This is a genomic window from Streptomyces sp. NPDC054794, assembly GCF_053611585.1.
On sequence record NZ_JBSHAQ010000018.1, the window covers coordinates 1 to 171,360 of the forward strand.

At 71.7% G+C, this 171,360-nt stretch carries 153 protein-coding genes and 6 pseudogenes; 84 read left to right on the forward strand and 75 right to left on the reverse strand.

Annotated elements, in window-relative coordinates:
- Positions 1-426 (forward strand): annotated as a pseudogene (locus tag ACWGKT_RS20285) (methyltransferase, FxLD system); the annotation flags it as partial.
- Positions 427-902: 476 nt separating this feature from the next.
- Here ACWGKT_RS20285 and haaN read toward each other — a convergent pair.
- The 4 genes from haaN to haaT all read right to left on the reverse strand — a co-directional run bounded on the left by haaN (position 903) and on the right by haaT (position 5,760).
- Positions 903-1,382: a cyclophane-containing RiPP N-acetyltransferase HaaN gene (gene haaN, locus ACWGKT_RS20290; protein ID WP_453274770.1), complete on the reverse strand. Its 480-nt coding sequence runs from the start codon at positions 1,380-1,382 to the stop codon at positions 903-905.
- Positions 1,383-1,474: 92 nt separating this feature from the next.
- On the reverse strand, positions 1,475-2,635 hold the full coding sequence (locus tag ACWGKT_RS20295) for an FxsB family cyclophane-forming radical SAM/SPASM peptide maturase (protein ID WP_453274771.1): 1,161 nt from the start codon (positions 2,633-2,635) through the stop codon (positions 1,475-1,477).
- Between the two features lie 13 nt (positions 2,636-2,648).
- Positions 2,649-2,861 (reverse strand): HaaA family cyclophane-containing RiPP peptide, encoded by a 213-nt coding sequence (gene haaA / locus ACWGKT_RS20300; RefSeq protein ID WP_453274772.1) that lies wholly within the window; start codon positions 2,859-2,861, stop codon positions 2,649-2,651.
- 139 nt (positions 2,862-3,000) lie between these two features.
- Positions 3,001-5,760 (reverse strand): cyclophane-containing RiPP biosynthesis TPR protein HaaT, encoded by a 2,760-nt coding sequence (gene haaT / locus ACWGKT_RS20305; protein WP_453274773.1) that lies wholly within the window; start codon positions 5,758-5,760, stop codon positions 3,001-3,003.
- 981 nt (positions 5,761-6,741) lie between these two features.
- Here haaT and ACWGKT_RS20310 point away from each other — a divergent pair.
- From ACWGKT_RS20310 to ACWGKT_RS20370, 13 genes are all read left to right on the forward strand, one after another.
- A complete protein-coding gene (locus tag ACWGKT_RS20310) occupies positions 6,742-7,248 on the forward strand; it encodes an ATP-binding protein (RefSeq protein ID WP_453274774.1) in 507 nt (168 codons plus the stop codon).
- A 239-nt stretch (positions 7,249-7,487) separates the two neighbouring features.
- A complete protein-coding gene (locus tag ACWGKT_RS20315; protein ID WP_453274775.1) occupies positions 7,488-8,039 on the forward strand; it encodes a hypothetical protein in 552 nt (183 codons plus the stop codon).
- A 23-nt stretch (positions 8,040-8,062) separates the two neighbouring features.
- On the forward strand, positions 8,063-8,899 hold the full coding sequence (locus ACWGKT_RS20320; RefSeq protein WP_453274776.1) for a hypothetical protein: 837 nt from the start codon (positions 8,063-8,065) through the stop codon (positions 8,897-8,899).
- Positions 8,896-9,678: an SAF domain-containing protein gene (locus tag ACWGKT_RS20325; protein ID WP_453274777.1), complete on the forward strand. Its 783-nt coding sequence runs from the start codon at positions 8,896-8,898 to the stop codon at positions 9,676-9,678. Before ACWGKT_RS20320 ends, ACWGKT_RS20325 begins: the two co-directional genes overlap by 4 nt.
- Before the next feature lie 41 nt (positions 9,679-9,719).
- Positions 9,720-10,496 carry a MinD/ParA family ATP-binding protein gene (locus tag ACWGKT_RS20330; protein WP_453274778.1) on the forward strand — a complete coding sequence of 259 codons (777 nt, stop codon included), beginning with the start codon at positions 9,720-9,722 and terminating at the stop codon, positions 10,494-10,496.
- Entirely contained in the window at positions 10,493-11,848 is a 1,356-nt protein-coding gene (locus ACWGKT_RS20335) for a CpaF family protein (protein ID WP_453274779.1), read from the forward strand. The genes ACWGKT_RS20330 and ACWGKT_RS20335 overlap by 4 nt, the downstream gene beginning before the upstream one ends.
- A 5-nt stretch (positions 11,849-11,853) precedes the next feature.
- Positions 11,854-12,768 carry a type II secretion system F family protein gene (locus tag ACWGKT_RS20340; RefSeq protein WP_453274780.1) on the forward strand — a complete coding sequence of 305 codons (915 nt, stop codon included), beginning with the start codon at positions 11,854-11,856 and terminating at the stop codon, positions 12,766-12,768.
- Positions 12,768-13,664 (forward strand): type II secretion system F family protein, encoded by an 897-nt coding sequence (locus tag ACWGKT_RS20345; protein WP_453274889.1) that lies wholly within the window; start codon positions 12,768-12,770, stop codon positions 13,662-13,664. Before ACWGKT_RS20340 ends, ACWGKT_RS20345 begins: the two co-directional genes overlap by 1 nt.
- A 59-nt stretch (positions 13,665-13,723) precedes the next feature.
- Positions 13,724-13,924, forward strand: a complete 201-nt coding sequence (locus ACWGKT_RS20350) for a hypothetical protein (protein ID WP_355718104.1) — start codon at positions 13,724-13,726, stop codon at positions 13,922-13,924.
- Positions 13,925-13,927: 3 nt separating this feature from the next.
- Entirely contained in the window at positions 13,928-14,335 is a 408-nt protein-coding gene (locus ACWGKT_RS20355) for a TadE/TadG family type IV pilus assembly protein (RefSeq protein ID WP_453274781.1), read from the forward strand.
- Positions 14,332-14,757: a TadE family protein gene (locus ACWGKT_RS20360; RefSeq protein ID WP_453274782.1), complete on the forward strand. Its 426-nt coding sequence runs from the start codon at positions 14,332-14,334 to the stop codon at positions 14,755-14,757. The genes ACWGKT_RS20355 and ACWGKT_RS20360 overlap by 4 nt, the downstream gene beginning before the upstream one ends.
- A complete protein-coding gene (locus tag ACWGKT_RS20365) occupies positions 14,754-15,200 on the forward strand; it encodes a pilus assembly protein TadG-related protein (RefSeq protein ID WP_453274783.1) in 447 nt (148 codons plus the stop codon). Before ACWGKT_RS20360 ends, ACWGKT_RS20365 begins: the two co-directional genes overlap by 4 nt.
- A gap of 26 nt (positions 15,201-15,226) precedes the next feature.
- Positions 15,227-18,031, forward strand: a complete 2,805-nt coding sequence (locus ACWGKT_RS20370; protein ID WP_453274784.1) for a BTAD domain-containing putative transcriptional regulator — start codon at positions 15,227-15,229, stop codon at positions 18,029-18,031.
- 435 nt (positions 18,032-18,466) lie between these two features.
- On the opposite strand, the gene ACWGKT_RS20375 is transcribed toward ACWGKT_RS20370, so the two are convergent.
- Positions 18,467-18,853, reverse strand: coding sequence for a hypothetical protein (locus tag ACWGKT_RS20375; protein ID WP_453274785.1), 387 nt, complete (start codon positions 18,851-18,853; stop codon positions 18,467-18,469).
- A gap of 157 nt (positions 18,854-19,010) precedes the next feature.
- Between ACWGKT_RS20375 and ACWGKT_RS20380 the strand changes: the two genes are divergently transcribed.
- The 6 genes from ACWGKT_RS20380 to ACWGKT_RS20405 all read left to right on the forward strand — a co-directional run bounded on the left by ACWGKT_RS20380 (position 19,011) and on the right by ACWGKT_RS20405 (position 25,710).
- Positions 19,011-20,081, forward strand: a complete 1,071-nt coding sequence (locus ACWGKT_RS20380; RefSeq protein ID WP_453274890.1) for an AAA family ATPase — start codon at positions 19,011-19,013, stop codon at positions 20,079-20,081.
- A gap of 87 nt (positions 20,082-20,168) precedes the next feature.
- On the forward strand, positions 20,169-22,001 hold the full coding sequence (locus ACWGKT_RS20385; protein WP_453274786.1) for a VWA domain-containing protein: 1,833 nt from the start codon (positions 20,169-20,171) through the stop codon (positions 21,999-22,001).
- Positions 22,002-22,088: 87 nt separating this feature from the next.
- Entirely contained in the window at positions 22,089-22,565 is a 477-nt protein-coding gene (locus ACWGKT_RS20390) for a hypothetical protein (protein WP_453274787.1), read from the forward strand.
- Between the two features lie 37 nt (positions 22,566-22,602).
- The gene (locus ACWGKT_RS20395; protein ID WP_453274788.1) at positions 22,603-23,049 is read left to right on the forward strand and encodes a hypothetical protein; all 447 of its coding nucleotides are present in this window, start codon (positions 22,603-22,605) and stop codon (positions 23,047-23,049) included.
- Positions 23,050-23,144: 95 nt separating this feature from the next.
- A complete protein-coding gene (locus ACWGKT_RS20400; RefSeq protein ID WP_453274789.1) occupies positions 23,145-23,639 on the forward strand; it encodes a hypothetical protein in 495 nt (164 codons plus the stop codon).
- A 508-nt stretch (positions 23,640-24,147) separates the two neighbouring features.
- On the forward strand, positions 24,148-25,710 hold the full coding sequence (locus ACWGKT_RS20405; protein WP_453274790.1) for a restriction endonuclease: 1,563 nt from the start codon (positions 24,148-24,150) through the stop codon (positions 25,708-25,710).
- Positions 25,711-26,095: 385 nt separating this feature from the next.
- Here the strand turns inward: ACWGKT_RS20405 and ACWGKT_RS20410 are convergent, their stop codons facing one another.
- On the reverse strand, positions 26,096-26,479 hold the full coding sequence (locus ACWGKT_RS20410) for a hypothetical protein (RefSeq protein ID WP_453274791.1): 384 nt from the start codon (positions 26,477-26,479) through the stop codon (positions 26,096-26,098).
- 304 nt (positions 26,480-26,783) lie between these two features.
- On the opposite strand from ACWGKT_RS20410, the gene ACWGKT_RS20415 reads away from it, so the two are divergent.
- Positions 26,784-27,077, forward strand: coding sequence for an SH3 domain-containing protein (locus ACWGKT_RS20415; protein ID WP_453274792.1), 294 nt, complete (start codon positions 26,784-26,786; stop codon positions 27,075-27,077).
- Positions 27,078-27,632: 555 nt separating this feature from the next.
- Here the strand turns inward: ACWGKT_RS20415 and ACWGKT_RS20420 are convergent.
- From ACWGKT_RS20420 to ACWGKT_RS20465, 10 genes are all read right to left on the reverse strand, one after another.
- Positions 27,633-28,487, reverse strand: a complete 855-nt coding sequence (locus ACWGKT_RS20420) for a hypothetical protein (protein WP_453274793.1) — start codon at positions 28,485-28,487, stop codon at positions 27,633-27,635.
- A 374-nt stretch (positions 28,488-28,861) separates the two neighbouring features.
- Positions 28,862-29,713, reverse strand: a complete 852-nt coding sequence (locus ACWGKT_RS20425) for an extensin (RefSeq protein WP_453274794.1) — start codon at positions 29,711-29,713, stop codon at positions 28,862-28,864.
- Positions 29,710-30,657 carry a C40 family peptidase gene (locus ACWGKT_RS20430; RefSeq protein WP_453274795.1) on the reverse strand — a complete coding sequence of 316 codons (948 nt, stop codon included), beginning with the start codon at positions 30,655-30,657 and terminating at the stop codon, positions 29,710-29,712. The genes ACWGKT_RS20425 and ACWGKT_RS20430 overlap by 4 nt, the downstream gene beginning before the upstream one ends.
- Positions 30,654-31,643 carry a replication-relaxation family protein gene (locus ACWGKT_RS20435; protein WP_453274796.1) on the reverse strand — a complete coding sequence of 330 codons (990 nt, stop codon included), beginning with the start codon at positions 31,641-31,643 and terminating at the stop codon, positions 30,654-30,656. Before ACWGKT_RS20435 ends, ACWGKT_RS20430 begins: the two co-directional genes overlap by 4 nt.
- Before the next feature lie 56 nt (positions 31,644-31,699).
- The gene (locus ACWGKT_RS20440; RefSeq protein WP_453274797.1) at positions 31,700-34,105 is read right to left on the reverse strand and encodes a type IV secretion system DNA-binding domain-containing protein; all 2,406 of its coding nucleotides are present in this window, start codon (positions 34,103-34,105) and stop codon (positions 31,700-31,702) included.
- The gene (locus ACWGKT_RS20445) at positions 34,102-35,961 is read right to left on the reverse strand and encodes a VirB4 family type IV secretion system protein (protein ID WP_453274798.1); all 1,860 of its coding nucleotides are present in this window, start codon (positions 35,959-35,961) and stop codon (positions 34,102-34,104) included. The genes ACWGKT_RS20440 and ACWGKT_RS20445 overlap by 4 nt, the downstream gene beginning before the upstream one ends.
- Complete coding sequence (locus ACWGKT_RS20450) at positions 35,958-36,908, reverse strand: PrgI family protein (RefSeq protein ID WP_453274799.1); 951 nt, start codon at positions 36,906-36,908, stop codon at positions 35,958-35,960. The genes ACWGKT_RS20445 and ACWGKT_RS20450 overlap by 4 nt, the downstream gene beginning before the upstream one ends.
- A gap of 7 nt (positions 36,909-36,915) precedes the next feature.
- Positions 36,916-38,598 (reverse strand): hypothetical protein, encoded by a 1,683-nt coding sequence (locus tag ACWGKT_RS20455; RefSeq protein WP_453274891.1) that lies wholly within the window; start codon positions 38,596-38,598, stop codon positions 36,916-36,918.
- A 287-nt stretch (positions 38,599-38,885) separates the two neighbouring features.
- Positions 38,886-39,251, reverse strand: a complete 366-nt coding sequence (locus ACWGKT_RS20460; RefSeq protein ID WP_453274800.1) for a pilin — start codon at positions 39,249-39,251, stop codon at positions 38,886-38,888.
- Between the two features lie 336 nt (positions 39,252-39,587).
- Positions 39,588-40,376: a hypothetical protein gene (locus tag ACWGKT_RS20465; RefSeq protein ID WP_453274801.1), complete on the reverse strand. Its 789-nt coding sequence runs from the start codon at positions 40,374-40,376 to the stop codon at positions 39,588-39,590.
- 469 nt (positions 40,377-40,845) lie between these two features.
- Between ACWGKT_RS20465 and ACWGKT_RS20470 the strand changes: the two genes are divergently transcribed.
- Together ACWGKT_RS20470 and ACWGKT_RS20475 are read left to right on the forward strand one after the other, a co-directional pair.
- Positions 40,846-41,517 carry a hypothetical protein gene (locus ACWGKT_RS20470; RefSeq protein ID WP_453274802.1) on the forward strand — a complete coding sequence of 224 codons (672 nt, stop codon included), beginning with the start codon at positions 40,846-40,848 and terminating at the stop codon, positions 41,515-41,517.
- Positions 41,518-41,539: 22 nt separating this feature from the next.
- Positions 41,540-42,517 carry a TRM11 family SAM-dependent methyltransferase gene (locus tag ACWGKT_RS20475; protein ID WP_453274803.1) on the forward strand — a complete coding sequence of 326 codons (978 nt, stop codon included), beginning with the start codon at positions 41,540-41,542 and terminating at the stop codon, positions 42,515-42,517.
- 599 nt (positions 42,518-43,116) lie between these two features.
- On the opposite strand, the gene ACWGKT_RS20480 is transcribed toward ACWGKT_RS20475, so the two are convergent.
- Positions 43,117-44,628 (reverse strand): recombinase family protein, encoded by a 1,512-nt coding sequence (locus ACWGKT_RS20480; RefSeq protein WP_453274804.1) that lies wholly within the window; start codon positions 44,626-44,628, stop codon positions 43,117-43,119.
- Between the two features lie 36 nt (positions 44,629-44,664).
- Between ACWGKT_RS20480 and ACWGKT_RS20485 the strand changes: the two are divergent.
- Together ACWGKT_RS20485 and ACWGKT_RS20490 are read left to right on the forward strand one after the other, a co-directional pair.
- Positions 44,665-44,874, forward strand: a pseudogene (locus ACWGKT_RS20485) (peptide-methionine (R)-S-oxide reductase); the annotation flags it as partial.
- Positions 44,875-44,991: 117 nt separating this feature from the next.
- On the forward strand, positions 44,992-46,278 hold the full coding sequence (locus ACWGKT_RS20490; protein ID WP_453274805.1) for a PP2C family protein-serine/threonine phosphatase: 1,287 nt from the start codon (positions 44,992-44,994) through the stop codon (positions 46,276-46,278).
- 72 nt (positions 46,279-46,350) lie between these two features.
- Here the strand turns inward: ACWGKT_RS20490 and helR are convergent, their stop codons facing one another.
- The 3 genes from helR to ACWGKT_RS20505 form a co-directional block, all read right to left on the reverse strand.
- Positions 46,351-48,498 (reverse strand): RNA polymerase recycling motor ATPase HelR, encoded by a 2,148-nt coding sequence (helR, locus tag ACWGKT_RS20495; RefSeq protein WP_453274806.1) that lies wholly within the window; start codon positions 48,496-48,498, stop codon positions 46,351-46,353.
- A 225-nt stretch (positions 48,499-48,723) separates the two neighbouring features.
- On the reverse strand, positions 48,724-50,169 hold the full coding sequence (locus tag ACWGKT_RS20500) for a sensor histidine kinase (RefSeq protein WP_453274807.1): 1,446 nt from the start codon (positions 50,167-50,169) through the stop codon (positions 48,724-48,726).
- Complete coding sequence (locus tag ACWGKT_RS20505) at positions 50,166-50,858, reverse strand: response regulator transcription factor (protein ID WP_453274808.1); 693 nt, start codon at positions 50,856-50,858, stop codon at positions 50,166-50,168. The genes ACWGKT_RS20500 and ACWGKT_RS20505 overlap by 4 nt, the downstream gene beginning before the upstream one ends.
- 152 nt (positions 50,859-51,010) lie before the next feature.
- Between ACWGKT_RS20505 and ACWGKT_RS20510 the strand changes: the two genes are divergently transcribed.
- From ACWGKT_RS20510 to ACWGKT_RS20535, 6 genes are all read left to right on the forward strand, one after another.
- Positions 51,011-52,351: a ferredoxin reductase family protein gene (locus ACWGKT_RS20510; protein ID WP_453274809.1), complete on the forward strand. Its 1,341-nt coding sequence runs from the start codon at positions 51,011-51,013 to the stop codon at positions 52,349-52,351.
- A gap of 13 nt (positions 52,352-52,364) precedes the next feature.
- The gene (locus ACWGKT_RS20515) at positions 52,365-52,778 is read left to right on the forward strand and encodes an FMN-binding protein (protein WP_453274810.1); all 414 of its coding nucleotides are present in this window, start codon (positions 52,365-52,367) and stop codon (positions 52,776-52,778) included.
- Positions 52,779-53,537 (forward strand): FAD:protein FMN transferase, encoded by a 759-nt coding sequence (locus ACWGKT_RS20520; RefSeq protein ID WP_453274811.1) that lies wholly within the window; start codon positions 52,779-52,781, stop codon positions 53,535-53,537.
- A 126-nt stretch (positions 53,538-53,663) separates the two neighbouring features.
- Complete coding sequence (locus ACWGKT_RS20525) at positions 53,664-54,797, forward strand: ABC transporter ATP-binding protein (protein WP_453274812.1); 1,134 nt, start codon at positions 53,664-53,666, stop codon at positions 54,795-54,797.
- Positions 54,794-55,447, forward strand: coding sequence for an ABC transporter permease (locus ACWGKT_RS20530; RefSeq protein WP_453274813.1), 654 nt, complete (start codon positions 54,794-54,796; stop codon positions 55,445-55,447). The genes ACWGKT_RS20525 and ACWGKT_RS20530 overlap by 4 nt, the downstream gene beginning before the upstream one ends.
- Positions 55,444-56,112: an ABC transporter permease gene (locus ACWGKT_RS20535; protein ID WP_453274814.1), complete on the forward strand. Its 669-nt coding sequence runs from the start codon at positions 55,444-55,446 to the stop codon at positions 56,110-56,112. Before ACWGKT_RS20530 ends, ACWGKT_RS20535 begins: the two co-directional genes overlap by 4 nt.
- 190 nt (positions 56,113-56,302) lie before the next feature.
- Here ACWGKT_RS20535 and ACWGKT_RS20540 read toward each other — a convergent pair whose 3' ends face one another.
- The 4 genes from ACWGKT_RS20540 to ACWGKT_RS20555 are packed head-to-tail and all read right to left on the reverse strand — an operon-like array spanning position 56,303 to position 60,336.
- Positions 56,303-56,902: a GTP-binding protein gene (locus ACWGKT_RS20540; protein ID WP_453274815.1), complete on the reverse strand. Its 600-nt coding sequence runs from the start codon at positions 56,900-56,902 to the stop codon at positions 56,303-56,305.
- Entirely contained in the window at positions 56,889-57,305 is a 417-nt protein-coding gene (locus ACWGKT_RS20545; protein WP_356154352.1) for a DUF742 domain-containing protein, read from the reverse strand. Before ACWGKT_RS20545 ends, ACWGKT_RS20540 begins: the two co-directional genes overlap by 14 nt.
- A 35-nt stretch (positions 57,306-57,340) precedes the next feature.
- Positions 57,341-57,817: a roadblock/LC7 domain-containing protein gene (locus tag ACWGKT_RS20550; RefSeq protein WP_235459904.1), complete on the reverse strand. Its 477-nt coding sequence runs from the start codon at positions 57,815-57,817 to the stop codon at positions 57,341-57,343.
- Positions 57,814-60,336, reverse strand: a complete 2,523-nt coding sequence (locus tag ACWGKT_RS20555; RefSeq protein WP_453274816.1) for an ATP-binding protein — start codon at positions 60,334-60,336, stop codon at positions 57,814-57,816. The genes ACWGKT_RS20550 and ACWGKT_RS20555 overlap by 4 nt, the downstream gene beginning before the upstream one ends.
- A gap of 306 nt (positions 60,337-60,642) precedes the next feature.
- Here ACWGKT_RS20555 and ACWGKT_RS20560 point away from each other — a divergent pair, with 306 nt between their 5' ends.
- Both ACWGKT_RS20560 and ACWGKT_RS20565 read left to right on the forward strand, forming a co-directional pair.
- Positions 60,643-61,599, forward strand: a complete 957-nt coding sequence (locus tag ACWGKT_RS20560; protein WP_356154358.1) for an ABC transporter substrate-binding protein — start codon at positions 60,643-60,645, stop codon at positions 61,597-61,599.
- Positions 61,600-61,832: 233 nt separating this feature from the next.
- A complete protein-coding gene (locus ACWGKT_RS20565; protein ID WP_453274817.1) occupies positions 61,833-63,260 on the forward strand; it encodes an MFS transporter in 1,428 nt (475 codons plus the stop codon).
- A gap of 23 nt (positions 63,261-63,283) precedes the next feature.
- On the opposite strand, the gene ACWGKT_RS20570 is transcribed toward ACWGKT_RS20565, so the two are convergent.
- Genes ACWGKT_RS20570 through ACWGKT_RS20580 form a run of 3 tightly spaced genes read right to left on the reverse strand, consistent with a single transcriptional unit; the run spans position 63,284 to position 65,521 of the window.
- Positions 63,284-64,414: an Lrp/AsnC family transcriptional regulator gene (locus ACWGKT_RS20570; protein ID WP_453274818.1), complete on the reverse strand. Its 1,131-nt coding sequence runs from the start codon at positions 64,412-64,414 to the stop codon at positions 63,284-63,286.
- A gap of 7 nt (positions 64,415-64,421) precedes the next feature.
- Positions 64,422-64,859: a DUF6114 domain-containing protein gene (locus ACWGKT_RS20575; RefSeq protein ID WP_453274819.1), complete on the reverse strand. Its 438-nt coding sequence runs from the start codon at positions 64,857-64,859 to the stop codon at positions 64,422-64,424.
- Positions 64,859-65,521 carry a DUF6230 family protein gene (locus tag ACWGKT_RS20580; RefSeq protein WP_453274820.1) on the reverse strand — a complete coding sequence of 221 codons (663 nt, stop codon included), beginning with the start codon at positions 65,519-65,521 and terminating at the stop codon, positions 64,859-64,861. The genes ACWGKT_RS20575 and ACWGKT_RS20580 overlap by 1 nt, the downstream gene beginning before the upstream one ends.
- 697 nt (positions 65,522-66,218) lie before the next feature.
- Here ACWGKT_RS20580 and ACWGKT_RS20585 point away from each other — a divergent pair.
- Positions 66,219-66,869 (forward strand): Tat pathway signal sequence domain protein, encoded by a 651-nt coding sequence (locus ACWGKT_RS20585; protein ID WP_356154375.1) that lies wholly within the window; start codon positions 66,219-66,221, stop codon positions 66,867-66,869.
- Between the two features lie 18 nt (positions 66,870-66,887).
- Here the strand turns inward: ACWGKT_RS20585 and ACWGKT_RS20590 are convergent, their stop codons facing one another.
- The gene (locus tag ACWGKT_RS20590) at positions 66,888-67,859 is read right to left on the reverse strand and encodes a lytic polysaccharide monooxygenase (RefSeq protein ID WP_453274821.1); all 972 of its coding nucleotides are present in this window, start codon (positions 67,857-67,859) and stop codon (positions 66,888-66,890) included.
- 469 nt (positions 67,860-68,328) lie between these two features.
- Here ACWGKT_RS20590 and ACWGKT_RS20595 point away from each other — a divergent pair, with 469 nt between their 5' ends.
- Positions 68,329-68,976, forward strand: a complete 648-nt coding sequence (locus ACWGKT_RS20595; RefSeq protein ID WP_356156465.1) for a ScbR family autoregulator-binding transcription factor — start codon at positions 68,329-68,331, stop codon at positions 68,974-68,976.
- Positions 68,977-68,998: 22 nt separating this feature from the next.
- Entirely contained in the window at positions 68,999-70,192 is a 1,194-nt protein-coding gene (locus tag ACWGKT_RS20600; RefSeq protein WP_453274822.1) for a damage-control phosphatase ARMT1 family protein, read from the forward strand.
- On the opposite strand, the gene ACWGKT_RS20605 is transcribed toward ACWGKT_RS20600, so the two are convergent.
- Together ACWGKT_RS20605 and ACWGKT_RS20610 are read right to left on the reverse strand one after the other, a co-directional pair.
- Complete coding sequence (locus ACWGKT_RS20605) at positions 70,185-71,447, reverse strand: cytochrome P450 (RefSeq protein WP_453274823.1); 1,263 nt, start codon at positions 71,445-71,447, stop codon at positions 70,185-70,187. The two genes, ACWGKT_RS20600 and ACWGKT_RS20605, sit on opposite strands and share 8 nt — an antisense overlap.
- Positions 71,444-72,235, reverse strand: coding sequence for an alpha/beta fold hydrolase (locus ACWGKT_RS20610; protein WP_356156473.1), 792 nt, complete (start codon positions 72,233-72,235; stop codon positions 71,444-71,446). Before ACWGKT_RS20610 ends, ACWGKT_RS20605 begins: the two co-directional genes overlap by 4 nt.
- Positions 72,236-72,407: 172 nt before the next feature.
- Here ACWGKT_RS20610 and cyc2 point away from each other — a divergent pair, with 172 nt between their 5' ends.
- Positions 72,408-74,567, forward strand: coding sequence for a germacradienol/geosmin synthase Cyc2 (gene cyc2 / locus ACWGKT_RS20615; protein ID WP_453274824.1), 2,160 nt, complete (start codon positions 72,408-72,410; stop codon positions 74,565-74,567).
- On the opposite strand, the gene ACWGKT_RS20620 is transcribed toward cyc2, so the two are convergent.
- Positions 74,560-76,089 (reverse strand): hypothetical protein, encoded by a 1,530-nt coding sequence (locus ACWGKT_RS20620; protein WP_453274825.1) that lies wholly within the window; start codon positions 76,087-76,089, stop codon positions 74,560-74,562. The two genes, cyc2 and ACWGKT_RS20620, sit on opposite strands and share 8 nt — an antisense overlap.
- A 197-nt stretch (positions 76,090-76,286) precedes the next feature.
- On the opposite strand from ACWGKT_RS20620, the gene phsA reads away from it, so the two are divergent.
- The gene (gene phsA / locus ACWGKT_RS20625) at positions 76,287-78,185 is read left to right on the forward strand and encodes an O-aminophenol oxidase PhsA (RefSeq protein ID WP_453274892.1); all 1,899 of its coding nucleotides are present in this window, start codon (positions 76,287-76,289) and stop codon (positions 78,183-78,185) included.
- Here phsA and ACWGKT_RS20630 read toward each other — a convergent pair.
- A complete protein-coding gene (locus tag ACWGKT_RS20630) occupies positions 78,173-78,907 on the reverse strand; it encodes a CTP synthase C-terminal region-related (seleno)protein (RefSeq protein ID WP_356156481.1) in 735 nt (244 codons plus the stop codon). The genes phsA and ACWGKT_RS20630 overlap by 13 nt on opposite strands.
- 93 nt (positions 78,908-79,000) lie before the next feature.
- On the opposite strand from ACWGKT_RS20630, the gene ACWGKT_RS20635 reads away from it, so the two are divergent.
- The 4 genes from ACWGKT_RS20635 (at position 79,001) to ACWGKT_RS20650 (ending at position 82,890) form a co-directional block, all read left to right on the forward strand.
- Positions 79,001-79,954: a LysR family transcriptional regulator gene (locus ACWGKT_RS20635; RefSeq protein ID WP_453274826.1), complete on the forward strand. Its 954-nt coding sequence runs from the start codon at positions 79,001-79,003 to the stop codon at positions 79,952-79,954.
- A 75-nt stretch (positions 79,955-80,029) separates the two neighbouring features.
- Positions 80,030-80,596: a PDZ domain-containing protein gene (locus tag ACWGKT_RS20640; protein ID WP_453274827.1), complete on the forward strand. Its 567-nt coding sequence runs from the start codon at positions 80,030-80,032 to the stop codon at positions 80,594-80,596.
- Between the two features lie 161 nt (positions 80,597-80,757).
- Positions 80,758-81,885, forward strand: a complete 1,128-nt coding sequence (locus ACWGKT_RS20645) for an aminopeptidase P family protein (protein WP_453274828.1) — start codon at positions 80,758-80,760, stop codon at positions 81,883-81,885.
- Between the two features lie 54 nt (positions 81,886-81,939).
- On the forward strand, positions 81,940-82,890 hold the full coding sequence (locus ACWGKT_RS20650; RefSeq protein WP_453274829.1) for an aminoglycoside phosphotransferase family protein: 951 nt from the start codon (positions 81,940-81,942) through the stop codon (positions 82,888-82,890).
- A gap of 39 nt (positions 82,891-82,929) precedes the next feature.
- On the opposite strand, the gene treZ is transcribed toward ACWGKT_RS20650, so the two are convergent.
- The gene (gene treZ / locus ACWGKT_RS20655; RefSeq protein ID WP_453274830.1) at positions 82,930-84,675 is read right to left on the reverse strand and encodes a malto-oligosyltrehalose trehalohydrolase; all 1,746 of its coding nucleotides are present in this window, start codon (positions 84,673-84,675) and stop codon (positions 82,930-82,932) included.
- Between the two features lie 173 nt (positions 84,676-84,848).
- Between treZ and ACWGKT_RS20660 the strand changes: the two genes are divergently transcribed.
- From ACWGKT_RS20660 to ACWGKT_RS20670, 3 genes are all read left to right on the forward strand, one after another.
- Positions 84,849-85,400 (forward strand): DUF1707 and FHA domain-containing protein, encoded by a 552-nt coding sequence (locus ACWGKT_RS20660; RefSeq protein ID WP_356156497.1) that lies wholly within the window; start codon positions 84,849-84,851, stop codon positions 85,398-85,400.
- 175 nt (positions 85,401-85,575) lie between these two features.
- Entirely contained in the window at positions 85,576-86,901 is a 1,326-nt protein-coding gene (locus tag ACWGKT_RS20665; protein ID WP_453274831.1) for a M14 family zinc carboxypeptidase, read from the forward strand.
- On the forward strand, positions 86,898-87,359 hold the full coding sequence (locus ACWGKT_RS20670; RefSeq protein WP_453274832.1) for an SSI family serine proteinase inhibitor: 462 nt from the start codon (positions 86,898-86,900) through the stop codon (positions 87,357-87,359). The genes ACWGKT_RS20665 and ACWGKT_RS20670 overlap by 4 nt, the downstream gene beginning before the upstream one ends.
- A gap of 18 nt (positions 87,360-87,377) precedes the next feature.
- On the opposite strand, the gene ACWGKT_RS20675 is transcribed toward ACWGKT_RS20670, so the two are convergent.
- On the reverse strand, positions 87,378-88,628 hold the full coding sequence (locus tag ACWGKT_RS20675; protein ID WP_453274833.1) for a M14 family zinc carboxypeptidase: 1,251 nt from the start codon (positions 88,626-88,628) through the stop codon (positions 87,378-87,380).
- A 220-nt stretch (positions 88,629-88,848) separates the two neighbouring features.
- On the opposite strand from ACWGKT_RS20675, the pseudogene ACWGKT_RS20680 reads away from it, so the two are divergent.
- Positions 88,849-89,193, forward strand: a pseudogene (locus tag ACWGKT_RS20680) (LysR family transcriptional regulator substrate-binding protein); the annotation flags it as partial.
- A gap of 96 nt (positions 89,194-89,289) precedes the next feature.
- Here the strand turns inward: ACWGKT_RS20680 and treY are convergent.
- The gene (gene treY, locus ACWGKT_RS20685; RefSeq protein WP_453274834.1) at positions 89,290-91,686 is read right to left on the reverse strand and encodes a malto-oligosyltrehalose synthase; all 2,397 of its coding nucleotides are present in this window, start codon (positions 91,684-91,686) and stop codon (positions 89,290-89,292) included.
- 144 nt (positions 91,687-91,830) lie between these two features.
- Positions 91,831-93,939 carry a glycogen debranching protein GlgX gene (gene glgX, locus ACWGKT_RS20690; protein ID WP_453274835.1) on the reverse strand — a complete coding sequence of 703 codons (2,109 nt, stop codon included), beginning with the start codon at positions 93,937-93,939 and terminating at the stop codon, positions 91,831-91,833.
- 194 nt (positions 93,940-94,133) lie between these two features.
- On the opposite strand from glgX, the gene ACWGKT_RS20695 reads away from it, so the two are divergent.
- The 4 genes from ACWGKT_RS20695 to ACWGKT_RS20710 all read left to right on the forward strand — a co-directional run bounded on the left by ACWGKT_RS20695 (position 94,134) and on the right by ACWGKT_RS20710 (position 98,531).
- Positions 94,134-94,952 carry a Tat pathway signal sequence domain protein gene (locus tag ACWGKT_RS20695; protein ID WP_453274836.1) on the forward strand — a complete coding sequence of 273 codons (819 nt, stop codon included), beginning with the start codon at positions 94,134-94,136 and terminating at the stop codon, positions 94,950-94,952.
- 71 nt (positions 94,953-95,023) lie between these two features.
- Positions 95,024-96,346 (forward strand): copper amine oxidase, encoded by a 1,323-nt coding sequence (locus tag ACWGKT_RS20700; RefSeq protein ID WP_356156931.1) that lies wholly within the window; start codon positions 95,024-95,026, stop codon positions 96,344-96,346.
- A gap of 103 nt (positions 96,347-96,449) precedes the next feature.
- Entirely contained in the window at positions 96,450-97,697 is a 1,248-nt protein-coding gene (locus ACWGKT_RS20705; RefSeq protein WP_453274837.1) for an SAV2148 family HEPN domain-containing protein, read from the forward strand.
- 102 nt (positions 97,698-97,799) lie between these two features.
- Complete coding sequence (locus ACWGKT_RS20710; protein ID WP_356156925.1) at positions 97,800-98,531, forward strand: 3'-5' exonuclease; 732 nt, start codon at positions 97,800-97,802, stop codon at positions 98,529-98,531.
- Between the two features lie 9 nt (positions 98,532-98,540).
- On the opposite strand, the gene ACWGKT_RS20715 is transcribed toward ACWGKT_RS20710, so the two are convergent.
- Entirely contained in the window at positions 98,541-99,473 is a 933-nt protein-coding gene (locus ACWGKT_RS20715) for a DMT family transporter (RefSeq protein ID WP_453274838.1), read from the reverse strand.
- Positions 99,474-99,567: 94 nt separating this feature from the next.
- Here ACWGKT_RS20715 and ACWGKT_RS20720 point away from each other — a divergent pair, with 94 nt between their 5' ends.
- Positions 99,568-100,476: a LysR family transcriptional regulator gene (locus ACWGKT_RS20720; RefSeq protein WP_453274839.1), complete on the forward strand. Its 909-nt coding sequence runs from the start codon at positions 99,568-99,570 to the stop codon at positions 100,474-100,476.
- Positions 100,477-100,499: 23 nt separating this feature from the next.
- Here ACWGKT_RS20720 and ACWGKT_RS20725 read toward each other — a convergent pair whose 3' ends face one another.
- Together ACWGKT_RS20725 and ACWGKT_RS20730 are read right to left on the reverse strand one after the other, a co-directional pair.
- A complete protein-coding gene (locus tag ACWGKT_RS20725; RefSeq protein ID WP_453274840.1) occupies positions 100,500-101,363 on the reverse strand; it encodes a phosphotransferase enzyme family protein in 864 nt (287 codons plus the stop codon).
- 182 nt (positions 101,364-101,545) lie between these two features.
- The gene (locus ACWGKT_RS20730; protein WP_453274894.1) at positions 101,546-101,818 is read right to left on the reverse strand and encodes a hypothetical protein; all 273 of its coding nucleotides are present in this window, start codon (positions 101,816-101,818) and stop codon (positions 101,546-101,548) included.
- On the opposite strand from ACWGKT_RS20730, the pseudogene ACWGKT_RS20735 reads away from it, so the two are divergent.
- A pseudogene (locus ACWGKT_RS20735) lies at positions 101,816-102,391 on the forward strand (macrolide family glycosyltransferase); the annotation flags it as partial. The gene ACWGKT_RS20730 and the pseudogene ACWGKT_RS20735 overlap by 3 nt on opposite strands.
- Positions 102,392-102,483: 92 nt before the next feature.
- Here ACWGKT_RS20735 and ACWGKT_RS20740 read toward each other — a convergent pair.
- Positions 102,484-104,727 carry an MMPL family transporter gene (locus ACWGKT_RS20740; protein WP_453274841.1) on the reverse strand — a complete coding sequence of 748 codons (2,244 nt, stop codon included), beginning with the start codon at positions 104,725-104,727 and terminating at the stop codon, positions 102,484-102,486.
- 400 nt (positions 104,728-105,127) lie between these two features.
- On the opposite strand from ACWGKT_RS20740, the gene ACWGKT_RS20745 reads away from it, so the two are divergent.
- The gene (locus ACWGKT_RS20745) at positions 105,128-105,679 is read left to right on the forward strand and encodes a DUF1697 domain-containing protein (RefSeq protein WP_453274842.1); all 552 of its coding nucleotides are present in this window, start codon (positions 105,128-105,130) and stop codon (positions 105,677-105,679) included.
- Here ACWGKT_RS20745 and ACWGKT_RS20750 read toward each other — a convergent pair.
- Positions 105,660-106,520: a transglutaminase domain-containing protein gene (locus ACWGKT_RS20750; protein WP_453274843.1), complete on the reverse strand. Its 861-nt coding sequence runs from the start codon at positions 106,518-106,520 to the stop codon at positions 105,660-105,662. The two genes, ACWGKT_RS20745 and ACWGKT_RS20750, sit on opposite strands and share 20 nt — an antisense overlap.
- A gap of 56 nt (positions 106,521-106,576) precedes the next feature.
- Between ACWGKT_RS20750 and ACWGKT_RS20755 the strand changes: the two genes are divergently transcribed.
- The 3 genes from ACWGKT_RS20755 to ACWGKT_RS20765 all read left to right on the forward strand — a co-directional run bounded on the left by ACWGKT_RS20755 (position 106,577) and on the right by ACWGKT_RS20765 (position 110,978).
- The gene (locus ACWGKT_RS20755) at positions 106,577-107,599 is read left to right on the forward strand and encodes a ketopantoate reductase family protein (RefSeq protein WP_453274844.1); all 1,023 of its coding nucleotides are present in this window, start codon (positions 106,577-106,579) and stop codon (positions 107,597-107,599) included.
- Positions 107,600-107,624: 25 nt separating this feature from the next.
- Entirely contained in the window at positions 107,625-108,227 is a 603-nt protein-coding gene (locus tag ACWGKT_RS20760; RefSeq protein WP_453274845.1) for a TIGR03086 family metal-binding protein, read from the forward strand.
- A 123-nt stretch (positions 108,228-108,350) separates the two neighbouring features.
- A complete protein-coding gene (locus tag ACWGKT_RS20765) occupies positions 108,351-110,978 on the forward strand; it encodes a right-handed parallel beta-helix repeat-containing protein (protein ID WP_453274846.1) in 2,628 nt (875 codons plus the stop codon).
- A gap of 194 nt (positions 110,979-111,172) precedes the next feature.
- On the opposite strand, the gene ACWGKT_RS20770 is transcribed toward ACWGKT_RS20765, so the two are convergent.
- Complete coding sequence (locus ACWGKT_RS20770; RefSeq protein ID WP_356156902.1) at positions 111,173-111,304, reverse strand: hypothetical protein; 132 nt, start codon at positions 111,302-111,304, stop codon at positions 111,173-111,175.
- Between the two features lie 68 nt (positions 111,305-111,372).
- Between ACWGKT_RS20770 and ACWGKT_RS20775 the strand changes: the two genes are divergently transcribed.
- Positions 111,373-111,729 carry a hypothetical protein gene (locus ACWGKT_RS20775; RefSeq protein ID WP_453274847.1) on the forward strand — a complete coding sequence of 119 codons (357 nt, stop codon included), beginning with the start codon at positions 111,373-111,375 and terminating at the stop codon, positions 111,727-111,729.
- Complete coding sequence (locus ACWGKT_RS20780) at positions 111,729-112,070, forward strand: ArsR/SmtB family transcription factor (protein WP_453274848.1); 342 nt, start codon at positions 111,729-111,731, stop codon at positions 112,068-112,070. The genes ACWGKT_RS20775 and ACWGKT_RS20780 overlap by 1 nt, the downstream gene beginning before the upstream one ends.
- Positions 112,071-112,100: 30 nt before the next feature.
- On the opposite strand, the gene ACWGKT_RS20785 is transcribed toward ACWGKT_RS20780, so the two are convergent.
- The 15 genes from ACWGKT_RS20785 to ACWGKT_RS20855 form a co-directional block, all read right to left on the reverse strand.
- Positions 112,101-112,853: a sirohydrochlorin chelatase gene (locus ACWGKT_RS20785; protein WP_235458298.1), complete on the reverse strand. Its 753-nt coding sequence runs from the start codon at positions 112,851-112,853 to the stop codon at positions 112,101-112,103.
- A gap of 5 nt (positions 112,854-112,858) precedes the next feature.
- Positions 112,859-113,743 carry an ABC transporter permease gene (locus ACWGKT_RS20790; protein ID WP_453274849.1) on the reverse strand — a complete coding sequence of 295 codons (885 nt, stop codon included), beginning with the start codon at positions 113,741-113,743 and terminating at the stop codon, positions 112,859-112,861.
- Positions 113,730-114,515: an ABC transporter ATP-binding protein gene (locus tag ACWGKT_RS20795; protein ID WP_356156894.1), complete on the reverse strand. Its 786-nt coding sequence runs from the start codon at positions 114,513-114,515 to the stop codon at positions 113,730-113,732. Before ACWGKT_RS20795 ends, ACWGKT_RS20790 begins: the two co-directional genes overlap by 14 nt.
- 33 nt (positions 114,516-114,548) lie before the next feature.
- The gene (locus ACWGKT_RS20800; protein ID WP_453274850.1) at positions 114,549-115,661 is read right to left on the reverse strand and encodes an aliphatic sulfonate ABC transporter substrate-binding protein; all 1,113 of its coding nucleotides are present in this window, start codon (positions 115,659-115,661) and stop codon (positions 114,549-114,551) included.
- A gap of 220 nt (positions 115,662-115,881) precedes the next feature.
- Entirely contained in the window at positions 115,882-117,216 is a 1,335-nt protein-coding gene (locus tag ACWGKT_RS20805) for a sulfate adenylyltransferase subunit 1 (RefSeq protein ID WP_453274851.1), read from the reverse strand.
- A gap of 2 nt (positions 117,217-117,218) precedes the next feature.
- The gene (gene cysD / locus ACWGKT_RS20810; RefSeq protein ID WP_453274852.1) at positions 117,219-118,154 is read right to left on the reverse strand and encodes a sulfate adenylyltransferase subunit CysD; all 936 of its coding nucleotides are present in this window, start codon (positions 118,152-118,154) and stop codon (positions 117,219-117,221) included.
- The gene (gene cysC, locus ACWGKT_RS20815; protein ID WP_356152673.1) at positions 118,151-118,711 is read right to left on the reverse strand and encodes an adenylyl-sulfate kinase; all 561 of its coding nucleotides are present in this window, start codon (positions 118,709-118,711) and stop codon (positions 118,151-118,153) included. Before cysC ends, cysD begins: the two co-directional genes overlap by 4 nt.
- 2 nt (positions 118,712-118,713) lie before the next feature.
- Entirely contained in the window at positions 118,714-119,424 is a 711-nt protein-coding gene (locus ACWGKT_RS20820; RefSeq protein WP_356152674.1) for a phosphoadenylyl-sulfate reductase, read from the reverse strand.
- The gene (locus ACWGKT_RS20825; protein ID WP_235458291.1) at positions 119,421-119,603 is read right to left on the reverse strand and encodes a hypothetical protein; all 183 of its coding nucleotides are present in this window, start codon (positions 119,601-119,603) and stop codon (positions 119,421-119,423) included. The genes ACWGKT_RS20820 and ACWGKT_RS20825 overlap by 4 nt, the downstream gene beginning before the upstream one ends.
- Entirely contained in the window at positions 119,600-121,297 is a 1,698-nt protein-coding gene (locus ACWGKT_RS20830) for a nitrite/sulfite reductase (RefSeq protein ID WP_356152676.1), read from the reverse strand. The genes ACWGKT_RS20825 and ACWGKT_RS20830 overlap by 4 nt, the downstream gene beginning before the upstream one ends.
- Before the next feature lie 126 nt (positions 121,298-121,423).
- A complete protein-coding gene (locus ACWGKT_RS20835) occupies positions 121,424-121,507 on the reverse strand; it encodes a putative leader peptide (protein ID WP_310739661.1) in 84 nt (27 codons plus the stop codon).
- 148 nt (positions 121,508-121,655) lie between these two features.
- Positions 121,656-122,228 (reverse strand): GNAT family N-acetyltransferase, encoded by a 573-nt coding sequence (locus ACWGKT_RS20840; RefSeq protein WP_453274853.1) that lies wholly within the window; start codon positions 122,226-122,228, stop codon positions 121,656-121,658.
- 17 nt (positions 122,229-122,245) lie between these two features.
- Positions 122,246-123,595, reverse strand: coding sequence for a hypothetical protein (locus ACWGKT_RS20845; RefSeq protein ID WP_453274854.1), 1,350 nt, complete (start codon positions 123,593-123,595; stop codon positions 122,246-122,248).
- Between the two features lie 166 nt (positions 123,596-123,761).
- Complete coding sequence (locus ACWGKT_RS20850; protein ID WP_453274855.1) at positions 123,762-125,030, reverse strand: GAF domain-containing protein; 1,269 nt, start codon at positions 125,028-125,030, stop codon at positions 123,762-123,764.
- A 305-nt stretch (positions 125,031-125,335) separates the two neighbouring features.
- A complete protein-coding gene (locus ACWGKT_RS20855; RefSeq protein WP_453274856.1) occupies positions 125,336-126,973 on the reverse strand; it encodes an acyl-CoA dehydrogenase family protein in 1,638 nt (545 codons plus the stop codon).
- A gap of 86 nt (positions 126,974-127,059) precedes the next feature.
- Between ACWGKT_RS20855 and ACWGKT_RS20860 the strand changes: the two genes are divergently transcribed.
- Entirely contained in the window at positions 127,060-128,238 is a 1,179-nt protein-coding gene (locus ACWGKT_RS20860; protein ID WP_453274857.1) for a YihY/virulence factor BrkB family protein, read from the forward strand.
- A 42-nt stretch (positions 128,239-128,280) separates the two neighbouring features.
- On the opposite strand, the gene ACWGKT_RS20865 is transcribed toward ACWGKT_RS20860, so the two are convergent.
- Positions 128,281-129,117, reverse strand: a complete 837-nt coding sequence (locus tag ACWGKT_RS20865) for an NmrA family NAD(P)-binding protein (protein ID WP_356152688.1) — start codon at positions 129,115-129,117, stop codon at positions 128,281-128,283.
- Between the two features lie 82 nt (positions 129,118-129,199).
- On the opposite strand from ACWGKT_RS20865, the gene ACWGKT_RS20870 reads away from it, so the two are divergent.
- The 3 genes from ACWGKT_RS20870 to ACWGKT_RS20880 all read left to right on the forward strand — a co-directional run bounded on the left by ACWGKT_RS20870 (position 129,200) and on the right by ACWGKT_RS20880 (position 132,351).
- Positions 129,200-130,138 (forward strand): AraC family transcriptional regulator, encoded by a 939-nt coding sequence (locus ACWGKT_RS20870; protein WP_356152690.1) that lies wholly within the window; start codon positions 129,200-129,202, stop codon positions 130,136-130,138.
- A gap of 10 nt (positions 130,139-130,148) precedes the next feature.
- Positions 130,149-130,853: a helix-turn-helix transcriptional regulator gene (locus tag ACWGKT_RS20875; protein WP_356152692.1), complete on the forward strand. Its 705-nt coding sequence runs from the start codon at positions 130,149-130,151 to the stop codon at positions 130,851-130,853.
- Between the two features lie 112 nt (positions 130,854-130,965).
- Complete coding sequence (locus ACWGKT_RS20880; RefSeq protein WP_453274858.1) at positions 130,966-132,351, forward strand: FAD-binding oxidoreductase; 1,386 nt, start codon at positions 130,966-130,968, stop codon at positions 132,349-132,351.
- A 15-nt stretch (positions 132,352-132,366) separates the two neighbouring features.
- Here the strand turns inward: ACWGKT_RS20880 and ACWGKT_RS20885 are convergent, their stop codons facing one another.
- The gene (locus ACWGKT_RS20885; RefSeq protein WP_453274859.1) at positions 132,367-132,759 is read right to left on the reverse strand and encodes a VOC family protein; all 393 of its coding nucleotides are present in this window, start codon (positions 132,757-132,759) and stop codon (positions 132,367-132,369) included.
- A gap of 218 nt (positions 132,760-132,977) precedes the next feature.
- Between ACWGKT_RS20885 and ACWGKT_RS20890 the strand changes: the two genes are divergently transcribed.
- Together ACWGKT_RS20890 and ACWGKT_RS20895 are read left to right on the forward strand one after the other, a co-directional pair.
- Positions 132,978-133,733 (forward strand): polymorphic toxin-type HINT domain-containing protein, encoded by a 756-nt coding sequence (locus ACWGKT_RS20890; RefSeq protein ID WP_453274893.1) that lies wholly within the window; start codon positions 132,978-132,980, stop codon positions 133,731-133,733.
- A gap of 5 nt (positions 133,734-133,738) precedes the next feature.
- Entirely contained in the window at positions 133,739-134,029 is a 291-nt protein-coding gene (locus tag ACWGKT_RS20895; RefSeq protein WP_453274860.1) for a barstar family protein, read from the forward strand.
- Positions 134,030-134,100: 71 nt separating this feature from the next.
- Here the strand turns inward: ACWGKT_RS20895 and ACWGKT_RS20900 are convergent, their stop codons facing one another.
- Positions 134,101-134,733: a VOC family protein gene (locus ACWGKT_RS20900; protein ID WP_453274861.1), complete on the reverse strand. Its 633-nt coding sequence runs from the start codon at positions 134,731-134,733 to the stop codon at positions 134,101-134,103.
- Positions 134,734-134,809: 76 nt separating this feature from the next.
- Here ACWGKT_RS20900 and ACWGKT_RS20905 point away from each other — a divergent pair, with 76 nt between their 5' ends.
- A complete protein-coding gene (locus tag ACWGKT_RS20905; protein ID WP_453274862.1) occupies positions 134,810-135,367 on the forward strand; it encodes a membrane lipoprotein in 558 nt (185 codons plus the stop codon).
- Here the strand turns inward: ACWGKT_RS20905 and ACWGKT_RS20910 are convergent.
- Both ACWGKT_RS20910 and ACWGKT_RS20915 read right to left on the reverse strand, forming a co-directional pair.
- A complete protein-coding gene (locus ACWGKT_RS20910; protein WP_453274863.1) occupies positions 135,364-135,546 on the reverse strand; it encodes a DUF397 domain-containing protein in 183 nt (60 codons plus the stop codon). The genes ACWGKT_RS20905 and ACWGKT_RS20910 overlap by 4 nt on opposite strands.
- A pseudogene (locus tag ACWGKT_RS20915) lies at positions 135,543-136,292 on the reverse strand (Scr1 family TA system antitoxin-like transcriptional regulator). The gene ACWGKT_RS20910 and the pseudogene ACWGKT_RS20915 overlap by 4 nt, the downstream one beginning before the upstream one ends.
- A gap of 213 nt (positions 136,293-136,505) precedes the next feature.
- Here ACWGKT_RS20915 and ACWGKT_RS20920 point away from each other — a divergent pair.
- Together ACWGKT_RS20920 and ACWGKT_RS20925 are read left to right on the forward strand one after the other, a co-directional pair.
- Entirely contained in the window at positions 136,506-137,369 is an 864-nt protein-coding gene (locus tag ACWGKT_RS20920; protein WP_453274864.1) for an isocitrate lyase/PEP mutase family protein, read from the forward strand.
- A 14-nt stretch (positions 137,370-137,383) separates the two neighbouring features.
- The gene (locus ACWGKT_RS20925; RefSeq protein ID WP_356152708.1) at positions 137,384-137,641 is read left to right on the forward strand and encodes a hypothetical protein; all 258 of its coding nucleotides are present in this window, start codon (positions 137,384-137,386) and stop codon (positions 137,639-137,641) included.
- 146 nt (positions 137,642-137,787) lie between these two features.
- On the opposite strand, the gene ACWGKT_RS20930 is transcribed toward ACWGKT_RS20925, so the two are convergent.
- Positions 137,788-137,988, reverse strand: a complete 201-nt coding sequence (locus ACWGKT_RS20930) for a hypothetical protein (RefSeq protein ID WP_235460333.1) — start codon at positions 137,986-137,988, stop codon at positions 137,788-137,790.
- Positions 137,989-138,262: 274 nt separating this feature from the next.
- Here ACWGKT_RS20930 and ACWGKT_RS20935 point away from each other — a divergent pair, with 274 nt between their 5' ends.
- Positions 138,263-140,275 (forward strand): TRAP transporter permease, encoded by a 2,013-nt coding sequence (locus ACWGKT_RS20935; RefSeq protein WP_453274865.1) that lies wholly within the window; start codon positions 138,263-138,265, stop codon positions 140,273-140,275.
- 37 nt (positions 140,276-140,312) lie between these two features.
- The gene (locus ACWGKT_RS20940; protein ID WP_453274866.1) at positions 140,313-141,296 is read left to right on the forward strand and encodes a TAXI family TRAP transporter solute-binding subunit; all 984 of its coding nucleotides are present in this window, start codon (positions 140,313-140,315) and stop codon (positions 141,294-141,296) included.
- A gap of 136 nt (positions 141,297-141,432) precedes the next feature.
- On the opposite strand, the gene ACWGKT_RS20945 is transcribed toward ACWGKT_RS20940, so the two are convergent.
- Entirely contained in the window at positions 141,433-142,230 is a 798-nt protein-coding gene (locus ACWGKT_RS20945) for an SAM-dependent methyltransferase (protein WP_453274867.1), read from the reverse strand.
- Between the two features lie 257 nt (positions 142,231-142,487).
- Between ACWGKT_RS20945 and ACWGKT_RS20950 the strand changes: the two genes are divergently transcribed.
- Together ACWGKT_RS20950 and ACWGKT_RS20955 are read left to right on the forward strand one after the other, a co-directional pair.
- Positions 142,488-144,062 (forward strand): carboxylesterase/lipase family protein, encoded by a 1,575-nt coding sequence (locus ACWGKT_RS20950; protein WP_453274868.1) that lies wholly within the window; start codon positions 142,488-142,490, stop codon positions 144,060-144,062.
- Between the two features lie 45 nt (positions 144,063-144,107).
- Entirely contained in the window at positions 144,108-144,338 is a 231-nt protein-coding gene (locus tag ACWGKT_RS20955) for a hypothetical protein (RefSeq protein WP_453274869.1), read from the forward strand.
- A gap of 65 nt (positions 144,339-144,403) precedes the next feature.
- Here the strand turns inward: ACWGKT_RS20955 and mmuM are convergent, their stop codons facing one another.
- Both mmuM and ACWGKT_RS20965 read right to left on the reverse strand, forming a co-directional pair.
- Positions 144,404-145,327, reverse strand: a complete 924-nt coding sequence (mmuM, locus tag ACWGKT_RS20960) for a homocysteine S-methyltransferase (protein WP_453274870.1) — start codon at positions 145,325-145,327, stop codon at positions 144,404-144,406.
- An 89-nt stretch (positions 145,328-145,416) separates the two neighbouring features.
- Complete coding sequence (locus tag ACWGKT_RS20965; RefSeq protein WP_235460324.1) at positions 145,417-145,716, reverse strand: putative quinol monooxygenase; 300 nt, start codon at positions 145,714-145,716, stop codon at positions 145,417-145,419.
- 154 nt (positions 145,717-145,870) lie between these two features.
- Between ACWGKT_RS20965 and ACWGKT_RS20970 the strand changes: the two genes are divergently transcribed.
- The 6 genes from ACWGKT_RS20970 (at position 145,871) to ACWGKT_RS20995 (ending at position 151,126) form a co-directional block, all read left to right on the forward strand.
- Positions 145,871-146,830, forward strand: a complete 960-nt coding sequence (locus ACWGKT_RS20970; RefSeq protein ID WP_453274871.1) for a GlxA family transcriptional regulator — start codon at positions 145,871-145,873, stop codon at positions 146,828-146,830.
- A 201-nt stretch (positions 146,831-147,031) separates the two neighbouring features.
- Positions 147,032-147,439, forward strand: coding sequence for an SseB family protein (locus ACWGKT_RS20975; protein ID WP_453274872.1), 408 nt, complete (start codon positions 147,032-147,034; stop codon positions 147,437-147,439).
- A gap of 129 nt (positions 147,440-147,568) precedes the next feature.
- Positions 147,569-149,332, forward strand: a complete 1,764-nt coding sequence (locus ACWGKT_RS20980; RefSeq protein WP_453274873.1) for a DUF2264 domain-containing protein — start codon at positions 147,569-147,571, stop codon at positions 149,330-149,332.
- Positions 149,329-149,697 carry a VOC family protein gene (locus ACWGKT_RS20985; RefSeq protein ID WP_453274874.1) on the forward strand — a complete coding sequence of 123 codons (369 nt, stop codon included), beginning with the start codon at positions 149,329-149,331 and terminating at the stop codon, positions 149,695-149,697. The genes ACWGKT_RS20980 and ACWGKT_RS20985 overlap by 4 nt, the downstream gene beginning before the upstream one ends.
- Positions 149,698-149,837: 140 nt before the next feature.
- Positions 149,838-150,602: an isocitrate lyase/PEP mutase family protein gene (locus ACWGKT_RS20990; protein ID WP_356152726.1), complete on the forward strand. Its 765-nt coding sequence runs from the start codon at positions 149,838-149,840 to the stop codon at positions 150,600-150,602.
- Positions 150,603-150,700: 98 nt separating this feature from the next.
- Positions 150,701-151,126, forward strand: a complete 426-nt coding sequence (locus ACWGKT_RS20995; RefSeq protein ID WP_356152728.1) for an NUDIX hydrolase — start codon at positions 150,701-150,703, stop codon at positions 151,124-151,126.
- Here the strand turns inward: ACWGKT_RS20995 and ACWGKT_RS21000 are convergent.
- From ACWGKT_RS21000 to ACWGKT_RS21035, 8 genes are all read right to left on the reverse strand, one after another.
- Positions 151,113-151,838 (reverse strand): hypothetical protein, encoded by a 726-nt coding sequence (locus ACWGKT_RS21000; protein WP_453274875.1) that lies wholly within the window; start codon positions 151,836-151,838, stop codon positions 151,113-151,115. The two genes, ACWGKT_RS20995 and ACWGKT_RS21000, sit on opposite strands and share 14 nt — an antisense overlap.
- Positions 151,839-151,929: 91 nt before the next feature.
- Complete coding sequence (locus tag ACWGKT_RS21005) at positions 151,930-153,315, reverse strand: hypothetical protein (RefSeq protein ID WP_453274876.1); 1,386 nt, start codon at positions 153,313-153,315, stop codon at positions 151,930-151,932.
- Between the two features lie 58 nt (positions 153,316-153,373).
- On the reverse strand, positions 153,374-154,087 hold the full coding sequence (locus ACWGKT_RS21010) for an alpha/beta fold hydrolase (protein ID WP_453274877.1): 714 nt from the start codon (positions 154,085-154,087) through the stop codon (positions 153,374-153,376).
- Positions 154,080-154,664 carry a TetR/AcrR family transcriptional regulator gene (locus tag ACWGKT_RS21015; RefSeq protein WP_453274878.1) on the reverse strand — a complete coding sequence of 195 codons (585 nt, stop codon included), beginning with the start codon at positions 154,662-154,664 and terminating at the stop codon, positions 154,080-154,082. Before ACWGKT_RS21015 ends, ACWGKT_RS21010 begins: the two co-directional genes overlap by 8 nt.
- A gap of 96 nt (positions 154,665-154,760) precedes the next feature.
- Entirely contained in the window at positions 154,761-157,634 is a 2,874-nt protein-coding gene (locus ACWGKT_RS21020; protein ID WP_453274879.1) for a glycoside hydrolase family 2 TIM barrel-domain containing protein, read from the reverse strand.
- A 39-nt stretch (positions 157,635-157,673) separates the two neighbouring features.
- Complete coding sequence (locus ACWGKT_RS21025; RefSeq protein ID WP_453274880.1) at positions 157,674-159,533, reverse strand: glycoside hydrolase; 1,860 nt, start codon at positions 159,531-159,533, stop codon at positions 157,674-157,676.
- Between the two features lie 11 nt (positions 159,534-159,544).
- On the reverse strand, positions 159,545-160,792 hold the full coding sequence (locus tag ACWGKT_RS21030; protein ID WP_453274881.1) for an ROK family protein: 1,248 nt from the start codon (positions 160,790-160,792) through the stop codon (positions 159,545-159,547).
- Between the two features lie 121 nt (positions 160,793-160,913).
- Positions 160,914-162,158 (reverse strand): FAD-binding protein, encoded by a 1,245-nt coding sequence (locus ACWGKT_RS21035; RefSeq protein ID WP_453274882.1) that lies wholly within the window; start codon positions 162,156-162,158, stop codon positions 160,914-160,916.
- 125 nt (positions 162,159-162,283) lie between these two features.
- Here ACWGKT_RS21035 and ACWGKT_RS21040 point away from each other — a divergent pair, with 125 nt between their 5' ends.
- From ACWGKT_RS21040 to ACWGKT_RS21070, 7 genes are all read left to right on the forward strand, one after another.
- On the forward strand, positions 162,284-163,291 hold the full coding sequence (locus tag ACWGKT_RS21040; RefSeq protein ID WP_453274883.1) for a hydroxyacid dehydrogenase: 1,008 nt from the start codon (positions 162,284-162,286) through the stop codon (positions 163,289-163,291).
- 102 nt (positions 163,292-163,393) lie between these two features.
- The gene (locus ACWGKT_RS21045) at positions 163,394-164,104 is read left to right on the forward strand and encodes a pyridoxamine 5'-phosphate oxidase family protein (protein WP_453274884.1); all 711 of its coding nucleotides are present in this window, start codon (positions 163,394-163,396) and stop codon (positions 164,102-164,104) included.
- Between the two features lie 58 nt (positions 164,105-164,162).
- On the forward strand, positions 164,163-165,506 hold the full coding sequence (locus ACWGKT_RS21050) for a radical SAM protein (protein ID WP_356152750.1): 1,344 nt from the start codon (positions 164,163-164,165) through the stop codon (positions 165,504-165,506).
- 583 nt (positions 165,507-166,089) lie between these two features.
- The gene (locus ACWGKT_RS21055) at positions 166,090-167,583 is read left to right on the forward strand and encodes a cellulose binding domain-containing protein (protein WP_453274885.1); all 1,494 of its coding nucleotides are present in this window, start codon (positions 166,090-166,092) and stop codon (positions 167,581-167,583) included.
- 271 nt (positions 167,584-167,854) lie between these two features.
- Entirely contained in the window at positions 167,855-168,955 is a 1,101-nt protein-coding gene (gene rsgA / locus ACWGKT_RS21060) for a ribosome small subunit-dependent GTPase A (protein WP_453274886.1), read from the forward strand.
- Positions 168,956-169,283: 328 nt separating this feature from the next.
- Positions 169,284-170,684: a DNA-3-methyladenine glycosylase 2 family protein gene (locus ACWGKT_RS21065; protein ID WP_453274887.1), complete on the forward strand. Its 1,401-nt coding sequence runs from the start codon at positions 169,284-169,286 to the stop codon at positions 170,682-170,684.
- The gene (locus tag ACWGKT_RS21070; RefSeq protein WP_453274888.1) at positions 170,681-171,178 is read left to right on the forward strand and encodes a methylated-DNA--[protein]-cysteine S-methyltransferase; all 498 of its coding nucleotides are present in this window, start codon (positions 170,681-170,683) and stop codon (positions 171,176-171,178) included. Before ACWGKT_RS21065 ends, ACWGKT_RS21070 begins: the two co-directional genes overlap by 4 nt.
- A 70-nt stretch (positions 171,179-171,248) precedes the next feature.
- Here the strand turns inward: ACWGKT_RS21070 and ACWGKT_RS21075 are convergent.
- Positions 171,249-171,360 (reverse strand): annotated as a pseudogene (locus ACWGKT_RS21075) (glutamine synthetase); the annotation flags it as partial.

Below are 171,360 nucleotides of genomic sequence, written 5' to 3' on the forward strand. Positions count from 1 at the left end.
CTCGGGCGGGCGGCCTCCGCCGGCCCCGACGCGTCCTTCGTCTGGCTCGGGCTAGGCCGGCGCGCCGCCCAGCGAGCCACCGCCCCATCCCCCGCGCTGGCGGCGGGTCTGGCGCCCGCCCTCCCCCCCCCCGCCGCACCTGCCCTGAGCCCCGCCCTCGTCGAGGGGGGCTCCATCGCCTATCTCACTCTGGAGCGGACCGCCGAAGACCAGGGCGCCGAAACCCGGTTCAGGTTGGGAGCCGTCGGCTACGGACCCGCCGGCGCCGAGCTCGCCGAGCGGATCTGCGCACAGATCCGTGCCTGGAGCCCGGCAAGGACCGTCGACCCCGTGATCACCGCCTACCCCGCGGGCACGCCGGACAGCGACCTCGTCGACGGAGCCGTGATCGACCGCCCCTCCGCGCGGCTCGTCATCACCTACTGACACCCCTGCTGATCCCAATGAGGGCGGGCGTGGCTGTCGGCAGGTGCGGCCGCGCCCACCGAAGCGAGAGCAGAGCCATAGTGGAGGACGGCGATCAGCCCTGGGCGAGGTTCGCCTCGCAGGTGCTGCACCGCCGCACGGCCGTCCGCTTCGGATTGCCCGCGGTGGCAGTCGCCGGGTAGGTGCTGCTCAACCGTTCCCACAGTCCGTGCGGAGGATTCGGGATCCACCCCCACCGCGGGGGCCGAACGTCGTCCTCGGTCATGTGGTCGCACCAGCCTGGCAGGTGCGCGCACTCCCCGGGAGAGATCAGGATCGTGTCATCCGGATGCGCACGCCACTCCCTCTTCACGGTCGTCGACACGGCACGAGAGACCACCGAAGGTGATGAGTCCGGCGGGCAGTCGCACCCAAGCCCGATGACGACCCGGCCGCCGCACTCCTCGCAGCGCTCCTCCTTCACAGCCGCACTCACCTCACGCGTTGCCGGAGGCAACCCGGTAGACGATCTTCCCGTCTGACTCGGTGAACCCGAGTGCCTCGTAGAAGGCCGGTGCGCCTGGGTTGTCGCGGTCAGCCATCCACTCGACCCTGCTGCACCCGGGGCGTGCGGCGGCCAGGGCGCGGAGTTCGCCCATGAGGCGGGCACCGATGCCCTGTCGGCGCAGAGTGCTGCGGACGTACAGCTCCTTCAGGAACAGGGAGTGGGTGGAGCCGGCGGCCGGCCAGAGGAAGGAGTAGGCGGCGAGTCCGACGATGTCCCCGGTGTCGTCCTCGACCAGCAGCGCGGAGGCCAGCGGTGGCGAGCCGAAGAGGGCCTCCTCGACCTGGAGGCGGCGTTCGTCCAGCGGCTGGATGTCGGCCTCGGTCGTACCGTAGTACCGCTCGATCTCCTCGATCAGCTCGGCCATGGCCGGGACGTCCCGCTTCTCCGCAGGGCGGATCGTCACGCTCATCGGTGCCTCCCTCTCTTCCTCGGTTGCTTCGGTCGCTATCTCACTCGTTCGTACCAACGCGCGACCCCCACGCGGCGGTACGGCACCGGCGCCTACGGTGACGCGGCAGCCCCCGTCTGGGGATTCCAGCCGTACTCCCGCATAGAGCCCTGGATGTGCCGGATGAGGTGCTCCAGGTCCGCGCAGTAGACGGACGGGTTCCGGTAGCCGTGGGCGGCACTGAAGCGGTGGGGGAGGTAGCCGCCGCCGCAGACGTCCACGAGCGGGCAGGCGCGGCACTCCTCAGCCAGCGCGTTCCTGCCGTGCTGTCGGTGCCGCAGCTTCGGATGCGACAGCGCTTCGTCGAAGGAGTGGCTGAAGACGTCGAGCCCGAGCCAGGAGGCGCCCTCCTCGACCGACCGCAGGGTGTCCACCGCCTCGACGGAGCCGTCGGACTCGATCACGACGCTCGTCGGCGGGGCCAGGCCGAGCGTCTCCACCGAGCCGCGCACGCCGGAGCTGAGGGCCACGATGTCCTCCAGCATCCGGATGCTGTGCCTGTCCTCGGGCCGGGCGAGCCACGCGTCGTACACCCTGCTCATCCACAGCCCGTACTCGGGCACGCCAGGGTCGGTGCGGAACGGCGGGTCGTCGTGGGTCGCGTGCGGCAGACCGAAGTCGATCACGGGCGGTTCGAAGGCCGCCAGGTAGTCGTGGACCTCGGCAGGGTCATTGGCCAGGTCCACGACGGCGAGCAGCCCCGCGAACAGATGCGGCCGCGACCGCAGGAGTTCGATGCCTTGCACGGCCGAGGCGGCGCTCGACCGCCCAGCGTGGGTCAACCGGTGCCGGTCATTCGCACGCGGCGGCCCGTCGAGGCTGACGCCGACCGCGACCTCGTACCGCTCGAAGAGGTCCAGCCAGGCGCCGGACAGAAGCGTTCCGTTGGTCTGGAGCTCGAAAAGAACCCGGGTCCCGGCCGGCGCACCCTCCCGGACGGCTTCCAGCAGACCGGCCATGTGCCCGACGCCGACGAGCAACGGCTCCCCGCCGTGCAGTACGACGTGGATGGTCCGAAGGCCGTGCGCGGAGGCGTGCTCGCCGATCCGCCCGGCAGCGGCCCGGAACACGGCGAGGTCCATGCGGGCGGGCAGGCGTCGCGCCGCCTGGTCCCTGGAGTTGAAGACGAAGCAGTAGTCGCAGTCGATATTGCAGCGGTTGGCGACCTTGAGGATGAACGTCCGGAAAGGAACGGGGCCTTCGGGTTCTGTCATCGAGCGGACGTGCTCACAGCGGCCAGGGCCAGATGAGCGAGGCCGCGTGGGAACCGTCGCCGAACCGTCCCGTCACGCCTTCCGCGGTCTCCTCCGCCTCCAGCCGCTGCCGGACGCGGGCGGCCACGCGGTCCAGGACGGCGGTGCCGGCCGCCGTCGGCTCCGCGGCCGCCGGGCCGACGGCCGTGATGGTGTGCGGCTCGGTGACGGACGTGGGTGACGGCATCCAACACTCCTCGCGAGGTACGTACCGGAGGCGGCACGGTGAGACGGGGTTGAAGCGACAGACCAGCCGGAACCGTAGCAGCCTCAACAACTCACCCGGGACAGGGAATTCGGCCACATGGTCGGCGCTAACCGGACCGCTACACCAGCAACTGTTCGATGTCGTCCACGGCCGCGCTCACTCCCAACCGCCGGTACACGGTCACGGCGGCTCGCAGCGAGCCCACGCCGTGACCAGGCCCGTCAACCGCCCAGTCGCAGCGGCCGATGCCCTCCAGCGCCCGCGCCTCCTCCAACGGGCAGCGGATGTCCCGAGCGAGCGTGAGGGCCTGATCGAAGTGCTGGCGGGCGGTCGTCGGTTCACCGGAGTTGAGCAGCAGCATGCCCCAGTGGTTCAGCACCTCCGCCTCCCCGCACCGGTCGCCCAGGCCTCGGAGGATCCGCAGTCCATCCTGGAACGCCTCGACCGCTCCGTCGCTCTCACCGACGATGCTGCGAGCCGCGCCCAGCTCGCTCAGCGAGGCGGCCTCACCCCCGCGACTGCCGAGCTCGCGGTAGACGTCCAGGGCCTCCTCCAGAAGCCGGATCGCCTCGGTCGCATCCCCGGCCACACGTTTCACGACGCCCAGGTAGCGGATGCTGTTGGCGCGGCCGAACCGGTCACCGAGCTCGGTGAAGTGCGTCAAGGCCTGGCTGTGTGCCGTCCGCGCTCCCTCGGTGTCTCCGGTCAGCCGCCGGACGGCGCCCAACTCGTTGATCGCGTAGGCCTGGTGCTCACGGTCGTCCAGCTCCAGGTAGATGTCGAACGCTTCCTGGTGATGCCGAGCGGCCACTTCATAAGCGCCCATGAGGCAGTGCACGACGCCCAGGTCCCGCAGGGAGTTCGCCTCCCCGTACCGGTCACCCAGCTCTCGGTAGATCGTCAGAGCCTCGCTCTGCGCCTCCACCGCGGCGTCGAAGCGGCTCATCTGCCGGTGTGTCATGCCGAGATCGGCCAGAGCGTTCGCCTGCCCGAGCCGGTAGTCCAGCTCACGGTAGAGGGAGAGGGCCTCGGCCTGGGCGCGGGACGCGTCCTCGTTGTCCGCGGTCAGGTACCAGACGATGCCGAGCTGGTTCAGAGCGTCCGCCTTGCCCCGCCGCTCGTCGACCGCTTCGTACGCCGTCACGGCGTCGTTCAGTGCCTCGATCGCCCGCGGATAGGCCGCCATGAAGCGACGTACGACACCAAGTTCGGCGAGAGCGTCACCCCGGGCCCTCTGATCGCCGGTGTGGCGGGCGGCCTCGACGGCGGTCCGGTGCAGCCCGACGGCCTGGTCCCAGGGGCCGGCCTGACGCAGGAAGGGCGCCATGGCCGCGGCGAGCCGGACCACGAGGTCGTACAGGGCGAGACCGTTCGCCTGCCGGACAGAGGCGAGGATGTTGGCCCGCTCGGCCTCCAGCCAGCTCAGGGCGCCCGCCCGCGATTCCATGGCCGGAGTCTCCACCCGCGAGGCGCCGTCCGGCGCCGGAGGCACCGCGGCTCCACTGCGCACGACGTGCCCGTTCGCGACGGCGAGAGCGGCCAGGTAGTAGGTGCACACACGCTGGACGGCCTGTACGTGATCATCCATGCTGTCCCCCTCGACGGCGAGGCCCCGGGCGTAGTCGCGAAGGAGATCGTGCAGTCGGTAGCGGCTCCCCGGCTGCTCGTCGATCAGGTGGTCGTCGTAGAGCGCATCGAGGTGCCGACGGGCCACCAGCGCCGGAACCTCACCCAGAGCCGCGCCGACGTGCGCGTCGAGATCGGTGCCCGGGAAGAAGCCGAGCCGCCTGAAGAAGCGCTGCCGCTCCGGCGCGAGATCCCGGTAGGACAGATCGAACGTCGCGGTGACGGCGCGTTCACCGGCCCGCAGCTCTCCCAGCCGGTCCCGCGCCGCCACCAGCCGTCCGCGCAGGTCCTCGGCGGTCCACGACGGATGGTGCCGCAGCCGTGCCGCGAGCAGCGACACCCCCAGCGGCAGACACCCGCACAGTCGCACCAGTTCGTCCGCCACACCCCGGTCGAGGCCATCGGCCGGCCGCCCACTGAGCCGCACGAAGAGGTCGACCGCGTGATCCGGCGGCAGCGCCTCCACCGACATGACCACCTCCTCACTCGCCACCAGTCGCCTGCGGCTGGTCACCAACACCAGGCACCCGTTCCCACCGGGGAGCAGCGGCTCCAGCTGCCGGTAGCTGGCTGCGTTGTCGAGAATCAGCAACGCCTTCTTGTCCGCGAGCCTGCTCCGCCACATGGCGGCCCGGGCCTCCGTGACTGCTCCGACGTCGTCACCGACGGGTATCTGCTGCGTCGGCACGCCGGCGGCTGCGAGAAGTGAGGCGAGCGCCTCACCGGCCTGCACCGGGGTGCGCCCCGGCGTGTACCCGTTGAGGTTCACGAAGAGCTGACCATCGGGAAACCGCTCGGAGAGCAGGTGACCGGCGTGCACGGCGAAAGTGGTCTTCCCGACGCCCGGCATCCCGTCGATCAAATGAACGGGCAGCCCCTCGCCACGCTCCTGCGAGGCCCGTACGGAGCCCATCAGCCGTTCCAGCTCCCCTACACGGTCGGTGAACGCGGCGGTGTCGCGTGGCAACGAACGCAGCACCTGGGCGGCTCCCGGTGGCCCCGCTCCATCCTCCGATCGCCCCGGCGTGGTGGAAGGCCGAGCCTCGGAGAGCCCGGCGAGCAGGGCCGTTAGTCCCGCCATCGTCACGCCAAGCACGACGAACGAGAACCAGGCATGCTCCTGTAACCACCCCAACCAGCCGGGCCACCGCGACTGGTTGGACACGGCGTTCGTGACGAGCCCGACCAGCAGCGTGGTCACGGCGCCGCCTCCGGCGACGCCAGCGATCGCGATGCCGCGACCGAGTCTCATACGGAGGTCCCAGCCGACGGGGGAGTGGTCGACTCCGCTCCGGTGCCGTTGCCGAGACACCGCGCACCGCCAACCGACCTGGTCACGAAGATAACCCCCGAGTCTGAAGCCCCAACTTCTACAACGGAACAGCCCGAATGGACCTTGGTCAAGGGCGCCTCTGCGCCATGAAAGCGTCTTGTGGACCAGACGGAGCTCATCCGTTGCCTCCGCACATGTGAGGACCATTGCCATCTACCCCAGGGCTAGGGTTCGTGTCTTGTCCTGCAAGGGGACACGATGTGGATCGCGTCGGAAGTCCCGCTCCTCCCGGACTGTGACGTTCCCGTTCGCTATCAGTGCCCGACGATCTCGTCGGGACGTGCCTTGTCCGCCGTACGGATGAGCCGCTTGCCGACAGTTGGTGGACCAACACCCCCAACGCGACGCCCTGACATGACGGCCCAGCACGGTCACGAAGTACATCCAATGGCATGGATAGCAGGTCTTCAATCGTTCTGGTGGCGGCCGGGCAGGCGAGCGGCTGCACCGGCGTAGCAGAGGGCGGGGCCCGGTACACGCAAGTCGGATTCTGGGACATGGGCTCCGCCGCGCTCGGCCCTGCCAGCAGCGGCCACCGGTGTGGAAGAGGTCCTCTGCGCCTGCCGGAAGCAGATGGTCCGTTTCTTGAGGCCTCTTGGCAGTTCAAGTATTGCGATCCGCTTAGGAGGCCTCATCGGAGTGATGGAAAGTACTTGAAAGAGCTGGTCAGAGGGGGTTCCGCTCTTCATCGAGTCCACGGTGTCGTGGTCGCGACCCAGTCGCGATCACCGGGGAGGTCCCTGCCGTGGTGCCGATTCTGTTCACTGCCGTCTTGTCACTGCCGTTGGTGACGATGGCCGGTCCGTTCGCGCTGTGCGAAGCGCGTGATTGCGTACGCCCGGGAAGTGGCCGTCACCGCCGCGTCGTACGCGGACGCCACGCAGCTCGGGGAGGCCGGCGATGACCGCGCTCCGCGCGTTGGGCGCTGCGCCGTGCGTCGTGTGGCGCTGGACGAGTTGCACTCCCGACGCTCCGGCCCAGGCCCGTGCCGCTCTCCGCTGCGCCCTCGACCAACTCGGATTCGACGGCGAGGCGATCGGTGATGCCGTACTGGCCGTCTCCGAGTTCGTCACCAACGCGACCAAGCATGCGGTGGGGCCGTACGAGATGCGTTTGCGCCGTACCGCCGCGGAGGTCATCTGCGAGGTCGAGGATCATGATCCGCGTATTCCGGAGATCCCTGCCTTTCCGGCAGTGACGCCGTACGCTCCGGCCGAGAACAAGCGCGGGGGCGGTCTGGAGGCGTTGTGCGCTTTGCTGTCCGAGGACGGGCGCGGCCTGTACATCGTCCACGAACTCACCAAGGGGGCCTGGGGGTTTCGCAGCCGGAAGGGGACGAAGACGGCCTGGTTCGTGCTGCCGGGCGTTGTCGGTACGGCTGATCGTCTCGTGCCGTCCGGCGACTGAGGTGTTGAGGGTGTCTGGGTAAGCGGTAGATCGCCTTCCCTCTCTTCCTCGCGGTGTTTGTAGCTCGGCCGAGCTACAAACACCGCGCATCATCTGTGGCCAAAGGTACACAACAAGAAGAAACCTGGCCCAAATTGGTCGTCCTGATTGTGGTTGACCCTCCGCCCAGCCGGGTAACTCCAGTCGCATTCGACTACTAAGAGTTGCTATAGATAGGCGTTGAGTGATGGGGGTTTGTGGTGAAGAACGGAAACGGCGGCCTGGCGTCGCTGGCTGCGCTGGTGCTTCTGCTGACGGCTGCCGCATGCACATCAGCTGACGGTGCTCCAGCGGACGGTGCTCCGGCGCCTCCTGGGACACCTGCGTCGGGCCGATCCGCGGCCGCTGCTCCGCCCTCGGAGGACGCGGCGCTCGCCGCCTACCGGGCGATGTGGGGCGACGTGGTCGTCGCGGCTCGAACTTCGGATGCCGGGCACTCGCGGCTGGACGACCATGCGGAGGGCGGTGCCCTGCAGCTTCTGCGCTACATGATGCGGAAGAACAAGGAGCAGGGAGTCGTAACGAAGGGGCAACCGAAGTTCGCGCCCATGGGCACGAAGGCCAGGGGCTCGACGGTCATCATCCAGGACTGCGCCGACGATTCCCGATGGCTCCAGTACACCGAGGACGGTTCGCTCAAGGACGACGTGCCGGGTGGGCATCACCGTGTCGATGCGACGGTCAGCAAGCAGGGTGGCCGTTGGCTGGTCGAGTCGCTGTACATCGGCGAGGTCGGCACGTGTGTGCAGTAATCCATGGCGGGGCGGTTGCGCCGATGGCCCTCCTCCTGGCCGCCGTGGGGACCGGGCTGTTGGCTGGACCGAAGGCGTTCGCAGACGGCGGATTCGGCAACGCGACCGGCGTGAGATGCGCGGGCAGCGGGTGCGATCTCAAGGCTTCCAGTGCGAGTCCGGGGCGACGCTCCTCGGGGGCTGCTCCCGTACGGCGAAGCGGCGGTGGCAGTCGTGGAGGCGGCGGTGGCGGGGGTGGAGGCGGTGGGCCTGTTGGGCCGCCGACGGTTGTCTCGGATGGGTGGGAGTACGACCTGGGCAACGGCATCGGCATTCTGCCGCGGTTTGACGCGGACAAGAAGGACAAGAAGAAGTCCGGTGATGCGGAAGGGCCGCAGGTCTCCGTGGAGGCTGTGGCTCGGCAGGCTGTCGAGCGGCTGCAGTTGCCCGAGCCCGTGATTCATACGAGTCCTGATGAAGACTCCGCCCAGGTGGTTCACGTGCCGACGTGGATGTGGGTGGAGAAGAGCAGTTGGGGACCGGTCACGGAGACGGTGTCGGTGCCCGGAGTGCAGGTGACTGCGACCGCGCGCCCACGATTGGCGGTGTGGTCGATGGGGGATGGCTCGACGGTTTCGTGTGCGGGGCCGGGGACGCCGTACTCCGCGAAGTACCGGCCGGACGCGGCGTCGCCGGATTGCGGCTATACGTACCGGAGGTCCTCGCTGGCCCAGCCGGGCGGGAGGTTCACGGTGTCCGTGCGGGTGACGTGGGATGTGGAGTGGCGCGGTGGCGGTCAGTCCGGAGTGGTGCCCGGATTGGTGATAGGTGCGGAGCGGCAGCTGGTGGTGGATGAGGTGCAGGCCGTCGTCGTGCGGTGACGTCGTCGGATGAGGACCGGCTCGTCGCGATGGGACGGGCCCGGAACAGTCGGATTTTCTTTTCTGCGAGGTGTTTTGTGGGTACCTCCATGTCTTCTCCGCTGGCCCATGGGATCGGATTGCCCGGTGCGCGCAGGGGCGGACCGGAGCAGCGGCCGCCGGTCCTCGGCGGCGTCAAGCGCAGGCCGGGCTGGTTGTGGGGCGGGATCGGGACGGTGTTGGCGTCCGCGGTCGGCTTCACGCTGATTGCGACGGAGTTGGGCGGTCGTACGGACGTGTTGGTGCTCGCCCGGGACGTACCGGCCGGGCACGTGCTTACTGGCAGTGATCTGCGTTCCGTCGAGGTTGCGGCTGAGGCGGGCGTGGTGCGGGTTGCCGACCGGGCGCAGGTGGTGGGACGGCAGGCCAGGGTGCCATTGGTGGCCGGGTCACTGCTCGCGATGGGGCAGGTCGGGGAGCGGGCGGACTTTCCGCCTTCCGGGTGGTCGCAGCTGTCGCTCGCGGTCGAGACGGGGGGTGCTCCGCCGGAGCTTGCGCGTGGAGAACGCGTCGCCGTGCTCCCGGGCCCGTCCACCGACGGTGCCTCTGTCGACAAGGAGGCAGAGGACAAGGCGCCGGCTGCCGTCGTCGGGACGGTGACCGGTGTGAAGGCCCCGGAGTCTGCGAGCGGTGTGCGGGTGGTGACGGTGCTGGTGGAGACCGGTGCGGTGCGCCGGGCTGCGGCGTTCGAGCATCCGCGGATCGTGGTGCTTCCGGCCGAGGGGCGTGAGGCACCGTGAGGCGGCTGATCACCTTGGGCTCGCTGACCGGTGCCCCGGGAGTGACGACGACCGCGCTGGCGTTGGCCGCTGCGTGGCCTCATGAAGCGGATGGCGGCGTACGGCCGGTCGTCGTAGAGGCGAATGTGTGGGGTGGTGATCTCGCCACGCGGTACGGCGCGCCGTACACGCCTGGTCTGCTGGATGTTGCCGCCGCAGCCCGGCAGCCCCAACCGGGTTCGCTTCTGGGGGCGGTCGCCGAGCTGCCCTTCGGTGTGCGGGCTGTTGTGGCGCCCGCCGGCCGGGGTGCGTGCGGCGAGGCGGTACGGGTGTTGGCTGCTGAGAGCGGGCGGCGAGTTCTGACCGGAGACGTCGGTGACCGGGGCACGGCGCTCCTGGACGTCGGCAGGATCGGCGAGGACGTCGACGGGCTCCTGAGCTCGTCCGATCACGTGATGCTGGTGACGCGCGGCTGCCCGGAGGCGCTGACCCATGTCTACGCACACCTCCTGGGCGTCGGCGAGGAGGCCAGGCGGATCACTCTCGTCGTGGTCGGTCCGTGCTCGTTTCCGTCGGAGGAGATCACCCAGGCCCTCGGCGTTGGGGACGTGGTCTTCCTGCCGTGGGATGTGAGGACCGTGGCCGCGATGCGCAGCCAACGGCGGATCACCCTGCGTACGTCCGGTTTCCGCACGCTGCCCTTGATGGCCGCCGCGCATCTCCTCGCCCGGCAGATCAGCGGAGCCGGCGGGCAGGTGGAGGCGCCTGAGCGTGCCGGAGTGGTCAGGCAGATGCGGGCGGCGCTGGTGGAGGCCGCGGCAGAGGGGAGCGGCGTATGAGCGGAGCAGGAATGTCCGCAGGCGCGGTGCCGGGCCAGTTCGGAGCGCACGAGCGGGAACTGGCGGACTTGGTCCGGCAGCGTGTGGTGACCCGGCTCGCCGCGTACGCCGGAGAACGGGAGGCGGCCGGGCTCCCGCCCGAGGACGACACGGCGCGGCGGGAGACGGTGAAGCGCCTGCTGGGCGAGGAACTCGGCACTCACTGGCGCAGGACCGTGACCGAAGGCGGCCGGGCACTTGATCAATGGGCCGAGCAGCGGATCGCGCAGGCCGTGGAGGACTCGCTGTTCGGCACCGCGGGACTGGAGCGGCTCCTCGCTGACGAAAGCCTGGAGAACATCTGCGTCAACGGCTGCGACGTGGTGTGGGTCAAGGACGCACACGGGCAGTGGCATCGTCGGCCACCGGTGGCTGCCTCGGACACCGAGCTCGTGGAACTCGCACGCACCCTCGCGGCGAGCGTGGACGGCGAGGAACGGCGATTCGACCGCGGCATGCCACGCCTGAATCTTCAACTGCCGGATGGCTCTCGGCTGTTTGCCGTGATGGCGGTGACCGGTCGAGTGTCGTTGACGATCCGGCGGCATCGCTTCCCGGCCACGTCGATGGCCGAACTCGTACGGCTGGGAGTGTGCGACCCCCAGCTGGCCGCGTTCCTTGCAGCGCTGGTGCGGGCCCGGAAGAACATCGTGATCGGCGGCGGCACCAACGTCGGCAAGACCACGGTGCTGCGGGCGTTCGCCAGCGAGATCCCGCCGGCCGAACGGCTGGTGACGATCGAGGACACCTTCGAGCTAGGGCTGGACGCGGACACCCGGGCACATCCGAACGTCGTGGCCATGCAGGCCCGTGAGCCGAACATCGAGGGCCAGGGCGGCATCGACCAGGCGGAGCTGGTGCGCTGGGGGCTGCGGATGTCTCCGGACCGGGTGATCGTCGGGGAGATCCGCGGGGCCGAGGTGATCCCGATGTGCAACGCCATGTCCCAGGGCAACGACGGCTCCCTGTCCACCATCCATGCCTCCACCTCCCGAGGCGTGTTCACCAAGCTCGCCTCGTACGCGGCCCAGGCACCGGAGCGCCTGTCGCTCGAAGCGACGAACCTGCTCGTGGCCTCCGCCGTGCACTTCGTCGTCCACCTCGGCTGGGACGCCGACGGCCGGAGGGTGGTCGACTCCGTGCGCGAGGTCATCGACGCCGACGGCACGCAAGTCGTCTCCAACGAGGTCTACCGGCCCGGCCCGAACGGACGGGCCGAGCCCGCCGCCCCGTTGCGCGCCGAGACGCTCCAGGACCTCATCGCCGTCGGCCTGGAGCCGCAGGCCATCGCCGTTCCCCGGTGGGGAGCGTGATGAGCATGGAATTCACGAACGGCTCGCTGACGGCCGTCGTGGCGGTGCTCGGAGCGATCTTCGGACTCGGCCTCGTCACCATCGTCTACGGCTCCGTGCGGCGCCCGGACCGTGAGGTACGGGCCGGCGCTGTGCGGAGCCTCATGGAGCGCCTGCCCGAGAACTGGACCAAGCGACGGGTGACCGTTGCAGCGGTGACCGGGATCGCCGTCGCAGCGCTGACCGCGTGGCCGGTAGCGGCTCTCCTCACCACGGCCGCGCTGCTCACCCTGCCCGGGCTGCTCGGCCCGGACCGACAGGCCGCACGGCGTACGGAGCGGATGGAGGCGCTGGCCACCTGGACGGAGATGCTCCGTGACACGTTGTCCGCCGCCGCAGGCCTGGAGCAGGCGGTCCTCGTCACCGCGGACATCGCCCCCACCGCGCTGGAACGGGAACTCGGCAGTCTGGCCGCGTCAGTGCGTGCCGGACGTCCGCTGCCTGCAGCGCTGCGAGCCTTCGCAGAGGAAGCGGACGATCCACTGGCCGACGTGGTCGTGGCCGCGCTCGTCATGGCGGCCGAGCAGCAGGGCAGCCAACTTGGTCCGCTGCTCGGTGAGTTGGCGGAATCGGTGCGCGAGCAGGTGGCGATGCGGCAGCGCGTGGATGCGGGGCGGGCCAGCATCCGCACCGGGGTCAGGGTCACCGTAAGTGTCACGCTCGGGATGGCGGTGGGGCTGGTGGTCTTCAACCGTCCCTACCTGGACCCGTTCGACACGCTCGCCGGGCAGGTGGTCCTGGCCACGGTAGGCGCACTGTTCGCGACGTCCTTCGCCTGGCTGACCGCGATCGGTCGTGTCGACGAACCCGTACGTCTGATGAGCTCCGCCACGGCACCCGGCCCCGTGGGCGCCGGCGCGGTGCCAGGAGGAACACGATGATCACTGTCCTGGTACTGGGAGCCATGTTCGGGGCCGGCCTGACCGCCCTCGTCCACGGGCTGCGCCCGCCACGCCCCGCCCTCGCCGACGTACTGGCTGCGCTCAACGCTCCGCCACTCCCGCCGGTGTCAGCGCCGGAGGCCGAGGGCGAGGAATGGGCGACCCGGCTGGGCCGACGATTCATCCCGCTGGTGCGGGCGCTCGGCCTCCCCACCGCTTCACTGCGCACGGACCTCGCCGTGTGCGGGCAGGACGTCGACAGACATCTCGCGGGCAAGGCGACCTGCGCAATCGCCGGACTGGCCACACCATGGCTCGCGGTGGCGCTGATCCGCCTCGGTGCAGGGATGAACACGGGATCGTGGGCGCCGGTGAGCGGCTCACTGGCGCTCGCCGTAGTCCTGTTCTTTACCCCCGACCTCACGGTGCGAAGGCAGGCTGCCCTGCGTCGTCGCGAGATGCGGCACACCCTCAGCCTCGTCCTGGACCTCACCGTGATCGCGCTCGCGGGCGGGGCCGGAGTGCAGCAGGCTCTCACCCACGCCGTCCACGCGCCGACAGGATGGGCGGCCGGGAAGCTCCGCCACGCCCTGCACGTCGCTCAGCTGACCCGCACCAGCCCCTGGACTCACCTCGGCGACCTCGGACGGCAGCTGGCCGTCAACGACCTTGCCGAGCTTGCCGCCACCCTCAACCTGGCCGGCGCGGAGGGCGCCAAAGTCCGTGGATCCCTCGCAGCGAAGGCCAAGGCGATGCGCCGCCGCCGTATCTCCGAGGCCGACGGAGCCGCTCAGGCCGCCACCGAACAGATGTCCCTGCCCGTGGTCGTGCTCTTCGCCGCCTTCCTGCTGCTGATCGGCTACCCGGCCCTCGCCCACGTACTGACGGCCACCTGACACCTGCCTCGGTTCACGCAGCTCACCCAACGCACAACACCGACCGGAGAACAATCCGCATGTCTCGAATGCACCTGGACTACCTGATCGCCACCGCACGCACGCATCTCGCACGCGTACGGCACGCCGCCCGCAACGACGCGGGCTACACCACGGAGACGATCGTGGTCACCGCACTGCTCGCGATCCTCGGCCTGACGGTCGTCGGCATCATCGTCGCCAAGGTCACCGCCCGAGCCAACAGCATCGACCTCGGATAAGGCATGCCGCACGTCCCGAGCGGGTTCCGCGACGACCGCGGCGCGGCAACCACCCAACTGGTGCTGGTCGTTCCGGCCGTACTGCTGATGATGCTGCTCATCGTGCAGTTCGCGCTCGCCTGGCACGCTCAGCACATCGCGCAGTACACCGCCGAACGTGCCCTGGCCGCCGCCCGCGCGAAGAACGCGACGGCCGCCGACGGGCAGGCCCAAGCCCAGGCCAGTCTCGCCCAACTCAAAGGCCGCATCCTCACCTCGCCGTCCGTGACCGTACGCCGCACAGCGGTACAGGCGACCGTGACGGTGCGGGGAGCCGTGATGCCAGTGGTGCCCGGACTCGACCTGCACGCCACCGGCGTGGCCTCCGGAGCCGTCGAACGACTCACCACGCCGCAAGGAGCGACACCATGACAGGCCGCCCCGAAGGGTGGGTGGACCGTGGGTCGGCGGCGGTCGAGCTGGTGCTGGTCACCCCGCTGCTCGTCATGGTGATGCTGACCGTCGTCGGACTGGGGCGCCTCTCGGACGCGCGGCTCGTGGTCGCAGACGCCGCCCACCAGGCCGCCCGCGCCGCATCCCTGGCCCGCACGGAACCTCATGCCCGTTCCGATGCACAGCGTGCGGCGCAAGACGCACTGCACGCCGCCCGCAGCGCCTGCACGCGCCCCCAGGTCACGGTCGACACCGGCAGCCTGACACCGGGCGGCAGCACATCAGCCACCGTGACCTGCACCGCCGATCTTCGAAACCTCACGATCATCCCCATGCCCGGGAGCGTGACGGTGGCTGACACGGCCCACTCGCCCGTTGACCGTTACCGGAGCGCCCCATGAGCATCCCCAATCGGCTGAAGTCCTGGGCTGGGGGACGTGCGACGGGAGGCGACGACCGCGGGCAGGTCACCGCGTTCGTCGTCGGCACCGTACTGGCCCTGTGGCTGTTCGCCGGGATCGTCGTGGACGGCGGGCTCGCACTGGCCGGCAAGGCCCGTGCCCTGGACACGGCTCAGGAGGCCGCCCGCACCGGCGCGCAACAGGTGGACATCGGGCGTCTGCGCCGTACGGACGACGTTCGGCTGATGGGGGAGAAGGCCGCGGCCGCGGCGCGGGCGTATATCGCCTCCACGGGCGACAGCGGTACGGCGACCGTGCACGGCGACAAGGTGACAGTACGCGTCACCCACCACCAGAAGGCACAGATCCTCCAGCTCATCGGCCTACGCACCCTGACCGTCACCGCGTCCGCTACTGCTCAAGCCGAGCGCGTGACGCCGTAACCGGGGCAAGGAAGGACCACCTGCATATGAGATCCCACCACTTTGCCCGCGTACGGCTGCGTGCAGCGGCCACTGCGGCGGGCACCGGCCTGATCACGCTCGCCCTGCTGGTCGGCCTGCCCTGGGTGCTGTGGGCGGCGGCCGGTGTCCCCTGGCCCGAGCAGGTGTCCTCATGGCGGGACCTGACCGATCGGCTCACGGAGCCCGTCAGCGATCCCCTGATGATCGAGCTGCTCGCGCTGTTCGGCTGGGTGTGCTGGAGCGCGTTCGCCTGCTCGGTGATCCGGGAGATCGCCTGGTACGCGACGCATCTGCCGCAGCTGATGCGCGACCGAGGCGTACACGCCGAGCACGTGGCCACGCTCTCCCTGAAGAGATCATTGGCGGCGCTGTGCGTGGGCACCCTCGTCCTGGCCGTGCTCGGGCTGTGGCGACCCCATGTCGCGAGCGCTCAGCAGCTGACAGGAATTGGAGAGTTGACGCCACGGGTAGCGGCGACGGCACCGCTGCATCCCGCGCTGGCCTTGACGGCCGACTCCCGGCCGGAAAGCCCGAAGGCCGGGAACGACGACACTCGAACGCGACCTTCGGCGGAGGCGACCGAGGAGCACCGGCTCGTCGAGTACACGGTGATGGAGGGCGACACACTGTGGGACATCGCGGCGACACACCTGGACGATCCCGTGAAATGGCCACGGATCTACAAGCTGAACAAGGACCGCGTCCAGCCCGACGGAGGACGACTGACCGACCCCGATCTGATCCTGCCCGGCTGGCATCTGACCATCCCCGTCGCTGAAACGGTCACTCCGCCCCCCGCACCTCCCACCGTGCCCGCACCCTCCGTCCCCGATACGCCGGAGACCCCGGACAAGCCCGCAGCTCCACGGCAGACTGCTCCTCACGGCACGCAGAAGGACGACGCAGACCAAGGGCATGGAGACGCGCAACGGCATACCGAGCGAGGGGCGGTCGCCGTCAGTGTCGGTGAAGCGAGCCTGATCGGCATCACCACCGCGGCCGGGCTGCTGGCCGCACTGCGCTACGTCCGCGTCCACCGCAACCGCTCGCGCCGGCCGGGCACGGACGTACACGAGCCGGCGCTCAGCCCAGTCGTCGAGAAAGCCACACGGGCGGCACGAGAAGCCGCGCTCCCGCGCACGCCGACGGACCCGGACACGCTCGTCACCCGCCGCACTTCGCCCCAACGACCCAAGCCGGTCCAGGCAGTGACCATCGGCCAGGCAGACGACACAGAGATCGCCCTCGACGCCCTGGCCTACGACGGAGGCTGCGACTGGAGCGGTCCCGGCGCCGAGGCGGCCACCCGCGCCCTGCTGTGCGGCATCCTCACCGCCGCCGAACGCCAACGCCCGCAGCAACCCCTTCTACGGGCCGTCGTACCACAAGAGTTGACGGACCGCCTGCTGCCCGGGCTGCCCTCTCAATTCACGGCCCTGACCCAGGCAACCGACACGGCTCATGCCATCAAGCTGGCAGAAGAGCATCTGATCGCCCATGCGAGGCATCGGCAGCAGACACAGGAACCCGGCCTGGAAGCGGTGGTGGCAGGGTTTGACGGCGATCACGAAGACCAGCAAGGCGCCGGCCCCGGCACCCTGCTCCTCCTCGCGACGCCGGAACCGGCTCACACCGGGCAGTTCCAGGCGCTGGCCACGCGTACCGACCCCGACGCCCTGCTGGTCCTCACCCTCGATACCGCCCTGCCCGGGACCACCCCATGGCACATTGCCGCCGACGGCGCCACGAACCTGCCGACAAGGACCTCCTCGCGAGCCGCACGGGCATCGTGGACGGAAGAACCGCGCCTGTTCCAGCTCACCGCCGAAGCCGCCCGGGACGTCATCGAAGTCGTCCTCGCCGCCCATGGACAACGCCCCCGGCTGCGCGTCATCCCCGCCGAACGCACCCAGACGCTCGCACCGCCCGCGGGGGACCTGGCCGAGGCCGACGAGGACAACGACGCCGAACCGGCCGCTCCCGCGTCTCTCCCGCGCCCTGCCGAGTCGCGTGAAACTCGCGGATCGCGGCGGCCCGAGCAGCGCAAACCGATCCGTCTGCACGTCCTGGGCCCCGTCACCCTCTACGCGCGCGGAAGCGACGATCCTGTCGGCGTCAACCTCCGAGCGGAAGTACGGGAATTCCTGGCCCTGCTGGCCGCCCACCCGGCAGGCCTGCTGGCCGCCGACATCGCCGAGAACCTGCGCCTGGACGGCGATATCGAGCAGAACGCGCGCGAGCTGAAGAATCTACGACGCGCCGTGCGACGGGCCTTGCGAGCGGCGACTGGAATTACCCAACAGGAATTCGTACTGCTTCAGGGAGAACTCCACAAGATCCATCCCGAGCTTGTGGAAACAGACCTCGCTGATTTCACCACGGCCCTGAACCGGATCTCGGCCGCCGGCGACCCGAGCACGCAACTGTCCTCCGTACGCGAGGCACTCCGCCACTACCGCGGAGTCTTCGTCCACGGCGGTGACCACTTGTGGGCCGACGGCATCCGCGAACACCTCGCCACCAAAGCAGCCGACGCCGTCCTGCGCCTGGCTCACCACGCCGAACACGCCGCCGACACGCACCAGACCGACGCGGCTCTCACCGCACTGGAACACGTCATCGCGCTCCACCCCGACCACGAGCAGCTGTACCAGCACGCCATCCGCCTCTACCAAGCCGCTGGCCGCCACGACGCCGCACGGCACACATACACGCGCCTCCAGCGGCACTTGGCCGACCTCGGCCTCGAACCCGAACCGGTCACCCAGGCCCTGATCACACCCAGGGCCCACGCCCGGAAGACCCGGTAAGAAGCAGCCTACGGTCCACGCACGCCTCGTCACCCGCCGCCCAAGACCCCCTGGCGTCCACCCCGTCGCATCCGGTGCCGTCTCCGGCATCGTTTCCCTGCGCGTGCTTGGAAACGACGCCCCCTGCCGGCCCGTTCCGACAGGCCAGGCGGCCTGCGAGCCGCCGACGGGCGAGGGCGACTGTATATCGGTGCAGCAACGCATCCCGATCTACTGACGGCTGCCGCCCAGGCCCCGAACATCCCGCATGGACTCCCGTGCCCGGACATCCCCGACATGCTGCGTTCCCTTTTGATTCGTCACTTCGCTTCCAAAGATCCTGATACGGCCCTGGACCTGGCCGGCCCGGCCCTCCCCGGCGGGCAGGCGGCACCGCCGCACAGGCAGGTACGGGGCAGGAGGCCCCGCCGTACCGGAGGTTGAGCCGGTGGCCGCCTATTCGCGCATGTACTCGATTCCCCAGGTTGCCGGCGCCCCGCAGGCGCCTTGGAATCGGTCGTGCAGGTCACGGGCCACGACGCCTTGCGTCGCGCCGCCGGAAAAAGCCCTGAAAAAAAGTCGTGAATTCGCGAGAATTCCAGCATTATCAAGCCGGAATACGGCTTCAGATGGGGTGCGGGTCGAGCTATATTTGAATTGTTCCCGGGAAGGGTCGGGAATGGAAAACCCGCCAATGGGGCCGCCCGAAAACGGATGACAGGTGGAGTGTGCCCAAAAGGCGGCCGAATTCAAATTCGGATAAGGCGCCCCTGCTAGCCCCTTGCCGCCCCTGTCGATCCGCTTACCCGGTGAAAGGAACTCCTCGATGACGAGCACCGCCACGCCTACGCCTGCCTCCCCGCCTTCGGCCCCCACAGGGCAGCAGTCCGCCTCCGCACCCCCGCCGAACACCCCCACGACCCCCACGACCCCCACGACGCCTGCGGCGCCCGCGCCCGGCCCGGGCATCAAGGCACGCCCGGGCGAGTTGCGCGCGAGGATCGCCCAGTTGTTGGCGGCGAGTCCGGGGCGGGTCTTCACGGTCACGGAACTGGCCCGGAGGCTGGGGCACTCGGGCGGGGCGGTCGGCAACGCCTGCGACACGCTGGTGAGCCGGGGCGAGGCCGAGCGGTCCGGCTCCAAACCCCGTACGTACCGGGCGACTTCGGCGACGGCCGCCGCAGCCCAGCCTGCGGTACCGCCTCCTCGGCCCGCCCCGGCCAGCACGCCCCAGGCGCCCCGCCAGGCACCGACGTCCCCGCCGCCCAACGGCCGACCGGTACCGATCATCCGCCCGAACGGGCAGACGTACCACCCGAGGGCGCTGGCCCAGCTGCCCGATGTGGAGGCACTGCGGCGGCTACGCACGGCGCAGGTGGCGGTGCTCCTGTACGGGCCGCCGGGTACGGGGAAGACCTCCCTGATCGAGGCGGCCTTCCCAGACCTGATCACAGTGGCCGGGGACGGGGACACCACGGTCGGCGACCTGATCGGCGAGTACACCCAGGACGCGAACGGCGGGTACGAGTTCATCTACGGGCCGCTGGTGACCGCCATGCAGGAAGGCCGGGCCCTCCTCCTGGACGACGCCACGCTGATCTCCCCGAAGGTGCTGGCCGCCCTGTATCCGGCGATGGACGGGCGCAGGCAGATCCAGGTCAAGGCGCACAAGGGCGAGACGATCACCGCCGCCGACGGCTTCTACGTGATCGCCGGACACAACCCGGGCGTACACGGGGCGGTCCTCACCGAAGCCCTCGCCTCCCGGTTCAGCATGCAGATCCAGGTCGGCTCCGACTACGACCTGGCCGCCTCTCTCAAGATCAACCGCACGGCGGTACGCATCGCCCGCAACCTCGCCACCCTCCAGCAGGCGGGCGACCTCGGATGGGCGCCCCAGCTAAGGGAGTTGATCGCCTTCCAGAAGATCGCCGACGTCCTCGGCGCCGAGGCGGCCTTCGCCAACCTGGTCGGCATCGCGCCCCTGGAGGACCGGGACACGGTCGCCGAGATCGTCACCAAGGCGACCGGCCGCCCGGTCACGGCCCTGGCCCTGGGCAGCCAGCTCTGACCGCCCCGCCCGGGCCCAGCCGAACGCCGGGCCCGGGCCACCCCCCAACCCCACACCACCCCCTCCCGGAAGGGACCCGTATCCGCCATGCCTACGCACGCCCAGGCCCACGTCCAGCACACCCCGCCCGCCCTTTCCGAAACCGAACAGGCCCTGGCCCGCTGGGAGGACGACGGCGGCCCCGCCTTCGAACCACGCCCCGGTCCGCAGGCCGGACAGTGGCTGCGCATCGCCGCCGCCCTGACCGAACGCCTCCCCGAACTCGCCGGACGCGAGGACGTGATCGTCACCTGCGAACACGGCACCCGCTCCGGCGCCCCCGCCGCCTTCTACCCCGCCACGGCCCAACTGGAGATCGACGCCGCCCTCTTCGCCCCACTGGCCCCCGCCACCATCGACCCCACCCAGGTCGGCGACGAGGAGAACTACCCGGTCGCCTGGGGCGCCCTCAACCACGAGGCCGCGCACGCCGCCCACAGCCGCTGGTCGACCCCGCCCCCGTTGCGCGGTACGGCCCTGGACACGGCGGCCCAGCTGCTGGAGGAGTCGCGCGCCGAGCACGCCCACCTCGGCCGCCGCCCCGGTGACCGGAGGTACCTGCGGGCCGCCGTACACACCCTGGTCATGGAGGACTTCACCAGCCAGACCCCCGCCGACCGGTGGCAGGCCGCCCTGGCCGCCGGGCTGATCCTCGCCCGCCGGGACGCCGGAATCCTCGACGAGGACGAGACCGAAGCCTTGGCGAACACCGTCACCGCCATCCTCGGCCCCGACCTCCTCGACACCCTCACCGCGATCTGGACCGCCGCCCACGCCACCGCCGACGAGGACGAGCAGGCCATGCTGGAGCACGCCCGGGCCTGGTGCCAGGCACTCGGCGCCAACCCCTGCGGCCCGGAACCGGCCCCCGACCCCACCGCAGGACACCAGGGCGAACTGGCCGAGGCCATCGGCAAGGTCCTCGGCGCGGTAGCCACGAACGAGGCCGCGCAGGCCGCAGCACAGGCACGCGCCACCACCGCCCAGACCGGCCGGGCGCGGGCGAAGGCCGCCCAGGCCGCCCACGCACGGCAAGCCGCGCAGACGGCCGAGAAGGTCTTCGCCCCCGGCGCACGCCCCTACACCCCCCACACCCCGGGCAAGGCCACCACCAAGAGCAGGGGCCGCTCCCCGGTCACCGGAACCCGCCCGCCCACCCGGGCCGAGAAGGCGGCCGCCGGGCAGCTCGCCCGCGCACTACGGGCCGCCGCCTACCGCGAACGCACCACCACGGTCACCGCCTCGGCGGCCCCGCCCGGACGCCTCAACATGCGCCAGGCCCTCGCCCGCGACGCACAGAAGGCCGCAGGCGCGATCCCGACGGCGACCCCCTGGGTGCACACCGTGCACCGGGCAGGCCCGATGCCGCCGTTGCGGGTGGGCATCGCGGTGGACGTCTCCGGCTCCATGAGTCTTGCCGCCGGACCGATCGCCTCGGCCGCCTGGATCGTGGCCAAGGCCACCGCCCTCACCGACCCCGACTCGCGCAGCGCGACCGTCGCCTACGACCGGTCGGTCACCGCGATCACCACACCGGGCCGCGCCCCCAACAAGGTCACCGAGTTCGACGCCAGCGGGATGGGCCACAGCCTCGCCGAGGCCCTCGACGCCCTGGAAGCCGGAACAGGCCTCACCCAACCCGGCACAGGCCGCCTCCTCGTGATCGCCTCCGACGGCTACTACGGCTCCAACGAAGCCGCCCGGGCCGCCGCACGCATCACCGCCCTGCGCGCAACCGGATGCGCGGTGCTGTGGCTCGCCTTCGACCCCGACCCCCGCCCCCTCCCCGGCACCACCCTCCTCGAACTCACCGACCCCACCCAGGCCGCCACCGCGATCGGCAAGGCCGCCACCGCAGCCCTCGCCGCCACCACCCCCTGACACACCCGGGTGCCGCCCCGCCCGGGGCGGCACCCGCTCACCACCCAGACGCTCAACCAACCACCCTCACAAAGGAGTTCAGACCCCATGACCTCACTCGCCGAACGCGCCCACGCCGCCGCCGACTACATCCGCCTCAACACCGCCGTCAACCCGCGCGGCCCCTACTGGGGTGAGGAGCACGCCCGCACCGCCGTACGGCTAGCGGCGGCCCTCGGCCTCGGCCTGGACCAGATCACCACCGCCCCGGACTCGCTGCGACGCCGCACCACCCCCGGCGAGCCGGTCCTGGCCACCGCCACCTGCCCCGACACCAGCGAGAAGTACGTCTTCCTCGCCCGCTTCCCGATCTACGACGACGAACCCTTCGAACTCCTCGGCCCCTGCCCTGAATGCTCCGGCCAGGTCCCCCTCGCCACCATCCGACACCTCGCCGACCTCGGCACCCACCTCACCCGCCCGCCCCTCACCCCCGATGACCTCACGCACCCGAACCGGCTGCCGGACACCTTCACCAGCGACGAAGGCCACACCAGCACCTGCCCCTACGGCGAAACCCTCTGACCGCCCAACACGCCGCACAGAAAGGACACCGACCAGCATGACCGAAGGCATCAGCCGCATCCCCGGCACTGCGGCCCGAACCAACGTCCCTTGCGTTCCGCCCGGTTCAGACTCCACGCCCCGGCGAGCCCCCGGGCACGAGGCTCAGCGCACGGCCCTCGGCGAAGACGGATACCAATGCCTCGTCCGCCAGCGGCACGAACGTGGCACCCCACTGAACGAACTGGCCGTCCTGGTCCTCAACACCGCCGCCGAAGCCGACCGGCTCCACGGCAAACTGCGCCGCCACGCCGCCCACGCACGCGACCGCCTCGGCGATCTCTTCAACCCTCGCCTGGATCCGGCCTTCGTGTCGGTCACCGGCCTGCTGCAGAACACGGGCCACACCACCGACCTGCACGCCGCGCGCTTCGCCCAGCAGATGAACCAGCTGGCCCTGGCCCTGGACAGCTACCAGGCCGCCGTACGACGCACCGGGGTGTGACCAAACGCCGTTGACCATGCGGGGCCCGCCCGGGCCCCGCCCCTCCCGCAGGCCAGGAACCACCTCGGCCCGCCCGCTCCGGAAGGACCTCGTTCATGCCCGGTACCGACACGCCGCAGCATCCCACGGTGGTGCACCAGATCCTCCAGCACGCCCACGCTCTCCTCACTACCTCCGAAAACGAGGAGGATCAGCCCCTGGCCGAACTGTTGGCCCGAGCGGCAGACCAAGTGCACGCCGAGGGCCGCGAACAGTTGGACTCGCGCGCCATCGCCTGGGCCGCGGCAGAGGCCGCCGCACTACTGCTCGCTCGTTGCAAGATCTCCATCACGGCGGGCGACCCGAACCTGACGTACTGCGTGCGGTCGCTCGACCGGCTCCCGCGCACAGCCCGCACCGGCCTGCTCACCGCGGCCATCCGGTACACGGCACCCGACCCCCACAGCCCCCTGCCTCCCGGCCAGCACGCCCCGGCCTCGGGACGACACACGGCCCCAGGGGGCCGCATGAGGGGGTCCTGCCCGTGCTCGTGCAACAGCGGCGGTTTCTGCGGAGGCTGCGGGCACGCGGGCTGCGGAGGACGACGATGAACCGGCACGTCCCGCGCGGCGACGCCGAGTCGCCGATGCGATGCCCCTTCGATGATGACGGCGTCGAGCCCGGGGGCAGTGCACTGTACGACGAGATCGCGGGGGTCGAGTAGGAACCGCGCAGAGACGGCCAGTCCACGGCCTGACGTGGTGTGACTCATGACGCGGGGTGGAGGGGACACACAGGCGCTGAAGGCGGAGGCTCGCGCCTTGCACCACCAGCTGGTGTCGGTGTGGCGGCACGGGAACCGGGCCGGGGCGGGTGCCGTCGCTGGACGCCAACCTCGACGGGCTGTCGCTGTACGACCTGGTCGCCCCGGCCGCGAGCGCGGTCAGATGTGCCGACCGGACATCATGAGGCATCTCAAGCTCACGAAGGACGCCCCGAAGAACGCACACTCGTCCCCGCCCGCTGCGCAGTGGGCCGATCATTTGCCGAGCCAACACACCCCGTCTCGGCTTCCTGCGTGGTCGTAGGATCTCGTCATCGCGATCCCTGGGGGGAACCTTGTCCAGCACGGACCAGCAGCACGAAGACTCGCCTGCAGCCGACCGCCTGCTGCTCGAGTCGGTGTTCCCCACGGTCTTCCGCGGATGGCCTGGTGACCGCCGTAAGCTGGAGGGCACCTGCGAGCCAGGCGCCCTGGACGCGGTCCGGCTCATCGCGCCGAGGCATGTGGGGCGGGACGGCGGGATCACGGAACGGGATCCGGAAGCCGATAACTGGCGGATCGACGTGCCGGAACGCTATCGCCTCCGCGCCGGTGACATCCTGCTGTCCTCGGTGGTGTTCGACGCTCGGCCGCAGGCTGCCGTAGTCCAGGAGACCGACCTGCCTGCAGCTGCCGTGCAGCACATCATCGTTCTGCGCCCTGCCGAACCCCTGCCGCCCGAACACGTCCGCCTGATCCTCGCCTTCCTGCGATCCAGGACCGTGGGCGCTCTCGCTGTCGGCGCGGTCTCTCAACGGCACCTCACACCCTCCCGGTTGAAGGAGCTGGAACTGCCGAACGAGGACCAGGCCCTGTCCGCGGCCTTGGCTGATCTCGCCGCTGCCGGGCAGCGGTTGGGCGAAATGGCGGCAGAGGCCGGAGCGGTCGCGGCGTCGGTCTTCGACACGAGCACGAACCGGGCAGAAGCCAGGCGGCTCATTATCACGACCGGCCAGCTCACTCGGCTCCGATCTCTTGCCGCTGCCCAACTCGACGATCCAGGCTTTATCATCCGCACGCGATACCCCTACCCGATCGCTCTGCGCTGGCGGAACGTCGAGGCTCAACGGAGTGCCGACGGGCAGGACGACGCCCAGGCAAAGGAGTATGCGGCTGTGCTCAAAGCCGCAGAGACTCTGCTTGGATACAGCGCGCTTCTCACGACCGCCCTCGCGAACGAAGCCGGCATCACCTGCAAGGCCATCAAGGCGTTCAAGGGGAAGATCTCAACCTCGCCCGGCGGCCCTGGCTTCGGGGACTGGCAGCGGATCCTTGAACAGATCGGGGAGGCGGAGGGCATGGCCGGCCTTCCCTCCGAACACCCCCTCCACGAACTCGCAGACCTCCTTGCGGACGACAAGGCCGTGGAAGCGTGCCAGAGCCTGGGCACCAAGCGGAACGGCAACGCCCACGGACGTGAAGATCTCCCCGATGTGTCCGCAGCCAAGCTCAACGAGGCCCATGACCATCTGCGCTTCCTCATCGACCGAGCCCGCTTCCTTGCTGACCTGCAGCTGCTCGATGTGATCAACGTGGTGTGGGATCGCCACGACGAGTCGGACACCATCACCCTTCGGCGTCTGATGGGGGACCATCCGGTCGTCCCCGCCGAGAGCATGCGGTACACGGGCCCGGTCCGGATCGCCACCAGCCTGTACCTGGCCGACCGCGACCAGGGACTCCACCCGCTGAGCCCGTTTCTCACCTGCGAGAAGTGCGCGACCTGCGCAACGCTGTCGCTGTTCCACGCGGACAAGGAGCAAGGGGAGTTGCTTCAGACAAGCCTGGACCACGGCCACTTCTACTCGTACCGGGGGGACGAGCGGGCGCTCCAGGCAGTCGGGCTTCGGTTGCGCTGAACGCAGAAGGTATGGGGCCGGCCGGTTCACGGAGCCCATCCTGCCCGGACCTCCGTCACATCCCCCGCTCCGAACCCGATCTACGGCGGGGATGAGTCCGGCGTTGATCGCCGATTCCAAGTAGTTGCGGGTGCCGGGCGGCCCGGCGGCCCGCTCCTCGTCGGTCAGGTCCGTACGGTCCGTGGTGCAGAGCTATGTACGGGTTGATGTGCAGAGCTTGAGGTCGTGTCAGCTGACGACGATTCACCCACGCCGTCCGGCACGAAGCCGCGCACATCCTGCACTGGTCACGCTGGCGACGCCGTCATCAACACCGCGCCCGCCTCAGCCACTAACGCCGCCGAAGCCACCGACCCCCGTAACTGCGGCTCCAGTACTAACGTCATTAAGCACGTTTCGCACAGGTCACCGGGATCTGTCCGCCGACGACGATGTACCAGTCGTAACCGTCTTTGCCGCACTTGTGGTAGACGGGCCCGCTGTTGGTGCGGCCGATGGCGATGAGGCAGAAGTTGTTCCGGATTACGTCGCCGCGGTGGACGTAGCGGACCACGGGGGAGTTGGGTCCGGCGACCGGAGTGTTGCCCTCCGGCCTGCGTACGGCGACGGTCTTTCCCGTGATCTTGATCTTGCAGTGCGTCGGTTCGGTCCAGTTCTGGGGCTGGGCCCAGGATGGGGTAGCTGGTGCGATACCCCCGCAGAGGGCAACCATGCCCAGGAGGCCGGCAACGGCGGGACGCAGATGGCTGCGGACGAGAGACGGGGGCATCTCCTACTCCTTTGGTCGGTCTTGGCGCAAGGCGCAGCTGGGCATCGTGGTCTGGAACCGGCAGGTGGGGGCCCGAAGGTGTCGCCGGGTGCCTCCGACAACGACTGGCGCGTTCGCGAAGAAGTGCAGCTTCACCTGAATTGGCGGAGTGTGCGGCTAAATGGAGCAAAGCGGGCGATAAGTGTGCGTGAGGAGCAGCAGTCTTCAGGTCGACGCCGCTGAACCCGCAGATGAGGAACGCCCGTTGCCCCGTCGTCATGTCTCGCTGCTCACGACGAGCATGCTTGTCGTCCCGCTACTCGCGATGTCAGCTCCTGTACTGGCCGCCGAGCCAGCGGATGTCTCGGCCGTATCGGTGGCCCTCAAGCAGGACTTCTGCCGTATCACCGGGTCTTCGGCGACAGTGCGCGTTAAGCCACGCAAGTCCGCGAAGGCGCTCGGCACCGCGTACAAGGGAGACACCTGCACCGCGCACGGCTGGGCGGAGGGTGAGGGCGCATGGGTGAAAGTCACGATGAAGCGCACCGGCGTCGTCGGGTACGTGCACTCGTCCCTGGTGGCATGGGGCAACGAGTCGCTGACGGCCACCGGGGGATGACCGGTCTCGCGGCCTGGCGTTCCGTACCAGGTGGCGGACCGCTGGTTACGCACGCCGGTCCCCCGCGATGCCTCGTTCCGGATGAAGGCGCGCAGCACAGCGGTGTGCTCATATGCTTCGGCGACGTCTTCGGCGGGGTCGCAGAAGCTGCTCAGGGAGTCGTGATCGCAGAGATCCGGCATCCGGACGGATTTCTTGAGCGCCGCCCGGAGCGCTGACCAGCGCTCCAGGCGGCGGTGCAGATGTCAGGTGAACGGGTGGACCAGAAAGGCCACCGCGCCCAGGCGGTCGCACCGGTCGTGAGATCCGCGTGCAAGGTGCGTGCCAGCTTGTACGCCATGCGCGCGAAGGTGCCGCGTGGGGATTTTTCGGGTCCGGTATGCACCGTATACGGCGATGCCCGCGACATCGCAGCCACGAACGCGCTCAGCCACTCCGCCACCGAATCCCCCGCCCGTCCGCGCCGCCTTCCACTTGGCGTGAGAGGCTCGCACGGCAACCGGGCTGGTTCCCAACCGCCTTGGGAACCAGCCCGGGCAGCTTTCCGCCGGTGGGCTACGCGTTGGCCTGCGGTGCTGCCAGTCGGTAGGTGCGCGGCCGGTCGTTCACCTGCTCCGCGATGTTCTGAATGACCAGCTTGTCCAGGGCGTTGGCGATGGCGCCTGAAGATTTCTCGATGACACGGCTGATGCCCGTGGCCGTGAAGGCCTCTCCGGGGTGCGCCGACAGGTGGTCGATGACCATCTGTCGTAGTGCTCCGGGGGCGAGCCGCTTCTTCTCATCCGGCAGAGCGCTCGCTTCCACCGGCTTTACCGGCCTGTGCTCGGGGTTGGTCTCCGGGGCGTCGGTGGCCTCCTCGGTGCCCGCGGCGTCGTTGTCCTGTGTGTGACGCGGGCCCTTGTCTCCGCTGTCCCTGTCTTTGCTCGGCTCGGCGTCCGGTGCCGGAGTATCCGGCGTTACGTCGGCTGCCGTCACGCCGTCGGCGTCCGGCGTGGCCTCGTCGGCAGAGGTGCTGCCGCTGTCTTTGTTGTCGGCGCTGGGCTCCGGGGTGTTGGAGGTGGAGTCGGTCGGCTCGGAGGTCACGGGTTCCTGGCCGGTTTCGGTGTCCGTGGTGGTGTTCTGGTCGGTGGGTGCGGTGCGCCAGTGGTCGGGGGTGCGGCGGGGTCCGTCGTGGCCGCCGGGGGTGCGGATGGCCAGGCCATGTTCTTCCAGGGTGACCAGGGCCTTGCCGGTGGTGGAGCGGCCCAGGCCTGCGGCGAGGGCGAGTTCAGCGGCCGTGGCCGTGTCTTCGTCGGTGAGTTTGACCAGTTCGGCGTAGATGGCGGCGGGGGCACCGGTCAGACCGGCGAGCGGTTCGGGGTCGGGCACGGCGTGCAGGGTGCGGGTGGTGTCGGTCGTGGTGTCGGACATGAGGGAACCTCGATTCCTTCGGATGGAGGGTGGGAGAGGTCCCCGGCCGGGGGTGCGGACCGTGCAGATGCGGTGCCGCGGGTGTTCGCCGGGCGCGTGCGCATCGCGGGTTTCCCGGGTGAACATGGCTGTGGCATGGGCGGCTTCACGGATCGTCCGTGGGTCCGCCGGGTGCGTCGGCCACGACCATGGACGCTCCGCTCCGCCGGGAAGTCAAGCGGCCCGATCGTTTCTCGATCGGGCCAGCTCAGAGCGGTGGTACGACCGTTCGACGCGTGCGGTGTGGCAGCGGTGCGCTGATCGGTGAGCGGGGCCCGAGCGTTCTGTGGACCGGATCCGATCGAGTCCCGGGGCGATCGGATCCGGTCGGCGGTTCAGTTGATCGACAGCGACGGGTTGCCGTCCCGGGCCAGGAGCTGTTCGCGGATTCGGCGGGCGCGCCGTGGGCCGATGCGTAGATCGGTGCGCAGGCGCCAGACGCTGACCGGATTTCCGGTGGCGGCGCGGGCTGCCTCATGGAGGGCGATGGCGCGTTGCCACACGTCGGTGTCTGAGGCCGTGTCGTCGGCCGGTGGCGGACCGGGCGTCGGCGGGGTGTGACGGGCCGTGTCGTCGCCCGTGCGGGCATGGCTGTGGCCGATTACGGTGCTGGTGGGGGCGCTGATCGAGCTGGGTTCGGGGCCGGTTCGGCCACTTGGGAGCGAGGCGGTCGGCGGGGCGGGATGGCTGGTGCCGTGATCGGTGCGCTGAGGGTGGTGCGGGGGAGGATCTGCCGCTGCGATCCGGTCCAGGAGGTCAGTGACGGTTCGGCGGTAGGCGGCGATCGTTTCCGTGAGGGCGATCAGGAGTAGGGCGGGGGTGAGGTGGAGGAGGACGGCTGCTGGGTCGGCGTGGTGGGGCCAGCCGATCTGGCCGTCGGGCCACAGGCTCTGCCAGGAGTTCATGAGGGCGGCGGTGCAGCCAGCGCTCCAGCGCAGGGTGGTGGACCAGGCCGGCGGGCTGATGCCCCAGGAGGCCAGGTGTGCGTCGACGTACAGGACGCCGGCGAGCGCGGTGCCGATCATCGGGTCGAGGAGGACGGCGATGGGCAGGGGGACGTCCCGGCTGGTGGCGAATCGGGTGACGTTGACGGTGGTGAAGACCAGGGCGAGGACTCCGACCGCGCACAGCACCCAGGTCATCGTCCGCAGCAGGGCGATGGCCTCGCGGGCCGGGATCTGTTTCACCGCGCGCCGGCTCCTCGTAGCGAGGGCCTTGTGGCGCCTTGGAAGGACGCGGAGTCGGTGCCGCTGGGGCCTTGGCGAACGGTCGCTCCCGGGTGTGGGGCGTCGATGGTCTGGCCCTGGCCGATGTAGAGCGAGACGTGGGTGATGGTGCGGGGGCTTGTGCCGAAGAACAGCAGGTCGCCCGGGGCCGGTTGGGTGCCCTTGGGGAGGTGGGGGCCTGCGTCGTACTGGTCCTGGGCGACGCGGGGGATGCTGATTCCTGCGGCGTGGTAGGCGGCCTGGGTCAGGCCGGAGCAGTCGAAGCCGCCCTCGGCCCGACCGTCGCCGCCCCATACGTACGGGGTGCCGAGCTGGGCGCGGGCGAAGGTGACGGCGGTGGATGCAGCAGCCTTTGTTGGGGCGGGGGCTGCGGCTGCGTAGCTGTCGGCGATCTTGAGGACCCGGTTCACGTAGGCGTCGTCGTGGTTGTAGTGCCAGACGGCGCGACGCAGGTTCTTGCCGTTCTTCGCGCCGTTGGCGCAAAGGAGTCGGGCTGCGGCGTAGACGGCGTCGACCGGGTCCCACGGTGTGGGCGGGTTCTTCCCGCCGGGTGGTACGGGGTAGGCGTACGACGTGAAGGTGGACGGGAGGAACTGCATCGGTCCTACCGCGCCTGCCGTGGAGATCATGGTGGGGTTGCGTGCGTGGTCGGTCTCGACCTTGCCGATCGCGGCGAGGATCGTCCAGGGCAGGCCCGGGCATTCGGGGGCGGCGCGTTGGTAGAGGGCGAGCATGGAAGCGGGAATGTCCGCCAGTGCCTGCTTGCTCGGCAAGGCGGCTGCGCTGCCGCCGGAGAACGGTCCGCCCGGCAGCGCGGCGATGGAGATGGAGAGGGCGGCCAGCATCGGCAGGGCGAGGACCGCGCAGCCGATGCCTCCGGTGGCCTTGGCGAACAGGGAGCTCATGCTTCCGCCTCGTGCGCTGGTGGGAGCGGGGGTACGGGGAGGGTGAGGGCGGTGTCGGCGTCGGTGGGTTCCAGATCGGAAGCCGGAGTGAGCCGGGACCAGTGGGTGGCGAGGCATGTGAGGGTGGTGCGGCGGGTGTCTCCGGGGCCGAGGGGGCTCCACCAGGGGCCCCATGGGGTGGATGTGGTGAAGTCTGCGGACGATGTCGCGACGTACAGGCCCAGTTCCCGGGCGGGGGTGATGAGACGGTGGCGGAGTGCCTGGTCGCGGGAAGCGGTGCGGGTGTGGATGAGCAGGGCCGGCCGGGTGCTTGTGGCGTTGGCGAAGGTGGCATAGCCGGTGAGTTTGGCCTCGACGCGAGGCAGGGGCTGGCTGCCGGTGTCGTATTCGAGGAAGAACGGCAGGACATGGTCGCCGTCGTGCCAGTGGGCGTAGGCGTCGGGGCGGACGATGTCGCCCCAGCGGCGGGAGCAGGAGCGTTCGGACAGCCAGAGCGACAAGCCGATCTCCGGGGCGGTCCGCCTGTGGGCGGCGAGGTGGGCGAGGAGTTCGTTGACGCCGAGGTCGTGGCCGAGGGAGGGGGAGTAGGCGATACGGCCGGTGTGACTGGGGCGCCAGCCGATGTCGGCGAAGTCGCAGCCGGTGTGGGCGGCGAGGACGGCGGCGCCAGCGGAGCCCAGGGTGTAGTGCTCGGGGGCGGAGCCGGTCTGGGTCAGGGGGCGGAACGAGTCGAGGACGGCGTGCTGGTGCAGGGTGCGCAGGCGGCGCTGGGCGGAGCGGAGTGAGCTGTAGGCGAGGTTTGCGATCTGGTGGGTGGTCAGGACGCGGTGTTCGTGGAGCATCCGGGCCAGCCACAGGTCCCGGGGCGTGAGGATGCGGGAGAGCGCGGCGACGTCCGTGTGTCGTGCGGGGCGTGGACGGGTGGTGGAGGCGCGGGCGGTGTAGCGGGAGCCGGGGCCGATGGCGGGGCGGGGGAGTGCGGGCATGGCGGGGCACCACCAAGAGGGCGAAGTGAGCGGAACGGAGGGTGTGCTTCAGGGCTTCAGGGGCGGGTGGCCGGGCGTGGTCCAGTGCGGCCGCCGGCTGCCGCGCGCAGGTCTTTGGCCCGGCCGGGCACCGGGCTTGGCAGTGGGCGGGTGGTGAGGGTGAAGGCGGCGGATTCCGCTCCGCCGGTCAGCAGGTGGGCGGCGGCCTGGTACGGGCCGAGGTGGGCGAGGTCGTGCGCGGTGAGGGTCGGCAGGGTGTGGCGTTCGAGCGCGTTTGCGTCTTCCGGGGAGGCGTTGAAGAAGATCTTGTTGCGGGCGTTGGCGGAGATGCCTTCGCGCAGGTCGCGGGGGAGCTGGGCGAGGTGCTGGTGGGCGAGCAGCATGGAGAGCCGGTAGCCGCGGGCCTCGGCGAGCATGTCTTCCAGCGGGTACGGCAGCGTGAGGAAGTTGTGGGCTTCGTCGATGCTCAGCGTGGCGTCGATCCGAGTGTGCTCGGGTGTACGGGCCCGAGCCGCGGCCGCCTGCCAGGTGCCGGCGACGATGAACGAGCCGAGCAGCCGGGCGGTCTCCTCGCCGAGTGCTCCCTTGGGGAGGCGGGCGAGGAGGATGCCGCCGTCAAGCACGCTGGCGAGGTCGAAGGTAGAGGGTCCGGCGGCGATGGCACGGCGGGCGAAGTCGCGCAGCAGGAAGGCCCGCAGCTTGTTCATCACCGGGCCGACCACGGCCGCTCGGGAGGGCTCGGACATCGACTCGTACCAGGCCCAGAAGCCGCGCAGCACCGGGTCCTTGAGGGCGGGGATGATCCGCAGCCGGTAGGCGGATTCGCCGAGGAGGCGGGGGACGTCGGCGAGGGTGACCAGCTGGTGGGTGCGTTCGCGGTGTTTGAGAAGGGTGAGACAGGCGGCGCGCATCACGTCGTCGGTCCGCGGCCCCCAGAAGGCGGTGAAGATCCGGCGGAAGATGCCGGTGATGTTGTCGACGACGACGTCGATGTCCGCGCCGTCGAGGACGTTCAGGCAGGGCGGGGTGTGGGGGTCGTCGGGGTCGATGAGGACGAGACGGTCGGCGCAGGTGTCGGGGAGGCGGTCCAGGAGGTCGGTGACCAGGTCGCCCTTGGGGTCGATGACGATGACGCCGCGGTGGTGGCGTACGTCGTCCAGGACGAGGTTCGCGATGAGGGTGGACTTGCCGGAGCCGGTCGCGCCCATGACATGGAGATGGTGGCGCGCGTCGGCGACCGCGAATCCAACGCCGCGGCCGACGCCGATGTCCGAGCGGCCGAGGGGCTTGACCCCAGTGTCGGGTGCTGGTTGGGGGATCTGCGGTGGCGGCAGGACCGATCGGGCGCCGGCTCGTTGAACGCCGGGGGCGTCCGGGTCGGTCGGCAGGTGGGCGAGGGCGGCGAGTTCCGGTACCGAGAACAGGGCAGGGCGCGAGGGTGAGAACTCCCGGGCTCTCAGCTGCGGTTCGGGGTTGCGTAGGCGGGTGCGGACGAGGTAGTTGCGGTCGGCGTACAGGCCGAAGGCGGAGGCGAGTGCGTGGGCTCGTCCGCGCGCCACGTCCTGGGCGCGTTCCGTTTCGGGGCTGCAGGTGGCGGCGTAGGTGATGGCGCACTGCCACTGGGATCCGGAGAGCTTGGCGGCCGACTGCCTTACAGCGGTGGCGTGTTCGGGGTCTTGCCTGCCGGTGGCCACGGGCTGGGCGCGGTGGAGGAGCAGCGCGGCCAGGGCGGGGAGCCGGTGGGGAGTCTGACCTGCTTTGAGGCGGCGTGCCTGGCGGCGGGCTCGGCGCAGGGCACTGCCGGTGGCTGGGCGGGCCAGGATCTGTACGCAGGCGGACTCGTCCTCGGACATGCCGGTCGCGGCCTGCAGGAGCGCGCGCAGCGGATCCGTGGCGTGATCCGTGCGCAGGGGCAGGACGTCGGGGCGGGCCATTCGGAGCCGGCCGGCGGTCAGTTCGTGCGCCGGTGGCAGCAGAGGGCCGGGCTCGGTGACGCGGGTATGGGCGCCGGGCCAGGCGGCTTCCACGGCGCGGCGTACGAGGCCGATCGGTACGGTGCCGGGGACCCACAGGCGGATGCCCAGGCCGGTGTGGGACCAGGTGTATTCGAAGGCGAGATGAGGCTGGCCGGTGAGGATCCGGCGCCACCAGGGTCGTAGGAGCCCGGACAGCTGGGCCCACAGGACTTCCCCGCCTTTGGGGGCGGCCTGGGGCGGAGCCAGGAGCTCCACCCAGCGGGCGCCGGTGGTGAGGCGTTGCTGCCGCAGTCGCAGCAGCCGACGCCGGGCGGCATATCCACAGGCTGTGGACGCGATGGCCGTGGGGATCAGGATGGGGGCGGACGCTGCGCACCAGTCCACGACCGTGGTGAGCGTCGCTGTGCCGAGGGCTCCCGGGTGGCTGAGGAAGTCGACCAGCCATCCGTGCGGCTGGGCGGCGGTCAGCCAGCCGTGCCCGGTCACGGCGCCCACCCCTCGTCTGCCTCGGACCCATCGGAGTAGAGGGCGCTGGAGTCGTGGCGGTCGTCTTCGTACTGGGCGGCGAGTTCGCCCGGGTCCGTGGTGATCACTTCATGCTCGCCGGGGGCCGCGATGCTGATCAGGGCCACCTTGTGGCGGCGGTCGCCGGTCAGCAGCAGAGCCTCGCCCCGGCTCGCGGAGAGCAGGAACTCCCGCTCGCCGTGACAGAGGTGGAAGGTGGCGCTGATCGTGTCGATGGCCTGCGGGGCCTGGCGCAGCAGGACCTGGGTGGCCGCGTTCGACACGATGGCCCGGCCGAGCGGGGAGGCGAGGACGTCGTCGGCGTCCTGGGTGACCACGGCCAGGCCGGTCCAGTACTTGCGGGCGGCCTTGGCCATGCGGAACAGAAACCGGGCGCCAGCCCCGTCGCGCATCAGCAACCACGCCTCGTCGACCACCACCAGATGGCGGCCGGAGCCGGGACGGGAGGTGACCTGCCGCCAGATCGCGTCCAAAGCCAGCAGCATGGCCGGGGCCTTGACCTCCTCCGGAAGCTGCCGGAGAGCGAAGACCACCAGATGCCCGGCGGTGGTGGCCGTGGTGCTGGGGCCGTTGAACAGCTGGGCGTGGGAACCGCTGGTGTAGGGGACCAGCCGGTCGGCGAGCTCTGCCGCCGCCTGACTGCCGTCCTCAGCCAGGACGGCAGCCAGGTCGGTGAGCGTGGGTGCGGTACGGCTCCAGGTGCGCCGGTCGCCGGTGATTCCGGCACGCGCGTACGCGGCGAGGAAGGCCCGGTCGAGCGCCGCCTTCTCGGCCGAGGTCAGGTCAGAGCCCAGCAGGACGGCGACGAACGTGTGCAGGAACAGCACGCGCCGCGTCAGGACATCCTCTTCGCTGTCCGCCGCAGCCGGGAGGTCGAAGGGATTGAGACGTACGCCGTCGGCGCCGAGGGCGATGACGTGTCCGCCGACGGTTTCGGCGAGTCGGACGTACTCGTCCTCCGGATCGATCACCGAGGCCGTGACGCCTGTGAACAGCAGCCGGAGCAGCTCCAGCTTGGCCAGATACGACTTTCCGGCGCCGGAACGGGCCAGAGTGATCGAGTTGTAGTTGTCCTGCGCGAAGCGGTCCCACAGCACTGGGGCGCCGGAGACCGCGTTCAGCCCGTACAGCACCCCCGACGCCGTACCGTCATCGTCGGCGGTGACCGGCAGGTCCGGGCTGGTGAAGGGGAAGCAGGCGGCGAGCGCGGCGGTGTCGAAGGTGCGGCGGATCTTCAGTGTGTCGATGCCCAGGGGGAGGGTGGCCAGCCAGCCGGGAAGCGCACGGTAGGTGGTCGGGGCGACCGTGATGAGCAGTGACTCGGCGACCGCCCGTACCGCGGCGGCCTGCTCGGCCAGGCTCTCCTCGTCGGGGGCGTGCACCGTCAGGTAGAGGGCGACGTGGAAGAGTTTGCCCTCGCCGCGCGCGATCCGGTACGCGAGCTCGGCGGCGTCCGCTGCGGCGGCCTCGACCTCCGGATCGTCCAGGTGCCCCTTGTCGAAGCCGGTGCGACGGCCGGACTCCAGACGGGCCCGCTGCTTCTTCAGGCCGGCGGCCGCGATCGGGTTGGGGACGGGCTCGATGTGCAGGGCGATGTCGAGGTGCCCGGGGAAGTTCAGTAGCGGGGCGAGCCAGCCGGGGGCGACCTCGGCCGGATAGCCGGTGACCACCAGCGTGGTGGCGAGGTGTGCGCCGACCGCGAGGGCGCGGGCATGCACTTCGACGGCCTCGGGGCCGGCGACGTCGAGCAGTCCCGCGGTGTCGAGGCTGGGGGCTGAGGGAGCAGAGAGACGCCTGCCGAGGCGGGTTCGGGTCATGCGTGGTCACCTTCCGGCGCGGCAGCGGGCGGGATCGGGGTGTCGGGATTGCAGGCCGCGCCGACGAGGGCGGCGGCCCGATCGGCGTCGAGAGGGGTGACAGCGACCTCCGCAGCGGCCAGGGCCCGGGTGGCCTCGTCGAGTCGCTGGAGCGTCCGTCCGTCACCGGCATTCCGCCGCAACCCGTGTGGTGGGATCTCCTCGCGGGCGACCAGCACGACCTGCCGGCCCAGCAGGTTGTCGCCGGTGGCGAGGTCGGCAAGGAAGTCAGCGTGCGCGCGAGCGGCCCGCTCCAGCGCCGGGTGCGGCAGCGCGGCGGCGTCCTGCTGGAGGGTGTCGGCAAGCGGGGCGAGATCGATGCGGTGGCAGCGCACCAGCAACTGGGTCGGCCCGGTCAGGGAGTTGAGCCAACGCGCGAACGCTCCGGCCAGGCCTTGTTGTTCCGCCGCCGAACGCAGCTCGAAATTGACCGTGGAGCAGGTCGCCAGGGCTGCCGAGCCTTCACTGCCCAGGTCGAGTACGCCGTCGGCGGTGATGCCGTCATACGGCATGTCCATCGCTGTTGGGGGCGGCCCGGCGGCCCTGGCCCAGTTGTCGGGGACGACGGAGGGCAGCGGAGGAATGCCTTCTGGGGCGTGCACCCTGCGCTTGGGGGTGCGGGCGTGCTGGAGGGCAGCGGTCAGGAACCGGTCCAGTCCGATGCCTTCGCGTTGGCCGAGCGCGAGTGCGGCCACGGCTCCGCCGATAGGGATCACCATGACCGCGTAGGCGAGCGGAGTCATGAAGGAGCGGGTGGCCCACCAGCCGCCGTACAGCACGAGTCCCGCGACGGTGAGGACGGCGGTCTGCCGAGCGGTAAAGGGTCCCAGGAGGCGGTCGGGGCGGGAGATGTCAGCAGGGATGCGGGTGACATACGGGGCCTGAGCGGTCTCGTCGGGTGGGTTCACGGACGGTCTACCTCCGGGGCGGTTCGAGGGGAAGCCGCAGTTGCATGGGGCGCGGTGGGCGGGCACGGACTCGCCGGGTGGGAATGGGCAGTGCCAGTTGGCGTGCCCGGGGGGCGGAAGCGGTGCGGGCCGGGGGTGGGGTGGCAGGCAGCGCGCGGGCTGCCGGAGTTGCCGGAGATGAGGCCGGGACACGCTCGGCGCGGATGGGCAGCCACAACTGGGTGGACCGGCCAGGACTGGCCGGAGCGCGCTGGACGGCGATCGGCAGGGTCAACTGCCGACGCTGCCGCGCCTGAGCGGGGTGGATCACAGCGCGGGGACCTCCCGATGTGCGAGTGGAGGGATTGACGGCACGGCCGGGGCGCCGAGACGTCTGGGCGCGGGCTCTGGCGCCCGCCGGTTGCGCGCCACCGGTGCCCGCGCGACGCGCGCCTGGCACGGATGGAGCACCTTGGGAGGGCTGGCCGGCTGAGGGTTGGCCGACTGCGGGCGATCGGCCGGCGGGGCGGGCCAGAGCCCCACGCCCGCGGGCGAGCAGCGCACGACCCCAACCCCGCGCCCCGCGGGCGGGACCACGACCGTGCCCCGGCCCGGTTCCAGGTGGTCGGCCACCGCCACCGCCTCGTCCTGGGCGGCTGCCTCCGCCACCTCCCGGTCCACCACGGCCCGGGCCGAACCCGGCGCCTCCCACGCCTCCTGCGCCTCCGCCGGGTCGGTGGCGCAGCTGGCGCATGCCCGGCAGGTAGTGATCCATCAGGCGGTACACGGCCAGGTGCTTGAGGACCCGCACTCCAGCCGGGGCGTGCGGGTTGTGCACGGGGGTGCCGCGCAGAACGACCTGGAGAGTCCAGCCGGGAATCTTGAACAGCACCCAGAACAGAGCCACTCCTGCAAGCATCGTGCCCAGCTGGTCGGAGTGGGCGATGCCCAGGGTCGTGGCACCGGGGGCGAAGAAGAGCTTCAGAGCGAGGATGAAGGCAGTCGATTGAGCGAGCTGGATGGCCATGCAGCCGGCCAGTCCACGCCACCACAACCGTGCGACAGGATCGGTGAGCGGGTGAGCGTGACACGCCAGCATCAGCGGTGCGGCCACGGCGAGCAGCGCTATCACCGCGACGCGCACCAGGAACCCGATCAGTACCGCGAGCACCAGAGCGATCATCACGATCGCGAGGATGAGCAGGTACAGCTTCAGCCCGGCTACGCCGAACAGGGCGAAGGGCAGGACGCGTTCGACCATGCCCTGCCCGGCATCCGACATGTCGGTGGCCATGATCGCGTGAGCCATGGCGTTGGACAGGCTGATCGCCTTGCCCATCACGGTCAGCGAGGTGGCAGGCGCGATCATGCCGAGCAGCAGCCGGGGCGCGATCTGCCGCAGGGCATAGCGGCTCTGGACGGTCTCGTAACCCATGACCGTGATGCCACCCGCGGTCACGAACAGCACGTAGATCCCGGCCGTGACCCCCAGCATCGCGGCCCACAGCCGCTTGATGTCGGCGTGCCGGGTGACATCCGGGGTGGCCAGCAGGGTGTCGGCGAGGAACTCGCGGACCGGCTTCATGATCTGCTCGATCAGCATGCCGAGGAACGAGGTGATCGCGTTCACGATCATGCCGGGGACGTCGAGGAAGTCCCAGCTGGTGCCCTTGTCGCATCCGACGCCGGTCGCCTCGCATGCGGACGGCATCAAGCCCGGTGACGGTGCCGGTCGTGAGGGCTTCGGTGAGGGTGCGGGGTCGCCTGGTGCCGGGGGCGGCCCGGGGGAGGGCTCGGGCTTCGGCTGAGTTCCCGGATCGGGTGTGGGGGCGGCGGGGCCGGGCGCGGGCTGAGGTGAGGGCGGCGGCGGAGCCGCAGGCGCCCGAGCCGCCGCATACGCCGGGAGCACGGCGACGGAGGTGGCCACCACCGGTACCAGGACGAAGACGGCCACAGCGAGCAGCGCGGGCACAGCGCGGGCGCGGCGCCCGCCGGGGCTCACCGTCCCCCTCCGTCCGCGCCGACGATGCCCTGCAACACGGTCACGATCACTGGGGCGAGGACCGCCAGCCCGTAGCCGATGGCCGCTGCCCTCAATGCCCGCTTGGCGGCTTCGACTTCCCCCGGATCACCGCCGGCCATCAGATAGCGCAGCCCGCCGAAGGTGAGGAACAGGGTGGCCAGTGCGGTGAGGAGGCCGATGATCCAGTCCCGCAGATTGTTGATGACGGTCGGGATGTCGGCGACCGCCCAAACGTGAGGCGCCTGCGCAAGGAGCGCGCACGTGCTGAGGGCAGTGGTGCAAACGAGCCGGAGGGACCAGCGGGCGAGCAGTCGGCGTGGCCGACGGAACCTTGCGGGCAAGACAGCACACCTCCATCGGGGCACACAGCCGGACGGGAGCAGGAGGGGACGGGGACGCCGCAGGGGCGTAGGAGAGACGGGTGCGGGGCGAGCAGACCCTTGGCCCGGGCGCCGACCTCCTCGCGGAAGTGCGGCGGCAGGCGGTCTCGGGTGTCAGCACGAGACGGTCGTGCTCACCCCGCACGGTGTCGCGGAGCTGTGGTCCGGGGCCTCGGCCGCCGCCCCGGACCACGACAGACGGTCCGACACAAAGCCGGGCGGGCCGCCGTCACCGTGAATAGAGACCCCGGCGCCGGGAATTGACATCCCACCACCGAAAATCCCCCAGCCGGGCGCCTACTGCTCCTGCAGCCGCCACCACAGATGGGCGGCCAAGTGCTGCTCCGCAGCGCTGCGGTGCCGGTAGAGCTGACGCACACTCACCCCGTGCTCGGCCGCCAGGTGGTCCATGGGCTCGCCGCCGAGGCGGGTACGGGCGATCAACCGTGCCTCGGTCAGGTTCACCACGCGGTCGTGTACGGCGCGGGCCAGCACGGTGAACTCGTCCGCCGGCTCACCGTGGTCTGCCTGGGGGACGGAGCAGAGGTAGTCGAGGTGCAGCGCCGCCGGGGAGGTTTCGCGGGTGGCGCGGCGGCGTGCGGCGTACACCAGCCGGTGTACGGCCCGGTCGGCGGCGCTGAACAGCTCCCGGTCCAGCCGCTCCGCGCCGGGGTCGAGTGTGTGCAGGGCTGCGGCGACGGCGGCCAGGGCTTCCTGCTCGACCTCGGCGTGCTCCAGATGGGCAGGGCGGACCAGCCGGGCGAGCATCCGACGCAGTACCGGAACGGTCATGGCGACCGCCACCAGGTCCCACGGCTCGCCCAGTTCGCGGGCGCGCCGGATCACCTCGCGCCAGGTCTGCTCGCGCAGTTCGGGACGGGTAGAGGGGTGAGCGAGGTGGGTGCGCACCCGGTCGACCGGCCACGCCGCGCGGTCCGGGTCGTCGCACACCAGGTGCGCGGGCACCGTGAGCGGCTCCACCCCGTGGGCGAGAGCGAGGAACGCCTGCTCCAGTTCCCCGAGCGGAGAGCGGACGAGGCCTTGCGGACGACCGGCGGAGTGGTGGGCGTGGTGACGGTGGTACATGGCGCATCTCCCGTGAGCGGTGCGGACAACTTCCGCCGCCACTCCTCCCAAGCCCTCGTGTCACGAGCAGCCCACCCGCGGGCCAGCGCCGTGCCCGCCGCGGTCGAATGGTCCGGCACGTGCGATGGCCTGCCGCTGGCCCGCCCCCGATGACCTGGCGCGACGTGCCGTCCGCTGGAACGCGAATCGAACACAGAAATTCCCGGCTCCGTTTTCAGCCCTCGCCGTGCGGTGAGCCGAGGTGGCCCGGCGGTGGCTCGGCGCTGGCGCGCCACTGGCTCGCATAGGTGATGACCTGCACAGACATGGTGCACGGCGGGGGTGACCAGGGACGCCTCCGAGTGCGTGGTGGCAGTTGCCGGGAGATCGAACACGTACCGGCTCGATGGCAAAGATCAGCTGCTGAGTCCCTATTACTTGACGTCAGCACGAGACGGCCGGACCCACGGTTCCGGGCGCCACCCAGCCCATGTCGAAGACTCCCTCTCGCCGTTCAACTGCGTCCCGCTCGCGTACGTCCAACGCCCTGCCGACGACGATCTGGTTCCCCGACCCGGACGAGCCCAACGCCGCTCCCATCCCCGGCGCGGTGCTGCCCGCCTGGGCGATCGACAAGGTCCGCACCGAGTTCGTCGACCGCCCCGACCACCGGCCCGCCCCGCTGCTCAAGATCGCGATCCGGGACACGGAGCCGGGTATGGACGCCCGTATCCCGTGCGCGTCCTTCTCCGCCGCGGCCGACGATGAGGGCGCCAGGGGCAAGCCATCCATCCTGCTCGCGGAGCTTCACCCTGATGCCCTCCCTGCCCCCGCACACAGCCTGCCAGCCGGTGGGGGCGAGTTGCCCGGCGCGCTGGAGGACGGCTGGCCCGGCTTCTTCCACCGCGCCCACCGGCTCCTCCCCGCGCACGGCTTCCTGCTGCTGGCCACCCGCCAGCGCCGAGACTCCGGACGCCTCACCGACCCGCTCGGCGCGCTGATCGCATCCGCCCGCACGGCCGGCTTCCGCTACCTCCAGCACATCGTGGTCGTCTACGGCCACCCGGTCGGCGATCGCCTGGTACCCGCACCGCCCCCGGACGCATCCCGTGGAGTCGCGCACTGCGACGTGATCGCACTGTCCGCGATCACCCATGCTTAGGCCGAGAAACAGGAGAACCGCCATGCCGTCCCCCCTCTCGGTGTGGAACACCGCCCCGACCTCCGCCCCCGCCCAGCGCGCCGACCGCTACGTGCCCGGCTCCGCCGCCCACCCCGCCAAGATGCTCCCGCAGATCGCCGCCCACGCCATCGCCGCCTACACCCGCCCCGGCGAACTGGTCCTGGACCCCATGTGCGGCATCGGCACCACCCTCGTCGAGGCCATCCGCCTCGGCCGCCCCGCCCTCGGCACCGAGTACGAACCACGCTGGGCCGACCTGGCCCGCACCAACGTCGCCCGCGCCCTACAGTCCACCGGACGCGACGGCGGTCAGGTCGCGTGCGGCGACGCCCGTCACCTGACTCGCCTCATCGACGAACGCCACTACGGCAAGATCGCGCTCGTCGTCACCTCACCGCCGTACGGGAACTCGGTGCACGGACAGGTCCGCTCCACCCGCGAGACCGGCGAACGCGGCGTGGTCAAGAAAGACTTCCGCTACAGCCACGACCCCTCCAACCTTGCCCACGTCTCCACGGACCGGCTTCTGGAGGCCTTCACCGAGATCCTCACCCAGTGCCGGTGCGTCCTTCGCCCCGGCGGCACCGTGGTCGTCACCACCCGCCCCTGGCGCGAGGGCGGCGAACTCGTCGACCTGCCCTCCGCCGTCCTCGCCGCCGGCCAGGCCGCAGGGCTGACCCCCGCCGAACGCTGCGTCGCCCTCCTCGCTGGCATCCGCGACAGCCGCCTGATCACCCGCCCCTCGTTCTTCCAGATGAAGAACGTCCGTGACGCCCGCCGCCAGGGCATCCCCCTCGCGGTGGTCCAGCACGAGGACGTACTGGTCTTCACCCGGCCCGGAAGCCGCCCATACTTCGGCCGCCGCGCCGACGGAGCAGGTGGCGCACGATACGAGATGGGAGTTGCGCGTACATCGCACAAGTCCCGCAAGCTCATCTCACATGCCTGTGCCACTGGACGCCACGATGGCCGACATTGATCCGTTGAACGGGGTCAGGGCTAGCCCATGAAGGGAACGGCACCTGCGGGCCGGTTTCATGCCACCACCTTGCGTGATGGCATGCCGGTATCTGTCGGCCAATGGCGCGTCACCACGGCAAGCAGCGCTGTGGGCCTGGGAATTGCGGCCCTCCTTGGGGGCTGTCCGGAGCGGAATCTCTCTCCGGACAGCCCGATTCAGGTGCTCACGGAGTCCAGCGTGGCGATCATTGTGGTCCCGGGTGTAGAGGCCGTCTCGACAGAGATACGCCTCAGAGGCATCAGGGTTCCAGTTCGGCAACAGCGGGACATCGCGTCCCTTCCGATCGCAGACCTTCGCCCATATGCCGGAGCGGGGGCGAGTCCCTACCCCCGCGCGGCGCTGGATTTTCGGCTGCTTGCGGCTCCCCAACTCGGCCCGTTCCGCTACGTGTCATCATCGTGGGCGTTCGCCGGGTCGTTGCATGGCCTGACCGAATTCCTGCACCAGGGCGACCGTGACGTGCGCGCTGTGCTGCGTCTGCGTTGTGAGGATTCGGGAACGGATGGGACCCGACATGCCGGAGGTCGCTGGATTCCCACACTCAGCGTTGACGGCTGTCACAGGTCCTCCTCAAGCGGCGGCACCGAATCGGAGTCTGTGTGACGCCCCAGAGCGAACGACAAACGAGCCCGGATGTCACGTTTACCCCTCCCTGCTGGTTTCACCTCGATGCGGCAGCCGGCGTCCACCAGCATGCGTCGGCGTTCGATGAGGTCACCCGCTGCCCAGTCCTCACCGTAGGTGCGGCCGGTGTCCACCCAGGTGCTTGTGGGTGGGCGGTAGGGGAGTTCCTTGAGCTTGCTGAGTTTGTCTGAGAGTGCCCTGTGACGGCGCTCGTAGCGGAGTGAACCCTCCTTCCCTGCGAACAGGCCGCGCTCGTATCGGTCGGTCTCCAGCCGGTCCAGAGCCCGTTCGATCTCTTCGGTCTCCTGACGATGGTCTTCGCCCGCTTCAACTACTTCAACCTTGATGGGCCAGGCGCCGACCTTCGGCAGGAATTGCTCTTCGGCGTACATGTCCACGACGTCGGCTGATACAGAAGCGGGTGAAGCGCACTTTCGTCCGCGCATTCGCGATCGACAGACGTATGTGCGCCTCATCGGACGCCCCTTTTCAGTCGCCCAGCCCTGGTACATGCGCTCTCGGCATGTGCCGCAGAAAACCACCCCCAGCAAGGGGTGCGCCGAGGAGGTGCGACGGCGGTCGGGTCGGCTGCGCCGAGCGAACTCTCGCTGGAGGGCTTGCCAGGTTTCCGCGTCGATGAGCTCTGGCCCGCGGAGGACGGCATTGGCTTCGTCATCACGCACAATTTCGCCCTTGTACTCCACCCGGCCGCGGATCCTTTCGGAAGTGATGATCGCGGCGATGCTCTTGCTTGTCCACGCGCCCCGTGGATCCACAGGGCGACCGGCGTTGATGTGGCGTTGATTCGTGGGAGAGGGGACGCCGCGTTCGTTCAGGTCGGCGGCGATGGAGAGATAGGACTCGCGAGCGATCACGCGCCGCGCGATCTCCCTCAAGATCTCCGATACGGCGGGATCCTCCACGAGCGTTACACCTTTGCCGCCGGGGATGGGCTCCGCCTGGTAGCCGTATGGGGCGAGCCCCCCGCCCCACCGTCCGTTTCTTCGCAAGTAGTCATGCGACCCAGTGACGCGCTCGCGAATCGCCTCTGCCTCCATTTCGGCGAAAGCCGAGACGATGTACGCGATCACCCGCCCGATCGGGGAGCGGATGTCGATCGTCTCAGTGGCGGAGATCAGATTCCTGTCGTACTTTTGGCACCACCGGATCATCTCTGCGAAGTCCGACACCTTGCGGACGAACCTGTCCAGCCGCCAGAACATGAGCGCGTCCCACTGCTCGGGATGATCCAGCCACTTGGAGAGTTCAGGGCGCTCCCAAGGGGACTTCTGAGATGCGGAAACGTCGATATCCTCAGCCCAGCCGACGATCTCCGCTCCCCGTGCCGCAGAGGCGTTTTCGATGCTGGATCGTTGGCGTTCTGGCGAGGTTGTGACGTCTGTTTTGTCCGAGAGGCGGATGACGCCGATGATCCGCTCGTTCATGACGCGGTGGCAAAATAGTGTGCATCCATGAACTAAGGATGGCCGTCCTTCTTCGACCCCAAGGACACCGACGCCGTGGAGCTGGTGGAGGACCGCACCCACGGCATGGTCCGCACCGAGGTGCGCTGCGCCCGCTGCGGCTCGCACCTGGGCCATGTCTTCGAGGGCGAGGGCTATCCGACACCCACCGATCAGCGGTATTGCATCAACAGCATTTCGCTGCGGCTGGCACCGGACGAGGGCTGAGCCGGTAGCGGCCCGGCAGGACGGGGCGGGGTGCGTGCGAAGACGGACGCACCCCGCCCCTTTGTCCAGGTAAGTCACCTTTGTGCCCGGATTGCTCCGATTTGAGATTCTGTGAACGTGTTGGGTGTCGCTCGATGGATCCACTCCCGTCGGAGGCCTGCCCTGTCGGAGGCCCCCGGCGGCCAGGACGGGATCCCGCAGGCAGACGGCGCGTCGTCGCGGCTGAAGGCCCTGCGCACGGCGATCGCCGGGATCGGCACGACACTCGACGAGAACACCACCTGCGCCGAGCTGACCCGGGCCGCCGTACGGCTGGTCGGAGGGGTGGCGGCGGTGATGCGCAGGACCGGCGAGGGCCTCACCGGGTACGAGGAGCTCGCCGGGGACGGGGACCTGCTCCCCGACTCCCGCTGGGCCACCGCGGTGGCCCGGGACGTCGGGCAGCCGGCTGCCGACGGCTGGACGGAACCCTGGATCGAGCACCCGATCACCGGCCGGACCCGGCCCGCGATCTGTCTGCCGCTCACCACGGGCGAACTGCAGTTCGGTGTTCTGGTGTGCGCCCGGGAAGGGCGGCCGTTCGACCGCTCCGAGGCGGAACTCCTCGCCCTGCTGGCCGAGCGGACCGCCTCGCACATCCGGCACGCCCGCGAGTACGGGCGGATCAGCCGTACCGCCGGTGACCTGCAACGCGCCTTGCTCGCGGAACCCGGCCGTCCGCACCCGAACCTCGACGTCGCCATCCGCTATCTGCCCGCGGGCGGCGGCGTGTTGGTCGGGGGAGACTGGTGCGAGACCGTACGACTGCACTTCGGCCGCACCCTGCTCGTCGTCGGCGACGTCATGGGCCACGGCCTGGAGGCCGCCGTAGACATGAGCGCCTACCGCTCGTCCCTGCGCTACATCGCCTCCTCCGACCTGCCCCCGCACCGGGTGCTGCGCCAGATGGACGAGATCGCCTCCCAGGAGTCCGAGCGCAGACCGGCCACCTGTCTGATCGTGCGCGTCGACCCGGGCCGCAGCCAGGTCACGGTGGCCAGCGCCGGGCACCTGCCCCCCGCCCTGATCGGCCGGGACGGCGAGACCTCACTGCTGCCCGTCCAGGTCGGCCCGCCGCTGGGCACCGGCTTCGGCGGCTACGAGTCGGTCACCTACGGCATCCAGCCCGACCAGACCCTGGTGCTGTTCACCGACGGCCTGGTCGAGCACCGCGGCGAGGACATCGACCGCTCCCTGCACCGCCTCTCCCGGCTCCACTTCAAGCCCACCGCGACCGTCGACGACACCATCGACACCATCCTCGCCCGCCTGGACGCCCACAACGCCGAGGACGACGTGGCCGTCCTCGCGGCCCGGCCCCGCATCCGCCAGGGCTCGGCCGCGGCCGCGGCCGGTCAGTCGTAGCCCGGCAGGGCCTGAACTCCCCGGCCGCCGCACGGCATTGCACAGGGCATGCCGCCTCGCAGCGCGGTGGCGCTACGGGCTCGTGAGGATCACGAGTTGCCGGGTCGCCCGGGTCATCGCGACATAGCGGTCGACCGCTCCTTCGATCCCCTCGCCGAAGGTCTCCGGGTCGACGAGGACGACCAGGTCGAACTCCAGCCCCTTCGACAGCGCCGGGGTCAGCGACCGGACGCGGGGCGTCGCCCGGAACGTGGGGTCGCCGATGACGCAGGCGATCCCGTCGTCGTGCGCCGCGAGCCAGGCGTCGAGGACCGAGTCCAGATCCGCGACGCGGCCGTGGACGACGGGGATGCCGTTGCTGCGGACGGAGGTCGGCACGTTGGCGTCCGGGAGCGCGGCGCGCACGACCTGCTCGGCCTGCGCCATGACCTCTTGCGGCGTGCGGTAGTTGATGCTCAGGGAGGTCACCTCGACCCGGTCGAGGCCGACCCGTTCGAGGCGTTCGCGCCACGACTCGGTGAACCCGTGCCTGGCCTGGGCGCGGTCCCCGACGACGGTGAAACTCCGGGACGGGCAGCGCAGCAGCAGCATCTGCCACTGGGCGTCGGTCAGTTCCTGCGCCTCGTCCACGACGACGTGCGCGAACGGGCCGGCGAGCGGTTCCGGGTCGGCGCCGGGCAGAGCGGTCTCGTCGACCAGGCTGTCCTGCAGGTCGCGTCCGCGCAGCATCGTCACCGCGCCCTCGCCGTCGGTATCGGCTTCGAGCAGGTTGTCGATGACGCCCGCCATGCGCTCGCGTTCGGCGGCGACGGCGGCGGCGCGCCGGCGCCCTCGCCGTGACGCCTCCGGGTCGCCGAGCCGCTGCCGGGCCGCGTCCAGGAGCGGCAGGTCGGACACCGTCCAGGCCTGGGCGTCCGTGCGCTGCAGTGTGCGCACCTCGTCGGCGTCGAGCCAGGGAGCGCACATCCGCAGGTACGCGGGGACCGACCACAGGTCCGAGACCAGGTCGGCCGCTTCGAGCAGCGGCCATGCACGGTCGAGGGTGCCGACCAGCTCCTCGTCGTTGCGCAGCGACCTCCCGAACTGCTCGGGCGAGACGTCACGGTCGAGCTTGTCAAGCAGGATCGTGACCAGCTCCTCCCAGATCAGCTCGCGCGCCTCGTTGTGCGCGGTGGCCGGTCCCGGTGTCGCGAACGCCTCGGCCCAGTCGTCGGCGCTCAGCCGGATGTCGGCCCAGTCGGTCGAGACCGTCATCCCCGTGGCGGGCGGCTCCTCGTAGAACCGGACGGCCGTCTCGATCGCCCGCACCATCCGCGCGGACGACTTCAGGCGGGCCACGTCCGGGTCGGTCTCCTCCGCCGCCGCGGCTCCCTCCGCGACGAGGTCCCGCAGGGTGCAGGTTCGCACGCCCTCCTCGCCGAGGCTGGGCAGGACGTCGGCGACGTAGGCCAGGTAGGGCTGGTGCGGACCGACGAACAGCACGCCGCCCCGGCGGTGTCCGAGGCGAGGGTCGCAGTAGAGGAGGTAGGCGGAGCGGTGCAGCGCGACGACCGTCTTTCCCGTACCCGGACCGCCGTCCACGACGAGAGCGCCGCGCGACCCGGCACGGATGATGGCGTCCTGGTCGGCCTGGATGGTGGCGAGCACGTCCCGCATCCGGGGCGAACGGTTGCCGCCCAGGCTGGCGATGAAGGCGGACTGGTCGTCGAGCGCGGCGTGCCGTTCCAGCCCGTCGGCGGTGAACACCTCGTCCCAGTAGTCGCCGATCAGGCCGCCGCTCCAGCGATACCTGCGGCGGCTGGCCAGACCCATCGGGTTGGCGTGGGTCGCCGCGAAGAACGGCTCGGCCGCGGGGGAGCGCCAGTCGACCAGCAGCCGGCGCCCCGTGCTGTCGGTGAGTCCGAGCCGCCCGATGTACAGCGGCTCGGGGTCGTCCGCGCCGACGACGCGGCCGAGGCACAGGTCGAGTCCGAAGCGGCGCAGGGCGCGCAGCCGGCCGGTCAGCCGGTGGACCTCCGCGTCCCGGTCCATCGCCGCCCGGCCGACGCCGCCCGGCGCCTTCAGTTCGGCGTCGAGACGGTCGGACAGTTCGGCGATCGTCTGCTCAAGGCTCTCCGCGACGGCCGCGAAGTGCTCCTCGTCGTCGGCGATCAGCGTCGGGTCGGCCTTGGCGGCGAGACGGTCGGGAAGGTCGAAGGCGCTCGTGGTCAGCGGGCTCATGGCATCAGCTCCGATCCGAGGGCGCCCGACTCAAAGACGTACAAAGACACACGCACTTCGTGAATCACCTATTTCCGCAGCTTCCGGCTCTCGGCCAGTGATTGTGCGGTACAACCAGGGCCTTGCCGCAAGCCCCCCAGTGCGCTATAAGTTGAGAGTGGCAAGGAGTCGATGACCTCCTTGCCTTTGTTTTTCGGCCGGGCCGGCGCCCTGGTTAGGGCGCGCTCAGACGCCCGAGTCCCGCGCGTTCAGCGGCAGCGTCACCGTGAAGACGGTCGCCCCTTCCTCCGCGCCCAGCCGGATCGTTCCCCCGTGCGCCCGCACCAACGCCCGTGCCACCGACAGCCCGAGCCCGCTTCCGCCCCGGTCCCGGCTGCGTGCCTTGTCGACGCGGTAGAAGCGGTCGAAGACCCGGGCGCGGTCGGCGGCCGGAATGCCGGGGCCGCTGTCGCCGACCCGGACGGACGCCATGTCGGCCAGGACGGAGACGCGGAGCGACACCTCGGTGCCCGGCGGGGTGTGCACGGCCGCGTTGGTGAGGAGGTTGTCCAGCACCTGGCGGATGCGCACGGGGTCCAGACGCACCGTCAGCGGAGCGGGGCCGGCGTCCAGGGTGAGGGTGTGCCCGGGGTGTCCGGCAAGGAAGGCGTCCGCCGCCTCGCGCACGAGCTCCGTCAGATCGACGTCCTCCAGCCGCAACGGCGCCTCCACCTCCGCCGCGTCCAGCCGGGCGAGGAGCAGCAGGTCGTCGAGGAGGACGCCCATACGGGCGGCCTCGGCGCGCAGCCGGCTCAGATGGCGGTCCCGTTCCTCGGGCGCGTTGGCTGCCGCGTACTGGAACAGGTCCGCGTAGCCCCGTACCGACATCAACGGCGTACGGAGTTCGTGCGAGGCGTCCGCCACGAAGCGGCGCAGACGCTGTTCCGCCTCGGCGCGCACCGCGAGCGAGGCGTCGATGTGTTCCAGCATGGTGTTGAACGCGGTGCGCAGTTCCTCGACCTCGGGGCCGCCGCCGGGACCGTCCGCGCGCAGGGGAAGGCGGGCCGCCGACTCCGTCAGGTCGTGCGAGGCGATGCCGTGGGCCGTGTGCGCCATGTCGCTCAGGGGTTTCAGGCCGCGCCGCAGCATCGCCCGGCCGAAGACGACCAGGGCCAGGAGCGCCAGCGCGAACGCCACCACTTGGACGGCGACCAGCCGCCGTACCGTCTGCTCGATGTCCGCCATCGGCGCGGCGCTGACCAGCACCACCCCGGGCTCCACCTCGCAGGCCCGCAGCCGGTAGGTGCCCTCCCCGTCGATGTGCGCGGTGCGGAAGAGCTCCGTGGACGAACGCGCACGCGCCGCAGCGAGTTCGGTGAGCGCGCGGCTGTCGTCCGGCACGTCGGCAGGCCGGCGCAGCGCGGCCGTACCGCCGGAGACGTCGAAGACCGCCGTGTACCAGCCGTAGTACGGCTGGCGGTGCACCGTGCCGTGCGAGGACGCGTCCTTGGTCTGCACGACCTGGACGAGCTTGAGCTGGTCGCCCAGTTGACGCTCAAGGTAGTCGCGCATGTACGTCGTCAGGGCCGTGCCCACGACCGCGAAGACGACGAGCGACAGCGCGCCCAGGCCGAGCGCGAGGCGGGTGCCCAGGCGCAGCCCGCGGTGGGCGTGGCGCAGCCGGGCGATCACCGCGCGGCCCGCCGGACGACGTACCCGAAGCCGCGCACGGTGTGGATCAGCGGCTCCTCGCCGGTCTCGTCCAGCTTGCGGCGCAGGCGGCTGACGACCAGTTCCACGACGTTCGAGCGGCCGCCGAAGCCGTACTCCCACACGTGGTCGAGGATCTGGGCCTTGGTGAGCACGGTCGGGGACTTGCGCATCAGATGACGCAGCACCTCGAACTCGGTCGGCGTGAGCGACAGCCGCCGGGTGCCGCGCCGCACCTCCCGGGTGTCCTCGTCCATCGTCAGGTCGGCCACCTGGAGCACCGACCGCTGGAAGCCGGGACCGGCGCTGCGCCGCAGCACGGTGCGCAGCCGGGCCATCAACTCCTCGACCGCGAACGGCTTCACCAGATAGTCGTCGCCGCCCCGGGTCAGCCCGGCGACCCGGTCGGCGACGCCGTCGCGCGCGGTGAGGAACACCACCGGCACCATCGTGCCCGAGCGGCGCAGCCGGTCGAGCACGCCGAAGCCGTCGAGGTCCGGGAGCATCAGGTCGAGCACGACGATGTCCGGCCGGAACTCGGCGGCCCGGGCCAGCGCCTGTTCGCCGGTGTACGCGGTGACGGCCTGCCAGCCCTCGTACCGGGCGACCGTCGCGACCAGGTCGGCGATGGGCGGGTCGTCGTCCACCACGAGGAGTCGTACTGTGTCCACCCGCTCATACTGCGCCACGCACCGGACGGCACCCCGACCCGCCCACCCCCACCGGCCACATCGACAGCCAGTTGAAAGGGCGTCGACAGGAAAACGACAGCAGCCCCGGGTGAAGCTCGTGTCCCAGGACCCGATCAAGGAGCTGCCGTCCCGTGACGACCGTCTCAGCACCCCCGGCGCCCCCCACGGCGACCTATCGCCCCAGGGTGGTGGCCCGCACCGCGCTGTACGCCCTGCTGGCCGCGAACGCCGCCGTGGTGGCCGTCCTCTTCGTCCGGGCCGGCTTCGGCTCCAACGCCCTCGTCCTGCTGGGCCGGCTCGCCGGTCTGTACGGCGCGCTCCTCATGGCCTTCCAACTGCTGCTGGTGGCCCGGCTGCCCTGGCTCGACCGCCGCATCGGCATGGACCGGCTCACCTCCTGGCACCGCTGGACCGGCTTCGGCCTGCTGTGGACGCTGGTGGGGCACGCGGTGTTCATCACCCTCGGCTACGCCCGGATGTCCGCCATGGACCCGGTGAACCAGCTCGTCGACCTCGCCGAGACCACCGACGGCGTGCTGCGGGCGGTGGTCGCCCTGCTGCTGATCATGACGGTCGGCGCGGTGTCGGCCCGCTGGGCACGGCGCCGACTGGCGTACGAGACCTGGCACTTCATCCACCTGTACACCTATGTGGCGGTGGTACTGGTCTTCGGCCACCAGGTCGCGGTCGGTACGACCTTCACGGCCTCGCCCGTCGCACGGGCCTACTGGTACACGCTGTGGGGCGCCGCACTCGGCGCGGTGCTGGTCGGGCGCCTGGGCCTGCCGCTGTGGCGCAACCTGCGCCACCGACTGCGCGTGTCCGCCGTCGTGCCCGAGTCCGACGACGTGGTGTCCGTCCACATCACCGGGCGCGACCTCGACCGACTGCCCGCCGCGGCCGGGCAGTTCTTCCTGTGGCGGTTCCTGACCCGGGACCGCTGGTGGCAGGCGAACCCCTTCTCGCTGTCGGCCGCGCCCGACGGCCGCGAGCTGCGGCTGACCGTGAAGACGGCGGGCGCCGGCACGGCGGCCCTGCGCCACCTCAAGGTCGGCACCCGGGTCTTCGCCGAGGGGCCCTACGGCGCCTTCACCACCCTGCACCGCACCCGCACCGCCACCCTCCTCGTCGCCGGTGGCGTCGGCATCACCCCGATCCGCGCCCTGCTGGAGGTCCTGGAGGGGAACGTGATCCTCCTGTACCGGGTGACGAGGGACCGGGACGCGGTCCTGTACGCCGAACTGTCCGAACTGGCCGCCGCCAAGGGCGCCGAACTGCACCTGATCACCGGCCCGGCATCCGCCGACCCGCTGGCGCCCCGCGAACTGGCCGCGCTGGTGCCCGACATCGGCGACCGCGACGTCTTCGTCTGCGGGCCGCCCGGGATGACGGCGGCGGTGCTGCGCAACCTCGCCGACCTGGGCGTACCCGAGCGGCAGATCCACTTCGAGCGTTTCAGCCTGGCGGGATGAGGGGGACACGAACATGAGGCGAGCACTGCCCGTCCTGGCGCTGACCGTCGCGGGACTGATTCCGCTGTGGCGCTACCAGCCGTCCGAGGACAGCACGACGACCACGACGACCGCGGAGGCCGTCGGCACGCCGGCGCCCTCGTCGGGTGCCCCGTCGGGTGCCTCGGCCCGGGTCGTCGCGGGTCCCACCGTCACCACGCAGAAGGGCGACGTGCAGGTCGAGGTGACCCTCACCGGCGACCGGATCAGCGCCGTACGGATGCTCAGGCAGCCGAACAGCCCGCAGACCAAGGGCGCGGTACCGACGCTGGTCCAGGAGACCCTCGACGCGCAGAGCGCCGACATCGACACCGTGTCCGGCGCGACGGTCACCAGCGAGGGCTACCGGAAGTCGCTGCAGGCCGCGCTGGACGAGGCGGGCGCGTAGATGCGCCGGGTCGAGCACGTCATGGGGTTCCCGGTCTCGCTGCGAATCGACGACGGGGGCGTCGACGGGGCGACGGACGTCGGCGGGGCGGCGACGGACCTCGATGCGGCGGCGGACGAGGTGTTCGCCTGGCTGCGCGCGGTCGACGCCCGCTTCAGCCCCTTCCGGGCGGACAGCGAGGTGTCCCGGCTCGACCGCGGGCAGGTGCGCGCCGACGAGGTGAGCGCGGACCTGGCCGAGGTGCTCGCCCTGTGCGAGGCGTACCGGGTCGCGACGGGCGGGGCCTTCGACGCCCGGCTGCCCGGCCGCGGCCTCGACCCGTGCGCGGTGGTGAAGGGCTGGTCCGTGCAGCGGGCGGCGGAGCTGCTGACGGCGGCCGGGGTGCGGCGGTTCTGCCTGAACGCCGGTGGTGACGTGGTCGCGGCCGGGGGTCCCTGGCGGGTGGGGATACGGCACCCCGAACAGGCCGACCGGGTGTGCGCGGTCCTGGAGATCACCGACGGCGCGGTGGCGACCTCCGGCCGCTACGAGCGCGGCGACCACATCGTCGACGGGCGCACCGGACGCGCGGCGAGAGGCCTGCTCAGCGTCACCGTCGTGGCCGCCGGGCTGACCGAGGCGGACGCCACGGCGACGGCGGCGTTCGCGCTGGGCGCCGAGGGCGTGGCCTGGGCCGCCGGCCGGGCCGGCTGCGAGGTGTTCGCGGTGGACGCCGGGCGGCGGGTGCTGCGCACCGCCGGAGTGCCGCTGGCCCCCTGAGGCGGGATCGGTCCGCCGAAGTGCTGAAACACTCGGCGTCTAGACTCTCCCCGCAACGGCCTGCGCAGCGAAGACCGTGGTCGAGAGTGGGCGGTTTTCCGCCAAACCCGAAGGGTATTCGGCGTTTTGATACGAATAGATTCAGTCACGAAGCGGTACCCGGACGGCACGGTGGCGGTCGACCGGCTCTCGTTGGAGATACCGGACCGCTCGATCACCGTCCTCGTCGGGCCGTCCGGCTGCGGCAAGACGACGACGCTGCGGATGATCAACCGGATGGTCGAGCCCAGCGAGGGCACCATCCTCCTCGACGGCGTCGACATCCAGAAGCAGCCGGTCAACACCCTGCGCCGGTCCATGGGTTACGTCATCCAGAACGCCGGTCTCTTCCAGCACCGGTCGATCGTCGACAACATCGCCACCGTGCCGCGCCTGCTGGGCTGGAGCAAGCAGCGGGCCAGGGAGCGGGCGGCGGAGCTGATGGAGCGGGTGGGCCTCGACTCCTCCCTCGCCAAGCGCTACCCGTACCAGCTCTCGGGCGGCCAGCAACAACGCGTGGGCGTCGCGCGGGCGCTCGCCGCCGACCCGCCGGTGCTGCTGATGGACGAGCCGTTCTCGGCCGTCGACCCGGTGGTGCGCAAAGGGCTCCAGGACGAACTCCTGCGCATCCAGTCCGAGTTGGGCAAGACCATCGTTTTCGTCACGCACGACATCGACGAGGCCATCAAGCTGGGCACGATGGTCGCCGTGATGCGCACCGGCGGTCGGCTCGCCCAGTACGCGCCGCCCGCCGAACTGCTGACCGCGCCCGCGGACGCCTTCGTCGAGGACTTCCTCGGCGCCGACCGCGGCATCCGGCGGCTGTCCTTCTTCCCCTCCGGCGCACTGGAGTTGCGGACCGCCCCGGTCGTCGCCCAGGACGCCGACGCCGCGAAGATCGCCGCGCGCGGCTCGGCCGACGTGCCCTATCTCCTCGTCACGGACCTGGACGGCAAGCCCCTCGGCTGGGGCGAGCCGAAGGACCTCAAGGCGGGGGAGATCGCGCCGGAACGGCTGCTGCCGTACGGCCGCCCCTTCGTGCACGGCAGCGACTCGCTGCGGGCCGCGCTCGACGGCGCCGTGCTCTCGCCGACCGGATGGGCGGTCGGCGTCGACGACACGGGACGGGTCGTCGGCGTCGTCTCCCAGCAGACCATCGGCGAGGCCATCCGCACCGCCCACGCCCAGGGCAGCGGCGACGACGTGCGGGCCGCCGGATGAGCGGCTACTTCGACATCCCGAGCGACCTCCAGCACAGCTACCTCGGCCTGATCGGCCTGCACCTGCGCGAGGCCCTGATCCCGGTCCTCGCCGGTCTGCTGCTCTCGCTGCCCGTCGCCCAGCTCTGCGTGCGCTTCCGCTGGCTGTACCCGCCGGTGCTGGGCGTGACGACCGTGCTGTACGCCATCCCGTCCCTGGCCTTCTTCGTCGTCCTCATCGACTACACCGGCCAGAGCGAGACCACGGTGATGATCCCGCTGGCCGTCTACAGCCTCGTCGTGCTCGTGCCGGCGATCGTGGACGGCGTGCGGTCGGTGCCCCAGGAGACCCTCGACGCCGCCAACGCGATGGGCTTCGGACCCGTACGCCGTTATCTCCAGGTGCAGTTGCCGATCGCCGTGCCCGCCATCATCGCGGGCCTGCGCGTGGCCACCGTGTCGAGCATCTCCCTGGTCAGCGTCGGCATGCTGATCGGCAACCAGGGCGCGCTGGGCAACCTGCTCAACGACGCGAACATCTACCACCGGCCCGAACTCGCCGTCACCTCCGTGGTGACGACGGCCGCGCTGGCCATCCTCGCGGACGCGGCGCTGGCCCTCGTACGGGTCGTCCTGACCCCGTGGATGCCGAGGAAGGGCGCCACCCGGTGAACATACTCCACTTCATCCAGGCCTTCTTCGGCGACAGCGCCCACTGGCACGGCTACGACGGCATTCCCACGCGCTTCGGGGAGCACCTCCACTACTGCCTGGAGGCACTCGCCCTCGCCGCCGCGATCGGGCTGCCGGTCGGCCTGGTCACCGGCCACTACGGGCGCGGGGGCAACACCCTCGCCCTGATCGCCACCGCGGGACGGGCGCTGCCCACCTTCGGCCTGCTGGTGCTGCTGGTCCTACTGGTCGGATTCGGCATGCTGCCCGTGATGGTCCCGCTCATCGTCCTCGCGGTCCCGCCGATCCTGGTCACCACCTACGAGGCGGTGCGCTCCGTCGACCCCTCCCCGGTGGACGCCGCGCGGGGCATGGGCATGCCGGAGTCCCGCATCCTCTTCCAGGTGGAACTCCCGGTCGCACTCCCGCTGATCCTCGGCGGCCTGCGCTCGGCCGCCGTCCAGATCGTCTCGACGGCCACCATCGCCGCCTACATCGGCCTGGGCGGCCTCGGCCGCTACATCATCGACGGCCTCTACCAGCGCAACTACGAGAAGGTCGTGGGCGGCGCCACGCTGGTCGCCGGCGCGGCCCTCGCGACGCTCGCGGTGTTCTGGACGGTGGGCCGCTTCGCGGTGTCGCCGGGGGTGCGGCGGAGCGCCTGACGGTTAGGGCCTGTCCGGCGGATCATGCCGCAGACGCGGGGTCTGGCACGCGCATCTGCGGCGTTGTCGTCGGTTGCCGACGCTCCGCGTCGACGCCCTCCTCCGCCTTGCAGCTGCACGCACCAGACCCCGCTCACCTGGCTTGATGAGGCGCCGTTGGTTCCCTGCGACTTGATCCGCCGGACAGGCCCTAGCCCTCGGTGCGGGCCAGCGCCAGCTCCAGTACGACGAGCAGCGCGTCCCGCACCGAGCCGCGTTCACGGGCGTCGAAGACGATGAGCGGGGTGTTCTCCGCGACGTCCAGGGCCCAGCGGACCTCGTCCAAGGGGTGCTCCACCTTCCCGTCGAAGGCGTTGACGGCCACCGCGAACGGGATGTCCTTGTGCTCGAAGTAGTCGACGGCCGCGTAGCAGTCGTCCAGCCGGCGGGTGTCGACGATGACGAGACCGCCGACCGCGCCCTCCACGATGTCGTCCCACATGAAGCCGAACCTCTCCTGCCCGGGGGTGCCGAACAGGTACAGCTTCAGCGTCGGGTCGATGGTGATGCAGCCGAAGTCCATCGCCACCGTGGTCGTGGTCTTGCGTGGGGTGTGGGTGAGGTCGTCGACCCCGGCGGCCACCTCGGTGATCGCCGCCTCGGTGGTCAGCGGCTCGATCTCGGAGATGGAGCCCACCGTGGTGGTCTTGCCCACGCCGAAGCCGCCCGCGATCACCATCTTGACCGGGAGCGGCGGCCGTACGGCGGTCTCGGCGGCCGCGCCGCGCACAAGCGGTTCAGTCGGTGTCACGGAGTACCCCTCGGGAGTCGGGGATGGCGCGGAGGCCATCGATAACCCTGCGCAGGACGGATGCGTCGTGAGTGGCGTCGAAGTCGGGCACGTACACCGCCAACTGCCCGGCGTCGCGCAGGTCCTCGGCCAGCACCCGCACCACGTTCAGGTGGAGCCGCAGCCGGGCCGCGAGCTCGGCGATCGACTGCGGCAGCCGGCAGGCGGCGACGATGTCGCGCCGCTCGAAGGAGAGCCGGTCGAGTGCGTCGAGACCCTCGGCGGTGGCCACCACCTGGGTCTCGACCGGCATCGCCCGGCCGGGGGCGTTGTCCGCCACCCGGCCGGCGGTGACCAGGAACGGCCGTACGGCGGGGGCGGGACCGACCGGTTCGGGGACCGGTGGCGGGAGGCCGTCCGCCATGGCTGTTCGCTTCCTCTCTCGACCGGGTCGAACGGTCAGCGCGCCGGCAGGGAACCGACGGTGTTCTTCAGTTCGAGGACGAGCTGGGGGCTGAGGGCGGCACCGGCGCGATTGGCGAACACGGTCATCTCGTAGGCGATGTTGCCGAGCTTGGCCTCCTTGTCGGCGACCACGCCGAGCACGGCGCCGTTGCCGATCGCGGAGACGATCACATGGCCGCCCTCCAGGTCGATGATGACCTTGTTGAGGCCGCCCAGGCCGTAGTTGCCGGAGGCCCCGGCCGCCAGGCTGGTGATGCCGGAGACGATCGCGGCCAGCCGCTCCGAGTGGGCGCGTTCGCGCAGCTCCGACACGGCGATCAGCAGTCCGTCGGAGGACACGGCGATGGCGTCCACGACACCGGCCGTCTCTGTGGCGAATCGGTTCAGCAGCCAGGTGAAATCTGCCGCTGCGGCCTGCAGGTCGGTCGGCGTGGTGCCGCCCGTCGGGGTGTCACCTGTCGACGTGCTCACTGCTCGGCTCCTTCCGGATGGTGGTTCTGGTGCTGCGGGTGCGTCTGCGAATGATTCGGCGAGTGCTTCGTCGAGTGCTTCTGCGGGAGGTCCGTCGACCCGGTGGCCGGGGCGGCGGCCGTGACCGCGGCGGGGATCGCGAAGTCCCCGGTGTCGCTGTCCCGGTGCGCCCGCTCCACCGCCTCCTCGAACTCCTCCAGCGCACTGCGTACGGCCTCCGCGTCCCGGTGGGGCGCCGCCTGCGGCGCGGCCTGCGCGGCGCCGGCGGTCGTCCGCAGGGTGGCTCCGCGGACGCGCCGGCGGAGGGGACGGGAGCCGCCGCGGGAGTCGTCCTCGGTGGCGTCGGTGGCGTCGGTGGCGTCGGTGGCGTCTGCGGCGTCGGTGGTGCTCGCCGGGGCTTCTCGATGAGGGACACGACGAGGGAGGGGATCGGGGTCACCGGTGTTCGGTTCCTCGGACGCCGGCTCCTCCCGTACGACGGTGGACGGCACGGGACCGGAGGTCACGGGCACCGGCGTCACCGGCGTACTCGCGCTCGGCGGCTCGGTGTCCACCGGGGTCATCGTCAGCAGCAGCGTCCCCGGGAGCGTCACCTCCGCCGTCACGCCGCCACCGGGGGTGCGGGTCAGCTCGACCCCGATCTCCCAGCGGCGGGCCAGGGCACCGACCACGAACAGGCCGAGCACCTTCGTCGGTACGACGTCCAGGCGTTCGCGGCGGATCAGGCGGCCGTTCTCCTCGGCGAGGCGCTCGACGCTCATGCCGAGCCCGTGGTCGGTGACGACGACGTACGCGGCCTCGGGGGTGGAGCGGACGGTCACCTCGACGGGGCTGCCCTCGGGCGAGAAGGAGACCGCGTTCTCCAGGAGTTCGGCCATCATCAGCGTGAGGTCACCGATGATGTCGGGCTCGACCACGGCGTCCGTCGCGGCGTACAGCCGCACCCGCTGGTAGCCCTCGATCTGCCCGAGCGCGGCCCGTACGACGTTGGTGAGGGCCGTGGGCCCCCCGTCCAGGGCCGTCTCCCGGATGCCGGCCAGCAGCATCAGGCTGTCGGCGTTGCGGCGCAGACGTACGGCGATGTGGTCGATGGAGTAGAGGCGTTCCAGCAGGGCGGGGTCGGTCTCGCCCCGCTCCACGGAGTCGATCAGCGCCAGCTGGCGGGTCGTGAGGTTGCTGACGCGGCGGCCGACGTTGCCGAACATCTCGGCGACGTTGCGGCGGCTGAGCACCTGCCGCTCCAACAGCGCGGCCGCGGTCGTCTGCACCCGGTTGAAGGCCTCGGCCAGGTCGCCGATCTCGTCGCGCGCGGTGACCGGCATGTCCCGCAGCCGGGGCGGCCCGTCGTCCTCGGCGTCGTCGTCGGCCACCCGCGCCAGCTCCCGGTCGGCCACCTCGGCGACCTTCCGCGCGGCGCCGGTGAGGGTCTGCACCGGGTGGATCACCGAGCGGCGCACCAGCACCGCGAAGGCGAGCCAGAGCGCGAAGCCGAGCAGCGCCGCGTTCAGCAGCAGCGCCGCACGCCACTGCGCCGCGTCGGAGGTCTCGTCGGCCCGGTCGGCGATCTGCTTGATCAGCGAGGTGGTGATCTTCAGCCGGGCGGCGGCCTGTTCCGGGTAGGCGGGGTAGTCGGCCAGCGCGTCCTGCACCGCCCGGCGGATCTCCGCCTGCGACCCGGCCTCCAGTTCCGTCGGGTCGATCTGCAACTCGGCGAAGGACTCGGCGATGCGCTGCTGCGCGTCGGTGTGGTCGATCCCGGCCAGCTCCCGCGCCTGCGCCTCGGTGGCGAAGCGGGTGAAACGATCCGCCTGGTGGCTGTAGAGGTCGTAGGCGCCGACTGCGTTGGTGAACTCGATCAGCGCGTTGGTGTCGCCGGTGGTCGCCGAGAACACGCTGGTCTCGAAGGTGCCGTGGGCGGCGTCGGCGCGCAGCAGGGAGTCCACCAGGTTGCCGGTGAAGGTGGCGGCGAGCGTGGAGTCGCGGTCGAGGCCGAGGCCGTCGATCACGCCCTTGGCCGCGTCCGAGTAGGTCGGGTCGATGTTGTCGGCCGGCAGATAGCCGCGCTCGACGCTCTGCCGCAGGCTGGACAGGCTCTGGACCTCCCTGAGGGCCTGTGCCTCGGTGTCCGGCAGCCGGCCGCCGTAGGTGTCGCGCACCTTCTCGACCTGGGCGTCCACCGCGTCCTGGGCCTTGCGGTAGGGGGCCAGCGAGGGCTTGGCGTGGCCGGATTCGTACCGTGCGGAGAGCAGGATGGCCTGCTGGTGCTCGGCCTCCACCCGGTCGACCAACCGGGCGACCGTGGCGCTGTCCCGGACGGCCCGGGCCGCCCGCTCCGCGCTGTCGGACTGCTCCAGCAGGTCGGTGATCAGGTAGCTCAGCAGGACCGCGATCACCGCGAGCGGCACGCCGACCAGCAGGTTGAGTTTGCGCCGGAAGGGCCAGCGGTCGGCGAAGCCCCGTATGCCGCCCCGCGTCGCCGGGGCAGGCCGGGCGGGCGCGTCCACCGCGTTCGTGGACACAGGGCCTCCTTCGTCGGGGTGTCTCCACCCGAACTGATGCGTAACGACACCGAAGCGGGCCCCGTGCACCGCTGCGACCGATATCAACTGCCGCGAGACTACAGCGTCCTTGAAGTGTCAATCAGGTCGCCTTTTATCAAGAATCCGTTACAAAGAGACCGCTCTCCCTCCGTAACTGGGCACGGATCGAGGCCAATCAGTGACCCGAAGCCACTTGACTGACCGAGAACAGGCTGGATTGGATCAGGAAGAAGCTCTTCCTACCGCTGTTCCCTCCACCAACCCCCTGAGCCCGGAACGGGAATCGTGACTTCCAGCACCCACATCAGCAGGTCCATCCGGAGACACCGAGGCGCGGCGGCCGTCGCGCTCGCCGCGGCAACGGCCCTGCTGACGGGCTGTTCCTCGTCCGACACGTCGGGCGACCCACTCAAGGGCGACAAGGCGAGCGGCGACACCGTGGTCGTCGGGTCGAACAACTTCGCCGAGAGCATCCTGCTCGCCGACATCTACGGCGAGGCCCTGAAAGCCAAGGGAATCAAGGTCACATACAGGCCGAACATCGGCAGCCGCGAGACCACCTACGGCCTGCTCAAGAACGGCGCCATCTCGGTTCTGCCGGAGTACAACGGCGCGTTGCTGGCCTACCTCGACCAGAAGGCCAAGCCGAAGACCATCGAGGAGACGACGTCGGCCATCGAGGCCAAGCTCGACTCCAAGCTGACGCTGCTGAAGCCGGCGCCGGCCGAGGACAAGGACTCGGTCACCGTCAACGCGGAGACCGCGAAGAAGTACCACCTCACCGAGAAGTCCACCATCGCCGACCTCAAGGACGCCGCGAAGGACCTGGTCATCGGCGCCTCGCCGGAGTTCCAGACCCGGCAGCAGGGCCTGGTCGGCCTCAAGGACGTCTACGGCCTGGAGTTCAAGTCCTTCAAGGCGCTCGACGCGGGCGGTCCGCTCACCCAGGCGGCACTCAAGAAGGACACCGTGCAACTCGCGGACCTCTTCACCACGGACCCGACCATCTCCAAGGAGAAGTTCGTCGTCCTGCAGGACCCGCAGAGCCTGTTCGGGTACGAGAACGTCCAGCCGCTTGTCTACAAGAGCGCGCTGTCCCAGAAGGGCGTCGACGCGCTCAACGCCGTCTCGGTGAAGCTCGACACGGCGACCCTGCTGGACCTCGACACGCAGGTGCAGTCGCAGAACAAGGACCCGCTGGACGTCGCCAAGGCGTGGCTGAAGTCGGCCGGCCTCGGCTGACGACGTCCGCGCGTCCCACAGGAACGCGCACGACACGACGCGGGTGTCCCCGGAGACGGGGGGCACCCGTGTGTGTTTTCGTCGGCGCGAGCCGGTCCCATGGAAGAAATCCACCACTGCCGCCGCCTGGTTGGAGTCCTGCCTCTCCGTCCTCCCACGCTGACCCGTGACCGACATACGGACCTGCGCTTCTGCAGATCCGGGGATCTGCGGATCACAGTGGAGAGGACCCCATGACGACGACGGAACAGGCACAACTGCCGCCGACCGCCTACCGATGGCGGTGGCCCGCCCTGATCGCCCTGCTGCTCGGCGAGGCGATGAACCTGCTGGACGCGACGGTCGTCCAGGTGGCCGCGCCGGCCATCCACGCCGACCTGGGCGGCTCGGCGTCCGACATCCAGTGGTTCAGCACGGCGTACACGCTGCCGTTCGCGGTGCTGCTGATCACCGGCGGCCGACTGGGCGACATCGCGGGGCGGCGGCGGGTGTTCGTCCTCGGCGTCACGGCGTTCACGGCCGCGTCGGTGGCCTGCGCGCTGGCGCCGACGGTGGGCCTGCTGATCGCCTTCCGGGCGGTGCAGGGAGCCGCGGCGGCGGTGATCATCCCGCAGACCATCGGGCTGATCAAGGCCATGTTCTCCGGCGACGAGATGTCCCGGGCCCTGGGCAGCATCGGGCCGGTGATGGGCCTCGCCGCCGTCTGCGGACCGGTCCTGGGCGGCGTGCTGACCCACGCCGACCTGTTCGGCTCGTCCTGGCGCGCGGTGTTCCTGGTGAACGTCCCCGTGTCCGTGGTCGTCCTCGCCCTGGCCCCGAGGCTGCTGGAGAACCGCGCCCCGCGCCGCCCCACCCTCGACGTCAGGGGCACGCTGCTCGCGGCGACCGGCACGGGCCTCGTGGTCCACCCGTTGATCGGTACGAACGTCGTCGAACTCCCCCCGCGCGGCTGGACGTCGCTGTGCGCCGGACTCCTCCTGCTGACCTTCTTCGCGCTGCACCAACGCCGGGTCGCGGCGGCGGGCCGCAGCCCCCTCGTCGAGCCGACCCTGTTCGCCCACCGGGGCTTCCCGGCCGCCCTGCTCACGTCGCTCGCCTTCTTCGCGGTGACCAACGGGCTGATGACGGTGATCGTGCTCCAGCTGCAACTCGGCGTCGGAACAGGTGTGCTGGCGGCGGGCCTGAGCCTTGCCCCGTGGTCGCTCGGGCTGGCGGTCGCGTCCTGGCTCGCGGGCGCCCGTCTGGTACGACGCTTCGGGCGCCGGCTCATGCCGTACGGGCTCGGCGTCCTGCTGACCGGGCTGCTCGCCTGTGTGGCGGTGTACCACTGGGCCGACCCCGGTACCTACCCCCGCGCCCTGCCGGCCGCTCTCACCCTCGTCGGTCTCGGCGCGGGCCTGTTCACCCCGGCCTTCTTCACCCTCGCCCTCAAGCCCCTGGCCCCCCAGGAGATCGGCTCGGCCGCGGGCCTCCTGAACGCGGTGCAACAACTCGGCGCGACCCTGGGGGTGGCGATCCTCGGCAGCGTGTACCTGAACGGCGCGGGGGAGCCGGGCCCGGCGGCGTCACCGGCAGCGGCCCAGACCGCCTGCTGGGCCGCCACCGGCCTCGTGGGACTCACGTTCCTCGCCGTCCGAGGGGTGGGGGTGCCGAGGACCTAGGGGCACACGGGTCGAGCGGGGATTCAACGGCGAGTGGTGAGTGCGGGGCTCGCGGCCTTGAGGGTGCGCAGGACGGGGCTCGTCTCCAGTGTGCGGATCGCGTCCAGCGTCCCGAGCCGACGGGTGAGATAGCGGTGCAGGTCGGCGGGGTCCCGGCAGAGCGCCTGGGCCACCAGGTTCGTCGGCCCGGTGGTCGCCGCCACGAACGCCAGCTCGTCGTGGTCCGCCAGCGCCGTCGCCACCGCTTCCAGATCGGCCGGCCGAACCGTCATCCACAGCAGGGCCCGGGTCCGTACCCCGAAGAGCCCGGCATCCACCTCCACGTCGAAGAACACCCCGCCGCCCGACCGGAGTTCGGCCATCCGCCGTGCCACCGTCCCGGCCGACCACCCGGTCACGCGCGCCAGCTCCCCCTGCCCGGCCCGCCCGTCCTCCTCCAGCGCGGCCAGCAACCGCGCGTCCTGCGGCCCGGGTTGACGCACGTCGCCCGCGGACTCCAGGTGCCCGCGCAGCGCCGCCTGCTGCTCCGCGGCGAGCGTCTCGGCGCTGCGCCGCCAGTTCGCCGGACCGCCCAGATAGGTGTGCAGCAGACAGTGCGCGGACACCGAGGTGATCCCGCCGGTGCGCGGAATGTCGTGCAACAGAAGGGAGTTGCCCGCCGTGTCGTCCGTCGACGCGTGCACCACCGCGGTGATCTCGGTGCCGCCGGAACCGAGCTTCACCCAGGAGGTGTCCGACCGCCGCGCCAGCGCCTGAGCGATGTCGTGCGCGGACCGCGCCGCCGCGGTGAGCCGGACCAGCCACTGCGTCCGCCCGGCCCGGTGCGGGTCGGCGAGGCCCACGATCCGCAGCCCGGCCTCGGTGCGCAGCCGCCGGTAGCGGCGGGCGACGGTCTGCGCCGACACTCCGAGTACGTCGGCGATCCGGCTGAAGGGCGCGCGCCCGTCGATGTGCAAGGCGTGGATCAGGGCCCGGTCGAGGTCGTCCAGCATGCCCCCATCCTCCCTGTGCTGGTTCCGGGGCGGTACGACCGACTCCTTCGGCCCGAACTGCGCCCGCTCACCGACGCGCTCGGCTTCCTTCCGTACGGCAACGGCGTGCACCACGACACCGACCGGGGCCGCCGCCCGCTGCCGGGCGTCTGGGCCGGCCACCGCGAGGTCAGGCCGGTTCCGCCCGCTCCGTCCCCGCCTGCGCGGCCAACTCGCGCTTGCGGCGGCGGCTCACCCGGGGTTCCTGGTCAGGGAGCCAGCCGAAGGCGAGGCAGCTGCCGGTGACGCCGAGCAGCAGGCCGATGAAGAAGCCGCCGAGGTTCGAGGTGATCCAGGTGCCCAGGGAGAGCAGGACGCCGGTGAGGGAGTAGAAGAGGCGCTGGGCCGGATTGAAGAGGGTCAGCAGTCCGCACAGCAGCATCAGACCGGGCAGCAGATAGCCGGCCAGGCCCTGCATGCCGATGTGCATGACGACCTTCATCGACGCCTTCTCGCTGAGCAGGATCTCCGCCCCGCCCAGGGTGAGCAACAGCCCGCCCCAGAACGGACGGCGGGCCCGCCAACGGCGGAAGGCGGGCCGCATCCCCGATCGAGGACCGTTCGACATCAGCAACCCGAGTCGCTGAAGCGGAGTTTGAGTCCGGGCAGCTTGAACACGCCAGCAGTGGTGGCGTAGTTGGTCTGCCGCAGATTGCCGATGTGCACCGTGTCGGCCTGCTGGCTGAACACGCCGATCGGCCCCTTCACCCCGGCCTTGGTGAGCGTGCTGGCGTCGTTGCCGATCTCGATGTTGTTGAACGCGGCGTCGCCCGTCAGCTCGGTCGAGTCGGTGGTCAGGTCGCTCGCCTGCACCTTGTCCGCGCCGCTGCCCGCGGTGATGAGCAGGTTGGTGCCGCCGAGGTCGACGCTCTGGCACAGTTTGGTGAGCGTGGCGTTCTTGATCGCCGAGGTGACCACCAGCACCTGACCGCCGGTGTCGCCCGCGTTGGGGCTGCCCTCCGCCATGTTGTCCAGGTTGCCGAACTGCTCGAAGCCGGTGCCGTTGAGCTCGGTCGCGGTGACCGTGAACGGCATTCCGGAGATCGCGAACTGCACACCCAGGGCGCCCTCGGCGGTGAGGATCGCGAGACCGGCGGCGATCGCGGTGGCCGGCACGGCCATCACGGCGGCCCGGCGCCAGCGGACGCGACCGCGTCTCACGACACCTTCGGTGCTGTCCCCGGAATCGCTTTCCGGGTTCTCGGGGATGTGCTCGGCGGACGAGGCCATGTCTGCTCCCAGGGGCATAGGCAATGCGGGTTGGGCTTCCGTGGCGCGTTGTCCTGGCGCGGACAGCGGCTGCCGCGCACGCCCTTCGCACCTCCCGGCGGGTGCAAGGGCTTTCTGGTTACGCGACAGTGGCCGCGGAGGAAGTTACCGGGGGTTACACCCAAGGTCAAGGGAGTTGTGAAAAATGGGTGTTGAATGTGGTTCAGTCGTGTCGCGCGGCCCGCGTCGACCCGCTCTGACCTCCAACTCCGTTGCTACTTCTTGACGTTGACGGTTACTCAGGTCTACAACTCTCCCTGGTTTCCCAAGGATCCGTGGCGCCGGATCCGCCGCCCGCGGCAACGTCCGCGATCCCGGCCTTCTTCCGCCCTTCATCACTCCTTCACCCGCACCGCTCCGCCTTCGAGCGGCACGGGTCACGGTCGCTTCCCCCTCGCTCCATGTCCGGCCGCCCCCCACCCGGCCCGGCCGGAGGTCTACCCCCGAGGCTTCCGGCCGGTGCCCGGCCCGCTCCGTTGCCGGTCCGTCACGTACGGAGAAGGCGTGACGGGCCGGCAACGGCCCGCCCGCAACGGCCGACACCACCTGCGCCCCCGCACTTGAGCCCCCCCCGCATCGCAGCCCGCACCGCGGCCCCCCTACCTCCCCCACACCTCACCCCACTCAACCCCCCACTCCCCAGAAATGAGGCACCCGCATGCGTAAGCGATCTCTGCTCGCCCTCGCCGGAACCGTCACCGCCCTCTCCCTGGCCGCGGCCGTCCCCGCATCCGCGGACGGCGCCGTGCTGACCACCGGCGGTACCGGCGGCACCGCCGTCGCGGTGGGCGACGTCCTCACCGCGCCGCTGGCCGGCGGCACGAGCGCCACGCTCTACTCCTCCGCGACCGGCACCAGCGGCGTCACCTGCACCTCGTCGCAGTTCACCGCCACCGTCACGGACAACCCCGCAGCCCCCGGCACGGCCACCGAGTCGGTCAGCGCGCAGACCTTCGACAGCAGCAAGTGCACCAGCAACGTGCTCGGCGTCACCGGCGTCACGAGCATCACGGTCGACAACCTGCCGTACACCACCACGGTCGCCTCCGACGGCACCCTCACCGTCAGCCCGGCGAGCGGCTCCACCATCCAGACCACGGTCAAGCTGCGCACCCTGCTCGGCAGCATCACCTGCGTCTACCAGGCGGCGAGCCTGACCGGTAAGGCCGACAACGCCGACAACAGCATCAGCTTTACCAACCAGCAGTTCACGAAGAGCTCCGGCTCCTCGCTGTGCTTCGCCAGCGGCTACTTCACCGCGAAGTACGCCCCCGTCACCGACGCGGGCGCACCCGTCTACGTGAACTGACGCCCGCGGGCCCGGCGTTCAGCGCCGGCGCAGCCGCAGCGCCAGGGCGGCGCCCCCGGTGAGCACCAGCACCGCGGCGGCGCCGCCCGCCAGCAGCGGCGCGGAGGGACCCGAGCCGCCGGGAGCGGTGTCAGAGGCCACCGGTGTGCTGTCGGCGGGGCCGTCCTCGGCCCGCGGCGCGGCCGACGTCCCGTCCGTCGCCCCGGCCGCCGGTGTCGTGGGCGCGGCGGCGCTCCTCGAAGGGCTCGCGTGACCCGAAGGGTGCCCGGCCTTCGAGGAGTTGGGCTTGGCGCCCGTCGCCGCGGCGCCGCCGGCGCGCTCCTCGGTCGTACCGGATCCGGCGCCCGACCCCTTCGAGAACACCACGTCGGAACACGAGTAGTAGGTGTCCGGCGTGCTGCTGTTCTGCCAGATCGTGTACAGCACCTGCCGCCCCGTCCGGTCCGACGGCAGCTTCGCGGTGATGTGGTACGCCCCGTTCGTCAGCGCCGGGTCGGTGACCTGCGCGAAGGGCCGCGTCGGCAGGTCGGACCAGGTCAGCGGCTTGGTGGGGTCGTAACCCGACTTGGTCAGATACAGCTTGAACGTGCCCGTGTGCGCGATCGTCGAGGCGTACGTCATGGTCAGCCGCCCGCCCGGGGCCAGCCGCGTCGACGGCCAGTCCGCGCGGGCGAGGTCGAGGCCCTTGTAGGCGGCCAGACCGCCGCTGCACAGCTTGCCGTCCGGAATCGTCTGCCGGTCCCGGCCGTTGACGCCGGCCACCCGCAGGTTGTCCCACGCCACGAAGGTATTGCCGCCGCTGGCCGCGATCGCGGCCCGGCAGGCCGCCGTACCGGCGCCGCCGCCCGACGGGGAGCAGCCGTACACCCGGCTGACCGGATTCGTGGGGGCGCCGTGCGCCAGGGCGGGGCCCGCCGTCCACAGGGACAGCAGGGCCGAGGCCGCGACGGCGGCACCCGTGACCCTGAGGGGTGCGGTCATCCGTGACATCCGGGACGTCTCCTCGGTCGGCGCGGGAACGGTCTGCTCCGTGCAGTACGGAAATCCGCCCCGTCCCGTTCAGACGGCGCCGCCGCCGGAACCCCCCATAACCACGCGGACGCCGGAGAATCCAGGGCCGGTCGGTGCACATGCACCGACCGGCCCGTCCGTTTTGAGGTCCCCTCTAGGTCCCATTGAGGACTATCGGTTCCCCTCGTATCGTGGCGATCACCGAACGGCGGTTCGCCGCCCGCCGTGGCCTCCGGAAACGGTCGAGTGTCGAGGGAGGGACGTTCTTTGACTTCGTCCGCTTACGGAGCCCCGAACGCGACAACGGCCGTTCGCACACCAGTTACACGTGTCGATCACCAGGCCTGCACACCTGGATCCCGCTGGCACACGGTGAGTTATCGTGAGCAGGGGGTAAAAAACAAACGGCACGTCCCGTTCGTGTCCGGCCGCAAGGAGAGTCCAGCCCATGGCGAGGCAGTTACGCGCCGAACAGACCCGCGCAACGATCATCACGGCCGCGGCCGATCTCTTCGACCGTCACGGCTACGAGTCCACCAGCCTCAGTGACATCGTCGAACACGCCCAGGTCACCAAAGGGGCCCTGTACTTCCACTTCGCCGCCAAGGAAGACCTGGCGCACGCCATCATGGAGCTCCAGTCCAGGGCTTCGCGCCAGGTACTGAGGGAAGTGGAGGGCCGCGGCTACTCCTCGCTGGAGTCGCTGATGCGCACCACCTTCGGCATCGCCCGGCTCGCCGTCGAAGGCCCCATCCCCCGCGCCGGCCTGCGCCTCGCCACCGCCGAGGTCGTCGTACGCCCGCCGCTCAGGCACCCCTTCACCGAGTGGCTTGACCTGACGAACCGCAAACTCCTGGGCGCGGTGAAGGAGTCCGACGTACACCCCGACATCGATATCGAGGCCGTAGCCCACTCCCTGGTCTGTTTCTTCGTCGGCACCCGTGTCGCCGGCCGCAACCTCGAACCCGTCACCCGGCTGCCCCGCAGAATCGCCGAGATGTGGCACCTCATGATCCGCGGGCTGGTACCCGTGCCCCGCCGCGCCCGCTATCTGACGCTCGTCTCCCAGCTGGAGCGGGAGACCCGAATGCTCTGACCCGGGCGGTACGGTGACGCGTATGCCCGACACCCCCGCCGCCCCCGACACCCCCGTCATCCTCGGCGACGAGCCCGGTTCCTTCCCCCAGAGCGTGCTGGCCGAGCGGCACCCCGCGATCATCCGGCAGGTGCGGGACGCCTTCCCCTACGGCCCCGAGCAGCACCGCGCGCTCGACGCGCTGCTGGCCAACTGCACCGAGGGCGTGATCGAGCCGCTGCCCGCCGACGCGCCCGACCGGGACCGGTGGACGCAGTGGGGCGCGGACACCTGGGCCGGCCGGTCCTGGTTCGACGTGCCCTGGCTGTGGTCCGAGAGCTACTTCTACCGCCGGCTCCTCGACGCCGTCGGCTGGTTCGGTCCCGGCGCCTGGCAGGGCATCGACCCCTTCCGCCCCTTCAAACTCGCCGAACTCGACGCCAAGGAGACGGACGAGGAACTGGCCGCCCTCGACGCTCTGGACGAACGCACGGCCGAGGAGCGCGGACGGGCCCTGCTGCACGGCTCGCTCTGGGGCAACCGCGCCGACCTCGGCTTCCGCCTCTCCGACGGCGGCGCCGAGGCCCGTCAGGCCGTCCCCGCCCTGGTGGCCGACGACAGCGAGGCCCTCTGGTCCCTGCTCCCGTCCTCCGGCACGGGCACCGTGTGCCTGGTCGCCGACAACGCCGGCCGCGAACTCGTCCCCGACCTGCTGCTGCTCGCCCACCTCCTCGCCGAGGGGCGCGCCGCACGGGCCGTCCTGCACGTCAAGCCGTACCCCTACTACGTCTCCGACGCCACCACCGCCGACGTGGTCGACGCCGTGCGCCGGCTCGCCACGGCGCCGGGCGCGGCGGCCAGGTACGGGCGAGGCCTCTGGTCCGCCCTGGCCGACGGCCGGCTCACCGTGCGCGCCCACCCCTTCTCCAGCGCGCCGCTGCCGTACGCGGACATGCCCGACGACCTGCGTGCCGAGTTCGCCGCCGCCGCGCTGACGATCGTCAAGGGCGACCTCAACTACCGGCGCCTGGTCGGCGACCGTCGATGGCCGCCGACCACCCGCTTCCGGGACGTCACCGCCTACTTCCCCGGACCGGTCGCCGCGCTGCGCACGCTCAAGTCCGAGGTGATCACCGGTTTGGACGCCCGCACCGAGGCGGCGCTGGTCGCCGCGGAGGGGCAGCGCTGGCGCGTCGGCGGGACGCACGCGCTGATCCAGGTCGATCCGTTCAGGTGAGCCGCATCGGCAGCGACTTGATGCCGTGGATGAAGTTCGACACCAGGCGCTCGGCCGGCCCCGCCAGGTCGGGCGCGGGCAGCGCGTCGAGCGCCTCCTCGTAGAGCTGCCGCAGCTGGAGCCGGGCGAAGTGCGCGCCCAGACAGACGTGCGGGCCGTCCCCGAAGGACACGTGCGGGTTCGGCGTCCGGGCGAGGTCCAGACGGTCCGGGTCGGTGAACACCCGCTCGTCGTGGTTGGCCGAGGCGTGGAAGGCGACCACCTTGTCGCCCGCGCGGATCTTGCGCCCGGCCAGCTCCGTGTCCTGCGCGGCGGTACGCCGGAAGGTGAGCACGGGCGGATGCCGGCGCAGCAACTCGTCCACGGCGGTGTCCATCCGGACCTTCCCCTCGCGCAGTCGCTCGTACTCCTGGGGGTGCTCGGCCAGGGCCAGCAGCCCGCCGGGAGCCGCGCTGCGCACGGTGTCGTTGCCGGCGACGGTGAGCAGGAAGAAGAACATCTCCAGCTCGGCACCGGTGAGTTCGGCGTCGTGCGCGAGGGCGGTCATCACGTCGTCGGCGGGGTAGCGCCGCTTGTACGCGGCCAGTTGGCGCGCGTAGGCGAACATGTCCTGCAGCATGGCCGGCGAGCGCGGATTGACGGGGCGGCCCGCGCGGTCCAGTACGCGGGGACCGGCCTCGTCCGGGTCCTGGTAGCCGATCACCCGCTGCGTCCAGCGCAGCAGGATCCGCCGGTCGCCCTCCGGGACACCCAGCAGGTCCGTGAGGTTGAGCAGCGCGTACTCGTCGGTGACGGTGGCGACCAGGTCGGCCGTGCCGTCGCCCTCGCGGGCCGCCTCCAGGGCGTCGGTGAACAGCGCGTGTGCCCGCTCCCGCGCGACCTCCGCGAACCGGTCGACGCGCTTCGGCGTGAACGCCCGGCTGACCAGCCGGCGCAGTCGGCCGTGCTGCGGCGGGTCCTGATTGAGCATCATGCGCCGGATGAACGGCAGGTCCGCCGGGTCCGGGTCGCGGATCTGGGTCGCGCCGAGGTGCGAGGAGTACGTCCCGGAGTCCTTGAGCACCCGCACCACGTCCGCGTGCCGGGTCACCGCCCAGAAGCCCGGCCCGGCCGGCCAGCCCAGCACCTCCGGCTCGTCCTGCCAGGCCACGGGGTGGTGGTCGCGGAGCACGCGGTAGTCGTCGTAGGGCACCGCGGCGGCGTACCGCCGCGGATCGAAGACGTCCGGGACGGGCGGAGCCTCCGGTACGTTCACGCCGGCCGGCCCTTGTCCGCGCCGTCGTCGCGGAGGAAGTCCTCCACCACGCTGATCAGCTCCAACGGGGTCTCGTCCATCGCGTAGTGACCGGCGCCGGCCAGCCGGTGCAACTGCGCGCGCGGGTACCAGCACATCCAGGTCTCCTGGACCAGCGCAGGCGACAGTGCCGGATCCAGTTCACCGGCCACCGCCAGCGCGGGCACGACGCAGCCCTCGACGTCGGCGCGGAAGTCGTCCTCCGCCCACGAGTCCAGCCAGGCGCGGAAGGCCTTGGAGTCGCTGCGCTCCAGCGAGGTGGCGACCATGCGGTCCAGCCAGGCGGCGGGACGGCGGCCGCCGGTGGTGAAGTCGATGATCGCGCGCCGGTTCTCCGGTCTGTACGCCGCGTCCGCGAACAGCTCCCACTGTTCGCCCGGCAGCGGGAGTCCCGAGGCGGGCACGGGGGAGACGCCGACGATCCGGCGCAGCCGGTGCGGGGCCACCGCGAGCAGCCGCTGGGCCACCGCGCCGCCCATCGAGTGCCCGACCACCGAGAACCGGTCCCAGCCGAGCCGGTCGGCCAGCTCCACCAGATCCAGCGCCGCCTCGCCGGTGGTGTACGCGCCCACGGCGTCCCTGGCCTGGCCGTAGCCGCGCAGGTCCACCAGCGCGTAGGTGAACGTCTCGCGGTCCAGATCGGGCAGCACGGCCGCGTAGGCGGTCCGGTCGGCGAACCAGCCGTGCACGGCGAACACCTTGTGGGCGCCGGCGCCGTGCACCTCATGAGGCAGCACGAAGGAGGTCATGCGATCTACCGTGGCCCGCGGGCGGGGGCTCGGCAAGGGCGCCGTTCCGACATGGGGCGTGAACTCCACGCGGGTGGGCGGAAGTTCCCGGTATTCCGCCCGGTTCACGCGATGGTGTGATCATCGCCTGCCCGGCGGATGGCCCTCCGGGGCCACGGGTAGGGCCCCGGCCATGACGCAGCCGTTCGAACTCCCGCACTTCTACATGCCGCATCCCGCGCGGCTGAACCCGCATGTCGACGAGGCGCGCGCCCACTCGACCGCGTGGGCGCGCGAGATGGGCATGCTGGAGGGTTCCGGGGTCTGGGAGCCGGCCGACCTGGAGGCGCACGACTACGGCCTCCTGTGCGCCTACACCCATCCCGACTGCGACGGACCCGCTCTCTCGCTGATCACCGACTGGTACGTGTGGGTGTTCTTCTTCGACGACCACTTCCTGGAGAGGTACAAGCGCCCCCAGGACCGCGCGGCCGGCAAGGCGCACCTCGACCGCCTGCCGCTGTTCATGCCGTTCGACCTCGAAGCCGTCGTACCGGAGCCGTCGAACCCGGTCGAGGCGGGCCTCGCCGATCTGTGGGCGCGTACGGTGCCGTCGATGTCCGCCGACTGGCGCAGGCGCTTCGCCCTCGCCACCGAGCACCTCCTCAACGAGTCGATGTGGGAGCTGTCCAACATCAACGAGGGGCGGATCGCCAATCCCGTCGAGTACATCGAGATGCGCCGCAAGGTGGGCGGCGCCCCCTGGTCGTCGGGGCTCGTGGAGTACGCGACGGCCGAGGTGCCCGCCGTCGTCGCCGGGACGCGGCCGCTCAGGGTGCTGATGGAGACCTTCTCCGACGCGGTGCACCTGCGCAACGACCTGTTCTCCTACCAGCGCGAGGTGGAGGACGAGGGCGAGAACAGCAACGGCGTGCTCGTCCTGGAGACCTTCTTCGGCTGCACCACCCAGGAGGCCGCCGACACCGTCAACGACGTCCTCACCTCGCGTCTGCACCAGTTCGAGCACACCGCGCTCACCGAAGTACCCGCGCTCGCCCTGGAGAAGGGCCTCACCCCGGACCAGGTCGCGGCGGTCGCGGCCTACACCAAGGGCCTGCAGGACTGGCAGTCCGGCGGCCACGAATGGCATCTGCGCTCCAGCCGGTACATGAACGAGGGCGCCGTGTCCGCCTCCCCGTGGCAGGGCCTGACCGGACCCGGCACCTCCGCCGCCGACATCGGCGCCCTGCTCGCCTCGGCCGCCGCCGAGCGTCTGCGCGCGTACTGCCATGTGCCCTTCCAGAAGGTCGGCCCGTCCCTGCTGCCCGACTTCGAGATGCCCTTCCGGCTGGAGCTCTCCCCGCACCTGGACGGTGCCCGCGAGCGCCTCACCGGCTGGATGCACCGGACGGGCATGCTCCAGGAGGGGGTCTGGGACGAGGGCAAGCTCCTCGCCTACGACCTGCCGCTCTGCTCGGCCGGCCTCGACCCGGACGCGACGCCCGAGGCCCTCGACCTCAGCGCGCAATGGCTCGCGTGGGGCACGTACGGCGACGACTACTACCCCCTCGTCTTCGGCCACCGCCGCGACCTGGCCGCCGCCCACCTGACCACGAAGCGGCTGTCCGCGTGCATGCCCCTCGACGGCGAGGCGGTCCCCGCCCCGGTCAACGGCATGGAACGCGCACTGGCCGACCTGTGGGTCCGCACCACGGCGGAGATGCCGCACGACGAGCGCCTCACGCTGAAGGGGGCGATCGACACGATGACCGCGAGCTGGGTGTGGGAGCTCGCCAACCAGCTCCAGCACCGCGTCCCCGACCCGGTCGACTACCTGGAGATGCGGCGCGCCACCTTCGGCTGCGACCTCACCCTGAGCCTGTGCCGGGCGGGCCGCGGCCCCGCGATCCCGCCGCAGGTGTACCGCAGCGGGCCGGTGCGCTCACTGGAGAACGCGGCCATGGACTACGGGTGCCTCGTCAACGACGTCTTCTCCTACCAGAAGGAGATCGAGTACGAGGGCGAGATCCACAACGCGATCCTCGTCGTCCAGAACTTCTTCGGCGTCGACCACCCGACCGCGCTCGGCGTCGTCCACGATCTGATGACCCAGCGCCTGCGCCAGTTCGAGCACGTGGTGGCGAACGAACTGCCGGTCGTGTACGAGGACTTCGGTCTCACCGAAGAGGGGCGCGAAGGCCTTGGGGCCTATGTGGCCGACCTGCAGAACTGGATGGCCGGCGTGCTGAACTGGCATCAGCGGGTCGACCGCTACAAGGCCTCCTACCTCGCCCGCCGCTCCCACGGCTTCCTGCCGGACACCCCGCCCGCTCCCGCGCTGCCGGTCAGCTGAGCTTTCCGATCCGCGCCGACGCGTCCGCGGCGAGCTCGCGCACGGCCCACGCCGCCGCCTGTGAGAGCTCGTCGCGTATTTCCTCCCCTGCGGCCAGCACCGCGCGGGCCTGTTCTGGGCGGCCCGCGTCGGCCAGGGCGCGGGCGAGCCGGAAGTGCTCCTCGGCGAGGAACGTACCGAGGTTCGTACCCCGCCAGTGCCTCAGCGAGTCGTCGATGGGGCCGGCCAGGACGTCCCGCAGGGCGGACAGCGCGTCCGCCGCCCGGTCCGGCTCGCCGCTCTCGCGCTCCAGGCGTGCCTGGGTCAGCCGGGCGGACACCCGGTCCCCGGGGGTGTCCTGGAGCGCGACGTACAGCCGCTGCGCGCGCACGGCCTGCCACAGGTCGCCCAGGCACTCGAAGTCGTGGGCGAGGGAGCGCAGGGGCGAGGTGTCGAGCTGCCGCGACCCGGGGCGCCGCCGCAACGCGCTCTGGTTCATGTCGATCTCGTCGAGCCGGCGGATCAGGGCGACCCGGGCTAGCTCGGTCAGGCCCTGGTCCGCGGCCAGGCCGGTCCAGGTCGACAGCGGCTCGTCGGCGGGATCCGTGCCGAACAGGCAGTCGTCCACCTCGCGGGCCCACCGCCGCAGTTCCTCGCCGCCGGCGTCCGGTTCGGGTATTTCGCCCAGGCCGCACCGGGTGTCGAAGTCCGTGTTGCGCACCTCATGCAGCAGCGGCAGATCCGCGGTGTCCCCGTGCAGCCCCACCAGCACGGCGGCGAGCCGCAGTTCGTCGGACATCGACGACTCGGCCTCCCGCCGCAGCAGCGGCCGCAGGAAGGCGAGGTCGCCGTCCGCGCGGTCGAACTGCGCCGCCCGCAGGGTGACGCGGCGCCGTACGGGATCGTCGGCCACGGCGGCGAGCACGCCCGTGTCCCCGGTGCGCAGCCCGGCCAGATCGGCCCGGCCCCGGGCGAGCACCGGCTCCCACAGGGGCGGGCGGACGTCCGGGGCGAGCGGTCGGTAGGCCAGTCCCTCCTCCGCGTTGAGCAGCACGAAGTCCGGCTCGGTGCGGGACAGGGCCGCGTGCAGCATCCCGACGAGCTCGACCGGGGACCGCTCGGGAAAACCGAGCGCGGCGCGGAGTGCGGCCCGCTCCTCGTCGATGCCGTAGCACTCCCGGAGCTCCTCCTCCGTCTCGGCGACGTGGGCGAGGATCTTCTCCGGGCCGTCGGCGGGCGACAGGCCCAGGTAGTCGTGCCAGCCGGGCAGCCCGGTCAGTATGTCGAGCGCCTCGTCCACGGACGCCCCTATGATCCCGGCCGAGCCCTCGGAGTCGGCGTACAGCACGGAGCCGTCCGCGCACACGAAGTACGTACCGCCGGTGTCGTCTCCCGCCACCACCTCCAGCGGACCGCCCGAGGCGAGGCGGACCGGCTCGCAGTGGCCGCGGTCCGCGCGGTCGAGATCGAAGTCGAAGGGAAACGCGGCCAGTTCGGCCAGGTGGCGGTCCTGTCGAAGCAGCCGCAGGGCGAGATCGGTCATGTCACAGAACGTAACAGCCGCCACTGACAACGGGACGCGCTCGCGGCCGGGCCCGTACGCCTCGCCGCGACCGGCGATTTCCGGACCTTCTCGTACGGAAAGGGACGTTCAGTGAACGTGGGCGGGTCGTCGGGAGTCTTCCGGGGTGAGGGGAACGCAAGACGACGGAACACACGGGGGTGTTCGACTTGTCCGAGATCACCGCGATCACTGAGGCCACTGGGACCGCTGGGACCACTGAGAACAACGGGACCACCGAGACCACCGCGACCACCGAACTGACGCCGTACGTGGCGCCGTTACCCATCCCGCCGGTGCTGCGGCCCGCGTCCGCCGACGTGACGCACGAGACCGAGATCGCGCTGCGCCCGACCTGGGTCCGCCTGCACCCGCAGCTGCCGCCCACCCTGATGTGGGGCTACGACGGTCAGGTGCCGGGCCCGACCATCGAGGTGCGGCGCGGAGAGCGCGTCCGCATCGCCTGGACCAACCGCATTCCCAAGGACGGCGAATACCCGGTCACCGCGGTGGAGGTGCCGCTGCGCACGGACGGCCGTCCCCAGGCCACCACCGAGCCCGGCCGCGAGGGCGTCGAGCCGAACAAGGACGTGGCCGCGCTGCCCGCCTGGTCGGTGACCCATCTGCACGGCGCCCAGACGGGCGGCGGCAACGACGGCTGGGCGGACAACGCCGTCGGCCACGGCGACGCGCAGCTGTCCGAGTATCCGAACGACCACCAGGCCGTGCAGTGGTGGTACCACGACCACGCCATGAACATCACGCGGTGGAACGTCCACACGGGCCTGTACGGTACCTACCTCGTCCGCGACGACGAGGAGGACGCCCTCCACCTCCCCTCCGGGGAGCGGGAGATCCCGCTGCTGCTCGCCGACCGCAACCTCGACACCGACGAGGACGGCCGCCTCAACGGCAGGCTGCTGCACAAGACGGTGATCGTCCAGCAGAAGAACCCGGAGACGGGCAAGCCGGTCTCCATCCCGTTCACCGGCCCGTACACGACGGTCAACGGCCGCATCTGGCCGTACGCCGACGTGGACGACGCCTGGTACCGCTTCCGGCTGGTCAACGCGTCCAACGCGCGCATCTACGACCTCGTCCTGCTCGACGAGGACGACAACCCGGTGCCCGGCGTGGTGCACCAGATCGGCAGCGACGGCGGGCTCCTGCCGCGTCCCGTGCCGGTCGACTTCGACGACGCGCTGCCCACCCTGACCGCCGCCCCGGCCGAGCGCTTCGACCTGCTCGTCGACTTCCGGGGCCTCGCGGGCCGGCGGCTCCGCCTGGTCAACAAGGGCCGCAACCAGCCCGCGGGCGTGTCCGACCCGGCCGGCGACGTGCGCTATCCGGCCGTCCTGGAGTTCCGGGTCCGGGACAGTGGCCGCGCGGACACCTTCGAGCTGCCCGAGGTCCTCTCCGGCTCCTTCCGCCGGCTCACCCACGACATCCCGCACGGCCACCGGCTGATCGTGCTCACCCCGCCCGCCACCAAGGGCGCCGGCGGACACCCGGAGATCTGGGAGATGACCCAGGTCGAGGACGCCGGCGACATCCAGGTGCCGACGGACGGGATCATCCGGCTCACGGGTGCGGACGGGACGACCAAGACCTACCGGCGCACGGCCCGGACGTTCAACGACGGGCTCGGCTTCACCATCGCCGAGGGCAGCTACGAGCAGTGGAGCTTCCTCAACCTCGCGCCGATCGTCCACCCCATGCACATCCACCTGGCCGACTTCCAGCTCCTCGGCCGCGACGCCTACGACGTCTCGGGGTTCGACCCGGCGGTGGGCGGCACGGTCAAGCCGGTGGCGTTCGCCCCGGGCACGCAGCTGCCGCTGGCCCCCAACGAGCGGGGATACAAGGACGTGTTCCGGGTCCCCGGTGGCCAGATCCTGCGGGTCATGGGGCGCTTCGACGGGGCGTACGGCCGGTTCATGTACCACTGCCACCTGCTGGAGCACGAGGACATGGGCATGATGCGGCCCTTCGTCGTGCTGCCGCCCGAAGCCCTCAAGTTCGACCACGGCGGCTCGCACGGCGGTCACGGGGAGGGCCACTCGGGTCACGCGGGCTGAACACGCGCGCGTGCGGCGCGTTCCACGGCGGCTCGTGCCAGTGCCCGGATCACCGGGTGCGGGCGCGAGCCCTCGTCGGAGAGCTCCGGCTGGAAGAGCGTGCCGAGGAAGAAGGGGTGGCCGGGCAGCTCGGCGACGCGCACCCGGCCCTCCTCGTCGTGGCCGGAGAAGCGCAGACCGTGCGCGCGCAGCGTATCGAGGTGGCGGGAGGGGCCGTACGCGCAGAAGTACCGCTCCACCGTCCGCGCCGAGCCGATCACGGACTGGGCCAGCGAGTCCGGTTCGAGCGTCACCGACGCCTCGTGGCCCACCAGGGAGCAGGCCAGCGGTTCGATCAGCGGGTCTTCGGCGTCGGGGTCGTTCTCGGCGTGCGCGACCCGGGTCAGGCCGCACACGGTGCGGGCGTATTCGAGGAGCGCGTGCTGGAACCCGCCGCAGGTGCCGAGGAAGGGGATGCCCTCCTCGCGGGCGGTGCGGATGGCCGCGAGCACGCCGGCCTCGCTGCGGTACGGGCTGCCCGGCAGCACCCACACGGCGTCGAAACCGCGTACCGCGTCCGCGGCGACGGCGTTCTCGGACGGGATCCAGTACGCGTCCAGGACGAGCCGGTCGTGCTCGGCGAGTGCGTCGAGCAGGCGCGGGACGCGGGTGTGCGAGGCGACGTCGGGGGAGCGGTCCCCGACCAGGGCGATCGTGGCGGTGTGCGCTGCGGTGTCCGTCATGACCCCCATCCTGGGTACCGGCCCCGGTTCACGTCCAACGATGATCCGTGCACGGTCGATAAGCGTTCCTGATGGAGTGGAATGCTGTCCGGCATGGACCCGCATCTGCTGCGTACGTACGTCACCGTCGCGCGCCTCGCCTCCTTCTCGGAGGCCGCCCGCGAGCTGGGCTACACCCAGTCCGCGGTGTCGCAGCACATCGCCGCGCTCGAACAGGACCTCGGCACCCCGCTGCTCACCCGCCGCCCCGTCGCGCCCACCGCGGCCGGTGAACGCCTCCTGGACCACGCTCACCCGCTGCTGCTGCGCCTGGACGCGGCCCGCGCGGACGTCCTGCGGCTGGCCGCCGCGCCCGCCCACGGGCTGACCCTCGCCACGACGGCGACCGCGCTCGGGCCCCGCGTGCTCGCCGCGCTCCCCGCCGCGGGCCTGACCCTGCGCGTCCTCGCCCGGGACGAGATCCCGGCCGCGGTCGCCACCGGCGCCGCCGACCTGGGCCTGGTCGACGGAATCGCCGCGCCCAGCGACCCGCTGCGGCTGCCCGACGTCGCGCCGCTGACCGCCCGTGGCGTCACCGAGGAGCCGGTCAGCGTCCTGCTGCCTGCAGCGCATCCGCTCGCCCTTGCGCACCGGCCGAAGGGCGGGGGAGACGCCGCCACCCCGGGACTGAACCTCGTGGACCTGGCCGACGCCCGCTGGCTGGACGCGCCCGACGCGGGGCTGCCGCTGGCCCAGCTGCGCGCGGCGGGCGGCGGCGGGGCCTTCCGTACGGCCCTGCGCTACGAGGGAACCGACGTCCACGCCCTCACCGCCCTCGCCGCCGCGGGCCACGGCCTGACCCTGCTGCCCGACTCGGCGGCCGCCCGGGTACCGGGGGCGGTCGCCGTGCCGCTCACCGCGCCACGGATCGTGCACCGCACGGAGCTGCTGTACGGGGGGACGCCGGGCGGGGCCGCGGCGGCGCTCGTGGAGCGGCTGACCGAGGAGGCCGCCCCCGGCCGAGGCCGCGCGTCCCGTGCCGTGACGCCTATGACTTCCCGCCGTTGACCCTGGGTCAGTCTCACTCGTTCGTGGCTCGTCGTGCCCGCGTGCGCCGGGTAGAGGACCAGCCGGAGGCGAACCATGGAACAGACTGCGTTGCGGCCCAAGCCGATGCCGGGCCAGGAGCGACCGGACGGCGACGGCACACCGGCCCCCGTCCGGCACCCGCACGCCGTGCGCCGGCGCGGCAGGCGCCTGAGGGCCCTGTTGTTCACCCTGTGCGTCGGTACGGTCCTGGTGCTGACCGGGGTCGGACTCGGCACGGTCGGCGCCACGGTGATCGGCATGAGCAGACTCGCCGAACTGCGGCGGCAGACACCCCCGCCGAGCTCGTCCGTCCCGGTGGTGCCCCACGCCGCCGCGCTCCCGTCGCCGGCCCCGGCCGCCGCGACCCTCGGCCTGGAGGCCGTGGACGCCCACAAACCGGGCGCGCTGGTCGTCGGTGTCCATGTGCCCGGGCCGGGCTTCACCGCGGGCCTCGTCCGGGGCGACGTACTCCTCCAGTTCGGCGCCACCCGGGTGGACACCGCCGCCGACCTGGTGCGCGCCGTCGCCCGCGCCCGTCCCGGGGAGCGGGTCACGCTCACCGTGCGTCACGAGAGCGGCGCTTTCCAGCAGTTGACGGTCGTCCCGGGTGTCGTGACCTGACCACCCCGAGACGGCTCGTCGACCCCGGGCCGACCGCAGTCGCGCCGGGAAAACGCCCGGGCACGGGCGGCGGCCGCCGTAACCGGCTCGCGCCGCCCTCCGTGTCCGGGCAGGATGCTGCCCGTGGTCCCTTGTTCCGCACCCGTCCCTCGGAGGCCCGGATGACCGGCAGCGCGCCCGCGCCCTTCACCGCCGACGACTACCGGGCCCGGATGGAGCGTGCCGCGCGCTCCGCCGCCGACGCCGGGCTGGCCGGCCTGCTCGTGGCGCCGGGTCCCGATCTGGTCTGGCTCACCGGGTACACGCCCACCGCGGTCACCGAACGGCTCACCGTGCTCGTCCTGGCCGCGGGGCAGGACCCGGTGCTGGTCGTGCCCACCCTGGAGGCCCCCGACGCCGAGACGGCCGTCGCCGCGCCCGTCCTGACCCTGCGGGACTGGACCGACGGCACGGACCCGTACGCGGTCACGGCCGCCCTCCTCGCCAAGGACGGCCGCTTCGGCATCAGCGACAACGCCTGGGCGATGCACCTGCTCGGCCTCCAGCGGACACTGCCGGACAGCTCCTACACCTCCCTCACCGACGGGCTGCCCATGCTGCGCGCCGTGAAGGACGACGCGGAGCTGGAGCTGCTGGCGGCCGCGGGGGCGGCTGCCGACGCGACGTTCGAGGAGATCCGCAAGCTTCCCTTCGCCGGCCGGCGCGAGTCCGACATCGGCCGCGACCTCGCCGACCTGCTGCGCCGGTTCGGCCACTCCCAGGTCGACTTCACCATCGTGGGCTCCGGGCCCAACGGCGCCAACCCGCACCACGAGGTCGGCGACCGCGTCATCGAGCACGGCGACATGGTCGTCCTCGACTTCGGCGGCCTCCGGGACGGCTACGGCTCCGACACCACCCGCACCGTGCACGTGGGCGAGCCCACGGAGGAGGAGCGCAAGGTCCACGACATCGTCCGCGCGGCCCAGGAGGCGGGCTTCGCGGCGGTGCGGCCCGGCGTCGCCTGCCAGGAGGTCGACCGGGCGGCCCGCACGGTGATCGCCGACGCCGGGTACGGCGAGTGCTTCATCCACCGCACCGGCCACGGCATCGGCGTCACCACGCACGAGCCGCCGTACATGATCGAGGGCGAGGAGCAGCCCCTCGTGCCCGGCATGTGCTTCTCCGTGGAACCCGGCATCTACCTGCCCGGCCGCTTCGGGGTGCGGATCGAGGACATCGTCACGGTGACCGGGGACGGCGGCCGCCGCCTCAACAACACCACGCGCGAGATGGTCATAGTGGACTGAGAGGAGACTCGGGAAACACCCTGGACGAAACCCCCGAACGGCAATGGCGCGACCATGACCCAGGCACCGACACCCACCGCGGACACCGTCAGACGACTGGTCCGCACGCTGCTCAAGGCCGGCGCGGACGGCGCGGCCGACACCGCCGGCCCCGACGTGCGGCCGGTCGCTGAGGGCGGTGCGCACTCCACGTGGTGGGTCGGCACCCGCCATGTGCTGCGCCTGGCCCCCGACCGCGACGCCTCCGCCCGCCGGCGCCGCGAACTGCGCCTGCGCGACCTCGTCCGCCCGCACCTGCCCGTCGCCGTCCCCACCAGCGTGGCGCACGGCGAGTGGGCCCCGGGGCTGGTGTACACGCTCGACATCAAGCTGGCCGGCGGCACGGGCGAGGAGCACGACGTGTCCGCCGTCGGCGAGGCCGACCTGGCCGGACTGCTCACCGGGCTGCGCGAGGTGCCGGTACGGCAGGCCGAGACGCTCGGGGTGCCGCGCACCGCGCCGCGCTCCCTGGAGGCGCTGCGCCGGATGGCCGTGAAGGCCGGTCAACGCCTCGGCGCCGCCGACGAGTTCGATCCGGCCCGGCTGCAGCAGCTCACACCGGCCGGTGCCGCGCAGCTCGCCGCACAGCGCAGTGGCGCGGTACTGGTGCACCACGACCTCAAGGGCGAGCACCTCGTGGTGAGCACCGACGGCCGGGTGCGCGGCGTGCTCGACTGGACCGGCGCGGCCGTCGGCGACCCCGCCGAGGACATCGCCGGGCTCGCCCTCGCCGTCGGCTCCGGCGCAGCCGTCCGCGCCGCCACCCTCGCGGGCTACGGCGTCCGCCCCTGTCTGCGCGGCCTGTGGCTGGCCCGCTGCGACACCGTCATCCGCCTCGGCGACCGCCTGGAAGGCCGCGACACGGGCCCCCTGCCCCTCCTGAGAACCCAGCTGCGCCGCGCCTGGGAGACCATCCTCCTGGAACGCGTGACGGAACTCCGCGACGAGGAGCCGGGCGGGGAGTAGGGGGCCACCCGGCCGGGCGGCCCCCGTCGGGCCCCGCCCTCAGTCCTGCCTCAGCACCACGCACGACTCCCCGGGCAGTCGCAGCATGCCGTCCGGGTCCGGGCCCTGGACCGGGTCCCAGGCGGCCAGGACCTCGGCGGTGCGGGTGCCCAGGGGGATCGCCGCCGGGTCCTTGCCGAGGTTCACGGCCACGCGGACGTCCCCGCGGCGGAAGGCGAGCCAGCGTGCCTCCTCGTCGTAGGCCACCCGGGTGTCGGCGAGGTCGGGGTCGGTCAGGTCCGGCTGCTCGCCGCGCAGGGCGATGAGCCGGCGGTACCAGGCCAGCACGCGCGCGTGGGGCTCACGTTCCGGCTCCGACCAGTCCAGGCAGGAGCGCTCCCGGGTCGCCGGATCCTGCGGGTCGGGCACGTCCTCCTCGGCCCAGCCGTGCTCCGCGAACTCCCGCCGTCTGCCCCGCCGCACCGCCTCGGCGAGCTCCGGATCCGTGTGGTCGGTGAAGAACTGCCACGGCGTGCCCGCGGCCCACTCCTCGCCCATGAACAGCATCGGCGTGAACGGCGCGGTCAGCACCAGCGTGGCCGCGCAGGCCAGCAGGCCGGGGGAGAGGGACTGCGAAAGCCGGTCGCCCTGGGCGCGGTTGCCGATCTGGTCGTGGGTCTGGCTGTAGCCCAGCAGCCGGTGCGCGGCCACCTGCGCCCGGTCCAGCGGACGGCCGTGCCGCCGGCCCCGGAAGCTGGAGTACGTGCCGTCGTGGAAGAAACCGCCGGTGAGCGTCTTGGCGAGGGCCGCGAGCGGAGCGTGCGCGAAGTCGGCGTAGTAGCCCTGCGACTCACCGGTCAGCGCGGTGTGCAGACAGTGGTGGAAGTCGTCGTTCCACTGCCCGTGCAGACCGGTCCCGTGCTCCGCGCGCGCGGTGATGATCCGCGGGTCGTTCAGGTCGGACTCGGCGATCAGGAACAGCGGCCGGCCCAGCTCCTCGGCGAGGTCGTCCACCGCGGCCGACAGCTCTTCCAGGAAGTGGCACGCGCGCGTGTCCCGCAGCGCGTGCACCGCGTCCAGGCGCAGCCCGTCGATCCGGTAGTCGCGCAACCAGGCCAGCGCGCTGTCCACCAGATACGCGCGCACCTCGTCCGAGCCGGGCGCGTCCAGGTTCACCGCCGCACCCCAGGGGGTGTGGTGGGTCTCCGTGAAGTACGGCCCGAACGCCGGCAGATAGTTGCCCGACGGCCCCAGGTGGTTGTGTACGACGTCGAGGACCACGCCCAGGCCGAGCTCGTGCGCCCGGTCCACGAACCGCCGCAGCGCCGCGGGTCCGCCGTACGGCTCGTGCACCGCCCACAGCGAGACGCCCTCGTACCCCCAGCCGTGCTGCCCCGGGAAGGGGCACAGGGGCATCAACTCGACATGCGTGACGCCGAGTTCCACAAGGTGCTCAAGGCGCCCGGCGGCGGCGTCCAGGGTGCCCTCGCGGGTGTACGTCCCCACGTGCAGCTCGTACACCACCGCACCCGGCAGCCCCCGCCCCGTCCACTCGGCACGCCACGCGTACCGCCCGTGGTCCACGACCGCGCTGAGCCCGTCGGGCCCGTCCGGCTGGCGGCGCGAGCGCGGGTCGGGCAGCACGGGGCCGTCGTCCAGTGCGAACCCGTACCGCGTGCCGTCCTCGGCCTCCGCCTCTCCGCTCCACCACCCCACCCGCTCCCCGTCGCGTTCCAACGCGCGCGTGGCGCCCTCGCAATGGAGCGTCACCCGGTCTGCCTGCGGTGCCCACACCTCGAACTGCACGGACGGTTCCCCTTCGTCTGCTCACCGTGATGTAGCTCGTCCATCGTGCCGCGAGCGAGATCAATCCGCTTTTGAATCGTTCCTTTCCCGGCAGGTGTCGCGCGATGTACGCATGCGGCGACCGTTTCCCTGTTTTCTGGACACCCGAGGTTCACTGACCGACAATCACGAGCGTGACGTCGTCCTTCGAGTTCAACACGTACCCCGCGCGATTGTCGGACGCGGAGCGCGACAAGGTGCTGGAGGTGCTCCGGGACGGCGTCGCCATGGGGCGACTCTCGCACGACACGTTCGTGCGGCGCATGGAACTCGCGCTCGCCGCGCGCCGCTCGGACGAACTCGCCGCCCTCACCGCCGACCTCCCGAGGGAGAACCGCCTCTCGCGGGCGCTCTTCGGCACCGTCGAGGCGGTCTCCGGCTTCACCGTACGGCTGCGCAGGGCCTGGCAGGCCGAGCGGCTGCCCAAACTGCTGCTGCCGCAGGCGGCGGGCGGCCATCCGCTGCGCATAGGCCGCGACCCCGCCAACGGGCTGCGCCTGAACCACGAGACGGTCTCCCGCGTGCACGCCGAACTCAGGCGCCAGGGCGGCCTGTGGATCCTCAGGGACCTCGGTTCGACCAACGGCACCACTGTGAACGGGCGTCGTGTGATCGGGGCCACCGTCGTCCGCGAGGGCGACCAGGTCGGTTTCGGCCGGATGGCGTTCCGGCTCGCCGTCCGCTGACGGCCCACCTCGGCCGCGACCGCGGACCAACGCGGTGACATGGCCGAAACAAGGTTGTCGGTCGCGGTGTTGACGTACCCCTGAACTCGTGACTGACTGTGCGTACACCATGCACATCAGGTGAACCGACGGCACCACGTGGAGGTGTGCTCTGCCGCTCCTCCGCTACCCGACCGTGGACGAGCTGGGTGCCCGCGCCGCCGCGCTCGTCACCCGCCGCCCCCAGGACGCTCGGCTGCGCCGCGTCGGCACCTCCCGTGCGGGCACCCCCCTGTGGCTGCTTTCCGTCGGTCACGGCAGTCGCCACGTCCTCGTCGTCGCCGGTCCGCACGCCAACGAGCCGGTCGGCGGAGCCACCGCCCTGCGGCTGGCCGAACGGGCCCTCGCCGACCCCCGGCTCACCGAGGGCGCCGACACCACCTGGAACCTGCTGCTCTGCCTCGACCCCGACGGCTCCCGCCGCAACGAGCGCTGGCTGTGCGGCCCGTACACCCTGGGCCACTACTTCCGGAACTTCTTCCGGCCCGGCTTCCTGGAGCAGCCCGAATGGCTGCCGGAGGGCGCGGACGCCGTCGTCCTGCCGGAGACCCGTGCCCTGCTCGACCTCCAGGACGAGCTGCGGCCCTTCCTCCAGTGCTCGCTGCACGGCGTCGACGTCGGCGGCGGCTTCGTGGAACTCACCCGCGACCTGCCCGGTCTGGCCCGGCGCGTCGCGCACAGCGCGGCCCGTCTCGGCATCCCCCGCGAACTCGGCGCGTACGACACCCTGTACTGGCCGACCGTGGGACCCGCCGTCTACCGGATCCCGCCGCCGCGCCGGGGTGACCTGGCCGCGGCCATCACCGAGGCGGCGGTCGAGTCGACCTGGTTCCACCCGCACCGGTACGGCACGGTGACCGCCATCGTCGAGGCGCCCATGTGGGGCGTCGCCGCGGTCGAGGACGCCTCACCGCCCGCCGACCGGGACGCGGTGCTGCGCACCGTCAGCGCCACGCTGCGGCACGACACGCTGCTCCTGGACGGCGTCCTGGACCGGATCCGGCCCCACCTGGCCGCGGCGCCCGACACCGCGAGCCTGCTCGCGCCGGTGGACGACTATTTACTGGTCTGTCCCGGCCTGGCCGACGCCTGGGACCCCGACACCGACGACGGCCGGGCGCGGCCGCTGCCCGCGCTCAACACCGCCCACCTGGCCGCCCTGCGGATCTCCGGGCGCCGGCTGGCCCTGCGCACCGCCGGGCTGCTGCACCAACTCGTCCGCGGCACCGGCCGGGACCCGGCCGACGCCCTGCCGGACCTGGACCGGCTGATCGACGAGTGGTGCGCGGACTACCGCGACGGCTGCGGGGCGCGCTGGATTCCGGTCGCCCGCCAGGCCGAGTACCAGGCCCGCGTGGTGCTCAGCGCGTTCGAGCTGGCGGACCGGTACGCGCGCGTACGGTCCCGTTCGGGTGAGTCGGGGTGGGGTGCGGAGGCCGCGGTGCCGATGCATCGGGAATGACCTACCTCAGCAAAGCGACGGCCGCCCGGGGCGCCCTGCTCGCGGTGGCCGCCCTCCTCGCCGCGAGCCCGGCCGCCGTGGCCGGTTCGGCGGCCCACGGGGACCTCCGCTCCCGTTCCTGGCTCCACCTCACGGTCACCCAAGGTGAGGTGCTTCCCCCGGCTCTCGCCCCCGTCGGTCCGGGGGACGCCCCGGTCGTCCGGAGCGCCCTCCTGCTGTGCGACCCGCCCCAGGGGCACCCCCACGCGGCCGAGGCCTGCGCCGAACTGGCTGCCGCGGGCGGCGACATCGGGCGCATCCCGCCGCGCGAGGACGCCGTCTGCGCGTTGATCTACGCGCCCGTCACCGCCCGTGCGACCGGGGTGTGGCAGGGCCGGCCCGTCGAGTACCGGGAGACGTTCGCGAACGCGTGCGTGATGACCGCGCGCACGGGGTCGGTCTTCGCACTGGACGACTGAGACGGGCGGGCCGACCGCTCACGCCGCTCGCTCGCGCGCGTGCCGCGCCGCCGCGAGGACCGTGCGGCTCTGGTGCTCCACCTGGTGTTCCACGGGTACCCAACGGGCGCGGAAACGCTCCGCGAAGGCGTCGGACCAGGAGGCGACGAGGTGTTCCAGCCGGGGCGCCGCGCGGTCGTCGGTCTCCTGGAGGACCCGCAGCAGCATCGCCGCCGCCCGCAGCGGCAGCCGGCGCCCGAAGGCGTCCACACTGCCGACGTAGGCCATCGTGGTGTCGACGGGCGGTGTGTGGATCCAGTCCTCGGCCAGTCCCGGAATCAGCTCCAGCGCCCAGCGGGCGGCCCGCAGCAGCGGCCCCTCGACACCGTCCAGCCGCGGCAGCGCCTCGGTCAGCACCCGCTCCACCTCCAGCGCGTCGCGCTGCAGCCGGCCGGCCAGCCGCCGTATCGCCGCCGCCGGGGCGGGATGCTGCGCCGGGTCGTCCACCAGGTCGCTGGCCCACATCGGCACCTCCACCACCGCCGTCAGGCCGCCGTACCGGTGGGCGTGGTACCAGGTGCTGTGCCGGGCGTCGTCCGGCAGGCTCGGGTAGGGCACGCCCGACTCCGGTCCGGGCATCACATGCACGCCGGGCCCCGAGGCGGGCCAGCCCGCGGCGTCCGAGGCGCCCGTCTCCACCGGGATGTTCAGCTCGGCCGCCGACTTGGCGAACGGCTCGGCCAGCCCGGGGACGTCCCTCGTCAACTGGACCCAGCTGCCGCCCAGATCCGTGCCGTGCAGCGTCACCTGGAGGTAGGGCCGCAGTTCGTCGATCACCCCGGTCAGCGCGCGGGTCTCGGGCGGCAGCCGGTCGGGCGGCAGGACCGACGGCGACCACTCCGGCTGCTCCGGGCTGGCGGGGCGGTAGAAGCCGAGGTGGTAGTCGAACAGGCTGCGCGGCGCCGGGGTCACGTGCAGGCTCGCGCCGTCGGGGTCCGCGCAGAGCAGGAAATGCCAGGAGGTGTCGGCGCGCAACTCCCTTTGGCGTGCGACCCGTTCGGCGAGTACGAGGAGCGTGCGGCCCCCGGTCGGCTCGTTGGCGTGGGCGCCCGCCACCACCAGCACGGCCCGCCGGGAGCGGCCCACGGACAGCAGGTGCAGGGGCCTGCCCGCGCGCGAGACCCCCACCTGCCGCAGCCTGCACAGATCCGGTCGCTGATCGGCCAACGCCCGAGCGGTTGCGACCAGTTCGGGAACACTGGGGTAACGCAGCTCCGGCAGGAGACTCACCCCCGACTTGTCAGCCCGGCTTCCCCGTCTTGTCCGCCCGGCTTCGCTCTGCCCAGTCCCCCACGCGTTAGGTGAACTGTCAAGAAGGGTGAGGGGGAGGCTCCAGGGGGCGCCCGGGTGCATTCACGCCGGGCGCACCGGTCACTGCTGGTGCAGGCCGCGTCCGGCGAGCGTCAGGAACGTCTCGCCGACCGCCTCCGACAGCGTGGGGTGCGGGTGGATGTGCTGGCCCGGCGAGGAGGAACTCGTCCTCGTGGTGCCCTTGGACGACCGCCTCGCGGGCCGTACGCCGGTGAAGCTGCCGGAACTCGCGGACCGCGCCTGGATCCGCTGCGCCATGGAACCCGTCGTCCACGGCGAGCGCTTCCTCGACCGGACCTGCGGACAGGTCGGCTTCGAGCCGGCCACCGCAGTGCGCACCGAGCACACCTCCACGGCGGTGCGCACGGCCGCCGCCGGGGTCGGGGTGTGCGTGGCGCCCTCGCACATCGTGCGTGGGGCCGTAGGCGAGGACTGTGTGGTCCTCACCACCGACCCGCCCTGGAAGCGTGCCCTCACCGTCCACGCGCGCGTGCCCCCCACCGGCGCGGCCGAGGCCTTCGTGGACATCCTGCGCGAGGCATGGCCGTCCCCGGGCGCCACGGCCGGCAGAGCGAGCCCCTCAGTCCGCGTCGCCGACCCGTTCCAGCAGCGCCACCGGCAGTGGCCCGAGCAGGTCCACCACGCGCGCGTGCCCCGTGAACTCCCGCTCCGGAGCCAGCACATCGGCCCAGCGCCCCGGCGGCAGCGGCAGGAGCGTGTCCCGCCAGCCGCCCGCCTCCGCCAGCCGCAGCGACAGCCGCGTCACGGCCGTGACCACCTCCCCGGAGCGCGCGAACGCCACGCAGTGCCCCGCGGCCGGGCCCCGCGCCGTCAGCGGGGCGTACGTCGCCCTGTCACCGAAGACCTCGGGCCGCCGGGCCCGCAGCCGCAGCGCGGCCATCGTCACCCCGGCCTTCGCATCGGCTCCACCGGCATCGGCTGCGCCGGCCTCGCCCTCACCGGCCCCCTCGGGCGGGAACCGCACCGGACGCCGGTTGTCCGGATCCACCAGCGCCCGGTACTCGCTCTCCGTGCCCTGGTACACGTCCGGTACCCCGGGCATCGTCAGATGGACCAGGGCCGTGCCCAGGACGTTGGCCCGGACGTGTTCCTCCAAGGAGCTCCGGAAGGCCGCCACACGCTCGCCGGGCGCCCCGCACGGCCCCGCCGCGACGAACGCCGCCACCGCCTCCTCGTAGGGCGGCTCCTGCTCCGTCCAGCTCGTGTACAGACCGGCCTCGCGCACATGCTTCAGCAGGGCGCCCTGGACCCGCTCCGCGGCCGCCGGGCCGAGCCCGAACACCGTCTGCCAGGCCGCCCAGGCCAGCTGCGCGTCCGGCACGCCCGCGCCGTCGCGGGTCACCTCGGCGAGCACGTCCGCCCAGCGCCCCGGGCACTCGGTCAGCACGGCCAGCGCCGCCCGCACGTCGGCGCTGCGCTTGGTGTCGTGCGTCGTCACCACCGTGCCGGTGGCCGGCCAGTCGCGCTGCACGCGCGCGCAGTACGCGTGGAAGTCCTGCGGGGACACGGCCGGGCGGCCCGGTTCGCCGCCCACCTCGGTGGCCGACAGCAGCGGCACATAGCGGTAGAACGCCGTGTCCTCCACGGACTTGGCGCGCAGCGCCGACGAGGTCTGCGCGAACCGGGCGCGGAACTCGGCGAGCTCCGGCCCGTGCCCGGCGTCCCCGACCAGCAGCCCGCGCACGACGTCGACCACCTCGGCCTCCTCGGGCACGACGAAGGCCCGCCGGGCCTCCTCGGCTGCCTCCTCCGTGACGACGCAGGCCACGTCACCGGAGGCGTAGGGCCGGTACACGCGCAGCCGGACCAGCAGTTCCTCCAGTGCCGTCCGCAGCGCCCAGGGGGCACGGTCGCGCAGTGCCGGGTCCGGCGAGCCGGCGCACAGGCGGTGCGCCACCCGGGTCAGCCGCTCCGTCTCGGCGGCCAGCTCGTGCGTGATCACCTTGTACGCCGCCCGGCGCACCGTGGCCTCCCAGTCACCGCCCCGGTCGGTCTGCGGGGCCGCGAACCGCCGGTACCGGCCGCGGAGTTCACCGGCCCCGGCGGGGTCCGTGAACAGGCCGTCGACCTGCCGCAGGGCGTCGTAACCGGTGGTGCCCGCGACCGGCCAGGAGGCCGGCAGGTGCTCGTCGTCGGCCAGGATCTTCTCCACGACCGTCCAGCGTCCGCCGGTCGCCTCGTGCAGCCTGGCCAGGTAGCCGTCGGGGTCGGCGAGCCCGTCCGGATGGTCGATGCGCAGCCCGTCGACCACGCCCTCGTGCAGCAGCTGAAGGATCTTGCCGTGCGTGGCCTCGAAGACCTCGGGGTCCTCCACCCGCACGCCGACGAGCTCCGAGATGCTGAAGAAACGCCGGTAGTTGAGTTCCGTACGGGCCAGCCGCCACCACGCCGGGCGGTACCACTGGGCGTCCAGGAGCTGCGGCAGCGGAAGCTCCTCGGTGCCCTCCCGGAGGGGGAGGACGTGGTCGTGGTAGCGCAGGACGTCGCCGTCGACCACCAGCCGGCCCAGCTCCGCGCCGAGCGGGCCGCCGAGCACCGGGAGCAGCACCCGGCCGTCCTGGGCCTCCCAGTCGATGTCGAACCAGCGCGCGTACGGCGACTTGGGGCCCTCCCGCAGTACCTCCCACAGGGCGCGGTTGTGCCGCGGGACCATGGCCATGTGGTTGGGCACGATGTCCACCACCAGGCCGAGACCGTGCTCCCGAGCGGTGCGCGACAGCGCGCGCAGGCCGTCCTCACCGCCCAGTTCGTCGCGCACGCGCGCGTGGTCCACGACGTCGTAGCCGTGCGTGGAGCCCGGGACGGACTCCAGGACGGGGGACAGGTGCAGGTGCGAGACCCCGAGCGACGCCAGGTACGGGACGGCCGCCGCGGCGGCCGCGAACGGGAACTCGGGCTGCAGCTGCAACCGGTAGGTCGCCGTCGGCACCACCGGATCGGGTCGCTCAGATGTCATGCAGACCTACGTACCCATCCCGCCGCCCTTCGTGTCATCACCTCCGGCACACGGCCCACGCACGCGACCGGGATTCGAGCGAGGCCCGGGCACACGACCTACGGGCGCGACCGGGATTCGAGCGAGCCCCCGGCCGCGCCACCTCTAGGCGGGCCGCTGCAGCACCGTCAGGCTGCGGTCCACCAGGGTCAGTCGTTCCCCGGCCTGCACCTTCGGGCCCGTGCCGGGCGGTACGCCGTCGACGCGGGCCGTGTCGGCCACGACCTGCCACTGCCGGCCGTGGTCGACCGGTACGACGAAGTCCAGCGGCTTCGGTGAGGCGTTGAACATCAGCAGGAAGGAGTCGTCGCCGATGCGCTCCCCGCGCGGCCCGGGTTCGGAGATGGCGTTGCCGTTCAGGAACACCGTGAGCGCAGAGGCCTGCGCCGAGTCCCAGTCCCGCTGCGTCATCTCGCGCCCCTGCGGGGTGAACCAGGCGATGTCCGACAGCTCGTCGTGGGTCCCCTCCACCGGCCGGCCGTGGAAGAAGCGCCGCCTGCGGAAGACCGGGTGGTCCCTGCGCAGCCACACCATCGCGCGCGTGAAGTCCAGCAGGCCGGCCCCGTCCTCGGGCCACTGGAGCCAGGACACCTCGTTGTCCTGGCAGTACGCGTTGTTGTTGCCGCGCTGGGTGCGCGCGAACTCGTCCCCGTGGCTGATCATCGGCACGCCCTGGGACAGCATCAGCGTCGCGACGAAGTTCCGCATCTGGCGGGCCCGCAGCTCCCGCACGTCCGGGTCGTCGCTGTCGCCCTCGACCCCGCAGTTCCAGGACCTGTTGTGGCTCTCGCCGTCCCGGTTGTCCTCTCCGTTGGCGCTGTTGTGCTTGTCGTTGTACGACACCAGGTCGTGCAGCGTGAATCCGTCGTGGCAGGTCACGAAGTTGATGGAGGCCAGCGGACGCCGCCCGTCCGACTGGTACAGGTCCGAGGACCCGGTCAGCCGGGACGCGAACTCCGCCAGCGCGCGCGGCTCGCCCCGCCACAGGTCCCGTACCGTGTCGCGATACTTGCCGTTCCACTCGGTCCACAGCGGCGGGAAGTTGCCCACCTGGTACCCGCCCTCGCCCACGTCCCACGGCTCGGCGATCAGCTTCACCTGGGAGACCACCGGGTCCTGCTGCACCAGGTCGAAGAACGAGGACAGCCGGTCCACCTCGTGGAACTGCCGGGCGAGCGTCGCCGCGAGGTCGAAGCGGAAGCCGTCGACGTGCATCTCGGTGACCCAGTAGCGCAGCGAGTCCATGATCAGCTGGAGCACGTGCGGGGACCGCATGAGCAGCGAGTTCCCGGTGCCCGTGGTGTCCGTGTAGTAGCGGGGGTCGTCGGCGAGGCGGTAGTAGGAGGGGTTGTCCAGGCCCCGGAAGGACAGCGTCGGGCCCAGGTGGTTGCCCTCGGCGGTGTGGTTGTAGACCACGTCCAGGATGACCTCGATGCCGGCCTCGTGCAGCGCCCGGACCGCCGACTTGAACTCCAGGACCTGCTGGCCGCGGTCGCCCCAGGAGGCGTAGGCGTTGTGCGGGGCGAAGAAGCCGATGGTGTTGTAGCCCCAGTAGTTGTTCAGGCCCATGTCGACCAGGCGGTGGTCGTTGACGAACTGGTGCACCGGCATCAGCTCCAGGGCCGTGACGCCGAGCTCCGTCAGGTGCTCGATGACCGCCGGGTGCGCGAGCGCCGCGTAGGTGCCGCGCAGTTCCTCGGGCAGCCCCGGGTGGCGCATGGTCAGGCCCTTCACATGGGCCTCGTAGATCACCGTGTGGTGGTACTCGGTGCGCGGCCGGCGGTCGTCGCCCCAGTCGAAGTACGGGTTGATCACGACCGACGTCATGGTGTGCGGCGCCGAGTCCAGGTCGTTGCGCCGCTCCGGGGTGTCGAAGTGGTAGCCGTACACCTCCTCGCCCCAGCGGATCGAGCCGCTGACCGCCTTCGCGTACGGGTCGAGGAGCAGCTTCGCGGAGTTGCAGCGCAGGCCGCGCCCGGGGTCGTACGGGCCGTGCACCCGGAACCCGTACCGCTGCCCCGGCATGACGCCCGGCACGTACGCGTGCCGTACGAAGGCGTCGCTCTCGCGCAGTTCCACCGCCGTCTCCGAGCCGTCGTCGTGCAGCAGACACAGCTCTACTCGGTTCGCGGCCTCCGTGTAGACCGCGAAGTTGGTCCCGGCACCGTCGTACGTGGCACCGAGCGGATACGCCTCTCCAGGCCAGACCTGCATGGATACGACTCTTCCAGGTGTCCCGCGCCGCCGGGGGTCCCTTGGCTCCGAGTCTGCCGGAAAGTGATGGAACCCCCTGTGACTTATGCCCCTCTTAGCGGGCGACCAGTGCACACCGCGACGAGAGCGACCGCGTGTGCCGAACCAGTGGGGCAGACACGTACTCCCGGGGACAGGGGGAGTAGGGGGAAGATGTGCGCAAGATAGTGCACCGCCATCTGGGCAAGGTGGTGGCCGGTGCGGCCATAGCGGTGGCCGGGACCGCCGTCATGGTGGGGATCACCCTGCCGGGCACCGCGGGAGCCGATGATTCGGGCGGCAGCGGCCAGAACGCCCGGTCCGCGCAGCAGGCGGGACAGGAGCAGGGCCAGGGCGGCGTGCGGCCCGGCGTCGTCGAGCAGGCACCGGCCGCGGGCAAGACGGGCAAGGGCCGTGACCCGCTGACCGATGACGAGATCTCGCGGGTCGAGAAGATCGCGGTGAACCGTCAGCTGCTCAATTCGAGCGAGAACGTCGACGGGGACCACGGTCCGCAGCGGCTCAGCGTCGACCTCGCCGATCCCGACGCCGACGAGGTGGACGACCCGAACGCGCCGCGTCGGGCCGACGTCACCTTCTACGACTACAAGACCGACACCCTTGTCACCAAGATCGTCGATCTGGCGACGGGGAAGGTCGAGCAGACCTCCACGCAGCACGGCGTCCAGCCGCCGCTGACGCGCGCGGAGAACGCCGAGGCGGCGAACCTCCTGATCGCCGACCCGCTGGGCGCGGGCCTCAAGGCCGACTACAAGGACGCCACCGGCCAGGAGCTCACCTCGGCGGACCAGCTGCTGCTCAACGGCGCGGTCTACCGCGCGACTGCGGGGGCCCAGCCCGCCGCGCTGGACAAGTGCGGCGAACACCGCTGCGTGCGGCTGTTCCCGAAGGTCAAGAACGGCGCGTGGATCGACGCCAGGTCGCTGATCATCGACCTGAGCGCGCGCAAGGTCGCCAAGCTCGACCGCGGCTGAGCCGCCGCCCGGCCGTAGGCCCTTCAGCTCACCTTTCCGACTTGCTCCTCATGCTAGGGAGTCATCTCTTCATGCGCGTGAACAGAATCAGCCGTGCCCGCAGGCGGACGGCCGTGGGCCTGTCCGTGGCCGCGCTGGCCGCCGGCGCGACGACCGGCGCGGGACCGGCCGTCGCCCAGCCGAAGACCGCCGGCTCGGCCGCCACCGCCGAGTGCAGCGCCGCTTACCAGATCGAGCAGAAGCTCTCCACCGGTACGACCTGGCGGATGTGCTGGCGCTACGACAGCAAGGCCGGGCTCGTCCTGGAGAACGTCTCGTACCAGCCCAAGGGCGAGGCCAAGCCGATCCACGTCCTCAACAGCGCCCGGCTCGGCCAGATCGACGTGCCCTACGACGACGGCAGCGTCGAGTACGACGACCTGACGGGCTTCGGCTTCGCGCAGGGCCTGGTGAACCTGGCACCGGGCGAGTGCCCCGGCGGCACCATCAAGAGCGTCAAGGTCCCCGAGGCCTGGGACCCGCAGCACCCGAACGTCAACGGCCTGTGCACCACGACCCGTTCCCGCGGTCACGCCTACCGCATGCAGGGCAACAGCGCGAACAAGGTCTACCAGGCCCAGGGCAAGGACCTGCTCGTCTACACCGTCAACCAGGTCGGCTGGTACGAGTACATGACGGAGTGGCGCTTCCAGGACGACGGCACGATCAACATGAACGTCGGCGCCACCGGCAGCCTCTCCTACGAGGACTACGACGCCGGTGACGGCCGCGGCTGGCCCATCGGCAAGGGCGCCAAGGCCTACGCCACCAGCCACAGCCACAACGTCTTCTGGCGGCTGGACTTCGGCCTCGACGGCTCCTCCAAGGGCAAGGTCGAGCAGTACGACTCCGCGGTCACCGCGCCGCGGCCCGGCCAGGAGGCCCCGACCAACAAGACCACCCGCACCAAGGTCACCAAGGAACTCGCGGGCGACGCCAAGACCTACCGCTGGTGGCGGATGGTCAGCGCCACGGGCAAGAACAAGGACGGGCACGCGCGCTCGTACGAGATCGTCCCCGGGCCCACCACCAAGTACCCGGGGCGCAGCTTCACCAAGCACGACGTGTACTTCACCGAGTACAACAAGTGCGAGCAGTTCGCCAGCAACAATCCGGGCAACTGCCCGGCCGGGGCGGGCAAGTCCGTCGACAAGTGGGTCAACGGGCAGACCCTCACGCACCCGATCGTCTGGATGAATGTCGGCTTCCACCACATCGCCCGGGACGAGGACCAGCAGCCCATGCCGGTCCACTGGCAGGGATTCTCCATCGCTCCGCGCGACGTCACGGCTATGAATCCGCTCACTCCGGACGAGCTCGCCTGGCAGAACGGCCACTGGCGGCCCCGCAGTTGAGAAAACGACCTGTCCATCCGGCTGCACCGTCGACCGCTTGCGGAGTACCCTTCCTTGATCGTTGAGACGGGGAGAGCTCGGGGGAGCGGAAGGCGGTGCACGGGTGGGCTCGGGAGGGCTGGAGCTGCCCCCTGGTGACGAGGGTCACGAGGGGAACTCCACGGAGGTCCCGCCCGGCGCGGTGTCCCTGGCGCGGCCCATGGACGCCGGGGCCATCGGGCCGGAACTGGACTGGGACGCCGACGCCTGGCTCGAAGTGCGTACGCGCGCACAGCGGGCCGGCCGGGCCTACATCTGGCTGAACCTCGTCGAACAGCGGTTGCGCGCGGTCGTGGCCGCTGTTCTGCGTCCCATCTACGAACCCGTCCACGGCGACGACTGGGTGGTCGCCGCGGCCGGTCCCGCCGGGCAGGAGTGGGTCCAGCGCGCGGTCGCCGTGCGCGAGGTCAGCCGCCGCAAGGGCTATCTGCTCGACCCGGCCGACGACAACGTCATCAGCTTCCTCACGCTGCCGCAGCTGCGCGAGCTGATGGTGCAGCACTGGCCCTGCTTCGAGCCCTACTTCGACGAACGCCGGGACGTCGAACTCGCCCTGGACGAACTGGAAGTCACCCGCAACGTCGTCTCCCGCAACCGGGCCCTGTCCGAGGCCGTCCTCAACCAGGCCGAACGGGCCTCGGCCCGGCTCCTGGAGATGCTCGGCTCGGGCGGCGACGTCCCCTCCGCGCGCCGGCTGCCCGTCGACGCGGTCGAGGACCTGGTCGGCGACCGGTACGCGGACGTCGTGGCCGTGCACTCCGACCGGGTGCGGCTGATGCGCCAGTTCCCCGCCGAGGACCTGTTCGGCGGCGCCCGCCGCCTCGACGCCATCGGCATCGGCCTGAACCTGCTCGTGCAGAACTTCTCCGGCCGGCGGCTGGTGCGGCTCGCCGAGTCCGGCTGCCGGGTGCGGCTGCTGTTCCTCAACCCGGCCTCCAGCGCGGTCAAGCGTCGCGAGCGCGAGCTCGGGATGAAACGGGGCGAACTCAGCCGCTCCGTCGAGATGAACATCCTGCACATGCGCCGGGTGCGGTCCCGGCTGCGCGATCCCGGCGCCTTCGAGATCCAGGTGTACGACGAGACGCCCCGCTTCACCGCCTACCTCGTGGACGGCGACGGCGCGGACGGCGTCGCCGTGGTGCAGTCCTATCTGCGCGGGGCGCGGGGGATGGAGTCGCCGGTGCTGGTGCTGCGCAACGGAAGCCGCGTGGTCAAGTCGGGCGATGTGCCCGGAGCGGACGAAGGGGGTCTCTTCCCGACATACCGCGAGGAATTCGAGTTCACCTGGGCTGATTCACGGCCTGTGTCCTGAACTGTCGGGGCGGACAAACGGAACGCGATCCTCGGATTGTCAGTGGCGCATGCGATGGTGGAGATCACTGGGGGAAAGCACCACCAAGAAGGGGGGCCGCCCATGGGCTGGCACCAGGAGCTGCTCGCCGGCTTCGACCTGGAGACGACCGGGACCGATCCGCGCGAGGCACGCATCGTCACGGGGGCCGTGATCGAGATCCGGGCCGGGCAGCCCGTGGGACGGCGGGAGTGGCTCGCCGACCCGGGCGTGGAGATCCCGGCCGACGCGGTGGCGGTGCACGGCATCAGCAACGAGCGCGCGGCGGCCGAGGGCCGCCCGGCCGACCAGGTCGCGGACGCCATCGCGGACGTCCTCGCGGGCTACTGGAAGACGGGCGTGCCCGTCGTCGCCTACAACGCCGCCTTCGACCTCACCCTGCTCTCCGCCGAACTGCGGCGGTACGGCCTGCCGTCGCTGTCCGACCGCCTCGGCGGCATCGACCCGGCACCGGTCGTCGACCCGTACACGATCGACCGCCGGGTCGACCGCTACCGCCGCGGCAAGCGCAACCTCGAAGCGGTCTGCGCGGAGTACGGCGTCGCGCTCGACTCCGCCCACGACGCCGCGGCCGACGCCCTCGCCGCGGCCCGCCTGGCCCGCGCGATAGCCGACCGCCACCCCAAGATCGCGGCCCTCGGCCCGGCGGAGCTGCACCGCCGTCAGATCGGGTGGTACGCCGAGTGGGCGGCGGACTTCCAGAAGTTCCTGCGCGGCAAGGGGGACGCGGACGCGGTGGTGGACGGCGTGTGGCCGCTGCGTGAGCCGGTGAACCTGGCGGACGAGAAGGTCTGAGCCGGGCGGTCACACCGACGCGGGGTTGCCGACGGCTTCGACGGACCCGGCGGCCTCGACGGCTCCGGCCGTCCGGTGGGTGCGTTCCACGGCCTGGCCCCAGTACGTGCCGGTGACCATCAGGGCCGCGCCCAGGGCGGTGAGCGGGGTGAGGCGTTCGCCGCCGAGGACGATGCCCACCGCCGCCGCCCAGACCGGCTCGGTGCCGAGCAGCAGACTGGCCCGGCTCGCGGAGGTGCGCTGCACCGCCCAGGTTTGGACGAGGAACGCGAACACGCTGCAGAAAAGGGCGAGATAGACCAGCTGCGTCCAGGTCGCCGCATCCGCGTGGGCCAGTGCCGGAAGGTCGCGGGCGGCGGGGGCGAGGAACAGTGCCGTGCCGACCAGGGTCTGGATCGCCGTCAGATGCAGGGGGCGGATCGACCGGCCCGCGGTGAGTCGGCCGACGAGGGCCACGTGGACCGCCCGGACGCAGGCCGCGGCGAGCATCAGCAGGTCCCCGAGGCGCGGCGCCCGGAAGCCGTTGCCCCACATCAGCAGACCGACCGCCAGGACACACACGCCGGCCGCGGCGAAGAAGACGGGCGGCGGACCGCCGCGGCGGCCGGCGCGGTCGAGGAGCGGGGTGAGCACGATGGTGAGGCTGATGATCAGGCCCGCGTTGGCGGCCGTGGTGTGGGCGACGCCGTAGGTCTCCACGACCAGGACCGCGGCCTGGGTGAGGCCGAGCGGCAGCCCGGCCCGGACCTCGTCGCGGGTCCACCGCGGCCCGCCCCGGGCGGCGACGAGAGCGAGACAGGGGAGCGCGGCGAGGGCGTAGCGCGCGAACAGGACGAGGAGGACGGGCAGGGCGGCCGCGGCTGTCTGGGCGGACAGATAGCTGGAACCCCAGACGAGCGCGACCAGGAGAAGTACCGCGTCGGTACGGCGGGCGTCGGTCACCCGCCCACGGTGCGCCGACGGAGTATCTGAAGCCCAGGACCACTTTCTTAAACGATCTTTTAGGGAGGCTACATGGTCGTCCTAGACTGACGGCGTGGACGAACGGCAGTTGAGGATCCTGCGGGAGCTGGGCGAGCTGGGCAGCGTCACCGCGGTGGCCGAGGCACTGCTGGTGACCCCCTCGGCGATCTCGCAGCAGCTGCGGCTGCTCCAGCGCGCGATCGCCGTGCCGCTGACCGAACGGCACGGGCGGCGCCTGGTGCTCACCGACGCCGGGCAGGCGCTGGCGGACGCGGCCGTCGGGGTGGAGTCGGCGCTGGCCCGGGCCCGGCACGCGGTCGAGGAGTTCGTCGGCAGGCCGGACGGCGAGGTGTCGGTGGCGGCGTTCCACAGCGCGGGCGCGGCCCTCTTCCCGTTGCTGCTTCGCGGACTCGCCGGGCCGGACGCGCCGGGGGTGGCGCTCGCCGACGAGGACGTGCCGCAGGAGGACTTCCCGAGGCTGACCCGCGTGTACGACCTCGTCCTCGCCCACCGCCTGGACCACGCCCCGCCCTGGCCGCGCACGGTGACCGCGACCACCCTGCTGCGCGAGCCGCTCGACGTGGCGATGCCGGCCGGGCATCCGCTCGCCGCCAAGCGACGGGTGACGCCGCGCGACGTCGCCGACCAGCCGTGGATCACCGTGCACGACGGGTTCCCGGTCCTGGCCACCATCGAGGCCATCGCCGCGGCGGCCGGCCGACGGCTCCATCTGGCCCATCGCATCAACGAGTTCGCGGTGGTCGCCGAGGTCGTCGCCGCCGGGGGCGGGATCGCGCTGATGCCGCGCTTCACCGTGCGCCGACATCCGGCGCTGGTCCTGCGGCCGCTCAGCGGCGTCCGGGCCACCCGGCACATCGACGTCCTGTGCCGCCCCGAGCGCACGGCGAGAAAGGCGGTCCGCACGGTCCTGGCGGAACTGGGGCGAGCGGCACGCACCATCCAGGGCGAGGCGACCGCCTGAGGGGCGCGTGGCTCAGGAGCGGCTCAGAACGGATACCACCGCACCGTCTCGTCCCCGTCCCGCAGGGATGCCACCCGGCGCCGGAACTCCTCCAGCGTCTTGGGGTCGGCCGGGGCGTGCTGGGCGACCCAGGCGCAGCTGGCCGTCTCGCGGGCTCCGCGCAGCACCGAGCAGCCCTCCCAGGCGCGCACGTCCCAGCCGTAGGCCTCGGTGAAGGAGTCGTAGGCCTCGGCGGGCAGGCCGTAGCGGTCCCTGGAGAGGGCCATGACCACCAGGTCGTGCTCGCGCAGGTCGGCGGAGAAGGTCTCCAGGTCGACCAGGACCGGCCCGTCGGGGCCGATGTGCACATTGCGGGGCAGCGCGTCGCCGTGGATCGGGCCCGGCGGCAGCCGGGGCGTCAGCGCGGCCGCGGCCGCCGCGAAGCCGTCCCGGCGCTCGCGCAGGTAGGCGGCGTCCGCCGGGTCGATCGCGTCGCCCGCGAGCCGCAGCCAGCGCTCCACCCCGCCCAGCAGCTCGCGGGGCGGTAGGTCGAAGGAGGGGGCGGGAAGCGCGTGCACGAGCCGGAGCAGTTCGGCCAGATCCCGTGGCTCGGCGGGCCGTACGGGCTCGGGGAGCCGGTGCCAGACGGTCACCGGGTGCTCCTCCACCAGCAGTGGTACGGGCTCGGCCGCCCGTACCGCCGGCACGCCCGCCTCGGCCAGCCATCCGGCGATCTCCAGCTCGCGCCGGGCCCGGTCCAGGAGTTCGGCGTCGCGGCCCACCTTGACCACCAGGTCACCGGCGGCGAACACCGCGTTCTCGCCGAGGGCGAGGAGCCGCGCGTCCGCTGCCGGGCCCGGCAGCACGTCCGCAGAGGCCAGCACGTTCCGCGCCCGTGCCTCGTCCATCGTCCGCCTCCGTGTCCCGACCTGCGCCGTCCTGCCGTGTCCGGCATCGACCAGTCTTGCATTCGCACAGGTCGGACCGTGTGTGCGGGCCCTTGACGGGAAACCGCGCCTGCACGCCCACGAGCACGCCGAGCGGGCCCGTGCGCGGTCACCCGGAGTGGCGGGACAAGGTGGCGATGCCGTCAGCGCCGAGCGGCACGCAGCGCACGGGCCTCCCGGAAGTCCGCGCCCGCGTCGGTGTACCGCAGGGCGGCGGTCAGGGCGCTCGCTCGGTCGAAGAGGGCGCGGGCGAGCGGGCCGGTTCCGGCGGCCGGGTCCAGGGCGACGCCCTCGTCGAGGAGCGGCTGCAGCTCGGGCAGGAAGCGGTACCCGTACCGGTGCTGGGCGTGCAGCGCGGTGCGGACGGTGGGTCCCCCCCTCTGGGGGAACGTCCGCACCTTTGGCGGAACGTCCACACCTTCGTCGGCGCCTGCCAGGGCGACCGCGCCGGGCTGGGCGACTGGCAGCGGCCGGCCGGCGCCGAGAAGGTCGTCCTGGTGTCGCTCGGGTCCGCGTTCACCAAGCAGCCCGACTTCTACCGGGAGTGCGTACGGGCCTTCGGGGACCCCCGGCTGGCACCTCGTGCTCCGGATCGGCCGGCACGTGGACCCCGCGGAGCTCGGGGACGTACCGGACAACGTCGAAGTACGGTCCTGGGTACCGTAGTTGGCGATCCTCCGGCAGGCCGACCTGTTCGTCACGCACGCCGGTGCGGGCGGCAGTCAGGAGGGCCTCGCCACCGGCACGCCGATGATCGCCGTGCCGCGGGCCGTGGACCAGTTCGGCAACGCCGACATGCTCCCGGCCCTGGGCGTCGCCCGGCACTCCCCACCGAGGAGGCCACCGCCGACACCCTGCGCGCTGTCGCCCTCGCCCTGGCCGACGACCCCGAAGTCGCCCGGCGGCTTCGGGACATCCAGGCCGGAATGGCCGAGGAGGGTGGCACCCGCCGGGCGGCCGACCTCATCGAGGCGGCACTGCCCGCGTAACGGCGTCGCTGTCGACGCACAAGACAACAGGGCCCGTTGGTTCCCCCCGGGAAACCAACGGGCCCTGTGTGTCAGGGAGTAGTGCGGTCGGATCAGACCCGCACCGGCTCACTCTCGCCGGACCTGACCGGGGCGTGCGCCTCCGGCGACTCGTCGTGGGTCAGGTCGGGCATGCGGTTCAGCCACTTCGGCAGGTACCAGTTGCGCTCGCCGAGCAGTGCCATCACGGCGGGCAGCAGCACACCGCGGATGATCGTCGCGTCGATGAGCACCGCGGCCGCCAGGCCCACGCCCATCTGCTTCATGGACTGCATGGACAGCGTGCCGAAGATCGCGAACACCGCGACCATGATGACGGCGGCGCTGGTGACGACGCCGGCCGTGGTGACCACGCCGTGCTGGATCGCGTCCTTCGTGCTGCGGCCGCGCACCCGCGCCTCACGGATCCGCGAGACCACGAACACGTGGTAGTCCATGGACAGGCCGAACAGGATCACGAAGAGGAACAGCGGCAGCCAGGTGACGATGGCGCCGACGCCCTCCGCGCCCACCAGCGAGGCGCCCCAGCCGTGCTGGAAGACCGCGACGAGGATGCCGTAGGCCGCGCCCACCGACAGCAGGTTCAGCAGGATCGACGTGATCGCGACGGTCAGCGAGCGGAACGACAGCAGCATCAGCAGGAAGGCGAAGACCACCACGAAGGCGAAGACCGGCACGACCGAACCGATCAGCTGGTCGTTGAAGTCGTGGTTGCCGGCGACCTGTCCGGTGACCGGTGCCTGGACGCCGTCGACCTTGCCGAGCGTGGCGGGCCGCACCTCGTCGCGCAGCTTCTGAAGGCTCTGGCCCGCCTTGTCCATGTCGGAGCCGCCGACCAGCGGCACGGACACCAGGGCCACGTTCTGCGCGTCGTGGAGCTTGATGTCGATCGGACCGCGCGAGGCGCCCGAGTCGATCGCCCGCTGCTTGAAGTCGGCCAGCGCCTGACGCACCTCGGGCGCGTTGATGTCCTTCGCCTTGACGACCACCTGGGCCGGCTCGGAGCCGCCCGGGAAGGCGTCGTTGACCCGGTCGTACGTCTGCACGATCGGCAGCGAGTCGCCGAACTCCTGGTCCAGCGTGAGCTGCGAGGTCTTCATGCCGAGCGCGGGAGCCGTGACGGCGAGCAGCGCGCCCGTCGCGACGACGACCGAGACCAGGGGCTTGGCGAGCACACCCTTGAGGACGGCGGTCCAGAACCGGCTCTCCGAGCCGCCCGCGCGCTTGCGGCGGCGCAGGAAGGGGATCCGGCCCTTCTCGACCCGCTCGCCCAGCAGCGAGAGCAGCGCGGGCAGGACGGTCACGGAACCGACCATGGCGACCGCCACGACCATCAGCGAGGCCAGGCCCATCGCCTCGAACTCGGGGAGCCCGGTGAACAGCATGCCCGCCATCGCGACGCAGACGGTGACACCGGAGACGATGATCGCGCGGCCACTGGTGGCGGCGGCGATCCTGAGCGCGGCACCCGCGTCGCGCCCGGCCTCCCGCTCCTCGCGCTCGCGGCGCAGGTAGAACAGGCAGTAGTCGACGCCGACGGCCATACCGACCAGCAGCATCACGGAGTTGGCGGTGTCGCTCATCGGCTGCAGGTGGCTGACGATGCCCATCAGGCCCATCGTCGCCATGATCGCGGTGATCGCCAGCGCGACCGGCAGCAGCGCGGCCACCAGGGCGCCGAAGGCGATCAGCAGGATGCCGAGGGCGACGGGCACGGCGGAGAGTTCCGCCTTCTGGAAGTCGTCCCCGAAGGCGTCCTTGTACTGCTTCTGCATGCTGGCCGAGCCGATCTCCTCGACCCGCACCGACCCGTGGGCCTTCTGCACGCCCGCGACGGCCTTCAGCACCGGCTCGATCCGGTCGACCGCGGTGTCCGCGTCACCGCGGATGTCGAACTGCACCAGGGCGCTGCGGCCGTCCTTCGAGATGGTCCCGGCGTCGTAGGGCGAGGTGATGCCCGTGACCTTGCCGGTGTTCTCGACCGCCTTCACGACGTCGGTGACGGCGGCCTTGAACGCGGCGTCCGTTGCCTTGACCGAACCGTCCTTCGACTGGACCAGAACCGACTCGCCGGCCGGGTTCTTGATCCCCGCGTCGTCGATGATCTTCGCTGCGGTGTGCGTCTCGCCCTGCAGCTGGTCGGCCTGGTCGACGTCCACCCGGCCCGCCGCGGAACCGAGTCCCATCGCCAGGAAGACGAACAGCACCCATATGCCGACCGCCGCCCACCGGTGCCGTGCGCTCCAGCCGCCGGCCCGGGCTGCTATGCCCCGGACCCGCGTGTCTCCGTTCCCCATGACGGGCTCTCCCCCTCGTGTGCGGTGGCGGTCCCTGCCGCCACGTTGCGCTCCGTACTTCGTTCGATTCGAAGGTATGGGCCGGATAAGAAGGTCTCGTCCTGCTGCCCGGTGAAGTCCGGCACCGGTCTCTCACCGCTGAGGAGGATGAAGGCCCCTTACATCTATCCGCGCTTCTCGGGGACGGTGATCAGGGACGGGGTGAGCTCGCACCCGTAGGACGTCCGATCCGTCGGCAGAGATCCACTTTGTGATTACGAAAGCTTGTTGAACAAGTCACAGCTGCGTGTATCGGTTGATCCGGGCCGCCCGATCGGCGAGAGTTTCGCGCAGCCCGGCGACGGGTGGCGGCCGTCGTGCCCACCCCCACGGGGCACGACGGCCGCTCTATGGTGTCCGGATGACGATGTACGCGGCGCTGCTGCGCGGAATCAACGTGGGCGGCAGCAAGAAGGTCCCGATGGCCGAGCTGCGCGCGCTCATGGAGCGCCTCGGCCACGGCGCCGTACGCACCCATCTGCAGAGCGGCCAGGCCGTGTTCGCGGCCGGCCACGGCGACGAGGAGTCCCTGGCCGCGGAACTCACCGAGGCGATCGAGAAGCACTTCGGATTCTCCGTCGACGTGATCGTGCGCGACCACGCCTATCTGGCGGCGGTGGCCGACGCCTGCCCCTTCCCGGCGGCCGAACTGCAGGGCAAGGAGCTCCACGTCACGTACTTCTCCGCGCCGGTCACCGCCGAGCGCTTCGCGGAGATCGACCAGGCCGCCCACCTCCCCGAGGAGTTCCGGCTCGGCGACCGCGCGCTGTACCTGTACGTCCCGGCGGGCCTCGGCCAGTCCAGGCTGGCGGCGGTTCTGTCCCGGCCGCGGATCACCAAGGGGCTGATCGCCACGACCCGGAACTGGAACACCGTCATGAAGCTGGTGGAGCTCACCGCCAGGGAAGAGTGACCGTCCGCGGACCGAGGAAGGGCGAGCAGGAGAGGATCTCGCGGGGTACGGCGAGTCGCGGGTCCTCGTGCAGGCGCCGGTACTCCTCCGTCGTACCGGCCGCGGCAACGGCGTCGATCAGGGCGAAGTCGTCCTCCGTCAGCGACGCGTAGCTCTCCGGCCCCGCGAGCCCCCAGCCGTCCCAGGGCAGTGGCTCGGTGCCGTTGAGGGCCGCGAGGTCCAGGACGACGGAGTTGACCACGAGCCACATGCCCCGCAGCCCGGGATCGACCCAGACCCCGAACGTCTCCGGATCGGCCTGACCGGCCCGGCACGCCCGCCACGCCTGCCCCGCCACGACGAACCGGTCCCGGGGCACGTCCAGCGGGTCGAAGGGTACGTCGTAGAGGTCGGCGGACACCTGGGGGTCGACCAACCGCCAAGTACCGCCCGGCTGTTGGTACTCGGTGACCCAGTGGTCGTCGTGGAAGCCGTCGACGAAGTACGTGCCGTAGCCGCCCCGGAGGCGGGCCGGGGTCCCGGTCGCCCGCAGCAGCGAGCACAGCAGGAGGGCGTAGTCGCGGCACGTGCCGACGAACTGCTCGTCGTAGGACCGCTTCTCGGTGAGCGGCGCGTCCTTGCGGGAGCGCAGGATCCGCAGGATCTCCGCGACGTACCGGGACTCGCCGTCGTGGTGCAGCCGCTCCTCGGGGATGTCGTACCCGATCCGCTCGCCCTCCAGCCGATGGAGGATCAGACCGCGTACGACAGCGGTGAGTTCACGCGGATCGCGGGGCAGGCCGGCGACGTCGAGGGCGCCCGGGTCGCTGTACGGCGTCTGCCGCAGATAGAGGTCGTCCATGCCCGCACCCTCGACTCTGCCCCAGGGACAAGGTCAACTGTGCGAGGCTCCTCGGTATGCGCTACATCATCATCGGGGCAGGCGCGGTCGGCGGCACCGTCGGGGGACGGCTGGCCCAGGCCGGGCGCGAGGTCGTGCTCGTCGCGCGGGGCAAGCACCACACGGCGCTGGACGAGGGCGGGCTCCGGCTGCGGGTGCCGGAGGGCGAGCTGACGTACCGGCTGCCCGTCGTGGACGGGCCCGGCCCGCTCGGCGAACTGCGCGCCGACGACGTGCTCGTGCTCGCCGTGAAGACGCAGGACAGCGTGGCCGCCCTGGACACCTGGGGCCCGGTGCCGGTCGCGGGCGGCGGTACGGCGCAGGAGCGACTGCCGCTGGTGTGCGCGCAGAACGGGGTGGAGAGCCCGCGCCTCGCCCTGCGCCGCTTCCGGCGGGTGTACGGCGTCTGCGTCTGGCTGCCCTCGACCTTCGTCGAACCCGGGGTCGTCTCGGCTGCCGGCACCCCCCTCACCGGCATCCTGCACCTCGGCCGCTACCCGCACGGCAGCGACGACACCGCCCGGCGGATCGCCGCCGACCTGGCGGCCGCCCGCTTCGAGGCGCCGGTCGTGGCCGACGTCGCCCGCTGGCAGTACGCCAAGCTGCTCGGCAACCTCGGCAACGCCGTCGAGGCGATCAGCGGCCCCGTCGAGGACGAGGCCGCGCGGGCCCTGTACGCCCGGGTGCGGGCCGAGGGCGAGCGGGTGCTCGACGCCGCCGGGATCGCCCACGTGAGCGCCGAGGAGCAGCAGGAGGCGCGCGGTGACAAGGTCACCCTCGTCCCGCTCGAAGGAGCCCCGCGCGGCGGCGGCTCCTCCTGGCAGTCGCTGAGCCGCGGCACCGGCACCATCGAGGCCGACCATCTCAACGGCGAGATCGTCCTGCTGGGGCGCCTGCACGGCGTCCCGACCCCGCTGAACGACCTGCTCCAGCGGCTCGCCAACGCGTTCGCGCGGGAGCGACGGGCCCCCGGCTCGATGCCCCTCGCCGAGCTCGTCCGGCGGGCGGACGAGGCTGTCGCGTTTGTTCAAGAGGGCTGAGCGCGGCCTGCCTAGCGTGGGGCGCATGACGCACGAAGACATGCACCCGTACATGATCGAATGTGCCGCCGAGGCCGCGCGTGTCGCACGCGGTGTCCCGGCGGCACGGCTGGACGACCCCACCCACTGCCCCGACTGGGACGTGCGCGCCCTCGTCAACCACTGGGTCCTCTACACCTCCTACGGCCTGGAACACCGCGCCCGGCGCACCCAGCTCCCCGAGGAGCTGACCGCCCGCGACTTCACGGCGGACGCGGACTGGGCCGAGGTCTACGCCGCCCAGTTGGACCGTGCCGTCGCCCTCTGGGCGGACCCGGCGGTGTGGGAGGGCGAGGTCGATCTCGGCATGGCGAAGATGCCGGCCGCCGAACTCGCCTCGATGATCATCAAGGAGATGGCGGTGCACGGCTGGGACGTCGCCACCGCCACCGGCCAGGAGTACCGCGTCTCGGAGGGGGCCGCCCGCCTCGTCCACGACGTGGTCGAAACCCACGGCGCCCTCTACCGGCAGTACGACGGCTTCGCCGACCCGGTGCCCGTGCCCGAGGACGCGTCCGTCTTCGACCGGGCGCTGGCGGCGAGCGGCCGGGATCCCCGGCTGGGCACGGGAGCGCTCCGCTCCGACTGATCGGATGACTTCTCGGCCAGTCGGGGGATCCGCGTCATTTCCGGTCTCTTTCATTGACTGGCGCGTCCAAGTGCTCCTACCTTTCCGGGCGTTGGGTACAGGCTGATCCCACGGGAGGGGTACATGCCCACGCACCGAAGAGCCGCCCTCGTCACCCTCGCCTCCGCCGGCCTCGTCCTCGGGGTGGTGGCCGGGCCCTCGGCCCTCGCCGCCCCGCCGCGGGTCGCCTCCTCGGACGTCCACGTCTCACCCGCCGGCGACGACCACGCCGACGGCACCCTCCGACATCCCGTCCGCACCCTGGAGCGCGCCCGCGACCTGGTCCGCGCCAGGGCCGGGAACCTGAGCGCCGACCTCACGGTCCACCTGGCGCCCGGCACCTACCGCCGCACCGAGCCGCTCGTCCTCGACGCCCGGGACTCCGGCACGAACGGCCACCGGGTGATCTGGCAGGGCACCGGCGACACCGTCATCAGCGGCGGCCGCCGGGTCACCGGCTGGCACCCGGTACCGGGACGGCCGGGTCTGTGGTCCGCGCGCGCACCCCAAGGGCTGAGCGCCACACGGCAGTTGTACGTCGACGGAGTGCGCGCCCAGCGGGCCCGCGGGGCCGTGCCGGTCACCCTCACCCAGACCGCCACCGGCTACACCGCGTCCTCCGACACCCTCGCCCACTGGAAGCGTCCGGCCGACGCCGAGTTCGTCTACACCAGCGGCGAGGCCCTGTGGAACGTCGAGCGGGGCGGCCTCGGCCAGTGGACCGAGCCCCGCTGCCCGGTCGGCTCCGCCGAGGGCACCACCATCACGATGGCCCAGCCCTGCTGGGACAACTCCAACAAGCGGGTCGAGTTCCCCGACATCCCCGGCCGCACCGTCAGCATGGTCGGCCCGGGGCACCTCACCAACGGCGGCAAGCCGTCGTACGTCGAGAACGCCTACGAACTCCTCGACCAGCCCGGCGAGTGGTACCTCGACACGGGGTCCCGCACCGTTTACTACCTGCCCCGCAAGGGCGAGGACCTCGCCCGCGCCGACGTCGAGGCGGCGGCCGCCGAGAAACTGCTCGACGGGCGGGGCACCGCCGACGCCCCCGTCCACGACATCGCCCTGCGCGGGCTCCGGTTCAGCTACGCGACCTGGCTGACCCCCTCCGCCCCGGAGGGCTTCTCGGAGATCCAGGCCGGCTACACCATCACCGGCGACAAGGGATGGGCCACCCAGGGGCTGTGCCGGTACGTCGAGGGCGGCACCTGCCCCTTCGCGTCCTGGACGAAGATGCCGGGCAACGTGTCCGTCACGCACGGGCAGCGCATCGAGTTCGCCGACGACGTCTTCGCCCATCTCGGCGCTTCCGGACTTGAGTTGGGGACGGGCAGCGAGGACGCGGCCGTCACCGGCAGCATCTTCACCGACATCTCCGGCAACGGTCTGGAGATCGGCGGTGTGGACGGGCAAACCCCGGCGTCCGGCGTGGCAGTGACGAACAATCACCTCTACGGCCTGCCCCGCGAGTACCACGGCGGAGTCGCCGTCCTCAACGGCTACACCCACGACGACACCATCGCCCACAACCAGATCGACCACGTCGGCTACTCCGCGATCTCCCTGGGCTGGGGCGGCTGGCCCGACAAGATCGGCGACCCGGCCACCCCCAACCCGAGCCATGACAACGCCGTACGCGACAACCTGATCTTCGACTACATGCAGATGCTCGACGACGGCGGCGGCATCTACACCCAGGGACTGACCGGCACCTCGATGGCCGACGGCGAGAAGGTCACCGGCAACGTCGTCCACGACCAGTGGGGCCTCGGCAAGAGCGTCTACACCGACAACGGCTGCACCTACGAGACGGTCCGGGGCAACGTGCTCCACCACGCCTCCTACGCCAACGTCGCCTCCCGCCACACCGACTACCGCGACGGCCTCGGCAACAACGACCCGACCCTCGTGCAGGACAACTGGTGGGAGGAGGGCACGGCCGACGGCGACAACAAGGGCCTCGTCACCAAGGGCAACCGGATCATGGCGTCCCCCTCCGACGTCCCACCGGAGATCCTGGGCAACGCCGGACTGGAGCAGCCCTACCGCGCCCTGCTGGAGCGCACCGTGGCGGCGCCGTCCGTCCCCGAACCGCCGTCCCGGGTCGGGACGACCACCGCGGGCGCGGACGCCCTGTACGTCACCTTCAACCCCAGCTTCGTTCACGGGGGTTCACCGGTGACCGGGTACACGGCGCGGGCCTACGACACGTCGGGGGTCCAGGTCGCCGAACAGGCCGTCTCGGCAGTGGAGTTCAGGCGCACTGCGCTGGTGCGGATCGGTGGACTGCCCTCGTCCGGCGGGCCGTTCAGGGTGACGGTCACCGCGGCCAACGCCCACGGCAGCAGCGCCCCGTCCCTCGCCTCGGCATCGCTGGCACCGACGGCCGCGAGCACGCTGCCCGGAGCGCCGACAAGTCCCAAGCTGCGTACGGCGGCAACCGCGGCGACCCTCGCCTGGACCCCGCCGACCGCCACGGGCGACGCGAAGGTCGTCGGCTACCGGGTGACGGTCTCCGACGGCCGGGATCCGATCGGCGTCACCGGCCGGGACGTCCTGGTCACCCAGCCCTCCGCCAAGGGCATGTTCCGGGTGATCGGCGGGCTGCGGCCCGGCACGTCCTACACCGTGACCGTCGCGGCGGTGACGGCGGCCGGCCCCGGACCCGCGGCCACGGTCACCGCGACGACCCGAGCAACTGCCCCGTAGCGGCGGTCTGTTGGCCAATTCGGCTCGACCGCGACGGAAAACTCCCCTGGTGTGACACGTTCGGCGCCGGCGACGCAGTATCAAAAGCGGGATGCGGCATACCGGCTCGTGCGAGCCGGTAGCCGTGTGCCGACCGGTCGTCCGCGGACCGACGTCACAGGGGAGCGCCGGACCGCGGACGGCCCAACGCCCCGTCAGGCGGGCTCGCCCCGCCAGTCACCGTCCCGTCGTGCCCAGCGCACGGCGGGACGCACCGCGAGACCGGCCGCCGCGAACATCACGCCCAGCAGCGCCCAGCCCAGCCTGCCGTGCTGGATCGCGGTCACCGTGACCAGCGCCGGGCCCGCCCCGCCCCGCCTTCGCCGACGAACTGGACCAGGTCCGCGTCACTCCGGTGGACGTGGTCGTCGCCGACTTCCGGGCCACCTACCGCACCGAGGACGCCCTGCCGCCCGTCGTCGCGCGCGGCCTCGCCGACCCCGCGGCCTTCCTCGTCCGGCTCGCGGACGCGGTCGACGCCTACTGGCGCACCTGTCTCGCCGCCGACTGGTGGCCGCGGGTGCAGACCATCCTGGAGGCCGATCTCGCCCACCAGGCAAGGGTGCTGGCGGAACAGGGCGCGGGGGCGTTGTTCTCCGGGCTCGATCCGCGGCTCGTGTGGAGCGACGAGCACCTGTCGCTGACCCGCCCGCCGGACACCGCCCCCTGGCCTTCGGGTGACATCCGCATCGGGGGCGCGGCCTGGTGCTGATGCCGACGATCTTCGCCAAGGGCGCGCAGACGGTGCTGGACCACTCGCTGCCCCCGGTGCTCATCTATCCGGCACGCGGCCGGGCCATCCTCTCCGAGGAACCGCCGCCGGTCACCGACCGCGCCCTGATCCGGCTCCTGGGCCGCCCCCGCGCCCGCCTGCTCCTGCTGCTCGCGGAACCGGCGTCCACCACGGAACTCGCCCTCCGCCTGGGCGTCACCGCCGGCGCGGTCAGCCAGCACCTGGCCGTCCTCTGCGACGCGGGGCTCCTCGGCCGCACCCGCAGCGGCAGGATCGTCCGGTACGCACGGACCCGGCTGGGCGACGAGTTGTGGCGTTAGACACCCGCAGCCGTCAGGCGCCCACGGTCGTCAGGCGCCCACGGCGGCAAGCATCGGGGCGCGCGCCGCGTCGTACCGCTCCAGCAGCAGCCGTGCCACCTCCGGCGCCGGGCCGAGCACGTCGGCCAGGACGTCCGCCTCGGCCGCGCCCCGCGCGATGCGGTCCGGCAGGAAGCCGGGGGCCAGGACGTACGGGGCGACGGCGACGCGCTCGCAGCCGAGGGCGCGCAGCTCCCGTACGGCGTCCTCGGTGCGGGGGACCCCCGCGGGAAATGCAGCGGAGGCGAACGCAGGTCGCACGGCGCACCAACCGGTGTGCCGCCACTCCCGCGCGATTTCTGCGATCACTGCGATCGCCTCCGGGTCACTGGACCCCGCCGAGGCCAGAACGACCCCGGTCGAGGACTTGTCGGCGGGTGTCAGCCCCGCCTCGTACAACCGCCGCTCCAGCGCCGACAGCAGCAGCGGGGAGGGGCCGAGCACCTCCGCCTGCCGGATCCGCAGCCGCGGTGGCGCGTCCCGCAGCACCGCGGGGATGTCCGCCTTCGCGTGGAAGGCGCGGGTCAGCAGGAGGGGAAGGGCCACGACGTCGCGTACGCCCTGTGCCGCCAGGGACTCCAGCACCCCGTGCACGGACGGGACGTTGAAGTCCAGGAAGCCGGTCTCCACGCGCAGCCCCGGCCGCAGCGACCGCACCCGCCGCACCAGGGCGTGCACGGTCGCGGCGTGCCGCGGGTCGCGGCTGCCGTGGGCGATGACCAGAAGGACCGGCTTGGGGGACATGGGTATCAGCTCTTCACCAGCAGGCCGCGGCTGCGCAGCACCCACCGCTCCAGCGGGCTGAAGATCAGCAGGTCGATGGCGATGCCGACGAACAGGATCAGGAAGATCGCCTCGAACACCATGGCCATGGAGCTGGCGTTGCGGCCGTTCTCCAGCAGCGCGCCCAGGCCGATGCCCAGGTCGGGGGAGGAGGCGATGATCTCCGCCGCCATCAGCGAGCGCCAGGAGAACGCCCAGCCCTGCTTGAGACCGGCGAGGTAGCCCGGCAGCGCGGCCGGCAGGACTATGTGCCAGGCGCCCTTCAGGCCCGTCGCGCCCATCGTGCGGCCGGCCCGCAGGAACAGCGGCGGCACCTGGTCGATGCCGGAGACCAGGCCGTTGGCGATGGAGGGGACCGCGCCGAGCAGGATCACCGCGTACATCATCGAGTTGTTCAGGCCCAGCCAGATCACCGCCGGGGGCACCCAGGCCACGGACGGCAGCGACTGCAGTCCGGACAGCACCGGGCCGATGGCCGCGCGCACGAACTTCACCCGGGCCACCAGCAGACCGAGCGGGGTGCCGATCGCCAGTGCGAAGGCGAAGCCCAGCAGACCGCGCGAGACACTCGTCCAGATGTAGCCGAGCAGCTTGCCTTCCAGCCAGGCGTGCTTGAACTCGTTGCCCACGTCGGCGGGCGACGGCAGCTTCGTCGGATCGTCGACGATCTTGAACGAGATCAGCGCCTGCCACACGACCAGCGCCACCGCGGTGGCGACGAGCGGCGGCAGGATCTTGCTGGTGAAGGTCTGCCGGAACGGAGTCCGGCCGGTGACGGCGGTCTCCAGCGCGTCCAGGCCGGCCTCGACGCTTCCCGCGTCGGTGGCGGTCTTCGTCTCAGTGCTGGCCATGACGGCGGATCTCCCCACGCAGTACATCGGTGATCTCAAGGGACAGTTCGGCGACCGGCGCGTCCTCGATACGCCGCGGCTGCGGGATGTCCACCCGCCACTCACGGGCCACCCGGCCCGGACGGGACGACAGCAGCACCACCCGCTGCGCGAGCCGCACCGCCTCGCGCACGTTGTGCGTGACGAACAGGACGGACAGCCCCGTCTCCGCCCAGATCCGGGTCAGTTCGTCGTGCAGCAGGTCACGGGTGATCGCGTCCAGCGCCGCGAACGGCTCGTCCATCAGCAGCAGCCGGCTGTCCTGCGCCAGCGCCCGGGCCAGCGCCACGCGCTGGCGCATACCGCCGGACAGCTCGTGCACCCGCTTGCCGTACGAGCCCCCCAGCCGTACGAGTTCGAGCAGTTCCTCGGCCCGGCCGCGCCGCTCGTTCTTCGGAACTCCCCCCAGTTTCAGGGCGAGTTCGATGTTCTTGCCCGCGGTCAGCCACGGGAACAGGGCGTGCTCCTGGAACATCAGGGCCGGGCGCCCATGGGTCGCGATGCTGCCGGCGGAGGGCTGGTCCAGCCCCGCCACCAGGTTCAGCAGGGTCGACTTGCCGCAGCCCGAGGCCCCCAGGAGGGTGACGAACTCGCCGGGCGCGACATCCAGCGTGATGTCGTCGAGGACGAGTTGCTGCCCGACGGGCCCGGCGAAGGACTTCGAGACGTGCTCGATGCGGGCGGCGTACTCGACCACCTCGACGTCATCGGCCTTGGCGAGGGCGGTTGCCATGATCGTCACCTCCTGGGAATCTCGGATCCGGACTTACTTGACGCCGAGACCGGCGTCGTTGACGGAGCGCTGACCCGCGGCCACGAGGACCTTGTTCAGCGGGGCGAGGTCGTAGATGCCGGCCAGCTTCGGGTTCTCGAGGAGACCCGCCTTCACAGCGTGCTCAGCCTCGGTGTCGAGGGTGGCGGCCAGCGGGTCGTCGGTGATCTGGATGGACTGCCACGCCGGGTCCAGGACGTCGGCCGGCAGCTCCTTGCCGGAGTCGATCCCCAGCTGCTTGTTGGCCGCGGCCTTCGCCAGGTCCGGGTTGGCGTTGATCCACTTGTTGGTCTCGACCGAGGCCTTCAGGACCGCCTCGAGGGCCCGCGGGTGCTCGTTGAGGAACTTCTGCGACACGACGATGTTCGTGATCACGAACTTCTTGTCCGGCCACAGCGCCGACTCGTCGAGGAGCACCTTGGCACCCTCGGCGACCAGCTTGGACGCGGTCGGCTCCGGCACCCAGGCGCCGTCGATCGAACCGGACTTGTAGGCGTCCGGGGTCACCTTGTTGTCGGTGCGGACCACCGACACATCGCCCCGGCCGCTCTGCGCGTCGACCTTCCAGCCCTGCTCCGCGACCCAGTTCAGGAACGCCACGTCCTGGGTGTTGCCCAGCTGCGGGGTCGCGATCCGCTTGCCCTTGACGTCCTTCAGGGACTTGATCTTCTTCGGGTCGACCACGAGCTTCACACCGCCGGAGGCCGAACCGCCGACGATGCGCAGGTTCTTGCCGTCCGACTTGGTGTAACCGTTGATCGCCGGGGAGGGACCGATCCAGCCGATGTCGATGGAGCCCGAGTTGAGGGCCTCGATCTCCGAGGGTCCCGCGTTGAAGATCTGGTACGCGGCCCGGGTGGCGCCGAGCTCCTTCTGGAAGAAGCCCTTCTGCTTGCCGACCAGGGCGGTGGCGTGGGTGAGGTTGCCGAAGTAGCCGATCTTGACGGAGTCGAGGCCGTCGATCTTCTTGGCGCCGGCGGCGACCTGCGCGTCGGCGGCGTTGTCGTCGGCCTTCGACCCGTAGCCGCAGGCGGCGAGCGCCAGCAGGGGGAGGGCGGCGACCACGGCCAGGCCGCGGCGGTGGAGCGATGAGCGGGAGGCAGGCACGGGAGGGGTTCCTCTCGTTGGCCCGGCGGTCACGGTCCGTCAGGTCGTGGCCGGGAGATCGGCGGGTCTTCGCTTGCGGTGGGGGGCGAGGGCGCGCGGGCAGTGCGCGTACGTCACCGCACACATCGCGCGACTCCGCCCTGCCCGCTGCCGAGGGCGCCGCTGCCGACACGGCCGCCCTCCTTCGCGAACGACGAGAAGAAATCCGTCGCCTTCATGGTCAGAAGTCCCAACCGTCGTCTTCGGTCTCGTCCTTGACCGGCTCGGGGGCGGCGAACGACTCGCCGACCATGCCCGCCGTGAGCGTGGTGCCGTCGCTCGGGTCGATCAGGATGAAGGAACCCGTGCGGCGCGAGTCCGCGTAGGAGTCCACCGGCAGCGGTTCGGCCGTACGGATCTTCACCCGGCCGATGTCGTTGGCGACGAGCTGTCCCGGGTGCGGGTGCAGGGACAGGTCGTCGAGCGTGAGCCGGGACGGGATGTCCTTGACGATCGCCTTGACCGTGCGGGTGCCGTGCTTGAGCAGCACCCGGTGGCCGACGGTGAGCGGCTGGTCGGCGACGTGGCAGACCGTGGCCTCGACGTCCTGGGTGGTGGGCGGGGCGTCCTTGGCGGGCACGATCAGGTCGCCGCGCGAGACGTCGATGTCGTCCGCCAGCAGGACGGTCACCGACTGCGTCGTCCAGGCCACGTCGACCGGCTCGCCCAGCAGGTCGATACCGGCGATCGTCGTCGTCCGGCCGGACGGCAGGATCGTCACCCGCTCGCCGACGCGGAACGTTCCGGCGGCGATCTGGCCCGCGTAGCCCCGGTAGTCCGGGTGCTCGGCGGTCTGCGGCCGGATCACGTACTGCACGGGAAGCCGGGCGTGGCAGTGCGCGAGGTCGTGGCTGACCGGGACGGTCTCCAGGTGCTCCAGCACCGTCGGGCCGCCGTACCAGTCCATGACGGCCGAGGGTTCCACGACGTTGTCACCGGCGAGCGCCGAGATCGGGATCGCGGTGACCTCCGGGACGCCCAGCTCGGTCGCGTACGCCGTGAACTCCTCGGCGATGGCGGCGAACACGGACTCCTCGTAGCCGACCAGGTCCATCTTGTTGACGGCGAGGACCACGTGCGGGACGCGCAGCAGGGCGGCGATGGCCGCGTGCCGCCGGGTCTGCTCGACGACGCCGTTGCGGGCGTCGACGAGGACCACGGTGAGCTCGGCGGTGGAGGCGCCGGTGACCATGTTGCGGGTGTACTGCACGTGGCCCGGGGTGTCGGCGAGGATGAACCGGCGCCGGGGCGTGGCGAAGTAGCGGTAGGCCACGTCGATGGTGATGCCCTGCTCGCGCTCGGCGCGCAGGCCGTCCGTGAGGAGCGCCAGGTCGGGGCCGTCCTGGCCGCGGCTCGCCGAGGCCCGCTCCACGGCCTCCAGCTGGTCGGCGAGGACCGACTTGGAGTCGTGCAGCAGCCGGCCGACGAGGGTGGACTTGCCGTCGTCGACGGAGCCCGCGGTGGCGAACCGCAGCAGGGTGGTGGCCGAGAGTTCCTCGGTCGTGGTGGTGCTCATGGTTAGAAGTACCCCTCGCGCTTGCGGTCTTCCATCGCGGCCTCGGAGAGCTTGTCGTCGGCGCGGGTGGCGCCGCGCTCGGTCAGCCGGGACGCGGCGATCTCGGCGATGACCTGGTCCAGCGTCACCGCGTCCGAGTCCACGGCGCCGGTGCAGGACATGTCGCCGACGGTGCGGTAGCGCACCTGGCGCTTCTCGACGGTCTCGTCGTCCTTCGGGCCGCCCCACTCGCCGGCGGTCAGCCACATGCCGGCGCGCCGGAACACCTCGCGCTCGTGCGCGAAGTAGATCTGCGGCAGCTCGATGCCCTCGCGGTCGATGTACTGCCAGACGTCCAGCTCGGTCCAGTTGGACAGCGGGAAGACGCGGACGTGCTCGCCGGGCGCGTGCCGCCCGTTGTAGAGGTTCCACAGCTCGGGGCGCTGCCGACGCGGATCCCACTGGGAGAACTCGTCGCGCAGGGAGAACACCCGCTCCTTCGCCCGCGCCTTCTCCTCGTCCCGGCGCCCGCCGCCGAAGACGGCGTCGAACTTCTCGCTCTGGATCTTCTCGGTGAGCGGAAGCGTCTGTAGCGGGTTGCGGGTTCCGTCGGCACGCTCCTTGAGCACACCCCGGTCGATGTAGTCCTGCACGGAGGCCACGTGCAGGCGCAGCCCGTACGTCTCCACCGTGCGGTCCCGGTACTCCAGCACCTCGGGGAAGTTGTGGCCGGTGTCCACGTGCAGCAGCGAGAACGGCACGGTCGCCGGGGCGAAGGCCTTCAGCGCGAGGTGCAGCATGACGATGGAGTCCTTGCCGCCGGAGAACAGGATCACCGGCCGCTCGAACTCACCCGCCACCTCGCGGAAGATGTGCACCGCCTCGGACTCCAGCGCGTCCAGGTGGCTGAGGGCGTACGGGCTGTCCGTGCCCCCTTCGAGTTTCACGGCGGCGGTCATGCCAGTCCCCTTTCGCTGAGCAGGGCGTGCACCGACGCCGCGGACTCCCGCACCGTCTGGTTCTGCGACTCGATCCGCAGGTCGGGCGTCTCGGGTGCCTCGTACGGGTCGTCGACCCCGGTGAGGCCCGTGAGCTCACCCGCGGCCTGCTTGGCGTACAGACCCTTCACGTCGCGCTCGGAGCACACCTCGACCGGGGTCGCCACGTGTACCTCCAGGTACGCCGTGCCGCCCTCCTCGTGGCGCTTGCGGACCGCCTCGCGGCTGTCCGCGTAGGGCGCGATGACCGGTACCAGGGCCTTGACGCCGTTGCGGGCCAGCAGTTCGGCGAGGAAGCCGATGCGCTGCACGTTGGTGTGCCGGTCCTCCCGGCTGAAGCCGAGGCCCGCCGAGATGAACTCGCGGATCTCGTCGCCGTCGAGCACCTCGACGAGGTGGCCCTCCGTGCGCAGCCGGCCGGCCAGCTCGTACGCGATGGTGGTCTTGCCGGCGCTCGGCAGACCCGTGAGCCAGACGGTGGCTCCGGTCGTCACGTCGTTCTCCTGTGTGTCGGTCATCGTCAGCCGTGCAGCCCGCACTCGGTCTTGGCGCGTCCGGCCCAGCGGCCGGCGCGCGCGTCCTCGCCCGCCAGGACGCGGCGGGTGCAGGGGGCGCAGCCGACGGAGGCGTAGCCGTCCATCAGCAGCGGATTGGTCAGGACGCCGTGCTCGGCCACGTACCTGTCCACGTCGTCCTGGGTCCAGCGGGCGATCGGCGAGATCTTGACCTTCCGGCGCTTCTCGTCCCAGCCGACGACGGGTGTGTGGGCCCGGGTCGGGGACTCGTCGCGGCGCAGACCGGTCGCCCAGGCCCGGTAGTCCTTCAGGCCCTCCTCCAGCGGCTGGACCTTGCGCAGCTTGCAGCACAGGTCCGGGTCGCGGTCGTGCAGCTTCGGGCCGTACTCCGCGTCCTGCTCGGCCACCGACTGCCGCGGGGTGAGCGTGATGACGTTGACGTCCATCACCGCCTCGACCGCGTCACGGGTGCCGATGGTCTCCGGGAAGTGGTAGCCGGTGTCGAGGAAGACGACGTCCACGCCCTTCATCGCCCGGGAGGCCAGGTGGGCGACCACCGCGTCCTCCATGGAGGAGGTCACGCAGAAGCTCCGGCCGAACGTGTCGGCCGCCCACTGCAGGATCTCCAGCGCGGAGGCGTCCTCCAGCTCGCGTCCCGCCCGCTCGGCGAGCGCCTTCAACTCGTCGTCCGTACGCTGTTGCTGAGCCGTGGTCATATCCGCTCGTCCCCTCCGTCGTCGGCTCGCTCAAGACCCCGGGCCAGCAGGCCGAGGAACTTCAGCTGGAAGGCCCGGTTGCACGCCGCGCATTCCCAGGCGCCGTGGCCCTGTTCACTCGGTCGCAGGTCCTCGTCACCGCAATAGGGGCAGTAGAAGGGAGCGGCCCGCTCACTCACGACAACGCCTCCTCTGAAGCCCGTGTGACCCAGGTGGCGAACCGTTCGCCGGTCTCGCGCTCCTTCTGGAACCGCTTGAGCACGCGCTCGACGTAGTCGGGCAGCTCCTCCGACGTCACCTTCAGGCCGCGGACCTTGCGGCCGAACCCGGCCTCCAGGCCGAGAGCGCCGCCCAGGTGCACCTGGAAACCCTCGACCTGCCGGCCCTGGTCGTCGAGGACCAGCTGCCCCTTGAGACCGATGTCCGCCACCTGGATACGGGCACAGGCGTTCGGGCAGCCGTTGAGGTTGATGGTGATCGGCTCGTCGAAGTCCGGGATACGGCGCTCCAGCTCGTCGATCAGCGAGATGCCGCGCGCCTTCGTCTCGACGATGGCGAGCTTGCAGTACTCGATGCCGGTGCAGGCCATCGTGCCGCGCCGGAACGGGGACGGGTGCACCGTGAGGTCCAGCGCCTGCAACCCCTCGACCAGGGAGTCGACCTGGTCCTCCGCCACGTCCAGCACGATCATCTTCTGCTCGACGGTGGTGCTCACCCGGCCGGAGCCGTGCGCCTCGGCGAGGTCGGCGATCTTGGCGAGCGTCGTGCCGTCGACCCGTCCGACGCGCGGCGCGAAGCCGACGTAGAACCGCCCGTCCTGCTGCCGGTGCACGCCGACGTGGTCGCGCCAGCGCTCCACGGGCTGCGCGGGCGCCGGTCCGTCCACCAGCTTGCGCTGGAGGTACTCGTCCTCCAGGACCTGCCGGAACTTCTCCGCGCCCCAGTCGGCGACCAGGAACTTCAGGCGGGCGCGGGTGCGCAGCCGCCGGTAGCCGTAGTCCCGGAAGATCGAGATGACGCCCTCGTAGACGTCCGGGACCTCGTCCAGCGGCACCCAGGCGCCCAGCCGGACACCGATCTTGGGGTTGGTGGACAGACCGCCGCCGACCCACAGGTCGAAGCCGGGCCCGTGCTCGGGGTGGACGACGCCGACGAACGCCACGTCGTTGATCTCGTGCGCCACGTCGAGCAGCGGCGAGCCGGAGACCGCGGACTTGAACTTGCGCGGCAGGTTGGAGAAGTCCTTGTTGCCGATGATCCGGCGGTGGATCTCGTCGATGGCCGGCGTGCCGTCGATGATCTCGTCGGCGGCGATACCCGCGACCGGCGAACCGAGGATCACGCGGGGCGTGTCACCGCAGGCCTCGGTGGTGGACAGCCCGACGGCTTCGAGGCGTTCCCAGATGGTGGGCACGTCCTCGATGCGGATCCAGTGGTACTGCACGTTCTGCCGGTCGGTGATGTCGGCGGTGTCGCGCGCGAACTCCTGCGACACCTCGCCGATGACGCGCAGCTGCTGGGTGGTCAGCCGTCCGCCGTCGATCCGCACCCGCAGCATGAAGTACTCGTCGTCCAGCTCCTCCGGCTCCAGGATCGCCGTCTTGCCGCCGTCGATCCCGGGCCGGCGCTGGGTGTAGAGCCCCCACCAGCGCATACGCCCGCGCAGATCGTTCGGGTCGATCGAGTCGAAGCCGCGCTTGGAGTAGATCGTCTCAATGCGTGTCCGCACATTGAGACCGTCGTCGTCCTTCTTGAACTGTTCGTTGCCGTTGAGCGGGGTGAAGTGACCCGCGGCCCACTGACCCTCGCCGCGGTGACGGCTCACCTTGCGGCGGGGCGCGGGCGCGGCAGGGTTCTGCGGGGTGGCGGCCATGGTTCTACGTCCTTCGGGACAGGCGGAAAGCGGCTCTGACCTGCGCATATGGGCGCATGCGGGCATACGCGCGCGTCGTTGCGCAGGGGAGGGGGAAGCAGAAGATGTCGGCGTTCGCCGGTGCGGTCAGCTCGCCGGACAGATGGCGCTGGACATGCGGCCGAGGTCGACGTGCCGCCGACTCACCAAGGCAATTCCAGTTCCAGGCATGACGGAAGCGTGTCATGGCAATCTGGACACAGTCCAGCTTCGTCCGTCATGTGGACACCCTTGTCCCACAATGCGGAACAAGGGTGGCGTCGATCACATAGCTGGTACGAGGTCTTGTCGATGCAGGTCAGGAACGGTATGCGGCGGTTCAGGCGGGGTACGCGCCGGGCCAGGGACCCGGGGTCTGCTTCTCCTGCTCCGGCTCGACCAAGGTGGCGAACAGCTTGAAGCCCCGCCGCTGGTAGTTGTCCATCGCGAACTCGCCGTCCTTGCTGCACGTGTGGAGCCACACCCGCTTGGTGGGGACCCGCTGCGGCCAGCGCTCCGCCAGATCCCAGGCGCGGGCCGTGCCGTACGCGAGCAGGTGGCCGCCGATGCGCCGGCCCCGGAAGGCCGGAACGAGGCCGAAGTAGGCGATCTCCACGACACCGTCGTCCTGCGGGTCGAGCTCCACGTACCCGGCCGGCGTGCCGCGGTCGTAGGCCACCCAGGTCTCCACGCCCGGCCGCTCCAGCTGCTCCCGCCACCGGGCGTAGGTCCAGCCGAGCCGGTCGGTCCACAGGATGTCGCCGCCGACCGAGGCGTACAGGAACCGGCTGAACTCGGGGGAGGGGACCTCGGCGCGGACGATCCGGACGTCACCGTCGGGAGCGCTGGCGGCGAGGAGGTCGGCCGGGGACGTCTGCTCCAGGGACCAGGTGGTGACGCTGATGGTGCTCATGCGGGTCAGGGAATCATCTAACCCAGCGAACTGTCGATCGAGCCCAGCGGGACGGAGAAGAGCATCCGGCCCGACAGCGACCACACCTCGCCCCTCTCCTGCCCGTAGGAGAGGGATCCGGGCTCCTGGGCCCAGCACAGGTGTGTCGCGTCCGCGCCGCAGCGTGTGGCCCGCGCGCCGTCCGTGTCCTGGCGCCACAGGCCGCCGTGGCCGGACCGGGAGTCGGGGACGCGCCCGAGGTAGAAGGCGGGCCGCGCGGACCCGGTCCGGTGGTAGGCCAGCACGCCCCGGATCCCGGCTGCCCGGGTCCGGTACGCCTCGACCGCCTTCACCCGCCCCGCCGCGTCGGTGTCGAGCAGGCCCGCGCGGGACGGGTCCACGCTGAAGGCATAGCGCCACAGACGGGCGCGGTGGTCGCTGTCGGCGGGGGTCCACTCGCTCGCGACCAGGCCGGCCGTCGCCGGGCCGCGGTCGAGGGAGAGCGTGCCCGGGCACGGGGCGTCCGTGTCGTCGGACCCGCACGGGCCGGTCGTGAACCGGTAGCTGCCCACCGCGGGCATCACGTACCCGTATCCGTCGGCCGACCAGCCGCCGGGCACCCTGCCGATCGCCGGGGCCGCCACGGTCGTGCGCTGGATGCGGTTCAGGTCGTAGACGTAGAGGGCCTCGGCCGTCCCCCGGCCGGCCGTGACCAGGAGCTTGTCCTGGTACCGGACCATTCCGGAGACGGGGGAGACGAGGCCGCGGTAGTCGCGGCCGTCGGCCGTGGGGACGGCGAGCAGCACCCAGCGGTAGGCGAGGCGCGCGGGGTCGGTGGCGTCCACGAAGGCGACCCGGGCCAGTCCGCGCTCCGTGCTCGATCCGGCCGTGGCGCTGTGGGTCCAGCCGGCCAGGATCACCCCGTGCGATTCCCGGGTGCCGGTGTGGGCGGCGTCACCGGAGGCGGTCACCGACGCCGGCCGCCAGTCGGGCGTGGCGGTGTCGGCGGGGTCCCAGCAGTAGGCGCGGGTGGCCGCCGGGGCGACGGGCAGCGTCGCCCGCTCGGCGGAGGTGCAGTCGGCCGCATCGAGCAGGGCGCGGTCGGCGCTCCTGAGGACGGCGTCGACGCCGACCGGGCGGCCCATCGCCGTGGCCAGGCGGTCGAGCGTGCGCCGCGGAACCAGGTGTTCCCGCAGGCGCAGCGGTGCGGTGTCGGAGGGGGAGGTGAGCGGCTTCAGGGCGCCCGGGTCGTCGGCGACCGTGGCCTGTGAAGCGGTGATCATGGTGGCGGCCGCGGTGAGCGCGAGCGCGGTTCCCGCCAGGAAGCCCCGTAGGGCCCGGCCCCGTTTGCGTCGACGGTGTCTTCCGCGTTTGCCGCGTTGCTTCATGCTTCCTCCCGAGGCGGGCCAACTGCGCCTGGTGGTCCGTACGTTGACCGAGGAGCAGGTGGGGTGACCCGTAGAGCGATGCTACGGCAGTCGGGCCCGCCGGAAGGTGAAGACCGCGCAATTATGCGGAAGATGCTCCCCGGATGCACCGAATCGGTCACCCTGTTCAGGGGTGGCGCACCGCCGGGGACGTGGAGTGCGGCAGCAGGTCACGGGGGTCGTCGGGCAGCAGCACCTCGACGTCGACGTCCTCGCAGAAACGATACGGCCGATGGTCCAGGACCGCCCCGAGATACCGCCGTATGCGGGACATCTCGGCACGGACCGTCACCGTGCGGGACGCGTCCGCGAACATGTCCTCGGCCAGGCCCGACGCGCTGCGGCCGGACCGGCGCACGGCCAGCAGGTAGAGCAACTCGGCGTGCCGGGGGCTGAGTTCGCGGCACCAGGAGCCCGCGGAGCCGTAGACCGTCACCGACCAGTGGCGCGGCTGGGCCAGGTCCAGGACGACCCGGGTCGCGGCCGGCGGCACCGGCTCGTCCACCGGGCGCACCAGCCAGCCCCCGGCCAGCGGCTCCAGTTGGCACAGGCCGAGCGTCGGCAGCCACCGGCGGCCCGCCGCCGGGGACTTGGGCAGCCCGACGCGCCGGACGTACGCCAGCCCCGTGACCGCGGCGGTCCAGCCGTCCCGGTCCACCACCAGGGCCCGCCCGTCGATCCGGGCCAGCACCGGCGCCCCCACCGCGCGCAGCCGCTCCAGCGCCTCCTGGTGCATCTCCCGCAACCGCGCCTCGGCGAGCCCGGCCACCGAGGCGACCCAGGCGAGCGTGGCCGGATGCATCGTCTCCAGCGGTCCGCTGACGTCGACGACGCCGATCAGGCTGCCGTCCCTGGGGTCGGTGATGGGGGCGCCGGTGCAGGTCCAGGAGGCGTAGGAGCGTACGAAGTGCTCGGCGGCGAACACCTGGACGGGCCGGCGCGCCACAACGGGGGTGCCCACGCCGTTGGTGCCGACGACGTCCTCCCGCCAGTCCGCGCCCGGTTCGAAGCCGATCCCGTCCGCCTTGCGCAGCACCGGCGCGGAGCCCTCGCGCCACAGCACCCGGCCGTCCGCGTCCGCGATCACCATGATGTGCTGGGTGACGTCGGCGACCGAAAGCAGGCCTTCGCGCAGCACCGGCAGGACATGCCGCAGGGGCGATTCCTCCCGTCTGCGCCGGACTTCGTCGGGACTGAGCAGCCCCGTCCGGAAGTCGTGGTCCGGGTCGACGCCGCCGCGCAGCATCCGGCCCCAGGACTGCTCGATCACCGGGCGCGGCGCGATCCGCGCCGGCTCTCCGGCGAGCGTGGCCTCGCGCAGCTCGCTGAGCAGCCGTGCCGCCTGTGCCGCGTCGACGGCGGCGAGTCGTGCCACGTTCAGCGGCGGGTTCGCCACAGGAATCCTCCTGGAACGGACATATGAACACTCGTCTGTCAAGCGGTCCGGGCGGCGGTTTCCGGTCCGACTCCAGTTCTCATACTGCCGTTTGCTCGCGGAGGAGGGAGGCACTCCGCGCATATATGCCAGCAAGTTGCAACCCCTTGCAACCCTGGTGGACGGGCGGAGGGTGTCTGAAACTTGAGCAGCGCCGCCTCGAGCGGCGTTCGTGGCCTCGAACGGGCCAGGAAGCGGGGGTGGTGCCGTGTCGGCGCAGCACCACCCCCGCGACGCCCGCCTCCGGCCCCGGCGCTGCTCGGCGGTCAGGGCAGCGGCCGGGCCCGAGCCACGATCGAGGCCAGGTCCAGGGTGTCCGGCAGCGTGCCGAAGGCCGCGCCCCGGTCGCCGCCCAGCCGGGACGCGCAGAACGTGTCGGCGACCTCCGGTGGCGCGTACCGCACCAGCAGCGACCCCTGGAGCACCAGCGCCATCCGCTCGACGAGCCGCCGCGCACGGCCCTCGACCCGCTCCAGGTCGCCGAGTTCGGTCAGCAGGTTCTTGACCGCCGTGTCGAGCCGGTGGTCGGCGCCCCGCGCCCGGCCGACCTCCACCAAAAAGGCGTCGAGCGCCTGCGGCTCGCGCCGCAGCGCCCGCAGCACGTCCAGCGCCTGGACGTTCCCGGCGCCCTCCCAGACGGAGTTGAGCGGCGACTCGCGCACCAGGCGCGGCATCCCCGACTCCTCGACGTAGCCGTTGCCGCCCAGGCACTCGGCCGCCTCCACCGTCACCGGCGTACAGCGCTTGGTCACCCAGTACTTGGCGGCCGGCACCGCGAGCCGCAGCAGTACCCGCTCCTGCTCGCCGTCGTCGTCGTAGGCGGCCGCCAGCCGCAGCGCGAGCGCGGTCGCCGCCTCCGACTCCAGCGCGAGGTCGGCCAGGACGTTGCGCATCAGCGGCTTGTCGACCAGCTTGCCGCCGAACGCCTCGCGGTGGGCGCAGTGGTGCACCGCCTGGGCCACCGCCTGCCGCATCAGCCCCGCCGAGCCGAGCACGCAGTCGAGCCGGGTCGCGGCGACCATCTCGATGATGGTCCGCACCCCGCGCCCCTCCTCGCCGACCCGGCGCGCCCAGGTCCCGTCGAACTCGACCTCGCCGGAGGCGTTCGACCGGTTGCCCAGCTTGTCCTTCAGCCGCTGGATCATGAACGTGTTCCGGGTGCCGTCGGCCAGGATCCGGGGGACGAGAAAGCAGGTCAGCCCGCCGGGTGCCTGGGCCAGCACCAGGAAGCCGTCGGACATCGGCGCCGAGCAGAACCACTTGTGTCCGGTCAGCTCGTACGTCCCGTCCTCGGCGAGCGGCCGCGCGGCGGTCGTGTTCGCCCGTACGTCGCTGCCGCCCTGCTTCTCGGTCATCCCCATCCCGAAGACCGCGCCGGCCTTGAGGTGGGCGGGCCGCAACTCGCGCTCGTAGATGGTGGAGGTCAGCCGCGGTTCCCACGCGGCGGCCAGCTCCGGGTCGGTGCGCAGCGCCGGCACCGCCGCGTGGGTCATCGACAGCGGGCAGCCGTTGCCGGCCTCGACCTGCGTCCAGACGAGAAACCCGGCCGCCCGCCGCACGTGCCCGGCCGGGCGCACCCAGGCGGTGGTCAGCCCCGCCGCGACGCCCTTGCCGAGCAGCCGGTGCCAGGACGGATGGAACTCGACCTCGTCGATCCGCCGGCCGTAGCGGTCGTGCGTGCGCAGCCGGGGCGGGTTCTCGTTGGCCTGCACACCCCACTCCTGCACCTGCGCGGAGCCCGCGGACCGGCCGAGCGCGGACAACTCGTCGAGCACCTCGTCGAGCAGAGCGGGGTCGGTGTGGCGTTCGACCGCCTCCACCAGGGCCCGGTCGGCACCGAAGACGTCGTATCCGACCAGCGGTGGCGGCTGGTTCGTCACGGTGTGGGTGGTGATGCGTGCCATGTCTGCGAACCTACCCGGGGCGGCGGCGGTGGTCACCAGACTGCCACGAGGTGAGTGCGGTGCGGCGCGGCGGATACCTTTAGGTCGTGCAGCCAGCAAGTGAATCCTCTGAGCGGCCCGAGGGTCGCCTCCACCGGGCCAGAGCCCTGTACCGGAACGTCTCCAAGCGCAGGACCGTCTGGCTGCTGCTGAAGGACACCGTCGACTCGTGCATGGAGTACCGCATCCTCGGTCTCGCCGCCGAGGCCGCGTTCTTCACCCTGCTGTCGGTGCCGCCCCTGCTGCTCAGCCTCATCGGGCTGCTCGGCTACGTCGACGACTGGACCGGCGCCGACACCATCCAGAGTCTGGAGAGCAACCTCCTGGAGGCCTCGCGGACCGTGCTGTCCGACCGGGGCGTGAAGGAGATCGCCGAGCCCATCCTGCACGACGTGATGCGGGGCGGCCGGCCCGACGTCATCTCCATCGGCTTCCTGTTCGCCCTGTGGTCGGGTTCCCGCGCGGTGAACGTCTTCATCGACACGATCACCGTGATGTACGGCCTCGACGGCGTCCGGGGCATCGTCAGGACCCGGGTGATGTCCTTCCTGCTGTTCATCGTGGCGCTGCTGATCGGCTCGGTCGCGCTGCCGCTGATGGTCGCGGGGCCGGACGCGGTGGTGCGGATCGTGCCCTGGTCGGAGACGGTGGTGCAGGTCCTGTACTGGCCCGTGGTGATCGTCCTGTCGATCGTGTTCCTGACGACGCTGTACCACGTGTCCGTACCCGTGCGCTCCCCGTGGATCGAGGACGTGCCCGGAGCCCTGGTGGCCCTCGCCATGTGGGTGCTCGGCAGCTTCCTGCTCCGCATCTACCTGACGAACACCATCGAGGGCGCGACGATCTACGGCTCCCTGGCGGCCGCCGTGGCCGTGCTCCTGTGGATCGGTGTGTCCGCCTTCGCGGTCCTCGTCGGCGCGGCGGTCAACGCCGCCATCGACCGGGTCTGGCCGGCCGCCGCCACGGCCGCGGCCCGCGCCGCCAACGAGCGGCTGCGCGAGGCCCAGGTCGTCGAGTACGTCGCCCGTGCCGCCGCCGCCCGCGAGGCCGACCCCGACGACCCCGACATGCCGTCAGAGTTCCCGGAACGCTGGTCCCGCTTCCTGCCCCCGGAGGACGTCACGGCCCGGCTGCGCGCCCATGTGAAGAGCACGCACCACCACACCCACAAGCCCGGCGGGGGCACGGCTCAGACCAACGGGAAGACGACGCACCCCGACCAGTGACCTCGGCGCCTCACCGGCCCGCCGGGGTGGTCCTTTTCGCCCTCAGGGCTTCCACGTTCCGGCCGCCGCGGCCTCCCGGGCGAAGTCCGTGAAGTCGCGCGGCGCGCGGCCCAGCACCTGCTGCACGCCGTCCGAGAGGTAGGCGTTCCGTCCGTCGAGCAGCGACTCGAACACGTCGACCAGGAACTCGACCTCCTCGGCCGGCAGCCCGAAACCGGCCAGGATCTCGCCGTACTCGCGCGCGGGAACCGGCCGGTACGTCAGCTCGCGCCCCGCCGCCGCCCCGATCTCCGCGACCGCCTCCCCGAAGGTCAGCAGCCGGGCCCCCGAGACCGCCACGGACCGTCCGATGTACCGCTCGCTCGCGGCGAGCACCCCCACCACCACGTCCGCGATGTCCCGCACGTCGACGAACGGCTCGCGCACCTCCCCGGCCGGGAACACCAGTTCCCCGGTCTCCCGCAGCCCCTCCACCAGCGGTCCCTCGCTGAAGTTCTGCATGAACCAGGACGCCTGGACGACCGTCCAGTCGGCGTTGGACTCCCGCAGCGCCTCCTCGGTCGGCCGCGCCGACTCCTCGCCCCGCGCCGACAGCAGCACCAGCCGCCGTACCCCGAGGGACACCGCCTCATGGGCGAGCAGCCCCACCGCCCGGGCCGCGTCCAGCGACCCCACATCCGACGGGTGCACCAGATACGCCGCGTCGGCCCCGCGCAACGTGTCCGCCCAGGTCGACCGGTCCGTCCAGTCGAAGCCGTGCGCCCGCGTGGCCGGCCGCACGGTCAGCCCCGCGGCCTGCGCGGACTCCGCCACCCGACGCCCGGTACGACCCGAGGCGCCCGTCACCACCACCGTCATCTTCCGCCTGTCCTGTGTCATGCCATCGAGTCAACCTCCGCGGGTTCTCACCGGCCATCGCTGAACGGCTCATTCCCATACGCGCGCGTCTACGCTGACCCCCATGGACCCCCTCGCAGGCCTCTTGGAAGGCCCACGCGCGCGTGGCGCCTTCATGATCCGGGCGTGCTTCGACCCGCCGTGGTCCGTCCGTGTGGAGGACCACGCCCCGCTGACGGTCATGCTCATGGTGCGCGGGGACGCCTGGATCACGCCGGACGGCGGCGGTGAGCGGATCCGGCTGCGGGCCGGCGACCTGGCCATCGCGCGCGGCCCCGACCCGTACACCTGTGCCGACGCCCCGGACACCGCCCCGCAGGCGCTGATCCTGCCGGGCGGTGAGTGCAACTACCCCGACGGGACCTCCCTGCGGGGCTCCATGGACCTGGGCGTGCGCACCTGGGGCGACCGCCTGGACGGCTCGACGGTCATGCTGATCGGCACGTACCTGATGCAGGGCGAGATCAGCGGCCGGCTGCTGGACGCGCTGCCGCCGCTGCTGTCCCTCACCGCGGACGAGTGGCCCTGCCCGTTCACCCCGCTCCTCATGGAGGAGATCGTGCGCGACGAGCCGGGGCAGGAGGTCGTCCTCGACCGGCTCCTCGACCTGCTGGTGATCGCCGCCCTGCGGGCCTGGTTCTCCCGGCCTCAGGCCGAGACCCCGGCCTGGTACCGGGCGCTGGCCGACCCCGTCGTCGGCCGTGTGCTGCGCCTGCTCCAGGACGACCCGGCGCACCCCTGGACGGTGGCGTCCCTCGCCGCGAAGGCCGGGGTGTCGCGCGCCGCGCTCGCCCGCCGCTTCACGGATCTGGTGGGCGAGCCGCCGATGTCGTACCTCACGGGCTGGCGGCTCGCGCTCGCCGCCGACCGGCTGCGCGACTCCGAGGACACCATCGCCGCCATCGCCCGCCAGGTCGGCTACGGCAGCGCGTTCGCCCTGTCCGGCGCCTTCAAGCGGGTGTACGGCGTGAGCCCTCAGGAGCACCGGACGCGCGCGGCGTAGCCTGGCGTACGTGTACGAGGAGCGGGCGTCCCGGCTGACCGGCGCCGTGGTGTGGTGGCGCACCCTGGAGGATCCGGTCGTGCGGCCCGTCCTGCCGGACGGTTGCATGGACCTGTTGTGGAGCGAGGGGCGGCTGCTGGTGGCCGGCCCCGACACCCGTGCGTACGTCCCCGGGGGCCCGCCCGCGCGCTGGGCGGGCGTCCGTTTCCGGCCCGGCGCCGCGCCCGCCCACCTCGGCGTCCCGGCGCACGAACTGCGCGACCGGCGCGTGGAGTTGGCCGATCTGTGGCCCGCCGGTGCGGTACGACGCCTGCGCGCCCGGCTGGAGGCGGCGCCGGACCCGGCGGCGGCGCTGGAGGAGATCGCGCTGGAGCGGGCGGCGGAGGTCGATCCGCCCGAGGCGTACCTGGGCCGGCTCGTCGCGGCCCTGGAGGCGGGCCGCCCGGTGGCCGCCGTCGCCGACGAACTGGGCCTCGGCGCCCGCCAGTTGCACCGGCGCTGCCTGACCGCCTTCGGCTACGGCCCCAAGACCCTGGCCCGGATCCTGCGGATGCGCAGGGCTCTCGCGCTGGCCCGGGCCGGGGTGCCCTTCGCGGAGACGGCGGCGCGCGCCGGCTATGCCGATCAGGCGCATCTCTCACGTGACGTACGGGAGTTGGCGGGCATGACGCCGAGCGGCTACCTGGCGATCGGCAACGCGTCGACCCCGGCTTGAGGTCGACTCCGGCTTGAGAAGGCTTCCAGAGCGGACGGCCAGACTCTGCACACCGCCCGGCCCCGCGGCCGGACGGCCCGAAGCCTGTCGCCCGACCGGAGAGTTGATCCCCATGTCACTGGCCTCTGTCCAGCACACCGCCGACGGCCTGGAGTCGCTGCGCTCCGGCGTGACGGGCTCCGTGTTCGCGCCGGGCGACCCCGAACTGCCGTACGAGATCGCGGGGTTCAACCCGGCCGTGGTGCACCGGCCGCTCGCCGTGGTGGCCGTCACCGGTTCGCGGGACGTGCAGAACGCGGTGCAGTGGGCGGCCGAGCGCGGTGTCCCGATCGACGTCCGGTCCACGGGGCACGGTGCCGGCGCCTCCGAGGGATCGCTGATCATCAGCACCCGGCGCATGCACCGGGTCACGGTCGACGCGCAGCGGCGCGTGGCACGCGTGGAGGCCGGAGCCCGCTGGCGCGAGGTGGTCGACGCCGCCGCCGCGCACGGCCTCGCGCCGCTGTGCGGCTCGTCCTCCGGGGTCGGCGTCGTCGGCTACACGCTCGGCGGCGGGGTCGGACTGCTCGGCCGTGAGTACGGCTTCGCCGCCGACCACGTGCTCGCGATAGGCCTGGTGACCCCCGACGGCCGGCTGCGGCACATCACGGCGGACAGCGAGCCGGAGCTGTTCTGGGCCGCGCGCGGCGGACAGGGCAACTTCGGCGTGGTCACCGCCCTCGACATACGGCTCTTCCCGGTGAAGACCCTGTACGCGGGCGGGCTCTTCTTCCCCTCCTCGGCGGCCTCCCGGGTGCTGCACGCCTACCGCACCTGGGCGCCCACCCTCCCCGAGCCCGCGAGCAGCTCCGTCGCCCTGCAGCTGCGGCTGCCGCCGCTGGAGGCGGTGCCGGCGCACCTGCGCGGACAGTCCCTGCTCCACCTGCGGTTCTCGCACCACGGCCCGGCGCGGGAGGGGGAGGCGCTGCTGGCGCCGATGCGGGCGGTCGCGGAGCCGATCATGGGACAGGTGGGGGAGATCCCGTTCCAGGCCGTGGACACGGTGCACCAGGACTCGAAGGACCCCATCCCGAGCTGGCACCAAGGGGCCCAGCTGCACTCCCTCGACGCCGACACGGTGGACACCCTGCTCGACGCCGCCGCACCGGAGGCGGACCTGCCGCCCCTCATCGTGGAACTTCGGCAGCTCGGCGGCGCGCTGGCGCGTCCCGCGGCCCCGCCCAACGCGGTGGCGGGCCGCGACGGCGCGTACTCCGTGCACGTGGTCGGACCGATGTTCCCCGGCCTGGAGAAGACCGTTCCGGCGCTGGGCACGGGCGTCCTGAACGCCCTGAAGCCCTGGACCACCGGCACCGCGCTGCTCACCTTCCTCGGCGAGACCACGCCGGAGGAACTGGCGGCCAACTGGACTCCGGCCGCCTGTGCGCGCCTGCGCGAGGTCAAGCGCACCGTCGACCCACGCAATCTCTTCCGCTTCGGCCACGCCCTGGGCGTGTGACGAGCGCCGGGCGGCCTACGGAAGCGGCGCGAACAGGTCGACGCCGTTGCCGTCGGGGTCGTGCACGGTGGCGTACCGCTGCCCCCAGAAGGCGTCCCACGGCTTGAGTTCCCCGTGGTACCCGGCGCCCACCAGGTCCTCGTAGACGGCGTCCACCTCGGCGGGCGAGTCGCACCGGAAGGCGAGCGCCACCCGGCCCCCACCGGCGGGCGCCCGCCACCCGGCATGGAACGAACGAACGGTCTCCTCGGTGTCCAGAGCGAGCACCAGCCCACCGGGCAACTCGGCCTCGACATGCGGCTGTTCCTCGGCCCCCTCGGGAAACACGAGCCCCAGACGACGGTAGAAGGCAAGCGAGGCGGCCAGGTCGGAGGCCACCACACCGATCACGGCGAATCGTGGAGTCATGGCCCCACGGTAGGCCTCCGGCCGGGGCGCGGTCTTGAACGAATCGGACGTGAGCGCCCGCGGCCGAGCCGGATCCGGCTGAAGGTAGGGGGCTTGCCGAAGCGTGGGGTAGTAGGGTTGGCCTCGAATCCCCTAAGCCGGGCCGAATTGGCATCAGCGGTTGCTCGTGCTTCCTCGCTGGAACCGAAGTTCTGCTGGCCGACCACACCGCCAAGGCAATTGAGGAGATCAACGTCGGTGACGAGGTCCTCGCCACCGATCCCAAATCCGGTAAGACGGTACCCCGCAAGATTGTTCGTCGTATCGTCACCGAGGGTGACAAGCATTTCGCTGATCTGTCCATCGGCGCGAAGCACGGAACCGAGAAGCTCACCGCGACGTACGAACACCCCTTCTGGTCTCCGTCCGAAGCAAAGTGGATCAAAGCTGGCGAGCTCAATCCCGGCATGACCCTCCGTACCGACACCGGCGCCACTGTCGTCATCGTCGGTAACCGCACCTACACCCGGCACGCGCGCACTTACAACCTCACCGTCGACATCGTCCACACGTACTTTGTGCTTGCAGGAGCCACTCCGGTCCTCGTGCACAATGCGTCGTGCAGCACCCCGCTCAGCGTCATACTTGCCACTGCGGAGGCAGCCAATCCACTGATCGAAAGTCTTCGGGCGACGGGTAAGCTGCCCGGCAACTATGTGACGAAGGCCCAAGCCAAGGCTGCCGGTTGGGAGCCTGGGAAGGCTCTGGCGAACAAGGTTCCCGGCGGCCAGATCGGTGGTGACGTATTCAACGACGATCTGAAGATGCTGCCCGCCGCCACAGGGCGTACGTGGTTTGAGGCGGACGTGGCGATCGACAGCTCGATGAAACGTTCGAAGCAGCCGGGAACTCGACTGGTCTATTCGAATGATGGGCTCACGTATGTGACCAGTGATCACTATGCGAGCTTCTATCAGCTGCCCAACTGGAAGTGAAAAGCATGAGGGTAGAAATCGATGGTGCAGAAATTCGATCCGAGGCAGATCTCCATGAGCTCTTGTCGCGTGCTCTGGATTTCGGCCCCTACTATGGGGCGAACCTGAGCGCCTTGTGGGATCGGCTGTCAACGGACGTCGAGCGACCGGTCGAAATCGTATGGACCAACTCGGAGCTCAGTAAGGCGGCCATGGGTGGGGCGGAGTTCGAGCGCATTCGCGACGTACTCCTTCGCGTCCAACTGCAGGATGAATCATTCGGATTGGCCGAACGATTTTCGGTGAACTTCGAATAGTGGGTACGGGCCCCGTCTGATTCCATGAATCCGGCGGGGCTTCCCATTGGCCCGACAGTGACCAGGGGGACTCAGCGGAAGGTCACATGTCCTTTCGGTGTCTCCACGGTGAAGGTGAAGCCGACCGGGCCCTCGCTGAGGTGGAGTTCGGTGTTCAGGGCCGTCAGCAGGGTGCGGATCTCGTCCGTGTCGGGGGCCGTGGCCGAGACTTCCCGCAGAGGAGTGGTGGGGAGGCCCGAAGTGGTCGGGTGGGGTGAGGCGCCCCAGTCGATGAGGAACGGCACCAGGCCGGACGGGTGGGCCGTGTCGCTGTCGGTCAGGCGCCATTCCAGAAGGGTGCCGTCGGGTCTGCGGCGGTTCATCGGGTGCGGTGTGCCGGGGTCGTAGCCCTGGGCCCGCGCGGCCGCCACCGCCGCGTCCAGGTCCGGCGGGCTGATCGCCCACGTCACCGTGCGTGCTTCGGTGAGCCCGTCGACGCCGAACGAGTGCGCGCCCTCCGGCAGCGACTGTTCCGGGTCCGGGCCGATGATCTCCAGGTAGCTGCTGCCGCCCAGCGACACCAGGTAGTTGCGAGTGCCGAGGTCCGGGTGGGCACCGCCGACGACCGGTGTCACACCGGTCCGTCCGGCGAACTCGGCGACCGTGGATGCCAGATCGGGGGTCGCCAGCACGAGGTGGTCCAGTAGCGGGGGGATGGCATTCATTCCGGCCGAGGCTAAGGGCGCCCGTGTCCCCGTTCAAGAGACATGTCCATCAAGTGACATACGGCAGGATGAACACATGATCCGTACCGCGAGAGTTCTGCCGGTGTTACTTCTCCTCCCCGCCCTGCTCGCCGTCGGCTGCGGCACCAAGAAGGCCGACGTCAGAGCCGAGGGGGGTGCCTCCGCCTCCCCCGACACGGCCCAACTCGACTCCCGTGTACGTGCTTTGGGCGTCGCGCCCGAGCTCGTCTACGTCACCGACGCGTCCGGATTCGTGCCCGCCCAGCAGTCCGTCGGTGTGAACGGCGACGACGGCTGGTCCGTCTCCTACTGGTCGAAGGACGGCGGCATCCTCCACCTCTACGTCGACAGCGGCACCGCGACCGCCGCCGGCTGCCCTAAGCAGGAGGAGTGCGTGGCACCCGCGAAAGGCCAACTGGTCCACATCAGCGGGGAGAAGGTCTCCCGCGCGGTCCTGCGCGAGGCGGCTCACGCCGTCCATCGCCCCTCTGCCAAGGAACTCGCCGAGCTCCTCCCCAGCCCCGCCCCGACCCCCACCGAGCCGATCCGCCGGGGCGACCTTCCCTCGAACGGAGACGGGGCTCCTGACAACAGCGTGGGGGAGGGTGGCTAATCCCGGGACAGCTCCAGGAAGGCGGTCCAGGCGGTGGGGGAGACTGTGAGGTGGGGGGTGGAGGGGGTCTTGGAGTCGCGTATGTGGATGGTGGTCGGCCGGCGGGCGACTTCGACGCAGGCTCCGCCTTCCTCGCTGCTGTAGCTCGACTTGAACCACTCAAGTGCGGTGCTGCTCATCGCTCTCCCAGAAGACGGTCCAGCAGGTTCTTCGTGTCCTCGGCGGTGAGGGCCTGTGTCCGCAGCATCGCATACTTCTGGTTGAGGATCGCCACCTCGTCTGGATCCGCGATCAGTTGACTGCCGCGCTGGTTCTCCGTGTAGGCGAGCCGCTGGTGTTCGGGGGTTTCGAGGAGGATGAGCGGGCCAGCGAGCCCGGCGTGAGAGGTGCGGCCGAGCGGCAGGATCTGCAGCGTCAGGCCGGGCAGGTCGGCGGACTCCCGCAGATGCCGTAGCTGTGCGACGTACACCTCGTCCCCGCCCGGACGGTCTCGTAGTGCCGCTTCCCAGATCACGAAGCTCGGCATCGGTGGAGCTTTGCGGTGCAGGATCTCGTGGCGATCGATACGTGCCCCCACAAGCTGCTCGATCTCGTCCTCGTCGTAGACCGGGACCTTGTTGCGGAAAACGGCCCGTGCGTACGCCTCCGTCTGTAACAGGCCAGGCACCAGCAGGCTCTCGTACCACGAGATCACGATCGCCTCCCGCTCCCGATCCAAATACTCCTCCGGCCAGGTCCGGTTTCAGTGGGCGTCTGCCCTGTTCGATCGACCCTGTTCGATCGACGCGATCTGCTGCTCGCCGACGACGAACCGCTCGCCCAGCGTCCTCTGTGTGTATCCGGCGGCCTCGCGGTGGAGGGCGAGCAGCGCGCCCACCATCTTCATCGCCGAGGCGTTCCTCCGTGACCGTCGAGTCGTGCCCATGAGACCAAACTCCCCAACCGCGCGCGTACGTTCACCGTCCTGCACTCGTACAGACGAGTTGTACGGGTGCCCGGCGGTACCAGTGACGTTTCTCCGGTGAACCGGTTGCGCCAATGGGGTGAGTAAAGCCCGCATAAGGAGAGGGTCACGTTCAATTCTAGGAATCCTCTAGTGCTGGTAAAGGGCCATTTCAAGCACAGGAGGAGCCAGACGGTGACGTACGGACAGAAGCTGCGCGAGCAGATCGCCGGGCCGGAGACCACACCGCTGATCGGCGTGTACGACATGTACTCGGCGTCGATCGCGGCCGAGCACTACGACGGGATGTTCGTCTCCGGCTTCGGCTTCGCGGCCTCGTACTACGGGCTGCCGGACATCGGGTTCATCGCCTGGCCCGACATGGTGGCGTTCGTCCAGCGGCTGCGGGGGGCGTTCCCGAGCCACCACCTGCTGGTGGACATCGACGACGGGTACGTCGACCCGGAGGTCGCCTGCCACGTCGTCGAGGGGCTGGAGCGGATCGGTGCCTCCGGGGTGATCCTGGAGGACCAGAAGCGGCCGCGCCGGTGCGGGCACGCCGACGGCAAGCAGGTGCTGCCGCTGGACGAGTACCTGGAGAAGCTGGAGAAGGTGCTGGCGACGCGTCAAGATCTGGTGGTGGTGGCCCGTACGGACGCCACCGACGAGCACGACATCCTGCATCGGGCCGAGCGGCTCGCGGCCACCGACGCCGACGTGGTGCTGGTCGACGGGGTGCGCAGCGTGGAGTGGATCCGGCGGATCCGCCAGGTCGTCGGGGACAAGCCGCTGCTGTTCAACCAGATCGCCGGCGGCAAGTCGCCCCGGCTGTCGCTGAGCGAGCTCACCGATCTCGGGGTCGACGTCGCGATCTACAGCACCCCGTGCCTGTTCGCGGCCCACGAGGCGATGCACTCCGCCCTCGCCGAACTGAGGGCGGCGGACGGGCGGCTGCCCGAGGTCGATCCCGCGAGCGGGGTCGGGGTGAAGGCGTCGACGCGGCTGCTGGAGCGGAACATCGCCCGTGACCGGGGCGAGCGCGAGGGCGTGGGCGTGTGAGGCATGTGAGGCGTGTGGAGCGGGCGACACCCCGGCTGCGTACGGCCGGGGTCCTCGCGGCCGCGCTGCTCGGTGCCGCCGCCGGGCCCGCCGTCGCGGACGGAAGCCTGATCACCGTTCTCGACAACTCACAGGCCGACTCCATCCTGGAGGTCGACCGCACGGCCAACCTCCAGACGGGCAGCGGTACCGCCGGCAGTGATCACGACGGCAGCGCCGTCGACCTGATGGAGGCCCTCGTCGGAGCGGAGGACCACGACGGGGAGGACTGAGAGCGACCGGAACCGGGGCGGCGGTCGGAGCCGGCGGAGCGGCCGGACTCCGCTCAGCGGCCGGCGCCGACACAGCGACCGGAACCGGTACAGCGGCCGGGCACCCCGTGCGGGCGGTGTCCGGCCGCCGTCGTCCGCCGTCCCGGTCAGTCCTCGCGGAGGTCGGGGCGGCCCGCCTCGTCGAGTTCCACGTCCTCGGGGGTATCGACGGCGGGGGACAGGGCCGGTGCGGTGAGGTGGTGAGGAAGGTTCCGGTTCGCCGCCTCGGCCGTGCCGAGGGCCGCGGCCAGGGCCGCCGCGGCGAGAGCGAGGACGATGACTGCTGCGGTGCGCTTGGTGATCTTCATGCCCACGGAACGATCTTGGGTGCGCGGGGTCACCGTCATGCGCCCGTACGGGGCGCGGCAAGCCGCCGGACGTGCGCCGAAACATCCGCCGTTCCCTACCGAAAGGTTTGAACTGACCGGTCACTTTGCGGTGGTCAACGCTTTCCGCCTCCCGTTGTATGGCTTTGTGCCACGGGGGAACAACCGAAGATCGCTGTCGCCCTTCGCGCCTGTCCCCGTTGCGCCCCATGCCTCCGGTGGCCCTCAAGTCCCTTTGCAGAACAGGAAATCCGCGGTGTCAGCGCAGCCGACCGTCGAAGAGCTGGTGGCCCAGTACGACCAGGAACGGCCGATGAGCCGGCTCTCGCCGCGGCTGTCCGCCGTGGTGTCCGTGGTCTGTGCGGCCCTGTCACTCTTCTCGCTCTACGCGGTCTTCTTCCCGCTGGAGCAAGGGCCGCAGTTCTACGTCACCGTCTTTCTCACCGCGGCGCTTCCGCTCTGCTTCCTCACCTATCGCGCGGGCGCCCGGGACGCCGGCGCGGAGACGGCGGACGAGGGCCGGTCCGCCGCCCGGCCGGCCGACGGTCCCCGGGCGCTCGACTGGGTGCTGGCCGCGGCCGCCCTGGCGGTCTGCGCCTACCCGCTGTTCGACTTCGACGGCTTCCTCGAACGCCGGCAGTTGCCCACCGCCCTGGACACCGCGGTAGCGCTGGTGTTGCTGCTCCTGGTCCTCGAAGCGTGCCGGAGGACCACCGGATGGGCGCTGCCGCTGTTCTGCGTGGGCTTCCTGCTGTACGCGTACTACGGGGGGCTGCTGCCGTACGACTGGCCCCTGGCGCACAGCGGCTTCGACGCGGACGCCATCCTCGCCAACCTCTTCATGGGCGCCGACGGGTTCTACGGCGTACCGCTGAACGTGGCGGCGACCTACATCGTCCTGTTCGCCGTCTTCGGCGCGGTGCTCGATCTGTCCGGCGCGGGCGCCTTCTTCATCGAGCTGTCCTTCGCCGCCTTCCGTGGCTCCCGCAGTGCCTCGGGCCGTACCGTGACGGCCGCGGGCTTCCTGATGGGCACGGTCTCCGGCTCCGGCACCGCCACGGCCGTGAGCCTGGGAACGGTCGCCTGGCCCGTGCTGCGCCGCGCGGGCTACTCCCGGGAGAAGGGGGGCGGCATCCTCGCCGCCGCCGGGATCGGGGCCATCCTCTCCCCGCCCACGCTCGGCTCCGCCGCCTTCATCATCGCCGAGTACCTGCGCGAGAGTTACCTCACCGTCCTGCTCTACGCCACCATTCCCACGGTCCTGTACTACCTCGGCATCATCCTGGCGATAGAGATCGACGCCCGGAAGAGCCTGACCACGACGGTCGAGGTGGAGCGGCGGTCCCCGCTGAGGCTGCTGGCCAGGTTCGGCTACCACTTCGTGTCGATGTTCCTGATCATCGGCTTCATGGCGGCGGAAATGCCGCCCTTCAAGGCAGTGGTCTATGCGACCGGCGTACAGGTCGTGCTCTCGTTCCTCGACCCGGCACACCGGCTGACACCGCGACGGCTCTACGAGGCCCTGGCGCAGGGCAGCCGGTCGGTGCTCCCGGTCATCGCCACCTGTGCCGCGGCGGGAATCATCGTCGCGGTCGTCACCCAGACCGGGCTGGGCCTCAACCTGGCCACGATCATCGTCGAGTCCGCCGGCGCCTTCGGCAGCGATCCGACCGTGACGCTCGTCCTGACGGCGCTGTTCGCCGCGGTCTCGATCACCGTCCTCGGGCTCGCGGTTCCGGTGACCGCGTCGTTCATCATCTCGGCGGTGATCATCGCCCCCGCGATGACCACCCTCGGCGTCACCGCTCCCGAGGCGTACATGTTCATCTTCTACTACGCCGTGCTCTCCGAGGTGACCCCGCCGACGGCGCTGGCCGCCGCCGCGGCGGCGGCCATCACGGGCGGCAGCCCGATGCGGACGATGACCGAGACCTGGAAGTACTCCCTGCCGGCGTTCCTGGTGCCGTTCTCGTTCGTCCTCACCGACAACGGCGCGCGCCTGCTGGGCCAGGGCGCGTTCACGGACATCGCCTGGGTCACCGCCGTCTCCGCCCTCGCGGTCGCCGCCCTGGCCGCGGCCACCGGAGGCTGGCTGCTCGGGCCGAGCACCCGGCTCGAACGCGGACTGTGCGCCGGGTCCGCCCTGCTCCTCCTCTACCTCAAGCCGCTGTCGCTGCTCACCGGTTCGGTGCTGCTGGCGACCGCTCTCGGCCTGCACCTGCTGCGCGGCCGCGGGGCCCGTGCGCACACGGTGCCCGACGCCCTCTGAGGGCTCTTCTCCCGATGAAAGGTCTCCATCAGTGATCATGCGACGTCTCCGTGCCATGGGCATCGCCGCCGCCTTCGCCCTGGCCGTCACCGCCACCGCATGCAGCGGAAAACAGCAGGACCGGGCGGACCAGGGAGCCGGCGGCCGGCTCACCCTCGCCACCGGCAACACCACCGGCGTCTACTACCAGTTGGGCGGCGGACTGGCGAAGGAGATCTCCGAGAACCTCAAGGGCTACCGGGCGACCGCGACGGCCACCGGCGGGTCGGTGCAGAACATCCAGGGCCTCGTCAAGGGCGACTACGACCTGGGCTTCTCGTTGCTGGACACCGCGAGCGACGCGATCCACGGCAAGGACACGTTCGGCGAGCCGCAGCCGGTGGAGGCGCTGGCCCGGCTCTACCCGAACTACACGCAGGTCATCGTGCGGGACGGCTCCGGTATCACGTCCCTGGCGGACATGAGGGGCAAGCGCGTCTCCACCGGGGCGCCCGGTTCCGGGACCGAGGTGATCGCGAAGAGGCTCCTGCACGCGTCCGGGCTAGACATCGACAAGGACGTCAAGGCGCAGCGCCTCGGACTGCCCGAGACGGTCGACGCCATGAAGGACGGCACCGTGGACGCGCTGTTCTGGTCCGGCGGGGTGCCGACCGCGGGCATCACCGACCTCACCACCACGCTGGGGAAGAAGGTGCACTTCCTCGACGTCACCCCCGAACTGACGCCGCTGCGGAAGGAGTACGGCGACGTCTACCAGCGCGGCACCATCCCCGCCGCCGCCTACAAGCAGCCCGGTGACATACCCACGATCGTCGTTCCCAACGTGCTCCTGGTGAAGAAGGGCTTCGACCCCGAGCTCGCCGGGAAGCTCGTCGACCTGCTCTTCGACCGTCAGGCGGAGCTGGCGAAGGTGAACGCCGCCGCCAAGGAGAACAGTGTCGCCGACGCAGGCAAGACCGACCCGGTGCCGCTGAACCCGGGCGCGAGCAAGGCGATCACCGCGCGAGCCGCGAAGGCCTGAACACCGCCCCCAGGACGCGGCGTGCCCGACCCTCCCCGCGGACGCGCCGCACGGGCCGCCCCGAGCGATGCCCGGCATCGCTCGGGGCGGACGTATTACTACGCCGGTCCTCCACGGCCGGTCCTCGCGCGACGACTCAGTCGGCCTTGCGCGCCACGCCCCCGTAGAAGCCGATCTCGCCCGACCGGGGCGGCGGTGTGCCGTCCGGGCGCCAGAACGGGACCTGGACCAGGCCGGGGTCGACCAGTTCGAAGCCCTCGAAGAATCCCTCGACCTCCGTGCGCGTCCGCAGGTTCATCGTGGCGGTCGCCCGGTTGTAGACCGCCTGGGCCGCGGCGCGGTCGGCGAAGTCGCCGGTGGCGTGCGAGAGCACCAGGAAGCTGCCGGCGGGCAGCGCGTCGCGCAGGGTGGCGACGATCCGGTCGGGCTTCTCCGCCTCGGTGAGGAAGTGGAGTACGGCGACGAGGAGCAGGGCGATCGGCTCGTCGAAGTCGATGACCCGACGGACGTCGGGGTGGTCCAGGATCGCCCGCGGGTCGCGCAGGTCGGCCGGCACGATGCTGGTAGCGCCGGAGCGGCTGAGCAGCGCGTCGGCGTGCGCGTTCACGATCGGATCGTTGTCGACGTACGCGACGCGCACGTCCGGCGCCACCTCCTGCGCGGTCTCGTGCACGTTCGGCGAGGTGGGCAGCCCGGTGCCGACGTCGAGGATCTGGCGCACTCCGCTGCCGACGACATGGCGGACGGCGCGGCGCAGGAAGTCACGGTTGGCCCGCACGCTGATGCGCACCTCGGGCGCGACGGCGGCGAGTTCGTCGGCGGCCTCGCGGTCCACCTCGTAGTTGTCCTTGCCGCCCAGCAGGTAGTCGTAGATCCGCGCGGGATGCGGCCTGCTCGTGTCTATCTCCTCGGCACGGAAGCCGTCCCGGCTCACGCTGCGCTCCTCTCGACGACCGCCGCGGCCCCCTTGCCCGCGCACGGTGACGACAGCTTCGCACATCAACTTGCCTGTGCCTGAACGCAGTTCCTCGTGGACGGGGGTGGGTGAGGCGTGCTGGCGCCGTGTCGGGCGCGATCTTCCGGGTTCGTCACCCGAACGGCCCCCAGCGCGGCCCCAGCGCCGGAATACCCATGACTGGTGTGGTGCTCTGATAGGACCGGTGCGCGGGCGCGGGAGGAGCTGGTGGACGGATGACGGCAGACCGGGCGGCCCCCGTGGTCGGCACGCCGTACGGCGCGGTGCGCGGCCGGCGGGAACGCGGGATCGCGGTGTTCCGCGGCATCCCGTACGCTGCCCCGCCCTTCGGCCCCCGCCGGTTCCGCGCGCCCGAGCCGCCCGAGCCCTGGGACAGCGTGCGGGACGCGGGCGCCTTCGGGCCGACGGCGCCGAAACCGCCGTACTCCGAAGCCTTCGCGCACTACCTCTCCGACCCGGTCGTGCCCGGCGACGACTGCCTCAACCTGAACGTCTGGACCCCCGAACCGGGTCCCGGCGCCCGGCTCCCCGTCCTGGTGTGGCTGCACGGGGGCGCCCTGACCAGGGGCTCCTCGGCCGTGCCGGTGTACGACGGACACGCGTTCGCCCGCGACGGCGTCGTCCTCGTCTCGGTCAACTACCGGCTCGGCGTCGAGGGGTACGGCCTGTTCCCCGACGCCCCCGCCAACCTCGGACTGCGCGACCAACTCGCCGCGCTCCACTGGGTGCACCGGTCGATCGCCGCCTTCGGGGGCGACCCGGACCGGATCACCCTCGCCGGGCAGTCGGCCGGCGCGATCAGCACCGGCGCCCTGATCGCCGCGCCCCAGGCGCAGGGCCTGGTCAGGCGGGCGGTGCTGCAGAGCGGTCCGCCCGAGGTCTCGGACCGCGACAAGGTGCGGCGGATGGTGCGCCGCATGGCGGCCCGGCTGAAGATCCCCGCCACCGCCGAGGCCTTCGCCGCCGTCGACCGCGAGCGGCTGCTGCGTGCCCAGGCCGAGGTGGGGAGGCTCAGCAGCCCCGTCCTGGGCGGCCCCGCCTTCGGGATCGTCGTCGACGGCGACCTCGTCCCGCGCGACCCGTTGGAGGCCCTCGTCGCCGGGGAGGCCGCGCGGGGCGTCGACCTCCTCCTGGGGTGGACCCGCGACGAGTACCGGCTGTGGCTCGTGCCGGGCGGGCTGCTGGAACGCGTCGACCGGCTCGGGCCTGTGGCCCTCGCCGGGGCCATGGCCCGCTGCCGCTGCGGCCACGAGGTGCCGCGCGGCTACCGCGCCCTGCGGCCGAGGGCCGCCACCGCCGAGATCGTCGGGCAGATGGTCACCGACCACCTGCTGCGCATCCCGTTGCAGAGCCTGGCCGACGCCCGCCCGGGATCGTCGTACGTCTACGAGTTCGCCTGGCCCTCCAACCTGCCCGACCTCGGTGCCTGCCACGCCCTGGAGCTCGGCTTCGTCTTCGACACCGGCGACGCACCGGACAGCGCGAAGCTCGCCGGTGAGGGTGCTCCGCGGGAGCTGTGCGACACGATGCACGGGGCGTGGGTGCGGTTCGCGGCCACCGGGGACCCCGGGTGGGAGCCCTGGGGCCCCTCGCATCCGGTACGGATCCTGGGCGACGGTGAACCGCGTACGGTCGACGGTCCGCGCGATGCCGAGTTCGCCCTGTGGGCGGCCGACGCCACCGCCCAGGAGGCGGCCGCCGCCCCGGCCGACGGCATCCCGGTACGCGGCACCGAACTGGCGTCGGCGGTGCGTCGTCTCCGGCGCTCGGTCGGCACGCGGCGGCACTGACCCGCGGGCGGGAAATCCCGGTGGCCTCATGGCCGTTGATTCCTGGTGTCGGTATTTGGGCCCGACGCGCCGGACGCACCGGACGCGCTGCGCGAGCTGTTCGAGGGGGAGTTCGCCGACGCCGGGACGTGGCACCACGCGTGGCCGTGCGGCGAGCGCGAGCGGCTGCGCGGCATCGTCCCCTACCGGGCGTCCGACGGGCGCACCGAGGAACTGCACTCCCTGACGCTGGACGTGAGCCGGATCTGGGAGACCGATGAGGCGGGGTGCCGGTGATCACGCCCGACCGGCCGGAAGTGCTGCTGTGGGCGAACTCGGACCGACGGTGCGGGGCGCGGCCCTCAGGCCCCGGCCACTGTCCGGGCGATCGAGGTGATCACCTTCGGGCCCACCCGGCAGCAGCCGCCGATCAGGCGCGCGCCCGCGTCGCGCCAGGACGTGACCTGTGTCGTGGTGAAGGTGGAGCGGCCGGTCCAGGCGCGGGCCGAGGCGTCCCAGGTCTCGCCGCTGTTGGGGTAGACGACGACCGGCTTGCCGGTCACCCGGGCCGCGGTCGCGACGGCGTGCTCCGCGTCCCCGGGGGCACAGCAGTTGACGCCGACCGCGATCACCTCGTCCGCGTCGGCGGCCAGGCCGAACGCCTCGTCCAGGGGCTGCCCGGCGCGGGTGCGCTCGCCGTCGACGGTGTAGGACAGCCAGGCCGGCACGCCCAGTCCGCGCACCGCCCGCAGCAGCGCCGCCGCCTCGTCGGTGTCCGGGACGGTCTCCAGGGCCAGTACGTCGGGTGCGGCGGCGGCCAGCACCTCAAGGCGCGGCCGGTGGAAACGCTCCAGTTCGCCGACGCTCAGCCCGTACCGGCCCCGGTACTCGGAGCCGTCCGCGAGCATCGCCCCGTACGGCCCGGCCGAGGCCGCCACCCACAGCGGGCGCACGATGCCCTCGTCGCGGGCCTGCCGGGCCGCCTCCCGGGCCAGTTCCACGCTCAGCGCGAGCAGCCGGGCCGCCTTGGCCCGCGCGATGCCGCGCCGGGCGAAGCCCTCGAAGGTGGCCTGGTAGCTGGCGGTGATCGCCACGTTCGCGCCCGCCGTGAAGTAGGCGAGGTGCGCCTCGGTCACCGCCTCGGGCCGCTCGGCGAGCAGCCGCGCCGACCAGAGCTCGTCGCTCAGGTCGTGCCCGGCGGACGCGAGCTGGTTGGACATGCCGCCGTCGAGCACGACCGGGCCGGCGGCTAGGGCGTCGGCGAGGCCGGGGGCGTCGCTGGTCATGTCATGACGCTAGTCGACGCGGCGGTCTGCCGGGCGGCAGCGCGATTCACGCCGCCGCCCGCGCTCCCGATCAGAGACGTGGCTCCCGGTCAGGGAAGCTTGACCGCCAGGACGTCGACGGGCCGGATGTCCGGCGCCTCGCTGAGCATGGTCGGGGCCACCTCCATCAACGCCGCGGCGATCTTGCCCTGGAGGTGCCCCTGCCGGCCCTCCTCGTTCTCGAAGGTGTCGAAGACGCCGAAGGTGGTGGCGCTCTGGCGGAACGCGTACCAGGTGACGGTGTGGTCCTCCTCCTGCGCGAGCCGCAGCGCGTCCCGCAGCAGGCCCTCGACCTTGTCGGCGTACTCGGGCTTGGCCTCGATCCGCGCCAGCAGTCCGAGCTTCGTCATGGTGCACTCCCGTGGTTGGTCTTCATGGTGCGAATGGCATGGAAGGTGCGGTGCCGGTACCGGGCACCGGATCTCGTCCGGACACCGAGAAATCTAGGCTTCCGAAGCCGCCCCACCCAGTGTCGGAAACGACGCGGTCGATACTGTTTCCGACATGGACATAGCTGTGCTCGCCTACGACGGCGTCTTCGACTCCGGGCTCGCCGCCCTCCTCGACGTGCTGGAGGCGGCGAACGCCATGCGCGGCGAGCTGGCGCAGCCCCCGCCCGCCTGGAACGTCACCACGATCGGCTTCCGCCGACGGGTCCGTACGGGGGCGGGGCACGTGGTCGAGACCGTTCCCGTCGGCGCGGCCGAGGACGCGGACCTGCTGCTGGTTCCCGCGCTGGCGGAGCGGCGGCCCGAGGCCCTGCTCGCGCACGTCTCCGGGCCGGCCGCCGCCCCCGCGCGGCGCCTGGTGGCCGCGACGCGCGCCCGCCGCACTCCCATCGCCTCCGCCTGCACGGGCACCTTCCTGCTGGCCGAGTCCGGCGTCCTCGACGGGCTGCACGCCACCACGAGCTGGTGGCTCGCCCCGTACTTCCGGGGGCGCTACCCGGCGGTGACGGTCGACGAGACCCGGATGGTCACCTCGTCGGACGGCGTGACCACCGCGGGCGCGGCCTTCGGGCACGTCGACCTCGCGCTCGCGATCGTCCGGATGAACAGCCCCGCCCTCGCCGAGCTCGTCGCCCGCTATCTGGTCATCGACGAACGCCCGTCCCAGGCGGCGTACACCATCTCCGCCGCCCTCGCGCAGGCGGATCCGACGCTGGCCGCCTTCGAGCGCTGGGCCCGGGAGCATCTGGACCAGCCGGTCTCCATCGCCGACGGGGCGCGGGCCATCGGCGTCAGCGAGCGCACGCTCCAGCGGGCCGTGCGCCGCACGCTGGGCACCTCGCCGGTCCGCTTCGTCCAGGACCTGCGCGTCGAACGCGCCTCGCACCTGCTGCGGACCACGGGCCTGCCCCTTGAGGTCATCGCCCGCAAGGTCGGCTACGAGCACGCCAACACGCTCCGGATCCTGCTCCGCGAGCGCACCGGAGCCACGGCGAGCACCCTGCGCGGACGCTGAGACCCGCACCAACCGGTGAGGGGCGCAAGGCGCTTGTGCGTACGGTCGCCAGGCGCACCGGCGGTCGCCGTGCCCGGCGGCGTCGGCGGCCGCATGATCGGGCCGATCGAGGGTAGGCGATCGGCCGAGTGGCGGGAGACGGGGTCCCGCCACAGAACGGGTCCGGTGGCAGACGAGGTCCTGTGACAGAGGTGTGGCGCTATGACCGAGATCCCCGCGGAAGTGTTCGAGGCAGTGGCGCGCGAGGCCTTGCGGGACCTGGCCACAGCGCCCGACTCCCGCGCGCTGGCGGCGCTGGCGGGCTGCGATGTGCTGATCCCGGCGATCGGCGGCATCCGCTGCACACGCGGCCGCGCCGAGTTCGTACGGCTGGTGCTGCCGGTGATCGAGAGGGTGCACGACGACCCCGCGGTCATGGTGTTCACCTCGGAGGAGGAAATACTCAGGGCGTTCCCCCAGGTGCCCTGCTATCGGCCCGTCACCCTGCGGCAGTTGGCAGCGCATTGGCCGACCGACGAGGTGATGCTGGTCATCGACGCCGGATGCGAGGAGGAGCTGATCCTGTCCGCACGGGATGCCCGGCGGCTGCTCGCCGGCTGCGTCGTCTGAGGCCCGGCCATCTGGCGCAGGAGCGCAGGGTTCGGGTGGGATGAACCCCGGTACCCGCTGAGCACCTGGGGCGTCCCGACCGGAACCGGGGCGTCCCAGGCCCGCACCGCCGCAAGGAGAGGCACCCCGATGCACCTGCCGCCGGCCGACCGCACCCGCAGCCCGCGCACCGGATACACCCGCGCCCACTGGGAGGCCGCCGCCGACGCCCTGCTCGCCGCCGTCGAGCCGTACGCCACCGAGGACCGCGCCCTCTACCACCTCCCCGGTGACCACGAGAGCTGGTCGGGCCGCCTCTCCGACGGTCTGGAGGGGTACGCCCGCACCCTGCTGCTGGCCGCCTTCCGCCGCGACGAGAACACCCTCGGACGCTACGCCGAGGGCCTGGCCGCCGGCGCCTCGGGCGTCTGGCCGCGCATCGGGGACCGCGCCCAGCCCCTCGTCGAGGCCGCCTCGATCGCCCTCGCCCTGCGGCTGACCCGGCCCCAGCTGTGGGACCGGCTGGACGAGCCCGTGCGCGAGCGCGCGGCGGCCTGGCTGGCGGACGCGCTCACCGCCGAACCCTGGCCCTGCAACTGGGAGTTGTTCCCGGTCACCGTCGGCGGCTTCCTCCGGGAGATCGGTTACGAGACCGAGGCCTCGGGCAAGGCGATCGACCGCGGCCTGGAACGCATCGAGCAGTGGTACGTCGGCGACGGCTGGTACGCGGACGGCCCCGGCCGCGCCTTCGACCACTACAACGGCTGGGCGATGCACCTCTACCCGGTGCTGCACGCCTGGCTGGCCGACGACGCCGACCTCCTCGACCGATACGGGGGCCGGCTGGAACGCCATCTCGCCGACTATGCCCGCCTGTTCGGTGGTGACGGCGCCCCGATGCACCAGGGCCGCTCGCTGACGTACCGCTTCGCGACGGCGGCACCCCTGTGGCTGGGCACGCTCACGGGCCGTACGCCGTTGTCGCCGGGGCAGACGCGGCGGCTGGCGTCGGGCGCGCTGAAGTACTTCCTGGACCGGGGCGCGGTCGACGCGCGGGGCCTGCTGTCGCTGGGCTGGCTCGGCCCCGACGAGTCCGTGCTGCAGGGGTATTCGGGGCCCGCGTCCCCGTACTGGGCGAGCAAGGGCTTCGTGGGGCTCCTGCTGCCCGCGGACCACGAGGTGTGGACGGCGGTGGAGGAGCCGGGACCGGCCGAGCGCGGCGACGCGGTGACGCCGATCGGCGGCCCCAACTGGCTGGTGCAGTCCACGCGTTCCGACGGACTGGTCCGCCTGCACAACCACGGCAGCGAGGACCCCCGCTACGACCCGTACTACACGCGGCTCGCCTATTCGACCGCCACCCGGCCCTCCGCCTCGTACGACAACAGCGTGCTCGTCGACGGCGATCCGAGCCGTACGGACATCGTGCCGCTGGGCGTCGGGGACGGCTGGGCGGCCTCCCGGCACACCGTGCGGGACGGGGTGACGGTGACCAGCGTCGTGGTGGCCGAGGGCGCGGTGGAGGTGCGGGCCCATCGGGTGGTGGGCGCGGCGGCCAACACGACGGTACGGATCACGGGTTGGGCGGCGGGGGAGAGCCTGTGGGCCGAGCTCGCCCCCGTCGTCGGCCTGTCGGAGGACGCGGTGGGCGAGTCGGGCGTGAGGGGTCTGTCGGGCGTGACGGGCAAGTCGGAGGGGACCCTGTTCGTCGCCCTGGTCCGGCTCACCGGGGAGCCGGATCCCCGGCCGCTCACCGACGTGGTGAGCGTGGAGACGCACGGGGACCGTGAGGTGAACGTGCGGTGGGCCGGTGGTGACGGGCCCAGGACCTTCCGGTTCACGGCGGCGGACGGGGAGGGGCCGCCGAATTGGGTTGTCCTGCCGGACGGCGGGCCAGCAGAATCCCGGGCATGACTTCCAAGATTCAGCACATCACGGTCGACTGTGCCGACGCCTTCACCCTCGGCACCTTCTGGTCCCAGGTACTGGACCTGCCCCTGCACGACGACGACAAGCCCGGTGACCCGGAGGCGCTGATCGAGGGCGCGGGGCTGCTCTTCGTCACCGTGCCGGATGCCAAGACCGTCAAGAACCGGGTTCACCTGGACCTCCAGCCGCAGGACCGCACCCGCGACGAGGAGGTCGAGCGGCTGCTCGCCCTCGGCGCCACCCTGGTCGACGACCAGCGCCGGGAGGACGGCAGGGGCTGGGCGGTCCTCGCCGACCCGGAGGGCAACGAGTTCTGCGTGGAGCGCAGCGCGGCGGAACGCGGCCGCTAGCGGCCGACCGACACTTCGGCGCGCACCGAAGCGACCGGCGCCTAGCGTTCCTGTCATGAGTGCCGACGCCGTACCGGTGGGGTACTCGCCCGCCACCTTGCCGAATCCCGCTCCTACGCCGACGCCCCGGGTGACTTCTCATGACCGCCTTCGCCGACCTTCATCACCGCCCCGGTGAACCGCTTCTCCTGCCCAACGCCTGGGACCATGCCTCGGCCGCCGCTCTGGCGGCGCGCGGGTTCGCGGCCATCGGGACGACGAGTCTCGCCGTGGCGGCGGCGGTCGGGCTGCCCGACGGGGCGGGGGTGACCGCCGAGCGCACCCTGCGCCTGGCCCTCACCCTCGGCTCGGAGCCGTTCCTGCTCTCCGTGGACGCGGAGGGCGGCTTCGGCGACGATCCGGAGTGCGTGGCCGAGTTCGCCCGCACACTGTGGGCCGCGGGAGCCGTCGGCATCAACCTGGAGGACGGGCTGGGTCCCACCGATCTGCACGCCGCCAAGATCAGCGCGGTCAAGCGGGCCGCCCCCGGGCTCTTCGTCAACGCCCGCACCGACACGTACTGGCTGGGCGACGGCGACGAGAAGGAGACCCTGAGCCGCCTCGACGCCTATCAACAGGCGGGTGCGGACGGGGTGTTCGTCCCCGGTGTGACGGATCCCGACCGGATCGCCACGCTCGTGAGGCGCCTCGACGCTCCCCTCAACGTCCTGTACTCGCCGACGGGCCCGGCCATCGCCCACCTTGCCGACCTCGGGGTCCGCAGGATCAGCCTCGGCTCGCTGCTGTACCGGCGGGCGCTGGGCGCGGCCCTGGACGCGATGGACGACATCGTCGGCGGTCGGGTGCCGGGCGGGACCACCCCCTCGTACGACGATGTACGCGCGCTGGAGCGGCGCGGCCGGTGAGGCCGTGAGCACAGCCGGGGACGGCCGACCCTGGTACGGTGGAGGCTTTCTGGGTATCAGACCCTTTGGACTCATCTCCGGCGAGGGACCGAGGAACCATGGACATGGAGATCCCCGGCGAGAGGCGACTGGCGGCCGCCGTCGTGATGGACGAGCAGGGGCGGGTGCTCCTGGTGCGGCGCAGTGAGCGGGAGCGGTTCCTGCCGCGGGTGTGGGGCGTGCCCTGCGGAAAGCTGGAGGCGGGCGAGAGTCCCCGGGACGGCGCGCTGCGCGAGCTCAAGGAGGAGACCGGGCTGCTCGGAGACGTCGTCCGCCGGGTCGGAGAGTCCTCCTTCGTGAGCGACTACCGCGGGCACGAGGTCAAGAACTGGCAGGACAACTTCCTGGTCAAGCCGCTCACCCGGCACGTCTCCCTGCCCGAACCGGACCAGGAGTACGCCTGGCTGGGACGGGACGAGCTGACGTCCGTCGACATCGACGCCTACAACCTGGACGTCGTACGCCAGGCCTTCACGAGCTCCTGAGCAGTTCCGCCAGGTCGCCGAGAGCCGACAGGTAGTCCCGTGCGTCCATCGGTACCTTGGCCACGGCACCCGTGTGCGGTCCGGCCGCCGTGAACACATCGGTGTGGCGCCGCCGTTCGGCGCCCGTCTCCAGGAACAGCGTCACCGTCGGCGCGGCCGTGTCGCACCACGCCCGGTGCAGGGTGCGGGCGGGCAGGGCGTAGGAACTGCCCGCCGCGTACTGCCCGGTGTGCGTCAGCCGCAGCCGCGCCCGCCCGGCGGGCTCCAGCAGCCAGTCGGCGGACCCGTCCGACAGGGACTCCTGGTAGCGGTCGGCCGTGAGCTCGCCGTCGCCGCCGGACTCGTACAGCTCCATGGCCAGCCGGCCGCGCACCACGCAGGAGGCCAGCGGGGAGCGGTGGTTGTGGACGTCCTCCTTGCCGATCGCCCCCATGCCGGGATGCCACACGTGCACGCGCAGCATCTGGCGGGGGCCGCCGTCGATGAGCAGCAGCTTGTCGAAGCCGAGGACGTGCCGGTACGACAGACGGGCGCAGCCCTCGGTATCGCCCTCGCCCGAGGCGAGCTCGGCGATGAGCTCCAACAGCCGTTCTGACGAGCCCAGTTCGGCCACGACAGCACGGGCAGCGATCAGCGTCCCGTGCTCGGACAGCTCTCCGCCCAGGGTGTCGGCCAGCAACCGCCGTGCCGCCAGGACCTGCCGACCACCCATGCACTCACCTTTCGATTCCCCCGCGGATCGCCCTCGGACCCCTCGCGGACCCCTCGCGGACCTGTTCCGGACCCGTTGCGAACAAGAGCGTTCACTCACCCGGCTGATACATCCATACGGCATGTGCCCGCAGCGCCGAAAGTCCTTGATAGGTCATCCACATGGGCCGCCGCAGCTCGGAGCCGTCACCCCGGCCCCAGGTCCAGATGCCGTCGGTCTGCCCGGCCCACACGGCGGCGACCGCCCCGTCCAGCCGCTCCCGCCATTCGGCCTCCAGGCCGTCCGCGCGGGCCACCTCCCGGGCGCCGGGGGAGAGCAGGGCGCGCACGGTCCAGGTCGCGGTGAAGTGCCGTACGTTCAGCACCTCGTGGTGGTTGGGGTCGTCGCTGCGCGTCCGGCGCACCTCCTCGCGCAGGTTCTCCACGTCCAGGCAGGTGTGGTGCCGTGCCTCCGGGCAGGACAGCAGCCAGCGCACGCCGTCCTGGCGTGCCGCCCGCGCGCCCGCCGGCTCGCCCAGGATCCGGGCCGCCCGGTCCAGGGCGACCACCGTCTGTGCGGTGTGCAGCGGGGACGGGGGTCCGTACGGCGGGTGGAGGCGGTAGCCCCAGCAGCGCAGGTGTTCTCGGCGCTCGTCGTCCATCGCGCCGTCGATCAGGACCTCGCGCAGCGCGGGCAGCAGCGGGGAGCGGGGCGCGGCGCGCAGCAGGCCGCGCAGCACGGTCGTGACGACGTGGGTGGAGTCCCGTCCGGCCGGGTCGAGTTCCCGGGTGAAGGCGGCCGTGCACCGGTCCACCTCGGCCGCCAGGCGGTCGCCTGACGACCCCGCCCGCGCCAGCGCGCCCAGCACCATCGCGGTGACCTCGGGCCGGGCCTCGGCCCCTTGCGACCGCGCCGACCAGCCGCCGTCCGGCAGCCTGAGCCGCCACAGCGTGTCCACCAGGTCGCCGGTGCTCAGCCGGCCGTCGGGCACGCCCAGGTCGAGCATGATGTGCAGCCCGTAGGCGGTGCCTATGGGGGTGGGCGGGGACGGGGTGCTCTCGCCCAGCGCGTGCGACCAGCCGGTCAGCCGGCCGCGGACCGGGTCGTCGACCACGGTCACCTGGTCGGCCAGCGCCCCGTAGGTGGCGGCGAAGACCCCGGGCAGCGGGCCCGGGTCGGCGGCCGCCGCGCGGACGGACACGGCGACGACCCGGGTGGGTCCCGCGGACCGTGTCCGCAGCAGCGCCGCCGCCAGCCAGGCCGCGAGGGCCGTACCGACCCCGCTGACCAGGGAGACCAGCCATTTGGCCGGTGTTCCGCCGAGGGAGTCGGGCAGTATCCCGAACAGGGCCTGGAAGACGCCGTATCCGGCGGCCGCGCAACCGAGGCTGCCGAGCCGGCCGACGAAACGGGCCGATGGTGGGTCGCGGTCGTCGGGGGGCGCCGGGTTCGCGCCGTCGGACCTCAAGGGTCCGCGTCCGAGCTGCTGTTGGGACAAGGCGCGCTCCCTCCCCCGGGGTCGCACGTGACCTTCGCGAAGCTTCCAGTCTAAGTGGTCAGCGGTGCCCCTGGGGTGCTTCCGGAACCAGAGTCTCCGCGAGACGGTCGGCGAATTCCACGGGGTGTTCCAGGGTGCCGAGGTGCCCGCCGGGAAACTCGGTGAAGGGGCTCCCGAGCCGCTCGGCGACCAACTCGGCGGTCCGGTGCAGGACCTGACCGCGCGAGTCGGAGCCGGCTGTCACCGTGAGACGGGCGGAGGAGAGCGCGCGGTCCGGGGAGTAGGCGGTGAAGGGGCGCAGGACATGGGCGACGAAGACGGCCATGGGGCTGCTCGGCACGCCTTCCCGCGACGGCGCATGCCGCTCCAACTGGGCGATGAGCGCGGCCCGTTGCCGCACGCCGTCCGGCAACAGGGTCACACACGGCGGCTCGTGGGCGACCACGTGCCGCAGCCGAAGCGGGTGCCGGGCCAGCAGGTCGAGGGCCGTGATGCCGCCGGAGCTCGTGCCGAAGACGTACGCCGACTCGCCCGGCGGCAGGACCGCCTCCAGCACCCGCTGGGCGCCGTCGCTCCAGTCCGCCACCCGCTGGTCCGGCACGGGCAGGCCGAGTCGTCCGTGGGCGAGGCCGAGCGGGTCGTACGTCACGACCGTGAAGCGTTCCGCGAGGCGCTCCAGCATCGGGCCGAGGCCCATGGGATGCCCGGCGCCGCCCGGCAGGACGAGGAGGACGGGCCCGCCTCCCATGACGTCGTGGCAGGGCTCAGTCATCGGTCTTGTGCTCCTTCGGCCAGTGGGTGAGCGCGACGTGCAGGGCGTCGATCGCCCGGTCCCAGGAGGCCTGTACGTCACGGGCGGCGCCGAAGCCGCCGGCGGACTCCAGGGCGCAGTAGCCGTGGAAGGTGCTGCGCAGCAGGCGTACCGCGTCGGTGAGGTCGGGTTCGTCGAGGCCGTAGCCGCGCAGCATGCCGTAGGTGAGGTCGGCGGTGCGGCGCAACTCGGGGGAGTCCGCGATCAGTTCCTGGTCGATGCGGATCTGGGTGGCCGCGTAGCGGCCCGGACGCTCCAGCGCGTACGCGCGGTAGGCGCCCGCGAAGGCGGCCAGCGCGTCCTTTCCGGCCCGCCCGGCCACCGCCTGAGCGATCCGGTCGATCAACTCGGCGCCCGCGAACAACGCGAGCCGGGTGCGCAGGTCCCGCAGGTTCCGCACGTGCGAGTACAGGCTCGCGTCCTTCACACCGAAGCGGCGGGCCAGCGCGGACAGGGTCACGTTCTCGAAGCCGACCTCGTCCGCGAGTTCGGCGGCCGCCGCGACCAGCCGGTCGGCGGTGAGCCCCGCGCGGGCCAATACGACACCTCCTGTTCGGGTACTCGCTCGCCGAGTACCCGAACCTAGGGTACCTAGTTGATTTCCTAGGGTGCCTAGCGGCAAGAACGGTGGGGGTCAGCCGGTTTCCGAGAAGACGAACGAGAACTGCGTGGGCTCGGCCCGCAGGTGGTACTGGGGCAGCGGGCCCGGGCCGCAGGACTGCGAGCCGATGCCGTGCTGGCCGTGGTCGAGGTTGACCCACACCGTGTCGGTCGGTGTGAGATCGGTGAGGTGGGCGGCGGCGTCCAGCTGCTCGGTGGTCCAGCGCCGGGCGGTGAGCCAGAACTCCGGGTCGCCCTCGATCCGCAGTCCGCCGAGCTCCGCCCAGCGGACGTCGGGGCGGGCACCGTTCTCCTGGGGACGGACGTACGGCGTCTGCAGGTCGTCGACGGTCGACTGCCAACGGCCGAGCACCGACGCCGTCCTGGTATCCGGATACGCCTCACCGGGGCCGCCGCCGAACCACCGCACCCGGTCGGCGGCCGACAGCCCGAAGCGGATGCCGAGCCGAGGCAGCGGCACCGTCCAGTGGCCCTCCGGACGCACCGACACGGTCAGCCGGAGTCGGCTTCCGTCCGACGTCCAGCGGTACACCGTGGACAGCCCGAGCTCCCGGGCCGCCGGGGCCACCCGGGTGCGTACCGTCAGCGCGTCGTCGGCCGGCTCCACGGAGTCGAGGCGGTGCCGCATGCGGTGCAGGCCCACCTTGCGCCACAGCGGTCCGTGGCGGACGTCGGACTGCCAGGCGGCGCCGTCGTCGTTGTCGGTGGTGGCCCGCCACACGTCCAGGCGCAGCCCGGTGACGGCCACGCCGCCGATGGTGCGCAGCGCGCCGGTACGGGCGTCGAAGGAGGCCGGTCCCAGGGTGATCAGCCCCTCGCCGGGTACGGGCCCGTCGCTCGCGGCGACCGACGGCACCTGCCGTGCCGACACCGGGAACTGTCCCCAGGCGACCACATGGTCCTTCGGCGCCCACGCGGTTCCGTCGGCGGCCAGCGCCCGTACCGTGCCGTGCGTCTCGGCTCCGCCCGGGGCCGCCGGCGGCTGGGGCAGCTTCACGTCGGCCGACTCGCCGGGGGCCAGCGCGGGGACCGCGAGGGCACCCGAATCGACCGTCTCGCCGTCCAGCTGGTACGACCACTCGAAGGTCAGCGCGGACAGATCGGCGAAGTCGTGCCGGTTGGTGATGCGCACGGTGCCGTCAGCGCCGTCGCCCTCGATCCGGACCGGCTCGATCACCTTCTTGTACTCGACCAGACCCGGGGACGGCCGCCGGTCCGGGAACAGCAGGCCGTCGCAGACGAAGTTGCCGTCGTGCAGCTCCTCGCCGAAGTCGCCGCCGTACGCGAAGCCGTACCGCTCGTCCTTGATGCCGTGGTCGATCCACTCCCAGACGAAGCCGCCCTGGAGCCGCTCGTGGGACTCGAAGATCCGCTGGTAATCGGCGAGTCCGCCGGGTCCGTTGCCCATGGCGTGCCCGTACTCGCACAGGATGAAGGGGAGTTCGCGGCGCCTGTGCGGGCCGCCGTCCAGGCCGCGGCCGATCCGTTCGACCTCGGCGTGGCCGGCGTACATCCGTGAATACACGTCCGTGTCACGGCAGTTGATGTCGCCCTCGTAGTGCACGAGCCGGGACGGGTCGCGGTCGTGGATCCACTCGGCCATCGCGGTCAGACCGCGGCCGGTGCCCGCCTCGTTGCCGAGCGACCAGATGACGACCGAGGGGTGGTTCTTGTCGCGTTCGACCATGCGGGCGGCACGGTCGAGCAGGGCCGGAGTCCAGCGCTGGTCGTCGACCGGGTTGTCCCGCCAGGCCTGCTCGGTGAAGCCGTGGGTCTCCAGGTCGCACTCGTCGACGACCCACAGACCGTACTCGTCGCACAGGTCGAGGAAGGCGGGGTGCGGCGGATAGTGGGAGGTGCGCACCGCGTTGATGTTGTGCCGCTTCATCAGCAGCACGTCCTCGCGCATGGTCTCCAGATCGAGGGCGCGGCCCCGCTGCGGGTGCCATTCGTGCCGGTTGACGCCCTTGAGGAGGACGGGCCTGCCGTTGACCTTGATCAGGCCGTCGGCCGGCTCGACCGTCCGGAAGCCGATGCGCAGCGGCACCCGCTCGCCCTCGGTGGCCAGCACACCGTCGTACAGGCGCGGGGTCTCGGCCGTCCACGGCCGCACCGCGACCGTCGCCGTCTCGCCGGTCGCCAGGTCGATGCCCAGGTCCGGCACGGTCACCCGGCCGTCCGTGTCGGAGTCGACGCGCAGGGTGCCCTCGCCCGTGACGTGGTCGTAGGAGGCGTGCACGAAGAAGTCCAGGGCACGGCCCGTCGGACGGTGCAGCAGGGTGACGTCACGGAAGATGCCGGGCAGCCACCACTGGTCCTGGTCCTCCAGGTACGAGCCCGACGACCACTGGTGGACGCGGACGGCGAGGACGTTGCCGGCCGGCTTCAGCAGGTGCCCGACCGCGAACTCGTGCGGCAGCCGGGACCCCTTGAACTCCCCGATGTCCGTGCCGTTCAGCCAGACGCGGGCGCAGGACTCCACGCCGTCGAACCGCAGCACCGCGCCGCCGTCCGCCGGCCAGTGGGAGGGCAGGTCGAAGACGCGCAGGTGGTCGCCGGTCGGGTTCTCGGTCGGGACGCGGGGCGGGTCGACGGGGAAGGGGTAGAGGTGGTTGGTGTAGATCGGGGATCCGAACCGGCCCTCGCCCTGGAGGACCCAGTGGCCGGGGACGCGGACCTCGTCCCACGCGCCGGCGTCGTATCCCTCCTCGGCGAAGGAGTCGTCCTGCGCGTCGGCCGTCGGCGACAGCCTGAAGCGCCAGTCGCCGTTCAGGGAGAGTGACGCGGCGTCGGAGGAGGCGTACCAGGCCCGGGGCGGCAGCGCCCCGCTGCCCGGTGAGACGTCCTCGACGTAGTCGGGAGTGGGAGAGGTCGTGCGGAAAGACATCGGTCTCCTAGCTCAGCCCTTGATACCGGTCTTGGGTGACTACCGTCTGGTCCAGGCCTCGTTGCCACCGCCGTTGCAGCTGTAGAGAATCACCCTGCTGCCGTCCGCGGTCGCCTCCCCGCTGACGTCCAGGCACCGCCCCGAGGCCTCGTTGACGATCTGCCCGTTGGAGTTCAGCAGCCAGCGCTGGGTGCCATCACCGGTCGCGACGGTCGTCGCGGTCGGACCCGAACTCCCCTCGGTCAGATAGCCGTTGGCGTCCGTGAGCGTGCCCCGGGCGTCGTACGACCACGACTGCCCGGCCGCTCCCGTGCACGAGGCGATGGCCGCGCCCGCGGCGTCGGCGGTCAGGCACTTGCCCGACTGCCTGCCCACCAGCGCGCCGGTCAACGCGGAACCCCCGTGCCCCTTCTGGTCGAAGACGTAGGTCGTGATCGAACGGGCCGCGAGCGTCGCCGAGACCGTGCCGCCACGCACGGCGGGTTTCGCGACGTCCGCCCAGCTCTCGTCGGCCGAGGTGCGCACCGCCCTGGCCGCCCGCGCCGGCGACTTGCCGTTGAAGTGCAGGTTCAACGCCGTGTCGGTGGTGTTGTGATTGTTCACCACGACCACCCAGGTGCCGTTCCGGTCGTACGTCGACACCTCCACGCCGTCCGGCGCGCCCGTCACGTTGTGCGCGACCGCGCCCGGTTTCACGAACTTGCTGTACTGGCCGAGCGCGTAGTAGCGCTTGGTGAAGTACAGGCTCTGGTTGCCGTTCTTGGCGTAGTTCGGGTCGTAGTAGATCAGGCCGTCGTTCCAGCCGTCGTCGTTGCGCGCGAGCGGGTCGCTGCCGGACATCTCCGACAGCGCGACCCACCACTGGAACGCCGAGTCGTGCGCCGTCGCGAAGTCCTGGTAGACGATGCGGGAGAGGTTCAGCCCGCCGTCGATGGTCGGGTCGTACTCCTGCGCCCAGCCCGTACCGCCCTTGCCGAAGCAGCAGATCTCCGTCGACCAGGACGGCTTGCCCGCCGCCCGCGAGGTCTCGTGGACCTTCGCCCGGTCGGCGTCGCTCGGGTTGTCGTAGGTGTGGTGGGCGAGCCTGGCGACGTACTGGGCGGTGTCCGGCTGCGAGATCCACTGCGGGACCTCGGAGTTGAACTTGACCGTGCTGGTCGACTCGTCGGCGATGATCGAGGTCCGCTGGTGCCGGGCCCGCTGCTCGGCGCCGAGCGCGCGCACGATGTCGTCGCGCTGGGACGGGTCGACGAGCATGCCTTCCTGGCCGCAGGAGTCGAAGCTGTTCGTCGGCTCGTTGAACGGGCTGATGTAGTCGAGCCGGACGCCCTGGCGGGCGAAGTGGTCGGTGACGTCGGCCACGTACTTCGCGAAGTCCCGCTCGTTCTCGGCCTTCAGATGGCCGCCGCAGCTCTTGCCGTTGGTCGTCCACCCGGCGGGCGCGCTGTTGACGAAGCCGATCAGGTCCTCGACGCCGTACTTCGCGGCGGCGTACAGGAACGTACGGCCGGCCTCGTCCTTGCTCCAGTCGTAGGTGCCGTCGTCCTTGAGGAAGTCCTCGGGGGCGCGCGGCGCGTAGGTCACGCCGGCTCCGCCGCCGCCGATGTTGTAGCGGTACGCGCTCAGGTCCAGGCCCTCGGCGGAGAACAGGAGTCGGGCCACCCGGGCCTGGACCTCGGGGGCGAAGTGCCGCAGGTCGTTGACCCACCAGGCACCGGAGGCGCCGATGTCGTCGATGGTCTGGGCGGCGTGCGGGGAGACTTCGGCGGCCTCGGGGGAGGCGGCCGAGGAGGGCGGGGCGGATACCAGGGGCCCGGCCACGGCGAGCGCGGCCGCGGCTGCCAGCAGGGCCGTTCTCCTGGTGCGGGGTGTCGTGGTGCGGGGGTGAGTCACGTGCATCCCTTCCGTCGTCATGAAGGCGGTGCGGTACGGCTCCTTGCGTGGGTGGTGCGCTTGGCGCCCGTCCTGTGGCCCACCGACTGCAGGGCGCCCTCCAGCGCGAACGTCGCCGCGCCCAGGCACACCGGGTCGGTGGGGATGGGGGAGAGGACGATCTCGGTGGCGGCCAGCGGCCGCCGCAGCGCGTGCCGAGCGACAGCCGCGCGCACCTCGCCGAGCAGCGGCTCGCCGAGCCGGGCAGCGACCCAGCTGCTGAGCACCACCACTTCGGGGTTGAGGAGGTTGATCAGGGCGGAGATGCCGGCACCCAGGTAACGGGCGGTGTCGCGGACCACCTTGACCGCCACCGGGTCCTGCACGGCGACCGCGCGGGCCAGGGCGTCGATGGTCGCCGTCTGGTCCCCGGGGTGCAACAGCGAGCTCTGCGCGCTGAGTTCGCGCAGGTTCTGCATGATGCCGGGCGCGCCCACATACGTCTCCACGCAGCCGTGGTTGCCGCAGTGGCACAGCCGTCCGTCCAGCACGAGCGTGGTGTGGCCCCACTCGCCCGCGCTGTTGCTGACGCCCCGGTGCAGCCCCCCGCCGAGCGCGAGCCCGGCGCCGACGCCGGTGCCGAGGTTCACCACCACGGCGTCCCCGCGCCCGCGCGCGGCCCCGAACCACAACTCGGCCACCGCGCAGGCCCGCAGCGGATTGTCCAGATACAGCGGATGGGCGATGTGCTCGGCGAGCAGGTCGAGCAACGGCACGTCGTGCCAGTCCCAGTTGGGCGCGTACACGGAGACGCCCTTGTCGCGGTCCACCTGGCCGGGCACGCTCACCCCGACGCCGAGCACCCGGGCCGCCTCGACTCCCGCCCGCGCGACCACCGAGCCGACGGCCGCGGCCACATGGCCGACCACCTGCTCCGGGCGGCTCTCGCCGGGCCGCAGGTCCTCGTCGGCGCGGGCCAGGACGTTCAACGCGAGGTCGAACAGCTCGACATGGACGTACGTCTCCGCGATGTCGACACCGATCAGGGCGCCGCCCGAGGCGTTGACGGCCACCAGCCCCCGGGGGCGGCCGCCGGCCGAGTCCTCGAAGCCGACCTCGGTGAGCATCCGCAGGTCGAGCAGCTCGCCGACGAGCGTGGCGACCGTGGCCAGGCTCAGCCCGGTGGTGGCGGCCAGCTGCTGCCGGGAGGCGGGCGACTCGGCGATGATCTGGCGCAGCACCTCGTAGCGGTTCGCGGTGCGGATGTCACGTGATGTGCGCTTCACGCGGCTGCCCCTCCCCTCCCGTCCGGGCCTGGCCGGGGCGGATGTGTCGGCACCGGCGCGGCGCCAGGCTAGGCGCTGCGGGGGACTTTCGACAAGGGGTTAGGAAAGGGGCTGTACAAAGTCAGTCATCCAGCACATCCTGCACGAAGGCGTTGGTGAACTTGCCACGGGGGTCGAGGTTTTGGGCCAGTGCGCGAAAGTCAGGCAGGCGGGGATACCGTCCGCGGACCACCTTCGGCGGCACGGTGAACACCTTGCCCCAGTGCGGTCGCGGCGCGAAGGCGTCCAGCGCCTCCTCGACCCGGCGCACCACCGGCAGCACCGCCTGTGTGTCCTCGATCCAGGTGAAGTGGAGCGCGACCGAGTCGCGCCCGTGGGCCGGGCTGAGCCACTGCTCGTCGGCGGCGACGGTACGCACCTCGCAGATCCGCAGGACGGGGGAGACCGCCTCCCGGACGCCGTCGAGGGCGTGCAGCGCGTCGAGTGCGGCCGACCGGGGCAGCAGGTACTCCGACTGGAGCTCGTCGCCGCTGCTCGGCGTGAACTCCGCCCGGAAGTGCGGCAGCCGCTCGTGCCAGGGCCCCGGCGCCCCGAGCTGCTCGGTGCAGTTGCCGGCGGGCATCCCCGGCACCGGGTGCAGCGCCCGGGTCGCCGGCGTGGCCCACGGGAAGTCCGCAAGGGGCTGGTCGGTGCGCCGCTTCAGCCACACCTGCCCGAAGCCCGGCTCCTGCCAGTCGGTGAACAGGCTCACGCTGTACGCCGCCGCCATCACCGCCCCGAAGTCCAGCCCGGCCAGGGGTAGGCCGGTGAACACGTGCTGCTCGACCCGGTACGACGGCTCCAGGTCGAGGGTGAGCGCGGTGACCACGCCGAGCGCGCCGAGGGAGGTCACGGCGCCGTCGAACCGGGCGTCGCCCCGGGCGACCGTCACCGTCGAGCCGTCCGCGGTCACCAGCTCCACCTCCCGCACGGCCGCGGCGAGCGGGCGGTTGCCGACGCCCGAGCCATGGGTGCCGGTCGCCACCGAGCCGGCCACCGAGATGTGCGGCAGGGACGCCATGGTGGGCAGGGCCAGGCCGTGCGCGTCGACGGCACGGGCGAGTTCGGCGTACCGGACGCCGCCCGAGACCCGTACCGTACGGGCCGTGGGGTCCACGTCGACGACCGGCGGCAGGCCGGCGATCGACAGCAGCAGGCCGTCGTCGCCCGGGTCGGCGATCCGGTTGAAGGAGTGGCCGCTGCCCAGCACCCGTACCCGCGCGCTCCCGGCCACCAGGGCGCGGAGCGCGTCGAGCGTGTCCGGACGCCCGAACTCCTCGGCCGTGTAGGTGATGTTGCGCGCCCAGTTGGTGACCGTCTGCATCATCCCTGGTCCTCCCTTCCCGAGAATGCCTCTCCGTTGACCCTCTCATTCGCCGCGATCTACCGTGGAGAGCCCGTAGAGAGCGATTTCCCCCGCGTGTCGCCCCACCCACCCGGAAGGTCACGTCCTTGACCGAGCGTCCCCGCGCCCTGTTCGCCATGACGTCCCGGAACGTGCCGCGCGTCTTTCCGCCGGACGTGCTCGCACGGCTGCGCGCCCGCGTGGACATCGATCCCGCGCTGGTGGCCGAGGACTTCACCGACGCACGGGTACGGGAGGCGCTCGCCCGCACCGAGATGCTGATCACCGGCTGGGGCTGCCCCCGACTCGACACGCCCGTCCTGGACGCGGCCCCCGCCCTGCGCGCCGTGCTGCACGCGGCCGGCTCGGTCAAGGGCTTCACCACGCCCGAGGTCTGGCGGCGCGGGATCGCGGTCTCCTCGGCCGCCGCCGCCAACGCGCTGCCCGTCGCCGAGTACACCCTCGCGATGATCCTGCTGGCCGGGAAGGACACCTTCGCCCTCCGCGACCGGCTCCGTGCCGACCGGGCCTTCCCCCATGGCGACATGCTCCCCGGCACCGGCAACTACGGTCGCCGCGTCGGCGTCGTCGGCGCCTCCCGCGTCGGCCGCCGCCTGATCGAGCTGCTGCGCCCCCACGACCTGCGGGTGAGCCTCACCGACCCGTACGTCGACGAGGCGGAGGCCACCCGGCTGGGCGTACCGCTGCTGCCCCTCGACGAGCTGCTGCGCACCTGCGACATCGTCACTCTGCACGCCCCGCAGACCCCCGAGACCCGGCACCTCCTCGGCGCCCGCGAGCTGGCGCTGATGCCCGCCGGATCCGTCCTGATCAACACCGCGCGCGGCGCCCTGGTCGACCACGACGCCCTCGTCGGGGAGCTGCGCGCCGGACGCCTGAGCGCCGTCCTCGACGTCACCGACCCCGAACCGCTGCCCGCCGACTCCCCGCTCTACGACCTGCCCAACGCCTTCCTCACCCCTCATCTCGCCGGTTCTCAGGGCAATGAGGTGGCCCGGCTCGGCCTGACCGTCGTGGAGGAGGTCGAACGGCTGGTGGGCGGGGGTGAGTTGACGTACGCGGTCGATCCGGGGGAGCTGGGGCGGGTGGCGTGAGGTGACGGTGCGTGTGCGGATTTCGTCGCGCCGGGCGCTCATGGTCGCCGTAATCATCAATTCTCTAGCGCTATTACTGCGATATCGGTACCCTTCGCGGGCATGACCGCCGACGCGCGCCCCGCCGACCAGCCCGCACCCCTGCCCGCACCCCTTCCCGCCACGCTCCCCGCCACCGACCTCACCCGCCACCGCCGCCTCCGTGAGCAGGGCAGTGTGGAGCGGGCCGAGCTGAACGCGATCCTGGACGCCGGGTTCGTCTGTCATCTCGGCGTGGTCGTCGAGGGGCGGCCGCTGGTCGTGCCGACCGTGTACGGGCGTGACGAACGGCAGCTCTACGTCCACGGGTCCGTGGCCAGCCGCAGTCTGGCCGGCGGAACGCCCGTGTGCGTCACCGTCACCCACGTCGACGGGCTGGTCCTCGCCCGGTCCGTCTTCGAGCACGGCGTCAACTACCGCAGCGCCATGATCCACGGCACGGCCCGCAAGGTCATCGACCCGGAGGAGAAGCTGGAGGGGCTGCGCCGGCTCACCGAGCACGCCACGCCGGGGCAGTGGTCGTACGCCCGGCGGCCGAACCGCAAGGAACTGGCCGCCACCACGTTGCTGGCCCTCTCGCTCGAACAGGCCTCCGTCAAGATCCGTACCGGCGCGCCCGAGGACGGCGACGGGCCCGACGCCGGGCTGGGCCTGTGGGCCGGAACCCTGCCGCTGACCTCCGTCTGGGGTGCCCCCGAGGCGGACCCACTGCTGCCCGCGCAGACCCCCGTACCAGGACACATCGCGCGCCGCGAGGGGACCCGGCAGGGCTGACGCGCGGGCGGGGGCATACCGTGAGGAGCCGAACGCCTGAGCCGGGAGGAGACACGGGATGGGCAGCCGCACCGCGCTGGTCGAGGATCTGATGGAGAGGTTCCCGCATGTACCGCGGGAAGCCGTCTTCAAGGAGGACCTGCTCCGGGGCGGGGTCGCCTTCGACGCGTCCGCGCTCTCCGACAACGAGAGCGGCGAGGTCAAGCCGAAGTCGTACTTCATCTTCTCCTTCGACCACGGCACCCTGCCCGAGCTGGGCGAGGCCGCGCTGCGGCGCCCGCCGGAGGAGATCATCCTCACCGGCGGACCGTACGACCTGCGGCGGACCGTGGTGTCGGTGCGCGTGAACCCGACCTCGCCCTACCGTGTCGCCGCCGACGAGGAGGGCCTGCTCGGGCTCTACCTCGACGGCAAGCGCATCGCCGACGTGGGCGTGCCGCCCATGCCCGAGTACTACCGGCACACCCTCTCCAACGGGAAGTCCGTGATGGAGGTGGCCCCGACCATCCAGTGGGGCTACCTGATCTACCTGACCGTCTTCCGCGTGTGCCAGTACTTCGGCGCCAAGGAGGAGTGCCAGTACTGCGACATCAACCACAACTGGCGCCAGCACAAGGCGGCCGGCCGGCCGTACACCGGCGTCAAGGACGTGGAGGAGGTGCTGGAGGCGCTGGAGATCATCGACCGGTACGACACGGCCAAGGCGTCCACCGCCTACACCCTCACCGGCGGCGCGATCACCAAGACGGTCGCCGGGCGCGACGAGGCCGACTTCTACGGCCACTACGCCAAGGCCATCGAGGAGCGCTTCCCCGGCCGCTGGATCGGCAAGGTCGTCGCCCAGGCGCTGCCCAGGGACGACGTGCAGCGGTTCAAGGACTACGGCGTGCAGATCTACCACCCCAACTACGAGGTGTGGGACCGGCGCCTGTTCGAACTGTACTGCCCCGGCAAGGAGCGCTACGTCGGCCGCGACGAGTGGCACAAGCGGATCCTCGACTCGGCGGAGATCTTCGGCGCGCGCAACGTCATCCCCAATTTCGTCGCCGGCGTCGAGATGGCCGAGCCCTTCGGCTTCACCACCGTCGACGAGGCCATCGCGTCCACCACCGAGGGCCTGCGCTTCTTCATGTCGCACGGCATCACGCCCCGCTTCACTACTTGGTGCCCGGAGCCGACCACCCCGCTCGGCAAGGCCAACCCGCAGGGCGCGCCGCTGGAGTACCACATCCGGCTCCTGGAGGCCTACCGCGCCACGATGGACGACTTCGGTCTGTCCTCGCCCCCCGGCTACGGCCCGCCCGGACCCGGCCGCGCCGTGTTCTCCGTCAGCTCCTTCATGGACAGCCTCTCCGCGCGGGAGACGGAGGACGAGTCCGCCGGGGAAGCCGCCCAGGTGTGACCCGTCCCCGGCCGCCGGACACAAGGGGTGTCACGACGGACGGAGGGCGGAAGCGGCGGGTGTGCCCGACGGCGAGGGAACACCCGAGCACGAGGAGTGACTGCGCCGCGAGGACTGACTGCGCGCGAGGAGTGACTGCGCGCGTTGCTCGCGGCGCACCACGGGCGGTCCTGAGCTTCCTTCGCCCGGCGCCGCGTCGACGACGCGGAGGACGGTGAGTCGGAATGCGCTCGCGGTCCGTACAAGAGGCCGCGGATGTGGGCCACGGTACTTCGTGGCCTTCGCCCGGTACGGCGACCGCGGCCTCGACACGTGGTATGCGTACCGGGTCGAGGCGCTGGACGCGCGGGGGCGGGTCGTGGCCGTGGCGCGATCCGCTGACTGACGGGCTGTCAACTCGCCAAGGCTAACCGGCGGTTGCGGAAGATCGGGTAACCGGTCCGCGACCGCCGGTAGCCGGATTTGAATAGGCCGCTTGTCAGTTGTGTCGGAGACGTGAAAGGCTCGTGGCCTGCCGCGGGGTTTCCCCCCAACTCCATTGCCCATATGGCTAGTTGACCTCGCACGTGGATGCAGGAGACCCATGCCCGACCTGCCGACCCCCCAGGACGCCGCCGAGGCCGCGCTGTTCTCCGAGTACTGGGACGCGGTGCTCTCCTACGCCGACCTGTGCACCTCCGGCGCGCAGACGGCCAACCAGCTGGCCACCGAGGCGTACGCGCTCGGCATGCGCGAGGCCCGGGCCGCCGGAACCTCCCCGGCGTGCGGCGCCGGCCGCCGCACGCCCCGGCTGCCCATGATCCCGCTGCTGCTGACCGCCGTCCGCACCACCGCCGCCGGCTGGGAGGCGGACGGCCTCGGCCACAAGCTCGACCCGGACCTCAGGCTGTGGCTCAACTCCGACAAGGCCGGCCGCTACACCGGACCGCCCCTGCTGCGCCCGGTCGCGCTGCGCGGCCTCAGGGACATGCAGGAGGCCGACGCCGCGCTGCTGTGGCTCGCCGAGGTCGAGGCGCTGCCGCTGCCCGCCGTCGCCCGCCGCCTGGGCCTCGACCCGGCCGCCGCGGCCCAGGAACTCGACCAGGTCCGCGGTCTGTTCCGGGACCGCTGCCACCGCGCCCACCTCGACACGCCGATGGACGCGCAGTGCCGCAGCTACGCCCGCCTCCTCGACGCGGTCACCCGCTCGCCCGCCGCCGACACCCCGGGGGATCTCTCCCGGCACCTCGCCACCTGCGTGCAGTGCGCCGAGGCCGCCGCCTGTCTGCGACTGCACGGTGGCGGACTGCCCGCGGCCCTGGCCGGCGGCGTCATCGGCTGGGGCGGCCTCGCCTACCTGGAGCGCCGCCGCCGGGCCGCCGAGGTCCGGCTGGGCGCCGGCCACCCCGAGAAGCCGGCTGCCCTGGAGAGCGGCGACCCGGCGGAGGGCACGGGCCGCAACCGCGTCGTGCGGAACGGCCTGCTCGCCGCCGCCGTGCTGCTGTCGGTGTTGGCGCTCGGCGTGTCGATGATGCCGTTCGGCGGCTCCAGCGAGAACGACGCGGCCGCCCGCGACGACCGCCAACCGGTGGCTGATCCCAACCCGTCCCTGCCCGCCGCCGACCCGCTGCCGTCCGACTCCGCTCCGGCGAGGCCGTCCGCGACCGCTACGGCGAGCGCGTCCCACCACAAGAACCCCGACCCGGAACCCCAGGGCTCCTCCGCGTCCGAATCCCACGGCCCCAAGTCCGCCACCGCCACCGCCACCACCAGCGAAGCGGCACCCACCTGCCGGGTCGACTACCGCCTCGACAGCGAGTGGACCGACGGCTTCCAGGCCACCGTCACCATCACCACCTCCCGGGCCCTCACCGACTGGCGCGTCGCCTGGTCCTTCCGCGACGGCCAGCAGGTCGGCCAGATGTGGGACGCCACCGTCTCCCAGAACGGCTCCCGGGTCACCGCCACCGCCGCCGACTACAACAAGGCCGTCGCCGCGCACGGCACCCTCGCCTTCGGCTTCGTCGGCTCCTGGAGCGGAAAGAACCGCCCGCCGTACGCGTTCACGCTGAACGGGGACAGCTGCACGGCGAGCTGACCGGTCACCGGGACCGATCACCGGTACCGGCCGCCGGAAAAACAATTGACGGGGCGATCCCCCGGCGGGAAGCATGAGCGTCGCACGCCGAGGGGTGTGCGACGCGTGAGCGTGGACGAGGAGGTGTCGACCGATGGCTGTCGTTGCGATGGGCGCTGCCCGCCTCCAGAAGACCGTCAAGTCCACCTCCGTGGCCACCGGCTGACGACCACACACTTCGCCGCGCCGTTTCGCGCGCGCTCGCCGGGGCCACCCTTGTGAAGGGTCTCCCTTGACTTCCAGCTCCGCTTTCTCCGCCTTTTCCGCGCTCGCTCCCTACGGCTGGGACGAGGCCTGGGCGGAGGAGTTCACCCCGTACGACTCCGAAGGACTGCTGCCCGGACGCGTGATCCGGGTCGACCGCGGCCAGTGCGACGTGATCACCGCCGGTGGCGTCGTCCGGGCCGACACCGCCTTCGTCACCCCGCACGACCCGCTGCGGGTCGTGTGCACCGGCGACTGGGTCGCCGTCGAGCCCGGCGGCAATCCGCGCTACGTACGGACGTATCTGCCGCGCCGTACCGCCTTCGTGCGCTCCACGTCCTCCAAGCGGTCCGAGGGGCAGATCCTCGCCGCCAACGTCGACCACGCGATCGTCGCGGTGTCCCTGGCCGTCGAACTCGACCTCGGGCGCGTCGAACGGTTCCTCGCCCTGGCCTGGGAATCGGGGGCACAGCCCGTGGTCGTGCTCACCAAGGCCGACCTGGTGGCCGACCCCGTGACGCTGGCGCACCTCGTCCAGGACGTGGAGACGTCGGCGCCCGGCGTGCCGGTGCTGACCGTCAGCGCCCGGCACGGAGAGGGGCTCGACGTCCTCACCGCGCTGGTCGGCGGGGGTACGTCCGTGCTGCTCGGCCAGTCCGGAGCGGGCAAGTCGACGCTCGCGAACGCGCTGATCGGCGAGGATGTCATGGAGGTGCAGGCCGCCCGTGACGTTGACGGCAAGGGGCGGCACACGACCACCACCCGCAATCTGCTCGCCCTGCCCGGCGGGGGCGTGCTGATCGACACGCCCGGGCTGCGCGGCGTCGGCCTCTGGGACGCCGAGGGAGGCGTCGGCCAGGTGTTCTCCGAGATCGAGGAACTGGCCGAGCAGTGCCGGTTCCAGGACTGCGCCCACGAGAGCGAGCCCGGCTGCGCGGTGCTGGCCGCCGTCGACTCCGGAGACCTCCCGGTACGCCGACTGGAGAGCTACCGCAAGCTCCTGCGCGAAAACCAGTGGATCACCGCCAAGACCGACCAGCGCCTGCGCTCAGAAATCCGCCGCGAATGGAAGCGGAGGGGCGCCGAGGGCAAGGCGGCGATGGAAATGAAGCGGGGGCGGTGGCGGTAGTCGGCCGACCTGGGGGGCGACGGTCGGCCGCGCGGGGCAGGCGCCGACCGAGCTAGGGCGATAGCCGTGGCATGTGGCAGCGTCCCGGCGCGGGGGCCAAGCCTCTCGGTGCCGGGAGGCAGCCTGCCCGGCGCAGGGGCGGGCAGCCGTGCGGCCGGTGGCGGTGGCCTCCGGTGCGGGGGCGAGTCTCCGGGTGTCGGGGTCGGAGGTGCTCGGGCTGGGGTGGGGCCGTGGGGCCCCCACAGTCGTGGCCTGTGGGTCGGCGCGGGCAAGGTGGTGTCCGAATTCCGCCAGCCGGGCGCCCTGGGCATCGCTCACACTGGAACACGTGAGGGACGAAGACACCAGGTACGAGGCTGTGCGGAGTCGGGATGCCCGGTTCGACGGGGAGTTCTTCTTCGCCGTCGAGACGACCGGGATCTACTGCCGGCCCAGCTGCCCGGCCGTGACGCCGAAGCGGCGCAACGTGCGTTTCTTCTCGACGGCCGCCGCCGCGCAGGGCTCCGGCTTCCGGGCGTGCCGCCGGTGTCGCCCGGACGCCGTGCCCGGCTCGGCCGACTGGAACGTCCGGGCGGACGTCGTCGGGCGGGCCGTCCGGCTGATCGGGGACGGGATCGTCGACCGGGAGGGCGTCGCTGGGCTCGCCGCGCGGCTCGGCTACAGCGCGCGGCAGGTGCAGCGGCAGCTCACCGCCGAGCTCGGCGCCGGCCCCGTCGCGCTGGCCCGGGCCCAGCGGGCGCACACCGCGCGCGTCCTGCTGCAGACCACCGACCTGCCGATCACCGAGATCGCGTTCGCCTCCGGATTCGCGAGCGTGCGCCAGTTCAACGACACGATCCGGGCCGTGTACGCCCTGACCCCGAGCGAGCTGCGCACCGCGGCCCCCGGCGGCCGGGGCGCGCGCCGGTCCACCCCGGGCGCGGGGATCCCGCTGCGGCTCGCCCACCGGGGGCCGTACCAGTCCGGCCCCGTCTTCGACCTGCTCGCGCGCGAGCAGGTGGCCGGCGTCGAGGAGGTGTCCGGACCGCCCGGCCGCCGGGTCCTCAGGCGCACACTGCGGCTGCCGTACGGCACCGGGATCGTCGCCGTCGAGGAGCGCACCTCGACCGTCCGGGCGGGAATCGCCGCCCACCCCGGCGGCTGGCTCGACGCCCGGCTGCACCTGACCGACCCGCGCGACCTGACGACCGCCGTGCAGCGGCTGCGGCGGCTGTTCGACCTGGACGCCGACCCGTACGCCGTCGACGAGCGGCTCGGCGCCGACCCACGGCTCGCCCCGCTGGTCGCCGCCCGGCCGGGGCTGCGCTCGCCCGGTGCCGCCGATCCCGCCGAGTTCGCGATCCGGGCCCTGGTCGGGCGCACCGAGGCCGAGCGGCTCGTCCTGCGCTACGGCAAGGCGCTGGACGTCCCCTGCGGGAGCCTCACCCATCTGTTTCCCGAGCCCGCCGTCCTCGCCGAGGCAGAGCCGCACGGCACCCTCGGGGCGCTGGCCGCCGCGCTCGCCGACGGGGTCGTACGGCTGGACCCGGGCGCCGACCGGGACGACGCCGAGCGGGCCCTGCTCGCCCTGCCCGGTATGGACCCGGCCGTCGTCGCGGCCATCAGGGTCCGCGCCCTCGGCGACCCCGACGTGGCCCCGCCCGGCGCGGACGTGCCGGACGGCTGGCGGCCGTGGCGTTCGTACGCCGTACGACACCTGTGTGCGGAAAAGGAGTTGGAGTCGGTATGACGTACTGGACGCGGGTGGACGGGCCCTTCGGCCCGCTCCTCCTCACCGCCGCCGCGGACGGGGCCCTGACCTCGCTGTCCGTGCCCGGGCAGAAGGGCGGCCGCACGGTTCTGGCGGACTGGCGGCAGGACCGCGGTCCGTTCCGGGCGGCCGAGGACCAGCTCGCCGCCTACTTCGCCGGTGAACTCAAGGAGTTCCGGCTGGAGTTGCGGACCGAGGGCACCGAGTTCCGGGAGCGGGTCTGGGCCGCCCTCGACTCCGTCCCGTACGGCGCGACCACGACGTACGGCGAGATCGCGACGCGGATCGGCGCCTCTCGGGCCGCCGTCCGGGCCGTCGGCGGCGCGATCGGCACCAACCCGCTGCTGATCCTGCGCCCCTGCCACCGAGTGATCGGCGCGGACGGCTCCCTGACCGGCTACGCGGGCGGACTCGACCGCAAGGTGCGGCTGCTCACCCTGGAGGGGGCGCTCGGAACGGCGGGCGCCTCGTAGAGTCTCCTCCAGCCGCGCAAGCCCGCTCCGACGTGACTCCGGGGCGGGCTTCCACTGGTTCAGGCCGGGATCAGACCAGGCCGGCCCTCTCCAGCGCGGAGCAGCAGGTGTCGACGAGCAGGCGGGTGACCACGTAGGGGTCGACGTTGGCGTTGGGACGGCGGTCCTCGATGTAGCCCTTG

What these genes read in the sequence shown, in the direction of transcription:
- haaN (WP_453274770.1), bottom strand. Translation starts at nt 1,382, where the DNA reads ATGAGCGTGACGATCCGCCCTGCGGAGAAGCGGGACGTCCCGGCCATG.
- ACWGKT_RS20295 (WP_453274771.1), bottom strand. Translation starts at nt 2,635, where the DNA reads ATGACAGAACCCGAAGGCCCCGTTCCTTTCCGGACGTTCATCCTCAAG.
- haaA (WP_453274772.1), bottom strand. Translation starts at nt 2,861, where the DNA reads ATGCCGTCACCCACGTCCGTCACCGAGCCGCACACCATCACGGCCGTC.
- haaT (WP_453274773.1), bottom strand. Translation starts at nt 5,760, where the DNA reads ATGAGACTCGGTCGCGGCATCGCGATCGCTGGCGTCGCCGGAGGCGGC.
- ACWGKT_RS20310 (WP_453274774.1), top strand. Translation starts at nt 6,742, where the DNA reads ATGACCGCGCTCCGCGCGTTGGGCGCTGCGCCGTGCGTCGTGTGGCGC.
- ACWGKT_RS20320 (WP_453274776.1), top strand. Translation starts at nt 8,063, where the DNA reads ATGGCCCTCCTCCTGGCCGCCGTGGGGACCGGGCTGTTGGCTGGACCG.
- ACWGKT_RS20335 (WP_453274779.1), top strand. Translation starts at nt 10,493, where the DNA reads ATGAGCGGAGCAGGAATGTCCGCAGGCGCGGTGCCGGGCCAGTTCGGA.
- ACWGKT_RS20340 (WP_453274780.1), top strand. Translation starts at nt 11,854, where the DNA reads ATGGAATTCACGAACGGCTCGCTGACGGCCGTCGTGGCGGTGCTCGGA.
- ACWGKT_RS20350 (WP_355718104.1), top strand. Translation starts at nt 13,724, where the DNA reads ATGTCTCGAATGCACCTGGACTACCTGATCGCCACCGCACGCACGCAT.
- ACWGKT_RS20355 (WP_453274781.1), top strand. Translation starts at nt 13,928, where the DNA reads ATGCCGCACGTCCCGAGCGGGTTCCGCGACGACCGCGGCGCGGCAACC.
- ACWGKT_RS20360 (WP_453274782.1), top strand. Translation starts at nt 14,332, where the DNA reads ATGACAGGCCGCCCCGAAGGGTGGGTGGACCGTGGGTCGGCGGCGGTC.
- ACWGKT_RS20365 (WP_453274783.1), top strand. Translation starts at nt 14,754, where the DNA reads ATGAGCATCCCCAATCGGCTGAAGTCCTGGGCTGGGGGACGTGCGACG.
- ACWGKT_RS20370 (WP_453274784.1), top strand. Translation starts at nt 15,227, where the DNA reads ATGAGATCCCACCACTTTGCCCGCGTACGGCTGCGTGCAGCGGCCACT.
- ACWGKT_RS20385 (WP_453274786.1), top strand. Translation starts at nt 20,169, where the DNA reads ATGCCTACGCACGCCCAGGCCCACGTCCAGCACACCCCGCCCGCCCTT.
- ACWGKT_RS20390 (WP_453274787.1), top strand. Translation starts at nt 22,089, where the DNA reads ATGACCTCACTCGCCGAACGCGCCCACGCCGCCGCCGACTACATCCGC.
- ACWGKT_RS20395 (WP_453274788.1), top strand. Translation starts at nt 22,603, where the DNA reads ATGACCGAAGGCATCAGCCGCATCCCCGGCACTGCGGCCCGAACCAAC.
- ACWGKT_RS20400 (WP_453274789.1), top strand. Translation starts at nt 23,145, where the DNA reads ATGCCCGGTACCGACACGCCGCAGCATCCCACGGTGGTGCACCAGATC.
- ACWGKT_RS20410 (WP_453274791.1), bottom strand. Translation starts at nt 26,479, where the DNA reads ATGCCCCCGTCTCTCGTCCGCAGCCATCTGCGTCCCGCCGTTGCCGGC.
- ACWGKT_RS20415 (WP_453274792.1), top strand. Translation starts at nt 26,784, where the DNA reads ATGTCAGCTCCTGTACTGGCCGCCGAGCCAGCGGATGTCTCGGCCGTA.
- ACWGKT_RS20420 (WP_453274793.1), bottom strand. Translation starts at nt 28,487, where the DNA reads ATGTCCGACACCACGACCGACACCACCCGCACCCTGCACGCCGTGCCC.
- ACWGKT_RS20430 (WP_453274795.1), bottom strand. Translation starts at nt 30,657, where the DNA reads ATGAGCTCCCTGTTCGCCAAGGCCACCGGAGGCATCGGCTGCGCGGTC.
- ACWGKT_RS20435 (WP_453274796.1), bottom strand. Translation starts at nt 31,643, where the DNA reads ATGCCCGCACTCCCCCGCCCCGCCATCGGCCCCGGCTCCCGCTACACC.
- ACWGKT_RS20445 (WP_453274798.1), bottom strand. Translation starts at nt 35,961, where the DNA reads ATGACCCGAACCCGCCTCGGCAGGCGTCTCTCTGCTCCCTCAGCCCCC.
- ACWGKT_RS20455 (WP_453274891.1), bottom strand. Translation starts at nt 38,598, where the DNA reads ATGCCGTCCGCATGCGAGGCGACCGGCGTCGGATGCGACAAGGGCACC.
- ACWGKT_RS20465 (WP_453274801.1), bottom strand. Translation starts at nt 40,376, where the DNA reads ATGTACCACCGTCACCACGCCCACCACTCCGCCGGTCGTCCGCAAGGC.
- ACWGKT_RS20470 (WP_453274802.1), top strand. Translation starts at nt 40,846, where the DNA reads ATGTCGAAGACTCCCTCTCGCCGTTCAACTGCGTCCCGCTCGCGTACG.
- ACWGKT_RS20475 (WP_453274803.1), top strand. Translation starts at nt 41,540, where the DNA reads ATGCCGTCCCCCCTCTCGGTGTGGAACACCGCCCCGACCTCCGCCCCC.
- ACWGKT_RS20480 (WP_453274804.1), bottom strand. Translation starts at nt 44,628, where the DNA reads ATGAACGAGCGGATCATCGGCGTCATCCGCCTCTCGGACAAAACAGAC.
- helR (WP_453274806.1), bottom strand. Translation starts at nt 48,498, where the DNA reads ATGAGCCCGCTGACCACGAGCGCCTTCGACCTTCCCGACCGTCTCGCC.
- ACWGKT_RS20515 (WP_453274810.1), top strand. Translation starts at nt 52,365, where the DNA reads ATGAGGCGAGCACTGCCCGTCCTGGCGCTGACCGTCGCGGGACTGATT.
- ACWGKT_RS20520 (WP_453274811.1), top strand. Translation starts at nt 52,779, where the DNA reads ATGCGCCGGGTCGAGCACGTCATGGGGTTCCCGGTCTCGCTGCGAATC.
- ACWGKT_RS20530 (WP_453274813.1), top strand. Translation starts at nt 54,794, where the DNA reads ATGAGCGGCTACTTCGACATCCCGAGCGACCTCCAGCACAGCTACCTC.
- ACWGKT_RS20545 (WP_356154352.1), bottom strand. Translation starts at nt 57,305, where the DNA reads ATGGCGGACGGCCTCCCGCCACCGGTCCCCGAACCGGTCGGTCCCGCC.
- ACWGKT_RS20565 (WP_453274817.1), top strand. Translation starts at nt 61,833, where the DNA reads ATGACGACGACGGAACAGGCACAACTGCCGCCGACCGCCTACCGATGG.
- ACWGKT_RS20575 (WP_453274819.1), bottom strand. Translation starts at nt 64,859, where the DNA reads ATGTCGAACGGTCCTCGATCGGGGATGCGGCCCGCCTTCCGCCGTTGG.
- ACWGKT_RS20580 (WP_453274820.1), bottom strand. Translation starts at nt 65,521, where the DNA reads ATGGCCTCGTCCGCCGAGCACATCCCCGAGAACCCGGAAAGCGATTCC.
- ACWGKT_RS20585 (WP_356154375.1), top strand. Translation starts at nt 66,219, where the DNA reads ATGCGTAAGCGATCTCTGCTCGCCCTCGCCGGAACCGTCACCGCCCTC.
- ACWGKT_RS20590 (WP_453274821.1), bottom strand. Translation starts at nt 67,859, where the DNA reads ATGTCACGGATGACCGCACCCCTCAGGGTCACGGGTGCCGCCGTCGCG.
- ACWGKT_RS20595 (WP_356156465.1), top strand. Translation starts at nt 68,329, where the DNA reads ATGGCGAGGCAGTTACGCGCCGAACAGACCCGCGCAACGATCATCACG.
- ACWGKT_RS20600 (WP_453274822.1), top strand. Translation starts at nt 68,999, where the DNA reads ATGCCCGACACCCCCGCCGCCCCCGACACCCCCGTCATCCTCGGCGAC.
- ACWGKT_RS20610 (WP_356156473.1), bottom strand. Translation starts at nt 72,235, where the DNA reads ATGACCTCCTTCGTGCTGCCTCATGAGGTGCACGGCGCCGGCGCCCAC.
- cyc2 (WP_453274824.1), top strand. Translation starts at nt 72,408, where the DNA reads ATGACGCAGCCGTTCGAACTCCCGCACTTCTACATGCCGCATCCCGCG.
- ACWGKT_RS20620 (WP_453274825.1), bottom strand. Translation starts at nt 76,089, where the DNA reads ATGACCGATCTCGCCCTGCGGCTGCTTCGACAGGACCGCCACCTGGCC.
- ACWGKT_RS20630 (WP_356156481.1), bottom strand. Translation starts at nt 78,907, where the DNA reads ATGACGGACACCGCAGCGCACACCGCCACGATCGCCCTGGTCGGGGAC.
- ACWGKT_RS20635 (WP_453274826.1), top strand. Translation starts at nt 79,001, where the DNA reads ATGGACCCGCATCTGCTGCGTACGTACGTCACCGTCGCGCGCCTCGCC.
- ACWGKT_RS20640 (WP_453274827.1), top strand. Translation starts at nt 80,030, where the DNA reads ATGGAACAGACTGCGTTGCGGCCCAAGCCGATGCCGGGCCAGGAGCGA.
- ACWGKT_RS20645 (WP_453274828.1), top strand. Translation starts at nt 80,758, where the DNA reads ATGACCGGCAGCGCGCCCGCGCCCTTCACCGCCGACGACTACCGGGCC.
- ACWGKT_RS20650 (WP_453274829.1), top strand. Translation starts at nt 81,940, where the DNA reads ATGACCCAGGCACCGACACCCACCGCGGACACCGTCAGACGACTGGTC.
- ACWGKT_RS20670 (WP_453274832.1), top strand. Translation starts at nt 86,898, where the DNA reads ATGACCTACCTCAGCAAAGCGACGGCCGCCCGGGGCGCCCTGCTCGCG.
- treY (WP_453274834.1), bottom strand. Translation starts at nt 91,686, where the DNA reads ATGACATCTGAGCGACCCGATCCGGTGGTGCCGACGGCGACCTACCGG.
- glgX (WP_453274835.1), bottom strand. Translation starts at nt 93,939, where the DNA reads ATGCAGGTCTGGCCTGGAGAGGCGTATCCGCTCGGTGCCACGTACGAC.
- ACWGKT_RS20700 (WP_356156931.1), top strand. Translation starts at nt 95,024, where the DNA reads ATGCGCGTGAACAGAATCAGCCGTGCCCGCAGGCGGACGGCCGTGGGC.
- ACWGKT_RS20710 (WP_356156925.1), top strand. Translation starts at nt 97,800, where the DNA reads ATGGGCTGGCACCAGGAGCTGCTCGCCGGCTTCGACCTGGAGACGACC.
- ACWGKT_RS20725 (WP_453274840.1), bottom strand. Translation starts at nt 101,363, where the DNA reads ATGGACGAGGCACGGGCGCGGAACGTGCTGGCCTCTGCGGACGTGCTG.
- ACWGKT_RS20740 (WP_453274841.1), bottom strand. Translation starts at nt 104,727, where the DNA reads ATGGGGAACGGAGACACGCGGGTCCGGGGCATAGCAGCCCGGGCCGGC.
- ACWGKT_RS20745 (WP_453274842.1), top strand. Translation starts at nt 105,128, where the DNA reads ATGACGATGTACGCGGCGCTGCTGCGCGGAATCAACGTGGGCGGCAGC.
- ACWGKT_RS20750 (WP_453274843.1), bottom strand. Translation starts at nt 106,520, where the DNA reads ATGGACGACCTCTATCTGCGGCAGACGCCGTACAGCGACCCGGGCGCC.
- ACWGKT_RS20755 (WP_453274844.1), top strand. Translation starts at nt 106,577, where the DNA reads ATGCGCTACATCATCATCGGGGCAGGCGCGGTCGGCGGCACCGTCGGG.
- ACWGKT_RS20760 (WP_453274845.1), top strand. Translation starts at nt 107,625, where the DNA reads ATGACGCACGAAGACATGCACCCGTACATGATCGAATGTGCCGCCGAG.
- ACWGKT_RS20765 (WP_453274846.1), top strand. Translation starts at nt 108,351, where the DNA reads ATGCCCACGCACCGAAGAGCCGCCCTCGTCACCCTCGCCTCCGCCGGC.
- ACWGKT_RS20780 (WP_453274848.1), top strand. Translation starts at nt 111,729, where the DNA reads ATGCCGACGATCTTCGCCAAGGGCGCGCAGACGGTGCTGGACCACTCG.
- ACWGKT_RS20785 (WP_235458298.1), bottom strand. Translation starts at nt 112,853, where the DNA reads ATGTCCCCCAAGCCGGTCCTTCTGGTCATCGCCCACGGCAGCCGCGAC.
- ACWGKT_RS20790 (WP_453274849.1), bottom strand. Translation starts at nt 113,743, where the DNA reads ATGGCCAGCACTGAGACGAAGACCGCCACCGACGCGGGAAGCGTCGAG.
- ACWGKT_RS20795 (WP_356156894.1), bottom strand. Translation starts at nt 114,515, where the DNA reads ATGGCAACCGCCCTCGCCAAGGCCGATGACGTCGAGGTGGTCGAGTAC.
- ACWGKT_RS20805 (WP_453274851.1), bottom strand. Translation starts at nt 117,216, where the DNA reads ATGAGCACCACCACGACCGAGGAACTCTCGGCCACCACCCTGCTGCGG.
- cysD (WP_453274852.1), bottom strand. Translation starts at nt 118,154, where the DNA reads ATGACCGCCGCCGTGAAACTCGAAGGGGGCACGGACAGCCCGTACGCC.
- cysC (WP_356152673.1), bottom strand. Translation starts at nt 118,711, where the DNA reads ATGACCGACACACAGGAGAACGACGTGACGACCGGAGCCACCGTCTGG.
- ACWGKT_RS20820 (WP_356152674.1), bottom strand. Translation starts at nt 119,424, where the DNA reads ATGACCACGGCTCAGCAACAGCGTACGGACGACGAGTTGAAGGCGCTC.
- ACWGKT_RS20830 (WP_356152676.1), bottom strand. Translation starts at nt 121,297, where the DNA reads ATGGCCGCCACCCCGCAGAACCCTGCCGCGCCCGCGCCCCGCCGCAAG.
- ACWGKT_RS20835 (WP_310739661.1), bottom strand. Translation starts at nt 121,507, where the DNA reads ATGCCTGGAACTGGAATTGCCTTGGTGAGTCGGCGGCACGTCGACCTC.
- ACWGKT_RS20840 (WP_453274853.1), bottom strand. Translation starts at nt 122,228, where the DNA reads ATGAGCACCATCAGCGTCACCACCTGGTCCCTGGAGCAGACGTCCCCG.
- ACWGKT_RS20845 (WP_453274854.1), bottom strand. Translation starts at nt 123,595, where the DNA reads ATGAAGCAACGCGGCAAACGCGGAAGACACCGTCGACGCAAACGGGGC.
- ACWGKT_RS20855 (WP_453274856.1), bottom strand. Translation starts at nt 126,973, where the DNA reads ATGGCACGCATCACCACCCACACCGTGACGAACCAGCCGCCACCGCTG.
- ACWGKT_RS20865 (WP_356152688.1), bottom strand. Translation starts at nt 129,117, where the DNA reads ATGACACAGGACAGGCGGAAGATGACGGTGGTGGTGACGGGCGCCTCG.
- ACWGKT_RS20870 (WP_356152690.1), top strand. Translation starts at nt 129,200, where the DNA reads ATGGACCCCCTCGCAGGCCTCTTGGAAGGCCCACGCGCGCGTGGCGCC.
- ACWGKT_RS20880 (WP_453274858.1), top strand. Translation starts at nt 130,966, where the DNA reads ATGTCACTGGCCTCTGTCCAGCACACCGCCGACGGCCTGGAGTCGCTG.
- ACWGKT_RS20885 (WP_453274859.1), bottom strand. Translation starts at nt 132,759, where the DNA reads ATGACTCCACGATTCGCCGTGATCGGTGTGGTGGCCTCCGACCTGGCC.
- ACWGKT_RS20895 (WP_453274860.1), top strand. Translation starts at nt 133,739, where the DNA reads ATGAGGGTAGAAATCGATGGTGCAGAAATTCGATCCGAGGCAGATCTC.
- ACWGKT_RS20900 (WP_453274861.1), bottom strand. Translation starts at nt 134,733, where the DNA reads ATGAATGCCATCCCCCCGCTACTGGACCACCTCGTGCTGGCGACCCCC.
- ACWGKT_RS20905 (WP_453274862.1), top strand. Translation starts at nt 134,810, where the DNA reads ATGATCCGTACCGCGAGAGTTCTGCCGGTGTTACTTCTCCTCCCCGCC.
- ACWGKT_RS20910 (WP_453274863.1), bottom strand. Translation starts at nt 135,546, where the DNA reads ATGAGCAGCACCGCACTTGAGTGGTTCAAGTCGAGCTACAGCAGCGAG.
- ACWGKT_RS20930 (WP_235460333.1), bottom strand. Translation starts at nt 137,988, where the DNA reads ATGAAGATCACCAAGCGCACCGCAGCAGTCATCGTCCTCGCTCTCGCC.
- ACWGKT_RS20940 (WP_453274866.1), top strand. Translation starts at nt 140,313, where the DNA reads ATGCGACGTCTCCGTGCCATGGGCATCGCCGCCGCCTTCGCCCTGGCC.
- ACWGKT_RS20950 (WP_453274868.1), top strand. Translation starts at nt 142,488, where the DNA reads ATGACGGCAGACCGGGCGGCCCCCGTGGTCGGCACGCCGTACGGCGCG.
- mmuM (WP_453274870.1), bottom strand. Translation starts at nt 145,327, where the DNA reads ATGACCAGCGACGCCCCCGGCCTCGCCGACGCCCTAGCCGCCGGCCCG.
- ACWGKT_RS20965 (WP_235460324.1), bottom strand. Translation starts at nt 145,716, where the DNA reads ATGACGAAGCTCGGACTGCTGGCGCGGATCGAGGCCAAGCCCGAGTAC.
- ACWGKT_RS20970 (WP_453274871.1), top strand. Translation starts at nt 145,871, where the DNA reads ATGGACATAGCTGTGCTCGCCTACGACGGCGTCTTCGACTCCGGGCTC.
- ACWGKT_RS20975 (WP_453274872.1), top strand. Translation starts at nt 147,032, where the DNA reads ATGACCGAGATCCCCGCGGAAGTGTTCGAGGCAGTGGCGCGCGAGGCC.
- ACWGKT_RS20980 (WP_453274873.1), top strand. Translation starts at nt 147,569, where the DNA reads ATGCACCTGCCGCCGGCCGACCGCACCCGCAGCCCGCGCACCGGATAC.
- ACWGKT_RS20985 (WP_453274874.1), top strand. Translation starts at nt 149,329, where the DNA reads ATGACTTCCAAGATTCAGCACATCACGGTCGACTGTGCCGACGCCTTC.
- ACWGKT_RS20990 (WP_356152726.1), top strand. Translation starts at nt 149,838, where the DNA reads ATGACCGCCTTCGCCGACCTTCATCACCGCCCCGGTGAACCGCTTCTC.
- ACWGKT_RS20995 (WP_356152728.1), top strand. Translation starts at nt 150,701, where the DNA reads ATGGACATGGAGATCCCCGGCGAGAGGCGACTGGCGGCCGCCGTCGTG.
- ACWGKT_RS21000 (WP_453274875.1), bottom strand. Translation starts at nt 151,838, where the DNA reads ATGGGTGGTCGGCAGGTCCTGGCGGCACGGCGGTTGCTGGCCGACACC.
- ACWGKT_RS21010 (WP_453274877.1), bottom strand. Translation starts at nt 154,087, where the DNA reads ATGACTGAGCCCTGCCACGACGTCATGGGAGGCGGGCCCGTCCTCCTC.
- ACWGKT_RS21020 (WP_453274879.1), bottom strand. Translation starts at nt 157,634, where the DNA reads ATGTCTTTCCGCACGACCTCTCCCACTCCCGACTACGTCGAGGACGTC.
- ACWGKT_RS21025 (WP_453274880.1), bottom strand. Translation starts at nt 159,533, where the DNA reads ATGCACGTGACTCACCCCCGCACCACGACACCCCGCACCAGGAGAACG.
- ACWGKT_RS21035 (WP_453274882.1), bottom strand. Translation starts at nt 162,158, where the DNA reads ATGATGCAGACGGTCACCAACTGGGCGCGCAACATCACCTACACGGCC.
- ACWGKT_RS21045 (WP_453274884.1), top strand. Translation starts at nt 163,394, where the DNA reads ATGACCGCCGACGCGCGCCCCGCCGACCAGCCCGCACCCCTGCCCGCA.
- ACWGKT_RS21050 (WP_356152750.1), top strand. Translation starts at nt 164,163, where the DNA reads ATGGGCAGCCGCACCGCGCTGGTCGAGGATCTGATGGAGAGGTTCCCG.
- ACWGKT_RS21055 (WP_453274885.1), top strand. Translation starts at nt 166,090, where the DNA reads ATGCCCGACCTGCCGACCCCCCAGGACGCCGCCGAGGCCGCGCTGTTC.
- ACWGKT_RS21070 (WP_453274888.1), top strand. Translation starts at nt 170,681, where the DNA reads ATGACGTACTGGACGCGGGTGGACGGGCCCTTCGGCCCGCTCCTCCTC.